General features: G+C 57.7%; 226 protein-coding genes, 2 tRNA genes, 1 other RNA gene, 1 pseudogene and 1 riboswitch (1 of these 231 running past the window's edge). Of the genes and pseudogenes, 122 read left to right on the forward strand and 108 right to left on the reverse strand.

Translation table 11 applies throughout. The features are described from left to right. The 12 genes from K3556_RS12560 to K3556_RS12615 all read left to right on the forward strand — a co-directional run. On the forward strand, positions 1–347 hold the 3' portion of the coding sequence (locus tag K3556_RS12560) for a MotE family protein (protein WP_260517117.1). It extends 262 nt beyond the left edge of the window; 347 of the gene's 609 nt are visible here — the last part of the coding sequence; the start codon falls outside the window, past its left edge; it ends in the stop codon at positions 345–347. 75 nt (positions 348–422) lie between these two features. After that, a complete protein-coding gene (gene motA / locus K3556_RS12565) occupies positions 423–1,289 on the forward strand; it encodes a flagellar motor stator protein MotA (protein ID WP_260517118.1) in 867 nt (288 codons plus the stop codon). Positions 1,290–1,666: 377 nt separating this feature from the next. Further along, entirely contained in the window at positions 1,667–3,451 is a 1,785-nt protein-coding gene (locus K3556_RS12570; RefSeq protein ID WP_260517119.1) for a hypothetical protein, read from the forward strand. A gap of 76 nt (positions 3,452–3,527) precedes the next feature. Beyond that, on the forward strand, positions 3,528–4,331 hold the full coding sequence (locus K3556_RS12575; RefSeq protein WP_260517120.1) for a lytic transglycosylase domain-containing protein: 804 nt from the start codon (positions 3,528–3,530) through the stop codon (positions 4,329–4,331). Continuing rightward, on the forward strand, positions 4,331–6,412 hold the full coding sequence (gene flhA / locus K3556_RS12580) for a flagellar biosynthesis protein FlhA (protein ID WP_260517121.1): 2,082 nt from the start codon (positions 4,331–4,333) through the stop codon (positions 6,410–6,412). The genes K3556_RS12575 and flhA overlap by 1 nt, the downstream gene beginning before the upstream one ends. Further along, entirely contained in the window at positions 6,409–7,182 is a 774-nt protein-coding gene (locus K3556_RS12585) for a flagellar biosynthetic protein FliR (RefSeq protein ID WP_260517122.1), read from the forward strand. Before flhA ends, K3556_RS12585 begins: the two co-directional genes overlap by 4 nt. Continuing rightward, positions 7,182–8,276, forward strand: coding sequence for a flagellar biosynthesis protein FlhB (locus tag K3556_RS12590; protein ID WP_260517123.1), 1,095 nt, complete (start codon positions 7,182–7,184; stop codon positions 8,274–8,276). Before K3556_RS12585 ends, K3556_RS12590 begins: the two co-directional genes overlap by 1 nt. Beyond that, complete coding sequence (locus K3556_RS12595) at positions 8,273–8,680, forward strand: hypothetical protein (RefSeq protein WP_260517124.1); 408 nt, start codon at positions 8,273–8,275, stop codon at positions 8,678–8,680. The genes K3556_RS12590 and K3556_RS12595 overlap by 4 nt, the downstream gene beginning before the upstream one ends. A 102-nt stretch (positions 8,681–8,782) precedes the next feature. Next, positions 8,783–9,439 carry a 50S ribosomal protein L25/general stress protein Ctc gene (locus K3556_RS12600; protein WP_260517125.1) on the forward strand — a complete coding sequence of 219 codons (657 nt, stop codon included), beginning with the start codon at positions 8,783–8,785 and terminating at the stop codon, positions 9,437–9,439. 183 nt (positions 9,440–9,622) lie between these two features. Beyond that, positions 9,623–10,315, forward strand: coding sequence for an aminoacyl-tRNA hydrolase (gene pth / locus K3556_RS12605; RefSeq protein ID WP_260517126.1), 693 nt, complete (start codon positions 9,623–9,625; stop codon positions 10,313–10,315). Further along, positions 10,312–11,334 (forward strand): DUF2332 domain-containing protein, encoded by a 1,023-nt coding sequence (locus tag K3556_RS12610; RefSeq protein ID WP_260517127.1) that lies wholly within the window; start codon positions 10,312–10,314, stop codon positions 11,332–11,334. The genes pth and K3556_RS12610 overlap by 4 nt, the downstream gene beginning before the upstream one ends. Before the next feature lie 20 nt (positions 11,335–11,354). Beyond that, positions 11,355–12,521: a serine hydrolase gene (locus K3556_RS12615; RefSeq protein WP_260517128.1), complete on the forward strand. Its 1,167-nt coding sequence runs from the start codon at positions 11,355–11,357 to the stop codon at positions 12,519–12,521. A 7-nt stretch (positions 12,522–12,528) separates the two neighbouring features. Here the strand turns inward: K3556_RS12615 and trpB are convergent, their stop codons facing one another. From trpB to rpsA, 5 genes are all read right to left on the reverse strand, one after another. Further along, positions 12,529–13,776 carry a tryptophan synthase subunit beta gene (trpB, locus tag K3556_RS12620; RefSeq protein WP_260517129.1) on the reverse strand — a complete coding sequence of 416 codons (1,248 nt, stop codon included), beginning with the start codon at positions 13,774–13,776 and terminating at the stop codon, positions 12,529–12,531. 13 nt (positions 13,777–13,789) lie between these two features. Next, the gene (locus K3556_RS12625; RefSeq protein ID WP_260517130.1) at positions 13,790–14,434 is read right to left on the reverse strand and encodes a phosphoribosylanthranilate isomerase; all 645 of its coding nucleotides are present in this window, start codon (positions 14,432–14,434) and stop codon (positions 13,790–13,792) included. Positions 14,435–14,440: 6 nt separating this feature from the next. Continuing rightward, positions 14,441–14,794 carry a lipopolysaccharide assembly LapA domain-containing protein gene (locus K3556_RS12630; RefSeq protein ID WP_260517131.1) on the reverse strand — a complete coding sequence of 118 codons (354 nt, stop codon included), beginning with the start codon at positions 14,792–14,794 and terminating at the stop codon, positions 14,441–14,443. Positions 14,795–14,803: 9 nt separating this feature from the next. Beyond that, positions 14,804–15,085 carry an integration host factor subunit beta gene (gene ihfB, locus K3556_RS12635; protein WP_091428481.1) on the reverse strand — a complete coding sequence of 94 codons (282 nt, stop codon included), beginning with the start codon at positions 15,083–15,085 and terminating at the stop codon, positions 14,804–14,806. 279 nt (positions 15,086–15,364) lie between these two features. Further along, complete coding sequence (gene rpsA, locus K3556_RS12640; protein WP_260519254.1) at positions 15,365–17,026, reverse strand: 30S ribosomal protein S1; 1,662 nt, start codon at positions 17,024–17,026, stop codon at positions 15,365–15,367. Between the two features lie 266 nt (positions 17,027–17,292). Between rpsA and K3556_RS12645 the strand changes: the two genes are divergently transcribed. Further along, positions 17,293–18,219, forward strand: a complete 927-nt coding sequence (locus tag K3556_RS12645; RefSeq protein WP_260517132.1) for a prenyltransferase/squalene oxidase repeat-containing protein — start codon at positions 17,293–17,295, stop codon at positions 18,217–18,219. Here the strand turns inward: K3556_RS12645 and cmk are convergent. The 9 genes from cmk to miaB form a co-directional block, all read right to left on the reverse strand. Further along, on the reverse strand, positions 18,204–18,812 hold the full coding sequence (gene cmk / locus K3556_RS12650) for a (d)CMP kinase (protein WP_260517133.1): 609 nt from the start codon (positions 18,810–18,812) through the stop codon (positions 18,204–18,206). The two genes, K3556_RS12645 and cmk, sit on opposite strands and share 16 nt — an antisense overlap. Next, the gene (gene aroA, locus K3556_RS12655; RefSeq protein WP_260517134.1) at positions 18,809–20,161 is read right to left on the reverse strand and encodes a 3-phosphoshikimate 1-carboxyvinyltransferase; all 1,353 of its coding nucleotides are present in this window, start codon (positions 20,159–20,161) and stop codon (positions 18,809–18,811) included. Before aroA ends, cmk begins: the two co-directional genes overlap by 4 nt. Before the next feature lie 132 nt (positions 20,162–20,293). Continuing rightward, positions 20,294–21,022 carry a tRNA (guanine(46)-N(7))-methyltransferase TrmB gene (locus tag K3556_RS12660; RefSeq protein ID WP_260517135.1) on the reverse strand — a complete coding sequence of 243 codons (729 nt, stop codon included), beginning with the start codon at positions 21,020–21,022 and terminating at the stop codon, positions 20,294–20,296. Positions 21,023–21,103: 81 nt separating this feature from the next. Beyond that, positions 21,104–22,270, reverse strand: a complete 1,167-nt coding sequence (gene metK, locus K3556_RS12665; RefSeq protein ID WP_260517136.1) for a methionine adenosyltransferase — start codon at positions 22,268–22,270, stop codon at positions 21,104–21,106. Positions 22,271–22,275: 5 nt separating this feature from the next. Beyond that, positions 22,276–22,325: riboswitch (SAM-SAH riboswitch) on the reverse strand. Between the two features lie 33 nt (positions 22,326–22,358). Next, entirely contained in the window at positions 22,359–23,849 is a 1,491-nt protein-coding gene (gene lnt / locus K3556_RS12670) for an apolipoprotein N-acyltransferase (protein WP_260517137.1), read from the reverse strand. Between the two features lie 28 nt (positions 23,850–23,877). Then, complete coding sequence (locus tag K3556_RS12675; protein ID WP_260517138.1) at positions 23,878–24,780, reverse strand: hemolysin family protein; 903 nt, start codon at positions 24,778–24,780, stop codon at positions 23,878–23,880. Positions 24,781–24,815: 35 nt separating this feature from the next. Further along, positions 24,816–25,310 carry an rRNA maturation RNase YbeY gene (gene ybeY / locus K3556_RS12680; RefSeq protein ID WP_260517139.1) on the reverse strand — a complete coding sequence of 165 codons (495 nt, stop codon included), beginning with the start codon at positions 25,308–25,310 and terminating at the stop codon, positions 24,816–24,818. Between the two features lies 1 nt (position 25,311). Further along, positions 25,312–26,364 (reverse strand): PhoH family protein, encoded by a 1,053-nt coding sequence (locus K3556_RS12685; protein ID WP_260517140.1) that lies wholly within the window; start codon positions 26,362–26,364, stop codon positions 25,312–25,314. A gap of 107 nt (positions 26,365–26,471) precedes the next feature. After that, complete coding sequence (gene miaB / locus K3556_RS12690; RefSeq protein WP_260517141.1) at positions 26,472–27,809, reverse strand: tRNA (N6-isopentenyl adenosine(37)-C2)-methylthiotransferase MiaB; 1,338 nt, start codon at positions 27,807–27,809, stop codon at positions 26,472–26,474. A gap of 147 nt (positions 27,810–27,956) precedes the next feature. Here miaB and K3556_RS12695 point away from each other — a divergent pair, with 147 nt between their 5' ends. Together K3556_RS12695 and K3556_RS12700 are read left to right on the forward strand one after the other, a co-directional pair. Further along, entirely contained in the window at positions 27,957–28,820 is an 864-nt protein-coding gene (locus K3556_RS12695) for a glycosyltransferase family 2 protein (RefSeq protein WP_260517142.1), read from the forward strand. A gap of 117 nt (positions 28,821–28,937) precedes the next feature. Next, entirely contained in the window at positions 28,938–29,366 is a 429-nt protein-coding gene (locus K3556_RS12700; protein ID WP_260517143.1) for a peptidylprolyl isomerase, read from the forward strand. Between the two features lie 107 nt (positions 29,367–29,473). Here K3556_RS12700 and irrA read toward each other — a convergent pair whose 3' ends face one another. Further along, positions 29,474–29,890 (reverse strand): iron response transcriptional regulator IrrA, encoded by a 417-nt coding sequence (gene irrA / locus K3556_RS12705; RefSeq protein WP_260517144.1) that lies wholly within the window; start codon positions 29,888–29,890, stop codon positions 29,474–29,476. A 191-nt stretch (positions 29,891–30,081) separates the two neighbouring features. Between irrA and fabA the strand changes: the two genes are divergently transcribed. From fabA to K3556_RS12750, 9 genes are all read left to right on the forward strand, one after another. After that, on the forward strand, positions 30,082–30,591 hold the full coding sequence (fabA, locus tag K3556_RS12710) for a bifunctional 3-hydroxydecanoyl-ACP dehydratase/trans-2-decenoyl-ACP isomerase (RefSeq protein ID WP_260517145.1): 510 nt from the start codon (positions 30,082–30,084) through the stop codon (positions 30,589–30,591). 68 nt (positions 30,592–30,659) lie between these two features. Further along, positions 30,660–31,889 (forward strand): beta-ketoacyl-ACP synthase I, encoded by a 1,230-nt coding sequence (gene fabB / locus K3556_RS12715; RefSeq protein WP_260517146.1) that lies wholly within the window; start codon positions 30,660–30,662, stop codon positions 31,887–31,889. A 27-nt stretch (positions 31,890–31,916) separates the two neighbouring features. Further along, positions 31,917–32,705, forward strand: coding sequence for an enoyl-ACP reductase (locus K3556_RS12720; protein ID WP_260517147.1), 789 nt, complete (start codon positions 31,917–31,919; stop codon positions 32,703–32,705). 149 nt (positions 32,706–32,854) lie between these two features. Next, complete coding sequence (locus tag K3556_RS12725; RefSeq protein ID WP_260517148.1) at positions 32,855–33,682, forward strand: alpha/beta fold hydrolase; 828 nt, start codon at positions 32,855–32,857, stop codon at positions 33,680–33,682. Further along, positions 33,679–34,650, forward strand: coding sequence for a threonine/serine dehydratase (locus K3556_RS12730; RefSeq protein WP_260519255.1), 972 nt, complete (start codon positions 33,679–33,681; stop codon positions 34,648–34,650). Before K3556_RS12725 ends, K3556_RS12730 begins: the two co-directional genes overlap by 4 nt. Positions 34,651–34,662: 12 nt before the next feature. Continuing rightward, complete coding sequence (locus tag K3556_RS12735; RefSeq protein ID WP_260517149.1) at positions 34,663–35,880, forward strand: endonuclease/exonuclease/phosphatase family protein; 1,218 nt, start codon at positions 34,663–34,665, stop codon at positions 35,878–35,880. Then, positions 35,877–36,674, forward strand: coding sequence for a 3-oxoadipate enol-lactonase (pcaD, locus tag K3556_RS12740; protein ID WP_260517150.1), 798 nt, complete (start codon positions 35,877–35,879; stop codon positions 36,672–36,674). Before K3556_RS12735 ends, pcaD begins: the two co-directional genes overlap by 4 nt. 98 nt (positions 36,675–36,772) lie before the next feature. After that, positions 36,773–37,864, forward strand: coding sequence for an alcohol dehydrogenase catalytic domain-containing protein (locus K3556_RS12745; protein ID WP_260517151.1), 1,092 nt, complete (start codon positions 36,773–36,775; stop codon positions 37,862–37,864). Between the two features lie 11 nt (positions 37,865–37,875). Next, positions 37,876–39,114: a mandelate racemase/muconate lactonizing enzyme family protein gene (locus tag K3556_RS12750; RefSeq protein WP_260517152.1), complete on the forward strand. Its 1,239-nt coding sequence runs from the start codon at positions 37,876–37,878 to the stop codon at positions 39,112–39,114. Here the strand turns inward: K3556_RS12750 and K3556_RS12755 are convergent. The 4 genes from K3556_RS12755 to K3556_RS12770 form a co-directional block, all read right to left on the reverse strand. Continuing rightward, a tRNA-Arg gene (locus K3556_RS12755) sits at positions 39,115–39,191 on the reverse strand. Between the two features lie 56 nt (positions 39,192–39,247). Beyond that, a complete protein-coding gene (locus tag K3556_RS12760; protein WP_260517153.1) occupies positions 39,248–39,427 on the reverse strand; it encodes a CTP synthetase in 180 nt (59 codons plus the stop codon). 74 nt (positions 39,428–39,501) lie between these two features. Further along, on the reverse strand, positions 39,502–39,696 hold the full coding sequence (locus tag K3556_RS12765) for a CTP synthetase (RefSeq protein WP_260517154.1): 195 nt from the start codon (positions 39,694–39,696) through the stop codon (positions 39,502–39,504). Between the two features lie 46 nt (positions 39,697–39,742). Further along, positions 39,743–40,249, reverse strand: coding sequence for an alkylphosphonate utilization protein (locus K3556_RS12770; protein WP_260517155.1), 507 nt, complete (start codon positions 40,247–40,249; stop codon positions 39,743–39,745). A 146-nt stretch (positions 40,250–40,395) separates the two neighbouring features. Here K3556_RS12770 and K3556_RS12775 point away from each other — a divergent pair, with 146 nt between their 5' ends. Then, positions 40,396–41,181, forward strand: a complete 786-nt coding sequence (locus K3556_RS12775) for a hypothetical protein (protein WP_260517156.1) — start codon at positions 40,396–40,398, stop codon at positions 41,179–41,181. Positions 41,182–41,348: 167 nt separating this feature from the next. On the opposite strand, the gene lepA is transcribed toward K3556_RS12775, so the two are convergent. Further along, positions 41,349–43,148, reverse strand: coding sequence for a translation elongation factor 4 (lepA, locus tag K3556_RS12780; protein ID WP_260517157.1), 1,800 nt, complete (start codon positions 43,146–43,148; stop codon positions 41,349–41,351). A gap of 83 nt (positions 43,149–43,231) precedes the next feature. Between lepA and K3556_RS12785 the strand changes: the two genes are divergently transcribed. Continuing rightward, entirely contained in the window at positions 43,232–43,561 is a 330-nt protein-coding gene (locus K3556_RS12785; RefSeq protein ID WP_260517158.1) for a hypothetical protein, read from the forward strand. Positions 43,562–43,737: 176 nt separating this feature from the next. Here the strand turns inward: K3556_RS12785 and K3556_RS12790 are convergent, their stop codons facing one another. Next, positions 43,738–44,193: an Lrp/AsnC family transcriptional regulator gene (locus tag K3556_RS12790; protein WP_260517159.1), complete on the reverse strand. Its 456-nt coding sequence runs from the start codon at positions 44,191–44,193 to the stop codon at positions 43,738–43,740. A gap of 125 nt (positions 44,194–44,318) precedes the next feature. Between K3556_RS12790 and K3556_RS12795 the strand changes: the two genes are divergently transcribed. From K3556_RS12795 to K3556_RS16455, 3 genes are all read left to right on the forward strand, one after another. After that, positions 44,319–45,368, forward strand: coding sequence for a Glu/Leu/Phe/Val family dehydrogenase (locus K3556_RS12795; protein ID WP_260517160.1), 1,050 nt, complete (start codon positions 44,319–44,321; stop codon positions 45,366–45,368). 77 nt (positions 45,369–45,445) lie between these two features. After that, positions 45,446–46,405 (forward strand): 1-phosphofructokinase family hexose kinase, encoded by a 960-nt coding sequence (locus tag K3556_RS12800; RefSeq protein ID WP_260517161.1) that lies wholly within the window; start codon positions 45,446–45,448, stop codon positions 46,403–46,405. Positions 46,406–46,663: 258 nt separating this feature from the next. Continuing rightward, a complete protein-coding gene (locus tag K3556_RS16455; RefSeq protein ID WP_312847265.1) occupies positions 46,664–46,819 on the forward strand; it encodes a hypothetical protein in 156 nt (51 codons plus the stop codon). Positions 46,820–46,866: 47 nt separating this feature from the next. On the opposite strand, the gene K3556_RS12810 is transcribed toward K3556_RS16455, so the two are convergent. Then, a complete protein-coding gene (locus K3556_RS12810) occupies positions 46,867–47,325 on the reverse strand; it encodes a low molecular weight protein-tyrosine-phosphatase (RefSeq protein WP_260517163.1) in 459 nt (152 codons plus the stop codon). 41 nt (positions 47,326–47,366) lie between these two features. After that, complete coding sequence (locus K3556_RS12815) at positions 47,367–47,606, reverse strand: YdeI/OmpD-associated family protein (protein ID WP_260517164.1); 240 nt, start codon at positions 47,604–47,606, stop codon at positions 47,367–47,369. Between the two features lie 124 nt (positions 47,607–47,730). Between K3556_RS12815 and K3556_RS12820 the strand changes: the two genes are divergently transcribed. Next, a complete protein-coding gene (locus K3556_RS12820; RefSeq protein WP_260517165.1) occupies positions 47,731–48,381 on the forward strand; it encodes a winged helix-turn-helix transcriptional regulator in 651 nt (216 codons plus the stop codon). Continuing rightward, complete coding sequence (locus tag K3556_RS12825; RefSeq protein WP_260517166.1) at positions 48,378–49,073, forward strand: NAD-dependent deacylase; 696 nt, start codon at positions 48,378–48,380, stop codon at positions 49,071–49,073. The genes K3556_RS12820 and K3556_RS12825 overlap by 4 nt, the downstream gene beginning before the upstream one ends. Positions 49,074–49,176: 103 nt before the next feature. Here K3556_RS12825 and K3556_RS12830 read toward each other — a convergent pair whose 3' ends face one another. The 7 genes from K3556_RS12830 to meaB all read right to left on the reverse strand — a co-directional run bounded on the left by K3556_RS12830 (position 49,177) and on the right by meaB (position 55,112). Continuing rightward, positions 49,177–49,692, reverse strand: a complete 516-nt coding sequence (locus tag K3556_RS12830) for a copper chaperone PCu(A)C (protein ID WP_260517167.1) — start codon at positions 49,690–49,692, stop codon at positions 49,177–49,179. 47 nt (positions 49,693–49,739) lie between these two features. Beyond that, positions 49,740–50,087 carry a hypothetical protein gene (locus K3556_RS12835; protein ID WP_260517168.1) on the reverse strand — a complete coding sequence of 116 codons (348 nt, stop codon included), beginning with the start codon at positions 50,085–50,087 and terminating at the stop codon, positions 49,740–49,742. Positions 50,088–50,217: 130 nt separating this feature from the next. Continuing rightward, complete coding sequence (gene rpmB, locus K3556_RS12840; RefSeq protein ID WP_260517169.1) at positions 50,218–50,505, reverse strand: 50S ribosomal protein L28; 288 nt, start codon at positions 50,503–50,505, stop codon at positions 50,218–50,220. 255 nt (positions 50,506–50,760) lie between these two features. Further along, the gene (locus K3556_RS12845; protein ID WP_260517170.1) at positions 50,761–51,288 is read right to left on the reverse strand and encodes a hypothetical protein; all 528 of its coding nucleotides are present in this window, start codon (positions 51,286–51,288) and stop codon (positions 50,761–50,763) included. 106 nt (positions 51,289–51,394) lie between these two features. Then, positions 51,395–51,907, reverse strand: a complete 513-nt coding sequence (locus tag K3556_RS12850; protein ID WP_260517171.1) for a bifunctional 2-polyprenyl-6-hydroxyphenol methylase/3-demethylubiquinol 3-O-methyltransferase UbiG — start codon at positions 51,905–51,907, stop codon at positions 51,395–51,397. Between the two features lie 124 nt (positions 51,908–52,031). Next, positions 52,032–53,861, reverse strand: coding sequence for an ABC transporter ATP-binding protein (locus K3556_RS12855; protein WP_260517172.1), 1,830 nt, complete (start codon positions 53,859–53,861; stop codon positions 52,032–52,034). A gap of 264 nt (positions 53,862–54,125) precedes the next feature. Beyond that, positions 54,126–55,112 (reverse strand): methylmalonyl Co-A mutase-associated GTPase MeaB, encoded by a 987-nt coding sequence (gene meaB, locus K3556_RS12860; RefSeq protein ID WP_260517173.1) that lies wholly within the window; start codon positions 55,110–55,112, stop codon positions 54,126–54,128. 125 nt (positions 55,113–55,237) lie between these two features. Here meaB and hrpB point away from each other — a divergent pair, with 125 nt between their 5' ends. The 3 genes from hrpB to K3556_RS12875 all read left to right on the forward strand — a co-directional run bounded on the left by hrpB (position 55,238) and on the right by K3556_RS12875 (position 59,893). Continuing rightward, positions 55,238–57,691, forward strand: coding sequence for an ATP-dependent helicase HrpB (hrpB, locus tag K3556_RS12865; RefSeq protein ID WP_260517174.1), 2,454 nt, complete (start codon positions 55,238–55,240; stop codon positions 57,689–57,691). A 126-nt stretch (positions 57,692–57,817) separates the two neighbouring features. Beyond that, positions 57,818–58,276 carry an NUDIX hydrolase gene (locus tag K3556_RS12870; RefSeq protein WP_260517175.1) on the forward strand — a complete coding sequence of 153 codons (459 nt, stop codon included), beginning with the start codon at positions 57,818–57,820 and terminating at the stop codon, positions 58,274–58,276. Positions 58,277–58,411: 135 nt separating this feature from the next. Next, a complete protein-coding gene (locus tag K3556_RS12875; RefSeq protein WP_260517176.1) occupies positions 58,412–59,893 on the forward strand; it encodes an inorganic phosphate transporter in 1,482 nt (493 codons plus the stop codon). A 111-nt stretch (positions 59,894–60,004) separates the two neighbouring features. On the opposite strand, the gene argF is transcribed toward K3556_RS12875, so the two are convergent. Continuing rightward, on the reverse strand, positions 60,005–60,931 hold the full coding sequence (gene argF, locus K3556_RS12880) for an ornithine carbamoyltransferase (RefSeq protein ID WP_260517177.1): 927 nt from the start codon (positions 60,929–60,931) through the stop codon (positions 60,005–60,007). Beyond that, positions 60,928–62,112, reverse strand: a complete 1,185-nt coding sequence (locus K3556_RS12885) for an aspartate aminotransferase family protein (RefSeq protein ID WP_260517178.1) — start codon at positions 62,110–62,112, stop codon at positions 60,928–60,930. Before K3556_RS12885 ends, argF begins: the two co-directional genes overlap by 4 nt. Positions 62,113–62,346: 234 nt before the next feature. On the opposite strand from K3556_RS12885, the gene K3556_RS12890 reads away from it, so the two are divergent. From K3556_RS12890 to K3556_RS12915, 6 genes are all read left to right on the forward strand, one after another. Next, a complete protein-coding gene (locus K3556_RS12890) occupies positions 62,347–63,222 on the forward strand; it encodes a DMT family transporter (RefSeq protein WP_260517179.1) in 876 nt (291 codons plus the stop codon). A gap of 110 nt (positions 63,223–63,332) precedes the next feature. Beyond that, positions 63,333–63,905 carry a GcrA family cell cycle regulator gene (locus K3556_RS12895; RefSeq protein ID WP_260517180.1) on the forward strand — a complete coding sequence of 191 codons (573 nt, stop codon included), beginning with the start codon at positions 63,333–63,335 and terminating at the stop codon, positions 63,903–63,905. Positions 63,906–64,028: 123 nt separating this feature from the next. Beyond that, a complete protein-coding gene (gene rimO, locus K3556_RS12900; protein ID WP_260517181.1) occupies positions 64,029–65,426 on the forward strand; it encodes a 30S ribosomal protein S12 methylthiotransferase RimO in 1,398 nt (465 codons plus the stop codon). Positions 65,427–65,500: 74 nt separating this feature from the next. Continuing rightward, positions 65,501–65,902 carry a DUF4864 domain-containing protein gene (locus tag K3556_RS12905; RefSeq protein ID WP_260517182.1) on the forward strand — a complete coding sequence of 134 codons (402 nt, stop codon included), beginning with the start codon at positions 65,501–65,503 and terminating at the stop codon, positions 65,900–65,902. Between the two features lie 86 nt (positions 65,903–65,988). After that, complete coding sequence (locus K3556_RS12910) at positions 65,989–66,417, forward strand: GFA family protein (RefSeq protein ID WP_260517183.1); 429 nt, start codon at positions 65,989–65,991, stop codon at positions 66,415–66,417. Further along, positions 66,417–66,593, forward strand: a complete 177-nt coding sequence (locus K3556_RS12915) for a hypothetical protein (RefSeq protein WP_260517184.1) — start codon at positions 66,417–66,419, stop codon at positions 66,591–66,593. The genes K3556_RS12910 and K3556_RS12915 overlap by 1 nt, the downstream gene beginning before the upstream one ends. An 11-nt stretch (positions 66,594–66,604) precedes the next feature. On the opposite strand, the gene yghX is transcribed toward K3556_RS12915, so the two are convergent. From yghX to K3556_RS12935, 4 genes are all read right to left on the reverse strand, one after another. After that, entirely contained in the window at positions 66,605–67,492 is an 888-nt protein-coding gene (gene yghX / locus K3556_RS12920) for a YghX family hydrolase (RefSeq protein ID WP_260517185.1), read from the reverse strand. 230 nt (positions 67,493–67,722) lie between these two features. Then, positions 67,723–68,022: a hypothetical protein gene (locus tag K3556_RS12925; protein WP_260517186.1), complete on the reverse strand. Its 300-nt coding sequence runs from the start codon at positions 68,020–68,022 to the stop codon at positions 67,723–67,725. Positions 68,023–68,106: 84 nt separating this feature from the next. Continuing rightward, a complete protein-coding gene (gene carB, locus K3556_RS12930; protein WP_260517187.1) occupies positions 68,107–71,337 on the reverse strand; it encodes a carbamoyl-phosphate synthase large subunit in 3,231 nt (1,076 codons plus the stop codon). 215 nt (positions 71,338–71,552) lie between these two features. Further along, complete coding sequence (locus tag K3556_RS12935) at positions 71,553–72,869, reverse strand: glycosyltransferase family 87 protein (protein WP_260517188.1); 1,317 nt, start codon at positions 72,867–72,869, stop codon at positions 71,553–71,555. A gap of 196 nt (positions 72,870–73,065) precedes the next feature. Between K3556_RS12935 and aspS the strand changes: the two genes are divergently transcribed. Next, the gene (aspS, locus tag K3556_RS12940; RefSeq protein ID WP_260519256.1) at positions 73,066–74,916 is read left to right on the forward strand and encodes an aspartate--tRNA ligase; all 1,851 of its coding nucleotides are present in this window, start codon (positions 73,066–73,068) and stop codon (positions 74,914–74,916) included. 493 nt (positions 74,917–75,409) lie between these two features. On the opposite strand, the gene K3556_RS12945 is transcribed toward aspS, so the two are convergent. After that, positions 75,410–76,129: a response regulator transcription factor gene (locus K3556_RS12945; protein WP_260517189.1), complete on the reverse strand. Its 720-nt coding sequence runs from the start codon at positions 76,127–76,129 to the stop codon at positions 75,410–75,412. 169 nt (positions 76,130–76,298) lie between these two features. On the opposite strand from K3556_RS12945, the gene mce reads away from it, so the two are divergent. Together mce and K3556_RS12955 are read left to right on the forward strand one after the other, a co-directional pair. Continuing rightward, the gene (mce, locus tag K3556_RS12950) at positions 76,299–76,703 is read left to right on the forward strand and encodes a methylmalonyl-CoA epimerase (protein ID WP_260517190.1); all 405 of its coding nucleotides are present in this window, start codon (positions 76,299–76,301) and stop codon (positions 76,701–76,703) included. Beyond that, entirely contained in the window at positions 76,703–76,975 is a 273-nt protein-coding gene (locus tag K3556_RS12955) for a DUF1467 family protein (protein WP_260517191.1), read from the forward strand. Before mce ends, K3556_RS12955 begins: the two co-directional genes overlap by 1 nt. Positions 76,976–76,999: 24 nt before the next feature. Here the strand turns inward: K3556_RS12955 and K3556_RS12960 are convergent, their stop codons facing one another. Beyond that, positions 77,000–77,749, reverse strand: a complete 750-nt coding sequence (locus K3556_RS12960) for a metallophosphoesterase (RefSeq protein ID WP_260517192.1) — start codon at positions 77,747–77,749, stop codon at positions 77,000–77,002. A gap of 106 nt (positions 77,750–77,855) precedes the next feature. Between K3556_RS12960 and K3556_RS12965 the strand changes: the two are divergent. Further along, positions 77,856–78,538 (forward strand): annotated as a pseudogene (locus K3556_RS12965) (aquaporin). 49 nt (positions 78,539–78,587) lie between these two features. Here the strand turns inward: K3556_RS12965 and serA are convergent. Both serA and K3556_RS12975 read right to left on the reverse strand, forming a co-directional pair. Next, positions 78,588–80,183, reverse strand: coding sequence for a phosphoglycerate dehydrogenase (serA, locus tag K3556_RS12970; protein ID WP_260517193.1), 1,596 nt, complete (start codon positions 80,181–80,183; stop codon positions 78,588–78,590). A 65-nt stretch (positions 80,184–80,248) separates the two neighbouring features. Continuing rightward, a complete protein-coding gene (locus tag K3556_RS12975; RefSeq protein ID WP_260517194.1) occupies positions 80,249–81,394 on the reverse strand; it encodes a phosphoserine transaminase in 1,146 nt (381 codons plus the stop codon). Positions 81,395–81,626: 232 nt separating this feature from the next. Between K3556_RS12975 and K3556_RS12980 the strand changes: the two genes are divergently transcribed. The 3 genes from K3556_RS12980 to K3556_RS12990 are packed head-to-tail and all read left to right on the forward strand — an operon-like array spanning position 81,627 to position 84,140. Further along, the gene (locus K3556_RS12980; protein WP_260517195.1) at positions 81,627–82,499 is read left to right on the forward strand and encodes a Stf0 sulfotransferase family protein; all 873 of its coding nucleotides are present in this window, start codon (positions 81,627–81,629) and stop codon (positions 82,497–82,499) included. 11 nt (positions 82,500–82,510) lie between these two features. Continuing rightward, positions 82,511–83,389 (forward strand): phosphoserine phosphatase SerB, encoded by an 879-nt coding sequence (gene serB, locus K3556_RS12985; RefSeq protein ID WP_260517196.1) that lies wholly within the window; start codon positions 82,511–82,513, stop codon positions 83,387–83,389. After that, positions 83,382–84,140, forward strand: a complete 759-nt coding sequence (locus K3556_RS12990; protein WP_260517197.1) for a TSUP family transporter — start codon at positions 83,382–83,384, stop codon at positions 84,138–84,140. The genes serB and K3556_RS12990 overlap by 8 nt, the downstream gene beginning before the upstream one ends. On the opposite strand, the gene K3556_RS12995 is transcribed toward K3556_RS12990, so the two are convergent. Beyond that, the gene (locus K3556_RS12995) at positions 84,137–85,135 is read right to left on the reverse strand and encodes an asparaginase (RefSeq protein ID WP_260517198.1); all 999 of its coding nucleotides are present in this window, start codon (positions 85,133–85,135) and stop codon (positions 84,137–84,139) included. The genes K3556_RS12990 and K3556_RS12995 overlap by 4 nt on opposite strands. Positions 85,136–85,317: 182 nt before the next feature. Between K3556_RS12995 and K3556_RS13000 the strand changes: the two genes are divergently transcribed. The 6 genes from K3556_RS13000 (at position 85,318) to K3556_RS13025 (ending at position 90,761) form a co-directional block, all read left to right on the forward strand. Further along, complete coding sequence (locus tag K3556_RS13000) at positions 85,318–85,845, forward strand: invasion associated locus B family protein (protein ID WP_260517199.1); 528 nt, start codon at positions 85,318–85,320, stop codon at positions 85,843–85,845. A 107-nt stretch (positions 85,846–85,952) separates the two neighbouring features. Next, positions 85,953–87,143, forward strand: a complete 1,191-nt coding sequence (gene rlmN / locus K3556_RS13005; protein WP_260517200.1) for a 23S rRNA (adenine(2503)-C(2))-methyltransferase RlmN — start codon at positions 85,953–85,955, stop codon at positions 87,141–87,143. A gap of 264 nt (positions 87,144–87,407) precedes the next feature. After that, the gene (locus K3556_RS13010) at positions 87,408–88,862 is read left to right on the forward strand and encodes a sensor histidine kinase (protein ID WP_260517201.1); all 1,455 of its coding nucleotides are present in this window, start codon (positions 87,408–87,410) and stop codon (positions 88,860–88,862) included. After that, positions 88,859–89,467 carry a response regulator transcription factor gene (locus tag K3556_RS13015; RefSeq protein WP_260517202.1) on the forward strand — a complete coding sequence of 203 codons (609 nt, stop codon included), beginning with the start codon at positions 88,859–88,861 and terminating at the stop codon, positions 89,465–89,467. Before K3556_RS13010 ends, K3556_RS13015 begins: the two co-directional genes overlap by 4 nt. A gap of 91 nt (positions 89,468–89,558) precedes the next feature. Continuing rightward, complete coding sequence (locus K3556_RS13020; protein ID WP_260517203.1) at positions 89,559–90,041, forward strand: GlcG/HbpS family heme-binding protein; 483 nt, start codon at positions 89,559–89,561, stop codon at positions 90,039–90,041. 54 nt (positions 90,042–90,095) lie between these two features. Continuing rightward, positions 90,096–90,761 carry an ankyrin repeat domain-containing protein gene (locus K3556_RS13025; protein WP_260517204.1) on the forward strand — a complete coding sequence of 222 codons (666 nt, stop codon included), beginning with the start codon at positions 90,096–90,098 and terminating at the stop codon, positions 90,759–90,761. A 133-nt stretch (positions 90,762–90,894) separates the two neighbouring features. Here the strand turns inward: K3556_RS13025 and K3556_RS13030 are convergent, their stop codons facing one another. Beyond that, on the reverse strand, positions 90,895–91,737 hold the full coding sequence (locus K3556_RS13030; RefSeq protein WP_260517205.1) for a TIGR00730 family Rossman fold protein: 843 nt from the start codon (positions 91,735–91,737) through the stop codon (positions 90,895–90,897). 187 nt (positions 91,738–91,924) lie between these two features. Here K3556_RS13030 and dapD point away from each other — a divergent pair, with 187 nt between their 5' ends. The 3 genes from dapD (at position 91,925) to K3556_RS13045 (ending at position 94,021) form a co-directional block, all read left to right on the forward strand. Further along, complete coding sequence (gene dapD, locus K3556_RS13035) at positions 91,925–92,752, forward strand: 2,3,4,5-tetrahydropyridine-2,6-dicarboxylate N-succinyltransferase (RefSeq protein WP_260517206.1); 828 nt, start codon at positions 91,925–91,927, stop codon at positions 92,750–92,752. Positions 92,753–93,040: 288 nt separating this feature from the next. Continuing rightward, positions 93,041–93,385, forward strand: a complete 345-nt coding sequence (locus K3556_RS13040; RefSeq protein ID WP_260517207.1) for a hypothetical protein — start codon at positions 93,041–93,043, stop codon at positions 93,383–93,385. 9 nt (positions 93,386–93,394) lie between these two features. Further along, positions 93,395–94,021 (forward strand): HAD hydrolase-like protein, encoded by a 627-nt coding sequence (locus tag K3556_RS13045; protein ID WP_260517208.1) that lies wholly within the window; start codon positions 93,395–93,397, stop codon positions 94,019–94,021. Positions 94,022–94,030: 9 nt separating this feature from the next. On the opposite strand, the gene K3556_RS13050 is transcribed toward K3556_RS13045, so the two are convergent. Further along, positions 94,031–94,630 (reverse strand): hypothetical protein, encoded by a 600-nt coding sequence (locus K3556_RS13050; RefSeq protein WP_260517209.1) that lies wholly within the window; start codon positions 94,628–94,630, stop codon positions 94,031–94,033. A gap of 149 nt (positions 94,631–94,779) precedes the next feature. Here K3556_RS13050 and dapE point away from each other — a divergent pair, with 149 nt between their 5' ends. Genes dapE through K3556_RS13065 form a run of 3 tightly spaced genes read left to right on the forward strand, consistent with a single transcriptional unit; the run spans position 94,780 to position 99,375 of the window. Further along, a complete protein-coding gene (gene dapE / locus K3556_RS13055; RefSeq protein ID WP_260517210.1) occupies positions 94,780–95,934 on the forward strand; it encodes a succinyl-diaminopimelate desuccinylase in 1,155 nt (384 codons plus the stop codon). After that, entirely contained in the window at positions 95,931–98,186 is a 2,256-nt protein-coding gene (gene rnr / locus K3556_RS13060) for a ribonuclease R (protein ID WP_260517211.1), read from the forward strand. Before dapE ends, rnr begins: the two co-directional genes overlap by 4 nt. Positions 98,187–98,226: 40 nt before the next feature. Continuing rightward, a complete protein-coding gene (locus tag K3556_RS13065) occupies positions 98,227–99,375 on the forward strand; it encodes a lytic murein transglycosylase (protein WP_260517212.1) in 1,149 nt (382 codons plus the stop codon). 5 nt (positions 99,376–99,380) lie between these two features. On the opposite strand, the gene K3556_RS13070 is transcribed toward K3556_RS13065, so the two are convergent. From K3556_RS13070 to K3556_RS13115, 10 genes are all read right to left on the reverse strand, one after another. Continuing rightward, on the reverse strand, positions 99,381–100,328 hold the full coding sequence (locus tag K3556_RS13070; protein WP_260517213.1) for an MBL fold metallo-hydrolase: 948 nt from the start codon (positions 100,326–100,328) through the stop codon (positions 99,381–99,383). 69 nt (positions 100,329–100,397) lie between these two features. Beyond that, positions 100,398–101,090, reverse strand: coding sequence for a ribulose-phosphate 3-epimerase (gene rpe, locus K3556_RS13075; RefSeq protein WP_260517214.1), 693 nt, complete (start codon positions 101,088–101,090; stop codon positions 100,398–100,400). Between the two features lie 79 nt (positions 101,091–101,169). Further along, the gene (locus K3556_RS13080; RefSeq protein WP_260517215.1) at positions 101,170–101,658 is read right to left on the reverse strand and encodes a hypothetical protein; all 489 of its coding nucleotides are present in this window, start codon (positions 101,656–101,658) and stop codon (positions 101,170–101,172) included. Further along, a complete protein-coding gene (locus tag K3556_RS13085) occupies positions 101,658–102,152 on the reverse strand; it encodes an RNA pyrophosphohydrolase (RefSeq protein ID WP_260517216.1) in 495 nt (164 codons plus the stop codon). Before K3556_RS13085 ends, K3556_RS13080 begins: the two co-directional genes overlap by 1 nt. A gap of 114 nt (positions 102,153–102,266) precedes the next feature. Then, positions 102,267–103,601 (reverse strand): S41 family peptidase, encoded by a 1,335-nt coding sequence (locus K3556_RS13090; protein WP_260517217.1) that lies wholly within the window; start codon positions 103,599–103,601, stop codon positions 102,267–102,269. Between the two features lie 5 nt (positions 103,602–103,606). Next, positions 103,607–104,710, reverse strand: coding sequence for a murein hydrolase activator EnvC family protein (locus tag K3556_RS13095; RefSeq protein ID WP_260517218.1), 1,104 nt, complete (start codon positions 104,708–104,710; stop codon positions 103,607–103,609). 53 nt (positions 104,711–104,763) lie between these two features. Further along, positions 104,764–106,284 carry a 2,3-bisphosphoglycerate-independent phosphoglycerate mutase gene (gene gpmI, locus K3556_RS13100; protein WP_260517219.1) on the reverse strand — a complete coding sequence of 507 codons (1,521 nt, stop codon included), beginning with the start codon at positions 106,282–106,284 and terminating at the stop codon, positions 104,764–104,766. Positions 106,285–106,368: 84 nt separating this feature from the next. Continuing rightward, positions 106,369–106,839, reverse strand: coding sequence for a 23S rRNA (pseudouridine(1915)-N(3))-methyltransferase RlmH (gene rlmH / locus K3556_RS13105; protein ID WP_260517220.1), 471 nt, complete (start codon positions 106,837–106,839; stop codon positions 106,369–106,371). A 19-nt stretch (positions 106,840–106,858) separates the two neighbouring features. Next, a complete protein-coding gene (gene rsfS, locus K3556_RS13110; RefSeq protein WP_260517221.1) occupies positions 106,859–107,227 on the reverse strand; it encodes a ribosome silencing factor in 369 nt (122 codons plus the stop codon). 176 nt (positions 107,228–107,403) lie between these two features. After that, a complete protein-coding gene (locus tag K3556_RS13115) occupies positions 107,404–108,807 on the reverse strand; it encodes a mechanosensitive ion channel family protein (protein ID WP_409557752.1) in 1,404 nt (467 codons plus the stop codon). 249 nt (positions 108,808–109,056) lie between these two features. Between K3556_RS13115 and leuC the strand changes: the two genes are divergently transcribed. The 8 genes from leuC to K3556_RS13155 all read left to right on the forward strand — a co-directional run bounded on the left by leuC (position 109,057) and on the right by K3556_RS13155 (position 116,487). After that, entirely contained in the window at positions 109,057–110,463 is a 1,407-nt protein-coding gene (gene leuC, locus K3556_RS13120; RefSeq protein WP_260517222.1) for a 3-isopropylmalate dehydratase large subunit, read from the forward strand. Between the two features lie 246 nt (positions 110,464–110,709). Then, complete coding sequence (locus K3556_RS13125) at positions 110,710–111,408, forward strand: VPLPA-CTERM sorting domain-containing protein (protein WP_260517223.1); 699 nt, start codon at positions 110,710–110,712, stop codon at positions 111,406–111,408. Between the two features lie 274 nt (positions 111,409–111,682). After that, entirely contained in the window at positions 111,683–112,288 is a 606-nt protein-coding gene (gene leuD, locus K3556_RS13130; RefSeq protein ID WP_260517224.1) for a 3-isopropylmalate dehydratase small subunit, read from the forward strand. A gap of 300 nt (positions 112,289–112,588) precedes the next feature. Beyond that, positions 112,589–113,389: a hypothetical protein gene (locus K3556_RS13135; protein ID WP_260517225.1), complete on the forward strand. Its 801-nt coding sequence runs from the start codon at positions 112,589–112,591 to the stop codon at positions 113,387–113,389. Between the two features lie 68 nt (positions 113,390–113,457). After that, positions 113,458–114,507 (forward strand): endonuclease/exonuclease/phosphatase family protein, encoded by a 1,050-nt coding sequence (locus tag K3556_RS13140; RefSeq protein ID WP_260517226.1) that lies wholly within the window; start codon positions 113,458–113,460, stop codon positions 114,505–114,507. 74 nt (positions 114,508–114,581) lie between these two features. Further along, positions 114,582–115,685 carry a 3-isopropylmalate dehydrogenase gene (gene leuB, locus K3556_RS13145; RefSeq protein ID WP_260517227.1) on the forward strand — a complete coding sequence of 368 codons (1,104 nt, stop codon included), beginning with the start codon at positions 114,582–114,584 and terminating at the stop codon, positions 115,683–115,685. 83 nt (positions 115,686–115,768) lie between these two features. Further along, on the forward strand, positions 115,769–116,353 hold the full coding sequence (locus tag K3556_RS13150) for a GNAT family N-acetyltransferase (RefSeq protein WP_260517228.1): 585 nt from the start codon (positions 115,769–115,771) through the stop codon (positions 116,351–116,353). Between the two features lie 57 nt (positions 116,354–116,410). Continuing rightward, a tRNA-Pro gene (locus K3556_RS13155) sits at positions 116,411–116,487 on the forward strand. A gap of 301 nt (positions 116,488–116,788) precedes the next feature. Here the strand turns inward: K3556_RS13155 and K3556_RS13160 are convergent. Beyond that, positions 116,789–117,010, reverse strand: coding sequence for a hypothetical protein (locus K3556_RS13160; protein ID WP_260517229.1), 222 nt, complete (start codon positions 117,008–117,010; stop codon positions 116,789–116,791). Beyond that, positions 117,007–117,609, reverse strand: coding sequence for a glycine zipper family protein (locus K3556_RS13165; protein WP_260517230.1), 603 nt, complete (start codon positions 117,607–117,609; stop codon positions 117,007–117,009). The genes K3556_RS13160 and K3556_RS13165 overlap by 4 nt, the downstream gene beginning before the upstream one ends. A 567-nt stretch (positions 117,610–118,176) precedes the next feature. Here K3556_RS13165 and K3556_RS13170 point away from each other — a divergent pair. Continuing rightward, a complete protein-coding gene (locus K3556_RS13170; RefSeq protein WP_260517231.1) occupies positions 118,177–119,904 on the forward strand; it encodes a hypothetical protein in 1,728 nt (575 codons plus the stop codon). Positions 119,905–119,948: 44 nt separating this feature from the next. Here K3556_RS13170 and K3556_RS13175 read toward each other — a convergent pair whose 3' ends face one another. The 5 genes from K3556_RS13175 to K3556_RS13195 all read right to left on the reverse strand — a co-directional run bounded on the left by K3556_RS13175 (position 119,949) and on the right by K3556_RS13195 (position 127,422). Then, on the reverse strand, positions 119,949–121,790 hold the full coding sequence (locus K3556_RS13175) for a GtrA family protein (protein ID WP_312847266.1): 1,842 nt from the start codon (positions 121,788–121,790) through the stop codon (positions 119,949–119,951). Between the two features lie 3 nt (positions 121,791–121,793). Beyond that, entirely contained in the window at positions 121,794–122,522 is a 729-nt protein-coding gene (locus K3556_RS13180) for a class I SAM-dependent methyltransferase (RefSeq protein ID WP_260517232.1), read from the reverse strand. Further along, positions 122,512–123,531: a glycosyltransferase family 2 protein gene (locus tag K3556_RS13185; RefSeq protein WP_260517233.1), complete on the reverse strand. Its 1,020-nt coding sequence runs from the start codon at positions 123,529–123,531 to the stop codon at positions 122,512–122,514. The genes K3556_RS13180 and K3556_RS13185 overlap by 11 nt, the downstream gene beginning before the upstream one ends. Positions 123,532–123,673: 142 nt before the next feature. Then, on the reverse strand, positions 123,674–126,076 hold the full coding sequence (locus tag K3556_RS13190) for a transketolase (protein WP_260517234.1): 2,403 nt from the start codon (positions 126,074–126,076) through the stop codon (positions 123,674–123,676). Positions 126,077–126,213: 137 nt separating this feature from the next. Further along, positions 126,214–127,422, reverse strand: a complete 1,209-nt coding sequence (locus K3556_RS13195) for a methionine gamma-lyase (RefSeq protein WP_260517235.1) — start codon at positions 127,420–127,422, stop codon at positions 126,214–126,216. A gap of 114 nt (positions 127,423–127,536) precedes the next feature. Between K3556_RS13195 and K3556_RS13200 the strand changes: the two genes are divergently transcribed. Continuing rightward, entirely contained in the window at positions 127,537–127,995 is a 459-nt protein-coding gene (locus K3556_RS13200) for an Lrp/AsnC family transcriptional regulator (RefSeq protein WP_260517236.1), read from the forward strand. Here the strand turns inward: K3556_RS13200 and K3556_RS13205 are convergent. After that, entirely contained in the window at positions 127,992–128,972 is a 981-nt protein-coding gene (locus K3556_RS13205; protein ID WP_260517237.1) for a glutathione S-transferase family protein, read from the reverse strand. The genes K3556_RS13200 and K3556_RS13205 overlap by 4 nt on opposite strands. A gap of 101 nt (positions 128,973–129,073) precedes the next feature. Continuing rightward, positions 129,074–132,502, reverse strand: coding sequence for an indolepyruvate ferredoxin oxidoreductase family protein (locus tag K3556_RS13210; protein ID WP_260517238.1), 3,429 nt, complete (start codon positions 132,500–132,502; stop codon positions 129,074–129,076). 128 nt (positions 132,503–132,630) lie between these two features. On the opposite strand from K3556_RS13210, the gene K3556_RS13215 reads away from it, so the two are divergent. Continuing rightward, positions 132,631–133,089 carry an Lrp/AsnC family transcriptional regulator gene (locus tag K3556_RS13215; protein ID WP_260517239.1) on the forward strand — a complete coding sequence of 153 codons (459 nt, stop codon included), beginning with the start codon at positions 132,631–132,633 and terminating at the stop codon, positions 133,087–133,089. A gap of 8 nt (positions 133,090–133,097) precedes the next feature. Here the strand turns inward: K3556_RS13215 and K3556_RS13220 are convergent, their stop codons facing one another. From K3556_RS13220 to K3556_RS13245, 6 genes are read right to left on the reverse strand one after another with little or no spacing between them, the layout of a single operon-like run. Next, the gene (locus K3556_RS13220; RefSeq protein WP_260517240.1) at positions 133,098–133,814 is read right to left on the reverse strand and encodes a tryptophan-rich sensory protein; all 717 of its coding nucleotides are present in this window, start codon (positions 133,812–133,814) and stop codon (positions 133,098–133,100) included. A 54-nt stretch (positions 133,815–133,868) separates the two neighbouring features. Then, the gene (locus tag K3556_RS13225) at positions 133,869–134,429 is read right to left on the reverse strand and encodes a DUF3833 domain-containing protein (protein WP_260517241.1); all 561 of its coding nucleotides are present in this window, start codon (positions 134,427–134,429) and stop codon (positions 133,869–133,871) included. After that, positions 134,426–135,652, reverse strand: coding sequence for an MFS transporter (locus tag K3556_RS13230; protein ID WP_260517242.1), 1,227 nt, complete (start codon positions 135,650–135,652; stop codon positions 134,426–134,428). Before K3556_RS13230 ends, K3556_RS13225 begins: the two co-directional genes overlap by 4 nt. 1 nt (position 135,653) lies before the next feature. Continuing rightward, on the reverse strand, positions 135,654–136,166 hold the full coding sequence (locus K3556_RS13235; protein WP_260517243.1) for a hypothetical protein: 513 nt from the start codon (positions 136,164–136,166) through the stop codon (positions 135,654–135,656). Next, on the reverse strand, positions 136,153–137,316 hold the full coding sequence (locus K3556_RS13240; protein ID WP_260517244.1) for an SAM-dependent methyltransferase: 1,164 nt from the start codon (positions 137,314–137,316) through the stop codon (positions 136,153–136,155). The genes K3556_RS13235 and K3556_RS13240 overlap by 14 nt, the downstream gene beginning before the upstream one ends. Then, positions 137,267–138,598 (reverse strand): NAD(P)/FAD-dependent oxidoreductase, encoded by a 1,332-nt coding sequence (locus K3556_RS13245; RefSeq protein ID WP_260517245.1) that lies wholly within the window; start codon positions 138,596–138,598, stop codon positions 137,267–137,269. The genes K3556_RS13240 and K3556_RS13245 overlap by 50 nt, the downstream gene beginning before the upstream one ends. Positions 138,599–138,767: 169 nt before the next feature. Here K3556_RS13245 and K3556_RS13250 point away from each other — a divergent pair, with 169 nt between their 5' ends. Both K3556_RS13250 and K3556_RS13255 read left to right on the forward strand, forming a co-directional pair. Further along, entirely contained in the window at positions 138,768–139,541 is a 774-nt protein-coding gene (locus tag K3556_RS13250) for a DUF1365 domain-containing protein (RefSeq protein ID WP_260517246.1), read from the forward strand. Next, positions 139,538–140,263, forward strand: coding sequence for an SDR family NAD(P)-dependent oxidoreductase (locus tag K3556_RS13255; protein WP_260517247.1), 726 nt, complete (start codon positions 139,538–139,540; stop codon positions 140,261–140,263). The genes K3556_RS13250 and K3556_RS13255 overlap by 4 nt, the downstream gene beginning before the upstream one ends. 111 nt (positions 140,264–140,374) lie before the next feature. Here the strand turns inward: K3556_RS13255 and K3556_RS13260 are convergent, their stop codons facing one another. From K3556_RS13260 to K3556_RS13285, 6 genes are all read right to left on the reverse strand, one after another. Continuing rightward, the gene (locus K3556_RS13260) at positions 140,375–140,890 is read right to left on the reverse strand and encodes a fasciclin domain-containing protein (protein ID WP_260517248.1); all 516 of its coding nucleotides are present in this window, start codon (positions 140,888–140,890) and stop codon (positions 140,375–140,377) included. Between the two features lie 220 nt (positions 140,891–141,110). Continuing rightward, complete coding sequence (locus K3556_RS13265; RefSeq protein ID WP_260517249.1) at positions 141,111–141,746, reverse strand: ChrR family anti-sigma-E factor; 636 nt, start codon at positions 141,744–141,746, stop codon at positions 141,111–141,113. After that, a complete protein-coding gene (locus tag K3556_RS13270) occupies positions 141,746–142,381 on the reverse strand; it encodes a sigma-70 family RNA polymerase sigma factor (RefSeq protein WP_409557753.1) in 636 nt (211 codons plus the stop codon). The genes K3556_RS13265 and K3556_RS13270 overlap by 1 nt, the downstream gene beginning before the upstream one ends. 97 nt (positions 142,382–142,478) lie before the next feature. Next, on the reverse strand, positions 142,479–143,165 hold the full coding sequence (locus K3556_RS13275; protein WP_260519260.1) for an EI24 domain-containing protein: 687 nt from the start codon (positions 143,163–143,165) through the stop codon (positions 142,479–142,481). Further along, positions 143,165–143,743 carry a nitroreductase family protein gene (locus K3556_RS13280; protein WP_260517250.1) on the reverse strand — a complete coding sequence of 193 codons (579 nt, stop codon included), beginning with the start codon at positions 143,741–143,743 and terminating at the stop codon, positions 143,165–143,167. Before K3556_RS13280 ends, K3556_RS13275 begins: the two co-directional genes overlap by 1 nt. Positions 143,744–143,841: 98 nt before the next feature. Further along, on the reverse strand, positions 143,842–144,954 hold the full coding sequence (locus K3556_RS13285) for a class II histone deacetylase (protein ID WP_260517251.1): 1,113 nt from the start codon (positions 144,952–144,954) through the stop codon (positions 143,842–143,844). A 74-nt stretch (positions 144,955–145,028) separates the two neighbouring features. Here K3556_RS13285 and K3556_RS13290 point away from each other — a divergent pair, with 74 nt between their 5' ends. After that, entirely contained in the window at positions 145,029–145,283 is a 255-nt protein-coding gene (locus K3556_RS13290; protein ID WP_260517252.1) for a DUF167 domain-containing protein, read from the forward strand. On the opposite strand, the gene K3556_RS13295 is transcribed toward K3556_RS13290, so the two are convergent. From K3556_RS13295 to K3556_RS13315, 5 genes are read right to left on the reverse strand one after another with little or no spacing between them, the layout of a single operon-like run. Further along, positions 145,280–145,747 (reverse strand): DUF805 domain-containing protein, encoded by a 468-nt coding sequence (locus K3556_RS13295; RefSeq protein ID WP_260517253.1) that lies wholly within the window; start codon positions 145,745–145,747, stop codon positions 145,280–145,282. The genes K3556_RS13290 and K3556_RS13295 overlap by 4 nt on opposite strands. Positions 145,748–145,766: 19 nt before the next feature. Continuing rightward, positions 145,767–146,375 carry a glycerol-3-phosphate 1-O-acyltransferase PlsY gene (gene plsY / locus K3556_RS13300; RefSeq protein ID WP_260517254.1) on the reverse strand — a complete coding sequence of 203 codons (609 nt, stop codon included), beginning with the start codon at positions 146,373–146,375 and terminating at the stop codon, positions 145,767–145,769. Beyond that, a complete protein-coding gene (gene pyrC / locus K3556_RS13305) occupies positions 146,368–147,639 on the reverse strand; it encodes a dihydroorotase (protein ID WP_260517255.1) in 1,272 nt (423 codons plus the stop codon). The genes plsY and pyrC overlap by 8 nt, the downstream gene beginning before the upstream one ends. Next, entirely contained in the window at positions 147,636–148,103 is a 468-nt protein-coding gene (locus K3556_RS13310; protein WP_260517256.1) for a hypothetical protein, read from the reverse strand. The genes pyrC and K3556_RS13310 overlap by 4 nt, the downstream gene beginning before the upstream one ends. After that, entirely contained in the window at positions 148,096–149,058 is a 963-nt protein-coding gene (locus K3556_RS13315) for an aspartate carbamoyltransferase catalytic subunit (RefSeq protein ID WP_260517257.1), read from the reverse strand. Before K3556_RS13315 ends, K3556_RS13310 begins: the two co-directional genes overlap by 8 nt. Before the next feature lie 117 nt (positions 149,059–149,175). Between K3556_RS13315 and K3556_RS13320 the strand changes: the two genes are divergently transcribed. The 5 genes from K3556_RS13320 to K3556_RS13340 all read left to right on the forward strand — a co-directional run bounded on the left by K3556_RS13320 (position 149,176) and on the right by K3556_RS13340 (position 156,058). After that, positions 149,176–149,976 carry a uracil-DNA glycosylase gene (locus tag K3556_RS13320; protein WP_260517258.1) on the forward strand — a complete coding sequence of 267 codons (801 nt, stop codon included), beginning with the start codon at positions 149,176–149,178 and terminating at the stop codon, positions 149,974–149,976. Beyond that, positions 149,973–150,575, forward strand: a complete 603-nt coding sequence (locus K3556_RS13325; RefSeq protein ID WP_260517259.1) for a metallophosphoesterase — start codon at positions 149,973–149,975, stop codon at positions 150,573–150,575. The genes K3556_RS13320 and K3556_RS13325 overlap by 4 nt, the downstream gene beginning before the upstream one ends. Positions 150,576–150,584: 9 nt before the next feature. Next, the gene (moaB, locus tag K3556_RS13330; protein WP_260517260.1) at positions 150,585–151,139 is read left to right on the forward strand and encodes a molybdenum cofactor biosynthesis protein B; all 555 of its coding nucleotides are present in this window, start codon (positions 150,585–150,587) and stop codon (positions 151,137–151,139) included. Between the two features lie 128 nt (positions 151,140–151,267). Continuing rightward, a complete protein-coding gene (locus tag K3556_RS13335) occupies positions 151,268–152,728 on the forward strand; it encodes an efflux RND transporter periplasmic adaptor subunit (protein ID WP_260517261.1) in 1,461 nt (486 codons plus the stop codon). A 3-nt stretch (positions 152,729–152,731) separates the two neighbouring features. Beyond that, a complete protein-coding gene (locus K3556_RS13340; RefSeq protein ID WP_260517262.1) occupies positions 152,732–156,058 on the forward strand; it encodes an efflux RND transporter permease subunit in 3,327 nt (1,108 codons plus the stop codon). Here the strand turns inward: K3556_RS13340 and K3556_RS13345 are convergent. Together K3556_RS13345 and greA are read right to left on the reverse strand one after the other, a co-directional pair. Further along, positions 156,055–157,122 carry a hypothetical protein gene (locus K3556_RS13345; protein WP_260517263.1) on the reverse strand — a complete coding sequence of 356 codons (1,068 nt, stop codon included), beginning with the start codon at positions 157,120–157,122 and terminating at the stop codon, positions 156,055–156,057. The two genes, K3556_RS13340 and K3556_RS13345, sit on opposite strands and share 4 nt — an antisense overlap. 29 nt (positions 157,123–157,151) lie before the next feature. After that, positions 157,152–157,622, reverse strand: a complete 471-nt coding sequence (gene greA, locus K3556_RS13350) for a transcription elongation factor GreA (protein ID WP_260519261.1) — start codon at positions 157,620–157,622, stop codon at positions 157,152–157,154. 314 nt (positions 157,623–157,936) lie between these two features. On the opposite strand from greA, the gene K3556_RS13355 reads away from it, so the two are divergent. The 3 genes from K3556_RS13355 to K3556_RS13365 all read left to right on the forward strand — a co-directional run bounded on the left by K3556_RS13355 (position 157,937) and on the right by K3556_RS13365 (position 162,274). Then, positions 157,937–159,589, forward strand: a complete 1,653-nt coding sequence (locus tag K3556_RS13355; protein ID WP_260517264.1) for an electron transfer flavoprotein-ubiquinone oxidoreductase — start codon at positions 157,937–157,939, stop codon at positions 159,587–159,589. A gap of 175 nt (positions 159,590–159,764) precedes the next feature. Beyond that, on the forward strand, positions 159,765–161,447 hold the full coding sequence (locus K3556_RS13360; RefSeq protein WP_260517265.1) for a tetratricopeptide repeat protein: 1,683 nt from the start codon (positions 159,765–159,767) through the stop codon (positions 161,445–161,447). A 2-nt stretch (positions 161,448–161,449) separates the two neighbouring features. Continuing rightward, a complete protein-coding gene (locus K3556_RS13365) occupies positions 161,450–162,274 on the forward strand; it encodes a 4-(cytidine 5'-diphospho)-2-C-methyl-D-erythritol kinase (protein ID WP_260519262.1) in 825 nt (274 codons plus the stop codon). Here the strand turns inward: K3556_RS13365 and K3556_RS13370 are convergent. Continuing rightward, positions 162,267–163,262 carry a polyprenyl synthetase family protein gene (locus K3556_RS13370; RefSeq protein ID WP_260517266.1) on the reverse strand — a complete coding sequence of 332 codons (996 nt, stop codon included), beginning with the start codon at positions 163,260–163,262 and terminating at the stop codon, positions 162,267–162,269. The genes K3556_RS13365 and K3556_RS13370 overlap by 8 nt on opposite strands. 71 nt (positions 163,263–163,333) lie before the next feature. Here K3556_RS13370 and K3556_RS13375 point away from each other — a divergent pair, with 71 nt between their 5' ends. From K3556_RS13375 to K3556_RS13385, 3 genes are all read left to right on the forward strand, one after another. Further along, positions 163,334–163,549: a DUF2007 domain-containing protein gene (locus tag K3556_RS13375; RefSeq protein ID WP_260517267.1), complete on the forward strand. Its 216-nt coding sequence runs from the start codon at positions 163,334–163,336 to the stop codon at positions 163,547–163,549. Between the two features lie 4 nt (positions 163,550–163,553). After that, positions 163,554–164,315, forward strand: a complete 762-nt coding sequence (locus K3556_RS13380; RefSeq protein ID WP_260517268.1) for a tRNA1(Val) (adenine(37)-N6)-methyltransferase — start codon at positions 163,554–163,556, stop codon at positions 164,313–164,315. Positions 164,316–164,435: 120 nt separating this feature from the next. Further along, positions 164,436–164,603: a DUF465 domain-containing protein gene (locus K3556_RS13385; protein WP_260517269.1), complete on the forward strand. Its 168-nt coding sequence runs from the start codon at positions 164,436–164,438 to the stop codon at positions 164,601–164,603. 16 nt (positions 164,604–164,619) lie between these two features. Here the strand turns inward: K3556_RS13385 and K3556_RS13390 are convergent, their stop codons facing one another. The 4 genes from K3556_RS13390 to K3556_RS13405 all read right to left on the reverse strand — a co-directional run bounded on the left by K3556_RS13390 (position 164,620) and on the right by K3556_RS13405 (position 168,690). Beyond that, positions 164,620–165,495: a DMT family transporter gene (locus K3556_RS13390; protein WP_260517270.1), complete on the reverse strand. Its 876-nt coding sequence runs from the start codon at positions 165,493–165,495 to the stop codon at positions 164,620–164,622. A 120-nt stretch (positions 165,496–165,615) separates the two neighbouring features. Next, positions 165,616–166,338 carry an acetoacetyl-CoA reductase gene (phbB, locus tag K3556_RS13395; RefSeq protein WP_260517271.1) on the reverse strand — a complete coding sequence of 241 codons (723 nt, stop codon included), beginning with the start codon at positions 166,336–166,338 and terminating at the stop codon, positions 165,616–165,618. Between the two features lie 173 nt (positions 166,339–166,511). Further along, positions 166,512–167,687 (reverse strand): acetyl-CoA C-acetyltransferase, encoded by a 1,176-nt coding sequence (locus K3556_RS13400; protein ID WP_260517272.1) that lies wholly within the window; start codon positions 167,685–167,687, stop codon positions 166,512–166,514. Between the two features lie 163 nt (positions 167,688–167,850). After that, on the reverse strand, positions 167,851–168,690 hold the full coding sequence (locus K3556_RS13405) for an EAL domain-containing protein (protein WP_409557754.1): 840 nt from the start codon (positions 168,688–168,690) through the stop codon (positions 167,851–167,853). A 111-nt stretch (positions 168,691–168,801) separates the two neighbouring features. On the opposite strand from K3556_RS13405, the gene K3556_RS13410 reads away from it, so the two are divergent. Then, entirely contained in the window at positions 168,802–169,401 is a 600-nt protein-coding gene (locus K3556_RS13410) for a DNA-3-methyladenine glycosylase I (protein WP_260517273.1), read from the forward strand. Here K3556_RS13410 and K3556_RS13415 read toward each other — a convergent pair. Then, positions 169,358–170,524, reverse strand: a complete 1,167-nt coding sequence (locus K3556_RS13415; RefSeq protein WP_260517274.1) for a lytic murein transglycosylase — start codon at positions 170,522–170,524, stop codon at positions 169,358–169,360. The genes K3556_RS13410 and K3556_RS13415 overlap by 44 nt on opposite strands. 295 nt (positions 170,525–170,819) lie before the next feature. On the opposite strand from K3556_RS13415, the gene argH reads away from it, so the two are divergent. The 3 genes from argH to K3556_RS13430 all read left to right on the forward strand — a co-directional run bounded on the left by argH (position 170,820) and on the right by K3556_RS13430 (position 176,217). Then, a complete protein-coding gene (gene argH / locus K3556_RS13420; RefSeq protein WP_260517275.1) occupies positions 170,820–172,217 on the forward strand; it encodes an argininosuccinate lyase in 1,398 nt (465 codons plus the stop codon). A 138-nt stretch (positions 172,218–172,355) separates the two neighbouring features. Further along, positions 172,356–173,621, forward strand: coding sequence for a diaminopimelate decarboxylase (gene lysA, locus K3556_RS13425; RefSeq protein WP_260517276.1), 1,266 nt, complete (start codon positions 172,356–172,358; stop codon positions 173,619–173,621). Positions 173,622–173,637: 16 nt separating this feature from the next. Beyond that, the gene (locus tag K3556_RS13430) at positions 173,638–176,217 is read left to right on the forward strand and encodes a TIGR02302 family protein (protein ID WP_260517277.1); all 2,580 of its coding nucleotides are present in this window, start codon (positions 173,638–173,640) and stop codon (positions 176,215–176,217) included. Between the two features lie 22 nt (positions 176,218–176,239). Here the strand turns inward: K3556_RS13430 and recR are convergent, their stop codons facing one another. The 7 genes from recR to K3556_RS13465 form a co-directional block, all read right to left on the reverse strand. After that, positions 176,240–176,836, reverse strand: coding sequence for a recombination mediator RecR (gene recR / locus K3556_RS13435; RefSeq protein ID WP_260517278.1), 597 nt, complete (start codon positions 176,834–176,836; stop codon positions 176,240–176,242). 13 nt (positions 176,837–176,849) lie between these two features. Further along, positions 176,850–177,194, reverse strand: coding sequence for a YbaB/EbfC family nucleoid-associated protein (locus tag K3556_RS13440; protein ID WP_260517279.1), 345 nt, complete (start codon positions 177,192–177,194; stop codon positions 176,850–176,852). Positions 177,195–177,289: 95 nt separating this feature from the next. Then, positions 177,290–179,062: a DNA polymerase III subunit gamma/tau gene (locus tag K3556_RS13445; RefSeq protein ID WP_260517280.1), complete on the reverse strand. Its 1,773-nt coding sequence runs from the start codon at positions 179,060–179,062 to the stop codon at positions 177,290–177,292. Positions 179,063–179,143: 81 nt separating this feature from the next. Continuing rightward, positions 179,144–179,521 carry a DUF202 domain-containing protein gene (locus K3556_RS13450; RefSeq protein ID WP_260517281.1) on the reverse strand — a complete coding sequence of 126 codons (378 nt, stop codon included), beginning with the start codon at positions 179,519–179,521 and terminating at the stop codon, positions 179,144–179,146. 72 nt (positions 179,522–179,593) lie between these two features. Then, positions 179,594–180,622: a ribosome small subunit-dependent GTPase A gene (rsgA, locus tag K3556_RS13455; protein ID WP_260517282.1), complete on the reverse strand. Its 1,029-nt coding sequence runs from the start codon at positions 180,620–180,622 to the stop codon at positions 179,594–179,596. Positions 180,623–180,863: 241 nt separating this feature from the next. Then, positions 180,864–180,961: signal recognition particle sRNA small type (ffs, locus tag K3556_RS13460), an RNA gene on the reverse strand. A 37-nt stretch (positions 180,962–180,998) separates the two neighbouring features. Beyond that, positions 180,999–182,927, reverse strand: coding sequence for a bifunctional 2',3'-cyclic-nucleotide 2'-phosphodiesterase/3'-nucleotidase (locus tag K3556_RS13465; protein WP_260517283.1), 1,929 nt, complete (start codon positions 182,925–182,927; stop codon positions 180,999–181,001). Between the two features lie 190 nt (positions 182,928–183,117). Here K3556_RS13465 and nudC point away from each other — a divergent pair, with 190 nt between their 5' ends. Together nudC and K3556_RS13475 are read left to right on the forward strand one after the other, a co-directional pair. After that, positions 183,118–184,083 (forward strand): NAD(+) diphosphatase, encoded by a 966-nt coding sequence (gene nudC / locus K3556_RS13470; protein ID WP_260517284.1) that lies wholly within the window; start codon positions 183,118–183,120, stop codon positions 184,081–184,083. Positions 184,084–184,128: 45 nt separating this feature from the next. After that, positions 184,129–184,608, forward strand: a complete 480-nt coding sequence (locus K3556_RS13475) for an SRPBCC family protein (RefSeq protein WP_260517285.1) — start codon at positions 184,129–184,131, stop codon at positions 184,606–184,608. Here the strand turns inward: K3556_RS13475 and K3556_RS13480 are convergent, their stop codons facing one another. Then, entirely contained in the window at positions 184,609–185,442 is an 834-nt protein-coding gene (locus K3556_RS13480) for a prephenate dehydratase (RefSeq protein WP_260517286.1), read from the reverse strand. It abuts the gene before it with no gap. Positions 185,443–185,561: 119 nt separating this feature from the next. Between K3556_RS13480 and K3556_RS13485 the strand changes: the two genes are divergently transcribed. From K3556_RS13485 to K3556_RS13505, 5 genes are all read left to right on the forward strand, one after another. Continuing rightward, positions 185,562–186,092 carry a c-type cytochrome gene (locus K3556_RS13485; protein ID WP_260517287.1) on the forward strand — a complete coding sequence of 177 codons (531 nt, stop codon included), beginning with the start codon at positions 185,562–185,564 and terminating at the stop codon, positions 186,090–186,092. Positions 186,093–186,270: 178 nt separating this feature from the next. Then, the gene (locus K3556_RS13490) at positions 186,271–188,163 is read left to right on the forward strand and encodes an extracellular solute-binding protein (protein ID WP_260517288.1); all 1,893 of its coding nucleotides are present in this window, start codon (positions 186,271–186,273) and stop codon (positions 188,161–188,163) included. Positions 188,164–188,207: 44 nt separating this feature from the next. Then, complete coding sequence (locus K3556_RS13495) at positions 188,208–189,290, forward strand: microcin C ABC transporter permease YejB (RefSeq protein ID WP_260517289.1); 1,083 nt, start codon at positions 188,208–188,210, stop codon at positions 189,288–189,290. Between the two features lie 2 nt (positions 189,291–189,292). After that, positions 189,293–190,399: an ABC transporter permease gene (locus K3556_RS13500; protein WP_260517290.1), complete on the forward strand. Its 1,107-nt coding sequence runs from the start codon at positions 189,293–189,295 to the stop codon at positions 190,397–190,399. After that, complete coding sequence (locus K3556_RS13505) at positions 190,396–192,003, forward strand: ABC transporter ATP-binding protein (RefSeq protein WP_260517291.1); 1,608 nt, start codon at positions 190,396–190,398, stop codon at positions 192,001–192,003. The genes K3556_RS13500 and K3556_RS13505 overlap by 4 nt, the downstream gene beginning before the upstream one ends. Before the next feature lie 14 nt (positions 192,004–192,017). Here the strand turns inward: K3556_RS13505 and K3556_RS13510 are convergent, their stop codons facing one another. Both K3556_RS13510 and K3556_RS13515 read right to left on the reverse strand, forming a co-directional pair. After that, positions 192,018–193,559, reverse strand: coding sequence for a serine hydrolase (locus tag K3556_RS13510; protein WP_409557755.1), 1,542 nt, complete (start codon positions 193,557–193,559; stop codon positions 192,018–192,020). 167 nt (positions 193,560–193,726) lie between these two features. Then, positions 193,727–194,431, reverse strand: a complete 705-nt coding sequence (locus K3556_RS13515) for an HAD family hydrolase (protein WP_260517292.1) — start codon at positions 194,429–194,431, stop codon at positions 193,727–193,729. Between the two features lie 113 nt (positions 194,432–194,544). On the opposite strand from K3556_RS13515, the gene clpS reads away from it, so the two are divergent. The 3 genes from clpS to K3556_RS13530 are packed head-to-tail and all read left to right on the forward strand — an operon-like array spanning position 194,545 to position 196,768. Next, positions 194,545–194,886 (forward strand): ATP-dependent Clp protease adapter ClpS, encoded by a 342-nt coding sequence (gene clpS / locus K3556_RS13520; RefSeq protein ID WP_260517293.1) that lies wholly within the window; start codon positions 194,545–194,547, stop codon positions 194,884–194,886. Positions 194,887–194,906: 20 nt separating this feature from the next. Next, positions 194,907–195,896: a class I SAM-dependent methyltransferase gene (locus K3556_RS13525; protein ID WP_260517294.1), complete on the forward strand. Its 990-nt coding sequence runs from the start codon at positions 194,907–194,909 to the stop codon at positions 195,894–195,896. A gap of 35 nt (positions 195,897–195,931) precedes the next feature. Next, positions 195,932–196,768 carry an SDR family NAD(P)-dependent oxidoreductase gene (locus tag K3556_RS13530; protein WP_260517295.1) on the forward strand — a complete coding sequence of 279 codons (837 nt, stop codon included), beginning with the start codon at positions 195,932–195,934 and terminating at the stop codon, positions 196,766–196,768. Between the two features lie 5 nt (positions 196,769–196,773). Here K3556_RS13530 and K3556_RS13535 read toward each other — a convergent pair whose 3' ends face one another. After that, positions 196,774–197,163, reverse strand: coding sequence for a hypothetical protein (locus K3556_RS13535; protein ID WP_260517296.1), 390 nt, complete (start codon positions 197,161–197,163; stop codon positions 196,774–196,776). 124 nt (positions 197,164–197,287) lie between these two features. Here K3556_RS13535 and hemF point away from each other — a divergent pair, with 124 nt between their 5' ends. The 3 genes from hemF to K3556_RS13550 all read left to right on the forward strand — a co-directional run bounded on the left by hemF (position 197,288) and on the right by K3556_RS13550 (position 199,980). Further along, on the forward strand, positions 197,288–198,178 hold the full coding sequence (gene hemF / locus K3556_RS13540) for an oxygen-dependent coproporphyrinogen oxidase (RefSeq protein ID WP_260517297.1): 891 nt from the start codon (positions 197,288–197,290) through the stop codon (positions 198,176–198,178). A gap of 62 nt (positions 198,179–198,240) precedes the next feature. Then, complete coding sequence (locus K3556_RS13545) at positions 198,241–198,705, forward strand: MarR family winged helix-turn-helix transcriptional regulator (protein ID WP_260517298.1); 465 nt, start codon at positions 198,241–198,243, stop codon at positions 198,703–198,705. Positions 198,706–198,804: 99 nt separating this feature from the next. Beyond that, a complete protein-coding gene (locus K3556_RS13550) occupies positions 198,805–199,980 on the forward strand; it encodes an acetyl-CoA C-acyltransferase family protein (RefSeq protein ID WP_260517299.1) in 1,176 nt (391 codons plus the stop codon). 42 nt (positions 199,981–200,022) lie between these two features. Here K3556_RS13550 and hemC read toward each other — a convergent pair whose 3' ends face one another. Beyond that, a complete protein-coding gene (gene hemC / locus K3556_RS13555) occupies positions 200,023–200,979 on the reverse strand; it encodes a hydroxymethylbilane synthase (protein WP_260517300.1) in 957 nt (318 codons plus the stop codon). 117 nt (positions 200,980–201,096) lie between these two features. Between hemC and hemE the strand changes: the two genes are divergently transcribed. Both hemE and K3556_RS13565 read left to right on the forward strand, forming a co-directional pair. After that, entirely contained in the window at positions 201,097–202,131 is a 1,035-nt protein-coding gene (hemE, locus tag K3556_RS13560) for a uroporphyrinogen decarboxylase (protein WP_260517301.1), read from the forward strand. Between the two features lie 139 nt (positions 202,132–202,270). Beyond that, a complete protein-coding gene (locus K3556_RS13565; protein ID WP_260517302.1) occupies positions 202,271–203,458 on the forward strand; it encodes an MFS transporter in 1,188 nt (395 codons plus the stop codon). Here the strand turns inward: K3556_RS13565 and K3556_RS13570 are convergent. Further along, the gene (locus K3556_RS13570) at positions 203,455–204,780 is read right to left on the reverse strand and encodes a DEAD/DEAH box helicase (protein WP_260517303.1); all 1,326 of its coding nucleotides are present in this window, start codon (positions 204,778–204,780) and stop codon (positions 203,455–203,457) included. The two genes, K3556_RS13565 and K3556_RS13570, sit on opposite strands and share 4 nt — an antisense overlap. 402 nt (positions 204,781–205,182) lie before the next feature. Here K3556_RS13570 and K3556_RS13575 point away from each other — a divergent pair, with 402 nt between their 5' ends. Then, entirely contained in the window at positions 205,183–206,205 is a 1,023-nt protein-coding gene (locus tag K3556_RS13575; RefSeq protein WP_260517304.1) for an aspartate-semialdehyde dehydrogenase, read from the forward strand. 85 nt (positions 206,206–206,290) lie between these two features. Here the strand turns inward: K3556_RS13575 and K3556_RS13580 are convergent, their stop codons facing one another. The 6 genes from K3556_RS13580 to K3556_RS13605 form a co-directional block, all read right to left on the reverse strand. After that, the gene (locus tag K3556_RS13580) at positions 206,291–206,827 is read right to left on the reverse strand and encodes a flavodoxin domain-containing protein (protein ID WP_260517305.1); all 537 of its coding nucleotides are present in this window, start codon (positions 206,825–206,827) and stop codon (positions 206,291–206,293) included. A gap of 163 nt (positions 206,828–206,990) precedes the next feature. After that, a complete protein-coding gene (locus K3556_RS13585; RefSeq protein ID WP_260517306.1) occupies positions 206,991–207,524 on the reverse strand; it encodes an SRPBCC family protein in 534 nt (177 codons plus the stop codon). A gap of 48 nt (positions 207,525–207,572) precedes the next feature. Further along, positions 207,573–208,187 (reverse strand): CDP-alcohol phosphatidyltransferase family protein, encoded by a 615-nt coding sequence (locus K3556_RS13590; protein ID WP_260517307.1) that lies wholly within the window; start codon positions 208,185–208,187, stop codon positions 207,573–207,575. A gap of 9 nt (positions 208,188–208,196) precedes the next feature. After that, positions 208,197–209,138, reverse strand: a complete 942-nt coding sequence (locus K3556_RS13595) for a phosphatidate cytidylyltransferase (protein ID WP_260517308.1) — start codon at positions 209,136–209,138, stop codon at positions 208,197–208,199. Continuing rightward, the gene (locus K3556_RS13600) at positions 209,135–209,773 is read right to left on the reverse strand and encodes a lysophospholipid acyltransferase family protein (protein WP_260517309.1); all 639 of its coding nucleotides are present in this window, start codon (positions 209,771–209,773) and stop codon (positions 209,135–209,137) included. Before K3556_RS13600 ends, K3556_RS13595 begins: the two co-directional genes overlap by 4 nt. A gap of 17 nt (positions 209,774–209,790) precedes the next feature. Next, positions 209,791–210,438 carry a carbonic anhydrase gene (locus K3556_RS13605; protein ID WP_260517310.1) on the reverse strand — a complete coding sequence of 216 codons (648 nt, stop codon included), beginning with the start codon at positions 210,436–210,438 and terminating at the stop codon, positions 209,791–209,793. A 159-nt stretch (positions 210,439–210,597) separates the two neighbouring features. On the opposite strand from K3556_RS13605, the gene K3556_RS13610 reads away from it, so the two are divergent. From K3556_RS13610 to K3556_RS13620, 3 genes are all read left to right on the forward strand, one after another. Next, positions 210,598–210,960 (forward strand): hypothetical protein, encoded by a 363-nt coding sequence (locus K3556_RS13610; RefSeq protein ID WP_260517311.1) that lies wholly within the window; start codon positions 210,598–210,600, stop codon positions 210,958–210,960. An 86-nt stretch (positions 210,961–211,046) separates the two neighbouring features. Next, positions 211,047–212,429 carry a leucyl aminopeptidase family protein gene (locus K3556_RS13615; protein ID WP_260517312.1) on the forward strand — a complete coding sequence of 461 codons (1,383 nt, stop codon included), beginning with the start codon at positions 211,047–211,049 and terminating at the stop codon, positions 212,427–212,429. Continuing rightward, a complete protein-coding gene (locus tag K3556_RS13620; RefSeq protein WP_260517313.1) occupies positions 212,429–213,250 on the forward strand; it encodes a C40 family peptidase in 822 nt (273 codons plus the stop codon). Before K3556_RS13615 ends, K3556_RS13620 begins: the two co-directional genes overlap by 1 nt. Positions 213,251–213,297: 47 nt before the next feature. On the opposite strand, the gene K3556_RS13625 is transcribed toward K3556_RS13620, so the two are convergent. Continuing rightward, on the reverse strand, positions 213,298–213,645 hold the full coding sequence (locus tag K3556_RS13625) for a DUF2794 domain-containing protein (RefSeq protein ID WP_260517314.1): 348 nt from the start codon (positions 213,643–213,645) through the stop codon (positions 213,298–213,300). Between the two features lie 333 nt (positions 213,646–213,978). Between K3556_RS13625 and paaI the strand changes: the two genes are divergently transcribed. The 4 genes from paaI to K3556_RS13645 all read left to right on the forward strand — a co-directional run bounded on the left by paaI (position 213,979) and on the right by K3556_RS13645 (position 216,886). Further along, positions 213,979–214,410, forward strand: coding sequence for a hydroxyphenylacetyl-CoA thioesterase PaaI (gene paaI, locus K3556_RS13630; protein WP_260517315.1), 432 nt, complete (start codon positions 213,979–213,981; stop codon positions 214,408–214,410). Positions 214,411–214,444: 34 nt separating this feature from the next. After that, a complete protein-coding gene (gene paaK, locus K3556_RS13635) occupies positions 214,445–215,752 on the forward strand; it encodes a phenylacetate--CoA ligase PaaK (RefSeq protein WP_260517316.1) in 1,308 nt (435 codons plus the stop codon). Between the two features lie 3 nt (positions 215,753–215,755). Further along, on the forward strand, positions 215,756–216,346 hold the full coding sequence (locus tag K3556_RS13640; protein WP_260517317.1) for a TetR/AcrR family transcriptional regulator: 591 nt from the start codon (positions 215,756–215,758) through the stop codon (positions 216,344–216,346). 90 nt (positions 216,347–216,436) lie between these two features. Continuing rightward, on the forward strand, positions 216,437–216,886 hold the full coding sequence (locus tag K3556_RS13645) for a c-type cytochrome (RefSeq protein ID WP_260517318.1): 450 nt from the start codon (positions 216,437–216,439) through the stop codon (positions 216,884–216,886). Between the two features lie 34 nt (positions 216,887–216,920). Here the strand turns inward: K3556_RS13645 and K3556_RS13650 are convergent, their stop codons facing one another. Beyond that, positions 216,921–217,199, reverse strand: coding sequence for an I78 family peptidase inhibitor (locus tag K3556_RS13650; protein WP_260517319.1), 279 nt, complete (start codon positions 217,197–217,199; stop codon positions 216,921–216,923). A 111-nt stretch (positions 217,200–217,310) separates the two neighbouring features. Between K3556_RS13650 and K3556_RS13655 the strand changes: the two genes are divergently transcribed. The 11 genes from K3556_RS13655 to K3556_RS13705 all read left to right on the forward strand — a co-directional run bounded on the left by K3556_RS13655 (position 217,311) and on the right by K3556_RS13705 (position 226,567). Next, positions 217,311–218,423 (forward strand): S-(hydroxymethyl)glutathione dehydrogenase/class III alcohol dehydrogenase, encoded by a 1,113-nt coding sequence (locus K3556_RS13655; RefSeq protein WP_260517320.1) that lies wholly within the window; start codon positions 217,311–217,313, stop codon positions 218,421–218,423. Between the two features lie 227 nt (positions 218,424–218,650). Then, on the forward strand, positions 218,651–219,628 hold the full coding sequence (gene mbfA, locus K3556_RS13660; RefSeq protein ID WP_260517321.1) for an iron exporter MbfA: 978 nt from the start codon (positions 218,651–218,653) through the stop codon (positions 219,626–219,628). Between the two features lie 84 nt (positions 219,629–219,712). After that, positions 219,713–220,027: a cupin domain-containing protein gene (locus K3556_RS13665; RefSeq protein WP_260517322.1), complete on the forward strand. Its 315-nt coding sequence runs from the start codon at positions 219,713–219,715 to the stop codon at positions 220,025–220,027. 43 nt (positions 220,028–220,070) lie between these two features. Next, positions 220,071–220,997, forward strand: coding sequence for an AEC family transporter (locus K3556_RS13670; RefSeq protein WP_260517323.1), 927 nt, complete (start codon positions 220,071–220,073; stop codon positions 220,995–220,997). After that, a complete protein-coding gene (locus tag K3556_RS13675) occupies positions 220,994–222,106 on the forward strand; it encodes an NnrS family protein (RefSeq protein ID WP_260517324.1) in 1,113 nt (370 codons plus the stop codon). The genes K3556_RS13670 and K3556_RS13675 overlap by 4 nt, the downstream gene beginning before the upstream one ends. A 35-nt stretch (positions 222,107–222,141) precedes the next feature. Then, on the forward strand, positions 222,142–222,975 hold the full coding sequence (fghA, locus tag K3556_RS13680) for an S-formylglutathione hydrolase (protein ID WP_260517325.1): 834 nt from the start codon (positions 222,142–222,144) through the stop codon (positions 222,973–222,975). Positions 222,976–222,981: 6 nt separating this feature from the next. Beyond that, the gene (locus tag K3556_RS13685) at positions 222,982–223,431 is read left to right on the forward strand and encodes a YaiI/YqxD family protein (protein WP_260517326.1); all 450 of its coding nucleotides are present in this window, start codon (positions 222,982–222,984) and stop codon (positions 223,429–223,431) included. Positions 223,432–223,588: 157 nt separating this feature from the next. After that, positions 223,589–223,873, forward strand: a complete 285-nt coding sequence (locus tag K3556_RS13690; protein ID WP_260517327.1) for a hypothetical protein — start codon at positions 223,589–223,591, stop codon at positions 223,871–223,873. Between the two features lie 145 nt (positions 223,874–224,018). Continuing rightward, positions 224,019–224,873, forward strand: coding sequence for a 3-mercaptopyruvate sulfurtransferase (sseA, locus tag K3556_RS13695; RefSeq protein WP_260517328.1), 855 nt, complete (start codon positions 224,019–224,021; stop codon positions 224,871–224,873). Between the two features lie 3 nt (positions 224,874–224,876). Beyond that, entirely contained in the window at positions 224,877–226,061 is a 1,185-nt protein-coding gene (locus tag K3556_RS13700; RefSeq protein ID WP_260517329.1) for an aromatic amino acid transaminase, read from the forward strand. Between the two features lie 98 nt (positions 226,062–226,159). Next, positions 226,160–226,567 (forward strand): hypothetical protein, encoded by a 408-nt coding sequence (locus K3556_RS13705; protein WP_260517330.1) that lies wholly within the window; start codon positions 226,160–226,162, stop codon positions 226,565–226,567. The last annotated feature ends 7 nt before the right edge of the window (positions 226,568–226,574 follow it).

Genomic DNA, 226,574 nt, shown 5'->3' on the forward strand with positions numbered 1-226,574 from the left:
AGACCGCACTTGAGGCGCGCCTGAAAACACTCGCGGTTGCCGATCGGGAGCTGACAGAAAAAATGCAGGCGCTGGTGGCGGCAGAAGATCAATTGGCCGCCACGATGGCCGTCGCGACAACTGCCGCGTCCGACGATCTTGCACGTTTGACCGCGCTTTATGAAAGCATGAAGCCGAAACAGGCCATTCCACTTTTCGAAACCATGGACCCAGAATTTGCCGCCGGTTTTCTGTCGCGCATGAAGCCAGCCGTTGGCGCCCAGATCATGGCCGGGCTCGATCCGCAAACAGCCTATGCCATCAGTGTAGTTTTTGTCGGTCGCAACTCAGAAGTGCCGACAAACTAAGAAACTGTGGGGGTTTGTTAACCCCTTTCTGCCATCTCTAATATGATTGCGGCGCGCCGAAACAAGGGGGGCGAAATGATTGGATTTGTTGGCATCGCACTAATTTTTGTGATGGTCTTTGGTGGCTATCTGGCCGCCGGCGGCAAGATGGGAATTATCCTTAAATCCCTACCATTCGAATTTACGATGATTGGCGGCGCGGCGGCCGGGGCGTTCATTATTTCAAATGATATGGCAGCCATCAAACACACCCTGAAGGACCTTGGTAAAGTCTTCAAAGGTCCGAAATGGCAGCCGGAAGATTACCGCGATCTCCTTTGCCTCCTGTTTGAATTGATCAGACAGGCGCGCCAAAACGCAGTCGCGCTGGAGGAGCATATCGAAAACCCGGAAGAAAGCGCGATTTTCAGCCGCTACCCCAAGATACTTGCAGACCATGAAGCGGTCGCACTCATCTGTGACACCTTGCGATCTGCGTCGATGAACTACGACGATCCCCATCAAGTGGAGGAGGTCCTCGAAAAACGGATGGACGCTAATTTGCATCACGCGCTGCACTCCAGTCACGCGCTGCAAACGGTCGCGGACGGCCTGCCCGCCTTGGGTATTGTCGCCGCCGTTCTGGGCGTGATCAAAACCATGGGTTCGATTGACCAGCCGCCGGAAATTCTCGGCAAAATGATTGGCGGGGCGCTGGTCGGAACGTTCTTGGGGGTGTTCCTGGCCTACGGACTCGTTGGACCTTTTTCGGCGAAAGTAAAAACAGTGGTGGAAGAAGACGCGCATTTCTATCAGCTGATCCGTGAAGTCCTGGTCGCCAATCTTTACAATCATTCGGTCAATATCTGCATCGAAGTTGGCCGTCAAAACACGCCGGGACATCAACGCCCGAGTTTCTCAGATCTTGAGGACGCCTTGAAAGAGGTAAAACAGGTGGCCTGATGCGCAGAACGTTCATCCTTTGGTGCCTTTGTGTCTGTTGGCCGGCAAGCCTGACAGCGAAGGAAGTCACGGTAAGGTCGGGGGAACATACCGGTTTTTCTCGGCTGGTCGTGTACACAAAAAGTACCGACACGCCCGATTTGATACAGACAGAAACCGGTTTTCGACTGTCCTTAGGCAACACGTCCGTCAAGTTTGACATCTCGGCAGTTTTTGACCTGATTCCGCGCACGCGTATCTCCGCACTGACATCACAGGGCGGCGGCATTCTGGAGATAACCGTGCCGTGCAAATGTGACGCGAGGACAGAGGTTTTGCCAACCGGGCAATTCGTGATCGACATTTCTGACACGCCACTGCCCAGCGCGAAATCTTCGTTGCAAGATGACACGCAAACCATAGCCCGCGCTGAAAATCACCAAACCCAACTTAGTACGCGCCTGGCCCGGCGAGGGCTTCCCATCGCCATCGGTGAAGCCGAAAACCAACAAGTTTTGCCCGTGAGTCAAACCAACAACCACCCTGACCAAGACCTACCGGCGACCAAACCCGCAGCAACCGAACCTCATCCGCTGACGGAACAGGGGCTTTTGGAACAATTGGCGCGCGCCGCGTCGCAGGGACTCGTTATCGCACCGCCCATTCCCGCCCTTCCAGACAGCGAACAAGCGCTGGCGCCGCCCCTAGTTGAACAAACACAATCGCAGGAATTGCCGACGCCTCCGCAATCGGCAAATGACCACCTGCGAGTCCAGACCTCGGTTGATCGTGACTTCGGCGGTTCAATCGGCACCCCAGCTGCGGTTGAAGACGGTACGCCCTGTCTACCGGCTCGGTCATTTGCAATTGCGGACTGGGGCGACGACGATGAGCGCTCGCTGGATTTCGCGGCACACAAAACGAATTTGTTGGCAGAATTCGATACGCTGGATCAGCAGGCATTCAAACAAATCCTACAGCATCAAATTTATTTGACTTTTGGCGCCGAGGCGCAGGCTTACATGAGAACGTTTGGTGCGGGTTTTGACGATGACGCAAACTTGCGGTTGATGGCGGACGTCATGGAAACCGGTTCCTCCGGAGATTTCGCTCGCATGGCCAGTCAGCTGGCTTGTGAAGGCCCAGTTTCGCTTTGGGCCGTGCTGGCACATCCCCGACTTCCCAGAGATCAGCGTATCAACACGGCTGCGGTGATCTCGGAATTTTCCGTCTTACCACGTCACCTCCGCGTCCATCTTGGCCCAATGGTGATGCGCAAGTTTTTGGCGATTGGGGACACAGAAACAGCTATCGAGATCAATGGTATTGTGCAACGCGGCGTACCAATTCAGGAGACTGCCAACGCCCTTTCCGAAGCGCAGCTCTCCATGGCAACCGGACAAGATACCCAGGCCAGAGATACACTGACCAAAATCGTTGACGCAGACGACCAAAACTCCGTGGAGGCCGTACTTTTGCTTGTCGCAAGTCATATCGAAAACCAGCAAGGCATTCCGGACCGTACGCTGGAACTTCTGGCTTCGCTTGCGCATGAACATCGATCTACTGAAAGGGGCGCCGATCTTGCCATTGCTGAGATCAGAGCGCTGATTCATACGGCGCGGTTCACGGCTGCAAAGACAAAATTAGCCGGCCTTGAGCAGTTCCCAGACAAAAGCAACGACGAGCATCTCGCCTTATTGGAAGAGTTTGGTTCAGCATTGGCAAATTCAGGGTCGAATGCCACGTTTCTTCGACATGCAATCGGTCTTCCTATCTGGTCGGAAGCCACTGAGGTCACGCGCATCATGCTAGCAGACAGGTTGCTAACGCTGGGGTTTGCAGAGACGGCAAAGCGCTTGTTGTTGGATCAGCCCATGCCTCCAAGCCGCGAAGCGCGCCTGCTGATCGCTAAGGCCGCTTTAGCGCTTGGTGAAGTCAAGGTCGCCATGGGCTACCTGAGTGGTCTTTCTAGCCCCGAGGCCATGCAACTGCGCGCAGCAGCACTTGATGAACCCGACGAGCAGGCGATTTCAATTGCCGAGCCCCAAGACACGCCGCAAATAGGCGACGGCAACCAACAGCCAGAAACATCACTTGAAAAGTTACGCACGCTGATCGAACAAAGCCAGGAAGCCCGGGCCATCGTCGACGCCGCTTTGAAAGATGCCCCGGTCCGCTAGGCCTTGTTTGTGGTTACCGCTTGTTAAGCATGCGCTCGTAAATTGGGGGCAACACACAAGCGGGAACTTCGACTCGATGGCCAACGACAATCTCTCCGGCGGCGAACCACGCCAGTCAGCGCTGCAAATGACGATGCTCTGTCTAACCTTTTGTTGCCTATTTCTGGTTAACAGCGCTGCGGCCTCACTGGCATTAAGCGGGCCAAGCTACACAGAAGTCTGTGAACGCTCGGCTGAGGTCGCCGCTGCACAGACTGGCGTACCCGTTTCTGTCTTGAAGGCCGTTTCATTGACCGAGACCGGACGAAAATTTGCGGGCGAGCAGCGGTCTTGGCCCTGGACAGTAAATATGGAGGGTGTCAGCGCTTGGTTTGACACGCTCCAGGATGCAAAAACCTATGTCTACCGACATTTCAAAAACGGTGCGCGCAGCTTCGACATTGGCTGTTTCCAGATCAATTACAAATGGCATCACCAGCATTTCACCTCGCTGGAAGAAATGTTCGAACCGGAGCAAAACGCGCTCTACGCCGCTCGTTTTCTAACGGATTTATTTCAGGAATTTGGGGATTGGACTGCCGCCGCCGGTGCATTCCATTCCCTCACGCCAACCCTTGCTGCAGGCTACAAAAAAAGATTCTCTGAAAACCGAGCGAGGTTTCTTGTACTGGACGATCTTGCGGCCGACCCCCTTCGTCCAGACGGCATTGGACGATCACCGACAAGAACGCGGGTGTCCGCGAGGGTTGAACCGCGAGAGAACAGGTTTCCCCTCCTCACGCAAAGCGACGGCCAAACTCAGCTTGGTTCGCTGGTTCCACAAACAGCCGCCGCTGGCCTTGGCTCAATGTTGGCCGCCCCGCCCAGGAGTATGTGGTAATGCCTGCACTCAAGGATATTTTTCACCCGACCATCCTGCTTGCGCTGGCACTGATGGCGATCATCGTCATGATGATCCTGCCAATGCCCGCTTGGGTATTGGATGTAGGTCTTGCCGCGTCATTCGCGTTGGCAATCCTGATGTTCACAGTGACGCTGTTCATCGAACGGCCATTGGATTTCTCAGCCTTTCCGACGGTATTGCTTGCCTCTTTGATGCTGCGTCTGTCTTTAAACGTATCGTCAACCAAACTGATCATCGGACAGGGTCATACCGGCACGTCTGCCGCAGGCAGTGTCATCGAAGGCTTCGCCAGTTTTGTGATGGGTGGCAGTATTTTACTAGGCCTTGTCGTGTTTTGCGTGCTCTTGATTGTGAATTTCATCGTGATCACCAAAGGCGCGGCTAGGATGGCCGAAGTCGGCGCCCGGTTCGCGTTGGACGGTATGCCCGGCAAGCAACTAGCCATCGACAGTGACATGTCAGCGGGCGCGATCGATCACACAGAGGCCAAAGCGCGCCGCGAGAAAGAGCAAGCTGAAACCACATTTTTCGGCTCGCTTGATGGTGCGTCGAAATTCGTTAAAGGCGACGCTATCGCGGGTCTTTTGATCACCTTTCTGAACCTTGTGATGGGGTTGGTCATCGGTGTGGTCGTGCATGACATGGAGATCGCCCACGCTTTCCAAACTTACGCGATTTTAACTGTCGGTGACGGGTTGGTCACGCAGATACCCGCGGTGGTGATATCCATCGCGTCAGCGCTTTTACTGGCGCGGGGTGGCACGTCGGGGTCGACGGATCTGGCGCTTTTCTCACAGCTTGGCAAATACCCTTCGGCATTGGCGACGGTGGCTGTCCTGATGGCCCTTTTTGGTTTGGTTCCAGGGTTGCCGTTTGTCCCGTTCATTTTAGGCGCGATTGCACTGGGGGCTGCGTCTTGGAAAGGGCGTCAGGTGCAGATGTTGAAAGCGCAAGAAGCCGACGCCGAACTGGTCGAAATCGACAAGTTGCCGCAGAAAGAAAGCCTCGGCGACATCCTAGATCTTGACGACATACACGTCGAGTTTGCACCTGACCTGGTGGCAATGGTCTTGGATCCAGCCACAGGGCTGGACGCGCGTATTGCGAGCATTCGAAACCATATTGCGGGGTCGTTTGGGTTGATCCTTCCCGAAATCCGACTAACCGACAACAGCACGCTCCCGCAGGGCACCTACGCCATTAAAATTCAGGGCGTCGAGCAGGCACGCAATATCTTGCGAACGGACTGCGCGTTGGTCATCTTGTCAGGCGGTGACGATAACCTGCCGGATGGCGAAGACATCAAAGAACCTGTTTACGGCGCTCCTGCCCGCTGGATCAGTGACGACGCGCAAGAGGAGGCCGCCCTGTCGGGGTGCGCGGTCATCGCGCCCACAGAAGTCCTTGCGACCCACCTTCTTGAGGTGATGAAGCGCAACTTCCCACGTCTTCTTGGTTTCAAGGCGCTGCGCCGCCTTCTGGATGAATTCGTCAATCTTTCAGACGCTCCACGCGCCGAAGCCAACCGCCGAATGCTGGATGAACTTGTCCCGGAACGAGTGCCGCTGGACCTGTTGCATGCCGTCCTTCGATTGCTGCTGGAGGAACGTGTCTCGATCCGCAACTTACCCTTGATTATTGAAAGTATAGCCGAGGCCCGGCCAATGTTCACTTTGCCAGATGCGATCTGCGAATACGTTCGACAGCGACTTGGCTTTCAATTGATCGCAGAATTAAAACGAGAGGATGGCACTGTGCCGTTGGTCCAGCTTGCCCCGGAATGGGAAGCAACCTTTCAAACGCATCAGCTTGATGGCGATCGCGGCGGTGACGTCGCTTTGCCGCCCGAGGAATTTAACAGGCTGGCAAATTCCGTTGCCGACAAAATCGCCCGCGCTGGCGAAAGTGGTATATACCCCGCTGTCGTCACATCATCGCGGCGACGGCGTTTTCTGAAAACGGTTCTGTCCGCCAAGGGTATCGCAAACCCTGTGCTGTCATTTGAGGAAATCGGGACAGAGGCCAAACCCTCACTGGTCGGGATGATCCCGGCATGATCGACGCGCTGGCACAAATATCCGACCTGACGCAAAACCTGTTGCAGTTCGGCATGGTTGTCTTTTTGCGGGTCGGCGCGGCAATGGCGGTTCTGCCAGCATTCGGCGAGAGATCCGTGCCGGCGCGTGTGCGATTGTTTCTGGCATTTGCGTTTACGGTGATCGTCGCCCCTGTTGTCGCCCCCGAAGTCTCGGTTGCCACGCTGCTGCCCAATCTTGGACTGCTCTATATCTCTGAACCGGTGATCGGGCTGGGGTTTGGTATTGCCATCCGTCTCTTGATCATGGCGCTACAGGTTGCAGGCAGCATTGCGGCCCAATCAACGTCGCTGGCCCAACTGATGGGTGGGGCGAACGCCGACCCGCAGCCCGCCATCGGGCATGTTCTGCTGGTGGCGGGGCTCGCATTGGCCGTGATGCTGGGTCTACACGTCAAGCTGGCAGAAGGTCTGATCCTGACCTATCGCGTTTTTCCTGTGGGTCAGTTGCCAGAGGCACAGGCCTTCTCGGATTGGGGCATCGCGCAGGTGGCCGGGGCTTTTTCGCTGGCCTTCGCGCTGGCGGCACCCTTCGTCATCGTTTCATTACTCTACAACGTGGCACTTGGGGTCATCAACCGGGCCATGCCCCAACTGATGGTCGCATTTGTCGGCGCACCCGCGATCACTGCGGGCGGCTTAATTCTGCTGCTTCTGACGGCCCCCTTATTGCTGCCGGTCTGGCAAGCGGCGCTTGAGGTAACTTTGGCCAATCCGTTCGGAGGTTGGTGATGTCGGACACGGAAGACTACGACAGCAAACAACATGAGCCAACACAAAAGAAACTGGATGACGCCCGGCGGCGGGGCGAGGTCGCGCGCTCTGCTGACCTGAACACGGCAATCTCTTATCTGGCCCTCTTGCTCGTCGCGACGTCTATCGGGTCTGCAAGCCTGAAAGGTCTGGGCGCACTTCTTGCTGGATCCCTTGCGCGATCAGACCAGATTTCTGAGGCCATCTTTCATGGTGGCGCCCCCTTCACCGCGTCTCTTCTGACGGGCATTGGTCAACATGTAGCGCCTTGGCTATTTGCGCCCGCTTTGGCCGTTCTGCTTCTAACGATTGCCACGCGCAGTTTCGTCGTCGCGCCGGAAAAACTGCAACCGAAACTGAACCGGTTGTCCTTGATCTCAAACGCCAAGAACAAGTTTGGCCGGTCAGGTTTGTTTGAATTTGCGAAAAGCTTTGTGAAATTGACAATCTATGCGCTTGTGCTGGGTGTTTTCATCTGGATGAACCTTCCGGAAATGCTTGCAACCATGTCGTTGAGCGCAGGAATGACGACTGTTGTCTTGCTGGACCTGTGTGTCGAATTTTTCGCCCTTGTTCTGTTGGTTGCACTCATCATCGGCGGCATCGACTATTTCTGGCAACATCATGAACATCTGCGGAAAAACCGCATGTCCCACAAGGACCTGATGGACGAAATGAAGCAGAACGAAGGTGATCCGCATATGAAAGCCCAGCGTCGGCAAAAGGGCTATGACATCGCGATGAACCAGATGCTGGCCGACGTTCCAGAAGCCGACGTGATTGTCGTGAACCCCACACATTATGCGGTGGCTTTGAAATGGTCCCGCATGCCCGGTGCGGCGCCGATCTGTGTTGCGAAAGGCGTGGACAAAATCGCCGGGCGAATCCGCGAGGTGGCCAACGAAAACGGTGTTCCTATTCACAGCGACCCGCCGACAGCACGCGCCCTTTTCGCTACGGTCGAGATTGGTGACGAGATACCACAGGACCAGTACAAGGCTGTCGCTGCCGCGATCCGCTTCGCCGAGAAGATGCGCAAACGCGCGCGCGGCATGTTCGAGGCGAACACATGAGCAACCCGCTCACCGATTTGCGCGCGTTGGCTGCAATGCAACACGAGGCTGCCATGTCCAACCTATCGCGTCACAATCGCATGATCCTGACCCTGGAAGACCAAATTGCACAGCTGCGCGCGCGGCTTTACGCGACCCCCACCGCTGAGGGCGACGACGGCTTGTCGCTGTCGCTGACCAGCGGGCATTACGACACTTGGCAGCGCTGGGCAGAGCGGGAACTGGCGGCGCTCAATGCAGAACTGGCCCGCGAACGGGCTGAACGCGAGAGTTTTGTCTTATCGGCCAAACGCGCCTTTGGCCGGAAGTCTGCAACCGATGCCTTGTTAAAGAAATACAAAGCCGAGAAACGGATCGCCGCGCGGAAGCGGTTGGAACACGATGCGGCAAACGATCAGAGGTAAGAAACCTCTTTCCTTTTGACCCCCACCGGTCTATAGGCACGGCTTCAACTGCGGGGCTTACACCCTTGGAGGATTCCCGCATCAACAAACTGGAGAATTTCCATGGCAAAACAGATTCCTGATCTTGACGCCACGGTACGGACGGGGACAGGCAAGGGGGCCGCTCGTCAAGCTCGCCGCGAAGGCTTGGTACCGGGTATCGTGTATGGTGGTGGTGAAGACCCGCTGCCGATCAACATCCCCTTCAACGACCTGCTGAAAAAGCTGAAAGCTGGCCGTTTCCTTTCGACACTTTGGAACCTGAAAGTAGACGGCCACGATGACTTCCGCGTCATCTGCCGCAACGTTCAGCGTGACGTCGTGAAGGACCTTCCGACCCATCTTGACCTGATGCGCCTGCACCGCAACACGCGGATCAGCCTGTTCATTCACGTTGAGTTCGCCAACGAAGAAGAAGCACCCGGCCTGAAAAAAGGTGGCGTGCTGACCGTTGTTCGCCCAGAAGTCGAACTGAACGTTCTTGCCGGTGAGATCCCTGAGCAGATCGTTGTCGACCTGACTGGCCGCGAAGTCGGCGATGTCATTCACATCTCGGATGTGGATCTGCCGAAAGGTGCAAAAGTCACCGTTGACCGTGATTTCGTAATCGCCAACATCTCGGCTCCAAGCTCGCTGCGTTCTGCGGATGACGAAGAAGAAGAGACAGAAGAGGTCGCACCAGACGAAGTCGAAGCGACTGAAATGAAGTCTGAAGAATAAGAGCACCGTTTTGGTGACGGAAAGCGGGCCCCATCGGGGCCCGTTTTTTTTTGTTATAGCTTCTTATTCAGATTGGTTTCGGGCCAGCGTACCAGCCATTGATTGCAACACCCGCCAGCGCCCACTAATTTACGTGAAATGCCATCCCATCCGGCAGAGAGTGAATGCGCGAAAGGTCAGACCATGAAGTTGTTCGTAGGCTTGGGCAATCCCGGCCCGAAATATGCGGGGAACCGCCACAATATCGGGTTTATGGCGCTTGACCGAATCGCAAAAGATCATGGCTTTGCTCCGTGGCGGGGCAAGTTTCAGGGTGCCGTGACCGAAGGGCGGTTGGGCCGCGAGAAGGTTATACTTCTTAAACCCGAGACATTCATGAACCTGTCTGGCCAGTCGGTGGGTGAAGCGATGCGGTTTTACAAACTGACCCCTGACGACATCACTGTATTCCACGATGAACTGGACCTTGCGCCGGGCAAATGCCGCGTCAAACAGGCCGGGGGGCACGCGGGACATAACGGTTTGCGCTCGCTTCATGCCCATATTGGGCCAGACTATGCCCGCGTGCGTTTGGGCATCGGCCATCCGGGCAACAAAAATGCGGTTTCATCCTACGTGTTACGCGACTTTGCCAAGGCCGACCAAGATTGGCTTGAGGATGTTTTGCGTGGCTGTTCGGATGGGGCTGTCGACTTGGCTGAAGGCGACAGTGGAAAATTCATGAACGCCATCGGACGGCGCGTGAACCCGCCCCGCTCCTCCGCCACGCAACCCAAACCAGAGCCGACCCCCTCCGCGACGCCAGCACCTGAGAAACCGGCGACACCCGAAGATACGCGTAGCCCGCTGCAGAAACTGATGGACAAGTTTACTTGACCCTGCGCGCTGCACTCAGCCATCAGGCGGAAAGCAACCGTCAGTTGGGCTCTCCGTTCACGGCCCGTGTTCTGGACCTGCTGGCTGACGGGTTGCAGCCCGGCACGCCGCTTTCCGATCGCATGTTTGATTGGCCGGGGGATATTGGACCGCGCGGACATTCGCTGCCCTTGCGGTTCTTGGCAGGCCTGCATGCACTGGTTTTGACCGGCAAATGCCCGGAACTCGCCTCGGTCTATCCACCAAACCCCGCGCCCGACGACGACGCCCTGTGGTCTGCGATCAAAGTCGCACTGCACGACCACGCGGGCAGCCTTGACCGGTGGCTCGACAATCCCCCGCAAACAAACGAAGTGCGGCGCGCCGCTGTTCTGGTCGCCGCAGGCCACTGGTTGGCTGCGCGATATGAATTGCCGATACAAATGTATGAACTGGGGGCAAGCGCCGGGTTGAACCTGATGTGGGACCGCTTCGCGCTGGCATTGCCTGATGGACAGATCGGTGCGCCTGATCCGGTGATCACCCTGACACCTGACTGGCGCGGCGATCTGCCCACCGGCGAAAGGCCATCTATTACCGCAAGACGCGGCGTCGATCTGATGCCGATGAACGCAAATGATCCGGAAGATGCGTTGCGTCTGATTTCTTACCTTTGGGCCGATCAGCCGGAACGACTGGCACGCACACGGGCTGTCATCGACATTCTGGATGCGCAAGTCGATGCCGGCGATGCCGCTGCTTGGCTGGAAAGTCAGCTTCAATCGACGGTGCCTGATCATCTGACATTGGTCTATCACACCATCGCATGGCAATATTTCCCGCCGGAAACCCAGTCCCGTTGTGCAGCAGCCATTCGTGATGCCTCGCGAAAGGGACCGGTAGCGCATCTGTCGATGGAGGCGGACGAGCGGCTCAGCGAAGGCGCAGCCTTGTCGCTGACGCTCTGGCCCGAAGGTGAAAAGTTGACGCTTGGTCGTGTCGATTTTCATGGACGATGGGTGCATTGGACGGCACCTTAGCCAAAAAACCGAGGGTCCTCATGCGTATCATCCTGAAGCGACTGGCGCAGATTCTGCTGGTCATTCTTTTGTTGGCCATCGTCGCCGCGATTTGGAAACGCGAAGAGGTCGGCAGATTGCTGGCCGTGAACTCCTTGTTTTCAGAGGAAAAGATCGTTCACAACTTTTCGAACATGGAACGTGCGTTCCTGACGAAAGCCATGTCACGTGGCACAGGCGAGGTTAGCCCCCTGCCCGTTGGCGCGCCGATCACGCTGCCGGAAGGTGCGCAAGACTGGATCACCGACCGTGCCGTGACTGCGCTGGTCGTCCTGAAAGACGGCGAGGTCCGTCATGAAAGCTATCACCTTGGCACGTCGCCCGAGGATCGCCGGATCAGTTGGTCGGTCGCCAAAAGTTTTCTGTCTGCGCTGACGGGTATCGTCTTGGAACAAGGTGCAATTGCATCGCTGGACGATCCGGTGGAGCGATATGTGCCCGAACTTAAAGGCAGCGCTTATGAAGGGGCGACCCTCCGCAATGTGCTGAACATGTCATCCGGTGTCGTCTTCAACGAGGATTATCTGGACTTCAATTCAGATATCAACCGCATGGGCCGTGTGTTGGCCTTGGGCCAGTCGATGGATGATTTTGCCGCCGGTCTAAGCGTAACTTTTGCCGCCCCGGGCGAGACTTGGAAATATGTCTCGATCGACACGCATATCGTCGGGATGGTGATCCGGGGCGCAACCGGGCAAACCATTCCGGACTTGCTGGAACGCTACATCGTGCAACCGATGGGGTTCGAGGCCGACCCCCTCTATATCACCGACGGCCACGGCGCGGCGTTTGTCTTGGGGGGCCTGAACCTGCGCGCCCGTGACTATGCCCGTTTTGGACAGATGTTCCTGCAGGGTGGCACTTGGAATGGCACCCAGATCGTGCCCGCAGATTGGGTGGCCGCATCCACCACACCGTCAGCCCCAACGGCCAGCGGCGAGCAGAAATATGGCTATCAATGGTGGATGGCGCCCGACGCGCCCGAAGGTGAATATTTCGCTCGCGGCATCTATGGCCAATATATCTTTATCGACAGTGCACGTGGTGTCGTAATTGCCACCAACGGGGCAGATCGCGGGTTCCGCGAAGACGGTATCAATGACACCAACATCGCCATGTTCCGCGCGATCGCCGCGTCAATGGATTAAGCCTGTGTCAGTTGGCGCTGCGACCTTCCGTGTCTGACATGTCGAAACCCAGATATTTGGCGACGGTATAGATATCCTTGTCGCCACGTCCGCACATGTTCATACAGATGATGTGGTCCTTCGGCAGGTCTGGCGCGATCTTGGCGACATGCGCCAATGCATGACAGGGTTCCAGCGCCGGGATAATCCCTTCTGTCTCGCAACACAGCTGGAACGCATCCAGAGCTTCCTTGTCAGTAATCGCGACATATTCGGCGCGGCCGATTTCGTGCAACCAGGAATGCTCCGGCCCGATGCCGGGATAATCCAGTCCCGCCGAGATCGAGTATCCGTCAAGGATCTGACCATCATCATCTTGCAGCAGGAAGGTGCGGTTGCCATGCAGAACGCCGGGGCGTCCACCAGTCAGCGAGGCGCAATGCTCCATGTTATCGTTGACGCCTTTGCCGCCAGCTTCCACGCCGATAATGCGCACGCTGTCGTCGTCAAGGAACGGATAGAAAAGTCCAATGGCGTTTGAGCCACCACCGATGGCGGCGATGATCGTGTCAGGCAGCCGGCCCTCGGCGGCTTGCATCTGTTCTTTCGCTTCTTTGCCAATGATCGACTGGAAGTCGCGCACCATCGCCGGATAAGGGTGCGGACCGGCTGCAGTACCGATGCAATAGAACGTGTCTGACACGTTTGTCACCCAGTCGCGCAGCGCGTCGTTCATCGCGTCTTTCAGCGTGCCGCGACCCGAGCTGACAGGGATCACCTCGGCCCCCAGAAGACGCATGCGGAACACGTTCGGCGCCTGCCGCTGAACGTCATGGGCGCCCATATAGACGATACATTTCAGACCGAACTTGGCGCAGACCGTCGCCGTGGCAACGCCGTGCTGTCCTGCCCCGGTTTCCGCAATAATCCGCTTCTTGCCCATCCGGCGAGCCAACAAAATCTGACCCAACACGTTGTTGATCTTATGCGCGCCGGTGTGGTTCAACTCGTCGCGTTTCAGATAGATCTTCGCACCCCCCAAACGCTCGGTCAGGGTTTCGGCGAAATAAAGCGGGCTGGGCCGACCGACATAATGGGTCCAGAGGTATTGCATCTCGGCCCAGAAACTATCGTCGGTCTTGGCTTTCTCATACTCGGCTTCAAGGTCGAGGATCAGCGGCATCAGGGTTTCGGACACGAAACGCCCGCCGAAATCACCAAACCGGCCCTTCTCGTCCGGGCCGTTCATGAAGCTGTTGAAAAGATCGTTGGCCATGGGCTCACTCCCCCTATGCGGCAGCCTGTGCGGCGGCACAAAAGGCCGCGATCAGTCTCTCATCCTTGATCCCCGGCGCAGTTTCAACCCCTGACGACACATCCACTTGTTTTGCGCCAGTTAAACGGGCCGCTTCGGCGACGTTCTCCGGTGTCAAACCACCGGCCAACATCCACGGGCAAGGCCAATATTTCCGTTGCACCAGTCGCCAGTCGAAGGTGATCCCATTGCCCCCGGGCAGATCAGCGCCCTTGGGTGCTTTTGCATCTATCAACAATTGATCCGCGACCGGCGCGTAAAGATCAATCTGGGCGACATCGTCCGGCCCGGCAATACCGATTGCCTTCATAACCGGCAGGCCAAACCGGGCTTTGACTTCGGCCACCCGCCGGGGGCTTTCCGATCCGTGTAGTTGAAGCATATCGACGGTGGTCTCACGAACGATCTGGTCCAAGGTCGCGTCATCGGCATTGACCGTTAGCGCGACTTTCGCAATGCCGATTGGCACATCGACCATCAACGCCGCCGCATCAAGCAGGCTGACATGACGCGGGCTTTTCGGAAAGAAGACGAAACCAAGATAGCGTGCGCCCGCATTGGATGCCGCCATCACATGGCGGGGCTCTTTCAGCCCGCAGATTTTGACTGTGGTGCCCATGGGCGATTAACGAGCGTCGTCGATCAAAGCCAACACATCGTCTCCGGTGCGCGCCTTGGGTTGATCACGAAGAGTCTTAACCTCTCGCGCCAATTGATCGCGTTCTTTGCGGTGGCGCGCGCCCTCGGCCCGGATCTTGTGTTCCCGGAACCATTCCCAGATGAAGCCGATCAGAACGCCAGCGATCACGCCAGCGAAGATCACCACAAACAATGGCAAGGTCAGCGACCAGCTCCAGCCCAGAAAGCCCGATAGCTCCTGCGGCAGCAGGTGGACGGTGACGGTGTCGCGATTTGCCAAAGCGACTGTGATCAGGGCGACCGCAAGGGTCACCAGAAATGCGTAACGGATGTATCGCATAGATACCTCTTACTTGCCGTTCAAACGGTCCCGAAGAAGTTTGCCGGTCTTGAAGAATGGCACATGCTTTTCTTCAACCTCGACCGACTCACCCGTCCGGGGATTACGCCCAATACGAGCATCTCGTTTCTTGACAGAAAATGCGCCAAAGCCGCGCAGTTCGACCCGGTCTCCCTTGGCCATTGCTTCTATAATCTCTTCGAAGATCGTGTTCACGATGCGCTCCACGTCGCGCTGATATAGGTGCGGGTTTTCATCCGCGATCTTCTGGATCAATTCCGACCGGATCATTCTGGTCCCCCCAAATTGGCTATGTAATGGATTTTGCATCCTTATTCTGTCTGACTATAGGAGCAAACAGCCGCGCGAGATACAAGCATTGCCGCATTCAGGGTGTAATTTTGGCGTGAATCTCGCCATTTTTTTGCGAATTTCGGGCAGATGCCGCAGCGGCAAATTGGTTAACGCCAAAACTCACGTCTTTGTTGCAGCGCAGCAAAGACTGTTGATTCGAAGCAAAACGGCCCCGCACATCGCACGGGGCCGTTCGCGTTTTCGAAGGTGCGGGACTTAGTCGTCCTGCTTCAGCGCTGCGCCAAGAATGTCGCCCAGCGATGCACCCGAATCCGAGGAACCGTATTGTGCGACGGCTTCTTTTTCTTCGGCAATCTCGCGGGCTTTGATCGACAGACCAAGGCGGCGGGATTTCGCATCCACATTGGTCACGCGAACGTCCATCTTGTCACCAACCTGGAAACGCTCTGGGCGCTGCTCGGCACGGTCACGCGACAGGTCAGAGCGACGGATGAAGGATTTCATGCCTTCATACTCGACTTCGATGCCACCCTCTTCGATCGAGGTCACTTCAACAGTGATGATCGAACCGCGCTTCACGCCGCCAATGGCGTCTGCAAAGGGGTCGCCGTCCAAGGCTTTGATCGACAGCGAGATACGCTCTTTGTCGGTATCAACTTCCGAGACAACAGCTTTGACGATGTCGCCTTTCTTGAAGTCCTGGATGGCTTCTTCGCCGCGCTGGTCCCAGCTGATATCGCTGAGGTGAACCATGCCGTCGATTTCGCCTTCGAGGCCAATGAACAGACCGAATTCGGTGATGTTCTTGACTTCGCCTTCGACCTCGGTGCCCTCGGGGTGGGTTTCTGCAAACACTTCCCATGGGTTGCGCATGGTCTGCTTAAGACCAAGCGATACGCGGCGTTTGGCGCTGTCGATTTCCAGAACCATGACTTCGACTTCTTGCGAGGTCGACACGATTTTACCTGGGTGAACGTTCTTCTTGGTCCACGACATTTCAGAAACGTGCACCAGACCTTCAACGCCCGGCTCCAGCTCAACAAACGCACCGTAATCGGTGATGTTGGTCACGCGGCCAGTGTGTGTGCTTTCCAGCGGGTACTTGCCAGCAACCAGATCCCATGGATCGTCTTGCAGCTGTTTCATACCAAGCGAGATGCGGTGGGTTTCTTTGTTGATCTTGATGACTTGAACCTTGATGGTTTCGCCGATCGTCAGGATCTCGGAAGGATGGTTCACACGGCGCCATGCCATGTCGGTGACGTGCAGCAGGCCGTCTACGCCGCCGAGGTCAACAAACGCACCGTATTCGGTGATGTTTTTGACGACGCCGTCAACCGCTTGGCCTTCGGTCAGGTTGCCGATGACTTCAGCACGCTGTTCGGCACGCGATTCTTCCAGAATTGCACGACGCGACACAACGATGTTGCCACGGCGGCGGTCCATTTTCAGGATCTGGAACGGTTGCTTCAGACCCATCAGCGGGCCAGCGTCACGCACGGGGCGCACGTCAACTTGGCTGCCGGGCAGGAACGCAACAGCGCCGCCCAGATCGACCGTAAAGCCGCCTTTGACGCGACCGAAGATTGCGCCTTCGACGCGCTCTTCGTCTGCGTATGCTTTTTCCAGACGATCCCATGCTTCTTCGCGGCGGGCCATCTCACGCGAGATAACAGCTTCGCCACGGGCGTTCTCTGCGGAACGCAGGAAGACTTCCACTTCGTCGCCAACAGCGATTTCAGGAGCTTCACCAGGATTTGCGAATTCTTTGATGTCGACGCGGCCTTCCATTTTGTAGCCTACGTCGATGATCGCTTGGCCGGCCTCGATGGCGATGACCTTACCTTTGACGACAGAACCCTCTTCGGGTGTGTCCATTTCGAAGCTTTCGTTCAGGAGGGCTTCGAATTCCTCCATCGTTGCTTTAGCGCACATATGCGATTTATTCCTTTACAAGTCGTTATTCGGGCCGTGCGGTTGTCTCCGCAGGTCTTGGATTGTCCAATTTGGTCAACAAGTTAACCACAAAACAAAGAGGGCCGGCATGTCCGACCCTGCTCATATTTCTTCAGTCGCGGTGTTTTCACCTTGTCAACAAGGGCGGGGATTACGTGGATTCTGTCAAAAAAGCAAGGACTGATGCATATCATGGCAGCGCCGCGCGTCGCACTTATGCTGACGTAATGAACCGAGGAGAGATCATTAGCTGGCTCATGGCAGGGGATTCTGCAATCGCATTTCAGACGATGCGCGATCTTCTACACAGAACCCGCCCCGAACTTCAGGCGCGTATTGCGACCAATGGGTGGGGCAAAGCTTTTCTGGATGCTCGCAACGCGACTGGTGGCTGGGGTGATCGTTACTATGGGCCAAAGTGGGCCTGTACACATTATGTGTTGCTCGATCTGGTAAACATGGCGTTCCCACAAGATCACCCAGAAGTCGCAGCCTTGGTGCACGATATTGCCGTGCGACACGTGTCGCATGACGGTGGGTTCGCTATTTCTTCAGATGACAAGTTAAGCGACACGTGTGTGACTGGCATGTTCCTGAACATCGGTAGCTATTTTGCAGCGCCCGAGGCGTCACTTCAGAGCTTCGTTGATTTCCTGATTTCGGTTCAATTGCCCGATGGTGGATTCAACTGCCAGATCAACCGCTCTGGTTGCAAACACTCATCTTTGCATTCGACGCTGTCGGTGCTGGAAGGGCTGCACAGTTTCGAGGCTTGTGGCTACGCCTACCGAAAAGACGAATTGAATCAGATCGCAACAGAGGCACGGAGTTTCATCCTTCGGCATCAGTTCTTCCGTTCCGAACGAACAGGAAAGATCATCAACGCGGATTTCCTGAAGCTGCGCACGCCTGCCCGATGGTATTACAACACCTTGCGCGCGTTGGACCACTTCCGTGCGACGGGCCAGCCGTTTGACCCCGCGATGACCGACGCCTTGGACAAGCTGGTCACCCAACGCAGGCCGGACGGCCGGTGGCCGCGCGGACCCAAAGTTGCAGGCAAAACAGTGTTCGAGATGGAACCGCCGCGGGAACCGGGACGGTGGAACACGTTGATCGCCCTGCGTGTGCTGGACGCTTATCCCCTCACCTGATCCACGGCTAATATGGCGCTGGCCACCGCCTGATCAATCGACATCTCAGAAGTGTCGATGATTACGGCATCATCAGCTGGCTTCAAAGGGGCTTCTGCGCGCTCACTGTCGCGTTTGTCGCGCGCGATGACATCAGCCAGAACCTGATCACGCGTATCGCTGTGACCTTTAGATGACAGCTCCAGAAACCGCCGCTCCGCGCGGACTTCAGCGCTGGCCGTCACGAAAAGTTTCACCTCGGCAGTTGGACAGACAACGGTTCCGATATCCCGCCCATCCAGAACAGCCCCCCCGTCACGTAGGGCGAAGTCATGCTGGAACTGCACCAAAGCAGCCCGCACATCAGGCAAAACAGCCACGCGGCTGGCGGCTTGCGCAATGTCAGGGGTGCGCAGGTCACCTTGCAAGTCTGCTGGCGTTAGATTTTTCGCGGCGGCAACCGGATCACCACCCGACAAAACCTTGGCCCCAACCGCCCGATACAAAAGTCCGGTATCAAGATGCGCAAACCCAAAATGAGCGGCAACAGCTTTGGAAATTGTGCCTTTACCAGCGGCGGCTGGTCCGTCGATTGCTACAGTGAAAACCGTCATAAGTTCGATCTGACAATTTGCGCACCCAGCCCCGCCATCAAAGGTTCAAACACCGGGAAGCTGGTGGCGATGGGGCCGCCATCATCCAGATGGATGGGCTTTTTCGATGCCATGCCAAGACAGGCAAAGCTCATGGCTATGCGGTGGTCGAGTACTGTGGCGACGGTTGCACCACCAGGCACACCTTCGGGGCCCAATCCGTCCACGGACCACCAATCCTCACCCTCTTCGACGGTGACACCGGCAGCACGCAGTCCCTTGGCCATCGCATCTATCCGGTCGCTTTCCTTTACCCGCAATTCGTGCACACCCGGCATGTTGGTTGTGCCCGACGCGAACGAGGCGACAACCGACAGGATCGGGTATTCATCAATCATGCTCGCGGCCCGCTCGGGTGGGACGACGATCCCTTTCATGTTGGGGGAATACCGGGCCCGCAGGTCTGCGACAGGTTCGCCGCCTTCAAGACGCTCGTTTTCAAACGTCAGATCAGCGCCCATATCCTGCAACGTATTAAATAGCCCAGCACGAGTCGGGTTCAGGCCGATATTTGGGACCAGCACGTCCGATCCCGGCACGATCAACGCAGCACAGACCGGAAAGGCGGCAGAGCTTGGGTCCCGCGGCACCGCAATGGTTTGCGGCTTCAGTTCCGGTTGACCCGTCAGGGTGATCACATGGCCTTCGTCGGTCTGTTCGACGCTGATCTCTGCGCCAAAACCTGCAAGCATGCGTTCAGTATGATCGCGGGTGGCCTCTTTTTCGATCACCACCGTCTTACCGGGCACGTTCAAGCCCGCCAGCAGCACCGCTGATTTCACCTGCGCCGAGGCCATAGGCGTCGTATAGCGCACCGCCACAGGCGTGCGCGCACCGACGATGGTCATCGGAAGCCGCCCGCCTTCGCGACCGAAACTTTGCGCGCCAAACAACGCGATCGGGTCGGTCACCCGGCCCATCGGGCGCGACCGAAGCGAGGCATCGCCGGTGAAGGTCGCAGTGATCGGCTGGGTCGCCATCGCGCCCATGATTAGGCGCACCCCTGTTCCCGCATTGCCGCAATCAATCACGTCTTCAGGTTCGGCAAAGCCGCCAACCCCCACGCCGTTCACCCGCCATTCGCCGTCACCCAGACGCTCTACGTCAGCGCCGAAGGCACGCATGGCGTTGGCTGTGCCAATCACGTCCTCGCCTTCCAGCAACCCGGTAATATGGGTTTCGCCCACAGCCATTGCGCCAAGGATCAGCGACCGGTGGCTGATCGACTTGTCGCCGGGCACCCGCGCCTCGCCTTTCAGAGGGCCGCATTTGCGCGAGGTCATGGGGATGGCGGGGCCGTGTCCGGACATTGGAGTTCTCCTGTAATCTGCGATTTCTGATAGCGCAGACATCTGAGCGAGGCCAGAGTGAAAGGGGCGTTGCCCCTCGGCCTACGGCCTCACCCCAGGATATTTCCGGCCAGAAGAAGCGAGTTTGGGTGGTCAGAGACGCCGAAATGTCAGGTAGTGGGGCGTTCGGCCTTCGCGCAAGGCTTTCTGTTCATAGCGCGTCGATATCCAATCGTCCCATGGGGTGCGCCAGTCTGTGGCACGGTTGCCCAACCATTCAAATCCGGCCCGCGGCACTTCTTCCAGTGTCTGGCGCACGTAATCTGGGATATCGGTCGCAACGCGGAACGCGGCCCCCGGTTTTAGAACGCGATGAAAGGGATCAAGGTATTCTGGTGTCACGAACCGGCGGCGATGGTGCTTTTTCTTGGGCCAGGGGTCTGGATAAAGCAGGAATGCTTTGTCGATGGACTGGTCCGGTAGCACGTCAAACAGGTCGCGCACATCACCCGGGTGCACTGCAACATTTTCGCACCCTGCGGTGCGGATCTTGCCCAGCAACATGGCAACGCCGTTGATGTAGGGCTCGCACCCGATGATGCCGACATCTGGGTTGTTGGCAGCTTGGTGCACCATATGTTCACCGCCACCAAAGCCGGTTTCCAGCCAGACCGGTTTACCGTCGAACAGCGCCACAAGGTCGATCTGGGTGCGATCTGGGTTTGCTTCCCAATCCACAGCGCCGGGGCTGAGGGCCGCGAGGTCTTCCTCGAGATACCCCTGCTGGCTGTCGCGCAGGTGTTTGCCTTTGAGACGGCCATAGAAATTGCGCCACGGCGCACCGGAGGCATGTTTGTTCTGGGGCGTGTCATCTTGTGTCATGGCCGCGCCTATGCCGTGCAAAGGGCGGGTGCGTCAAGTGACGACCCGCCCTTCTTGTGAGGTTTGTGGATGCAAACGACCTTAGACAGCCTTTTTCAGCGCATCGACCAGATCTGTTTTTTCCCAGCTGAAGCCACCTTCTGCGTCTGGTGCCCGGCCGAAATGACCATATGCGGCGGTCCGCTCAAATATCGGCCGGTTCAGTTGGAGATGCTCGCGAATACCACGCGGCGTCAGGTCCATAACCTGCCCAATTGCTTTTTCGATGTCGGACTCGTCCACTTCGCCCGTGCGGTGGGTGTCGACCAGAATTGACAAGGGATGCGCCACCCCGATCGCATATGACAACTGCAATGTGCAGCGTTTCGCCATACCCGAGGCGACAATGTTCTTCGCCAAGTAGCGCGCGGCATAGGCAGCTGAACGATCAACCTTGGTGGGATCTTTCCCCGAGAACGCACCGCCGCCATGCGGCGCGGCGCCGCCATAAGTATCCACGATGATCTTGCGGCCGGTCAGGCCTGCGTCCCCATCGGGGCCGCCAATCACAAACTTACCAGTTGGGTTCACGTGCCAAACAGTGTCGTCTGTCAGCCACCCATCCGGCAGCACCTCATGGAAATATGGGGCCACGCGTTCGCGCACGTCGTCCGGCGTCATGGCCGCGTCCAGATGCTGTGTTGACAGCACGAGCGATGTGACTTCAACCGGCAGGTCATTTTCATAGCGAACGGACAGCTGCGATTTTGCGTCAGGGCCCATCCAGCCTTCGGTGCCATCTTTGCGCACCTCTGCCAGACGGCGCAAAATGGCATGGCTGTATTGCAGGGGGGCTGGCATCAACGCGTCGGTCTCGACGGTGGCATAGCCAAACATGATCCCCTGATCACCCGCGCCTTCGTCTTTATTCTCGGCCGCATCCACGCCTTGGGCGATGTCGGCGGATTGGGCGTGCAAAAAGCTGTCGACTTTCAGATTGGCCCAGTGGAAGCCTTCCTGTTCATAGCCGATGTCTTTCACACATTCTCGCGCGATGTCTTCAACGCGTTGGATAACGCTGGCCGGGCCGCGCACCTCGCCGCCGATCACAACACGGTCGGTGGTGGCAAAGGTTTCGCAGGCAACACGAGACTGAGGATCTTCGGACAGGAAAGCATCAAGGACAGCATCAGAAATGCGGTCGCAGACCTTGTCAGGGTGTCCTTCAGAAACGGATTCCGAAGTAAATACGTGGTTCTTACGAGTCATGAAAGTGCTCCGATTTTAAAGCCCAAACCACGTCAGGAAGCCGTTGTGGCGGGATATGTCTTGGCGTTACATGTCAAACCGTTTGTGGTCAACGTGCTTTTGGGGTCCGACGGACAAACAGGGTGCACAATGCAACAGTAATCAGAAGACCCAATGGCAGGTCCCCAAAGCGAGCATAGGGCGTGGGCGGGGCGGCGCTTGGCAGCGCTGCATCCAGATATCCGGCTTCACCAAGCGACATCGACGCACGTAATGCGCCACGCGGATCGACCACCGCGGATATGCCTGTGTTGGCAACCCGAATAACGGGAAGGCCAAATTCGATGGCCCGAAAACGAGCTTGGGCCAGATGCTGAAAGGGCATCGAGTAGTCGCCAAACCATGCGTCGTTGGTGGCATGAAGGATCCAGTCAGCACGCGTTGGTGCCGCACGAATGTCGCGGGGGAACACAGCTTCATAACAGATCAGCGGAAGGGCCAGACCCGCAGCGCCCGTGTCCAGAACTCGCGCGCCCGGTCCGGCCGAATAACCGTTTCCGGCTTGTGATGCGAAAGCGCTTATGCCGAAACGTTCCAACCAATTGCCAAGCGGGATATATTCACCAAATGGCACCAGATGGTGCTTGTCATAGGTAGACTGCACCTGACCATCTGGGCCGATCAACGCAAGGCTGTTGTAGTATTGCAGCTCATCACCGCGCTGCACGCCAAACAGCACTGGCACGCCTTGCGCCGCATCCGCAATCGCGTCGCGCACATCATCTGCCCATTCGAGCAAAGTTGGAACGGCCGTTTCGGGCCAGATCACCAGATCGGGCCGGGGCTGGCCGGGCATTGGGTCGGCAGCCGTGAAATCCACTTGGCGTCTGACAAAATCAAACGCATGGCGCCGATCCCATTTCAGGTGTTGGAGCGCGTTGGGTTGCACGAGCCGTACCGTGACGTCCCGGTCGGGCGGCAGAGGTTGACCGCCCCGATAGAGCCCGCCAGTCAAAGCAACGCCACCGATTGCCAGAAAGAGGGCGGCATGGGCCATTTGTTGACGCGAGCCCCTCCTTTGCGATGCCAAATGTGCACCCAGTGCGGACAAGAGCAAAGTCAGCCCACCAAGCCCACTAGCCCCAATATAAGCAGACAGTTGCGCGAAAGGTGTTTCGATCCAAACATGGCCGGGATTGCCCCAAGGAAAACCGGTAAACAGCCAGCCCCGAACCAACTCCGCCCCGGTCATGGCCAGCGCAATCGCGAGCCATCGCACCGACGGTCGCGCGATGCGGTGTGCGACGTAAGTTGCTATGCCCCACAAAAGCGCAAGGCCCGCCGCCATGAAAAATAGCGCGAAAGGCGCCATCCAGCCGTGGCGCGGCGCATCGACAAAGAAGGGTTCAACAAGCCATGACAACGTAACGCCGAAATAGCCCACGCCCAGCCCCCAAGCCCGCCACCCGGCTTGACGCGGTCGGTCTGCCTGCAAAACAACATAGATGGCAGCCGCAAGGCCGATCAGCGTAAAGATCGGCCAGTCAAACGGCGCATGACCCAGTGCAGCCACCGTGCCCGCCACAAGTGTGGTAAGCACAGGCCAGAACCCAGCCGCACGACCGCTTTTAATCATTAGGTTTTGGAGGGATCCGAACCCGAAGGCGCTTGATCCGGCGCGGGTCGGCATCGACCACTTCGATTTCGGGACCCGCAGGGTGCGAAATCACTTCACCACGCGCCGGCACGTGCCCCAACAATACGAAAACAAGTCCGCCAAGTGTGTCGACCTCTTCATCGTCGATTTCGTCGCCACACAGCGATATACCGATCTCCGCCTCAAATTCGTCCAGTGGAGCTTTAGCCTCGGCCAGATAGCAGCCCGGCTTTTCTTCGATCCACAATGCGCCTTCTTCAAGGTCGTGCTCGTCCTCGATCTCGCCGATCACCTGTTCGATCAGGTCCTCGATGGTCACAAGCCCGTCAACACCACCATATTCATCAATAACCAGCGCCATGTGTATACGCTCGGTCTGCATCTTTTGGAGAAGAACACCGATTGGCATAGACGGCGGCGCATACAAGAGCGGACGCACCAGATCACGCAATGCGAAGGGCGGCATCTTAACGCCTGCATTGCCGTTGAACCCATAGTTCAGAGCAAGGTCTTTCAGATGCACAAGCCCGATTGGCGTATCGAGCGTGCCGTCAAAGATCGGCACACGTGTCAGCCCTGTTTCGCGAAACAAAGCAACCAAGCCGTCTTTTTCGATGTCTACCGGGGCAGAAATGATTTCAGCCTTGGGGACCATGACGTCTTCGACGCGCATGCGTCGCAGGTTCATCATGCCCGGCGTTACGAAAGTGGATATTCCGCTCGTCGCTGCAGGAGCATCTTGAGGAAGCTCGTTGGTCGTATCCGTGGGGCTTAACACCCCGACAATACGACCGAAAAAGCCGGTCCTGCTACTTTCGGCCTCTATCGGCGCGCTTTGCGCTGCGTCAGTAGACCCGTCTTCGGTGTCGCCCATCTTTCCTTTTCCACAATGGCGCAAAATTGCGCACGTTATCCTTCATATGGGTTGCAAATGCCCATCTTGCCAAGAATTTCAACCTCTAGACCCTCCATCAGGGCCGCATCTTTGTCGTCTATGTGATCATAACCCAACAGATGCAAGGTTCCATGCACCAATAAATGAGCCACATGGGCAGTGAATTGCTTACCCTGCGCAGACGCCTCACGCTGACAAGTCTCGAAAGCGATTGCGATATCGCCAAGCTCTGGATCGGTGGGCCGCAGCGGGGTGCCACCCGCGCGGTCAGATGCCCGCTCTTCCGATGGCCACGATAGTACATTGGTGGGGCTTGGCTTATCGCGAAAATCCCCATTCAGCTCAGCGATCCGTGCGTCATTGCAGGCCAGCAGACTAACCTCGAACGTGTCGCCTAAGGGGGGCGTCAATCCAAGATGCGCAAAGGTTGCGTCGGTGGCCTGCTCTGCCAATGGACCAAGCCCCGCTGTTTGCCAGCGGTCATCTTCGAATACCACATCAACAGCCATATCAGCGGTCGCGTTGCTCGCGCTGAGCTTTCTTGACCATCGCCATCTGGGCCGCGTCGTCATAGGCTTCAATGATTTTGGCGACCAGCGGGTGGCGCACCACGTCTTTCGAGGTGAAATAGTTGAAGGCAATCTGGTCGATGCCTTTCAGCAGCCCTTCTGCATCGCGCAAACCGCTGTCCACGCCACGCGGAAGGTCGATCTGGGTGCGGTCGCCGGTGATCACCATGCGCGATCCTTCACCCAGCCGGGTCAGAAACATCTTCATCTGCATGGTGGTCGCGTTCTGCGCTTCATCCAACACGACATAGGCGTTGGACAAGGTGCGTCCGCGCATGAAGGCCAGCGGAGCAATCTCGATCCGCTTCTCTTCAATCAGCTTCGCCACCTGTTTGGCGGGTAGGAAATCATTCAGCGCGTCATAAAGCGGCTGCATGTAGGGGTCGACTTTGTCTTTCATATCGCCGGGCAGATAGCCAAGCTTCTCGCCCGCCTCAACCGCCGGACGACTGAGGATCAAGCGATCCACATGGCCACCAAGGAACATGTTCACTCCGACTGCCACAGCCAGATAGGTTTTGCCTGTGCCAGCCGGGCCGATCCCAAAGGCCAGTTCGTTCTGAAACAGGTTCAGGACATAGGATTTCTGGGCTTCGGTTCGGGGCTCAATCGTCTTTTTGCGGGTCTTGATCTCGACCGCGCCGCCCCGGAACATCTCCATCTGGTCGCCATCGCGGGTGCCAGTGCCAGCATCTGACCCGCCCATGCGAATCTCAGCATCGATATCACCCGGTTCAATCGACTTGCCGCTTTCCAGCCGCTGATACAGCGCCTGCAGCACTTCGGCAGCCTTGGTGCGTGCGCTTACTTCGCCAAACAGGGACAGCTGGTTGCCGCGACGCACGATCTGTACGCCCAGATGGCTTTCAATATGTGTCAGGTTTCGGTCAAACTCGCCGCATAAGTCGATAAGCAGCCGGTTGTCGGGGAATTCAAGCAACGTCTCTTCGCCGGTGTTTGCGTCAGGCGTTGCGGTCAGGTTTTCAAATCCCAATACGGGGTCTCCTGGTCAGATCCTATATGTTGATGGTGCCAAGGGAAGAAGGCGGGCGCAAGCCCTCTTAGAAAAACTTCACGATTTCGATACAAAGATAGCGAAGGTCAGAGGTCGCCAACCAGCTCGCCTGCAAGCGAATTGGTGCTGCTTTCGACGATCCGCACGCGCTTCAATTCGCCGACCTTTCCGTCAGGGGCGGCTACATGCACCGCGTGCAAGTAATCTGATTTGCCAACCATCTGACCGTCCAGACGGCCCTTCTTTTCAAACAGAACACCCACTTCTTTGCCGACCATACTTTGCTGCACGGCGCGCTGCTGTTCTGTCAGCAAGGCCTGAAGCTGGTGCAATCGGTCGGTCGCGACCGTGTCATCGACCAGCGCGCGTTCTGCGGCCGGGGTGCCGGGACGGGTCGAATATTTGAAACTATAGGCCTGCCCGTAATTGACCTCGCGGATCAGCGACATCGTATCCTCGAAATCCTGATCATCTTCTTCGGGGAAGCCGACAATGAAGTCGCCCGACAGCAGGATGTCAGGGCGCGCTTCGCGAATGCGCGCGATAACACGCAAATAATCCTCGGCTGTGTGGCTGCGGTTCATCCGTTTCAGAATCTTGTCCGACCCCGACTGCACGGGCAGATGCAGATAAGGCATCAGCTTCGCGCAAGTGCCATGTGCCTCGATCAGATCATCGGTCATGTCGTTGGGGTGCGAGGTGGTGAAGCGTATCCGCTCAAGCCCATCGATCCCATCAAGCGCCCAGATGAGTTTGGCAAGCGACCAGTCGCCCCCTTCGCCTGCGCCATGATAGGCGTTGACGTTCTGACCCAATAGCGTGATCTCGCGCACGCCGCGTTCGACCAGATCACGGGCTTCGCGCAGGATGCGGTCAACCGGGCGGCTCACCTCTGCGCCACGGGTATAGGGCACCACGCAGAACGCGCAGAACTTGTCGCAACCTTCCTGCACCGTCAGGAACGCCGACGGATTGCGTGCGGCCTTCTTGGCGCCCTGACGCTTGGGCAGATGTTCGAACTTGTCCTCTTCCGGGAAGTCGGTGTCGAGTGCTTTTTCCCCCTTCGCGACCTGCTCCATCATCTGCGGCAGGCGGTGATAGGTCTGCGGACCGACAACCAGGTCGACCAACGGCTGGCGGCGCATGATTTCTTGGCCCTCGGCCTGTGCCACACAGCCCGCAACACCGATTTTCAGGTTGGGGTTCTCGACCTTCAGGCTCTTCAAGCGACCCAGTTCGGAATACACTTTCTCAGCCGCTTTTTCGCGAATGTGGCAGGTGTTCAACAAGATCATATCCGCATCATCGGGCCGATCCGTTTCAACATACCCGTCCGCACCCAGGGCTTCGACCATGCGTTCGCTGTCATAGACGTTCATCTGGCACCCATAGGTGCGAATGAAAAGTTTTTTCGGGTCAGACATGACGCGCATTTCCCAATGAATGAGGCTTTGGATCAGGTCCTGTGTCCTATAGCAAAGCGCATCATGCCGCAACGCTTGCAAAAGGCTTTGATTTCATAGCATTTTGGCGCGGAAGCTGCAGAATCCTGCGGCGAGAAAGAGTGACTTATGCGGTATCAAGGCCTGACAGATTTCCTGAGCACCGGCGCCAAGGCGCTGGCCAAAGGCCCTGTTGGCATGATCTTTGTCGAAGATCTGGTGGAAGTAGAAAGCACCATCACCCACCACCAAAACGCAGGGTTCGCCCAGATTTTGGTCTTCGCGCCCGACGCGTTGGTTCTGCCCGACGCGGTCGAGGCCTCTATCCACCGTATCCCTTACGCCATTGCACGAGCGGGTGCTTTGGAACATGCCGTCAACAAGATCATCGACGCCGCGCCCGGCACTTGGCTTTATTACTGCTACAACGCCGAATACCTGTTTCATCCGTTTTGCGAAACGCGGTCTATCGGCGAGCTTTTGGCCTTTCACGCCGAAGAACGTCGCGGCGGTGTTCTGACCTATGTGGTTGACCTTTATGCCGACGATTTGGGGCAATTCCCGAATGCAGTGTCATTGGATCATGCCTATCTGGACAAGTCGGGCTATTACGCGCTTGGCCGCCCGGGCGCGGACGGCAACCCTCACGATCGTCAATTGGATTTTTTTGGAGGCCTGCGCTGGCGGTTCGAGGAACACATCCCCGCGGCCCGTCGCAAGATTGACCGGATATCAATCTTTCGGGCGAAAAAAGGGTTGAGACTGCGCCCAAACCACACGTTCAACGATGAAGAATACAACACCTTTGCCTGTCCTTGGCACAACAACATCACCGTCGCGATTGCCAGCTTCCGCACGGCGAAAGCTCTGAAATCGAACGCCGGCTCCACCTTCGAGATTCCCACATTCAAGTGGCACAATTCGGTTGAGTTTGAATGGACATCTCAGCAGTTGTTGGACTTGGGGCTGATGGAGCCTGGGCAGTGGTTTTAAGCGGTCAAAAGCGCCTCTCTTTACATCGCCCTTCAATCCTTTAGGGTCTGCGCATCACACGAGCACCCGTGCAGCAAACGGCCTCGTCCATTAATCCCCCAACATCGCGAGGCAACAATGACCGAGGTCACAACCGGCGCAACTGTGCGCATTCACTACACAGGCTCACTTGAAGACGGGACGATCTTTGACAGTTCCGAAGGTCGCGATCCGCTGGAATTCACAGTCGGGTCCGGCATGATCATTCCGGGCCTTGATAAGGCGCTGCCCGGCATGGCTGTGGGCGAGCAGAAAAAAGTGACCATCGCACCCGAAGAAGCCTATGGCCCGCGTCAAGAGGAAGCTCTGCTGGAGGTGCCGCGCAGCGACATCCCTGCCGAAATCCCGCTGGAAGTTGGTTTGCAGCTCCAGATGACTGGGCAACAAGGCCAGCCCGTGCCCGTTACTGTGACAGAGATGACCGACGACAGCGTCACGCTTGATGCCAACCATGCGTTAGCAGGTCAGACACTGATTTTCGATTTCGAAGTGGTCAGCGTCGGCTAAGCGCCGTTTGGGAAAGAGCGCGCGCTTCGCGCGCGTTCGAGGGGCTTTGCCCCTCACCCCAGGATATTTAGGGCCTGAAGAAACTATTTGGCGTTTTCTGCGGCCTGTTATTTTCGGCGCAGGCGTATTACGACATCGACTTTAGCGATCTCGGTCCCATCCGGTGCTTCCGGCAGGCGCGCAATTTTCAGGTCCTCGTCTGGGGCATCCATCAATTCTTCTGTGTCTTCCCAGAAAAAATGAGGGTGGTTCGAAACGTTTGTATCGAAATAGCTGCGGGCCCCATTCACGGTGATTTCGCGCAACAGCCCGGCTTCGGAAAAGACGCGAAGTGTATTGTAGACAGTGGCCAGAGATACCCGCTCGTCACTATCGCGCGACGCTTCATATAGGCTTTCGGCCGTCACATGGCGATGATGACCATCGCCGATCAGAAGCTGCGCCAGAGCCAACCGCTGGCGTGTCGGCCTAAGGTCTGCGCTTGCCAACCACGCGGCTTCTGTAGTGTGCTCTAGTTGGTTCATAGGTCTGTTGTCTGGTCCGAAGTGATCGAATATCCGTATTGAATATAGGGGCTCGACCGCCAAAGCGCCAATTCTTTTTGATCTGTCGGTGTGGCTGTGTTGCCCGCCCGCTTCGGCCTGCCCTTGCGTCCGGCTTGGGCCGGGTGATAGAGGGTGAAGGGAAGGAACACACAAGATATGGGGCGCAGGGAATGGCGGAATATCCGACGAGTTTTGATAAGGAAGATCTTCTGAAATGTGCGCGGGGCGAGTTATTCGGCCCAGGAAATGCACAACTTCCTGCTCCGCCCATGTTGATGATGGACCGCATCACGGACATTTCAGGCGATGGCGGCGAGCACGGCAAAGGCCATGTGATCGCCGAGTTCGACATCACGCCCGACCTTTGGTTCTTCGACTGCCACTTCCCCGGCAACCCGATCATGCCCGGCTGCCTTGGTCTGGATGGTCTTTGGCAATTGACGGGGTTCAATCTGGGTTGGCGCGGCTGGCAGGGACGCGGCTATGCGCTGGGTGTCGGCGAGGTCAAGCTGACCGGAATGGTGCGCCCGGACCGCAAGATGCTGACCTATCGCATCAACTTTACCAAGGCGATCCAAACGCGCAGATTGACCATGGGCGTTGCAGACGGGATTGTGGAAGCTGATGGAGACGTTATCTATCAGGTCAAGGACATGAAGGTCGCCCTGTCTGAAAGCTGACGGGACATAGGAATACTGGGGAATACTGGTGCCGGACGATTGGCACCGCCACGCGAAGGAGTGCGCATATGCGTCGTGTCGTCGTTACCGGTCTGGGCATTGTCTCGGCCATCGGCAACAACAAAGACGAGGTTCTAACCTCGCTGAAAGCCGGTAAATCGGGCATCTCTGCCAATGCGGATATGGTGGAGCATGGATTCCGCAGCCAGATTGCGGGGATGCCGGATATCGATATAGCGGCGCATGTCGACAAACGCACGCTTCGGTTTATGGGGCCGGGTGCCGCGTACGCCCATATCGCCATGACACAGGCGATCGCCGATGCCGGTCTGGGCGAAGACGACGTTGTGAACCCCCGCACGGGTCTGGTCGCAGGCTCTGGTGGCCCGTCGACGAGTGCCATGTTCGCAGCCCACCAAACAGCTTTGGCAACCGGGGCGACAAAGCGGATCGGTCCGTTCGCGGTGCCGAAATGCATGGGCTCGACCGTTTCCGCGAACCTTGCGACCGCATTCAAGATCAAGGGCATTAACTATTCGATCACCTCGGCCTGCTCGACATCTCTGCACTGCATCGGCAACGCAGCCGAGCAGATCATGATGGGCAAGCAGGACGTGATGTTCGCCGGCGGCGGCGAAGAGCTGGACTGGACACTGTCTTGCCTGTTTGACGCGATGGGCGCAATGTCGTCGAAATATAACGACACACCCGAAAAGGCGTCCCGTGCCTTCGATGCCAATCGCGATGGCTTTGTCATTGGCGGCGGTGGCGCAATACTGGTTCTTGAAGACCTTGAACACGCAAAGGCGCGCGGTGCGAAAATCTATGCCGAAGTCACGGGCTATGCCGCGACCTCGGACGGCCACGACATGGTGGCCCCGTCAGGCGAAGGCGGCGAACGGGCCATGCGTCTGGCGCTGGACATGCTGCCAGAGGGGCGCAAAGTCGGCTACATCAACGCGCATGGCACCTCGACTCCTGTGGGCGATGTGGGCGAGGTTGAAGCGGTGCGCCGGGTCTTTGGCGACGGTTCTACACCTCCGATCAGTTCGACCAAATCGATGACCGGCCACAGCCAAGGCGCCACCGGCGCGCAAGAGGCGGTGTACTGTCTGTTGATGCTGGAACATGATTTCATCACGCCGTCGATCAATGTCGACGAACTGGATCCAGCCATCAAACCTGGCGAGATCGCAACCTCGCTGGTTGAGAACGCAGGGTTGGACACGGTGATGACCAACAGCTTCGGGTTCGGCGGGACCAATGGCTCGATGCTTCTGAGCAAATACAGCGATTGATATTTGAAACAAAATTGAGGAACTGACATGGCAGGGCTTATGCAAGGAAAACGCGGCCTCATCATGGGGGTTGCCAACCAACGGTCGATCGCATGGGGCATCGCGCAAGCAATGGCCAACGAAGGCGCGGAACTGGCGTTTTCCTATCAGGGTGACGCGTTCGGGCAACGCGTCCAGCCGTTGGCGGCATCGGTTGGATCGGACATTCTGGTCGATATGGATGTCACCGATGATGCCGCGCTGGACAAAGGGTTTGATGACCTGTGGTCCAAGTGGGACAGCATTGACTTTCTGGTTCACGCCATCGCGTTCTCCGACAAGAACGAGCTGACTGGCCGCTTTGTCGATACCAGCCGCGCGAACTTCAAACATTCGATGGATATCAGCTGCTATTCTTTGATCGAGGTTGCACGTCGCGTCGCCCCCAAAATGAACGAAGGCGGCACGATCCTGACGCTGACCTATGGCGGGTCGAACCGGGTGACACCGTTCTATAACGTGATGGGTGTCGCAAAGGCGGCGCTTGAATCGTCCGTTCGTTATCTGGCCAACGATCTTGGCCCAGATGGCATCCGCGTCAACGCCATCTCCCCAGGCCCAATGAAAACGCTGGCAGGCGCGGCGATTGGTGGCGCGCGCAAGACCTTCCGCCACACCGAAGCCAATTCGCCGATGCGTCAGAACGCAACGCTGGAAAGCATTGGGGGAACCGCGGTTTATCTGGCCTCAGATTACGGAGCCTGCACGACGGGTGAAATCATCACCGTTGATTGCGGCTTCCACGTTCTTGGGATGCCACAGCCAGAGAACCTCTGATCCTGCCCGCAAACACCTGACATTAAGTACCAAAAACACCCGCTGATCCCGGCGGGTGTTTTGCTGTGATGCGGTTGCCTGCCTTCTGCTTGCGCCCCTCCGCCATCCGGTGCTTACTGACGCAATAAAGATGCGAGACGGGAGCCGAGATGCAGAACTTTATCGCTAGGGATGGCCTGACGCTTGCCTATCGGGATGAGGGCGAAGGGTTGCCCGTTCTGGCCTTGTCGGGGCTGACGCGGAACTCGGACGATTTCAACTTCGTCGCGCCACACTTGTCGCGGGTCCGCCTGATCCGCATGGATTATCGCGGGCGAGGTGCGTCGGATTGGGGACCTTACCAGACCTATACCGTCCCGCAGGAAGCCGACGACGCGCTGATGTTGCTCGACCATCTGGGCATTGATCAAGCCGCAATCCTTGGCACATCGCGTGGCGGATTGATCGCGATGGGCATCGCCGCCGCCGCAAAAGATCGCCTGCTTGGAGCGTGCCTGAACGATATTGGCCCGGTGATCGACCCGCGTGGCCTTGACTACATCAAGGGCTTTTTGGGCCGTCAACCTTCGGCGCGGTTTTATAAAGATGCGGCATCGATTCGAGCGGAACTAATGGAAACATCGGGGTTTCACGGCGTCCCTGCAGAGAGGTGGGAGGCCGAGGTCCGTCATCTCTATACCCAAACTGAAACCGGGTTGAAGAACCGCTATGACGCAGCCTTGCGCGACGCGGTTTTGGAAAGCGGCGCACAACCTGCGCCCGACCTGTGGCCGTTTTTCGATGCATTGCAAGGTCTGCCACTGGCCCTGATCCATGGCGAAAATTCGGACATTCTGATCGACGAAACGGTCAAAGAGATGCAGCGACGCAACCCCGATATGCGCTATGCCCGTGTGGCTGATCGTGGCCATGTGCCCTTTCTGGACGAGCCCGAAGCATTGCAGGTCATCCATGATTGGCTGGAGGATATGCGGTGAATATCGACGAAATCCGCGCCGCTGCCACCCGCCTTCAGGGACATGTGCGCCGCACACCGCTGCTTTCCTCTCCTTTTCTGGACGAGGTCGCGGGCAAGCGTGTCTTTCTGAAGCCCGAATGCCTGCAACACACCGGCAGTTTCAAATACCGCGGTGCACTCAATGCGATATCAAAACTCAGAAACGCTCAACGCACGAAAGGGATCATCGCCTATTCGTCGGGCAACCATGCACAGGGAATTGCACTGGCAGCTAGCCAAGCAAACGCCCCGTCGGTGATCGTGATGCCCTCGGATGCGCCGCGTCAGAAAATCGACAACACCCGCGCCTTGGGAGCCGAGGTTGTGCTGTTTGACCGTGAAACCGGGGATCGCGACAAGATCGGGGCAGAGATCGCAAGTGATCGCGGACTGACCCTGATCAAACCCTTTGACAATGCCGATGTGATCGCCGGTCAGGGGACTATTGGTCTGGAAATCGCAGAACAAGCGCGCGAGGCCGGAGTCGACGCCGCATCGGTGCTTGTGCCGTGCGGCGGGGGTGGCCTGACCTCGGGCGTGGCGCTTGCGCTTGAAGCGAATGCCCCGGGCTTCCGCGTCCATCCGGTTGAACCAGAAGGGTTTGACGACGTGGCACGATCGCTGGTGTCAGGGCGCATCGAACAGAACACCCGGCGGTCAGGGTCAATCTGCGACGCGATTATCACGCCGTCGCCGGGTGACTTGCCTTTTCCGATCCTGCAAAAGCTGTGCGGTCCGGGTCTGGTGGTCAGCGAAGACGACTGCCTGCGCGCCATGGCCCATGCGTTCAACGCCCTGAAGGTCGTGATCGAACCCGGCGGAGCGGTGGCACTGGCGGCCGCCCTGTCCCAAGCTGACAAAGTTGACGGCTCTTGCATAATCGCCATCGCGTCTGGTGGTAATGTGGATGCACCCATCTTTGCCGACGCCCTGAACCGTTTTGCCTGACCGGAGGATTCCATGACAGATTTCACCATCGCCTCGTTTAATGTGAAGAACCTGATCGGAGCAAATCAGGAGTATTACGAATTTCAAAGCTATACGCCTGAAGAATATGCGTGGAAACGCGACTGGATGGCCGATCAATTGATGGCACTGGACGCCGATATCATCGGGTTTCAGGAAATCTTTGAAGAAGACGCTCTGCGTGACGTGATTGGCGAGGCGAACAAACGCACGGCGGCCCTGAACGCCGCAACGATCCCGGACAAAAGCAAGGGCTATCACCGCAAGGCGATCTTTCGCAAACTGGCGATCCGACCATGGGACATGGATCATTTGGCCTTTGCGCCCAATGCAGCAGACGAAGGCCCCGGCCAACGCAGACCCGGTGTCGCGATCCTGTCGCGCTTCGGGTTTGCCGAACCGCCGCAGGTCATTCAGGACCTGCCCGACCCCTTGACCATCCCATTCACTGCCCTGCGCGGGCTTGAGGGTGAGGCCGGGCACTACACGCTGAAGCGCTTGTCACGCCCCATCCTGCGCGCCCGCATTCCCATCGGCGATCAGGTTGTCACAGTGTTCAATTGCCACCTGAAATCGAAGCTGGGCGAATACATCCGCCCCGCCGGCGCGGAATTTGCGCCCGAGGAAGATCTGACCAACTATGATCCGGTGGGGCGCGCCCTTGGGGCTGCCCGCGCTGCCATGCGCCGCATGGCCGAAGCCTGGGTTCTGCGCAGTTTCATCATCGAAGAGTTGCGCCAGAACAATCCGGTGATGGTTCTGGGTGACTTCAACGATGGTGAACACGCGGTCAGTTCGGAAATCATCTCGGGCGAGGTGCCGTTCAAGAACTATGCGTGGATGTTGCGACACGATGCTGCATCTGACCGCGATCGTTATTCCAAGGAAGAAAGCACCCAGATAACACGCGCGGTTGAAGCGGTTCGTCTGCATTCGGCCGAAAAACTGTTCGTGCGAAAATCCTTGCGCGACATGGTGTATACATCGGCATTTGCGGGCGTATTCGAAAGTATCGACCAGATTTTCCTCAGCCATCATTTCCATCCCGACAACGCCCAGCGCATCGCTGATATGACCTATTTCAGCGTGCTGAACGACCATATCACCGACGGCTCGCACCCCGAGGCGCCGTACAACAAACTTGCGTCGGATCACGGGCAGATCATGGCCTATCTGACCATGCGCGGGGACGAGGACGAGAAACGCGGATGATCGTCATTCCCGATGACAACGGCCTGAGCCTGCATGCCGTCGAAAGCGGGGCCAAGGCCGGTCCCGTCGCGGTTTTTGCACATGCTCTTGGGTCGGATCTGACAATGTGGGACGCCGTGGTGGCGAAGCTGCCGCAAAACCTGCGCCTGATCCGCATGGATATGCGCGGCCATGGCAAAAGCCCCTGCCCCGATGGCCCTTACGCGATGGGTGATCTGGTCGGCGACGCTGCACGCTGTCTGGACAGGCTGGGGGTAAAGGATTGCGTCTTTGTCGGCCTGTCCATCGGCGGTATCATCGCGCAGGGGTTGGCTGCAGAGCGGCTGGACCTTGTCCGCGGCCTGGTGATTGCCAACACCGCAGCCAAGATTGGCACGCCCTCTATCTGGGCTGACCGGATCAAAGCGGTACGCGAGGGCGGGATCGAAGCCGTGGTCGAGGCCAACATGCAGCGCTGGTTCTCCCGCGCAACACAGCGCAACCACCCTGACGTCGTCGACGCGGCCCGCGCGCGACTGCGCTCCACGCCCCTTGCCGGATATCTGGGCTGCATGGAGGCGATCGCCGACACCGATCTTTACGAAAGCACCGCCCGGCTGCGCCTGCCCACGCTGGCCATTGCCGGGTCCGAGGACGGATCGACCCCAGCCGATCTGGTCAGGGAAACCGCCGGACTGATCCCCGGTGCGCAATTCCAACTGATCCGCGGCACCGGTCACTTGCCGCCGGTCGAAAAGCCCGACGAATTTGCACGCCATCTGACAGATTTCCTTGCCCGCATCGGTCACGTCTGACCCAGCGCGCTTTGCGTGCGCTACAGAGATCGAATTCGGGCTTGGCAACCGACCCCGAACTGCGCAACCATGCCCCAAACCACTCGCAGGAGACCCCGATGGACAAGATCAAGGCAGCCGTCTGCCATAGTTTTGGCGACCCTCTGGTGATCGAAGAGATCACCATTCGTCCCCCCGAAGGCAGCGAAGTCGAGGTCACGCTGGACGCGGTCGCAATTTGCCACAGTGACATCTCGTATATCGACGGCGCCTGGGGCGGCTCCCTGCCCGCCGTCTATGGGCACGAGGCCGCTGGGCGGATCACGCGGACTGGGAACTATGTGAAGGGTCTGGCGGTCGGCGACCCTGTAGTGGTCACGCTGATCCGCGCCTGCCAGTCCTGCCCCAGCTGTGCCGCCGGATCGCCGGTGACCTGCACGACCTCGTATGACGGCGACCTCGGGCCGATCAAGACGGCGGACGGCGGAAAACTACATCAGGCGATGGCGACCGGCGGATTCGCCGAACGTGTGGTTGTGGAACAAAGTCAGGTGGTGAAACTGCCCGACGGAATGGCGATGGACGTCGCTTCGCTTCTGGCCTGTGGCGTAATCACCGGCGTCGGGGCCGCTGTGAATGCCGCCAATGTTCGCCCCGGCGATGTTGTCGTGGTCATTGGTGCTGGTGGTGTCGGTCTGAACGCCATCCAAGGTGCACGCATTGCTGGCGCATCCCGTATCATCGCTGTCGACATGACCGAGGATAAGCTGATCGCCGCGATGGAGTTCGGAGCGACTGATGGTGTCCTCGCAACCGGCGACGCCCCGTGGAAAACCGCCATGAAAGCTGCCGGGCGAGGCGCCGATGCGGTGCTAGTCACCGTTGGCGCGATCCCTGCCTACGATACCGCGCCGCGCTATTTGGCGCCGGGTGGTAAGGTCATTATGGTCGGCATGCCCCATTCTGGCGGCATGTCCACCTATGAACCTGTTGTGCTCGCGGCATTGGGCCAAGGCATGGTTGGGTCAAAAATGGGCGACGTGGTGATCCAGCGCGACATCCCGTGGATGATCGACCTGTATCAACAGGGCCGTCTGAAACTGGACGAGCTTATTTCCGGCCATTGGCAATTGGAACAAATCAACGAGGCGATTGCCGACACCAAGACCGGCGCGGCGCGGCGCAACGTGATCGTGTTCAACCGCAGCTAAAGGGGTCCCCGATGCGCCTGCAAGACCTTGAGATTTTCGTCGTGGCCCCACCCGCACCCGGTTGGGGTGGCCGGTATTGGATCTTCGTGAAGGTCACAACGGATGACGGCATTACCGGTTGGGGCGAGGTCTATGCCGCCGCCGTTGGCCCGGACGCCATGCGCGCGGTGATCGAAGATGTTTTTGCCCGCCACATGCTGGGCGAAAACCCTGAAAACATCGAGCTGATGTTCCGCCGCGCCTATTCCGCGGGCTTCACCCAACGGCCCGACCCTACGGTGATGGGGGCGTTCTCGGGCCTTGAGATCGCATGTTGGGACATCCTTGGCAAAGCGCGGGGGCGACCGGTCTGGGCGCTGCTGGGCGGCAAGATGAACGACCGTTTGCGGTCTTACACCTATCTCTATCCCGATCCACACCATCCATTGCCCGCGTTCTGGACCTCGGCAGAAATGGCAGCCGAGGCCGCTGTTACCCGCGTGAACCAAGGCTTCACCGCCCTAAAATTCGACCCCGCTGGCCCCTATACCATCCATTCGGGCCACATGCCGTCGATGCGCGACGTGACCCGGTCCGCCGAGTTCTGCGCCGCCATCCGCGAGGCTGTGGGCGACAAGGCCGACCTGCTGTTTGGCACCCATGGCCAGTTCACGACGGGCGGTGCGATCCGCATGGCCGAGGCCATCGCCCCCTATTCTCCCCTGTGGTTTGAAGAACCCATTCCGCCCGACAACATCGCCGAAATGGCCAAAGTTGCCCGCGCCAGTTCCACACCTGTTGCCACCGGCGAACGGCTGTCCACCAAGGCCGAGTTTGCCGAGGTGCTGCGCCAGGGGGCGGCCTCGATCCTGCAACCCGCACTGGGTCGTGTGGGCGGCATTTGGGAGGCCAAGAAGATCGCCGCCATCGCCGAGGTGCACAACGCCCTGATTGCCCCGCACCTTTATGCTGGCCCCATCGAATGGGCCGCAAACATCCACCTTGGCACGTCGATCCCGAACCTTTTGATGGTCGAAACCATTGAACAGGGCGGTGATTTCCACCTTGCCCTGATCAACCACACACTCACATGGGAAGACGGCTATGTCCTGCCCCCGGACGCCCCCGGACTGGGGATCGAACCGGACGAGGCCTTGATGCGTGCCCATCCCTACACGGGCGATGGTCTGCACCTTCAGCCGCAAGAAGACCCCTGCAGCTATACGGATGAAAACTGCTTTGAAGGCGGGGCACCGGCGCGCAAGGGGTAATGGCGATCCCGGCAGGACTCGAACCTGCAACCCTCTGCTTAGAAGGCAGATGCTCTATCCAGTTGAGCTACGGGACCGCACAACAGAGCCTTACCCCCGGCGCAGCCCCCCTTTCAACCGCAAATCGCGCAGATCAGCCGTTGATCTGCTTGGCGACCACCCAAGACACCGGCAATGCCACGGCGAAACCTGCGATCGCGGCATAGATGATGGGCTGCGCAGTATCCATTCCGACAGTCAGCGCGGCGACAATAAATATCCCGGCGAGCGTTGCACCGAGCAGGATGTAGATAACGGCGGCGAGACGGAACATGGCATTCTCCTTGCATATATTCGCAAATACGCAAGTGTTTTGGACCCGGCCAACATGGACCTCTTTGATCTGGATCAGTCGCCCATCATCGCACGCGCGACAAAGTAGCTCACCGGCAATCCGATCACGAACCCAACTGCCGCGGCCCCCAGCAAAGGCCACAGCCCTGACACGCCGTTCACCAGCGCGACCACCACAAGGACCGAGGCCAGCGTGGACCCAATGATCCCGTAAAATGTCATGACGATCTTGAATAGTGCCGAACGCATCAGGGGTCTCCTTGCCCGGCGACATAGCCGACCGACCCCGCCCTGCCTACTTCTTCTTCACGAACTGCGTCAGTATGACAATGCGCTGCCCTTCAACGCGACCCTCGATATGTTCGGGGTTGTCCGCGACAAGGCTGATCCCCCGCACCGCCGTGCCGCGTTTTGCCGTGAACCCCGCGCCCTTCACGGGCAGATCCTTGATCAACACCACGTTGTCACCTTGACTCAACGTGGCCCCGTTGCTGTCCTTGTGTTGCGAGGCCGCGGCGACATTGTCGACCCACACCTGCGTGTCCTCGTCCAGATACACCTGATCCAGCAAATCCTGCGCCCAAGAGGCCTCAATCCGCTTCAACATTCGCACAGACAAAACCTGAACCGCCACATCCTCGGACCACATCGAGGACGCAAGCCCCCGCCAATGGGTCTCCTCCGGCGTGCCGTCGATCTGAACGGCACAGGTGGCGCAAATATCAACCGCCGCGCCCTCGGGTCCGCCGGGGACGGGGAAAGCGGAGAGTGGGGCGTCTGCGGCGCAGAGGGGGCAGGTCATGGGAGGCTCCTGAGTTGGGTGAGGGAGCTATAGGGGGGAAGCGGCGGAGAGGGAAGAATGAAGGCACCCTTGGCCGTTGACCATAAGTGGCATTCGGCTAACTATACTCAACCAAAAAAGACTTTCTTACCCCAAGGATTCATTAAATGGACCAACAATCATCAGAAGACACAGCTAAAAAATCTTTCAAACAGAAGCTGGGGCTGCTGGTACGTGCTCGCCTATTGTTCAAGAGAGAAATAGAAATTGATGCTAGCCGAGGTGGAGTGTTTGATCAGGATTATTTGGCTCGACTTATAAGTACTAGCAAACAAATCGATTTAGAGATGAGCAGAATGCTCTCATTGTCTGCAGGCGCTACGTTTATTCTTTATCTCGTCGGAATTGGCTCCAAAACTCCTCTCGCCATATGGGGGCTGAACCTTCATCAGGTTCCCGGCATTGCAATTTTTCTTTCTTTGTTTGCGGCCTTTAGCTTAGCTTTATCCACTTTTGCGTTCCTAAACTCACAAAGCTACGCGGCGTTAATTGATGAAGTTATCCTGAATATGGCAGATGGTGGTATCGTTGACACAGATGCGATCAAAGCCAGTTATGCAAGAGAATGGCTAGTACTGAAAGTTCTTCGAAAAGACTTCAGCTTCTATTTTCCTGTTCACATCTCAATGGGCCGCACAGGAAGAGTTTTCAGCGCTGTAATGATGTTCCTTGCGGTATCACTCGTATTGCTACCATTCATATCGCTCGTGTGCGCACTCCCCTATCTTGCTATTACCACACTCCCGGATGGACTAACGGCATTGCTGACGCAATGCATCACAGTTGCTAGCGCCTTATTTGTAGTGCTTTCGATGCTCACCTTGTTGATTGGCTTTGAGTGTGACGTCGAACTAGAAGACCCCAATGAGACACAAGAACAGGACAAAGCCTGACCCTGGGTGGGCGGAACGCCCTCCCGTGGGGAGGGTCGGGCGTTGTCCGGTCTATCGACCGGACGGGAGGGTTTTGGAAAACGAGAGCGAAAGAGCCGCGAGGGGGTGCGCACGCGATTTGCTTTGCAATTCGCTGCCGCGCACTGCGCGCATAAGTTGGCCGACTTTTAGTCGTCCATCTTAAGCGCACTGATAAACGCTTCCTGCGGGATATCCACTTTCCCGAACTGACGCATCTTCTTCTTACCAGCCTTCTGCTTCTCCAGCAGTTTCTTCTTCCGGGTCGCGTCGCCGCCATAGCATTTCGCGGTCACGTCTTTGCGCAGGGCAGACAGCGTCTCGCGCGCGATGACTTTGCCGCCAATCGCCGCTTGGATCGGGATTTTGAACATGTGGCGCGGGATCAGGTCTTTCAGTTTCTCAACCATCGCGCGGCCACGCATTTCAGCGCGGTCACGGTGAACCATGGTGGACAGCGCGTCGACGGGTTCGTCATTCACAAGGATCGACATCTTGACCAGATTATCTTCGCGATAGCCCAGCATTTGATAATCGAAGCTCGCGTAACCTTTTGTTACGGATTTCAGGCGATCATAGAAGTCGAACACAACTTCATTCAACGGAAGGTCATAAACAACCATCGCGCGCGACCCGGCATAGGTCAGGTCCAGCTGGATGCCCCGGCGGTCTTGGCACAGCTTCAGCACGTCGCCCAGATACTCGTCCGGCACAAGGATCGTTGCTTTGATGCGCGGTTCTTCCATGTGGTCGACCGTTGACAGGTCGGGCATGTCGGCGGGGTTGTGCAGTTCGAACTGCGTGCCGTCGCGCATGAAGACGTGATAGATCACGCTGGGCGCGGTGGTGATCAGCTCGATGTTATATTCACGCTCGATCCGGTCGCGGACAACTTCAAGGTGCAGAAGGCCAAGGAACCCGCAGCGGAAGCCAAAGCCCAGCGCGGCCGAGGTCTCCATCTCATAGCTGAACGAGGCATCGTTCAGGGCCAGCTTTTCGATGCTGTCGCGCAGGTCTTCAAACTCGGCCGCGTCAACGGGGAACAGACCACAGAACACCACGGGCTGCGACGGCTTGAAGCCCGGCAGCGGCTTGTCTGTGCCCTTCTTTTCGTGGGTGATCGTGTCGCCCACCCGCGTGTCGCGCACTTGCTTGATCGAGGCGGTCAGAAAGCCAATCTCGCCCGGTCCAAGTTCGTCAATCGGGACCATCTGGGGGGTAAAGACACCGATACGGTCCACAGGATAGACAGCATTGGTCGAGATCATGCGAATGCGCTCGCCCTTTTTCAACTTGCCGTCGATCACCCGGATCAGGACGATCACACCCAGATAGGCGTCATACCAGCTATCCACCAGCATCGCCTTCAACGGCGCATCCGGGTCGCCCTTCGGCGCTGGCAGATGCTGCACAATCGCCTCCAGTGTTTCGTGGATGCCCTGCCCGGTTTTGGCCGACACCTGAATGGCTCCCGAGGCGTCGATGCCGATCACATCCTCGATCTGTTCGGCCACGCGGTCACAGTCTGATGCGGGCAGGTCGATCTTGTTCAGGATCGGCACAATCTCATGATCCGCATCGATGGCCTGATACACATTGGCCAGCGTCTGCGCCTCGACCCCTTGGGTTGAGTCGACGACCAGCAGCGATCCTTCGACCGCGCGCATCGAGCGGCTGACCTCGTAGGCGAAATCAACGTGGCCCGGGGTGTCGATCAGGTTCAGGACATATGTCTGGCCATCATCCGCGGTGTAGTTGATCCGCACCGTGTTGGCCTTGATGGTAATCCCGCGCTCCCGCTCGATATCCATACTGTCGAGCATCTGCTCTTTCATATCCCGCAAAGAAACGGTGTTCGTCTCCTGAATCAGGCGGTCAGCAAGCGTGGATTTCCCATGGTCGATATGCGCGACGATCGAGAAATTGCGGATGTGTTTTAGGTCAGTCATAGTGCAGCGTATTATAGGGATTTGGGGGGCGGTCAAGCACCCTTGAGTAAGACTCGACACCGCTCGTGCTAGAGGATTCGAACATGAATGCAGAAGATGAGATTAAAGCCATTGAAAACAACAGGCGAATTCTAAAAGAGCAATTAGCCGAGTTAGACCCGAAAGCCGCTTCGTATCTTTCGGATTGCAATCAACTTCGTGCGCATTTTGAAACATTGGAGAGAAAGATTTATGCGCAGTCGGGAGAAGTAGAAACGGTTTTCAACCCTGTTCTCTATCGGGAAGCACTGAATACACGTTTGAATACTGAAGCGATCTTAGAAAAGTTAACAGTTTGGGGATTTCGCTTTAAACAAGGGTTGTTTGCCATGGTCATGGTTGCCATTGTTTTCGGCCTTAGATCTTTTTTCTAATACGGTTAGAATTTTCACCAGAAATGACATGTAAACATCTAAGCAGTGAATCCAAACAACACTAACCAGCCTATGCCCAGCTCAGACTAGGTGACGACGTAGGTTTCGTCATGAATGGCGTCCTATGCACCCCTCCAAACTGCTTTCCAGGACGAAGAACCGTGTATCGCCACCCCTCACCCCACTGGCAGCACATTCCGTTTCACCATCGTCCTCAGCGTAAAACTCGACCGCATCCGCCTTACCCCCTCGATCCGCATCAGCTCGTGTTCCATAAAGCGGTCGAAGGCGGTCAGGTCGGCGACGACGACGCGCAGAAGGATGTCTCGGTTGCCGGTCATCAGGTGGCATTCCATGACCTCCTCCATCCGCGACACGGCGCGTTCAAACCGGGTCAGGGCATCGCTGTTCTGGCTCTCTAATTCAACCGAGATGAACACCGACACCGGCAAGCCCAGTTTGGCCTGATCCACCCGCGCGCCATAGCCTGTGATGACACCAGAATCCTCCAATGCTGCGATCCGGCGCGCGCAAGGGGTAGGCGACAGGCCGACAGAATCGGCAAGCTCGCCCAGCTTCTGGCGGCCGTTTTCCTGAAGCGATGCAATGATACGGCGGTCTGTCGAATCCATAAGAAAAATCTCGTCTGATAGGGTTATCACAAGAACTATCACCAATATTTCGCAAAATCACGCTGTATTTTGGTGAATATCCGCCCTTCCCTTCCGTTAAGTTCGCGCCAACACGGGAGAACACCATGAATATTACCCAAGTGGCTTCGGCTACCCACGAAGAAGTATACCGGGTCGAGGCCGCAGACTGCGGATTGATCGGGTTCATCGCCATCCATTCAACCACGCTTGGCCCCGCTGCTGGCGGATTGCGGATGCGCCCCTATGACAGCGAAGAGGCTGCACTGACCGACGCGCTGCGCCTGTCCGAGGGGATGACCTATAAGAACGCCGCTGCTGGTTTGCGTCTGGGTGGCGGCAAAGCTGTCATCATGGGCGATCCCGCCACGCTGAAAACACCCGCACTGCTGCATGCGTTTGGCCGCGCGGTTGACGCTTGCCAAGGCCGCTACTGGACGGCCGAGGATATGGGAATGACCACGACCGACATGGCCGAGCTGGCCCGGGAAACACGCTATGTTGCTGGTCTGGCAGATGGCACCTTCGCGTCCGGCGACCCCTCGCCCATCACCGCGCGTGGCATTTTCAACGCGATCCGTCGTGTTGCGTTGCACCAGTTTGGCGACGCAAACCTGACGGGCCGAACCGTGTCCGTTCAGGGACTGGGTAATGTGGGTTGGAACCTGTGCGCGCTTCTGACGGATGCAGGTGCCAAGTTGATCGTCACCGACATCAACCCTGACCGCATCGCGGCCGCCGTTGACACTTTCTCAGCGAAACCCGTCGGGTTGGACAACATCTATGCCGTTGAGGCTGACATTTTCGCGCCCTGTGCGATCGGTGGCATCCTGAACGAAAACACCATTCCGCTTCTGAACGTGAAGGCCGTGGCTGGCGGGGCGAACAACCAATTGGCCAAACTGTCGGACTCCGATTTGCTTGCCAAGCGCGGTATCCTTTATGCCCCTGACTTCGTGGCCAATGGCGGAGGCATCATCAACGTCGCAACCGAAGTGCTGGAAATCGAAGGCCGCGTCGACTGGGTCGCCAAAAAACTCGTAGCGCTGGACGACACGATGGAAGCCATCCTGTCGGAAGCCGCCAAACAGGGCGTCAGCCCCGCGGCCATCGCACAGGACGTTGTTGCCAAAACGATCAAAGCCCGCGCAGCGTAAGCTGAAACAGGGAAGACGTTGCCGCGTCTTCCCTGACGCTTTAGTCTTGGCCTCAGGAACCACATGCCCGAGACGCCATGACCCCAGCTTATGCCGACATACTGACGATCACACTGAACCCCGCGCTGGATATGACAACCAGCGTTGATTCAGTGCGAGCAGAAGCCAAGTTGCGGTGCGATACACCGGTTCTGGATCCGGGTGGGGGCGGGATCAACGTGGCCCGCGCCATCCGCCAGACCGGCGGCATTGCAACGGCCTTCATTGCGCTGGCTGGCTTTCGGGGGCAACAATTGGCCGCGCTTCTTGAAGCTGACGACGTGCCAATGATCACCTTTTTATTGCCTGGCGAAACCCGTCTTTCGCTGGCCGTCGGCGACCGGCTCGCCAAAACACAATATCGCTTCGTAATGCCCGGCCCGAACTGGACGGATGGTGATTTAACCACCCTTGCCGAGCAACTTACTCAGGTCATCACACCCGGTATGCAAGTTGTCCTTTCTGGCTCTCAGCCGCCGGGCGTTCCCGACAGTTTTCCCAAGACGCTAGCCAATATCACCAAGGCAAAAGGGGCAGTTCTGACGCTTGATACTTCAGGCTCAGCCTTGTCAGTGCAAGTGACACATGACGGGGCCGTGCCGGATGTCCTGAGGCTTAATGGCGCTGAGAGCGAAGCACTGGCGGGTCGCAAACTTACCTCGTTGACCGATATTGAAAAGTTCGCGCGCCGGCTGATCGCCGATAGTCATGCCCGCGCGGTGGTTTTGGCGTTGGGCGCAGACGGATCCGTTCTAGCAACCCCGGACGGGGTTCTGCACGCCGTTACGCCACGGGTGCCTGTGATCAGCGAGGTCGGAGCCGGTGATAGTTTTGTTGGCGCTTTTACCCTGACCCGCGCGCGGGGCGGTGATTGGGCTGAAGCATTACGATACGGCACTGCCGCTGCCAGTGCCGCTGTGATGAGCCCGGCGACAGATCTTTGCCTTCCCGACGACCTGCAAAACCTGTTGCTGCAGGTGATCATCACGAAGCTTTGAGGCGCAAGGTAAATTGCATACCGTCCTAATTGAGGGTATCATATCAGGGTAACGGGCGCTTAAGACCCGAACGACCGAGGCAGATTTTTTACGAGGATAGCAATGAAACGAGTACTTCTTTCACTTGCACTGATAACAGTAATCTTACCCAGCCAAGCAGCTATCGCCGGTGGGTCAATCGAGCGGGCATGCTTAAGCGCGGATCGCGCAAACGCATCGCGGGCATTGTGCGGATGCATTCAGAATGTCGCAAATTCCATGCTGACGAATTCTGAACGCTCGAAAGTCGCAAAGTTCTTCAAAGACCCGCATCGAAGCCAAGCGACACGCCAATCCGACCGCAATTCGGACGAGAAGTTCTGGAAGAAATACAAGAAGTTCGGTCAAACGGTCACATCTTACTGCCGCAACTGACTAAAGCGTTTCGAATTAAACCTGAGACAGGGATCATTCGAAGCGTTTTAGGCTTCAAATTCAGCGATCAAGCCGCGTGATGCGGCTTCGACAAGATCCAGTGTCTCGTCGAAATTGCGTGTGTAGTAAGGGTCCGGAACGTGGTCCATACCAGTGTCCGGTGCAAAAGCTGTGAACAGCTCGACCCGCGTTGGGGACCCATCGGGCCGCATCCTTTCGATCGCGGACACGTTGTCGTCATCCATGCCGATAATCAGGTCAAACTGCTCGAAATCAGCGGTTTGAAACTGGCGCGCCCGCAGCATCGACAAGTCATAGCCGCGCGCCTTGGCGGCTTTTTGCATTGGGCCATATGGGGCATCTCCAATGTGCCAGTCCGATGTTCCGGCACTGTCAATTTCCAGTTTTAGTGAAGTATGCCCGGCGGTCATTGCCCGGAAAACGCCCTCGGCGGTCGGGGATCGGCAGATATTGCCCAGGCAGACGAAAAGGATGCGGTGTCTCATGGGCTCGTTCTAACGTGGCCGCCGTGGCCTGTCACGTGTGGTCAGGACTTGCCATGCGGCCGCCATGCCATCTTCATGTAATGCGTGCCCGCCGCCAGCTCCTCCAGCATCTGGGTCAACCGCTTTTCCCGCGTCTCTGTGCGTTTGGCACGCGCGATCCACGCCAGATAGTCATTCCTTTGATAGGGTGGCCGCGCATCATAGGCGTCGCGCAGTCCAAGCGCCTGTAGCCGGTCTTGAATATCTGGTGGCATAGGTTGGATGGGTCGTTGCAGGGCCATTGGGCATCTTCACACCTGAGCTGCGGCATGGTCAAGACGCGGTCGCCCAGCCCATACGGGCATGGCTTCGCCAATGGCCGACACGCCCCTTGCAAACGCCTGGCAACACGGTCAAAACGCCGCCATGTCTCGCATCAAACCTTACACCATGTCCTGCCCTATTTCGCTGTCGCTCGATCTTCTCGGCAACCGTTGGGCGATCCATGTGCTGCGCGAACTTCATGCCGGGCCCAGCAGTTTTGCGCAGATAAAAACGGGCTTGCCGGGTATTGCGTCGAATATGTTGTCCGCAAGGCTGTCCGAGCTGTGCGAGGCGGGGCTGATTGCCAAAACCCATCGCGTTTACACCCTGACCGCAGCCGGGCAATCGACCCGGGCGATCCTGTTTGAGCTTGCGCGCTTTGGACGAGGTTTGTCGACGCCAGACGCGCCTGCGGATCCGGATGGGGTATCGCATCGTGCTGTGGTTCTGGCCGGGGCGATCGAACGGGCGGCTGGCCCATTGGATGACATCCGGGCGGAAATAGTTCTGAATGGTGAGCCCTACGCGCTGACCGTGGCGGGCGGACGCGTTGCCTTGCAGGCCGGATCCATGCCTTTGGCCCCCGTCCAACTGGCCTTTGACTGGGCCGATGTGGAAGCCGTCGCGCGCGGCGACCAACGGGTGGCCAGTTTTGCGGCCGAGCGCGAGATTATCGCCGAAGACCCGCTTCAGGTCGCCGCCCTGCTCGACCTGCTGCAAAAGGCCATGGACATCTATGGAGGCTTCAAGTGAGCCACATTGTCATTCTGACCGGCGCGGGCATTTCCGCCGAAAGCGGGCTGGGCACGTTTCGCGACAAAGATGGGCTCTGGACAAAATACGACCTGAACGAGGTAGCGACCCCCGAAGGGTTTGCGCGTAACCCCGATCTCGTCCACGAATTTTACAACGCGCGCCGCGCCAATTGCCAAAATGCGCAACCAAACGCGGCACACACGGCGCTTGCGCATCTTCAGTCAACGTATTCTGGCCGCGTGACCATCATCACCCAGAACGTGGATGACCTGCACGAACGCGGCGGTGCCTCGGACGTAATTCACATGCATGGTGAGCTGTTTGGCGCGCTGTGCGCCGCCTGCGATCACCGTTGGCCAGCGCCGTTTGAGATGTTGCCCGCAGACGCCTGCCCCGCGTGCAGGGCCGCTGCAACGCGCCCTGACATCGTTTGGTTCGGCGAGATGCCATACCGCATGGACGAAATTTACCAGCACTTGTCAGGGGCCGACCTGTTTGTCGCCATCGGCACGTCTGGCAATGTTTATCCCGCTGCGGGCTTCGTCGCGGACGCGCGTGCGGTGGGTGTCGAGACGCTGGAACTTAATCTGGAACCGTCCGCCGTGGCTGGCACCTTCGATGCGGCACGTTTCGGACCGGCAACAGACGTGGTGCCACTGTGGGTCACTGAGGTTCTTCAGCAATCCTGACTGGTATGACCGCACCTGTTTCGGTGCGGCCAACCGGGGATGACGAGGCCCCAAAGGGCAATGGGAAGGGCTGGGACGCAGATTAGCCCCTCCCCACCCAAACTTAGTTCGTGGGGGTGGCGTCCTGTTTCATCTGGCCGCCCTTCATCTTGCCGTGCTGCATGCCGCCGCCCATCGGGTTGCGGTTCAGATCGACCGGGATATCAACCGTCATTTCGCCAGCTTTCTCGAAAACAAGCGTGACGCTGATGGTGGAGCCATCCTCAAACGGCTGGTTCAGGCCCATGAACATCACATGGTCGCCACCACGCTGAAGCATGTGCATGCCGCCCGCTGCGACCGGGAAGCCTTCTTTGACCTCCATCATCTGCATGACGCCCTCGGCGGTTTCCTTGTGCGTATGCAGTTCGACAAGTTTGGCCACATCCGATTTGGCGGCAATCAGGCGGTCATCTTCTTCGCCCTTGTTCATGATCTCGAAAAAGGCAGCACCCGCCATCGCGTTCATACCTGCGGCACGCGCATAAGCGTCGTTGATCATGATATCGCCTTCCGCAAGAGCTGGAAGCGCGACCAATGAGGCCGCGGTTGCGGCAAGAATGGTTTTCATAGGGGACATAGTCGTATTCCTTTGGTCCGTCGTTGAATTGAGCTGAAAAGTTGGAGTCAGACCAATTCAGGGGGACCTCGGGCCGAAGGCGTAAGCTCGGTGCGGCCAATATGCGCTGTTGCATGTGCTGCAGCGAGTTGGATGACCAGACGTTCCTCTGGCATTTGCACAACAGGCAACGAGAACTCGGCGGCAAAAATCTGTGCGCCGTCCGGGCACAGATGCACGGTTTCGATGGGTTCGCCATCCGGGCCAACTGTCAGGACCTTCATCCCGACGCCGGTACAGATGACCATCTCAATCGCACTGCCGACGTCCGGATTGTTGCCACGCGCATGCGCCAGCGAAAAGCTGGTGACGGTAAGCACAAGGGCTAGAACATATGCAAAGAATGTGCGCATCATGGGTCAAGAGCTATGCGCTCTTTCCACCCAGCACAAGCGACAAAAGGTATCAGTTGGCAACACGCGAAAACCGCCCGAAGCTGCGAAGCTTGGGCGGTTTCAAACCGGTTGATCCGGGACGCGCGTGGGCTTAGGCGGCTGCCAGAGCTTTCGCGACTTCTTTCTTGACCTTCAGCGCGTTGGCCGACAGCTCAACGTCTTTGGCTTTCGCCAGATACGCATCCAGACCACCACGGTGATCGACTGAACGCAGCGCTGCTGCCGAAATGCGAAACTTGAACGCGCGGCCAAGTGCTTCGGACTGCAGCGTCACATCGTTCAGGTTTGGCAGAAACCGGCGGCGGGTTCTGTTTTTGGCGTGGCTGACATTGTTGCCAGTCATCGGGCCTTTTCCGGTCAGTTCGCAAACGCGCGACATGGTTTTTTCCTTGCTCTCTCGGGCCAGATTGGTGAGGTTTTCTGCGCGCCCTCGCGCACTCACGTCCAGCCGGTCAATACAAACGGGCGCCGCAATGGCAGCGCCCCAAATTCCGTCCGCGGTGAATAGACGTGATTCAAAGGCACGTCAAGTGAGTCGGGCGCAGAAGTTCAGGCGCTGACAACGGGCCAGCATTACGGATCGGATAAGCGCTTTTTGCTTGGCAGGCAAGGGCAATCCATGGGTTGGATCGGCTTACTCAGATGCCTCGACCGTCCCTCCTGCAGAGGCAAATCGACCTTCGGACCAGCTGTAGGCCCCGAAGCACGGTTCATAGCCCGAACCACCACAATTGGTTCCGTGTTCCGCTAGCAAAAAGATCGACCGGTCACCAAATGACGTGGTGATATTGCCTTCGCCGAGAAACTCGAAGCGTTGATAGCCGTGCTCGGCCTGCGGTGAGGAAACGAAGACCACAATCAACCGCCCTCCACTGCCGCTATTGAACGACGCCATCGAGGAACAGGTATAGACGCCCGTATCAAGGATCGGGTCTGTGATTCCGTCGCCATTGAAATCGGCAACCGTCTGCAACCCCCCCTGATTGATCTCTAAGCTGCCATCCTCGAACTCTGCACAATCTGCGGCCATCTTGGCCTCAAAGGATTCAAGAGCAGGTGCAAATGCCGTTGTCCGGTTCTCGCCCGGTGTTTGTTGCGCCATGGTCGCAGAGGCGGCGGACAAGGTGGCGGCGAAGGCTAGGATCGACAGGCGTAGAGACATTTGAAAACCCTTTCGAGGCACTTTTCGACCTCAGGCAGTTAGGTAGCGAGGGAGCGGTTATTAAGGGGGCAGCAGGTTTCTAGTAAGAGTTAGCCCTAAGTTATCGTCAGGATCGACTAATGAACAGGTAACCCAACTTGCCAAATTCTGCCGTCCATTCGAATTTATGTGCGGCAAAAATATCTACAAAAGCTTTGATGTTCGATACCTCATCTGCGATCAAAACCCAGCCGCTGTCTTTCACATGATCAAGCAGCTTCGTCAAAACGGCAAGCCGCGATGGTTTCGGCAGCATGTGCAATGTTCGGTCAATCAAAATGACATCGAAATCACCTTCGGGCACGTAAGCTTCAATATCTGCAACGACACCTTGGACATCCAAGTTTTCCTGCTTGGCCGACGCATTAAGATCACGGATGCCGCTTGGCGATATGTCTACACCAACGACGCTGTGGCCATGCCTCGCGATGAACAAGGCGTCTCGCCCTTGCCCGCACCCCACATCCAGAATTCTAGCGCGCTTGTTCTCATATCGATCAAAGAATTCAACAAAGACTGCCGTTGGTTTTCCAAGAGCGTCATGGGTTTCACGATAGAGTTTGTCATAGTCATAAGCCATAAGCGCCACAGTATTGTGCTGGCTTCAAAATGACTAAGTGAAATATTTCGTGAAGGGTTGCTAAGCCGCCACCTCCCGCTTCCGATCAGCAAGCAGGGGGCTAGGATGACCGATCACGCCCGCATCAATCCTCGCCCAGGAACCCACCTGATTGACGCTCCCACAGACCCGCATAGGTGCCGCCCTGCGCCAGCAAGGCGTCGTGACTGCCGGTTTCGATGATCCGGCCTTCATCCAGCACGACGATCCGGTCCATCTGGGCGATGGTGGACAGGCGGTGAGCGATGGCGATCACGGTCTTGCCCTCCATCATGCCATAAAGCGTTTTCTGGATGGCGGCTTCAACCTCGCTGTCCAGCGCCGATGTCGCCTCGTCCAACACAAGGATCGGGGCATCCTTCAGCATCACCCGCGCTATGGCGACCCGCTGACGTTGCCCGCCTGACAGTTTCACGCCACGCTCGCCCACATGCGCGTCATATCCGCGGCGACCTTGCGGGTCTTCAAGCGTCTGAATGAACTCATGCGCTTCGGCACGCTTGGCGGCCGCAATCATTTGCGCTTCGGTTGCGTCCGGGCGCCCGTAAAGGATGTTGGCCCGAACCGAGCGGTGCAAAAGGCTGCTGTCCTGTGTCACCATTCCGATCTGCGCGCGCAGACTGTCCTGCGTAACATCGGTCACGTCCTGCCCGTCGATCAGGATTTGCCCTCCTTCAGGGTCGCGAAACCGCATCAGCAGGTTCACAAGGCTGGATTTGCCCGCACCTGACCGTCCGACCAAGCCGACTTTCTCGCCTGGTTGCACTGTTAGCGATACATCTTCCAGCCCGCCGGACCCCTTGCCGTAGTGGTGGGTGAGGCTAACAAAGGTGATCTTGCCATCCTCGATGAGAAGGTCTTTGGCGCCTTGGGCATCCTTGAGTTCATGCGCGACCGCGATCGACCGCAAGCCTTCGCGGATCACGCCCATATGTTCAAACAGGCGGATCGTGACCCACATGATCCAGCCGGACATCCCGTTCAGGCGCACCACAAGGGCCGAGGCTGCGGCAACTTCGCCCACCGAAACCTCGCCCAAGGTCCACAACCAGACAGCCGCGCCCAGAACACCGACAATCAGCAAGCCGTTCAGAAGGTTCAGCCCGAAGCTCAGCTCGGTCATCAGGCGCAGAAAGCGTTGGAATCGCAGACGCAACCGTTTGAGCGACGACAGAACATAGCGTTCCTCGCCCGCCCCTTGCGAAAACAATTTCACGCTTTCGATATTGGCATAGGCGTCCACGATCCGACCCGTGACCAAGGACCGCGCATCGGACCATTTCTCGGACGCGACCGACACACGCTTGGCGATGTAACGCACATAGAGCACATAGAATATCAGCCAAATGCCAAGCGGCAGCGCCAGACGAATATCGACCTGCCCAAGGATCACCATCGCGCTGAGCACATAGGTGGTCGCGTAGAAGATGCCTTCGAAGAACATATAGGTGCTGTCTTCGACCGCTGGTCCAAGCTGCATCACCCGGTTGGACAACCGCCCGGCAAAGTCGTTCTGGAAGAACCCCAGGGACTGACCCAACAGGTGGCGGTGGGCACGCCAACGCACTTGTTCCTGCATGTTGCCCGCCAGGGTTTGCTCCAGAAAAAACCGGTTCAGTGTGATCGCCAGAGGCCTGAGGAAAATGATCAGCACCGCTGCAACCAACAGCTCGACACCATTGGTGGCCCAGAAGCTTTCTGGTGTGGTCAGGTTCATCAAATCAACGACCCGCCCGGTATAGAAGATAAGACCCGTTTCAATCAGCGCCACCAACACACCCGTCAGCGCCATCCAGATCATCCACTTCCGGAAAGGTCCGAACTGCGATTTAAAGAATGGCCACAGAGTTTTGGGCGGCGTGCCCATATCGTGCGGGGCAAACGGGTCAACGAGATTTTCGAAAAAACGATACATGAAGGCGCTCCGTGCGCTTATGGAATAGAGATGTAATGGACGGGGCTGACGACAGCCCATCAGGACCGCGACTTACGCTTGAATTGGGGTCCTGAAATTTCGCATCCGGCATCTCTCCTTCATGTTCTGAGAGGACGCTAACGCAGATGTTAGCGCCGATCAACCCCCCGGCAATCTGGGCGGCAGTTGATCAAGGGGCGCTGCCCCTCGCGGCGGGGCCGCTCACCCCGGGATATTTGCGGCCAGAAGAGGCCGGGTGCGGGATTATTCGTCGCAGGCCGGGCGGATATGAGCAAGAATGTCTTCTGCTGCACGGGCGGCCGAGATTTGGCCAGCGGCAACTTGGTCGCCCAAGGCATTGATCCGACGCTTTGTTTCTGACTGGCCAAGAATGGACAAAAGCCCGATGCGCACGTCTTCTTCGAACCAGTGGCGCGCCTGCTGTGCGCGGCGCTTGTCCCAATGCCCTTCGGTCCGGCGCCAATCGACGAGTTCTGCCATCGTGTCCCAGGCCTCTGGCAACCCGTCTTGGGTCACCGCTGACACCATCATGGCCTTGGGAAAGCCTTCCGGATCATAGACACGTTTTCGCAAAAGCCGTAGCGCCCCCGCGTAGTCTGCGCAGGTTCGCATCGCGGAGGGCTTCAGATCGCCGTCAGCTTTATTGACCAGGATAAGATCGGCAATCTCCATGATGCCGCGTTTCACGCCCTGCAGCTCGTCCCCGCCAGCAGGTGCGAGCAGCAGCAAAAACAGGTCGGACATTTCCGCAACCATCGTTTCTGATTGTCCAACGCCGACGGTTTCAATCAAGACAATTTCAAAACCTGCAGCCTCGCATAGCGCCACCGCTTCGCGGGTGCGACGCGCCACACCACCCAGTTGCGACTGAGAGGGAGACGGGCGAATAAACGCGTTTTGCTCGCGGCTCAGGCGTTCCATCCGGGTTTTGTCGCCAAGGATGGACCCGCCAGACCGGGCCGAACTAGGGTCAACTGCAAGCACCGCAACCCTAAGACCCTTTGCAATCAGGAACATGCCGAAGGCTTCGATGAAGGTCGATTTGCCGACACCCGGCGTGCCTGACAAGCCAATGCGCAAAGCCTGACGTCCAGCCGGGGCCAACTGATCCAGCAGCTCGCCCGCCTGCTTTCGGTGATCGGCACGGCCGCTTTCCACCAGTGTGATCGCACGTGCCAAAGCCCGCCGCTCGCCTGCGGCCACCCGATTTGCCAGATCCTGAATGTCCATCTCGCCTCCAACTTTCGCACTGTCATGCCGCGCGACACGCGGTCTGTCCAGAGGCCCAGCGCTAACAGTGGGCAAACAAGCAGCTAGCATCTGGACCCAGACCGGTTGAAACCCGATAAGAGGGCATGCACAGCGATCTGCCCATCCATGACGCCCTTCCCGCCCTTCTGACCGCTTTGCGGGACGCGGGGCGCGCGGTGTTGATGGCACCGCCGGGGGCAGGCAAAACCACTGTCGTACCGCTGGCAATGCTTGAGGCACGCGTTTTCAGCGGCAAGCTTGTCATGTTGGAACCGCGTCGTCTGGCTGCGCGCGCCGCTGCCGAACGCATGGCGCAAACACTGGGTGAAGCTGTTGGGGACACCGTCGGATATCGCATTCGCGGGGAAGCAAAGACCAGCAAAGCCACCCGGATCGAGGTTGTGACCGAAGGCATCCTGACCCGAATGCTGCAATCTGATCCGTCGCTGGTTGGAATCGGCGCGGTGATTTTTGACGAATTTCACGAACGGTCCCTGAACGCGGATCTTGGCCTTGCCCTGACCTGGGAGGCCATGCAGGCGCTGCGCGAGGATTTGCAACTGGTCGTCATGTCCGCCACCCTGGACGCAGATCCGGTTGCAGATCTGCTGGACGCGGCGCCCATTGTTCGCTCGGACGGGCGTGCCTTTGCGGTAGAAACCCGGCACCTGCCCGCCCCTTTGCCCAAAACAGCGCGCCTGCCCGACGCAACCGCGACGCTGGTGCGGCAAGCTGTTGAGGAAACCGAGGGCGGCATTCTGGTCTTTTTGCCCGGCGAGGGCGAAATCCGTCGGACTGAGGCGGCACTTGGCCCTCATCTGCCAGCGGATTGCCACCTTCATCCCTTGTTCGGCGCGATGGATTTTGCAGCCCAGCGCGCCGCGATCGCCCCGGCCAGGTCGGGGCGCAAAATCGTTCTGGCCACATCCATTGCAGAGACGTCCCTGACCATTCAGGACATTCGCGTCGTCGTTGATGCTGGCCAAGCGCGGCGCGCCCGGTTTGATCCCGGATCGGGCATGTCGCGTCTGGTCACAGAGCGCGTGTCAAAGGCCGAGGCCGAGCAGCGCCGGGGGCGTGCCGGTCGCGTTGCTGAAGGCGTCTGTTACCGGCTGTGGACCAAAGGCGAAGAGGGCGGGTTGCCCCCGTATCCGCCAGCCGAGATCGAAACCGCCGATCTAGCACCGCTGGCTTTGGAGCTTGCGGTTTGGGGATCGCCGGATGGGAGCGACCTTTCCTTTCTGACACCACCCAACGCGGGCGTGCTGGCCGAGGCCCAGACGCTTTTGCTTGCGCTTGGTGCGCTGGATGGCGCAGGCCGTATCACGCCACACGGCAGAACCTTAGCCCGGTTGCCCATGCACCCGCGCCTTGGGCACATGCTGGCAACTGCAGGACCAGATGCCGCTGACCTCGCAGCCCTGTGGGGTGAGCGAGATCCGCTGCCGCGACATGCGCCGAACGACCTATCCCTTAGGCTGGACGCCATTCGCGACCCGAAATTATTCGAGGCGCGGCGCGGCATTTCACCCAACAGGGGTGTGATCGAACGCATCCTGTCCGAGGCACGCCGACTTCGCAAACTTGTGACGCCGACTGACCGCACGCTCAGTGACGCCCAAATGGCCGCTTTGGCTTATCCTGATCGCGTGGGGCTTAGGCGCTCGGGCGATGCCCCTCGATTTGTTCTGTCTGGTGGCAAAGGCGCGGTGATGGACGCGCATGACCCACTCGCAAATGCCCGGCTGATCGTCGCGACCGACACCGATGGCAACCCGCGCGAGGCTCGGATCCGGCAAGCCATCCAGATTGGCGAAGGTGAACTGCGCGAGATGTTTGCCGATCAAATCGCCTGGGTCGACCACTGCGCATGGTCCAAACGGGACGGACGTGTCGTCGCCCGAAGGCTGGAACAGCTGGGCGCTGTGGTACTGGACGACCGCATGTGGAAGGACGCGCCAGAACAGGACGTGGCCCGCGCCATGTTGGATGGCATTCGCGAATTGGGTTTGCGCCCTTCTGACGCGTCGCGCAGGTTCATCGCACGGGTCGAGCTGTTGCGGGCAGGTGGTGTCGCCCTGCCGGACATGTCCGATCCCGCCCTTCTGGATACTCTGGACGATTGGCTGTTGCCGCACATCTCGGGCGTTAAGACAGCCACCGAATGGAAACGCTTTGACCTGCTGGATGCCCTGCGCGCCCGACTGGACTGGTCGCAAATGGCGCAGCTTGATCGCGATGCACCCGCCCATTTCACGACACCGATGGGTCGTAAAACACCGATCGACTATTCTGGCGACACGCCCGAAATCAGCCTGCGCTTGCAAGAGATGTTTGGCACGACACACCACCCGATGATTGGCAAAACGCCTTTGCGCGTCACGCTGTTGTCGCCCGCGCAACGCCCGGTGCAGACCACGACCGATATTCCGAATTTCTGGGCCACAAGCTATCAGGATGTGCGCAAAGACATGCGCGGACGTTATCCAAAACACCCCTGGCCCGAAGATCCAACACAGGCCAATCCAACCCTACGGGCGAAACCGCGCAACGGCTGAAATCAGCCACAGTTTTCTGCAAAACCAGCCCTTCACAGGCCGTTTACTTGCATTCTGCCCCATAAATCCCATATTTAATGGATATAAAAATAACCGAGCAAAAAGCTCAGAACGCGCAGGTACAAAATGTCATCCTTACTAGAACAGGCTTGGAATGAAGTCGTCAAACCCCTGTTTCAACGCCCGAAACGATTGCAGGTGGCCGCGTTGTGCTATCGCGGCGCAGGCGATGACAAAGAAGTGCTGCTGGTGACATCGCGCGGAACTGGGCGTTGGATCTTACCCAAAGGCTGGCCGATGGACGGCAAGAACGCAGCCGAGGCCGCCCGGCAGGAAGCTTGGGAAGAAGCCGGTGTCTCAGAAGGCCAACTGGATCGCACCTCGATCGGCGCCTTCGACTCTGAGAAAGAGATGGATTTCGGGGGCATCGCCCGTTGCACAACATCTGTTTTCCCGCTGAAGGTTGAAAAGCTCGATGATGATTTTCCCGAAGCAGATGAACGCAGGCGGACCTGGGTTCCGGCTGAACGTGCTGCCGAAATGGTGGCTGAAAAAGACCTCCAGAAAATCTTGCGCGAATTCTAAGCCACAGCGTTCCAACGCTTAGGCTCAATAAACCCGAATCTGTTGCATTTGCTGCCCTGACCGTCTAGCGCAGGCGCTAAATTGTGACGGCTGCGTAACGGCCGTATAACAACCTGCCGGCCAAGGGGTGGAATGATGAGCGCAGACAATCGTGGCAGCCAGTGGAAAACGCTGGACAAAGACCTGAACCGCATAAGTCAGGTCGAATACGCCGCGCAGTATGTTTCCCGACCACTGGTCGGTATGGGCGTAGCTCTCGCTTTCATCGTTATTGCGGCTTTGGGGGCAGCGGTCTTCTTCGGTCAAACACCAACGTCTTTGGTTGTTGTGATTGCCGCGGCGTTTGGCGCTTACATGGCGTTGAATATCGGCGCCAATGATGTTGCCAACAATATGGGCCCAGCTGTAGGGGCGAACGCGCTGACTATGGGTGGCGCAATTTTCATTGCCATCATTTGCGAAAGCGCTGGCGCGCTCTTGGCGGGAGGCGATGTTGTCTCGACCATCTCAAAAGGAATCATTGACCCATCGGGTTTTGATCAGTCGCGCGCCTTCGTCTGGGCGATGATGGCTGCCCTGATCTCGTCGGCGCTTTGGGTGAACCTGGCCACCTGGGTCGGTGCGCCGGTCTCGACAACCCACTCCGTCGTCGGCGGCGTTATGGGGGCAGGTATCGCAGCCGCCGGATTTGCCGCCGTTAACTGGCCAACAATGGGCAAGATCGCAGCCTCTTGGGTGATATCCCCCGTTTTGGGCGGCGCGATTGCGGCGCTCTTCCTTGCCTTGATCAAACACAAAATCATCTACCAAGACGATAAAATCGCCGCCGCAAAACGGTGGGTTCCGGTTCTGATCGGCATCATGGCCGCCGCATTTGGCACTTACCTGTCGATCAAAGGGCTGAAACAGATCATCAAAATTGACCTTGGAACTGCCCTGCTGATCGGCGCCGCAGCTGGCGTCATCACTTATGTTGTTTCAGCCCCGTTGATCGCGCGTCAAGCTAAGGGGCTCGAGAACCGAACCAAGTCCCTGAAGACCCTCTTTGCCCTGCCTTTGATCTTCTCTGCCGCCCTGTTGTCCTTTGCTCATGGGGCAAATGACGTGGCAAACGCCGTCGGGCCTCTGGCCGCGATTGTCCACGTGGAAAGCGTGGGCGACGTTGCGGCCAAAGTGACCATTCCGACATGGGTCATGGTCATCGGCGCCTTCGGCATCAGCTTCGGCCTGATGCTGTTTGGCCCGAAACTGATCCGCATGGTGGGCAGCCAGATCACCAAACTAAACCCGATGCGCGCCTATTGCGTGGCGCTGTCGGCGGCCATCACGGTGATCGTCGCCAGCTGGCTGGGCCTGCCCGTCAGTTCGACCCATATCGCCGTGGGCGGCGTTTTCGGCGTCGGGTTCTATCGCGAACACCATATGGAGCGCCGCCTGCGTCGGTCCACCGCCGCCCGCCCCGAAGTCAAACGCATCGCGCCCGAAGAACGCCGTCGCCGCAAACTGGTGCGCCGCTCCCATTTCATGACCATCGTTGCGGCCTGGGTGATCACGGTTCCGGCCGCAGCTCTCATGTCAGCTGTAATTTTCTACGTGCTGAACGCCATCGCGGCCTGAACCCCACCGCTGCCCGCCAACCTTCTTCTGGCCCGAAATATCCTGGGGTAGGTGCCACGCGCAGTGTGGCACCGTAGGGGCAAAGCCCCTGCCCGGCCTTGCGACCAAAGCCTATTTCCCCAAACACCAGCGCATCACGGCCTTCTGGGCGTGCAACCGGTTCTCGGCTTCGTCAAAGATCACAGATTGCGGGCCGTCCATGACCGAATTCGTCACTTCCTCTTCCCGGTGCGCGGGCAGACAATGCATGAACAGCGCGTCGGGCTTGGCATGGGCCATCAGCGCATCGTTGATCTGATAGGGCCGAAGCAGGTTGTGGCGCCGCTCGCGGGCTGACGGCGCGTCGTGCATCGACACCCATGTATCGGCAACCAGAAGGTCCGCCCCTTCGACTGCTTTTACCGGGTCGCGAACGATTTCAACATTGGCGCCTTTGGCGCGCGCCTCCTGCACAAACATGGCCTCAGGGTCCAGCACTTCCGGACCGGTGAAGGTCACATCAAAGCCGAACTGTCCGGCGGCGTGCAGGAACGAGGCGCAAACATTGTTGCCATCGCCCGCCCAGACAACCTTCTTGCCTGCGATCGAGCCGCGATGCTCTTCGTAGGTCAGAATATCAGCCATGATCTGGCAGGGATGCGAGCGGTTGGTCAGGCCGTTGATCACCGGCACATCGGCATATTCCGCCATTTCCAGCAGCGTGGCTTCCTCAAACGTGCGGATCATGATCAGGTCGACATAGCGGCTGAGCACCTTGGCGGTGTCGGCCACGGTCTCACCATGACCCAACTGCATCTCGGACCCGGACAGCACCATGGTCTCACCGCCCATCTGGCGCACGCCCACGTCAAAGCTGACGCGGGTCCGGGTGGACGGCTTTTCAAAGATTAACGCGACCATGTGGCCGTCAAGCGGCCGTTCGTCGTCCAGCGCTGCCTTGGGGCGACCTGCGCGCGCGGTTTTGATGCGGTGCGCTTCGGCCATCATGCCGGTCAGGTCTTCGGGGCTTGTCTTGTTGATGTCCAGAAAATGCTTCATGGGTTCTGGCCCTCCACGGCCTTGGCAGCGGTGTCCAGACGCGCGACGGCCTCGGACATGTCTTCGTCTTCAATGGTAAGGGCTGGCAGGATGCGCAGCACGTTATCGGCAGCCGGAACACACAGCACCCCCGCGCCATAACAGGCTTTCAACACATCGGTGTTGGGCGCTTTGCAGATCAAACCCAACATCAGGCCCGCGCCTCGGACGCCCACGAAAACATCAGGATGTGCCGCAACCAGACCTTCCAGCTTTTGGCGGAGCAGCCCCGATTTGCGGCGCACCTCTTCAAGAAACGCCTCATCCGACACGATTTCTGTCACTTCAGCGCCAATGGCACAGGCCAACGGGTTGCCGCCATAGGTCGAGCCATGGGTGCCCGCAACCATACCACTTGCGGCGTCTTCGGTCGCAAGAACCGCGCCCAGTGGGAATCCGCCCCCAATGCCCTTTGCGACCATCATGATATCGGGTGTCACACCCGACCATTCATGAGCGAACAGTTTACCCGTCCGGCCCATACCGCATTGCACTTCATCAAAGATCAACAGCGCGCCGGTTTTGTCACACGCCGCGCGGATCGCTTTTAGCTCTGCGTCAGGCACAGGGCGAATGCCGCCCTCGCCCTGCACCGGCTCGATGATTACAGCGGCGATGTCCTCACCCGCCAAAGCGTTGGTCAGTCCATCCAGATCCCCGAAAGGCAGATGCGTAAATCCGGGCAAAAGCGGGCCGAAGCCCTTGGTCAGTTTCTCGCCGCCAGCCGCAGCAATCCCCGCTGATGATCGGCCATGGAACGATCCTTCAAACCCGATGACCCGTGTGCGCTCGGGCTGGCCTTTATCATGCCAGTATTTCCGCGCCATCTTGACGGCAAGTTCGCACGCTTCTGTGCCCGAATTTGTAAAGAAAGCTGTATCCGCAAAGGTAAGATCGACCAGCGTATCAGCCAGCTTCCGCTGTTCGGGAATGGTATAGAGGTTGGACACGTGCCACAGCTTTCCGCCTTGTTCAGCCAGCACCTTGACCAGCGCCGGGTGCGCGTGGCCCAGCGCGTTGACCGCAATGCCAGCCCCCAGATCAACGTATCGCTCGCCGCGCTCCGTGATCAGCCAACTGCCCTGACCCCGCTCAAAAGCAAGGTCTACACGGTTATAGGTCGGAAGAAGCGACGGGATCATGTCGGTATCCTTTATAAAAGAAGCCCTTGGGTGCCGTATGGCTGGCTTCAAGTCAACAATTTCAAAAGAGGACTGCGCAAAAGCGCGGGAACAAACAGAACGTAACGTCAGACGCAGAAGCGTCGGCGTCGGGTGGCAGCGATATGCAAGTGTTTGTTCATAAGCTCGGCATAAGCGAAGGCAAATCGTCTGTCCACACTTTTCAATCGCCTCGCCGCCCGGTAAGCGGGGCCGATGGAAACACGCCCCAATCCCCTCGCCGCAGCAGGCTTTATGCTGCTGGCATCATCCCTGATTGCGGGCACGACGCTGATGGCCAAACTTGTCGGGCGCGACGTGTTGGGCGACCCATTACATCCGCTGCAGATCAGCCATGGCCGGTTCCTGTTTGCCTTTCTGGCAATCAGTTCGGTCGTGGGAATCGTCCGCCCGACGATCAGAACCGCGAACCTGCCTTTGCACATCGCCCGGTCGGCGTCTGGCTGGACTGGCATTTCCCTTATGTTCGCAGCGGTTGCGTTCATACCCTTGGCGGATGCCACCGCCATCAGCTTTCTGAACCCAGTTTTTGCAATGATTCTTGCCATTCCCCTGTTGGGCGAGCGTGTCGGGCCGATCCGGTGGTTTGCCGCGGCGACGGCCTTGGTGGGCGCATTGATCTTGATCCAGCCTGGCGCTGGAAGCGTCCATCCGGCCGCCCTTCTGGCACTGGTTGCAGCGATGGTCATGGGGTTTGAGATCACCCTGATCAAACGGCTCACGGGGCGCGAGGCTCCGTTGCAGATCCTGTGGATAAACAATGGCATTGGCCTGACCATAGCGACGTTGGCCGTCATTTGGGTTTGGCAGCCTCCGACACCAGCCCAATGGGCAGCGTTGGCGGCATTAGGTTTCATGATGGCACTGGCCCAAACCTGCTTCATCCAGTCGATGAAGCGCGCCGACGCCAGCTTTGTCGTACCGTTCTCATACGCCACGTTGCTGTTTGCAGGTCTTTATGATTTCACCGCTTTCGGGGTCGTTCCTGTGACCACAAGCCTGTTAGGGGCCGGGATAATCATCGCCGGCGGCATCTTGTTGGCATGGCGCGAAAGTCGCAGGTCGCGCTGATCCCGTATCTGCGCTTGTATCCCCCGCGCCTATGACTAAAATAGGCGCTTGTGAATTCACTGGGCTGTCCGGGCCATACCCGGCAGTCGACCCCAAAAACGGGAAGAAATATGTCCTGGACCGACGATCGCGTTGAAATCCTGAAAAAGATGTGGGGCGAGGGGCAATCAGCCTCCGTCATCGCCAAAGAACTTGGGGGTGTGACCCGCAATGCTGTGATTGGCAAGGTGCACCGTCTGGGCCTGTCAAACCGGTCTGGTGGTGGCTCGAAAGCTCCGGCCAAGGAAAAGGCTGCGCCCAAGGCCGCCGCCAAACCTAAGGCCCCACCCAAAAAGGCCGCGGCTAAGAAAGAGGCGGAAGCCGCCTCAAAACCTGCTGCCGAAGCCCGACCCATTCCGGCGCGCAAGCAGATCATTCCGGCAGGCCAACCCCTGCCGCCACAGCCGTCGGCTAACGAAATCAGCCCCGAAGCGCTGGCATCGGTGCGTGAAGTTGAAAAAGGCGCTAAGAAGCTGCACTTGATGGAACTGACCGAACGGACTTGCAAATGGCCCATCGGCGATCCGGCGACCGAAGAATTCTGGTTCTGCGGCCTGCCCGTTCAGCAAGGCAAACCCTATTGCGAGGCGCATGTAGGCGTCGCGTTCCAGCCCATGTCCTCGCGTCGCGACCGCAAACGGTAAGACCGTCACGAAATTCAGACCAAAGGCGCGTTGGGCAACCTGCGCGCCTTTTTTCATGTCTGCACGCCCATGCGATGTGCGCTTTTGCTTTCCAGCCTGCCCACATGCGGCTATATGCGCGCCATGACAGATCCAGTGAACCCACCAAACCTTCGTCCTGACCTTGCCCCGAAAGCCCGGTTCTCCGAGCCCAAGCGCGATGGCCAGCCGACCATCGGCATGGTCAGCCTTGGCTGCCCCAAGGCGCTGGTCGACAGTGAACGCATCCTGACGCGCCTGCGCGCCGAAGGCTATGCGATCAGCCCGGACTATACCGGGGCCGACGCGGTGATCGTGAACACATGTGGATTTCTGGATTCAGCCAAGGCCGAAAGCCTTGAGGCCATCGGCGAAGCGCTGAATGAAAACGGCCGCGTGATCGTCACCGGCTGTCTGGGCGCGGAAGAGGATTATATCCGCGGCACCCATCCCAGCGTTCTGGCCGTGACTGGACCGCATCAGTATGAACAGGTTCTGGATGCCGTACACGGCGCCGTGCCGCCCAACCCCGACCCGTTTGTGGACCTGTTGCCTGCGACCGGTGTGTCGCTGACCCCGCGCCATTACAGCTATCTGAAAATCTCGGAAGGCTGCAATCACAAGTGCAAGTTCTGCATCATTCCCGATATGCGCGGCAAGCTCGCCTCCCGCCCTGCCCACGCAGTGATCCGCGAGGCAGAGAAGTTGGTCGAGGCTGGCGTCAAGGAACTGCTGGTCATCAGTCAGGATACGTCAGCGTATGGTGTCGATATCAAACACGCCGAAGATCGCGGGCATCGTGCCCATATCACCGATCTGGCCCGCGACCTTGGATCGCTGGGGGCTGGGCGCGATCTGTGGGTGCGCCTGCACTATGTCTATCCCTATCCGCATGTCCGCCAGTTGATCCCGCTGATGGCAGACGGGCTGATCCTGCCTTATCTGGACATCCCGTTCCAACACGCCCATCCCGATACGCTCAAACGTATGGCGCGCCCGGCGGCGGCGTCTAAAACGCTGGACGAGATCGCCGCGTGGCGCGCGACCTGCCCGGACATTACCCTGCGGTCCACTTTCATCGTCGGCTATCCCGGCGAGACTGAGGACGAATTCCAGACGCTTCTGGATTGGATGGACGAAGCACAGTTGGACCGCGTCGGCTGCTTCCAATACGAAAACGTCGATGGCGCCCGGTCAAACACCCTGCCCGACCACGTCCCAGCCGAGGTCAAACAAGATCGTTGGGACCGGTTCATGGAAAAGGCTCAAGCTATCTCTGAGGCAAAACTCGCTGCGAAAGTTGGTCAGCGCATGGACGTGATCATTGACGACATCGACGAAGATGGCATCGCCACCTGCCGTACCAAAGCCGATGCGCCCGAAATCGACGGCAACCTGTTCATCGACGAAGGCACCGAGGCGATGACCGTCGGAGAGATTGTCCGCGTCGAAGTGGATGAGGCCGGGGAATACGATTTGTGGGGCGTAGCGCGCAAGGCATAACCTCTTTACCCTTCTATCATTGATCCAATACGCCACGTCGGGCGTATTCAACACAATGTAGGGAGGTTTCTTGAATGCGTTATCTGCTTATCGTCATTGCGTTTGTCTGGGGAAATGCTGTGCCCGCGCAGGCCCAAGATCTGTCCATCAAGGATGTGATCGCGTCACAGATCGAAGCCTTCGAGGCCGACGATCTCGAAACGGCATTCTCCTTCGCCTCGCCCAATATCCAGTCCATTTTCGGAACGCCCGAAAACTTTGGCAGCATGGTGAGCGGAAGCTATCCAATGGTCTGGCGCCCATCCGACATCACGTTTCTGAACAGCGAGAACAGAAACGGCTCGACCTGGCAGCGCCTGAAGGTCACGGATCGTCAGGGCGCCGGTTTCTGGTTCATTTATGAGATGATCTTGATTGACGACAAGTGGCGGATCAATGGCGTGTTCAAGATCGACGCTCCGGGGTTGAATGCCTAAGCGCGCTTGATTGGTGTCAGGGCAATGTATTGTTATTTCTGCCAGTCTGTGCCTTGATTATCTCCTTAAAAAAGGGAGATCGGACCATGGTGGCAGCGGCGAGAGAAGTCTCTGGTAAGTGTCTTTGCGGCAAGGTTAAATTTCGCGCGACAGCCACAAATCCGACGATCGCCGCCTGCCATTGCGACATGTGCCGAGGTTGGTCGTCCGGTCCCTATTTTGAGATCACGTGCCAAGACCTGTCCTTCGAGGGGGCCGACAATATCACGACATTCCGCTCGTCCGAATGGGCAGAGCGCGGGTTCTGCAAGACCTGCGGATCAAACCTGTATTACCATATCATTGATGCAGATGAGTATCAGATGTCCGCTGGCCTTTTGGATGACACATCAGACCTGAGCCTGTCGTTACAGGTGTTTACCGACAGCAAACCGTCCTTCTACACGCTGGCAGACAAGACTAAGATGATGACAGGGGCTGAAGTCTTTGCTGCCTACGCGCAATCGGAGGACTAGTGCCGAAGCATAAGCTTGCGATGTCACCTGCGTTACACGCACGCGACTCGCCAGACCGCATCCAGCCGCCTATCCACGCGTTTCTGGCGCCGCCGATGTCAGTTACTCAGTTGGCCAACCCGTCCACCGAACGTGTCACCGGCACCAAGCCTTCGTCAGCTATCTGTCAGGTCTAAACTCGGCCCTATTACACCAAATACTTGTTGAAATGCGCCAACGTGCGGTCCCATGCCAGTGTTGCGGCGGCCTCGTCATAGCGGGGAGTGGTGTCATTGTGAAAACCGTGATTCACACCCGCGTAGATATGAGCTTCGTACGTTTTACCCGCTGCCATCAAAGCCTCTTCATAGGCGGGCCAGCCAGCATTGATGCGCTCATCCAGTTCGCCATAGTGAATGAGAAGCGGTGCATTGATCTCGGGTACATCGGCAGCGTCTGGTTGGCGGCCATAGAACGGCACCGAGGCTGCCATGTTGGGATACGCCACGGCCAGCGCATTGCACACGCCGCCCCCGTAGCAGAAGCCAACGGCACCGACTTTGCCGGTTGACCCTTCATGGCCCACCAGAAACTCGAACGCCGCGAAAAAGTCTTCCATCAGCTTGCCGCCATCCAGCTCTTTTTGCATCGTGCGCCCGTCATCGTCATTGCCGGGATAGCCGCCGAGGGGCGTCAAACCGTCCGGACCAAAGGCAAGGAAACCAGCCTTGGCGGTGCGCCGCACTACATCCTCGATATAAGGATTGAGACCACGATTTTCGTGAACAACCAGTACCGCAGGCAACAGGCCAGTCGCGCCGGCCGGTTTGGCCATCAAGCCTTTGATCGTGCCGTGACCATCCGGGCTTTCATACTCAACAACCTCGGTCTCGATCGCGGGGTCATCCGGCGCCACCTGTTGGGCTAGCGCATAATTCGGTTGCAAACTTTCCAAAAGCGCAGCCGCCGTTACTCCAGCCGCGGCATATTTCGTCGCGTTGGTCAGAAACTGGCGTTTGGTCATCTTGCCATGCACGTAGCCGTCGTAAAGTTCAAGCAAACGCGGGTCGAAATCGGAAGCACTTTTACGTTTCATAACAATCTCCTGCTGGGTGTTAACTGTGAAAAGCGGGACGGATAGCGTCGAAACAGCATGTCTGTCGCGCGGATAGTTCCAAGCCCGCAGCCGACAGATCCTGCCGATCACTCTAGACTGCGGGCGCAAGCTGTCTATTCACATTCCCTTGCATAGGTTATTCAGGCAGAAACCGGCGCGAGGTCTTCGTGCATTATTACGCGTGGCGTGCTGGTTTGGACCAACTCAAATTAGCCCTCTGTCGACACGCTAAACAGCACCCAGCCATCGATCCGTGCGACTTCGGTGCCGCCGGTTTCGGTCATGAACACGCCCAACCCTTCGTAGTCTTCCGGGCAAGCGACAAGATCTGCCGTGTGATCAAGGAATTCGACGGTTTCGGCGCTTTCACCAACGCGGCGGCATTGATCACCATCGGCGCGGTAGCCGTCCCCAAACAAGGGAAGGTCGGTTGCGGGTGGCGTGTATGTTGCGGCGGTTTCGCAGGCAGCCAGCAAACCGATTGCAAACAGGGGTATGAACTGTTTCATCAGGGATCTCCATCTGGGTCCCCCAATCATACCATAAATGAAGGGGCTCGGCATATCCTTACCGAACCCCTTGTTTTCAAGATGTTACGCGCTTTGGAGCGGTCTGACCTCTATTTCGCGCTCACCGCGGGCTTTCATGGCGCTGGCGGCTGCGTGGCTGGCTGCGAGGGTTGTAAAATATGGGATCTTTGACATCAGTGCGACGTTACGCATTTCGCGGCTGTCGTTAACGGACTGCGTGCCTTCGGTCGTGTTCATGACCAGATGCACCTCGCCATCCTTCATGCGGTCAACGATGTTTCGACCATGCTCATACACCTTGGCGACTGTCTCGGTTTCCACGCCATTTTCCGACAGGAACGACGCAGTGCCGCGGGTGGCGAGAATGGTAAAACCCTGTTCTTTCAACAATCTGGCCGTCTCGGCCAGTTGTTCGGTCTTGTCACCCTCTTTGATCGACAGGAAAACATTGCCTTGCGTTGGCAAGACGGTTCCAGCGCCAAGCTGCGCTTTCAAGAATGCCATTGCAAAGCTTTTGTCTGCGCCCATCACCTCGCCCGTCGACCGCATTTCCGGGCCCAGAAGCGTATCAACGCCGGGGAAGCGGGCAAACGGCAACACAGCCTCTTTGACCGCAAAACTGTCAATCTCGGGATTGACCAGATCAAACGCTCCCAGCTTTTCGCCTGCCATGACACGCGCCGCAATTGACGCGATCGGGGACAACACAGCCTTGGCTACAAATGGCACAGTGCGCGAGGCCCGCGGGTTCACCTCGATCAGATAGATCTCGTTGTCTTTGACGGCGAACTGCACGTTCATCAGACCCACGACGTTCAACGCCAAGGCAAGTGCTTTGGATTGTTCGCGCAGACCAAGGATAATTTCGGGACTAAGACTGTAAGGCGGCAGTGAACAAGCGCTGTCGCCCGAGTGAACACCCGCCTCTTCGATGTGCTGCATGATACCGGCGACATGAACGCTTTCACCGTCGCACAGCGCATCCACATCCACCTCGACCGCGCCTGACAGGTAGCTGTCAAGCAGCACAGGGCTGTCGCCTGAAACCACCACAGCCTCGGCGATGTAGCGTTCCAGTTGCGCCATATCGCGCACGATTTCCATTGCGCGGCCACCCAGAACATAGGACGGGCGGATCACCAGCGGGAAGCCGATATCCTCGGCAATCGCAAGGGCTTCGGCATCGGTCGAGGCGATACCGTTCTTGGGCTGCTTCAGGCCAAGTTGGTTGACCAGCGCCTGGAACCGTTCGCGATCTTCAGCAAGGTCAATCGCGTCCGGGGTGGTGCCAAGGATCGGAATGCCCTCGGCCTCCAGCGCGTTGGCCAGTTTCAGGGGCGTCTGACCGCCAAATTGGACGATCACACCGTGCAGCGTGCCATTCTCCAACTCTTTCGTCAGAATCTCCATCACATGCTCAAAAGTCAGCGGCTCGAAATACAGACGGTCCGAGGTGTCATAGTCGGTCGAAACCGTCTCGGGGTTGCAGTTGATCATGATCGTTTCATAGCCCGCCTCGGTCAGCGCGAAACACGCGTGACAGCAGCAGTAATCGAATTCGATCCCCTGCCCGATCCGGTTCGGGCCACCACCAAGAATGACCACTTTCTTGCGATCTGACGGGCGGGCTTCGCACTCGACATCACCCATCATTGGGGCTTCATAGGTCGAATACATATAGGGTGTTTGCGCTTCAAATTCGGCGGCACAAGTGTCGATGCGTTTGAACACGGCGTTGACGCCAACCTTGCGGCGGGCGCTGCGCACATCGCTTTCCTTGAAGCCCGTCAGCTTGGCCAAACGCGCATCAGTAAAGCCCATCATCTTGAGCTTACGTAAACCGGCTTCGTCAGACGGCAAACCGCTTTCTTTGACGGCGGCCTCGGTTTCGATAATCTCGCGAATACGCGCAAGGAACCATGGGTCAAAGGCCGTACAGGCCTGAATATCCTTGTCGGACATGCCAAAGCGCATGGCTTGCGCGATTTTCAGAATACGGTCGGGGCGCTGTTCGGAAATGGCCTTGATGATGGCGGCTTGATCGGGCGCGCCGGGGATGTTGATCTCGTCAAACCCGGTCAGGCCGGTTTCCATCGAGGCCAGTGCTTTTTGCAGGCTTTCGTGGATGGTGCGGCCGATCGACATAACCTCGCCCACAGATTTCATCGCGGTGGTCAGCTCAGGTTTGGCACCGGGGAATTTCTCGAAGGCAAAGCGCGGAATTTTCGTCACGACATAGTCAATTGTCGGCTCAAAGCTCGCAGGCGTCACTTTGGTGATGTCATTGTCCAGCTCGTCCAGCGTATAGCCAACCGCCAGCTTCGCGGCGATTTTGGCAATCGGGAAACCCGTGGCCTTCGAGGCCAGCGCCGAGGACCGCGACACACGCGGGTTCATTTCGATCACCACCATGCGGCCGTCTTCCGGGTTCACCGCCCATTGCACGTTCGATCCGCCGGTTTCGACGCCAATCTCGCGCAGAACGTTGATCGAATGCGTACGCATCAGTTGATATTCTTTGTCGGTCAAGGTCAGCGCAGGCGCGACGGTGATTGAATCGCCCGTATGCACCCCCATCGGGTCGACGTTCTCGATGGAACAGACGATGATTGCGTTGTCAGCGGTGTCGCGCACCACCTCCATCTCGAACTCTTTCCAGCCCAAAAGACTTTCGTCGATCAGGATCTGGCTAACCGGCGAGGCATCTAGGCCGGTGCGGCAATAGTGCTCGTATTCCTCGCGGTTATACGCGACACCACCGCCGGTACCGCCAAGTGTAAAGGCCGGGCGAATAATCGCGGGCATACCCACATAATCAATCGCGTCCAGGCATTCCTGCATGGTGTTCGCGATGGTGGCTTTCGGGTTTTCAATTCCCAGACGATCCATCGCTTCGCGAAACAGCTTGCGGTCCTCGGCCATTTCAATGGCATCGCGTTTCGCGCCAATCAGTTCGACATTGTATTTGGCAAGCACGCCCAGATCGTCCAGTTTCAGCGCGGTGTTCAATCCTGTTTGTCCGCCCATTGTGGGCAGCAAGGCGTCCGGGCGTTCCTTTTCAATGATCTTCGTAACCACGTCAGCGGTAATCGGTTCGATATACGTGGCATCCGCCATGTCCGGATCGGTCATTATCGTTGCTGGGTTCGAGTTCACCAGAATGACCCGGTACCCTTCTTCACGCAGCGCCTTGCACGCCTGCGCCCCGGAATAATCAAATTCGCAAGCCTGCCCAATGATGATAGGCCCCGCGCCGATGATCATGATTGAGTTGATATCGGTTCTTTTAGGCATGATGACCCCCATCGGCAGACTGGATCGCGGCCGGGATTCTCACCCGCGCGCAAATTGTCGTGGGTTATAGAGAAGGGGGCATATTGCGCAAGCCCTGATTGGGGTCAGTGGTGAGGTTTGGTAGGGCAGAACCGCCAATACAGACCGGAGTATCGCAGAACGGCGCAGTTATTCTGAAACAAAAGCGCTGCGGCTTCCGGACCGGACGCAGTCATTCACGAAACCTGCATTTTTGCGGTCATGCGCAGCACACCCACAAAGACGAGTACCGCAAGCAAGAAATGAAACATCATCTGAGGGATAAATGACCACCAGATTTCATCGAAATAAAGATAAAGGGGCAGCGAATATCCCACGAGCAGAAGGGCGAATAACAAAAGCACCCGATGGCTTTTTGAGTACTCAAGAACTCCCGGCAACAGCATCGTCGGTAAGATTAGGTAATGTATCCAACCCAACGGGCTGGTGAACAACAGCACCAAAGAAATCAGGATCAATCGGCTCCAGATGCGTGCTCGCGGTGATAACCCGCGCGACATAAGAAAAGTCGCAACCACACCCACTACAAACGACAGGCTCACAATCCAGCTGATCCAGCGCGGTGGAAAGATGAACTCCGGTTCTTCCACCCTCCACGAGAAATCACCGGTGAACACCAACCACAGCTGATAGAGTTCTATTTCCAGACCCAGATTAATCCGGCTGAGCATTGTCCCACCATCCAATTCGGCGAGTTTCGCCAGAAATGCCGCATGGAGCGGCCAGCCAGCCACAGAGACTGACAAAACCGCCAAAATACCACCTATCAGGGTGAAACTGGCCAGTGCCCGCCAATTCCGCTCCATCAGAAAAATGATAATGAACATCGCTGGCGCCAGTTTGACGGCAGCGGCCAGCGCCAGCCACCCACCGGATTGGACAGGCCTGTTGTCCGCCAAGCAGCAGAACGATAACAGGATCAAGAAGCAGACGCCGATCTGCGGTTGGCCCAAGTTCAATGCGAGGTGAGAGATGCTGCTTGTTGCAAGCAAAATCACCAGAAAAAGCGCCCAATTCAGTGCTCGCACGTTGGCAGGTCGAAGTAACCGAAATCCCAGCCAAATCATTCCAAGAAATGCCGCTACGTTTGCACAAAGCACAACTTTGGCCACAGTCCCGAAGCCCAGGAAAGCCGTGACGGGCGCAAGAAGAGCGGCCCAAAGAGGTGGATAAACATACGGCGCATAGTGATATATCGGCTCACCATAGGTCGCTGCGATCACTTCTGTCGCATTGCGCCATGCCTCGGGAGTTTCGTTCCAGAAAAAATTGCCATCCGACTGGTAAACGAAGTCAAACAGCCCCTGCTCATAGAATTGCGCAGCAACATACAGTGCAGCAAAGTCATGCGGAAAGGTTGACCAGTAACCCGACAGCAAAACGGCAGACAGGCAGCCTAGCAAAATGGCCAGCTTCGGAAAATCCGGCAACCCGGCGAAGGTGGACCCCGATCCGGTCACCACCGGCTCGGTTGGTTCAAATTTGTTACTCAAAATAGTCCGTGCCTCCGAAATACAATACCTATCAGGACGGTTCTTTTGCGGTTTCTATCGGCATTGTGCATCTGGGAAAACATTTTAGCGCCTTTGAAACCGTCTTTTCCGCGCGATGTTGCCGCTTCGGCTTGACTTTGCGTGCCAAGGCGGGTGTATCGGCGCGATACATATGAACCGCTCGACGGGGGCACCCATGCACGCTTTTCGCAGCCACACTTGCGCTGAACTGAACAAATCGAATGTAGGCGACACGGTTCGCCTGTCTGGTTGGGTCCATCGGGTCCGCGATCATGGCGGCATTCTTTTCATCGACCTGCGCGACCATTACGGCATCACGCAAGTGCTCTGCGACCCCGACAGCCCGGTCTTCGCCGAGATGGAGAAGGTGCGGTCGGAATGGTGCATACGCATTGACGGCAACGTGAAGGCCCGCGACGCTGATCTGGTAAACGATAAAATCCCCACAGGCGAGATCGAAGTCTTCGTGCGCGATTTGGAGGTGCTGGGCGCCTCCGAGGAGCTGCCACTGATGGTCTTCGGCGATCAGGAATACCCAGAGGAAACGCGCCTGAAATACCGCTTCCTTGACCTGCGCCGCGAGGTGATGCAGGAAAACATGAAACTGCGCTCGGACGTTGTGGCCTCGATGCGCAAGCGAATGTGGGATCAGGATTTCCGCGAATATCAAACGCCGATCATCACAGCGTCGAGCCCTGAAGGCGCGCGCGACTTCCTTGTGCCGTCGCGTCTGCACCCCGGCAAATTCTATGCCCTGCCGCAAGCCCCGCAGCAGTTCAAACAGCTGATGATGGTCGCCGGGTTCGACAAATACTTCCAAATCGCACCCTGCTTCCGTGACGAAGACCCGCGCGCGGACCGGTCGCCCACCGACTTCTATCAACTGGACATGGAGATGTCCTTTGTCACCCAACAGGACGTGTTCGACACAATCCAACCGGTGTTGAAAGGTGTGTTCGAAGAGTTTGGCGGCGGGCGCAAAGTCGATCAGGATTGGCCACAGATTTCCTATAAGGATGCCGCCCTTTGGTATGGCACCGACAAGCCGGACCTGCGCAACCCGATCAAAATGCAGGTTGTCTCGGATCATTTCCGCGGTTCGGGCTTTGCGATTTTCGCCAAGCTGCTGGAACAGGACGGCACTGAAATCCGCGCCATTCCTGCACCAACCGGCGGCTCGCGCAAGTTCTGTGACCGGATGAACAAGTTTGCGCAGGAACAGGGTCTGCCCGGCATGGGCTATATCTTCTGGCGCGAAAAGACCGCAGATTCAGTGGCACAGGAGCTTGGCATTCCAGTCAAAGACGCGCAGGCCAAACTGAAGTCCGGTGAAGTTGAAGGCGGCATGGAAGCCGCAGGCCCCTTGGCCAAGAACATTGGCCCCGAACGCACAGAAGCCATTCGCCAGCAATTGGGGCTGGGAGTCGGCGATGCGGCCTTCTTCCTTGGCGGAAAGCCCAAAGCGTTCGAACCCGTAGCCGGGCGCGCACGCAACGTCATTGGGGACGAGTTGAACCTGCTGGACAGGGATCGTTTTGCGTTTGCGTGGATCGTGGATTTCCCGATCTTCCAAATGGATGACGAAACCGGCAAGCTGGATTTCGACCACAACCCCTTCTCGATGCCGCAAGGCGGGATGGAAGCCCTTCAGGGCGATCCGCTGACTGTGCGTGGCTATCAGTATGACCTGACCTGCAACGGGTATGAGCTGGTATCGGGCGCGATCCGAAACCACAAACCCGAGATTATGTTCAAGGCATTTGAACTGGCTGGATATGGCGAAGACGAAGTGCGCAAGCGCTTTGGCGGCATGGTCAACGCGTTCCAATATGGCGCCCCCCCGCATGGTGGCTGTGCGGCCGGTGTGGACCGCATTGTGATGTTGCTTGCCGATCAGGAAAACATTCGCGAGGTGGTGATGTTCCCGATGAACCAACGCGCAGAGGATCTGATGATGAACGCACCAAGTGCGCCACTGAACGAGCAGTTGCGCGAGCTGCACCTGCGCGTCATCCCTCAGGAATAAAGGCGGGCCCGGTCAACGGGCTGACTACAAAAAGTAAAGGGTGCGTGTGAACCACACGCACCCTCGTTTTTGTCCGGCGGCAGCTCGCCGGAAAAACACTCTTGATCAACAACCAGTTACAGGACGGGTCTTGATCATATTAATGAGTTGCATCGCTCAACCCGACTTATGGTCAGGCTACAGTCAGAACCAGTGCGGTTGCCATCATGGCTGCACCGGATACCAAGACCGTCCAATCGATCACAGCATTGCCAAACTCGTCATCCGCGAACCGTTTAATTAGGCTTTTCATAATATAACCCTCGTAGAAACTTTCTGCTCACTCCGTCTGATATTTTTTTGCCATCAGAATTGGGCGGAAATGAGGTGCTCCTCGGCCAATTTCGTGCACCGGAAAGGTAATTTCACGGCAGCGGCTGGGTGCCGTAACGTCAGCCCAAAGCCCGCCGAAAGGCGTGCGGCAACAGGATTACCGCGGACTTGCAGCCTTGAGTCACAGCACCTGTCGGTCGGCCAGCCGATCCTGAACCATCCCTTCAACACGCGCCAGATCCGGTCCCGTTCCGCGTCCCTCGGCACGCGCCTGTGCAAGGCTCGTCGCGGCCGCTTCAAGAGGGTTGTCATGGGCACTGCGCGCCAGAACGCCCAGAAACTGCGCGATATAGTCCTGCGTCGGCCCATCCACCCCATCGCGTATCAGCGCGGCGGCATGACTTAGATCATCTTGAAACGCCAATTCGTCAGGCGCGATTATGTCTTGCGGGATGGCACGAGGTGTCGGCGGGCCTTCGGCCGGCGGGAGAACCGACAGAATGCTGTTCTGGAACTCGGCCAGACTGTCAACGGGTTTAGCCAAAAATCCGTCCGCGCCTGCCTGGATCGCGCGGTCGCGGGTGGTGTCATCACCGCTCATCGCCAAAAGCACCGGAACCCGGATGGAATCGGCTGCCAATTCGGCAATCAGGTCGGCACCTGATCCGTCCGGCAGCCCCATATCCACGATCACAATCGAAGGTCGGTAAACCCGCAAATGCCGATGCGCCGCGCGAAGGCTGTCTGCGCGTCGAATGCGCGCGCCTGATCGCAGACTGAGCAGTCGGATCGCTTCGGATGCAAATCGGCTGTCTTCGACCACCAGAACAGTCAATCCCTGTAAAGGGCGGTCGGCAGTTGGGGGGGTGCCCATCATGAATAATTCAAGGTCATCGCTCATCAGCTTTCTCCTTACGCGGATCAAATTGCGCGAAAACTGCCTAATAACTGGTTAAGCCAGCACGCGTGGCGCTGTTTTTTCCGATGCGGCACTGCAGCACTTGCCCGGCTGGCACAAGCCCGGCATAACCAATCCAAGATTTGTCTGTATTTCGAATGGGAGAGAAAACATGATTGGACGTCTCAATCACGTGGCGATCGCCGTGCCGGATCTTGAAGCCGCGGCCGCGCAGTATCGCGACACACTTGGCGCAGAAGTCGGCGCTCCGCAGGACGAACCCGACCACGGTGTGACCGTAGTTTTCATCAATCTACCCAACACCAAGATCGAACTGCTTTACCCCTTTGGTGACGCATCGCCGATCGCTGGGTTCCTTGAAAAGAACCCGTCCGGCGGCATCCACCATATCTGTTACGAGGTCGACGACATCATCGCCGCACGCGACAAGCTGCAAGCCTCGGGCGCACGTGTGTTGGGCACCGGAGAGCCCAAGATCGGCGCACATGGCAAGCCCGTCCTGTTTTTGCACCCCAAGGACTTCAACGGCACGCTGGTCGAGCTGGAGCAGGTCTGATGTCCATCACCGCCGCCATTGTCCTTTACGTGGTGATCTGGTTCGTAACCATGTTCGTTGTGCTGCCCATCGGCCTGCGCACCCAAGGGGACGAAGGCAAAGTGCTGCGCGGCACCCATGCGGGCGCTCCTGCCAATTTCCGGCTGGGACGCACCGCGATCATCGTCACGATAATCGGAACAGTCATATGGGCGATTGTGGCGGGGATTATCGTCTCGGGTTGGATCACGGTCGAGGATATCGACTGGTTCAACCGGCTGGACGACACCTAAAGGACGGCAGGCCTGGCGTGCCGCCTATGGCGTAGCCCCTTGTTTGGCTGGCACCCGACCCTCTGGCGACAAACGCCACACATCGCGCCCTTCGATCACCACGGCGGTCAGTGTCTTTCCATGCCCTGCCCCGGTATCGATATTCACCCGGTTGCCATAATGCGTCACCGCATCCACCGGTGTGTGGCCGTGCACGATCAGCGGTCCGTGATCAACGTTTGAGTTGTGGAACTCCTGACGAATCCAGCACAGATCATCCTCGGTCTGTTCGGTCAAAGGAACACCGGGGCGAATCCCTGCATGAACAAAACAAACCTCGCCGTGCTGGTACATGGCAGGTAGTGCCTCCAGAAAGTCACGGTGGGTTTGGGGCACAGCAGCACGGGCTTCGGGATGCAGCTGATAGGTGCGGATCCCGTCTGGCACCCCAACGCCATAGCTTGCCAGTGTCTCGACGCCGCCAAGTCGCGGGTGCAGCCAGTTATGGTCGATCAACAGCTGGGTATCGACCATCGGGTGTTCCTGCAGAAACATCGACATCATGCGATCATGGTTGCCTTTCAGGACAATCCAGTTTTCGCCGCGCGCTTGCCCGGCCATAAGATAGCCGATCACGCCGCGCGCATCCGGTCCACGGTCCACAAGGTCGCCGATATGCACAACAGGTGCCCCTTCGTCGCCGCAGCGCGCGCGGTCTTCGGCTATCAACGCGTGAACAGCCTGCAACTTGTCCAAGTTACCATGGATATCCCCAATTGCATATGTCCGAACCATGATTTGCCCTTTGACTTGCGGTGCTAAACTTATGGGTTTTCCCCGCGACCTGAAACTTTCGTTTCGCGATAACACCCTTGACGCACACTTATCAGGGAGACGCGAAATGAAACAAGCGATTGCGGAATTTATTGGGACAATGACTCTTGTCCTGTTTGGTTGCGGCGCGGCAGTGATCGCCGGCGCCGATATTGGCCTGACTGGGATCAGCTTCGCCTTTGGCCTTGCACTGATCGGCATGGCCTATGGCATTGGCGGCGTTTCTGGGTGCCATATTAACCCGGCCGTCACAGTCGGGGCCGTTGTAGCTGGTCGGTTGCCAGCGTCAAAAGCTGGCACTTACATTGTGGCGCAAGTTGCAGGTGCAACCGTTGGGGCGGCGATCCTGTATTTAATCGCCTCTGGTAAAGGCGGCGGCTTCGATGTGGCAACGTCGGGCCTTGGTCAAAACGGATGGGGCGCGGGTTATCTTGGTGAATACACGATGATCGCTGCCTTATCTTTGAACTGGTAGCGACCTTCCTGTTCGTGGTGGTCATCCTGGGCGCAACAGGCGCAGGCGCACCCGGCGCGGTGGCTGGTATCGCGATTGGCCTGACACTGGTGGTGATCCACCTGGTCGGCATCAACGTGACCGGCGTTTCCGTGAACCCGGCGCGATCATTTGGTCCGGCACTGTTTGCGGGCGGGCATGCGATCGGACAGCTTTGGCTGTTTATCGTCGCACCTATTCTTGGCGCGGTTGGCGCCGGGGTCCTGTTCAAAACAGGTCTTTTGGACGCCGAATAACAAAAAAGGCCCCGGTTATCTCCGGGGCCTTTTTCGTCAGGGCGATGGTCTATTGAACTTCAAAGGCCAGCGGCTTCACCGAATTGAAAAGACCCGTATCACATAGGGCTTTCAGCACAGTGTCCGGGATCGGATTGTCGACATAGAGCAGCGCAATCGCATCGCCGCCCGTATCTTTTCGACCCAAAGTGAAGTTCGCGATATTCACGCCATGTGCCCCCATTGTATTGCCCAAGGCGCCAATGATGCCCGGCTCATCGTTGTTGGTGGTGTAGAGCATGTGACTGCCTATCTCGGCATCAATGTTGATACCTTTGATCTGGATAAAGCGCGGTTTTCCGTCCGAGAAGACCGTGCCCGCAATCGAACGCTCACGGTTTTCCGTCACCACGGTCAGTTTGATATAGCCATCAAACGATCCGCCTTTGGCCTGCGTGGTGGTCGAGGTTTTGATCCCCCGATCCGCAGCTACAACAGGCGCAGACACCATGTTCACATCCGGCAAGACAGGTTTCATCAGCCCTGCCAGAACAGCACAATCCAGCGCTTTCAGATTCATCTCGGACGCGACACCATCGTAAAGAATGTTTACGGCCTTGATTGGACCTTCTGTCAGCTGCCCGACAAATGCGCCCAGATGTTCGGCCAGTTTGATCCATGGCCCCATGACCTTGGCTTCCTCGGCCGTAACAGACGGCATGTTCAACGCGTTTTGCACCGCACCGGTCAGCAGGTAATCCGACATCTGCTCGGCCACCTGAAGCGCCACGTTTTCCTGCGCCTCAGTCGTAGCGGCCCCAAGATGCGGGGTGCAGACGACGTTGGGCAGGCCAAACAGTGGGTTTTCTATGGCGGGTTCCACGGCGAACACATCGAACGCCGCACCGGCTACGTGACCGGATTTCAACAGGTCCGCCAATGCCTCTTCATCGACCAGACCACCACGGGCGCAGTTGATGATCCGAACGCCGTTCTTAGTTTTCTCAAGGTTTTCGCGGCTCAGGATATTGCGGGTCTGTTCGATCAGCGGCACGTGCAGCGTGATGAAGTCAGCGCGCTTCAAAAGCTCGTCCAGCTCAACCTTTTCGACACCCATTTTGTCGGCTTTCTTCTGTGACAAGAACGGATCAAAGGCGATGACTTTCATTTTCAAGCCCAGCGCGCGATCGCAGACGATGCCACCGATATTGCCCGCACCGATGACGCCCAGCGTCTTGTTGGTCAGCTCGACCCCCATGAACTTCGACTTTTCCCACTTTCCGGCATGGGTCGAGGCAGAGGCCTCGGGTATCTGGCGCGCGACAGCGAACATCATCGCGATGGCGTGTTCGGCGGTGGTGATCATGTTGCCAAACGGTGTGTTCATGACGATCACACCTTTCTTGGACGCGGCAACCTTGTCCACGTTATCGGTGCCGATCCCGGCGCGCGCGACCACTTTCAGGTTGGTGGCCGCTTCCAGGATTTTGTCAGTCACCTTGGTTGCCGAGCGGATGGCCAAGCCATCATATTCGCCAATCCTGGCCAAGAGAGCGTCTTTGTCCTTGCCCAGCGCGGGCTCGAAATCAACGTCGATGCCGCGATCACGGAAAATCTGAACGGCGGTTTCTGAGAGTTTATCAGATACGAGTACTTTGGGGGCCATCTGTCTGGTCCTTTTCACAAAGATGTTGGGGGGGTGCCCCGCGCTTTGGAACGCAGGGCGAAATCTTATTGAGCGGCGATCTCGGCGTTGAACGCCCAGTCGAGCCACGGCATCAGGGCGTCAACGTCCGAGGTTTCGACCGTGCCACCACACCAGATCCGCAGACCTGCCGGGGCATCACGATAGGCTCCGATGTCCAGCGCCACGCCTTCAGCTTCCAACCGCTTGGCAACGGCCTTGGCAAACGCCGCGCCGTCCTTGATGCGGTCATCGGTAAACTTCAGACAAACCGAGGTGTTTGACAGCGTCGCCGGGTCATGCGCCAAGAAATCAATCCAGTCGCGCATCTCGACGAAGTCGGCAATCGCCTTGGTGTTGGCATCCGCGCGATGGATCAGACCTTCCAGCCCACCAACCGATTGCGCCCAGTCCAGCGCGAAAAGGTAATCCTCGACCGCCAGCATCGACGGCGTGTTGATGGTCGCGCCGGTGAAGATACCGTCGATCAGCTTGCCGCCCTTGGTCAGGCGGAAGATTTTCGGCAAGGGCCACGCAGGCGTATAGCTTTCCAGACGCTCAACAGCGCGCGGGCTGAGGATCAGCATGCCATGTGCAGCCTCGCCGCCCAGCACTTTCTGCCAGCTGAACGTGGTCACATCTAACTTGTCCCACGGCAGATCCATCGCAAACGCCGCCGAGGTCGCATCACAGATTGTCAGACCCTCGCGGTCTGCCGGGATCCAATCGCCATTCGGAACCCGCACACCCGAGGTGGTGCCGTTCCAAGTGAAAACAACATCGTTGGTGAAATCGACCGACGCCAGATCAGGAAGCTCACCGTAATCAGCTGTTTTAGCCACCGCATCCAGCTTCAGCTGCTTGGTCACGTCCGTGACCCAACCAGCGCCAAAGCTTTCCCACGCCAGCAGTTCGACCCCGCGTACGCCCAGAAGCGACCACAGCGCCATCTCGACCGCACCGGTGTCCGAGGCAGGCACGATGCCGATCTTATAGTCAGCTGGGATGCACAGAACGTCGCGTGTGCCTTCGATCGCGGCTTTCAGCTTGTCCTTGCCAATAGCGGCACGGTGCGAACGGCCAAGTGCCGCGTCCGACAACGCATCCAATGTCCATATGGGGGGTTTGGCACAAGGGCCAGAAGAAAAGCGCGGATTGGCCGGCCGCGTTGCCGGTTGAGAAATATCAGTCATGATACCCTTCCAGATATGAGCCCCTCGTTGGGGAGGGGTGTCCCACTGATCGACGTAAGGCGCATATCCGTCTGGCACAAGATCAAAAATGTCGTTATAGCCCCGCCGAGCGTCGGATTGTGGCGCTACCTGTCTACGATCGGAAACTTTCGCCCGCACAGATGTTCACATTGGTCTTGCCCGCAGGGGTGGGTGCATGATCAGTAAGCAGCAGACAGATAGGAAGCTCATCATGCCAGTGGCCAAGGCCCGCCCTTTTTTAGACCTGCTGAAACGCAGACGCGGATTCTTTCGACATGATGCGTTCGATCAAGACCTCTTTGATCGCATCATGGCAAAGCCAAAGCCCCACAATCTTTACGCCATCTTCTTCACGCCCCGAAGCGGCAGCACGCGGGTTACACGGCTGATTGGGGATGCAAAGCTGTCAAACCACCCCGGTGAATTCTTCAACGAATATTTCATCGACCAGATCGCGCAACGGCATTCGGCCCGCAACCTCAGAGAATTTGTCGATCTGATACAGCGCCACAGGCAACGGGGTGGCCAGTTCGGTTTTGAAATAACCTACAAACAACTCGCAACAACCTTTCTAACTGGTGGCCGTTTCCTATCTATTGTTAAACCCGATCACACGGCTTGGCTGATGCGGGAAGATATCGTCGCTCAGGCTGTGTCCGGTTCGCGATTAGTACAAACACAAGTGCCCCACACGCCGACAGCCGATCAGGTAAAGTTGGAAAAGGCAGAACAGCAATTCAGCTATGACGCACCTCAAATCGCAGCGATGATAAAGCGGATCATGTGGATGGAGGCGCGGACCGAAAAGCTGATCCAGCGCGCGAACTTGGATACGTTCAGGTTTTCCTACGAGATGACAAATGCACTTGGCCCCGAACGCACAACACGGCTGTTGGCGACAAAACTTGGCCTGCCTGTTCCCGCTGGCGAGGTGGTAGAACTGCACCAAAAGTTGCCGGGAACAAAAGGTCACGCGTTTGCCGAACGCTTTCGCGCAGAACATATGGCACTCGTTGCGAATGTTGAAGAACAACGCGCGCCGCTTCTTGCCTTCATCGAGAAACAAAAAGAACTTTACCTCTAACGGACCCAAACATGTACATCGCCACTCTTCTGACTGCCCCAGATGCCGCCAACCTTGACCCGGCCTTGGTTGATAACCTGCGCAACGCATGGGGCGGAAGTGCGGCGCTGTGGCTGTCTCCGGACGAAGCGGCCGAGTTTGCGTTGGCCCAATTGCCGGACAACCGATGGACGGTTTGGTCTGATCTTCAAAAGCTGGGCGTTGATTTGATTGTCCAACCCGAACAGGGACGGCGCAAAAAAATGCTGTTGGCGGATATGGATTCGACCATGATCCAGCAAGAATGCATCGACGAGTTGGCGGACGAAGCCGGCGTGGGCGCGCGGGTGAAAGACATCACGGCGCGCGCGATGAACGGCGAGTTGGATTTCGACGGCGCTTTGAAAGAGCGTGTTGGCCTGCTGGCAGGTCTGCCGGAAACCGTCATCGGCGACGTGCTGGCGCATCGGATCACCCTGATGCCGGGGGGCCGCGCGCTACTTGCGACGATGAAAGCGAACGGGGCTTATGCGGCGCTTGTTTCGGGCGGCTTCACGTCCTTTACGGCCCACGTTGCCGAAACGCTTGGCTTTGACGAAAACCGCGCGAATACGCTGTTGATTGCAGACGGGCAGCTGACCGGACAGGTCGGGCTGCCCATTCTGGGCCGCGAAGCAAAAGTCGCGGCACTGAAAGAAATCTCGGCCCGCCTTAACCTGACCCACGACGACGTGATGGCGGTGGGCGACGGCGCAAACGACCTTGGGATGTTGGAAATGGCAGGCGCAGGTGTGGCCCTACACGCCAAACCGTCGGTCGCAGCGCAATGTGACATCCGCATCAATCACGGCGACCTTACCGCGCTGCTTTATATTCAAGGCTACGCAAAGACCGAGTTCGCAGGTGTTTGACCTGACGACCGAAGTCGTCCTGTTGCTGATGGGCGCCGCCTTCGTGGCGGGCTTTGTGGACAGCATCGCAGGTGGAGGAGGGTTGATCACCCTGCCCGCCCTGCTGCTTGCAGGCGTGCCACCGGTTACCGCGCTGGCCACCAACAAGGTACAGGGGCTGTTCGGTGCAGGCATGGCGGCGGTCACATATGCCCGAGCCGGTCACGTGAACCTGCGCCGCCAACTGCGCGCTGCGGCATTATCCTTTGCTGGCGCCGTCATTGGCGCTTTGCTGGCAAGTTCACTGCCCACAGACCTTATTCGACTGGGTCTGCCTGTCTTGCTGATTGCGGTTGCGGTCTTTTTTGCCGTGAAGCCCGGCCTTGATGACATCGACAAGCAAGAGCGGATCACCCCAGTTTTGTTCACAATCACATTTGTCCCGCTGATCGGGTTCTATGACGGGCTGTTGGGGCCGGGTGCTGGCGCATTTTTCATGATCGGGTTTGTCAGCCTTGCGGGCTATGGCATTTTGCGCGCGACGGCCAATACCAAGCTGCTGAATTTCGCATCGAACCTAGGCGGGCTGGTGGGGTTCATGCTGGTTTCCCCACCCCTGTGGGCGCTTGGGCTGGCGATGGGTGTCGCCCAAATGGCCGGAGCTTATCTGGGGTCTACGCTTGCCTCGCGGATCGGGGCCAAGCTGATCAAACCTGTCTTGGTCATCGCCTCAAGCGCATTGGCGTTTAAACTGCTGGCAGAGTGGTTTTAGCGCAGTAATGCCGCGGAGGGCCTGATCTCACCGGTGTGCTGGCCAGCACGATTGAGAACATCCGGGTTCATCCGTTTTCTTACCATCGGATCATTCGCATCCAAGACCCCAAGCTTCACAAGAATGGCCGCGATCGCACATTCCGAGGCACGCGTGGCCCCGTCGGTGATTTTAAGTGCAACCCCCAGCTCTTGTTCTGGTAAAATCGCCACAAAGAACGCCTCGGCCCCAGTTTTCAAAACAGCTTTTCCTTTGGCGGCGCGCATCAATTCAGTGCAGGCGCGGGTTTCGCCAGCTACCAGCTCAGGGTGCAACATCATCGCCTCGCGCAATCTCACCGCTGCGTCGTGCCGTTTGTCGCCACCCGCTTTCGCCCCTGCAAAAGCCCCCATGGCACGGCCCATCCCCGCCAATGTCGAAGCGAAATTGGGGGCCGAGCAGCCATCAATCCCATAGCCGGGGCTGTCTTCGGCCGTGATATCCTCGAACGCGGCCTTGATGGTTTTTTGTATTGGGTGGTCAAGGTCCACATAGTCTGCGCCACCGCCCATATGGCGATTCAGGGTCAGAAAACCCGCGTGCTTGCCCGAGCAATTGTTGTGGATGCGGCAGGGGCTTGTGTCTGTCTTGATCAGGCCCACTCTGGCGTCCCTGTCATCTGGCATCTGTGGGCCGCACAACAGATCATCATTGCCCAGACCCATATCGGAAAGCCAACGGGTCACACGATCTGTATGAATGGCCGCACCTTGGTGGCTGGCACACGACAGCGCCAGTTGCTCGGTGGTCAGACCCGCAGCATCCGCCGCACCACTTTCAACCAAAGGAAGCGCCTGCAACATCTTGGCCGAGGATCGCGGTAAAATCACCTGATCGGGATTGCCCCACGCCTCGACAATCTCGCCTTTGGCACTGCAAATCACCGCATGGCCATGATGCTGGCTTTCAAGGATATCGCCTCTCCAAACCTCGACAAGACGCTCCGCCTGAGACATAGAATGCTCCTTTCCCTGTGAAACGCGCAAAAATCCGCCACAGGGGCTTTTATTACGCGCGCATTTCGCGCTAAACTCTGAGCACAGACTTGGAAACGACCCAAGCGCAACAGTCAAGGGCCGCGTCAGACGGTTGGGACACGCAAGGGCTTGAGGCAGTAGCAGCTGGAGGCTGTGTAAACATGATACGAACGATTTCAGGCGCGTTGTGCGCACTGGGTCTGTCGCTGGCGGCGACGGGCGTTTCCGCTCAGGAAAGCTCGAACCGGGTCGCAGCAAACACGGATTGGAGCGTGTTTGTAGAGGACAGCCCAAAAGAGTGTTGGAGCGTTTCGAGCCCAAAAGAAACGGTAAACACCAAGAATGGCCGCTCGGTCGCAGTGAAGCGGGGCAATATTCTGTTGTTCGTCAGCTATCGCCCCGGGCAGAAGGTTAAAGACGAGGTGTCGTTTACTGGCGGCTACCCTTTCGCCCCCGGATCGACAGTGTCGTTGCAGGTGGGTGATTCCACCTTCCAACTGTTCACAGATGGCGAATGGGCGTGGTCAGCATCGCCGGGCGATGATGCAAAGATCATTGCCGCGATGAAACGGGGCGCAAGTGCGGTTGCAAGTGCGCAAAGTTCGCGCGGAACCAAGACGCAAGACACGTTCAGCCTTCTTGGGTTCACGGCAGCTGTTGAAGAAGCCGGAAAACGCTGCGGAAGCTAAGCTGTAAGATGTTCACGAACTTCTGACACGCCATGGTACATTCCATGGCGTGACAAGCCATGTCTGCTACACTATAGACTGCCGCCTTGCACAGAATGGAACGCGCTATGGAACCCACCGCCCCGATCACACAGGATGTCATGACCATCCCTCGCAAAACCGACGACACGGGCAAGCGCAACCTCGTGGGGATGACGCGTGATCAATTGCGGGATGCGTTGATCGCTGTCGGAACCCCTGAGAAACAGGCCAAAATGCGGACAGGCCAGGTCTGGCAGTGGATTTACCAGTGGGGCGTGCGCGATTTCGACGTGATGACCAATCTGGCGAAACCATATCGCGCGTTGCTGGCCGAAAACTTCGTCATTGAGATCCCAGAGGTCGTGACGCGCCAAATCTCGGAAGATGGCACCCGCAAGTATCTTGTACGTATCGCAGGTGGGCACGAGGTCGAAGTCGTCTACATTCCCGAAGAAGGGCGCGGCACGTTGTGCATCAGCTCTCAGGTCGGGTGCACATTGACCTGTTCTTTCTGCCATACAGGCACTCAGAAACTGGTGCGCAACCTGACCTCGGCCGAGATTGTCGGACAGATCATGGTGGCGCGGGACGATCTGAACGAATGGCCCGAACCGGGCACGCGCAAACCGGACGAAGCCCGGTTGTTGTCCAATATCGTTCTGATGGGCATGGGCGAGCCGCTTTATAATTTTGAAAACGTGCGCGATGCGATGTTGATTGCCATGGACCCGGAAGGCATCCAGCTGTCGCGCCGTCGCATTACATTGTCGACATCAGGCGTCGTGCCCGAAATCGCCCGCACTGCCGAAGAAATCGGCTGCCTTCTGGCCATCAGCTTCCACGCCACCACGGACGAGGTGCGCGACAAGCTGGTCCCAATCAACAAACGCTGGAACATCGAAGAGCTGCTCAAAAGCCTCGCGGCCTATCCGAAAGTGTCCAACTCGGAACGGATCACCTTTGAATATGTGATGCTGAACGGGGTGAACGATTCCGTTGAAGACGCGCATCGTTTGGTCGATCACATCAAGCGCCACAAGATCGCCGCCAAGATCAACCTGATCCCCTTCAACGAATGGCCCGGGGCGCCCTATAAACGGTCGTCAAACAATCGGATTCACGCCTTTGCGGACATCATTCACGAGGCCGGTTTTGCCAGCCCCATTCGCAGACCTCGCGGCGAAGACATCATGGCCGCCTGCGGTCAGTTGAAGTCCGAGACCGAGCGCGCGCGGAAATCGAAGCGCCAAATCGAGGCTGAGGCGGGGTTGGGGTGAAGAAACCGTTGAATCGATGTCGGCTGTGAGCCCATTTTGTCCGATGCTGCACGCTGCATCAATGTCCGCTTCTTGGCGGGGATGAAAATGCAAAAGTGACGGGTCCTTTAGATATGGATATTCAATCTTGTTGGGATTGCGACGGGGCCTAGTGACCGTAGAAATACGGATTGGTGTTTGCGCCCGCACCTGCGATGAATGCAAATGCCTGTCTCATACTCAAATAATTTTTGGCGAAACGCTTTGCTATGGGCGTGTGCCGTGATGCTCGCGCTCAGCGGGTTGGCGTTCTTTGAACGGCAAAACTTGCTGCGTGAACTGACGGTCAAAAGTGAAACGCTGCATCGTTTGGCCTCTCAACGTGCGGATCAGCATGATGCGCATTTAACATCGTTGTCTGCGATTTTTGTGGCGGGCGGGGTTGCGCGAGAGGATTTATTGCTCGACGTGGCCGCGACGATAAAGAGGTTTTATCCACGGATTGTGTCGCTGAATGTCGTGCCATACGATCCGTCCCAACCCGTGATAGAAACGCAGCCTGGCCTCTCCACACAGACGAGGGAGCGCGTGGTTGAACTGGCCCGCCGCTCGACCGGGGCATTGCAAATCGGGCAAATGCCAGACTTGCCAGATCAATACCTGCTCGTGAAACGGACGCCCAATTCTAACGCAGCACAGCATGGTTTGGCCCTAGTGATCGACGCCCGCGCACTGATTGCAACAGATGATCCATTTTGGAATGGGACATCGGCGTCTTTGCGTCTTTCCACACCGGACGGCCAAACAGTGTTAGCAGGACAGCTGTCATCAGGCGAGTTTGGGTTTTCCAAACCACTTGGCAGTGCGTCTCAGCCTTTGGTATTTGAGACGTCTTTGGCCATCGGTCTCTCTGACCTTTTACCAGTCGGAAAAGTGGTCTCTGTCATCGCACTGGTCACGGTGGTCTTTTTGCTGTCAGCTTTCGGTTTCAAACAACGCGCGCACACAAAAGATGCAGAAAACCGCGCAAAACTTAGCGCGCAGGAAACCCGGCTGGCCCACGCCTCCCGCGTCAATGCGATGGGTGAAATGGCCAGCGGCATGGCGCATGAACTGGCGCAACCGCTGACCGCTATTCTGAGCCAGGCACAGGCTGGCCGCCACTTGGCGCGGCGTGGTGATGTTGAACGTCTTGGCACTATTTTGGACGACACGGTTTCCCAAGCACAGCGCGCGGCGAATATCCTTGATCGCCTAAGACGCTGGAGCAAACCAAACCGTGCGCCGTCTGAGGCCTGTTCCGTCCATGAAGCTATACAAAGCGTGCAGAACCTGCTGGCATTGGAGGCGAAGACAAAGGGGGCTGCCATTACCCTGTCGCTGCATGATGATCCGCTCTTTGTTGATGCTGATCCGGTCGAGTTGGAACAGGTTGTGTTTAATCTGGTGCGCAACGCACTTGATGCCTCAGACTCGGCACAGGTCACGATCCGTACGAATGTCGATGGTCATTCGGTTATTTTGGATGTCAGCGATACCGGACCGGGTGTCCCGGAACACCTTAAGCCCCGCATCTTTCAACCATTCGTGACAGGCAAAGCGGACGGAACGGGGCTTGGCCTCGCGCTGTGTCAAAGACTGGTTGAGGAAATGGGCGGTGAAATCATTTTGCTGGACGACACTGAGCAGACCACTTTCCGTATGTCCCTGCTACTCTCAAACAAGGCGGGGCCACAATGACCAACCATGTTTACCTCGTTGATGATGATGAGGGCGTGCGCAACGCGCTGAGCCTTCTGTTGGAAACCGTCGGGCTGAATGTGCGTAGCTTTGCGTCACCGGAGACATTCTTGGCGCAAGCGGCAGACCTGACGCCGGGCTGCCTGATCCTTGATATCCGGATGCCCGCGATCTCGGGTCTGAAACTACAAGAAAGGCTGACCGACCAAGGCGTGTCGTGGCCCACGGTGATCATCAGCGGGCACGGCGATATCGAAGCGTGCAGGCGCGCGTTTCGCAATGGGGCGATCGATTTTTTGAGCAAGCCAGTAGACGAACAAGACCTGATTGATGCAATCCAAAGGGGTCATGCAGAACTTGAAATACGCCGACAGGCTTCTGAGGAACGCGCAGAAGCGGTGGCGTTGGTGCAGCACCTGTCTACGCGGGAACAAGAAGTTCTTGAGATGATCGCAAAGGGTTTGACCACAAAGCAAATCGCAGATGCGCTGACCCTGTCGCCCCGCACGGTTGAAAGTCACCGTGCAGCGATTGCGGCCAAAGCGGGCACGTCTTCAGCGGCGGAACTCACGCGGTATTGGCTGGATGCAAAAGCGGATCAGTAGAACTACGGACACCTTTGTGGATGCTACGAATATCGCGGGTCAGCGCGGCGAATTACAAACGGAGCATCAGTTAAACAAAAGGAAATAAAAAATGATCCGTTCTATTGCTCTTGCGACCGCTCTGCTGACACCCATCGCAGCCTTCGCCCAAGACCTGCCCACAGCGCCTTTCCTGCCGCTCGATATGGCGACCACTGCCGCCCAAGCCGCCGTCGCCGCCTGCTCTGGCGAGGGCCACAATATCAGCGTAGCAATCGTCGCGCGCAGCGGCGAAACGAAGGCGCTTTTGCGTGCTGATAATGCAGGCCCGCATACTGTCGGTTCCAGCACAGGCAAAGCGTTCACATCCGCCAGCATGGGTCGTGATACGACAGGTCTTGCGGGCTTTATCGGCGGCAACCCTGAAAACGGCGGGCTGCGCGATATGGATAGCCGTCTGGTCATCCAGGCTGGCGGTCTGCCCATCCGGATCGGTGGTGCATTGGTCGGTGGTATCGGTGTTGGCGGCGCGCCATCCGGCGCAATCGACGAGACATGCGCCCGAGCAGGTCTTGACGCGATCGGTGCTGAGTAAACCACACCGTCCGCCCCTTGTTGGGGCGGGCCCCTCTCTTTGAAAGGTAACATCATGCTTCGTTCCCTCCTGTTCGCTTTGGCAATCAGCACCGCTGTGTCTGCCCATGCGCAAACAGCCCCGTCTGCCTCAGACATCGCGTCTTACACAGGCTTGCACCTTGCCGCCCACGAGGGCGACGTGGATGAGATCAACCGTCTGATCGCAGCAGGTGCCAATGTGGATATCCGAGATCGGTCACAGCGCACGCCCGCACATGTCGCAGCCTTTGCATCACATGATGACGCTCTGATCGCACTGGCCAATGGTGGAGCGGACATGAACGCCCTCGAAAACCGTGTTTACGATGTACTGACAATCGCAGCCGTCGCGGACGATCCCGAAATGGTATCGCTGGCAATGGAACTTGGAAACGAGCCAGACCTGATCACCAGCGTTTACGACGGCACGGCCTTGATCGCTGCGGCGCATCTCGGACATCACGACGTGGTCGCGCGTCTTGTCAAAGGCGGCGCACCGCTGAATCATATCAACAACCTGGCGTGGACCGCTTTGATAGAGGCTGTCATATTGGGCGACGGTGGCCCTGACCGCATCAAGACGGTGCAAATCCTTGTTGATGCAGGCGCTGAAAAATCCATCGGAGATCGCGATGGAGTGACGCCACTGCAACACGCCACGTCACGCGGCTACGCCGAAATGGTCGAAATCCTCAAATAAGAGGTATGGCGATGACCCTATCAAGTTTATGGCAGCCGCGTTCATCAAGGTCGTTGCCACCTTCCTGTAGCCGCCGTTGGCGCAACCGCAGCGAATGCTCACTATGTCCCGCATACCGGCCATTCACTCCCTTTTACCGCCCTGGCAGCTCCGTCCGCTTGTCCGTTGACGCCCAGTTATCAATCACGTCGACCGCCTCCTGAGCCGTTTCAACGAAACTGAACAGATCCAGATCCTCGGCGCTGATGGTCCCCGCGTCAGAGAGTGCGTCCCAGTTTACGATCTTGGTCCAGAAGTCGCGGCCAAACAGTAGGATCGGCACTTTCTTCATGCGGCCTGTCTGGATCAGGGTCAGGCTTTCGAACAGCTCGTCCAATGTTCCGAAACCGCCGGGAAAGATGGCGATGGCTTCAGCGCGCATCAGAAAATGCATCTTGCGAATGGCGAAATAGTGGAAGTTGAAGCAGAGGTCAGGCGTCACATATTCATTCGGTGCCTGTTCGTGCGGCAATACGATGTTCAAGCCAATAGAAACGCCGCCCGCGTCTTCTGCGCCGCGGTTCCCGGCCTCCATCACGCCGGGGCCGCCGCCCGTGACAACAACGTTTTCGCGGTGGTTGTTCACCTTCGACCGCAGCGTCATCAGGCGGGAAAATTCGCGGGCTTCGTCATAGAACCGGGACAAGTCCGCCAGCGTTTTGGTTCGGGCGCTATCTTTCTTTGCAGGTTCAGGGATGCGCGCACCACCAAACAGCACGACGGTCGATTCAACACCGTATTCCTGCATCATCAGTTCAGGTTTCAGAAGCTCCAGCTGCAGACGCACCGGACGCAATTCATCGCGACACATGAACTCCTGATCATCATAGGCCAGCTTATAGGCCTGCGCGCGGGTCTGTGGCGTGTCGGGTGTGTGATGCGCCGCTTCGCGGTCTTGCTGACTGTCGCGGAACGGATGGTTTCGGTCGTCTTTCATTGTCACTGATCCTGTCACTTGTGCGTTCTTACAAGAGCTAGCGCCTTTAAACACGAAGAACCAGTGCCACCTTTTCACACGGGCGCGACCCTGCCGGGATGGCGCAATTCATTGCACAAATCACCGTTCCGCCTTATAGGCCATTCCAGACCAAATTCACCCAACCTCATGCACGGAGCCCTTTGACATGTCGAACGCCCAACTCGAAGCTGCCATCGAAGCCGCCTGGGAGGCGCGCGACACAATCACCCCCGCGACCACCGGCGAAACCCGTGAGGCCATCGAAGATACGCTGAACGCGTTGGACGGGGGCAACTTGCGCGTGGCAGAACGTCAGGCGAACGGCGACTGGCATGTGAACCAGTGGGCCAAAAAGGCCGTGCTGCTGGGCTTCCGCCTGAAGGACATGGAAAAGCAGGACGGCGGTCCGCAAGGTGCTGGCTGGTGGGATAAGGTCGACAGCAAGTTCAAAGGTTGGGGCGACAATCAGTGGAAAGCCGCAGGCTTCCGCGCTGTCCCAAACTGCATCGTGCGCAAATCAGCCTTTATTGCGCCCGGCGTGGTCCTGATGCCCAGCTTCGTGAACCTTGGCGCATATGTCGACGAAGGCACGATGGTCGACACATGGGCAACCGTTGGATCTTGCGCCCAGATCGGCAAGAACGTCCACCTGTCGGGTGGCGTCGGTATCGGCGGCGTGCTGGAACCAATGCAAGCTGGTCCGACCATCATTGAAGACAACTGCTTCATCGGTGCGCGTTCGGAAGTTGTCGAAGGGTGTATCGTGCGCGAAGGGTCCGTGCTTGGTATGGGTGTCTTCATCGGCCAATCGACCAAGATCGTGGATCGCGAAACCGGCGAAGTCATGTATGGCGAAGTCCCGCCTTATTCGGTCGTGGTCGCAGGCTCGATGCCCTCGAAAAACGGGGTCAATCTGTATTGCGCCGTGATCGTGAAGCGTGTGGATGCAAAGACCCGGTCGAAAACCGGGATCAATGAACTGCTGCGAGACTGATACCCGCGCTCATTCGTCGAATACAAAAAGGCGTTTCGGCTCACTGTCGACACGCCTTTTTTTAAGAATCTTTCGGAAAAAGTGACGTAAAAGGTGCGGTGATCCGTAATACCCTCATACCAAGGGAGGATCACATGATACGTCTACTTCTACTCAGCAGCCTGATCGCGGTTGGTTTTGCCGCAGAAGCCGCCCAAACGCGTGACAAGCCCACGTCTGCGGCCTGCACCTTCACGGTCTGACCCGGCAAGACTTGATCCCGGCGCAGATGCAGCCTAAGCCCGGCGCATGAGCAAAGAGAAAAAACCGAAAAAGCCGCATCAGGTCTATACCCTTCTGGTCGAAGTCGGGCGCAAAGACGGCGATGGCCTGCCCGAAGGCGCAACCGGTGCTGCGCTGGTCTGCTATGCGTCCGGTGTGGACGAGGCCGAGGCCGTGCGCGAAACCGTCGCAATCCTGAAGCAAGCCGATCTGGCCCCGCTGGATGTGAACGGCTATGGCAGCCTTGAGGAACGACTGGCCGAGGGCCACGACATTCCCGGCGATGAACGCACATTGATGGGGCGCGCGTTGAAAGAGAACAGCGTGATTGTCGCGCAGATGACCCCGTTCTTTGACGAAGATCCCAGCTAGATGGGCGCTGTGTTCTGGGATCTTGACGGTACGTTGACCGACCCTAAGCCCGGCATAACCGGAAGCGTTATCAAGGCGCTTGAGGCGATCGGGATGGAAGCGCCGTCGCCCGACGATCTGGAATGGGTGATCGGCCCTGCCCTGCTATGGAGCTTTGAAAAGCTCGGCACCCCTGATCCCCAAGCGGCGCTGGACCACTATCGGTCGTTCTACGAAGACGGTGGCGGCATGTATGACTGCACCGTTTTCGATGGCATACCCGAAGCACTGACCACCATCAAAGCCAACCATGTGATGCACATCGCCACCGCGAAACCGCATGCCTACGCCCGCAAAATCACCGCCCATTTCGGCTTGGCGCAGCACATGACGCATGAATTCGGCCCCGAGCTCGACGGCACTCGCAACGACAAAGGCGAGCTTCTGGCACACGCGTTGAACCTAACGGGCCACGATCCCGCCCAATGCGTGATGATCGGCGACCGGCATTACGACTTGAACGCCGCCCGCAGCGTGGGGATGAAATTCATCTCGGTCGCGTGGGGCTATGGCGCGTCAGATGATCTGTCATCGGCAGACGGTTTTGCGAAAACGCCCGGCGATTTGCCGGGCGCTGTTCATCGGTTGCTGTGTTAGCTGTTCGCCCTATTGCGTGCGCACGATGGTCTCAAACACATCCGGCAAACTGGCATCTGGCTGAATCAAAGCGGTCAGCGGGATCTTGATTTCAGCGGTCGTGCCGTCATCAGACAGGACACCATTGGTTTCGACGATTTCTTTACCCGTGATGATCATATGAATGCCGTGACCTTGGAAGGCTTGCTGCATCATGCCCATCATGGATGGGTCCATCCCGCTTTCCGCAGCCACCCGTTTCATTTCAGCAAGATCGAAAGACAGTTTCACAAACGGTCCGGCCATGCGTTCGATTGTGACCCCTTGATTGGGATTGACCCCACTGTTCGCGGCGGCGTTTTTGCTTTCCTCTTCAATCTTCGCGATCAGATTGTCGATCGTGTCGGTTTCTTCGACCAGACAGCTAAAAGTTCCATCTGCAAGCTGCTTGCCCACACCGTCCCTACAAGGGTCTTCGCCGCTTGAGGCGATCATGCCGTAGAGTTCCGGGCCCATTTTCATATGCGCCGACATCGTCGCCGTTTCGTCATCATGGACGATAAACTTGAGGTCGGCGTCAAAACAGGCTGACAAAGGCAGGATGAGCAAAAGGAAGAGGAGTTTTTTCATCAGAGCGTCCATGCAAAAGGAGAAGTCTGCGCGCAGGTTAGAACGGCCGTTTCCAGACGTCCAGCCGCACCAGCCCTTGCCCCGCAGAAGCGCCACCAATTGCAGTGCCCCTTCTGACAGACTACAGAGGTCATAAAGGAGCCTGTGCCATGCCCGAAACACACCCGCCAATAGACCCCGTTGCGTTGACCCAGCAGCTTGTGAGCTGTCCCTCGGTCACCCCGGAAGAAGGCGGTGCCTTGCGGCTGTTGGAAGGTCTGCTTAGCGGAGCGGGGTTTACCTGCACCCGAATTGACCGGGGCGGTGTTTCGAACCTGTTCGCCCGTTGGGGGTCAGGCAACGCCCGCACGCTGGGCTTCAACGGCCACACAGATGTGGTGCCGGTGGGCGACGCAGATGCGTGGACGGTCGATCCGTTTGGTGCAGAAATCCGTGATGGGTTTCTGTATGGGCGCGGCGCGACGGATATGAAATCCGGGGTCGCAGCGTGGGTGGCGGCCGCCATTGATTTCGTGGCCGACGCACCTGAGAATACATCCCTTGTGATCACCATCACCGGGGATGAAGAAGGCGACGCCACAGATGGCACGACAGCGATCCTTGATTGGATGGCCGCCGCGGGCGAGACCATCGACGATTGCATTGTCGGCGAACCCACCAGCCCAGACGTGATGGGCGAGATGATGAAGATCGGGCGGCGCGGATCGATGACAGCCTATTTCTCGGCGCGCGGTGTGCAGGGCCATGCGGCCTATCCGCACCGGGCCTTGAACCCGGTGCCAGCACTTGCTCAATTGATTACCGACCTAGCGGGACATGAGCTGGACAAAGGTACCGACCATTTCGACGCATCGACGCTGGCGGTGACGACATTTGACACCGGCAATCCCGCAACAAATGTCATTCCTGCCGAATGTAGGGCCACCGTGAACATCCGTTTCAACGACGCCCACACGTCCGACAAGCTGAACAGCTGGCTGCAAACTGAAGCGACCCGCGTTGGCAAAGCCACCGGCGTCGATATCGAGATGACAACCAAAGTGTCCGGTGAAAGTTTCGTCACACCGCCCGGTCCGTTGTCTGACCTTGTCGCAACAGCGGTCGAGGCCGAGACAGGCAGACGGCCAGAGGCGTCGACAACTGGTGGCACGTCGGACGCGCGTTTTGTGAAAAATATCTGCCCGGTGGTCGAGTTTGGGCTTGTCGGCAAAACCATGCACGAGGTCGACGAACGGGTGGAAGTTGCCCAGATCGTCCAACTGAAAACCATTTATTCACGCATCATTCGGGATTATTTCGCATGAGCCAGATCCCTACCAAACAGGAGATACTTGACTGGATCTCCGATAATCCGACGCAGACCGGCAAGCGCGATATTGCGCGCGCCTTTGGCATCAAGGGGGCTGCGCGGATTGACCTGAAGCGCATTCTGAAAGAACTGGAGGCCGAAGGGCATCTGTCCAAGCGCGGCAAGACCTATCGCGACCCAGACAAGCTGCCGCCCGTGTCAGTTCTGCGGGTCGATGCGCCTGATGCAGACGGAGACCTTTACGCGACACCGATGGAATGGGCGGGCGAAGGCGCAGCACCGCGGGCCATACTGGTGATGAAAAGTTCCGACCCGGCGCTGGAACCCGGTGAACGGATTTTGGCGCGCATGACCGAGGTCACGGACGAGCCTTATGCCTATGAGGCGCGCCTGATCCGTCGTATCGGCACCAATCCGATCCGCATCCTTGGCATCTATCGCACCGGATCCGACGGCGGGCGCATCGTGCCTGTCGACAAAGGGCAGGACAAGGAATGGCGCGTCGATCCCGGCGCCGACGAAGGGGCAAAGGATGGCGAGCTGGTCGAAGCCCAGCAATCCGGCCCCAAATCCCGCATGGGCCTGCCCCGCGCCCGCATTGTCGCCCGCCTTGGCGACCCCACGGCCCCCAAGGCCGTCAGCCTGATTGCAATTCATCAACACGGCATCCCGGACGCGTTCCCCGACAACGTGATCGACGAAGCCGACACGCACAAGCCCGCAGGTCTGAAAGGGCGCGAGGATTTGCGCCACTTGCCGCTGATCACCATCGACCCGGCCGACGCGCGCGACCACGATGATGCCTGCTATGCGCATGCTGATGACAATCCGAAGAACCCCGGAGGACACATCGTCTGGGTCGCCATTGCCGACGTGGCCCATTATGTGACGCCCGGCTCTGATCTGGACCATGAAGCGCGGCGGCGGGGCAACTCGACCTATTTCCCGGATCGGGTTGTGCCGATGCTGCCCGATCGTCTGTCCGGCGATCTGTGCAGCCTGCACGAAGGCGTGCCGCGCGCCTGTATCGCCGTTCGCATGGTGCTGGATGCGCAGGGTGCGAAAACAAGCCACAGCTTCATTCGGGGCCTGATGAAATCTCACGCCTCGCTCAACTATGCCGAAGTGCAGGCGGCGCAGGATGGAAACCCGAACGAGAAATGCGCGCCTTTGATGGAGGAGGTCATCGCGCCGCTCTACGCCGCGTATGAGACGACCAAACTGGCACGGGCCTCGCGCCAACCGCTGGATCTGGACCTGCCAGAACGCAAGATCATCCTCGATGACAAGGGTCATGTCGCCTCGGTCGCGTTTGCAGATCGGTTTGACGCGCACCGCCTGATCGAAGAGTTCATGATTCTGGCCAATGTGGCCGCAGCCGAGGAGTTGACCCGCCTGAAGCGCCCGCTTCTGTTCCGTGTGCACGAAGAACCCAGCGCCGAGAAACTGGAGGCCCTGCGTGAAGTTGCCCAAGCCTCTGGCTTCACGCTGGCCAAAGGTCAGGTGTTGAAGACCCGTCACCTGAACCAGTTGCTGGCGCAGGCGCAGGACACCGAGTTCGATGAGCTGGTCAATATGTCGACGCTGCGATCCATGTCACAGGCGTATTACTTTCCTGAAAATTTCGGCCATTTCGGGCTGGCCCTTCGATCCTACGCCCATTTCACCTCGCCTATCCGGCGCTATTCCGACCTGATCGTGCACCGCGCGCTGGTCTCGGGCCATGGTTGGGGCAAGGATGGGTTGAGCCCGGAAGACATCGAAAAACTGGAAGCGACCGCCCAACACATTTCCGAGACAGAACGGCGATCTATGGCCGCCGAGCGCGACACCACCGACCGTTATCTGGCCGCCTTCCTGGCAGAACGTGTCGGCAACGAGTTCACCGGCCGTGTCGCCGGCATCGCGCGCTTTGGTTTGTTCGTGAAGCTTGACGAAACGGGTGCCGATGGTCTTGTGCCGATCAGTTCGCTTGGCAACGAGTATTTCCGCCACGAAAAGGAAGAACAAGTGCTGGTCGGAGAGCGGTCCGGGCTGGTGATTGGCCTTGGGCAACGCGTGACCGTACGACTGGCTGAGGCTATTCCAACCACGGGCGGACTTACCCTTGAACTTCTGAACATCGAGGGGCGCAAGCTTACCCCGCAACGTTCGCGCAAAGGGGGGAAGTCTTCACCACGGAAACCCATGACAACAAAAAGAAAATCAGCAAAAGTGAAAAAGAAAGTGAAACGATCCCGGCGCTAGTTCAGTGCCGTCCGATTTGGACAAAAGGTATGAGTTTGTGTTGAACAGTACATTGTTAGAAGAAGAATTTGCGGCCTGGCGTTTGGCTTTCATTGACCGCGCGCGCCAAGCCGGGCTGTCAGACCAGATACTGGAGTTCTGCGCAAGCTACCTGCGACCAGACGCGCGCATTCACGAAAAGCAGTCCAACCAGTCGGAATTCACACTGACGATCTCTGATTATCTGAACCGCGCTGTCCCGGAAAAACGTATCCGCGACGGTCGCGCGCGGTTTCGCGCCAATCGTGACCTTTTGCACCGTGTTTCGGAAAAATATAGCGTCGATGCTCAGGTTATTATGGCGATTTGGGGGATCGAAACCAATTACGGCGCGACCCGAGGCGATTGGCTGGTTCTCAGCGCGCTTGCGAACTTGGCACATGCCGGGCACCGCGCAGAATTTTTCGAGAAGGAATTGATGGCCGCTTTTTCCATTGTCGAAGCCGGCGACATCGCCCCAGCCGCCATGCTGGGATCGTGGGCAGGCGCAATGGGGCATGGGCAATTCATACCAACCAGCTTTCAGGAGTTTGCCGTCGACAGTGACGGTGACGGGCGCCGCGATATTTGGGGCGACGATCCAGAAGACGGGCTGGCGTCTATCGCGAATTATCTTGTCCAGCACGGCTGGCGGATGAATCGACCAAGCAGCATCGAAGTTCGTTTGCCAGAGGGTTTCGATTATGCGCTGGCTGGTCGCCAGACCAGATTGCCCGTCACCGACTGGGCCACGATGGGCGTTGTCTCGGCAGAGGGCGGACCGGTCCCTGATTACGGAGAAAGCTCGGTCCTGTTGCCGTCAGGCGCGACGGGCCCCGCATTCATGACATTTTGCAACTTCGACGTTCTGTTGTCGTACAACCGCGCCGAAGCCTATGGCATAGCGGTCAGTCATCTGGCCGACAGGTTGCAGGGCGGGCGACCGATCAAGGCCACCTGTCCTGACGATCTGGTTGTGCTTAAACGTGACGAGATGCGCGAGTTGCAGGAACGCCTGACGGCTGCTGGCCATGATACCTTTGGCGCGGACGGGTTCACGGGGCCCAACACGGCGAAAGCCCTGCGCTCTTATCAGGCCGCGCATGGGTTAGTGGCGGACGGGTTTGGGTCGGGTGCAATGCTGGATCATTTGCGCGCGCGGTCAGGCTGAGCGCGCTACTCAAACTCCATCTCGGCGAACACCTGACCGGCGTTCTTGGTGGCAAGCTCCTCGAACGTATCGTGATGCGCGAAAGGGGACTGGTCGACGTAATATGCCTCTTCCAAAGTGCCGCCGTTTTCCAGCAACGTTCCGATCTCGCCGCGCAGGTGCTTCAGATAGCCGATCGTGTGCTCATCGACCTGCGCCATATTGGTGGGGTAGCCGTGGCCGGGGATCACATAAGTCGCACCGATTGGTGCAAAAACGGTTTCCCAAGTCTCAATCCAGCAGCTGGTGCAGGTGTCCTCAAAAATAGGGGGTATGCGATTGTGAAACGCCATGTCGCCTGCAATCATCAAGCTGTCTTCGGGCAGCCAGACCTGAATGTCACCGGGGCTGTGCGCAGGTCCAGAGTGCAGAACTTCGATATGTTTTGACCCCATGTCGATGACATGTTTGTCCTCGAAGGTCTGGGTCGGCCCCATCGGTTCCGTCCCCTCGGCATGTTCAAGCGCATAGCGCTTCATACCCTCGAAAATTTGCGCGCCGTATTCTTCGAATTCTTCCGCCGCATCTACATGGGCCAACACCTCGATACCTTGCGAGATCCAGTAATTGTTGCCCAACATCGCATGGCCCTGTCCATTCTCGTTGATGACGAGTTTGACGGGCTGGTCTGTGATCGCCTTGATCTCGGCATGCAGCGCTTCGGCCAATTTGTAGTGAGCGCCGGCGTTCACCACCACCACGCCATCACCGGTCACGATAAAGCTGAGATTGTTGTTGTGGCCTGTGTTCTCATAGCCCGGAGGTGCCGTGGCGCCGATGGCGGACCAGACATCCGGGATCACCTCGACCGGTTTTTCATAAAGCACCGAGCCAGGATACTGATCCGGGATATCTTCATCCGCAAATGCAGGTACCGCGACAAGGGTAAAGATGGCTGTGATGGTGCGAAACATGTGATCCTCCGGCTGGTATTTCCGAAAGACTGACATATTCGTATATGTTAATCCAGCTTCAACAGCGGATCAGTTTTGAGCGGCGGAAGCTGCCGCGCGAATGGCGCGGATATTCGCGCCATAGACCTCAGGATTATCCACCGATCCTCCTTTGAAAACAGCAGATCCCGCGACCAACACGTCCGCCCCCGCTGCTGCCACCAGCGGTGCCGTTTCGGTTGTGACTCCACCATCTATCTGGATGTGTATCGGGCGGTCGCCGATCATCTGGCGCGCACGTTGTGTTTTCTCAACACCCGAATGGATAAACTTCTGCCCGCCGAAACCTGGGTTCACGGTCATGATCAGGACCATATCAATAAGGTCCATGACATGTTCGATGCTTTCCAGTGGCGTGCCCGGGTTCAGGCTGACCCCCGCTTTCACGCCCTGCGCCTTGATGGCCTGCAGGGTGCGGTGAATATGCGGCCCCGCCTCAACATGCGCGGTGATCATGTCGGCACCGGCTTCTGCGTAAGCCTCGATATAGGGGTCGACCGGCGCGATCATCAGGTGCACGTCCATGAAGGTTTTCACGTGCGGGCGGAAGGCTTTGACAGCAGGAGGGCCGAACGTAAGGTTCGGCACGAAATGCCCATCCATGACGTCAACATGTACCCAGTCCGCCCCCTGCGCCTCGATGGCTTGGATTTCTTGTCCAAAATTCGCGAAATCGGCTGAAAGGATCGAGGGCGTGATCTTGATCGAACGGTCAAAAGGCATGGACTGGTCTCCGGCTGGTTATTCTGACGCCCTTATACCGGGATATCCGAGATTGCGAAGGGTGAATGCGACGGCTGTTTTACCGTCGCGGCAGATCTGCATCGCAACGTTCGCCCCGCATGCAGGCTTCGATCTTGTTTAGCGTTTCATTTGAAGGGTCGCCGTGGGCGAACCCGCCGCAGGGGTTTGTCTCCAACAGATAGGCCCTGTCTTTGCGCTTCAAAAACACCAAGGTGCGACCCGTCGACAACCCGCCGCACCACGGGCCGAAACACTGCACGTTGATGTCGATCTGACGCTGAAAGGCATTGGTGAAGCCGCTGCGCGTCAGGCTTTTGCCTGCAATACGCCCAGTCAGGTAATTGTCGGGTTTGACGTCCTCTTGGCGGTTCCAGTCCACCTGCGGCAGGTGCTTCTCGTCGAAACTGAGGTTGCCCAGAACCACCACGTAATCGTCCGACGACTTCGCGGCATCTTGAAAGGCCGAAATGGCGTTATAGGGCATGCAGGACAAAGCCAAGGCAGGTAGCGGCAACCCAATCATCACCGCCAAAGCAATCCAACGCATCACAAGTTACCCTTAAAGGCGTCCAGCACCTTTGCATAAATATCGCGCTTAAATGGCACGATATTGGCGACCACATCAGCCGGATCCATCCATGCCCATTGGCTGAACTCTGGGTGTTCGGTTTCGATGTTCACCGCGCTGTCATCGCCATGGAACCGCACGAGGAACCAACGCTGTTTCTGACCACGGAACCGCCCTTTCCAGACGCGCGGGACCACGTCATGGGGCAGATCATAAGGCAACCAGTCCGGCATCTCTGCCTCGACCTGCACCAAATCCTGCGTCACGCCGGTTTCCTCCCAAAGCTCTCGCAGTACCGCATCCCGGGGGTCTTCGCCGTCATCCACACCACCTTGCGGCATTTGCCAAGCGGTCTTGGTGCCCAGTTTCGGTGCATCCAATCGCTGGCCAACGAACACCTTGCCTTCGCGATTGGCAAGCATGATACCAACGCAGGGGCGATAGGGTAATTTTGCGATGTCTTCCGGGTTCATGTTGAACTCTTTTCTTAGGGTCAGTACCTGAACATCAATCTTACTGGGTCATAACAGGCAAGAACGCAAAAGGGCCACCCGTTTGAGCAGCCCTTTCACAAATTTCGGACCCGGTTATTGCGCCATGGCGATGGTGGACAAGCCCTTGATCAGGTCAACCGCATAAGACAGTTGGAAATCATCATCGCGCAGCTTGGCGGCCTCTTCGGCCTCTTCACGCTCTTCCTCGATTTGACGCTTTTCGTCGTCGGTCAGGCTGTCGTTGTTCAAGCTGCCCCGCAGGTCAGCCTCGGTACGCTGGCGACCGGTTTCTCCGTCTTCGTTCTCAGCCTCTGGAATACGCGGAGGCTGCTTCACAACGATGTCCGGTGATACGCCCAGCGCTTGGATCGAGCGCCCCGACGGCGTGTAATACCGTGCAGTCGTCAGGCGCATTGCGCCGTCAGAAGCCAGCGGCATGACCGTTTGCACCGACCCTTTACCAAAGCTTTTGGTTCCCACAACGATGGCGCGATGGTGGTCCTGAAGGGCGCCAGCCACAATTTCGGACGCCGAGGCCGAACCGCCGTTGATCAGGACGACCATCGGTTTACCTTCTGCCAAATCGCCGGCTTCAGCATTCACACGTTCGCTTTCGCCGGGGGTGCGGCCACGGGTCGAAACGATCTCTCCGTTTTCAAGGAAAGCATCTGACACTTCGATCGCCTGGTTCAGAAGACCGCCCGGGTTATTGCGCAGGTCCAGCACAATGCCTTCGACGTTCTCCATCCCGCCCAGCGCTTCAACTTCGCGCGCCAGTCCATCGGACATGTTCGCATAGGTCTGGTCGTTGAACGTGGTCACGCGCAGCACCACCGTATTGCCAACAGAGCGCGCAGTCGCGGCGGTCAACTTGATCGTATCGCGAATGATCGAGACATCGAAAGGTTCGTCAACGCCTTCGCGCACAACCGTGATGATGATCTCGGACCCGACCGGGCCACGCAACATGTTCACAGCAGAGTCCAGCGTCAGACCCATCAAGGCTTCGCCATCCACATGGGTGATATAATCCCCGGATTCCACACCGGCATCTGCCGCGGGCGTCCCGTCCATTGGCGATACAACGCGCACGAACCCTTCCTCTTGGGTCACTTCGATACCCAAACCACCGAACGAACCGCGTGTCTGCACCCGCATATCGGCTGCATCCTTAGGGGAAAGATAGCTGGAATGCGGATCCAGCGAGGTGAGCATGCCATCAATCGCTGCCTCGATCAGATCAGCGGCGTCCACCTCTTCCACATATTGGGCGCGGATTCGTTCGAATATGTCGCCAAACAGGTCCAACTGCTCGTAGACAGTTGTGTTACTAGTGGCATCTTGGGCGAGAAGCGGCCCTGCAACCTGCGTGGTCATAACCGCGCCTGCCAGAGTGCCTCCTAAGGCGGCCATCACGAATTTCTTCATCAATTTCAATCCTTGCCTGCCGCGAACCACTCTGCTGGGTTCACGGGCGTTCCATTCTTTCTCAGCTCTATATAGAGCGTTTCCGACCAGTCTGCGCCAGTTCCTTCCTCCGCAGCGATCAAAAACGCTTGATCATTGCTCAAATCTGCTCCGCCCATCAGGCCAATTGGCGCGCCTTTCGGCAGGACTTCGCCAACTTCGCCGTAAAGTTGGCCAAGCCCAGCCAGCACCAACAGATAGCCTTCGTCGGGCTCAATAATCGCAACGTTACCATAATCTAGCAAAGGCCCAAGATAGCGGATGGTTGCGTGCCAAGGCGTGGTGACAAGGGCCAGAGGCCGGGTCGCAACCACATATCCAGGGCGCCGCACACCAGCCGCATCAACCTCGTCAAAGCGGCGAATGATCTGGCCCAGAACCGGCATCGCCAAACGGCCTTGGATGCTATCGAAACGTTGCGATGCCGCCGCGCCACTAGCCGGCACGGGTTCCGACATCAAACCGTCTGCAAAACTTGCCAGCGTGTCCGAACTGTCGACCAAAGACTTCATGCGCGCGTCGTCGATGATGAACCGGCGCGGTAATTCCGTGCGTCGTGCGATTGCAAGGCTCAGTTCGAAGCGCGCATCCTGCGCGCCCTCAAGGCCGGTTTTCAACGTCTCGACGGCATTTTCCTGCAAACCTCGCAGGATCTGCAGTTCCTCCAGCCCGCTGCGCAGGGTTTCAGCCTGGGCCTGCAGGGCGGGGGCGACTTCGGACAAAATCATGCCAGATCGGGCAGTGCCGATGGGACCAGCAGGATGGATCAGCAGGGCGGGTTCGGGGGCACGTTCGATGGTTTGAAGCACGCCCAAAAGCTTGGACAACCGCCTGCTTTCCGCCGTCAACGCGCCTTGGATTGTGGCCTCGCGCAGGCTGGCGCGCCGCAACCCGTCGCGCAGGGCGGACAGACCTTCTTCGTAGGCTTGAACAGCTTGTGTTAGCGCTGCGATACGGTCATTGGATTTTTCGGCCTCAGCCAGTGCAAGCGTCGCCTTATCAAGCGCCAACATCGCGGCCCGTGCCGCGTCTGTCGGTTCTGATTGCGCACGCGCCGGATCCGTCGACACCCATGCCAGACAAACTGCCCCCGCAAGCAGAGGAAAAAGGCGCGCCGCCCCCATCACCGGCGGATCAGGCTTTCGCCTGTCATTTCAACCGGCTTGTCTATTTGCATCAGCTCCAACAGTGTCGGGGCCAGATCAGCCAAACGACCATGCGCAAGCGTTGCGCCTTCGGGTCCGCCAAACAGGATCACGGGAACAGGGTTGGTTGTGTGTGCCGTATGCGGGCCATTGGTCGTCTCGTCCCACATGGTTTCGCAATTGCCGTGATCGGCGGTCACGATCATCGCGCCGCCGACATCTGTCAGCGCTTCTATTACCTTGCCCAGACCTTCGTCGACAGCTTCGCAGGCGGCGATGGCAGCGGCCAGATCACCGGTGTGGCCCACCATGTCGGGGTTGGCATAGTTGGTGACAATCAGGTCAAACCTATCGCGAATGGCACCAACGAAATGCTCGGTCACCTCGGGCGCCGACATCTCGGGCTGCAAGTCATAGGTCGCAACCTTGGGACTGGCGGCCATATAGCGGACTTCGCCGTCCACCGGCGCTTCTTTTCCACCGTTCAGAAAGAAAGTGACATGAGGGTATTTCTCGGTCTCGGCGGTGTGAAATTGTGTTTTGCTATGCTGCGCCACCCATTCAGCCAGCGTGTTCACAATGTTCCGCTTGGGAAAACAGGTTGTCATATAGGCGTTGTGAGCGTCGGAATATTCGACCATCCCCAGCATTGCAGACAGTTTCGGCCGGCGCCCTGTGTCGAACTCTGCAAAATTGGGCTCGCCAACGGCGCGCAAAATCTCGCGCGCACGATCCGCCCGGAAGTTTACGAAAAACAGCCCGTCGCCGTCTTTCATCCCACCGTAACCCGTCACTACCGCCGGGGCGACAAACTCGTCCGTTTCGCCTTTGGCATAAGACGCCGCAAGGGCTGCATCCGCATCTGCTGCGCCATTCCCCTGCCCGGTTACCATGGCCTCATAGGCACGGCCCACCCGCTCCCACCGATTGTCCCGATCCATCGCGAAATAGCGGCCCACAACGGTGCCGATGCGTGCGCCCTCGGGTAGATCGGCTTCAAAGGCGGCGACTTGTTCGCGCGCCGATTGCGGCGGCACATCGCGCCCATCAGTGATCACATGCACGACAACCGGCAGACCGGCATCGATCAGTGCCTTGGCCGCAGCGACCAGATGGTCCTGGTGACTATGCACCCCACCGCGGCTGACCAAACCGGCAATATGGGCGGTGCCGCCAGCGGTCTTGACCTTCTGTGCGAAGTCACTCAGGTCTTTATTTGCAAAGAACGAGCCATCCTCGATCGCCAGATCAATCTGCCCCAAATCCATCGACACGACACGACCCGCGCCAATGTTCGTATGCCCAACTTCCGAGTTTCCCATCTGCCCGGTTGGCAGGCCGACATCGGGTCCATGGGTGATCAAAGTGTTGTTTGGGCAGGTCGCCATCAACCGATCAAAATTTGGTGTATTTGCCAGCACAGGCGCATTGTAGTCGCGACCTTCGCGCAATCCCCAACCATCGAGAATACACAGAACGACAGGCTTGGGCGTGGTCATTTTCAGGGATCCTCTGGCTGCTCTGATCCTATTTATGGCGCGCAAGGCACAGACGCAAGGCAGCCGCATCAGCGCGTGTTTTGGTCAGGCCCGGTGATAGGGGCTTCCGGCAAGGATCGACGCCGCCCGGTAAAGCTGTTCAGACAGCATCACACGCACCAACATATGCGGCCAAACCATCTTACCAAAGGACAGGCTTGCATCGGCTTTGGCGCGCAAACCGGGGTCGATCCCGTCGGCGCCGCCGATCACAAAGGCGACGTCGCCGCGACCATCATCGCGCCAGCGCCCCAGAAGATTTGCGAAACTGGGCGAGGTCATGACTTTGCCCCGCTCATCCAGCGTGCAGATCAACGCGCCTTTGGGCAGGGCGCGTTCCAACAGGGCAGCCTCAGCCGCCATACCGCCACCCTTCTTGTCTTCAACTTCATGAAGGTCAACCGGACCCAGACCCAACGCGCGACCAGTGCGGTCAAAGCGGGTCACATAGTCGTCGATCAGGTCGCGCTCAGGGCCACCGCGCAGGCGGCCCACAGCGCAAATGTGTACTTTCATGTCAGGCCAATCCTGACACTCAGCTTGGCGCGCCCGTCGTTGCGCCCGGCTCCAGCCACATCTTTTCAAGCTGATAGAACTCGCGCACTTCCGGACGGAACACGTGGATGATCACATCACCCGCGTCGATCAGCACCCAGTCGCCCTGATCTTTGCCTTCAATTTTACAGAAGACATCCATTTCCTGCTTGAGCTTCTCGGTCAGCTTTTCCGAGATCGCAGCAACCTGACGGGTCGACCGACCGGAACAAACGACCATATGATCGGCCATCTCTGATTTGCCACGCAAATCAATGATCACCACATCTTCGGCTTTGTCATCATCAAGTGAGCTAAGAACGCGCGACAAGATGTTGTCGCTGACGCTTGTTTGAGGGGCCACCTTCATTGCGGGTTTCCCTGCGGTCGCATCTTCAGCGACCTCTGTTTGCGGAGACAGAACATTGTCCTCCTATCGATGCGCGCCAATCCGCCCCGGCGCTGGGCACATAAGAATCGTAGCATCACATGGGGGCTATCTCAACGTTGGTCAAGCAACTGGTCAGGATCGGGGGTGCAAATGGGTCACGCTTGCGGTTTTTCGCCAATTTCCACCTCCTCCAGCAACCGAACTTCGCGTTGCGGGAACGGGAACGAGATGTCGTGTTCCCGAAACGCATCCCAAAGCGCCAGATAAACGTTGCCGCGAATATTGGTCAGGCCGCCCGTCGGATCATCAATCCAGAACCGCAGGATGTAATCGACCGTGCTGTCACCAAAGCCAACAATGTGGCAAACCGGGGGGCGAAAACTCAGCACCCGCGAGACACTGGTTGCCGCCTCGATCGCAACTTTTCGCACCTTATGTGGATCATCCGCATAGGCAGTGCCAAAGAAGATATCCAATCGCACGAACGAATTGGTGTGAGACCAGTTCACCACCTGCCCAGTGATCAGATCCTCGTTCGGGATCAGGTATTCGCGCCCGTCCCGTGTGACAACCGACACATAACGCGCGCCCAACTGTTGGATCCAGCCGAAGGTTTCACCCAGACTGATCACGTCGCCGGGTTTGATGGATTTATCCAGCAGAATGATGACACCTGAGACGAGGTTCGACACGACTTTCTGAAGGCCGAAACCCAAACCAAGACCAATGGCACCAGACAGGAACGCAAGCCCCGTCAGATCAACGCCAATCACTTTCAAACCAAGGAAGAACGCCGCGCCATAGGCCAACAACTGAATGAACTTAACCGTCAGCACCTGCATCGACGGCGAAATGTCGTCGTTGTTGCGCACCCTTTCAGACGACGCGCGGCTGAACATGCGCGCGAGGGCGAACAACGCCGCCGTCACCACCACCGCGCTGATCACATCTAAAAGCGAGATGCGGAAATCGCCAACAGAAATGGCAAGGTTATCAAGCACATCGCCAATTTCGTCCGTCACGCCAAGGTAGTAAATCGTAACGTAGATCCACAGGCCCCACTTGGTGGTTCGGCGCAGCATGCGGTTTTCGACCACCACCGAAGCATAGCCGACCAATATCCATGCCAATGCCAACGTGCCGATTGCGGCGATCAGATATGACCGCGACGGCCAAGTCACTTCGCGCATTACTGCCACGATCAGCCACGAGGCGATGACAAACAGGATCATCGGAATTCGGCGGCGGGTGTGGATGGCCAATCGCAATCGGCGCTTAGACCAGCCCTCGCGTGATCGCAACCAGTGGTCGACTTTCGGGTTCAGGAACTTGCCTGCACCCCAGCTCGCAATCGCAAGCAAAATAATGGCTGCCACTTGATACAGCCGCCAAGTCTGCCCAAGGCTTAAAACAAAGGCCGCACCGTCGTTCCACAAAGGCATCAGCTGATCGCGCAACGAAACGATTGTCTCGTTGGCGAGGTCTGGCAGGTTTTCAGGGCCAGAGCTGGTATTAGGTGTGGTGCTGGCGCCGGACGGCGTCGATTGTTCGCTCTCCATCCGCTGACTTTTGCACGCAGGTTACGGCGCGTCCAGAGGTCGAATTCAACACCAACCCCATGCGCCCTTGCCCCTTATGCTGCAAAGGAGTATCTCGATGTCATGACTCGGGTTTTCGATATGGATGAACGTGCGCGCCTGCCTTGGCGTTTTTTTGGTGCGACACGAAATGTGCGCGCCCACCTATAAGGTGGTGCCCCAAACCTATCACAACCTGACAGACATCCACGCCTATCCACGGAGAGCGAAATGACCGCCCCGAAGACACTCTATGATAAAATCTGGGATGCCCATGTGGCCCACGAAGCCGATGATGGCACTTGCTTACTGTATATCGACCGCCATCTGGTTCACGAAGTCACCAGTCCGCAAGCCTTTGAAGGGCTGCGTCTAGCGGGCCGTCAAGTGCATGCACCTGACAAAACGATCGCCGTCCCGGATCACAACGTGCCGACAACTCTTGATCGCGCCAAGGGCATCGAGAACGAGGAAAGCCGCATCCAAGTCGAGGCGCTGGACAAGAACGCCAAGGATTTCGGTATTCACTATTACCCTGTCGACGACGTGCGTCAGGGGATCGTGCACATCGTCGGACCCGAGCAAGGTTGGACCCTGCCCGGCATGACCGTCGTTTGCGGCGACAGCCACACCGCGACCCACGGCGCGTTTGGTGCCTTGGCGCATGGCATCGGCACATCTGAGGTCGAACATGTATTGGCCACGCAAACGCTGATCCAGAAAAAATCTAAGAATATGAAGGTTGAGATCACCGGAAAGCTGACGCCCGGTGTGACCGCCAAGGACATCACGCTTGCGGTGATCGGCAAGACCGGCACCGCTGGCGGCACCGGCTATGTCATCGAATATTGCGGCGAAGCGATCCGCGACCTGTCGATGGAAGGGCGTATGACCGTCTGCAATATGGCCATCGAAGGCGGCGCCCGCGCCGGTTTGATCGCGCCTGACGAAACCACCTTCGAGTATGTCAAAGGCCGCCCCCATGCGCCGAAAGCGGGTCAATGGGAGCAAGCGCTGGCATACTGGAAGACGCTTTATACCGACGAAGGCGCACATTTCGACAAGGTCATCACCCTGAAAGGGGAAGAGATCGAGCCGGTTGTGACCTGGGGCACGTCGCCCGAAGATGTTTTGCCGATTTCAGCCATTGTGCCCAGCCCCGAAGACTTTACCGGTGGCAAGGTCGAAGCTGCCAAACGCGCCATCGAGTATATGGGCCTGACACCCGGCCAAAAGCTGACAGATATCGAGATTGACACCGTCTTTATTGGATCATGCACGAACGGGCGTATCGAAGACCTGCGCGCCGTCGCGGAGGTGGTCAAAGGCAAGAAAATCAAGAACGGCTTGCGCGCGATGATCGTGCCAGGGTCCGGCCTTGTGCGCGCTCAGGCGGAAGAAGAAGGACTGGCTGAAATCTTTCAGGAGGCTGGTTTCGAATGGCGTTTGGCCGGGTGCTCGATGTGCCTTGCAATGAACCCGGATCAGTTGGCCGAAAAAGAGCGCTGCGCTTCGACATCGAACCGGAACTTCGAAGGCCGTCAGGGCTATAAAGGCCGCACGCATCTTGTCAGCCCGGCAATGGCCGCAGCCGCAGCTTTGACGGGTCGCCTGACGGACGTCCGCGAGTTGATGTGATTCGCGCTAAGCGAAACGTTACGAAAACAGCTAACTAATTGGCTATTGTGCGCAACTTGGAAACAGTTGCGCACACTTTCCTTCTGCGCCTATGCCCTTGCCACTACTTTGAATTGTTATTGCCACATTTCTGACGAATTCCTTTGAGCCCGGCTGGCGGCACTATTATTATCATAGTCATTCCACTACCGCGCTGGGGAAGCGGTGTATGCATTTAACTGGGTTACAGGATTTGAAGGGGTAATAATGAGAAAGCTATTAACAGCTGCGATTGTCGCAGCAGGTTTCGCGACCGCATCGGATGCAGCCGTCCTGAGGCTGGATGGTTATACATCCACAGTTCAGTCGGTTTCAATCGGCTCTTCCCCGGTGGCAAACACGCCGGGTACAGTTGGAGCCACGGGTTTCAACCTGACCGACACCACCGGTAACATGGGCAGTTTCGTCGGCTGGTGCCTTGATATTGCGCATTATCTGATGGGCACAGGATCCAGTCAGAATTACACACCAACCAATGATCCGTTTTCAAACAGCTTTGGCCTGACAGATACTGCCCGCGATCGCGTGCAGTCAGTATTTGACGCCAACTATGCGGGTTTGGACGCGACAAATGGCGACCACGCCGCCGCGTTCCAAATGGCATTGTGGGAGGCCGCCTATGAAGACGACAATACCGCATTAAGCGTTTCGTCTGGTCTGTTTCAGGCAAGCAGCACCGGCAGTACATCGCTTGCAAACCAGTATTTGTTTGCTGCTATGAACTATGCAGGTGGCAGCCAATGGAACTTGTCTTTCCTTCAGGTTGACGGTGACGAAAATCGCGGGCGTTACACGGGTCAAAACCTTGTGACGGTATCGCCGGTCCCAATCCCGGCTGCTGGTCTGCTGTTGGTGACTGGCTTATTCGGTTTAGGGGCCATCACACGCCGCCGCCGCAAAGCGTAAAGCGTTTCGAGAAAAACCTGCGACACCGGTTTTTGGCGAAACGCGCGATACGTTGAAGTATTGAACAGCGTTTCGAATGATCCCTGTCTCAGGTTTAGTTCGAAACGCTTTAAACAACACCCTTTTCACCACCTGAACCCGGCTCTTACAATCAGAGCCGGGTTTTTCGTGCGCATTGGCTTGGATTCGCCTGCAAAACCTGCATAAAGCAGGGGAATGAATGACGCAGCCATGACGATTTTCCAGGCGTGGCCGATGCAGAAAGGTGCGTGCTATGGAAAAGTTCCAAAAACTTCATGGGATCGCGGCGCCAATGCCGCTGGTGAACATAGACACCGACATGATCATTCCGAAGGTTTTTCTGAAGACCATCAAGCGTTCCGGTCTTGGTGTGAATCTTTTTGACGAGATGCGGTTTGACCGAAGCGGCAACGAAATCCCGGACTTCGTTTTGAACAAACCACAATACCGCGATGCCCAGATTTTGGTGGCCGGTGATAACTTTGGTTGCGGTTCGTCGCGCGAACATGCCCCGTGGGCCATTGCTGACTTCGGGATCAAATGCGTGATCTCAACCAGCTTCGCCGACATCTTCTTCAGCAACTGCTTCAAGAACGGTATCCTTCCGATCGTTTTGCCGCAGGAGCAGGTCGACATTTTGATGGCCGACGCCGAGAAAGGTGCCAACGCCCTGATGACCATCGACCTCGAATCGCAAGAGATCACAACGTCGGATGGGGCGGTGATTCCCTTTTCAGTTGACGAGTTTAAGAAGCATTGCCTGCTGAATGGGCTGGATGACATCGGTCTTACCATGGAAAAACAGGGGTCAATCGAAGCGTTTGAGGCAAAGGCTGCCACACAACGTCCTTGGGTCTAACCACCTGAAAATTAAATTGAATCATGGGGTCATTCGCAGGGATGGCCCCATTTTTACCTTATTTTGGTGCAAAGTCGCACCAGTTTCCCCTTAAATCGAACACATTTTTCAACTCATTTTAGGCACAACTTGAAGTGGGAGTAATATGCGACGCAGTATGTCGTAATAAGAAGCAGTGACCCGCTGAATGAGGAAACGCTGACAGGGATCAAAGGTGCGGCAGGAAACAGCACCCATCCCGGTGGAAGGAATAAGGTAGTGGTTAGCCGAATGATTGGCGCGATAGCGCGAGCATTCCTGATGGTAATTTTGATTGCAACCCCGTCAATTCTTGTGCCGGGTGTCAGTCAGGAATCCGGACAGATCGTAACGATTGTTGCTCTGTTTGCAGCTGCCTTGACCATCTTTGAATATGCGTCGACCTATCCCGGATTGGTCGAGTTTCGCGACGCCCCACCCTTCAACCGTATTCGTTTTGCCGCACTTTTTGCGACGGTGTTTTGCCTGTCGGTGATCGTGCGCGGTCAGACCGACCATTCGACGGCGACCCAATTCATGACTTCGGTCGGTATGTTGATCGGTCAGGCCATCGATTTCCCTTATAGCCCCGTGCGCTTTGTTGTCTCTATGTTGCCGGAATCTGCGACGTTCAACGACATGGTGCTTCTGCGGGCTGCCGCCGGGATGAGCTATCTGATTTCCCTTCTTTCCATGGCAGTGTTCCTGATGTCGCTGCGCTTCACAGAATGGCCTTCCAGATCGAATGGTGCCTTTAACGTGTGGGTAAATTTGCCAACGTTTGACCCCACCACTGGTGGCGATGTGGTTCGCCGTTTGGTCCGCGACGCGCGCTTTAACATCGCGCTTGGTTTCCTATTGCCCTTCGCAACCCCCCTCATCATTACAGCAGCGGTTTCACTTTTCGGATCGGTTTCGGTCGAAAACCATCAAACCATGATATGGACAGTCGCCGCATGGGCCTTTCTTCCCGCAAGCCTTTTCATGCGCGGTATTGCAATGCTGCGTGTCGCCCTGATGATCAGCAGCGAGCGCAAGCGCAACAAACGCGAAGCAACTGCCAGCGGGATGGCACACGCCTGAAGCGCACATGCTTCGACATAGCGCGGCACTTCAGTTGGATCGCAAAGGCTGCGCTGGTTTTTTCCGCTTTGACCGCTCCGTTGGCCGCGAATGCGTTGGACCTTCGGATAGCGACCTATAACACCGAGTTAAGCCGCAAAGGCCCTGGACTTCTATTGCGGGATATTCTGTCCGGCAAAGACGAGCAAATCGCAGCGGTGCTGACGGTAATTGTGACAGCTCAACCAGATATTCTGGCGCTGCAAGGATTTGACAACGATCTTGAACTCCACGCCCTGAACGCATTTCAAAATGCGTTGGCCGACCGTGGCCATGCAATGCCATATGCCTTTTCAACCGTACCCAACGCAGGTCTTGCGACTGGATTGGATATGGATGGCAATGGCCGCACGAACGAGGCACGCGATGCCCAAGGCTATGGGCGCTTTACTGGGCAAGGCGGTATGGCGGTCCTGTCACGGTATCCGATTGGCGAGGTGCATGATTTCACGGGCTTTCTGTGGAAAGACCTCCCGGGCGCTATACCCCCTAGTGAAAACGGTGCGCCCTTCCCTTCCCCTCAAGCCTTTGCAGCTCAACGGCTCAGCAGCGTGGCGCATTGGGACGTGGCTGTGAAACTGCCCGACAATAAAGTGCTGCACCTACTTACGTTCCATGCCACCACCCCCGTTTTTGACGGCGAGGAAGACCGAAACGGTCGTCGCAACCACGACGAAATCGCGTTTTGGCAGCGGTATCTGGACAACGCATTGCCCGTCACCGCCCCCAATGGGCCAGTTGTGATCGCCGGGGATGCCAACCTGGATCCAGAGGATGGCGACGGCCGCCAAGCCGCCATACGCCGACTGCTGCGCGACCCACGACTGCAGGATCCGATGCCTCGGCGGTTGGTCGCGGAAGAGGCGGTCGACGCAACCCACTCTGGTGACCCCGCATTGGACACGGTCGACTGGCCTGATCCTTTGCCTGGTGATTTACGTGTCAGCTATGTCCTGCCGGCCGCCGAGCTTGAGATGACCGATGCTGGGGTTCTCTGGCCCGCAAACGGCGAACCACTTCACACGGTGGTTACAACCGCCTCACGCCACCGACTTGTCTGGGTCGATCTGCGCTTCTAAGCCTTCGTTTCTTGACGCTACGCCGCCGACAGGCTAGGCCAATCTGCGACGCATTTCAGAGCAAGGACAAGCCCATGACGAACCCCTCCCTCCTTATCCTGCCCGGTGACGGCATTGGCCCCGAAGTGATGGCCGAAGTGCGCAAGATCATCGATTGGATCGGCGACAAACGCGGCGTGACTTTTGATGTGAGCGAGGACCTTGTTGGCGGGGCCGCCTATGACAAGCACGGTGTTCCCTTGGCGGACGAGACCATGGCGCATGCGCAAAAGGTCGACGCCGTCCTGCTGGGTGCCGTGGGTGGTCCGAAATACGACGATCTGGATTTCTCGGTGAAACCCGAACGTGGCCTTCTGCGCCTGCGCAAGGAGATGGACTTGTTCTCAAACCTGCGTCCGGCACAGTGCTTTGATGCGCTGGCTGATTTCTCGTCTCTGAAAAAGGACATCGTCTCGGGCCTCGACATCATGATCGTGCGAGAGCTGACGTCGGGCGTTTATTTCGGCGAGCCGCGCGGCATCTTCGAAGAGAACGGCGAGCGGGTTGGCATCAACACCCAGCGCTATACCGAAAGCGAGATTGAACGCGGGGCGCGGTCAGCGTTCGAACTGGCCATGAAGCGCGACAAGCGTCTGTGCTCGATGGAAAAAGCCAACGTGATGGAATCAGGCATCCTGTGGCGCGAAGTCGTGACGCGGGTGGGCAAGGAATACCCCGAGGTCGAACTGTCCCACATGTATGCAGACAACGGCGCCATGCAGCTGGTGCGCGCGCCCAAGCAATTCGACGTGATTTATACCGACAACCTGTTTGGCGACATCCTGTCGGATTGTGCCGCCATGTTAACGGGTTCGCTGGGCATGTTGCCTTCCGCGTCATTGGGAGCCCCAATGGCCAATGGTCGCCCGAAAGCGCTTTATGAACCCGTGCATGGGTCTGCCCCGGACATTTCTGGTCAGGGCAAAGCCAACCCCTGCGCCTGTATCCTTAGCTTTGCCATGGCCCTGCGGTATAGCTTCGACATGGGGGCAGAAGCGGACCGCGTGGAAGCTGCGGTTGAAAAGGTATTGGCTGACGGCACCCGCACTGGCGACCTTTTGAACGAGCCGGGCGCAACACCTGCAACGACCTCGGAAATGGGTGATGCGGTTGTCGCGGCTCTGAACGCGAGCCTTTAAGCTGTTCTTAAATGTTATTGTAAACCGGCTCGCCTTGGTGTGGGCCGGTTTTCTTTTGGCCGACCGGTCCCCATATACCGGGCATGTCATCAATAACCTTGCACACCGGCCTTCCCGATGGTTTGGAAACCGAAGCCGCCACCCTTTACTGGGAGACCTTTGGCGCAAAACTTGGAAAGCTACTTGGGCCGGGTGACAAGGGACGCCGCTTTTTTACCGAAACCATCAATCCAGATGCCGTGGTTGCCGCGACGAATGAGGCTGGCAACCTTCTGGGGATCGCGGCACATAAATCGGGGACCAATGGATTTTCCACAGCATCGACCCGCGACCTATTCAAGCATTACGGGATTGGCGCGCTTTGGCGATTGGTGCCCTTGGCGATTCTGGAACGTGACGCGCCGACGGATACGCTTCAAATGGATGGGGTATGTGTGTCTAAAGAAGCGCGCGGCAAGGGTGTTGGCTCGGCCTTGTTTGACGCGCTGTTTACCTTTGCCCGCAAGCAGGAATTCAAACACGTTACATTGGACGTCATCGACACCAATCCTCGCGCCAGGGCCTTGTACGAACGTCTTGGCTTCGTGGCGACCGGCGAAGAAACAACTGGACCTTTGAAGCCCCTTCTTGGTTTCAGCAGCGCCACCAAAATGGTGCTGGCCCTTTAACGCGGCATTTAGGGTCTTGCCTCTTACCCTGCTTGCAGCTATCCCGCGCGTCACGGTCGGGCTGTAGCGCAGCCTGGTAGCGCACCTGCTTCGGGAGCAGGGGGTCGGAGGTTCGAATCCTCTCAGCCCGACCAATTTCCTAGATTTCCAAAGGCTTCAGGTAGAGATACGATCTTTGCTCCGAAATTGCAGTTGCTCAGCGGAAGGACTGCGGCGGACGTTGGGCCCAAACAGCCGGCAACCTGCCGTTAATTGATAAACGGAAACGTCAGGAAATAGTACAGGCGATATAGCCAGTTGGTATCCTGCATACGCCGCTGATCGGTTTCACATTCTGCTTCTACGCAGGTCGTGGCGTCTGAAAACGGCGGTTTGTCCATGCTGCAAGAAGCAAGTGCGATACAAAAACTGATTAAAATTACGGATTGGCGCAATTCACTTCTCCAACGCGCTTGCAGCTTGATCACGAACGACCGCAAGGCAGGCTTCATAACTATCGGTGATGCTGTTTTCCAAAAGGTATCGCAATTCAATCGGACGGTCTGCGGCGGCGCAGGGGTCCTGAGGTTGAACCTTCGGGGCGCAGGCAGTCATTGCAACGACGGCGCAGCCCAAGGCGACGCATTTGGAAACCTGTGCGGGTGCAAACATCGTCATGCCAGTGCCTCCAATGTTTTGATATTTCGTTGGAAATCAGAGATCATCGCCATCTGAGTTTTCAGTTCGGCCTCCAATCGGCGGGTCGCAGCAGGGTTGTCCGAATACAGCGGCAGCACCTCTCGTAATGCCAACGCCCGGGACACTGCATGTGATTTAAACGTCGATAGATCTGCAATTGCGGCTTTGGAAACAGCAGCTGCTGGCTGGGCTTGTTTGGTCTTCACCAGATTTGATGACAGGATCAAATCGAAGCGGGTGTTCCGGCTGTCGGTTTTGACTGACTCAAGAACTTTCTCAAGCGACCAACGCCGAATAAGATAATTCTTGTGCTCTTGGATCAATTGCGAGGCCACACGTTCCCCGGCACTTGCGCCAACGATACCACCAAGGACTGCACCGCCCGCGATCGTAGCTGGGCCAGCGTCAATGATCAGCCCCAGCAGCGCGCCGCGCAAGGCCCCGCCCATCATACCTTGCTGGCGAGCTTCCACGGTCAGCTTGTCATATTCTGCACTTCTGGCTCGGATCAGATCTTGTACGTCAGTGACCCCGGCGAATTCAATTGATCCGGTCGGAGCACCTACATCAGTCGTCATGCTGCTTGATGGTGACGAATTTGCGACGTCGGTGGCAGCCGATGTCTTTGGTGCCTCTTGCGAAGCGCTCTTTGGTTTTTGGTCTACACAACCCGTCAATACGGTTGCTAGGATCGCAATAGCTAAACCTTGTGTGTGAATGTGTCTCATCCCCAAAGGCACCCCCAAAATAAAATACTGACAAAACAGCCTTTGCTGTTGCGCCAGTCATAGCCATTTGGCGCAATCTGACAAGGCTTTCGCGGGAAATTAAGTAAACTACAACCATTGATGTGTTAGGTCGGTCACGGGAAATAGGCCAGCGGCCACGTCGTCCTATAGCCCATTCTAAGTGGTTGGAATAATACAACTTAAGATCGCACAGAATTCGCCTTATTCGGGCGTCTTCTTGTTTTGACGCAACAGTGGGAAACAACAACATCATGTTATCGCTGCCATCAAACCGCCTCTATTGACAAATAAATGCTGTCTAGGATTCAAAAGTAGTAATGATTTTTTGTTAATTAGTAGGTTGGATAAATGAAAGGCTCGCGGTCAAATCGGCTGACTTTGTCTGTTTTTTCGGTCATGTTCGTAGCGGCCGGTTTCTTTGTCTCGTTGTCGGTCTATGCGTCAAAGTTTATCTGGCCCGACGCCTCAGAATTAACAGAGCAGTATGCCAGCTACGACGCGCTTGCCAATGGCACAGCCGTTGAAGCGCCGATTTTGGAAGCAATTGTCCCTGAAGTTGTCGCAACCGTCGCTCAGCCGAAATCGCCCGTCACAGGATCTGAAGTTGCCATTTTAACCAACCTGCCTGATCCCTCCATCAAACCAGCAGATCGAAGCCTCTTACCGCTGGAAACCCTGCCATTCGGTTCTCCACTGCGCCGTGAAAACGATACTGCCGATATGGCGCCTGCGCCAACGGCACCAAAAGCGCCGTCGAACAGTGCTGCGGCACGCGATGACAGCCAGATATTCGCGGCCTACTCTTTGGGGACAGCCGAAGTTGGTGCGCCCACCGCGACCACACCCGTATTTGATATGGGCCGGGCGACGGAAGCCTCAACACTGGCTGCAAAGGATCAGCATGATGCTGACTACGACCTCGATATGCGGGTCGCTGCCTTGGCGCAAACCGTCACAGTCCCAATAGCCAAACCAACCCCTGCCGATTTATTCGTGCTTGCCGACGAAGCGCCTGCGCCATTGACCGAAGCCGTTTTTGCCATGGCCGAGACGATCCCGGCCATTGTTTCAATCTGGCCGCAGAAGGTTGATCACGATGCCGTTCTTGCCGTTTCGCGTGCGATGGACACTCCTGACACAGACCTTGCACCAACAATAAACGCCGCTATCGCGCAGCCGCAGCTTCAGAAATCACCTGACACCATGGCCACACCTGACCTGCAACTGGCGGCGATGACAGGCGATCTGCAAAGCCCGCCACTGAACCGCAGCCTGCTGAAGGTTGATGAAGACCTCGCCCGGGACATCGCAAACATACTCGCGGAAACGCCAACTCCGTTGCCGAGCACACAGGACTTGCTGGAAACCTCTGGCGCCGCGCCCGAAGCATCGCCGCGCCCGATGCGCAGGGGGCAATTACAGCAAGTTGTTTCGGTCTGGCCGCAGAACGTCGATCACAAGTCCGTTCTTGCCGTTTCGCTTGCGATAGACACACCTGACACAGACGCTGCCCCAGCTATCAACACCGCCATCGCGGAGCCTCAGCTTCAGAAATCACCTGACACCATGGCAGCACCCGACCTTCAGCTGGTCGCGATGACGACCGATCTGCAAGTGCCGCCAACGATCGCCAGCGTGCTGAAAGTTGATGAGGGCTTGGCGCGCGACCTCACCGAAGCACTGGCAGAGGTGCCGACGCTCTTACCCAGCGCACCGGCCCTGCCAGAAACCGCAGCCACATACGCCGCACCCAAGGCTTCTCCGCGCCCGATGCGAAGGATTCAAAGGGCGCGAAAACCAACGCCGCCTGCCACGCAGGCTGTCGCACCACGCCCGTCTGTATCCCAGCAAGACGTCGCCGATGTCATTCCAGCATCCGCACCGGCTCCTGCCCCTATTCTGCCAGTTGATGGACGCAGCCGGATCTCGGTTGTTGGAGTATTCCAGACCGACACGGCCGCCTGGGCATTGTTGGAGTTGAGTGACGGGCGCATCATCAAAGCGACCAAGGGTACTCAACTCGACGGTATGTCTGTCTCGCGCATTCGCGGTAACAAGATCTGGATCCGAAACGGCGGTTCTGAGAAGGGGCTGACAACCGGGCAGGTCATAGCACTGGATTAGCTTTTTGTGCGCCGACTAGATTGGCGACGCATCAGGTGACCTCATTAACCCCTGTTCAGAAGATAGTAGTCCATCCGCTCGGTCTTATGCACAAGTGTGTAGTTTTTCATCAGTTCGTCAAACCGTGGGTCGCCTTTCATGAAGGTCATCCAAGTAAACGGATTGTCGGAAGGAGGCATGACAGCACGGTCCGAGACGATCAGGTCAGGCATATATCTGATGATGTCTTCAAAGTTATCATTGCGATTGCGATCTGCGATAGCTTGCAGTTGTGCACAAAGGTCAATCTGGGCGTTGCAATCTGTAGCCTCAAGTTGTTGCACCGCACCTGGATACAGCCAATTCGCAGGGTAGCGGCTAACCCAGTCCACGCCCAACCGCAGTGCTACGGGAGCCCCTGGATCGAGTTGGAACGATCCTGTCATAATGCTGGAAATCGGTCCGACTTCTTGCGCAACTTGGATCACTTCTTCGGTGATTGTGCTCGTGTATTTGCCGCGGTCGTAGAGACCCATCAAAAGTAAAGCGCTTGCCAAACTCGACAGGACTGCCCCAAGTGAGACAGGGGTGCTGTTAACCAGAAACCACGCACCAGCCAACAAAGAGTACGTGACGAAGGGGATCAGTTGATAACTGAAGCCGGTGCTTTGAACGACGAAGCTTGCCAGTGCGGCCAGTGCGGCCAAGGCAAATGTCATTCCACCGTCTGTCCTGCTCCTAACAACTGGCAGCAAGATGATCAGGCCCAGCGCCAGAGGCTGAATTGACCCGGTTAAAGAAAGGATGACGGTGTTCTTGTAAGCCCCGTAAACTAGACTTGCGATTGGAATGATTTCATTCAGGTATTCTGGGTGCCTGAGGGCCACAAAGGCCAAATAGCAAACGCCAACTGCCAACATCACCATGTAGCGCGCATAGAGAATTGGTTTCAAGGATCGGTTGCGCCACATATCCCGCAACAGGAAGGCAACTGGGAACACAAGGAAGAAGGGCTTTATGCAGATGCCTATGGCAGCAAAAACACTGCTGGTCAGGGACGGTGATCTTGCGGATGGTGAAAGATTCCAAATCAGCCACGGCGACAGAAAAAGCACCAACAGATGTTCTCGCTGAACCGTTTGGTCTGCTGCCGCCAGAAGGTATACAACTGCCATGGCGAAAAAGAACACGTTGCGGCGAAACGGCGACAAATCCGTCGTGCTGCGCAGAATTGCTCCGGACCAAAGCAAGCTGGTATAATACAGCAAAGTAAAAAAGATGTACTGTCCGTTTGAATCACTAATGCTCAGAAAATCGGCGATCCAAATTGCCGGGATCGTCAGATAGAATGTCAGGGGTGGATTGACCTCGATAATGTCGACATAAAGCTTTGCGCCATCGAGCATTTTCCGTGTCGCTACCAGATACCAAGCAGTGTCGTGGTTAACCGGCCAGTTCCAAAACACCCACATAAACAGCACTATCGCGCCCGTTGCGATAACAACCATGGGCCAAGAGGGCAGCAAAGGCTTATCGCCATGCGAAAAGACCCAAAACCGCAGCGCCAGAAACGTAGCCAATGGCACAATCAATGCCACGAGCCCCATCGCCAGATAAAAGCTACCACCGGCCAACGTGCTGACCACCCAGACAATTGAACTGCTGGCCGCCAGCCCGGTCAAAGACACAAAAAGAAATTTCGGGAAGTGCTGTTTATGGTTTGCTTCAGCCGCAAAGGTGAAACTGGAATGGCCCGAATATGAAATCAGCACTGACCCGCAAAAGCCGATGAAATTGGACCACATTTCAGGCGTGACAAAGAACTTGTGCGCAATGGTCGCAAGCAAAACATGCGTGATCGTGGCCAGGCCACCAACACCTATGAAACGGAACAGTTGTGCGAGCAACGGTCAAGCTTTCTCTAGTACTGCGCCAAGGGACAAACCAACAGGCAACCTGATCCGACCCAGAACAAATCGCTCGGCACCAAAGATATGACGCATCAGGCTATTTAACCATGCAGGAGGCATACTGTCGTCCGGCGCCTCGCTTCCCGTCAGTTTTTTGACCGCTCGGGCGGCGATCGCCAAAGGGAACAGCAGCGTATTGAAATAACTGCTGTACGTCACCTTCAACCCAGCTTGCGCTGCGACAGCTGCCAAGTTTGTGCGGGTATAACGGCGAAAATGGTGATGGGCTTCATCGTGGTTTGACCAAAGGAAAGGAAAGGCCGGAACCGTCACCAGAAGTTTGCCACCCGGCTTCAGACGCGACGCCAGTGATTGCAGCGAGGCGACATCAGGTTCGACATGTTCCAGTACATCAAAGAGGCCGATCAGGTCATATTCTTTTCCATCAAATGGCACTTCATCGGGCAATGCGCCAAACTTGATGTCCAGCCCGGATTTCTTGGTCGCGTCATCCCGGGCCGTTTCGTCATACTCAAAACCGTCGACTGTACCGAACTGTCGAAGCAACTCCAAATTGCCACCACTGCCACACCCGGCCTCCAGAATTTGTGCCTCTGCGGGCAAGTTTGCGCGCCGCCGTATCAAGGTCTCGATCATATCCCTGCGGGCGACAAACCACCAATGGTGCGCTTCCAGCTCTTTCATCCGTTCGTATACATCACGATCCATGCGCGGCTTCCTCATCGATATCCTGTTTGTAATACGAGCGCACGATATAGAGCGGGCGCTGCCGCACCTCGGTATAAATGCGCCCGACATATTCGCCAATGATACCCAGTGCGAACATATTCATACCCCCGAAGGTCAGGATCAAAATCGCGGTCGAAGCATAACCAGGTGTATCGACGCCGAATACCAATGTGCGGACAAACAAAAACAACGAGTACATAAGCGATCCGAAAGCCATGGTGAGACCCACATAGGTCCAGATCCGCAATGGCGTGGTTGAGGCCGCGAAGATGCCGTCCAGCGCCAGTTTCCACAGCTTCCAATAAGACCACTGAGTCTCACCTTCTGCGCGCGCTGGTCGCTCATATTCAACCTCGGTCGTCTCAAATCCAACCCAGCTGAAAATGGCTTTGTTAAACCTCGACCTCTCACCCATCGCGCAAATGGCATCCACCACTTCGCGGTCCAGAAGGCGGAAGTCGCCAACACCGCTTGGAATGGGGTACTCGGCCAGCGTGTTGAATAGGCGGTAAAACAGACCAGCGCTGGTGCGCTTGGCCCATGTGTCAGTATCTCGTCGTGCACGACGCGCATTCACCACTTTCGCGCCGTCGCGCCAGCTGGCGACCATTTCGACGATCACTGACGGCGGGTCCTGCAAATCGACGTCAATCGGTATGGCGGCCTCACCACGAGCATGGTTCAAACCGGCCGATAATGCGGCTTCTTTTCCAAAGTTGCGGGAGAGATTAACCAACGCGACTTCCGGCCATTCATCGCGGCAGGACAAGATCGTGCGTTCGGTCGCGTCGCGGCTTCCGTCATTGACGAACAGGTATTCGACATCCAGATCGTCGCGCAAAGGCTCCAACGCCTTGGCAGCTTGTTCAAGAAAAATGCGGATACTTTTTTCTTCGTTGAAGACCGGTATTATCAACGAGATGAGTGACCGGTCTTGATGGACCGGACTGCTGTTATCCAGCAGGGTGTCACGGCTTGATCCTGCCATAAAATTTCGGCCCCAAATATGCGCCCGCTGCCATGTGGGCCGCGGGCTTTCTCTATTAGGTGCAGAATATGATAACCCGGAGTCGCGTGGCAAGCCACGCAGCCGTTTTTATTGGAGTCCGCAACAATGCGCGGCCCGGACGCTACGCCAGTGGGACGTGGACAGGTTTTCCAGCCGTCAACCCGCGCACCTTTTCGACTATCGCGTCAGCATCAATTCCGTGATGCTTATAAAGATCACCAATGGTCCCTGTCTGGCCAAAGTGTTCGACCCCCAAGGGTATGGTCTGATGGCCAATCACACTGCCCAGCCACGCCAACGTCGCGGGATGACCATCGATCGCCGTTACCAGTTTGCAGTGATACGGCAAGCCTTGCATGAGTTGCTCGATGTGAGACATCGCGCTGGCATTGCCACGCGCCCGCGCGCGCAGTGCGGCGGTCCATCCTGCGTTCAGGCGATCTGCCGACGTCACGGCCAAAACGCCAACGTCACGGCGGCCTTCGCCGATCATGCCAGCTGCCTTGATCGCTTCGGGTGCGACCGAGCCCTGATAGGCGATCACAACCTCGCAATTCGGTCCGGGTTTGCGCAACCAATAGGCACCGTCGATAGCGCCTTGACGGAAAGCTTCATCATGACGTTTGCCGGGTTGTTCAATCGGGTTGGTGGTCAGGCGCAAATAGACCGACCCGCCGGTTTCATCGCGCAGCCATGTGCGTTCGTCCGGATCCCCTTCGCCATCACGTTGCAGATAGGCAAATGCCCATTCCATGATCACAGCAAGTTCGTCCGCAAAGGCGGGCTCAAACGCGGCCAACCCGTCCTGAGACATGCCGATCAGAGGCGTGCCGATGGACTGGTGCGCTCCACCTTCAGGCGCCAGCGTGACACCTGACGGGGTACCAACCAGCAGGAACCGCGCATCCTGATAACAGGCATAGTTGAGCGCATCGAGACCACGACACACGAACGGGTCATACACTGTTCCGATCGGGATCAACCGCTTGCCAAACAAGCTGTGCGACAGACCCGCCGCGCCCAGCAGCAACATCAGGTTCATTTCGGCGATGCCCAGCTCGATATGCTGGCCCTCTGGTGTAAATTCCCATTTTGCGGTCGACGGAATACGGTGTTCGATGAAGGCATCCGCCTGCGCTGTTCGGGCGAACAGTTTGCGCCGGTTGACCCACGGGCCAAGGTTGGTGGTGCCCGTTACATCCGGCGACGTGGTGACGATCCGCGCGGCCAGATCGCTGTCGCCCTTCGACAGATCGTCCAGCACCTTGCCAAACGCCATCTGGGTCGAGATCTCGCGGTCCGAACTCAGCTCAATCGCAGGGACGTCCAATTTGGCATCCGCAAACCGCCGTGTGCCCTTAGCAAAAAACGGTACTTGGCCCAAAAATTTTTGCAGCGCTGACGCATCATCAACAGTTGCGAACGGTTCCCACTCCTGCCCTTCTGCAACACCCATATCGGCTTGCCATTCGGTGAACTGCGCCTTGTTCATCAGCCCGCCATGGTTGTCCTTGTGGCCCGCAATGGGTGTGCCCCAGCCCTTGATCGTATAGGCCAGAAAGCAGGTCGGACGGTCATGGTCGATTGCGGCGAAAGTGTCGGCCATTGTCTCGACGCAGTTGCCCCCAAGGTTCTCCATCAGGTCCGCCAGTTCATCATCCGAGCGACGCTCGATCAGCGCGCTGACATCCCCCTGATCGCCCAGATCATCCATCAGACGTTTGCGCCAGACCGCGCCGCCCATATAGGTCAGCGCCGAGTATTGCTGGTTGGGACAGGCGTCGATCCAGTCGCGCAGTGCAGCGCCGCCCGGCTCTTCAAATGCCGCACGTTGCAAGACTCCGTGCTTCACCCGCACCACGTCCCAGCCAAACGCGTCAAAAATCTTTTCAACCCGTTCAAACAACCCTTCGCGCACGATCCCGTCCAGCGATTGCCGGTTGTAGTCGATGATCCACCACGTGTTGCGCAGGTCATTTTTCCAACCCTCCTGAAGGCATTCGTAAATGTTGCCCTCGTCCAGTTCGGCGTCGCCGACCAGCGCCACCATCCGGCCCATGGGCGCGTCTTTCCCCCACGGTTTCGCCGTGATGTAGTCCTGAACCATCGACGCGAACGAGGTGATCGCAACGCCCAGCCCAACCGACCCGGTCGAGAAATCAACATCGTCGATATCCTTGGTGCGCGACGGATAGCTCTGCACACCGCCATAGCCGCGAAAGTTCTCCATTTTCTCGCGCGTCTGATGACCCATCAGGTACTGCATCGCGTGGAAGATCGGGCTGGCGTGCGGCTTTACCGCGACCCGATCCTCGGGCTTCAGCGTGTTGAAATACAGCGCGGTCATGATCGACACCATCGACGCGGAGGAGGCCTGATGCCCGCCAATCTTGATCCCGTCTGCCTTTGGACGGACGTGGTTGGCGTGGTGGATCATCCAATGCGACAGCCACAACAGCCGTTGCTCGATGGTCTTGAGGTGCTGGATGTCAGCGGTCTTTTTGGCGGCGTCCTGTGCGGTCATGGGGTATTCCTTCGGTCCAAGTGCCCGCCACGCGCGCAGCAGCGCGGTGGCATGGCAAGTCCCTCTTGCTGCATATCTGCAATTTGGGTCGATGTCACAGATGGTGTCCGGTCGGTTATACCACCCGGACAGGCTGTCTACTCGGCTGCGTGCTGCATAACCGGTGGAAGCGATTTGCCCAGATCGGCCAGAATATCCTCGACCTCTTCCAGTCCAACCGAGAGACGGATCAACCCGTCTGAGATGCCATGCTCGGCGCGTTCTTCCGGCGTATAGGTCGAATGGGTCATCGACGCCGGGTGCTGGATCAATGTCTCGGCATCCCCCAACGACACGGCGCGCTTGATCATCGTCAGGCGGTTCATCATCGCGATACCTCCGGCAATGCCGCCGTCAACTTCGAAGGCAATCATTGCACCGGGTTGGTCCATCTGACCTTCGGCAACGGCGTGTTGCGCGAAGCTCTCAAGACCGGGAAAATGTACCACGTTGACGGCGGGATGGGCTTCCAGCCAACGGGCAACAACCCGAGCAGACGCACAGTGACGGTCCATCCGCAGTGCCAGCGTTTTCAACCCGCGCAGGATCAGCATCGCGTTAAACGGCGCCATAACAGCACCGGTCATGTCCTTCATACCGACAAGGCGGATTTCTGTTACCTGCTCCAACGAGCCGACCACAAGCCCGGCCACTACGTCTCCGTGACCGCCCAGATATTTGGTGGCGGAATGCACCACGATGTCTGCGCCATGTTCGATCGGGCGGGTCAGGTATGGCGTGGCATAGGTATTGTCGACAACAACCGTCGCCCCAGAGGCATGCGCTATATCCGACACGGCCGCGATATCTACCAACCGCATGTTCGGGTTGGCGGGTGTTTCAAAATACACCACGCGGGTCTTGTCGCTGATGATTGCGCGCAGGTTTTCAGGGTCGGTCATGTCGGCATGCGTGATGGTGACACCCCATTTTGCCAACCCGTGCTGCATGAAGGCAAACGTGCAGCCATACAGCGTCTTGTCCACGATCACTTCGTCACCCGGCGACAGCAGCGTCCACAGCGTCGCGGTGATTGCACCCATACCAGAGGACAGGGCCAGACCGGCCTCGGCGCCTTCCAGCGTCGCGATGCGCTGCTCAAGCAGATCGCAGGTCGGGTTCGAGATGCGCGAATAGATATGGCCCGGACGTTCGCCTGCGAACATCTCGCCCCCGGCCTCGGCGGTTTCAAACGCGAAGGTGGACGTCAGATGAAGCGGCGGGGTCAGCGCGCCCTCATGGCCCTGTGGATCATAGGCGTGGTGAATGGCACGTGTGGCGAAACCGTTTGAGGCGGACGAGGTCATGGCAAGCTCCCTTAAAACTCTTGCTACCATTTTGTCGGATTCGGGCTTTGCAGAGATTGCGAATTATGCCAGTTTATGGGTCAATAATAGCATTTCCTGCCAATGAGGCCCCTATTGGACCGAAAAGATCGCCAGATTATCCGTGCATTGCAGCAGAACGGCCGTATGACAAATCAGGATTTGGCCGAGGCTGTGAACCTGTCGCCGTCGCCTTGCCTGCGTCGGCTGCGCAACCTTGAAACATCCGGTGCGATCCGTGGGTTTGCCGTCGACGCCGACGCGGCGGCCTATGGCCTGCCCATCACGGTTTTCGTGCGCATTCGGCTGGAACGTCACAACGAAGATGACGTGAAGCGGTTCGAACGACGCGTTCTTTCGATCGAAGAAGTGCTTGAATGTCACGTGCTGACTGGGGCGACTGATTACCAACTGCGCGTGGTCGTGTCCGATCTGGATGCGTATGAGGACTTTATCCGCAACCGCATCCACCCAATCGGCGGCATTGCCTCGATCGACACCAGCTTTGTCTATGGGACGGTCAAGAAGACCGCTGTTTTCCCATTGCCCGATTAACCCAGCGCTGCGCGATCATGCGGGGCTTCAAAGTCGATATTCGGGCCCTTCGGCACCACTCGGCTGGGATTGATGGTCTCGTGACTGGCAAAGTAATGGTTCTTGATATGCTCCATGTTCACAGTCGCCGCGACGCCGGGCTGCTGGTAAAGATCGCGCACGTAACCCCACAGGTTCGGATAATCGACAATCCGGCGAAGGTTACACTTGAAGTGGCCGACATAAACCGGGTCAAACCGAACCAACGTTGTGAACAGTCGCCAATCGGCCTCGGTTATGGATGATCCAGTCAGGTATCTTTGCGTCGCCAGTCGCTGTTCCAGATCATCGAGGGTGTCAAAAAGCGGCACAACCGCTTCTTCATAAGCCTCTTGCGACGTTGCAAAGCCCGCTTTGTAGACGCCGTTGTTGACAGTGTCATAGATGCGGTCGTTCAGGGCGTCGATATCGGCACGCAACGGCGCGGGATAGAAATCACCATCCTTTGCCCCGACGCCATCAAAGGCCACGTTGAACATGCGAATGATCTCGGAGCTTTCATTGGACACGATGGTCTTGTTTTTCTTATCCCACAGAACCGGCACCGTCACCCGCCCGGAATAGTCAGGTTTCGCAGCCGTATAAACCTGATGCATAAACTCAGCGCTGTTGACGGCATCGGGCACAACACCATCCCCGGCATCGAAGGTCCACCCATCCTCTGCCATGTACCAATGCACGACCGAAACAGGGATCATCTCCTCCAGCCCCTTCAACGCGCGAAAAATCAGCGTGCGGTGCGCCCAGGGGCAGGCCAGCGAGACATAGAGGTGATAGCGATCAGGCTCCGCTTTAAAACCTGCGTCCCCGCTCGGGCCTGCTGATCCATCGGCCGTGATCCAGTTGCGAAACTGCGCGTCTTTGCGCTTGAACCGCCCGCCACTCGATTTCGTATCGTACCATTGATCAACCCACTTGCCGTCCTGCAGCAATCCCATGCCATGCTCCTTTGTGTTTGGGGACACTTGGTCAGTATTACGTAAACGGTAAGCGGATTGGATCAAAAACTGCACGACACCGCAACACAAGGCCGTGTGGCTTAACCTGCCAAGGCGCGGCGAAGCGCGTCATCAGCCTTTGGCCTTTGCTTGGCCACGGCGTCCCGCTTGACGGGCCCATACCCACGCATTTCAAGTGGAGCCGTCAGAAATGCCAACGCATCTTCCTGATTGTCCGTGGTGATTTTTCCCGTCAACTTCTTCAGACCGTTTTCATACCAATTGACCAGCGCCACCTCTTCGCGACGCTCAGTTGTGTAACCAAACGGATCGAACATCGTGCCACGCAATCCCTTGAGGCGCGCCAGCCGGTTCAGCACCGGGGTCATCCACGGGCCAAACGCGCGCTTGTGCGGCCGTCCCCGTGCGTCTTTGCCCAGTGGCAAAAGAGGCGGCGCGAAGTGATATTTAACCGAGAAGCCGGGTTCGAATTCTTGTTCCAGCTGCGTGTCAAACCCCATTTGGGTGTGCAGACGCGCAACTTCGTATTCATCCTTGTATGCCATCAGCTTGAACAGGCTTTTCGCGGCGACAGGCAGGACATCTGCTTCCAATGCCTGCGGCAACGACGCGGAAAAATCTGCCAACGCCCTGCGGTAGCGGTCCGCATAGGCGGCATTCTGATAATCGACCAGAAAGACTGCCCGGGCCTCAATCAGATCCGCAGGCGTCGGTGCCTCGGTCGGCTTTGGATCGGCCACGGCCACGCGGTCAGGTGCGGCGGCCAGCACGCGGCCCAGATCAAACGCGCGGCTGTTTTCGGCTATCTTCACCCCGTTCAACTGGATGGCCTGCTTCAATGCGGTTTCCGACACCGGCACCAGCCCCATTTGCCACGCATAACCCAGCATGATGACATTTGCATAAACAGCATCACCCAGCAGCGCCTCGGCGGTCTGATTGGCATCAAGACCCGATACATTGACCGATCCAACCGCTGCCCTAACGGCCGCCTCGCGCGCATCAATCCGCAAACTGGCATCGCGCGACAGGACAAGATCACCGGTCGGCATTTCCGCCCGGTTCAGAACCACCTTGCTGCCGGAACGATAATGCACCGACGCTTTGGGCGAAGATGACACGACCATATCGCAACCAATCACCGCATCCGCTGACCCGATGTCGATCCGAACCTGATGCACCGCGTCGGGCGACGCACCCAGCCGGAGATAGCTCAGCACCGTGCCAAACTTCTGCGCGAACCCGGTGAAATCCAGCACGCTGGAGCCTTTGCCTTCAAGATGCGCGGCCATGGTGATCAAGGCACCAACGGTCACGACACCGGTCCCGCCTACGCCTGTCACCAAAAGGTCAAACGGCTCGGTGAGGTCCGGCAACACCGGGTGTGCCACATCGCCCAGCATCGCGGCTACATCCAGCTGTGATGTATCCCGCTTGCGCCGTGTCGCGCCTTCGATGGTCACAAAACTGGGGCAAAACCCGTTCAGACAGGACAGGTCTTTATTGCAACTGGATTGGTTGATCTTCCGCTTGCGTCCAAACTCTGTTTCCAGCGGCTCGACACTCAGACAATTGCTTTCGACTGAGCAGTCGCCGCACCCCTCGCAAACCAATGGATTGATATAGGGCACCGTTTTCGGGTCTTCCATCGTGCCGCGTTTGCGGCGTCGACGTTTTTCCGTGGCGCAGGTTTGTTCATAGACCAACACCGTGACACCCGAAATGTCGCGCAACTCGCGCTGCACCTGATCCATTTCTGAACGGTCATGAAAAGTGACCCCGGCGGGGAAATCTGCATGTGATAACTTTCCAATGTCATCGGAGACAAGCGCGATCCGGCTGACCCCTTCGGCACGACAGGTATGCACAATGCCAGCCACGCTGATCGGGCCATCCACGGGTTGCCCGCCGGTCATCGCAACTGCATCATTGTAAAGGATCTTGTAGGTGATGTTGGTGCCTGCCGCGATCGCCTGACGGATCGCCAACGAACCGGAATGATACCACGTGCCTTCGCCAAGGTTCTGGAAGATATGCTTGCCGCCATTGAACTTCGAGGTCGCGACCCAAGGCACGCCCTCGCCGCCCATCTGGGCATAGCCAACCGTGTTGCGGTTCATCCAGCTGGCCATCACATGACACCCGATACCGGACGCCGCGACACTGCCATCAGGCAGCTTGGTCGATGTGTTATGCGGACAACCCGAACAGAAATACGGAGTGCGCGACGCGCCTTCGGTCTTCAGCACACACGGCGGTTGCTCTACCAGCGCGTCGGCCTTTGCTTTGAAATCTTCGCTTGGGAAAACTTGATCCAACCGTGCGGCCACGATGGGCACAAGCATCAATGGGCTAAGCTCGCCCGTCCACGGGATCAGCGGCTCGCCCTGACTGTCATATTTTCCCACCATGCGGTTGGGTTTATCGCCGGGCCAGTCATAGAAATATTCCTTGAACTGGCTTTCAATGATCCCGCGTTTTTCTTCGACCACAAGCACCTCGGCCTTGCCACGTACGAACCGCAAGGCGTCGCGGCGCGCCAGCGGCCAGACCATGCCGACCTTGTAGATGTCGATACCCAGCGCCCGGCATCTGGCTTCGTCCAACCCCAAAAGACGCAACGCTTCCAGCAGATCCAGATGCGCCTTGCCGGTGGTGACAAATCCAAAGGTGGCGTCATCAATATCGTAAACCGCCCTGTCAATCGGATTGGCTTCGACGAAGGCGCGCACGGCTTTCAGCTTGTGGCCGATGCGGGTCTCGATCTCGGGGCTGGGCAGGTCGGCGTGGCGCACATGCAACCCGCCCGGCGGGATCTCGATCTTTGGCAGGGTGAACTGACGGTCTGGCCGCAGGTCCACGGATTGGCCAGATTCTACCGTTTCAGAAATTGCTTTGAACCCGACCCAAGTGCCACTGAACCGTGACAGCGCCAAACCATATTCGCCAAACGCCAGATACTCGCCAACTGAAGCTGGATTCAGTGTGGGCATGAACCACGCCATGAAGGCGACATCCGATTGGTGCGGCATCGAGGATGAGACACACCCGTGATCGTCACCCGCAACCACAAGCACCCCGCCCTTCGGAGCTGAGCCATAGGCGTTGCCGTGCTTCAGCGCATCGCCCGAACGGTCCACCCCCGGGCCCTTGCCATACCACATGGAAAATACGCCCTCGACCTCGCAATCGGGGTCAAGACTGGCTTGCTGCGCACCAAGAACTGCGGTCGCGCCAAGGTCTTCGTTGACGGCGGGCAGAAAGGTGATCTTGTGTTCCGCCGCGCGCTTGTTCTCTCGCCACAGCTCAAGGTCTAATGCACCCAGCGGCGACCCGCGATAGCCCGAGATGAAACCGGCGGTGTTCAACCCCGCAGCGCGATCCCTGCGCGCCTGATCCAGCATAATGCGTACTAGTGCCTGTGTGCCAGTCAGAAAAACCCGTCCCGTGTCACGCGCATAGCGATCAGCAAGTTGATAGGTTGAGAAGTCAGAATCTTGGCGTGTCATGGCAGGCTCCGCTGTTGCTCAACCAAGATATTTCATCGATCTTGGTGATTCATACCTTTCAACACCGAAAGATACGCGATATTTGGTAATAAATACCACTTTCAGCGACCAAAAGGGATATTTTCACCATGGACCTTGACGACAAGGATCGGCGTATTCTGGAACTGCTGCAGAAAGACAGCACGATCTCGAACGCTGATCTGGCCAATGCGGTGGGCATGTCGACGTCGGCCTGCTGGCGTAAAGTACGGATGCTGGAAGAGGCGAAGATCATTGAACGCTACGGCGCTTATCTGAACGCTGCCAAGGCCGGGCTAAAATTTCAGGCCATTGTGCATGTTCAATTAACCCGCCACGATCCGGACAAGGTCGACGACTTCATCAAGGCCGTAAACCGGCGGCCGGACGTGGTGGAATGCTTCGCCACCACCGGGCAAGCGGATTATCACTTGCGGGTGCTGTGCCGCGACCTGCCCGCGTTCAACGCGTTTCTGGAAGGCTTCCTGTTCAAACTGAAGGCGGTTGAAAGCGCGCAAACCAACGTGGTGCTGCGCGACATCAAGAAGCACTCGCCCATCCCTGTGTGACAGAGGGGTTAAGACGCGCGCAGACCGGATGCCATGCGCCAACCCAGCAAAACGATACCAATGACCGCTAAGCCGATCACTGGCCAGTTTTGCGACGGGATGTTGGCCGCAATAACCCCGGTCAGGGCCCAGATCAAGGCAGCGGGGTATGACCATGCAGCGGGGCGCAAGGATTGAACGTAAAGGGCGGCAATCAGCACGATCACCAGCATCAGCAACGCGGCGGCTTGAACTGACAGTACCTCGTACCCGCCCAACACGACACCCGTGCCAACCCCGGTCGCGGCTGTGAGCCAACCGGCATAAAGCGCCACCGGCCGTAACTGCCACCAAGCATCATCATCCCCGGCACGAAGCATTGCGACAATTGCTGCCACCGCCATAGCCAATATCATCACTGTTGCAAGGAAGGGTGAAGCGTTGGCCGCCGCAATCCAGAAACATCCCAACAGCAAACTGATCGCAAGAGGGCGACGCATCCTCTGCCAATCCGCATCATCGGGCGCTTTGAAAAGCCCCCAGACGGCGCCTGCGATCAGCCAAAGATAAATCAGACCCCAGATACTGAACGTCCAACCCGCTGGCTGCACTGGCCAGAAGGTCTCTTTGTTGGGGAACTGGTCGGGCGAATATCCGGCAAAGCTGCTGCTGAACAAAGGCGACAGCATGAAGATGATCGACAGTACAAGGACCGCAATGGCCAGAAAGGGTGCAGAACGTGGCATTGTGTTTTCTCGTGTGTTGGGTCTTTGATCAGGTGGCAAGGGTGTGGTCTTGGATCAGGGTTGGCCTCCGGAAACCGGGCGCATTGTTGCGATCAATTCGGCCACCTTAAGGCCAAACTTGCGCATCTCGGATTTGTTCATGATGACTCCGTCCTGTGTCAGGTAAAGCCAATCGGTTGCGGTCAGGGTGTGACCACCTGCTTCTGGCGGCAAAACAATCTGGTACTGCATCGAAACCGTCGACCCGGAAACGACGCCTTTCGCCTCGCCCACAATGTCCTCGGCCGTGGCTGTGAATGTGTTGCCTTCGCCCAGTTTCAGAAACCATTTGCGGTTTTGTTCGCGCCCGTTGGAATAGGTGAATTTTTCGGTCAACGTGCCGGTGTCACCGTCCCAGGTGCCGACCATTTCTGCCACAAAACTGTTCGTCACCCTGCCTTTCGGACCATAGATCAGCCCTTCGGATGCAAACGAGCCGGAAAGATGTTCTTTCAACGAAAAGGCTGGGCTGGTCCCGGCATAGTCCTCGGGGCTTTGGGCACGGAAGCTCATAAGCAGTGTCTTGGCAAGTGTTGCCGCCAAAATCAGCAATAACAGCGCTGTCAGGATTTTCATTGGGTTCGGTCCTCTGTCGGAAGCGCCAGCACAAGGCCAAAAGCGCAGAGTTTTAAGATACAGGGTACGACGGCATAAGCCATGTTCAGCGTGTTCAGCGCATCGGCGCTGTTCACCTGGCCGGGTTGGAAACCACTGCGGTCAAGCAGTGGCAAGACAGCGAAAGCCGCAAGTGCCAGCCCCAACTTGCCCGCAAATGACCATATGCCAAATGCCGCGGACGCACTTAACCCTGCCTTTGTCAGCACAACGGAAAACATGGCGGGCAGAACAACCATGTCAGCCCCCAGCGCCGCACCCGACGCCACGCAAATAATGGCAAAACCAACCAAGTTGCCGGGGGCAAGAAACGCAGCGCCCACAAAGCCAAGGATGGCCAGCGGCATCGAGATCACAAGCGTCATTCTGGTCCCAACGCGACGGCTTAAACGGGTCCAAAGTGGAACACTCAGCCCGGCGCACAGGAAGAACAGGATCAGCAGCGGCCCAGCCTTTCCGGGCAACTGCAGCCGATCTTCCACAAAAAACAGAAACAGGGTGGAAGTCACCGCGACCGGCAAACTGTTGACCAGAGCCAGAACAAGAAGTCGCACCGCCCCTGCCCCGGCCAGTCCGGCGAATGTCAGGCCGTCGCCCAACACAGGCGGGCGCCGCCAGATCGGAAAGCTGAGAACTGCGACCACGACTGCGGCTACGCCCAGAAAAACCCCAAAGGCGGGATAGCCTTGCCCACGCGCGCCCAGCCCCATGAACAGGGCCGGTGCTATGGCCGCGATCACCACCCCGACCAACATGCCAATTTCGCGAAAGGCCGCCAGGGTCATCAGGTCATGTTCGCTCGTGGATTTCGCAAGCGTTGCGCTGCGCCCGTACAAAAGGATCATACCAAGGCTATAGGCTGAAAACAAAAGCACCAGAACGGCAATCAATTGAAGGATAACACCTTCGCCGGGTTGCAAAGCAAACAGGATGGGAAACCCCACAGCCAAGCCAGCGGCAGCCAGCATCGCAAAAAGCGTTTGCGCTTTGGGCCAACGGTCTATCGCCCAGCCCAGCAAGGGATCCTGCACAAGATCAACCAGCCGAATGACCACCAAGATCACCCCAATCACGCCCAGCCCGACACCAAGATTCACCGACGCGAAACGCGGTAAATGGATGTAGAGCGGAATGCCAGCCGCGGCCAGCATCAGCGCATAGAGGCTGACGCGCGGGTAAACCATGTTAGGTTCCGGTCAGTTTCTGTGTAAAGGATTTCGATCGGGTATTGTCGCCCACGAAAATACCCATGAAGCGGCTCTTGATCTGCGGATAGGACAGCGTGCAGGTGCGTTTTCCGTTACGCCAGAACCCGATTGCGTCCGCACCGTTTGACACGGCAAGATAGCGATCACCCTTTTTCACAGCATCAAAACAGCTATTCAGATGCGCTTCCAAAGGAAGCGCACCACCGGTTCGCTTGAATTCGCGCATCGTAGCCTCGACAAGGTCGTATTGGGACAGGTTGCGCAGATAGGTCAGTTCGATCCCGAAATCCTTGCCCCAATCCAGCGCCGCACCCTTCACAGTGAAAAGTCTTGCTTGATACAGCGGCAGGCCCAGAAACCGCAACGTTGCGGTGCCGCGCACCTGAGCCCCGGGAAGTGCAGCAGCTGCGATGTTGCTTTGTGCCAAAGCGGGAGCCGCGGGTGCCCCTGCCAATGCAATAAGTACCGCCAGTTTTCTAAGTATGTGCATGAGCCAACTCCACTTGAACGACATTGGTGTGCCCGACGGCGAACGACGCCGCACAAATTTCGAGATAATATTGCCAATTGCGCTGAAACGCCTCGCCATAGCCCATCTCGGCCACCTTGCGTTTCTGCGCGGTGAAGCGTTCGGCCCAGAAGCGGCACGTCTTGGCATAGTCCTGCCCGAAATGAAAATTGTCTTGGACCTGCAAGCCCGCATTGCGCGCTTGTTCGTCAATCACGCTGTCCGACAGCAACATGCCCCCCGGGAAGACATACTGCCGTATATAGTCAGACGAGGTTTTGTAGGTTTCAAAGAAACTGTCTTTCACCGTGATCGCCTGCAACAGAACACGACCGCCTTCCGCAAGGTTGTTTTTCAGAACCGAGAAATAGTCAGGCCAATAGCGCGCGCCCACAGCCTCGATCATCTCGATCGAGACGATGTTGTCGAACTTTCCGTTAATGTCCCGATAGTCGCGCAGCTGAATATCGGCGCGTCCATCCAGACGGCACTCGGCATAGCTGTGTTGGTTGCGCGAGATCGTCACACCGGTCACGTCGCGGCCATCTTGCGTGGCGTGTTCAGCAAATCCGCCCCAGCCACAACCGATTTCCAAAATCTGCTGACCCGCCCCAAGACGGGACAACGCGCGGGCGTTTTTCCGGTTTTGAGCGTCAGCCAGATCATCGCTTCCATCGGCAAAAAGTCCGGAGGAATAGGTCATGCCCTCATCCAGCCACAACTGGTAGAATTCGTTCCCCACGTCGTAATGTGACCGAATATTCTTACGCGACCCGCGGCGAGAATTGGCCCGCAACATCGTGTCGACCACGCGAAACTTTGCCCGGTTCAACACACTTGCCTGATCGTAGGACCCAAGATGATCGCGGTTGCGCATGGCGATCGACATCAGCGCTTCAATCGACGGGGTGTCCCACATGCCCTGCACATAGGTTTCGCCCAGCCCGACTTGGCCGTGCGCGGCCATGGCAGACACAGCCGCCCAATCGCGGATCACCATCTCGGCTTCGGGGCCGGATGTGCCGAACCGATAAAGCTCACCTTCCGGCGTGCGCAGTGTCAATTGACCTTCGCGCAGACGCTCACAAGTTGACAGAAATTCCGACTTCAGGGCTTTGTTCGTCAAACGCAATTTCGCATCCTTTCAAAGGGTCGTCTTTGTTGATCATCCGCACGATACGCATTGCGCTGGCAATGCCGTCTTCGTGGAAGCCATGGCGATGATAAGCCCCGGCAAACCACGTCCGGTTCAGACCCTGCATGGCACGCAGTTCATGTTGCGCCTGAAGCGCGGGCTTGTCGAAAACAGGGTGAGAGAACTCAACCTCGTCATAAATTTTCTCTGCAGGGATCGGGGCCGAGGGATTCAACGTCACGAAAAGCGGATCGGTTTCGGGGATATTCTGCAGTTTGTTCATCCAATAGGTGACACCAATGTCCCCATCTTGCGACCGGTAGGCCCAGCTGGACCACGCCGCCTTGCGCTTGGGCATCTGACCGCTGTCGCAGTGCAAAACGGCTTTGTTCACTTGATAGCGGATGCGGCCCAAAGCTTTCGCCTCGATCTCTGTTGCATTGTCGCCCAACATGGCCAACGCCTGATCGGAATGGCAGGCGAGGATGATGTCATCATAGCCTTTGTCTTCTGCCTTTGCCGTCTGGACTGTGACGCCGTATAACATGCGTTCGACCCGCGACACCGGCGCATCCACACGAATGTCGACGCCGCGCGTGCGCAGCGCAGCTTCAAGCCGTGTCACGTATTCGACGCTGCCACCTTTGACCGTCCACCACTGGTGCTCTCCCAACCCAGCCAAAAGCGCATGGTTGCGGAAGAACTGAACAAGGGACTTGGCCGGGAACTGATCAACATCATCCACTGGCGTGGACCAGATCGCGCCACACATCGGCATCAGATAGTTGTTGCGAAACCACTGACCAAGGCCAAGCTCGTCAACCAGCTCTCCGATTGTTTTGTCGTCATCCTTTGCAGCGTCTTCTGCCCGTTTACCGAAACGAATGATGTCTGCGATCATTTTGTAAAACTGCGGCCGCAACAGATTGCGCTTCTGCGCGGTGATGCATTTCAGGTTGTTCAGCCCATATTCCAGCCAACCGTCATTGATGCTGGCGCCGAAGCTCATTTCGCTTTTGGTGACAGGCACGTCCAGTTCACGAAACAGCCGCGTCAAATAGGGATATGTCACATAGTTGAAGACGATGAACCCGGTATCAACGGGCTGATCGCCATTCTTGCCGGCCATGACGGTCCGCGCGTGACCACCCAATCGCGGCGCAGCTTCGTAAATCGTGACGTCATGATTGGGCGACAGATAATACGCTGCCGACAATCCCGAAATCCCGCCGCCGACGATCGCTATTTTTCTTCGCGGACCTTGCTGTTGGTCGAGCATTGATGCCTCTTTCTTTTAATTCAAAGCTTATTACGGTTGCAGGTCCGGCTTGGATCAGAAAAGACCAACAAAAATATCTGCTAAAGCCAGTTGGACAAAGTAGCGCTGTCGGTCAGCTAAACCGATTATTGGTGATCCAAACCCCAGTTTCGTGCGTAATACGGTCAAGATGGTCGAACATATCCAAGCACACACGTTGCATGCCCGTCGTGGCAAGCTAAAAAACGCCTTCACATATGGCGTTGATTTTGTGCTGTGCGACCTGACCAGCAATACCCTGCCCGCCCTTCTGTCCCGCAACCGGTTTAACCTTTGGTCGCTTTGGGACAAACATCATGGTGGCCCACGCGGCGATGGTCGAGGCCTCGACTGGTTTCGTGACGAATTGGAGCAACGCGGCTTCCCAGCCAACGACCACGACCTGTCGCTGTTAGCACAGCCAAGTTTTCTTGGGTTTCACTTTAACCCGGTCAGCTTCTGGATTGCATCGAAAGACGGTACACCCCGCGCCTTCATTGCCGAAGTGAACAACACGTTCGGGCACCGGCATTGCTATTTCTGCGCCCATGATGATTTCAGGCCGATTGAAAAACACGATGCAATTATTGCCGTGAAGATGATGCATGTCTCGCCCTTCCAAAAGGTTGAGGGCCAATACCAATTCAACTTCGGTATGACTGCCGATCGGTTCGACATCCGCATCCGATATGAGAATGGGGAAGAGGGGCTGCTTGCCACGTTGGTTGGGGATCGCAGGCCGGCCACAAACGCTTCGCTTGCCTGGGCCGCGCTTCGCCGCCCGCTTGGTGCGTTGCGTGTTGTGTTCTTGATCTATTGGCAGGCGCTGATCCTATACATCAAACGCGCGCCCTTCATGCGAAAACCCGCACCACCCGAGCCATTGATTTCGGACAGTAAAACATATCGGGGAACCGAAAATTGATTGATTTCAAAGGCAAAACATATTGGCTGGTCGGGGCCAGCGAAGGGTTGGGCCGCGCCTTGGCGCAAGATCTTGACAAAGAAGGCGCATGTCTGGTCCTGTCTGCCCGGAGCGCAGATCGCCTGCAAAGCCTTGCAGACCAACTGACCAATGCACGCGTTGTTCCCATCGATGTGACCGATCCGGATCAGGTGAGTCAGGCCGTTGAAAAGGTCGGTAAAATCGACGGTATCGTCTATAATGCTGGTGCCTATGAGCCCATGCGCGCCGCCGACTGGGACAGCAAATCCGCCATCATGATGTGTAACGTCAATTTTATGGGCGCCATGCATGTTCTGGGCGAAGTCGTACCGGCATTCGCCAAAGACGGTCGTGGTGATATCACCCTTATTGGATCACTGGCGGGCTATCGCGGCTTGCCGGCCTCTATTGGTTATAGCGCCAGCAAGGCAGCCATTGTCAGCCTGGCCGAAACCATGCGCTTTGATCTGAAGGACACTGGCGTTGTGGTGCGCATCGTTAATCCGGGATTCATCAAAACCCGGCTAACCCAGAAGAACTCGTTCAAAATGCCGATGCTGATGTCGCCCGAAGACGCAGCCAAGTGCGTGTTGAAGGCCATGCGGAAGACGCGGTTTCGCACCGACTTCCCTGCACCGTTCTCATGGGTAATACGCCTGTTGGAATACCTGCCCGACCTGATCGTCTATCGCGGCAAATAATCGGGCATCTGCCCTGCGCTACGTCAGAAGATTTATCGTAAACAAAAAAGAATGCCGCCCAAATATTGAGCGGCATTCTTCTGCGTTTGGCATACGCCCTTTTTCTTAGCCTTAGTGGCAGGCAGGGCGCGCGCCCGGCAGAAGCACCTTGTCGATCACGTGAATAACACCGTTGTCGGCCATGATATCCGCGATGATTACATTGGCCATGTCACCTGTGCTGTCAGCGATCTTCACACCATCAGCGCCTGCCGAGATGCATAGACGCGCACTGGTCAGGGCTGGTTTGAAATAATTCGAGCCCATCGGGATCATCCCGGCGGTCAGTTTGCGGTCATCGACGTGATACAGAAGAATATCGGTCAATTGACCCTTGTTTTCGGGCTTCAGAAGCGTCTCGACGGTGCCTTCAGGAAGCGCGGCGAAAGCGTCGTTCACTGGTGCATAGACGGTGAAGGGGCCGGGGCCCGACAATGTGTCGGCCAGACCAGCCGCCCCGACAGCTGCAACGAGGGTCGAGAAACGCTCGTCTGCGGCAGCAATCTCGACGATATTGTCAGCTTGGGCGGCATTCGCAGCGACGGTCAAAGCAAGCGCAGCAGCAGCGGTTTTAAAAACATTCTTCATAAGTTGATCTCCTAGTTGGAAGGCAAAGTGCCCATGGTTAACTCTTACTTATGTTAGGAATACGGCTGGCTTTGGCTGGTGGTTCACTGTGTTTCAAAGACTCACACAAACGTGAGGGCGTGCCTTCTAAACATTTGATAACAAAAAAGAACCAGCGCCGAAGCGCTGGTTTTACCGTAGGTGTAAGGGGTGCCGTGAGTGGTGCGTGGCAAACCGTTATCTAGATACGAAAGAAAGGTTGCAGCAACCGCGGCATAAGCTCGTTAAACCGCAACGGGGCGTCTGTTGCGGCCAGACAAATGCAGGCCTCTCCCGGATCGGCAACCGGCGTGTGATCAAGATCTTCATCTGCAATCTCGATGTCACCTACGCCAAAACGCCCTGTTTCATCACTGAAGCTGCCCTGAAGCACCAAGGTCATCTCCATCCCGTTGTGCCCATGATCAGGAACGGCCTGACCTGAGGGGATATAAAGCAGACGAACCGAGCCTTGCTTGTCCGCTGAGAGGATGGACTGACGCACCCCCATACCGACAGATCGCCATTTAGGCTCCTGACCTTTCAAAGCCTGAACGACAGGGCTTGGGTAAATCCCCTGACGGGAATAAACCGGCTCTGCTTTCACAGGGGCATCCAACTGGGCCAGCAAGTCAGCTTTCATATTGCCCGACACCGCGACATGATCGACGGCCTCCAGCAGCGCCCCCCCCATGTTGTGATGCGCTTCCAAAGATGCGCGACATTCCGTGCACAAAGACACATGGCTGGCGACCGCCACCGCATAATGATGCGGAAGATTGCCCGAGGCATAGGCTGCCAGAATTGCGTCTGGTATATGATGGGTTATAGCGCGCATTATCGCATTCCGTTCAGTTCATGTCTCAACCGCTCCAGACCAAGCCTGATACGGGATTTTATTGTTCCAAGTGGCAGACCGGTCTGGTCGCTGATTTCCTGATGGGTCAGCTCGCCCAGATAGGCCTTTTCGATCATCTCGCGTTGCTCAGGTTTGAGCGATGACAACGCTTTTCTGAGCTCGCCAGCTTCCTGCTGAACCGCAAGGATCTGGCTGGCATCAGGTTCCGATCCCGGATCTTCAGCCAGCTCTTCTGGCACCGGGCGACTGTCTTTGCGCACAATGTCGATGTGCCGGTTGCGTGCGATCTGATAGATCCACGCTGACACCTGTGCGCGGTGCGGGTCAAACATCGCGGCCTTGCGCCACACGGTTAACATAACGTCTTGCACAATCTCTTCCGCCTGCGGCGCAGAGCAGCCCGTCCGCATGATGAAACCTTTCAGACGCGGTGCAAAGTGGTCAAACAATGCACCAAACGCATCCCGATCGCGGTTGTCACGAACGGCGAGCATCCAAGTGGTCTGCTCTGAAATCTCGATCTTCTTCTGCGGCACCGGTTTTCCTTCACGACGGCACACAGGCGGCATCGGAGGCCGGGTGGTGCGCGGGGGATCAAGGGTCAGTGTCAACATAACCTCAATACGCGGCACTATGAAAGTCGGATCACTTTGAGCGAAATTTTTTTCGCGGCCTGATCACGTTCTGAAGCAATAACAGGTTTTTACTATCCTACCGGTGCGAAACGCGGTGGAACAAATGCGTAAATGTTGCAGCACCCAGAATGGGGATCAGCAGGTTCACCAGCGGGATCGACAGCGGAATGGCCATCAACGTGCCTGCCAGCCAGATTTGCATGTTGTGTTGCGACCTCAGGCGGTTGGCTTCGGCGCGGCCAACGCGGCGCATGGCAGCCATCTGAAAGTATTCACGTCCCAGAAGATAGCCATTCACCACCCAAAACAGGATCGGCGCCAGCGGGCCGACAAAGAAAAACAGGATCAACGCGATCAGGTTGACCCCGACAATCACGCCAAAGAAGCCCAGGCTGTCGCGGATCGTTTCGGTCATCGGAACATCAGGTGCAGGGGCCAGTTCGGGATAATGCCGCGCCTCTACCGCGTCGGCAACGTCATCCAGAAAAATGCCCGTGAAAGCGCCTGCAACCGGCACCATCAGCACAACAGACAGAATAAGCATCAACAGAAGCGACGCCCACCATGCAATGCCGTCCACCCATGAGACATCGCCAATCAGCGGCAATGACACCGTATCCGGCACCAGAAAGCCCACCAACCACGTCATTGCGAGTGTCACCGCAATCAGAAGGCCGACCGTCAGAGCCACACCCTTCATCAGGACGTTGCGAAACCGGGGATCAGTCATCTGACCGACCGAGCGGAAGAAATCTTCAAACATCATATTGCTACCCAAGTTGTGATGGCGCTTACGTCCGGGCGGGGCCGTTCAGGCGGCGCGCTGGTCTCTGTGCCGATATGAATGATACCGGCAACGGTTTCGTGACCTTTCAATCCCAATCCCTCGGTCAGGAACTGGCGATCATGGCTTGGCCAACCGGACAGCCAGTTTGCCCCCCAGCCCGACGCCAAGGCGGCGTTCAAAAGCGCCAGACAGACCGCCCCCGCAGAATACCGCTGCTCGATCTCGGGCACTTTGGGAGACGCCACGGGCGCCGACACAACAACCACCGCCAGCGGACTGTCGGAAAAGGCCGATTGCGCCTTTGCGATCTGTTCGGGCTGTTCCTTCAAAGCCGCGCCGCGCGTGCCGACAAGTTGGGCCAGTCGCGCCATCGCCCCTTGCTCCAACACAATAAACCGCCACGGTTCCAGTTTGCCGTGATCCGGGCTGCGGGCCGCCGCCGTCAAGATCGGCACCAATGCGGCGCGATCCGGCGCGGGTCCGGTCAGGGTTTTGGCAGGGCGTGAACGACGGGTAAGCAGGAAATCCAGCGCAGATTGATTGCGGTCAGGCATGGTTTTGTCCTTGGTTTGGCAAAATGCAGGCTTGGCCGCTGTTGCGGCTGGCTTATGGCACATGTCGTGTGTCAGGCGGCCTGCGTCAAGATGTTACATCACTTAACATCGAAAAATTCCTGCAACTCTGTGATCAGATCCGAATAGACCGCCTGCATTCTTGGGTTGGGTTGGCGCGCGGCGAACGTCTCGGCCAGGGGATCAAGGGCGTGAATGGCCGCACCAGACATTTCCTCGAGCACTGCATGACCGCAAAAGGGCACATAAACCTCGGAATAGCCGCCTTCATGCGCCATCATCAGACGCCCGCCACAATGATCGTGGGCCAGTTCCATCACCATGCGTGTCATTTGCCGGAACGTGTCGGCGGTTGCAAGCATGCAGGACAGCGGATCAATCAGCGCCGCGTCATAGCCACAAGCGATGATGATCACCTCTGGTTCATGCGCACGGATTGCCGGTGCAACCAGTCGTTCCATCACTTCCAGATAGGTGGCGTGGCCTGCACCCGGTGGCAGCGGGATATTCATATTAGCACCCTGCCCGGCACCCTCGCCGCGCACATCTGCGTCCCCAGTATCGGTCGGGTAGTTTCGTTCCTGATGGATCGAAATCGTCAAGACATCAGGATCGTCAATAAACACCGCTTCTGTCCCATTGCCGTGATGCACATCCCAGTCCAGCACCACAAACCGCTTCGCCAACCCGGTCGCCTGCGCGTAGCGAACGGCAATCGCAAGGTTGGCCAACAAGCAAAACCCATTTGGAAACTCGGGCAGGCAGTGGTGGCCGGGCGGGCGCGACAGCGCATAGGCATTTTGCACGTCACCCTTCAGAACCGCCGCAAGCGCCGCAACAGACAGACCGGCCGACAGGGTGGCGATTTCGTACCCGCCCTGCCCGAATGGCGTGCGCAGACCCAGTTCACCCCCGCCTGCGTCCGAGACACGCTTGAATTCATCCAGAAACGCCGTCGGATGCACTCGAGATAACATCTCGCGATCAGCCATCGGCGCGGTTTGTGCGTGAAGCGCGCTGGTCAAACCGGTCACGTCCATCAGGTTTTTCAAGCGCCGCTTGGTTTCGGGGTTTTCAGGCAGGCCACCTGCGGCCAGCGGTTGCACCAGCCCGCCCACCGGAAGGTTTCCGGCGTAGTTCCCGCCAGAATGCCAGAAACATTTCTCGTCCCAGAAAAAGCCGGTCTTGGCCATCACGCACACTCCATTTTCAAGCAGATTGACCCAGCGCGCTTGCATCGTCCAGCCCTGCCCCACAGGATGGCGGAATGAAGAAAGGCGATCTCTCCCATCTTGCGACGCCCGGCACGTTGTTGTCGGTGCGGGTGACGCCAAAAGCCGCACGCAATCAAGTCGACGAACGGGGTGATCAACTGCGCGTTTCGGTGACCACCGTGCCCGAAGACGGCAAAGCGACAAAAGCCGTTATCAAACTGTTGGCGAACGCCCTTGGCATCGCAAAATCGCGCCTTGTTCTGACACAAGGCGCGACATCGCGAGATAAAGTCTTTCGGATCGATTAGCCCTGATCGCCTGCGCGCGGAATGGATGACGCGGAATAGGTGCCTTCATTCGGATCGTCATATCCACTGCCCCCCAGCGGATCGGAACCATATTTGTTTGGCCCATTGGTGCCCTTGCTGGCAAACCACACGATCAGGATGATGGTGCCGATCAATGGGATCAATGCCAACCAATACCACCAACCACTGCGGTCGGTGTCGTGAAGACGGCGCACCGCAACCGAAATCATTGGCAGCAGCGTCGCCAGTCCAAACAGTCCAGATAGGATTGGAGTGGAGGTCTGCGCTTGGAACCCGCCTTCCATCGTTGTCACAGTTCCAAAAAGGAAGCTGTCAAAGATACCGAGAATGATCTGCCCGGCAAAAACAAAGAGTGCAAAGAACCAGAATTCCGACCTCTGGGCACGCCCACTGAATGTCACGTATTTCGAAAAACACGTCCGAATTGAGTCCATAAAGCTCATGATCTGTCCCCTGTTCAGGTTACTTTTTTGCTCCGATGCGAGGTTCGTCCCCGGCGATCAGTCGCTCAATGTTTGCGCGATGGCGGGCGAAAATCAACAACGCAAGCGCGATCGACAGGGCCACGAAGCCGGGAAACCCCAGCAAAGCCGCCATGATGGGGGACAAAGCTGCCGCCGCAAGGGCCGCAAGCGATGAGATGCGGAACCCAAGTGCGAAAACAAGCCACGCCGCACAGGCCGCCAACCCGACGGGCCACGCTAAGGCCAGCATCGTACCCAGCCATGTGGCGACCCCTTTACCCCCTTTGAAGCCCAGAAATACCGGGAAGCAATGGCCTAGAAAGGCAGCGAAACCAGCGAGCTGTGCCGCATCTTCGCCAACCAGAGCACGTGCCAGAAGCACGGCGGCCCCGCCCTTGCCCGCGTCCCCCAGAAGCGTCAGCAGGGCTGCGGGTTTGTTTCCTGTGCGCAGAACATTGGTGGCACCAATATTGCCAGATCCGATCTGGCGCAGGTCACCTAGCCCGAACAGCCGCGCCATGACGATGCCAAAGGGGATCGAGCCGAGAAGATAGCCCAAAAGGGCGACCAACAGGAGGACGGGAAGCGACGTAACCAGCTCAGGCATCGTAGCCTCCAAACACGCGATCACCGCCAACCCATGTGCCCAACACGCGACCCTCCATCCGCGCGCCGTCAAACGGCGTGTTTTTGGATTTCGAGTTCAGTTCGAACCGGTCCAGCACGAAGGGCGCATTTGGATCGAACAGAACCAGATCGGCGGGTGCGCCTTGCGACAGCTCGCCACCGGGCAAACCGAAACGACGCGCCGGGTTCAGCGACAGCGCGCGCCAAAGCGTCGGTAAATCGATCAGCTCCGCATGGACCAACCGCATGGCAGCAGGCAAAAGTGTTTCAAGGGCAACTGCGCCTGATGCGGCCTCTTCAAACGGCAGGCGCTTGCTTTCTTCATCCTGCGGGGTGTGCATGGACGAGATGATGTCGATCAGCCCGGTCGCCACAGCCTCGACCATGGCCAGCCGGTCATCTTCGCTGCGCAACGGCGGTTTGACCTTGAAGAAGGTGCGATAGTCGCCCACGTCTAATTCGTTCAGCGTCAGATGGTGAATGTTAACCCCGGCGGACACATTCAGCCCCGCGGTCTTGGCGCGCTGCAACGCAGGCAGCGCATGGGCGGTCGACAGATTGTCCGCGTGATAGGCGACGCCCGTCATCTCGACCAGCGCCAAATCGCGTTCCAATGCCATCCGCTCGGCCATCGGACTGACCGCTGGCAAGCCGCGCAGACTGGCAAACTTGCCCGAGGTTACAGCAGCCCCCTTCGACATATTGGGATCTTGCGGATGGCCGATGATCAGCGCGCCAAGGCTGCGCGCATAGGTCATCGCGCGGGAATAGACCTTGTTGTCGGTGACCACATGATCACAATCGGTGAACGCGACGGCGCCTGCATCCAGCATGAACCCCATCTCGACCATCTCGCGACCTTCGCGGCCTTTGGTCAGCGCGGCCATGGAATGCACATTGACAGGTGCGGCCTGCGAGGCGCGGCGCGCGACGAAGGCCAGGGTTTCTGGTGTGTCCACGGCCGGCAGTGTGTCCGGGCGGATGACCATCGTGGTGACCCCGCCGGCTGCCGCCGCAAGGCCCGCGCTGCGAAAACTTTCCTTGTGCCGTTCGCCCGGCTCGCCGATCTTCACGCCGATATCCACAATGCCGGGGGCCAGACATTTGCCGCCACAGTCGATCACGGTTCCGGTTTCACCGCCGTTCACGCTGGCAATAACACCGTCCTCGATGGTCAGGCTGCTGATCTCATCGGTGCCGGCTTCGGGGTCAATCAGGCGGGCGTTTGTGAAAGTTGTGGTCATGCCGTGGCTCCCGCTACGCCCCGAGCTCGGTCAATCGCGGCTTGGGTGGCCTTGGTGTCGGCCTGATATTTCATCATGTATTTGTCGCCCGTAGTCGTCACGACCTGTGCGGCCGAGAAGATGGTGTTCACCTTGGCAATATTGCCCAACAGTATAGAGCGTTCGCCCGGGCCAATCAGTCGCCGGTTGGTCAGGTACCACGTGAACCCGAGTTGTTCGCGCGCCACATAAAAGCCCCGCACAGCGATGGCAGCAATGGACCCTACAATGCCGGTCCACGCATGCGGGTTACCCATATACATGAGGACGCCTGACATGATGACTGCGCCCAGCGCGGCAAGCAGAACATGCTCTTTCACATAGGTCTTCAGGTTGCCTGAAAAACTCTCGATCAGCCGCTCGCCGGGCTCAAGGTCCGGGCCGGTCTGGTCTTCCAGACGAGGCTCCAGCTGCATCTCAGACATACACACCCTCCGGTTGGGCAGCGCGTTCTGCACGCAGATTTCGCGCCAGAAGGTCCATCGCAGCCATTCGCACCGCGACGCCCATTTCGACCTGTTCCTGAATAACGGATCGGTTGATGTCGTCGGCGATGGTGCCGTCAATCTCGACCCCGCGGTTCATTGGGCCGGGGTGCATGACGATAGCGTCATCTTTGGCATGCGCCAGCTTTTCGGCGTCCAGCCCATAACGGTGATAGTATTCGCGCTCCGAGGGGATAAAGCCGCCATCCATACGTTCCCGCTGAAGACGCAGCATCATGACCACATCGGCATCTTTCAGACCTTCTTCCATGTCGTCATAGACCTCAACCCCGAATTGGTCGATCTGCGACGGCATCAAAGTTGGCGGCCCGACAAGGCGCACGCGGTTTTCCATCTTGCCCAGAAGGATCAGGTTCGACCGCGCCACGCGGCTGTGGGCAATATCGCCGCAGATCGCGATGGTCAGACGATGCAACCGGCCTTTCTCGCGCCGGATCGTCAGCGCATCGAGCAACGCCTGCGTCGGATGTTCGTGCTTGCCGTCGCCCGCGTTCAGAACCGCGCAGTTCACCTTTTCGGCCAGCAAGTTCACCGCGCCGGAATGGGGATGACGCACCACCAGCAAGTCCGGGTGCATCGCATTCAGGGTCAGCGCGGTGTCAATCAGCGTTTCGCCCTTTTTGATCGAGGACGCCTGCATCGCCATGTTCATCACATCCGCGCCCAGTCGCTTGCCCGCGATCTCGAACGAGGCCTGCGTGCGGGTCGAATTTTCGAAAAACATGTTGATCTGCGTCAGACCCGCCAACACATCAGACCGCTTCTGCGCCGACCGGTTCAAGTCCACGTAACTGTCTGCAAGATCAAGAACGGATTTGATCTCTTCAGGGTGAAGCGGTTCGATCCCCAGAAGATGTCGCTGGCGGAATGTCATACGGGCCTCCGTCCTGTTTCCAAGCGCTTATAAGATCGGGCGAAGGCTTCGTCCATCCCCGAGATCAAGCTGCGACAGGCGTTTACCTTCGCGTCGGCCACGAATAGGCTTATGCACATGGAATCGGCACAAGACTGGCACAGCGCGAAGGCGCTTCTGGAATGGCATATCGAGCTGGGCGCGGTGGACGCGATCGGCGATGCGCCTGTTGACCGCTATGCGCTTGACCCAACGCCGCCGAAACCGGCAAAAGCCGCCCCGGAAGGGCCCAGCCCGGTACACGCCGCAAAGCCACCCGCCGCCCCCCGTCGTGACCATGTTGCAGTGGCAAAACAGATCGCCGCTGCAGCGCGCGATCTGGATGCGTTGAAGGCCGCCATCACGGATTTTGACGGGTGTGAATTGAAACGCGGTGCTCGCAACACGGTGATCGCTGACGGCAACCCAGCCGCCCGCGTGATGATCATCGGCGAAGCCCCGGGCCGTGACGAGGATATCGAGGGTAAGCCCTTTGTTGGTCGGGCGGGGCAGCTTCTTGACAAGATGTTTGCCGCCATCGGAATGGGGCGTGATGCGCCCTTGTCGAAAGACGCGATCTATATCACCAATGTGATGCCGTGGCGCCCGCCCAGCAACCGCGACCCGACCCCTGACGAAATCGCGATGATGATCCCGTTTCTTGAGCGACACGTGCAGTTGGTTGCCCCTGAACTGTTGGTTCTGATGGGAAATACGCCCTGTCAGGCCGTGCTGGGCCGCAAGGGTATCTTGCGCATGCGTGGTAACTGGGATCAGGGCTGGGGGAAACCGGTCATGCCGATGACCCACCCGGCTTATTTGCTCAGAAACCCAGCGGCCAAGCGCGAGGCTTGGGCCGACCTGTTAGAAATACAGGCAAAGCTGCGAGAGCAGGCATGAAGATTCTGGCTTTTTCAGATCTGCATCTGGATCAGCGCGCAGCAGACCTACTTCTTGAAGCCGCAACAGATGCCGACTTGGTGTTAGGTGTCGGAGATTTTGCGCAACGCCGTGTTGGCTTGGCAGATTATGTCGCGCAGTTTGCCCAGTGGGGCGAGAAGGCGGTTTTTGTTCCCGGCAACAATGAAACTGACGCAGAATTGCGCGCAGCACTGCGCGACACAGGTATCCACATCCTGCATGGCGATACCGTAACGGTTGCTGATGTGAAAATCGCTGGCATCGGTGCCGCAATCCCGCCATTGCCCCCATTGGCATGGGTCTCCTTCGATCTGAGGGAAGAGGACGCCGAAACCTTGCTCGACCCCATTGCCGATGCCGATGTCTTGTTATCACATTCGCCGCCTAAAGGCGTTGCGGATGTTCATCAGGACCTTGGTTCATTGGGATCAGTAGCTGTTCGGGATGCGACTTTACGCCTGTCGCCAAACTGGCTTCTGTGTGGGCATATTCACGACGCTTGGGGCGAGCAAGGTCGGCTGGGAACAACGAAGGTTCTTAACCTTGGACCAACACCAAACTGGATTTCACTAGACTAGGATCAAACGATGTCGCACATCACACCACAAGCTGCCGCCGCGCGTGACTTCATCCCGGTCCGTATCGCCGTGCTGACAATTTCGGACACGCGCGAAATGGATCAGGACCGCTCTGGTGACACGCTGGTGGAGCGGCTGGAACAAGCCGGTCACATTCTGGCTGACCGCATGATCTGCCCCGATGAACGTGGCGAGATCGCAGACCACCTGCGCGCGTGGTCGCTGGACCCCGAAATCGACGTGGTGATCTCTACTGGTGGCACTGGTTTGACCGGACGCGATGTTTCGGTCGAGGCGCATCGCGATGTCTATGAAAAAGAGATTGAAGCTTTTGGCACCGTGTTCACCATTATCTCGATGAACAAGATCGGCACCTCGGCCGTGCAAAGCCGCGCCACCGGCGGTGTCGCCAATGGAACCTATCTGTTTGCCCTCCCCGGAAGCCCCGGCGCGTGCAAAGACGCGTGGGACGATATTCTGGTCCACCAGCTCGATTATCGCCACATGCCGTGCAATTTTGTCGAGATTTTTCCGCGTCTGGACGAACACAAGCGACGGAAATGATCCACTTATCCGTATTAAGCGTATTGAATACGCACACCTTCGACGTGCCGAAACTGTGACCACACGCCGCTTGCTTGCAAAGGCATAGCAAGACAGGATGTTGTGGCGTTAAGTGGTGGAGTAGCAACATGCGTTTTCTGGGCCGTAGCCTGATCGGGCTGTTCCTTCTGGCCGCAACTCTTGGGTTGCTGGCCATGGCGGCGGGCATGGTGAACTCGGCGTTCAAAGCCCGCGCAGAACGCGACAATGCTGAACCCACGGCCCGCGAACGGGTGTTTTCTGCCAATGTCATCACCATCCAAGCGCAAACCCTGACGCCAGTGCTCACGGCCTATGGCGAACTTGCTGCGCGCCGCGCGCTTGACGTGCGGGCCTTAACAGGTGGCACCATTACCGAGATTGCACCGAACTTCGAAACCGGCGGTGCAGTGCGCGAAGGCGATCAACTCCTGCGCATCGACCCAACAGATTTTGAGTTTGCAAGGGAACTGGCCGAAACAGATGTCACACAGGCAGAAGCGGAATTGCGCGACGCCCGCGCGGCTTTGGAACTGGCTGGCGATGATCTGACCAATGCAACCCGGCAGGCCGATTTGCGCGAAGCAGCCCTGACACGGCAACGCGACCTTGTGCAGCGCGGCGTTGGCACCGAAGCGGCTGTGGAAACCGCTGCCCTTGCTGCGTCGGCCGCGCAGCAGGCTGTGTTGGCAAAACGGCAATCCGCCATCACCGCCCAAGCCCGCGTCTCGACCGCAGACGCGGCATTACGGCGGAGCAAAATCCAGTTGGACGAGGCCCAGCGCCGCCTTGAGGAAACACAGATTTCTGCCGAAATCAGCGGGATTCTAACCGACGTGACTGTTCTTCGCGGTGGCGTCGTCACCGCCAATGAAAAAATTGGACGGATCATTGACCCGACGGCGCTCGAGGTGCGGTTTCGCGTCTCTGCCGCGCAATATGCCCGACTTCTGGGATCTGACGGCACGCTGACCAACACCGATGTCACCATCCAACTTGACGCTACCGGCGTGAACCTGACCACGACCGGGCGCATCGACCGCGAAAGCGCCGATGTGGGAGAAGGTCAGACCGGGCGCCAGATCTTTGCCACGCTCGAACCGGCCCCGGGCATGCGCCCCGGTGATTTCGTCACCGTGATCGTGGCAGAGCCGCCGTTGGAAGGCACTGTTCTGTTACCCGCCTCGGCGCTGAGCGCGCAAAACGAAGTCCTGGTGCTTGGCCCCGAAGACCGCCTGACCAGCGCCAAGGTCGAACTGTTGCGCCGCCAGGGCAACGACGTGATCATACGCGCGACGGCACTTGAAGGGCGCGAGGTGGTATCCGAACGCACCCCGGCCCTTGGCGCTGGCATTCGCATCCGCGCGGTGCGCGACGGCGAGGGCATCGCCCCCGAACCAAAAGCCGAGATGGTCACACTTGACGCCGACCGCGTCGCGCTTTTGCGTACATTCGTGGAAAGCAACAAACGCATGCCTGAGGAAGCCCGCAATCGCATCCTTGCTCAGTTGGACACCGGATCCTTGCCAGCCGAAACGCTCGCGCGGCTGGAACAGCGGATGGGGAACTAGCGCATGGGACGTGGTCTGTACCTTCTGTCCTATTTTACGCGCCATGCCACGGTCGCGAACCTTCTGTTGGTGGTCCTGATCGCGCTTGGCTTGTTTGCCTATCCCCGGATGCGGGCACAGTTCTTCCCTGATGTGGTGATCGAAAGTGTTTCGGTCCAGACCTCTTGGCAAGGGGCCGGGGCGGAAGACGTTGACGAAGCAATCGTTCGGATCATGGAACCCGCGCTGCTGGCGGTCGACGGTGTGGAAAGCGTCAGTTCGCGATCCTTCGAAGGCAGCGCCAGCATCACGCTGGAGTTCGAACCGGGCTGGGATGTTGCCCGCGCAGCCGACGACGTTCAGACAGCAGTTGACGAGCTTTCAGATCTACCGGAAGACGCAGACACCCCGCAGGTTCGGCGTGGCGCGTGGCGCGACAGCGTAACCGATGTTGTGATCTCTGGTCCGGTCGGGATCGAGCAACTTGGGCGGTTCGCCGACGAGATGATCATTCGGCTGTTCGAACAGGGCGTGACGCGCACGGGCATTCGCGGTTTTGTCGCCCCCCGAACGATCATCGAGGTCACATCGCTCTCCCTGATCGAGCATGACGTAACGATGGCCCAGATTGCCGAAGCGATCGCCGGTGAGGTTGCCGCCGACCCGGCGGGCGACGTGGCCTCGGGCGCTGCGCGCGTACGCACAGGCATTGCCAAACGCAGCGCTGACCAGATCGAGGCGATTGTTCTGAGGTCAAACCCTGATGGCTCAAAACTGACCATCGGCACGGTCGCGCAAGTGAAAGTCGAAGGCGTGGACCGCGACAGGTCTTACTTCGTGGGCAACGATGCAGCGATTGCGCTGAACGTATCGCGATCGGCCCAAGGCGACGCGATCCGCATGCAGGAAATCGTCGAAGAGGTGCGCGCCGAACTTCTGACAACACTGCCTGAGGGCGTTAAAATCTCGCTTGTACGCACGCGCTCTGACCTGATCACCGCCCGAATTAACATGCTGATGGAGAACGGTCTACAAGGGCTGACACTCGTGCTGCTGTTGCTATTTTTGTTCCTGAATGCCCGCACCGCGCTTTGGGTGGCGGCTGGCATTCCGGTCGCCATGACGACCGCGATATTTCTGATGTATATGTCGGGGCTGACGCTCAACATGATCTCGCTATTCGCTTTGATCATCACGCTGGGGATTGTCGTCGATGACGCAATCGTCGTTGGCGAACATGCGGATTTTCGAGCACGCCGCCTGGGCGAAGGCCCGGTTGAGGCCGCTGAAAACGCCGCGAAACGGATGTTTCCCCCGGTTTTCTCGGCCACCCTGACAACCGTGATCGCGTTTTTCGGCCTGACCGCGATCGGGGGGCGGTTTGGCGACATGATTGCCGACATTCCTTTTACAGTGATTGTCGTTTTGGCGGCGTCGCTGATCGAATGCTTCCTGATCCTGCCTCACCACATGGCCCATGCGTTGACCCACACCGCAAAGGAACATTGGTACGACTGGCCATCACGACAAGTGAACAAAGGGTTTCGGATCTTCCGCGACAAAGCTTTCCGCCCTTTGATGGGCTTGGTCATCAAAGCCCGCTATCCGGTCATCGCATTGACCCTTCTGATCCTCGCCAGCCAGGCGTCCATCTTTATCCGGGGCGACTTGACGTTCCGGTTTTTCAACGCACCCGAACGGTCGTCTGTCACAGGCAATTTCGCCATGGTGTCGGGCGCAAGCAAAGACGACACGCTTGATATGATGAGGCTGGTGCAAGAGGCCGTGGAACAAACAGCCGCCGTTTTTGAAGAAAAGCACGGTCGCAATCCGGTGGTTCATGCCTTGGCCCAGATTGGTGGCAACGCCGGGCGGGGCTTGTCCGGCGTGGACAGCAAAGACAACGACCTGCTTGGTTCAGTTTCAGTCGAATTGATAGATGCCGACCTACGACCCTACAGCGCGTTTGCATTCGTCGGTGCGTTGCAGGATGCCGTCGAAAACCATCCGCTGCTTGAGGTGCTGTCGTTCCGCGGCAACCGCTATGGTCCGGGCGGCGACAGTCTGGATGTCGAGCTTTATGGCGCAACGTCCGAGCAGCTGAAGGCGGCGTCGGAAACCTTCAGAACACGTCTGTCGGCCTTTCCAGAAGTCTCGGCACTGGAAGACAGCCTGTCTTATGACAAAGAAGAGCTCATCCTTGATCTTACGGCACAAGGTCAAGCGCTTGGCTTCACAATTGACGGGCTGGGTCGCGTGCTGCGCAACCGCCTGAACGGAATTGAAGCCGCGAGCTATCCCGATGGCACGCGGTCGGCAGAAATCCGTGTTCAACTTCCAGAAACAGAGCTGACATCAGACTTTTTGGAACGTACGCAATTGCGCACCGAAAGTGGTGCATATGTGAACCTCGCTGACCTTGTGTCTGTTCGCGCGCGCACCGGGTTTGCAAGTGTTCAGCGCGAAAATGGCATCCGCTTGGTGAATGTCACCGGCGACATCGACGAAAACGATGCCGCGCGCGCCGAGGAAATCCAGCGCACCATTGGAACCGAGATCCTGCCAGAACTGGCCGAGGAATTTGGCATCGCCTTCCAACTGGGCGGGCTCGCGGAACAACAGCAGGAGTTTCTGGCCGACGCAAAGACCGGATTGATCCTTGTGCTGCTCGGTATCTTCCTGACGTTGGCTTGGATATTCTCAAGCTGGACTCGCCCGCTTGTCGTTATGGCAATCATTCCGTTCGGGTTGGTGGGCGCCATTTTTGGGCACGTCCAGTGGGATGTGCCGCTGTCTATGTTTTCGGTTGTTGGGTTGATCGGAATGACAGGGATCATCATCAACGATTCAATCGTGCTGGTCACCACCATCGACGAATACGCACGCGAGCGCGGATTGGTGCCGGCCATCATCGACGGGGCCGCAGACCGGCTGCGGCCGGTGATGCTGACCACGATGACGACGGTTCTTGGGCTTGGCCCATTGCTTTATGAATCGTCCCGGCAAGCGCAGTTCTTGAAACCCACCGTCATCACACTGACCTATGGGTTGGGCTTTGGCATGATCCTTGTCTTGCTTGTTGTGCCCTCGCTGGTGGCAATGCAGGCTGACATGAGCCGCATGGTCCACGCCCTAAAACGGGTTTGGTTGGGGCGTCGCCGCGACAGTTTGAAGCCGACAATCTGGTTGGTGGGTGGTGCCACATTGGCAATGATCGCCACCTTTGGACTCAGCGTCAGCTTTTGGGGTCTGACGGTGCAAGCGATCTCGCGGTTCATAATGATCAGCGCGGGGATTGCGGTCTTGGGATACCTGGCCGGGGCGGCGTCAATGCGCGGGCGCAGCCCCTAATCAAACGTACCAGTCACCCGACCCAGCAGCATGAAAGCACGCGCGGTGCGGGTGTCTGCAAGTGCAGCAATATCCGCATCCGATGCGTTCTTCTCAAATCCGGCGAAGGTCTGGTCGAACCGACGCAGAAAGTGGTGTGCGGCATCCCGGAAAATCGGGTCCTGCTTCATCCGGCCAGCGGTCAGGGCCAAAGATGACCGGTCGCGCACCCCGCCCAATGCAGCCACGCTGCGCCCCCGTTCGCCGGCTGCAAATTTGCGCCAGATTTCAGGACGCGCGCGATCCGGGCGCAGATCGTCCATATAAATACCGTCTTGCGACAAAAGGGTCAGAACGTCTTGCGAGGCCTGCACCAATCCAGCCACCTGACGGTCATCAAGCGCACGCCGCAGGGCCCGGAAGCCATCCGCATCATCAGCCGTTTCCGGGAAATGCAGGGCACGAATGAAATCCTCTACCGACAGCGGCGGGTTCAGGTCCTCGACCGGTGTGCCCAGTGCAAGGCTGGTCTGATCGGCGGTAACCTCTCCGCCTGCATCCGGCAAAATTGCAGGGCTGGGGTTCGACGGCGTTGGGTTGGCCAAAGTCGGCAAACCCGGACGAATGGACGTGAACGTCGCCAATGCGGTTTCGGTTTTGCGACTGACCTGCGCGATCTCGTCCAACTTCTGCTCGACTTTCGAAGCCTGCGCAGGCGTGCCGGTAAAGCCCTGTTGCTGTTGGATATAGGCAGACCGCATGGCGTCTATGGCAGCGCTCAACCGCACACTTTCTTCGCGCATGATCCGCGCAGATCGAAGGGCCGCGACAGCCACCCAGATAACCGCGACTGGCATTATGACCGCAACAAGCGTCATCAGGAACTGCAACGGGCCGGCAAGGCCAGCATCGTCGCTTTTTCCAAAGCCCAGAACCATGAAGAACAGAATGCAGCCGGCCAGCCAAAGGCCAGACAGTAAAAGGCCAATGACTTCTCCCGCGCTCAGCGATGGAACCTGAGCGTGAAGCGCTCTGCTGCGCCCTGTGCCCAGGCTTGCTGGTCCGTTTTTCGCCTTGTCGCTCATCCTGTTCCTCTTGTCCGACCCACGCGGCGTCAGATCCATTCGATCTTCAGGATCTCGTAAGCCTTTTCACCGCCGGGCGTGCGCACTTCGACGCTGTCGCCTTCTTCTTTACCGATCAGCCCACGCGCCAGCGGCGATTTGATGTTGAGCTTACCGTTCTCAATATCTGCCTCCGGCTCACCGACGATCTGATAGGTCTTCTCTTCATCCGTATCTTCGTCAACGATGGTGACGGTTGCCGAGAACTTCACGGCGCCTTTCAGGTTTGCCGGGTCGATCACCTCGGCCAAGGACAAAACGCCTTCAAGCTCTTTGATGCGGCCTTCGATGAAGCTCTGCTTTTCACGGGCAGAATGGTATTCGGCGTTTTCAGACAGATCGCCATGCTCACGGGCTTCGGCAATTGCACGAATGATCGCCGGACGTTCCTCGGACTTGAGGATTTTCAATTCATCGTTCAGCGCAGTGTGGCCCGCGCGCGTCAGCGGTATCTTATCCATCAAACCTATTCGTTCTTCCAAGGCCAATGCGCGTTGCCACATCGGCGTAATTTTCACAGTGTCACGATGACGCAACATCGGGCAAAGTACCCGGTTGCACCGAAAATCTAGCAAACCCGCACGATTTGCAACGGCATTATTTCCCTGAAGGCCCCCACAATGGCATGACCTCGCCGAAACGCCATGTCAGCGCAAACAACCAAAAAATGGCCGAAAAACACGCGCTTGACCGCCTTGTAACGCAGTGTCCTGATTGACCCGCGCGATATGCCAAGCTAACGATCTTGCGAAACGGACCATCCGGGGAAAAGAAAATGAGCGACATTGAACGCGAAAGCATGGAATACGATGTGGTCATCGTGGGCGCAGGCCCCGCAGGCCTGTCTGCCGCGATCCGCCTGAAGCAGCAAGATGCAGATCTGAACGTGGTCGTGCTGGAGAAAGGCTCTGAGGTCGGGGCGCATATCCTGTCCGGCGCGGTCTTGGACACAAGCGGTCTGGACAAGTTGATCCCTGATTGGAAAGACAAAGGCGCGCCAATCAACGTGCCGGTTAAGAAAGACAACTTCCTTGTGCTTGGCCCGGCTGGCCACCTGCGTGTGCCGAATTGGCCTATGCCGCCGTTAATGAACAACCACGGCAACTATATCGTCTCGATGGCAAATGTCTGCCGCTGGATGGCAGAGCAAGCCGAAGAACTGGGCGTCGAGATTTTCCCCGGCATGGCATGCTCTGAACTCGTCTATGGCGACAATGGCGAGGTCAAAGGTGTCGTCGCAGGCGTTTTTGGATTGGAACCCGACGGATCCTATGGCCCCAACACCGAACCGGGGATGGAGTTGCACGGCAAATACGTCTTCATCTCGGAAGGTGTTCGCGGGTCGTTGGCGAAAGAGATCATCGCCAAATATGACCTGCAAGCAGGCCGCGATGCGCCGAAATTCGGCCTTGGCATGAAAGAGATTTGGGAGATCAACCCGGAAAAGCACCACGAGGGCACTGTGACCCACACGATGGGCTGGCCTTTGGGGAAGAACGCCGGCGGCGGATCTTTCATCTATCACCTTGAAAATAATCAGGTTTACGTGGGCTTTGTGGTGCATCTGAACTATCGCAACCCCCACGTTTACCCTTACATGGAATTCCAGCGCTTCAAGCATCACCCCGAGATCGCGAAGCTGCTTGAGGGCGGCAAACGCGTGGCTTATGGCGCGCGCGCCATTTCCGAGGGCGGGTATCAGTCGATGCCGAAAGCCTCGTTCCCCGGTGGTGCACTTTTGGGCTGTTCGGTTGGCCTCGTGAACGTGCCGCGCATCAAGGGCAACCACAACGCCATGTTGTCAGGTATCGCGGCCGCTGATGCCGCCGTGAAAGCCATCAAGGCGGGTCGCACCGGTGACGAACTTAGCGACTACGAAGAAGAACTGCGCACCGGCATGATCGCCAAGGACCTGAAGAAAGTGCGCAACGTGAAGCCGCTCTGGTCGAAGTTTGGCCTGACCGCATCATTGATGCTGGGCGGTTTCGACATGTGGGTTCAGTCCCTGTTGGGCTTTTCGCCCTTCGGCACCGTAAAACATGGCAAGAACGATGCGCAGGCCACCGGCAAAGCCGCGGATTTCCCGGTCATCGATTATCCCAAGCCTGATGGCAAACTGTCGTTTGACCGCCTGACCAACGTGGCCTTCGCGGCGACCAACCACGAAGAAAGCCAACCATGCCACCTGAAGCTGTCCGACCCGGATCTGCCGATCAAAGTTAACCTGCCCGAATTCGACGAACCCGCGCAGCGTTACTGCCCCGCTGGCGTTTATGAGGTGGTTGAAGAAGACGGGAAAGACGCGCGCTTTGTCATCAACTTCCAAAACTGCGTGCACTGCAAAACCTGCGATATCAAAGATCCAAGCCAGAACATCAATTGGACCGTCCCGCAGGGCGGCGACGGGCCGAATTACCCGAACATGTAAGGTTCATTTGGTAAAAAACGTAATTGTGAGGGGTGGCCATGTGCTGCCCCTCATTGTTTTCAGGTAACTTGCCGATTAGGTTCCAAACCAACGCGTCTGATTGCGACGCCATCTAACAAGAGAGTTGCCCGTGCTGCCCCTCAGATTTCCAGCCTCCCGCCAGCTCATCGCTGCTATGATCGCGGCCTCGTGCCTTTCCGGTTTCGTCCCAGAGGTTGCGCGAGCTGATGCGGCAGCGGGGGCCTATCTTGCAGCGCGTCAGGCGGATCTGTCCGGCGATTTCGCCAAGGTCGTCGAATATGGAACGCGGGCCCTGATCGAGAACCCAGACCGCACCGACATTCTGGAAGGTTTGGTTGTCGCACATACCGCATTGGGTGAGGTCGACAAGGCCCTGCCGATTGCACAGCGCTTGGCGTCGGTCAGCCCCGACAACCAACTGGCAGGCCTTGTTCTTCTGGGCGACGCCTTGGCCAAGGAAAACTGGGACGAAGCAACCGCGCTGTTGGACAGTGGCGTCTCGATCGCGGGGATGGTTGACCAAATGATCATCGCCTGGGCCAGCTTGGGCCAAGGCCGCATGTCGCAGGCGCTTGAGGTGTTCGACGAGTTATCGAAGGACGAAAACAGCCGTGCCTTTGCGCAGTTCCAAAAGGCGCTGGCACTGGCACATGTCGGCGATTTCGAGGGTGCCGCAAACATCTTCAGCGGCGCCGAAGGTGACCTGCACCTGAACCGCGGCGGTATTTTGGCCTATGCAGAGGTGCTGAGCCAACTTGACCGCCACGATGACGCCTTAGAACTTTTGAACGCCAACGACACTGGTCGGGTCGACCCGGAAGTCAGCGACTTTGTTGCCAAGCTTGAAGCGGGCGAAGTTTTGCCCTTCACCGGCATTGTTTCGCCCAATGACGGTATTGCCGAACTTCTGTTCGCCGTCTCTGAAAGCCGAAGCGCAGATGCGGACCCAACAATCGCGCTTATCTTCAGTCGGCTTGCCGAACATTTGAACCCCGACAACGCCGCGACAATTCTGTTGTCCGCGCGCCTGCTTGAACGGATGGAACGCCACGGCCTTGCGGTTGAAGCTTATGGGCGCGTACCGGACGACAGCCTGCTGTATCAAGAGGCCGCATTGGGGCGCACAGATGTATTGCGCCGGTCCGAAAAGTTTGAAGAGGCGATTGCAGAACTCAGCGCGCTGGCCGATGCCTTCCCGGACACACTTCGGTTTCGGGTCGCGCTTGGCGATACGTTGATGCAGCAGAACCGCTTCGAAGACGCCCGTGCAGCTTATGACCTTGCGATCGAGGCATTTTCCGAGGACTTGCCGGGGCAATGGGCCACCTATTTCCAACGTGCCATCGCGTTGACGAAAATCGATGAATGGCCCGCCGCAGAGTCCGATTTCCGTAAAGCGCTGGAACTCAGCCCCGAAGAACCAAACGTGTTGAACTATCTCGGCTATACCTATGTCGAACGTCGGGAAAATCTGGATGAAGCGCTGAACATGATCGAACGCGCAGTCGCGGCGCGGCCTGACAGCGGCTACATCGTCGACAGCCTGGGGTGGGTGCAATTCCGGCTGGGGCGCTATGATGATGCGGTTCAGAACATGGAACGGGCGGTCGAACTGATGCCGGTCGATCCGATCTTAAACGACCATCTGGGCGACACCTATTGGGCCGTTGGACGCAAGCGCGAGGCCAGGTTCCAATGGAGCCGCGCCCTGAGCTTTGTCACAGACGATACCGATCTTGAGGAATTGAAGCCGGATCGCGTTCGCCGCAAGCTTGAGGTCGGACTGGATGTCGTTCTGGAAGAGGAAGGGGCCGACCCTCTTACCAAGTCCGAATGACCATCTGTAAAGTTTTTGCGCCGGCAAAAGTGAATGTGACGTTGCATGTGACCGGTCAGCGCAAAGATGGCTATCATCTGCTCGATAGTCTGGTGATGTTTGCCGATGTGGGCGACCGCGTGACCGTAAGGCCGGCCGCAACGCCGAAATTCGAAGTCACCGGCCCGCGCGCTGAAAATGTCCCAACGGACAACACAAATCTTGTGGTTCGCGCCGCCGCTCTTTTCAATGAACCTGTGCATATTGTGCTGTCCAAGCACCTGCCCGCCTCGGCTGGGATTGGCGGGGGCAGTTCGGATGCGGCCGCCACGGTTCTGGCTTTGGCCGAAGTCACTGGCACCACCCGCTTGCCTGAGGGTGTGACCGAACTGGGCGCTGATGTGCGTGTCTGTCTGCTTCGGCAAGCTGCGCGGATGCGCGGCATTGGGGAAGATGTCATCCCCTGTCCCGGCCTGCCGCCGCTGTTTGCCGTGCTTGCGAACCCAGGCGTAGAAGTTCCAACACCTGTCGTGTTCAAGGCGCTGCCCAACAAAACCAACCCGCCGATGCCCAAACGAGTGCCGCAAGGCCTTAAGACACGGGCCTTCATCGACTGGTTGGCTGCTCAGCGCAATGATCTGGAAGCACCGGCTATAGCGCAAGCAGCGATCATTGAAGAGGTGCTCGCTACCTTGAAAGCCCAGCCGGATGCCCGGCTTGCCCGGATGTCTGGATCAGGGGCGACGTGCTTTGCGTTGTTTGAAACAGAACAGGCCGCGCAGAACGCGGCCCGATTGTTGTCCGATCAGCAGCCTGACTGGTGGGTGGAGCCCACGCGCCTTAGCTGATCCGCGCCACGACGAAGTCGGCAATATCATGCAACATGTCGCGGATCGGGTCATCGGGCAGCACCGTCAGAGCTGCTTTTGCCTTGTCCGCCCAAACCATGGCGTCCGACCGCGTGTCATCAAGCGCGCCATGTTTTTTCAACAGACCCAGCGCAAAATCAAGATCACCGTCATGCTGGCGGCCTTTTTCAATCGTGCGCGACCAGAAAGCGCGTTCTTCATCGTCGGCTTTGGCCACGGCCTTGATCAGAGGCAGCGTCAGTTTGCGTTCACGAAAATCGTCTCCGATGTTTTTGCCAATGGCATCACCACCGGTGAAGTCCAACAGGTCGTCAACGATCTGAAATGATACGCCCAGCGCATCGCCGTACTCAAAAAGCGCCTGGACTTGTGCTTCATCAGCACCCGCAATCACGCCACCCACTTCGGTCGCAGCGGAAAACAAAGCCGCCGTCTTGCCGCGTACCACTTGCAGGTATACCGCTTCGTCAGTCGCCAAATCCTGCGCCGCGGTCAGTTGCAGCACTTCCCCCTCAGCAATCGTCGCCGAGGCATTGGCCAGAATATCAAGAACCCGCAGATTGCCGGTTTCGACCATCAGTTGAAAGCTGCGCGAAAAAAGGTAATCGCCAACCAGAACGCTGGATTTGTTGTCCCATAAAAGGTTTGCCGTCGGACGACCGCGTCGCTGACCGCTTTCATCGACAACATCATCATGCAACAGCGTGGCGGTATGGATGAACTCAACCGTTGCCGCCAGATGGATATGGTAAGGCCCATCGTATCCGCAAAGTTTCGCGGCCGCCAAGGTCAGCATCGGGCGCAGGCGTTTGCCGCCAGCATCAACCAGATGGGCGGTGACCTCTGGGATGCGTGGTGCATTTTTTGAGGCCATACGCTGGCCAATCAGGTCGTTCACAGCCGCCATCTCGTCCGCAAGATGTGCACCCAAACGTTCGCGTGGTTTATGTGCTGCTTCGATCAGCATGTTCACCTTCCCGTCACTTTGCCCGTCATCCGGCTCGACAAAGCCGCGGACCTGCCATTAAGTCCGTAACTATGAAAGAGCTTCTTCGGACAACAGACCCAACTTTGATCCCATTCGTCACAGCCCTTCTTGATGGCGAGGATATAAACTGCTTTGCGATGGACGTCCATATGAGCGCGCTGGAAGGTTCTATCGGAATTTTGCCCCGCCGCCTGATGGTGCTTGAGAAGGATTTGTTTCTGGCCCGCGCAATTTTGCGCGACAATGGCGTGGACTACGAAGGCTAAAACAATGACACAGGCAGCCCCCGAATTGACGAAAGATGCCTTTCTGGGCGGCCAGTTAACGCTGGCGCAACCGATGAATGGCTACCGTGCGGGTGTCGACCCGGTTATTCTGGCTGCATCGGTCAATGCCTCTCCCGGACAATCGGTTCTTGAACTGGGATGCGGGGCGGGGGCCGCGTCACTTTGCCTTGGGCAACGCATCAAAGGTCTGCGGCTGGCTGGGCTGGAACGGCAGCCGGATTATGCGGATTTGGCCCGTCGAAATGCAGCGCATAATAAGATTCCCCTGACCGTGCACACTGGCGATCTGGCAAGCATGCCCGCCGCCCTGCGTGACGAAGTGTTCGACCATGTCATCATGAACCCCCCCTATTTTCGACGCGACAGAGGCACCGCATCCCCAGATGCTGGGCGCGAAGGTGCCTTGGGCGAAGATACGCCGCTGGTCATCTGGCTTGATCAGGCGACGCGTCGGATTGTCCCCGGTGGGTACCTGACACTGATCCAAAACGCCGAGCGGTTGCCGGAAGTGTTGACGGCGATGGATCACCGGTTGGGCGCAGCGGTGGTGAAGCCACTTTGCCCTCGTGTCGGACGACCTGCATCGCTGGTTATCGTACAAGCGCGCAAGGGGGCACGAGGGGCCTTCAGACTGTCAGCTCCCCTGATCCTGCATGAAGGCATCAAGCACGAAACCGACCGCGACCATTACACGCCCGAGGTCTCGGCGATACTGCGAACCGGCGCTGAGTTGTCGTTGGCCTAGCCCAAACGCACATCGCAAACTCATCGAGAAATTTCGCCATTCAGATGCAACGACCCCGTGACAAGCTGCAAAATTTGTGGTGCACTCGGGTTGTCCAGTTACATCAGAGGAGGAACGCCCATGAGCATGAGTTCGCATCTTGAAGAGCTGCGGAGAAAACACGAGGTTCTCTCTGACAAGGTCGAGGCGATCCAACGGGCGCCCGGCAGCAGCGACCACGAGATTTCTGAGCTGAAGAAGCAGAAACTCCTGCTCAAGGAAGAAATTGAGCGTCTCGCAACCGCCTAAGGCCTATCAGACCGGGTCAGTTGCCTGCGCTTTGTGCCGAACTGGCCCGCGCGGCCATCGCCGCGCCAACCGTGATCAGAACACCGGCAAGGATCAGTGACACGCGTGGCTCTGCCACACCTGCAAGGATCAAGACCAGTGTCGACAAAAGCGGCGCGCCATAACTGGCGACGCCCAAAAGCTGGATATCGCCCCGCTTCACCCCAATGTCCCACACATAAAACGCAAGTCCGACTGGACCCAGCCCAAGACCAAGAACGGCGGCCCAGCCTATTGCACCAACCGGCCAAGCTGTTTCTTCCCATATCAGATGTGCGCAGGCAGCGAGCCCCGCTGTCAAAAGGCAAAAAACGACGACCGAGGCCGTCGGCGTATTCCCTAACTTGCGCGACAAAACCGAATACCCCGACCACGTCAGTGCGCATAGGAAAGCCAGCCCATAACCGGGCAGCGCGTCGGCGCTCATCCCGGTCGAGCTACCCAAGACGATGATTGCCGCGCCAGCAAACGACACTATCGCACCGACGATATGCAGGGGTTTTAGCCGCTCACCCGGCAACAGGCCCGAGAACAAAACGATCAAGAGTGGCCAAAGGTATGCGATCAATCCCGCCTCGGCAGCTGGCGCCATGCGCAGGGCTGAGAAATACAGTGCGTGATAGCCGAACAAGCCAAGGGTGCCGAAGGCGTACACGCGCCAGCCGACATGGGTAAGGCGGCGCAGATCTCCTGTTATTGCGATCCAGACCAATCCAAGGCCGCCGCCAATCAGGAATGTCAACGCCGCTAGCTGGAAAGGCGGTACAGGTGCAGATCCGACTGTGAACAAGGCCAGCAGTGACCAAAGCAGGACGGCAAGAAATCCTGTCAGCGTCGCTCGATTTCGGTTCATATTCTGCCCTCAGTGCTGACCTGAATACGCCCTTCACCACATACCATCAACCGCACCCCCCCCTGAAAAGCAAAAGGACCGGCTGCGATAGCCGGTCCCTTCAGGTTCTCTGCTGACAGATCAGGAAAAGAACTGCGCGCCATTGGCTGAGATGGTCGAGCCATTGATGAACTGCGCGTCATCCGATGCCAAGAAAGTCACGCAACGTGCAATTTCTTCAGGTTCACCAAGCCGGCCCGCTGGAATACCTGCGATGATCGACTCGCGAACCTTCTCGGGCACTGCCATAACCATTTCGGTAGCGATATAGCCTGGGCAAATTGCGTTTGCGGTAATGCCAGCGCGCGCGCCCTCTTGCGCCAGTGACTTCACGATCCCCAGATCGCCAGCTTTGGTCGCTGCATAATTGACCTGAGCAAACTGACCTTTCTGACCGTTGACGGAACTGATGACAATGATCCGTCCGAATTTGCGTTCCCGCATGCCGGGCCAGATCGGGTGAACGGTGTTGAACACGCCGGTCAGGTTGGTGTCGATCACCTCTTGCCATTGCTCTGGCGTCATCTTGTGAAACGGAGCGTCCCGTGTGATGCCAGCATTTGCGACCACAACATCAATCGGCCCAACGTCGGCTTCGACTTGCGCCAGCCCGTTTTTCGATGCCTCGTAGTCGCCAACGTTCCATTTGTATGTCTTGATGCCGGTCTCTTTCGTAAAGGCCGCAGCCTTCTCGTCATTGCCCGCATAAGTGGCGGCTACGTTGTAGCCTTCTGCTTTAAGGGCTTTTGAAATCGCCGCGCCAATGCCGCGCGATCCCCCGGTGACTAGTGCAACTCGAGCCATGTATTCCTCCGTTATAGAATCTAGGTGTCGTAACTCTGTTATCTTTTATACACTCACTGCGCAATATTATTGCGCAAACTTTTGCCGCAATGCAGAGTTTATTTTCGCTGCACAACAGTACGGAAATAAAAAAGGCGCCCGAAGGCGCCTTCTCTTTCCTTCAATCGGAAGGCTTATGGGCGCTCAAGGCACATTGCCACGCCCATGCCGCCGCCGATGCAAAGTGTTGCCAGACCCTTCTTCGCATCGCGGCGCTTCATCTCGAACAAAAGCGTATTCAGAATACGGCAGCCCGAAGCCCCGATGGGATGGCCAATTGCGATCGCGCCACCATTCACGTTCACGATGGCATTATCCCATTCCATGTCTTTGTTCACAGCGCAGGCCTGTGCGGCGAAGGCTTCGTTGGCTTCCACTAGATCAAGATCCTGTGCTTTCCAGCCCGCTTTTGCCAGCGCCTTTTTCGAGGCGTGGATCGGTCCGACACCCATGATCGACGGGTCCAGCCCAGCGGTGGCATAAGACGCGATGCGCGCCAGCGGTTCCAGTCCGCGCTTCTCGGCTTCCTCTGCAGACATCAGTAATACGGCGGCAGCGCCGTCATTGATGCCCGACGCGTTGGCCGCGGTCACAGATCCGTCTTTAGTAAAGGCCGGACGCAGTTTTTGCATCGCTTCCATCGTCGCGCCATGGCGGATGTATTCGTCTTGATCGACGACGATATCGCCCTTGCGGGTCTTCACAACAAACGGAACGATTTCATCGGCGAATTTCCCGGCTTTCTGAGCCGCTTCTGCCTTGTTTTGCGAGGCGACAGCGAATTCGTCCTGCATGTCGCGGGTGATTTGCCATTGCTGGGCGACGTTCTCGGCGGTTTGCCCCATGTGGTAGCCATTGAAGGCATCCCACAGGCCGTCCTTGATCATCGAGTCGATGAACTTCATGTCACCCATTTTGTGACCCGCGCGCAGATGCGCGACATGGGTGCTGAGCGACATGCTTTCCTGACCGCCCGCGGCGACAATCGCCGAGTCGCCAAGCATCACATGCTGGGCGCCAAGGGCGACGGTGCGCAAACCCGACCCACAAACCTGGTTGATGCTCCAGGCAGAGCTTTCTTTGGGGAAGCCCGCATTGATATGCGCCTGGCGCGCGGGGTTCTGGCCCTGACCGGCCTGAAGAACCTGCCCAAGAATGGTTTCATCGACCTCGCCTTTGTCGACACCAGCGCGGGCGACTACGGCCTCAAGCACAGCGGCCCCCAAATCGTGAGCGGGCGTGTTGGCAAAAGAGCCCGAGAAGCTGCCGACAGCAGTCCGCGCGGCGGATACGATTACAACGTTGGTCATGATGGTTCCTTTTCCTCCAAACTGACAAATCCCCGGTGCCAACCATCGCGAAACGTGGTTATGCAAGAAGAGATCCGATGTTGCGCGTATCCTGTGCTGCATTGCAGAGAAAATCAAGTCGCACGCGCCCGCGCCGTCAGCGGTCCGGGAAAATGAAGGCCGGTCAGGGCGCTCGCTGCCAATAGGGATTTATCGTTGGCGCCCCAAAATAAAATCCCTGCATGCAGTCCACGCCAATCGAGGCAAGATAGGCCGCATCCAGATGGCTTTCGACACTTTCCGCAACGGTGAACATGTCAAAATGTCGGGCGAGGGACAGCATCGCTTCGGTCAATATCTGGTTGTCGGCATTTTGGTGGATACCGCGGATGAACTCGCCGTCGATCTTCAGGATATCAAAGTAGAAGTCCCTGAGATAACGAAAGGAAGTGAACCCCGCTCCAAAATCGTCCAGCGCGAAGCTGATCCCCTTTTGCTGCAGTTCAGCCATGAAAACTTGCACCAGATCTGGCATCGTGATGGCCGTACGTTCGGTGATTTCCAGAATCAGCCGTTCGCCCACCGTCGGGTTATCTTGCAGCCCACGATCCAAGACCTGCTTCCAACCCGGATAGGCGATCGAGCGGGCCGACATGTTGATCGCCAACCGCAACCCCGGTTCAGCCGCCAACACCTCCAGCCCTTTTTCCAAAGCAAGCGCATCAAGTATACGCCCCATTTCGGTGTCTTCGACGGCATCAATAAAACTTTTGGCGGGAATCACCCGGCCCGATGAATCATGCACCCGCAACAGACCTTCATAAAATGCCATTTGATCAGGATTGGCGGTCTGCACGACCGGTTGATAGGCCAGTTTCACCTGTTTGTGGCGTAACGCATGGCGCACCAGATCCAGCGCCTCATGATCGCGCAGATCAACAGCGACGGACAGTGGATCGCTCATCGGGGCGGTGCTTATTGGGGCGGATTGCGGCGCATCGACCCGTTTGAAGTTTTGCAGCATTGTTATTCTCCGTCGCAACGTTGAGACATTGATGCGCCACATATGCTAACAAGCTGTAAAATCTTCAATTTCCTGATAATTTTACGGAAATGATCTAATGGGAGCTCAAATATGACCCAACGCTGCGCTTGGTGCGGAGAAGACCCGTTTTATGTCGCCTATCACGACACCGAATGGGGTGTGCCAGAATATGATGGCCGCGCCTTATGGGAAAAACTGATCCTTGATGGGTTTCAGGCCGGGCTGAGCTGGATAACAATTCTGCGCAAGCGCGACGCCTTCCGTGCCGCGTTTGAGGGGTTCGACCCAGCGGTTATCGCCAAATGGGGCGAAGATGACGTTTCCCGGCTGTTGGGCAATGCGGGTATTATCCGGCATCGCGGAAAGATCGAGGCCACCATTGGCAACGCTCGGGCTTATCTGGATTTGGGCGGTTCGCAGGCCTTTTCTGACTGGATATGGGGCTATGTCGACGGCGTGCCGCAAATTGGGCAATTTGCAAGCCTTTCTGATGTCCCAGCCTCCACGCCGTTATCTGTGCAGATTTCGAAAGACCTGAAAAAGGCGGGCTTCAAGTTCTGTGGTCCAACCATCGTCTATGCATGGCTCCAAGCTTGCGGCCTATTCAATGACCACACCACTGGGTGCTTTCGATTTGATCAGGTTGCTACCGAAGTCCCGCCAGCAAGTCCCGGCTGGGAACGCCCGTAACCGGGACGCCGCGCGCGGTTTGATAGGACCTGATCGCCGCCCGCCCTTTTTCACCGATGACACCATCGGGACGTCCGGCTTTGAAACCCAAGTCGTTCAGCCGTTTTTGCAGCTCTTTTCGCTCGGCAGTAGTCATGCCCCAAGGGTCCCCCGGGAATTTTGCCCGAATGGCACCGCGACCAGCCAGCCGATCGGAAAGGTGCCCAACGCCGATGACATAACTGTCGGCGTAATTGTAGGTCTTCAGCACATGAAAATTGTCGAAAATCATGAAAACGGGGCCCGAAGGGCCAGCAGGCAAAATCAGCGCGCCATGATCCGACCCGCTGAGCTTTTCGCCTGATGCGTGGGTCACGCCAAGCTGCGCCCAATCCTTTTGCCGTTGCGCATAGACACGGCCGGTGCGGGCAAGATCAAACCCTTGCGGCAGCCGGACTTCATAAGCCCAAGGCTGGTCTTTCTGCCACCCCTTGGCCCGTAGATACGCCGCCGTCGAGGCCAGCGCATCCGTGGGGTCATCGGCCCAGATGTCGCGACGACCGTCATTGTTGAAATCAACCGCGTAGCGCAGGAATGAACTCGGCATAAACTGCGTGTGCCCCATGGCCCCAGCATAAGAACCCTTCAACCTGCTAAGCGAAGTGTCACCTGACTCGAGTATTTTCAGCGCGGCCAGAAGCTCGACTTCGAACAAGTCACGACGGCGGCCTTCATATGCCAATGACGCAAGCGTCGACAGCACCGGGGCTGATCCACGCACAGCGCCAAAGCTGCTTTCCATGCCCCAGATTGCCACGATAATTTCGCGCGGTACGTCGTATTCCGCTTCGATTCGGCCCAAAAGTGTTGGATACCGCGACAAGATCACCTGCCCACCTTTGACCCGTTGCGGGGACGCCGCGGCGGCGATGTAATCACCAAGCGATCTTGCGGTTTCAGCTGGCGCTTTGTCAGTCTGGACCACCCTCGGCAGAAACTCGACCTCATCCAACGCGCGCAGCGTATCCGCCAGCAATCCATTCGCAGCGGCGCGCGCGCGGAAACCTGCGCGCCAAGCTTCAAACCCGGCGTTTGCCAGCGCAGCTTTGGGTGCAATACTTGTGGCCAAGAGCAGCCCAGCCACTTGTCGCCTTGAAAAACTTCTGATTTGCATGCCTTTTGACACCCCAGTCATCGCAGCCTCATCCGTGCCTCTCTGCGGGCACCGAATGCGAATAATACGCCTGTTTGTGGCGGCCACAAAGGGTCGCGCGGCGGATCGGCGAAGTGTTGCGCGGTAGATCGGCGGTCCGTCGCTGACGCCACCGCGGCGCAAGCCGTCGCTACCGGCATCGTACCAATCTTCCCTGCCCAATTGCGCCTTCGGCCCGTGCCGCGTATAGCAATCCAAACAAGCTTGAAGACCCGAAAGGCCAACCATGAGTGACGACAGCAAATCCGCAAACGCCATGTGGGGTGGCCGCTTCTCGGCAGGCCCCGATGCGATCATGGAGGCGATCAATGCCTCGATTGGCTATGACCAGCGCATGGCGCGGCAGGATATTGACGGCTCGCGCGCGCACGCGTCCATGTTGGCGGCGGTCGGTGTTATCACCCAACAGGACGCTGATGCGATCCGCGCCGGTCTGTCGGAGGTTCTGGCCGAGATCGAAGGCGGCACCTTTGCCTTCTCGACCGCGCTGGAAGACATTCACATGAATGTCGAGGCCCGCTTGAAAGAGATTGTCGGCGAACCAGCAGGCCGTCTGCACACCGCCCGGTCGCGCAACGACCAAGTGGCCACCGATTTCCGCCTGTGGGTCCGCGACCAGTTGGATGCCGCAGTCGAAGGGTTGGAGGCGTTGATCCACGCCCTTCTGGGGCAGGCCGAGATCGGTGCCGACTGGGTCATGCCCGGCTTCACCCATCTTCAGACCGCCCAGCCCGTCACCTGGGGTCATCACATGATGGCATATGTCGAAATGTTCGCGCGGGATATGTCCCGTTTTCGCGATGCCCGTGCGCGGATGAACGAAAGCCCTTTGGGTTCGGCCGCGCTGGCCGGCACCTCGTTCCCCATTGACCGACACATGACGGCAGAGGCTTTGGGCTTTGATCGCCCGTCGGCCAACTCGCTGGACGCGGTGGCAGATCGCGATTTCGCGCTGGAGTTCCTGTCGTCAGCCACGATCTGCGCCATGCACCTGTCACGCTTTGCCGAAGAGCTGGTGATCTGGTCCTCGGCGCAGTTCCGCTTCGTGCGCATGTCGGACAAATGGTCGACCGGTTCATCGATCATGCCGCAAAAACGCAACCCGGATGCCGCCGAGCTGATCCGGGCCAAGATCGGGCGGATTATGGGCGCAAATATTGGGCTGATGACGGTGATGAAGGGGCTTCCGCTGGCCTATTCCAAGGACATGCAGGAAGATAAAGAACAAGTATTCGACGCTGCCGACAACCTGATGCTGGCGCTGGCTGCAATGACCGGCATGGTGTCGGACATGGCCGCCAACACTGAAAGCCTTGAGGCCGCTGCGTCCTCGGGCTTCTCGACCGCGACCGATCTGGCTGATTGGTGCGTGCGCGCGCTGAACATGCCCTTCCGCGATGCACACCACGTCACCGGGTCACTGGTTGCGATGGCCGAGGCACGCGGCTGCGACCTGCCAGACCTTAGCCTTGCCGACATGCAATCGGTCAACGACCAGATCACCGACGAGGTATTCAGCGTGCTGGGTGTCCACAATTCTGTCGCCAGCCGCACGTCATATGGCGGCACAGCCCCGTCCGAAGTCCGCAAACAAGTCGCGCGCTGGAAGGAGATACTGGCATGATCCGTGTGACCTTGATCCTCGCCCTTCTTGGCCTTGCTGCCTGTGGCGCTGATGGCGAACCCATCCGCCCCGGCAGCCCCGAAGACATCGCAGAACAGAAAGCGCGCCAATAGGCACGCAGACCAAAAAGGCTCGCCCATGGATCATTTCCTTTACCAAAACGGCATTCTGCACGCCGAAGACGTGGCAATTCCTGAAATTGCCGCGAAAGTCGGCACGCCTTTCTATGTCTATTCCTCGGCCACACTGAAACGTCATATCGGTTTGTTCACCGAGGCACTTGGTTGGGCAGACCACCTTGTCTGCTTTGCGGTCAAATCAAATTCGAACCTCGCCGTGTTGAAACTGCTGGGCGATCTGGGGGCGGGGATGGATGTGGTGTCCGAGGGCGAATACCGCCGCGCGCTGGCCGCTGGTGTTCCGGGTGACAGGATCGTCTTTTCTGGCGTTGGAAAAACCCGCGACGAAATGCGGCTGGCCCTGACCCACGGCATCCGGCAATTCAATCTGGAAAGCGAACCCGAAATGCGGGTGCTCTCTCAGGTTGCCTCTGAAATGGGTGTGGTTGCCCCCGTGACCGTGCGGGTGAACCCGGATGTGGATGCGAAAACCCATGCCAAGATCTCGACCGGTAAATCTGAAAACAAGTTCGGCATCCCGATTGCGCGCGCCCGCGCGGTTTATGCCGAGATTGCCACCCTGCCCGGTTTGAAGGCCGTCGGCATCGACGTGCATATCGGCTCGCAACTGATCGATCTTGAGCCGTTCCGCCAAGCCTATCAAAAGGTCGCCGAATTGACCGAAGCGCTGCGCGAAGATGGCCATGACATCACGCGGCTCGATCTGGGCGGCGGGCTTGGCATTCCTTATGAGCGGTCGAACTCTGCGCCGCCCTTGCCCATCGAGTATGGCAAGATGGTGCGCGAAACCGTTGGTCATCTTGGCTGCGAGATTGAAATCGAGCCGGGTCGGCTGGTGTCCGGCAATGCCGGGCTGATGGTCACGTCTGTCATTTACGTCAAAGAAGGCGAAGGGCAGGATTTTCTGATCATCGATGCCGCGATGAACGATCTCTTACGACCTGCCATGTATGACGCGCACCACGATATTGTGCCGGTCATCGACGCAGAACCAGGCTTGGACAAAGCACGCTATGACATCGTGGGTCCGATCTGCGAAACCGGCGACACCTTTGCCAAAGGCCGCGATCTGGACGCGTTGCAGCCCGATGACCTGATCGCATTCCGGTCGGCGGGGGCCTATGGCGCGGTGATGGCATCAGAATACAATTCCCGCCCGCTGATCCCCGAAGTTCTGGTGATGGGTGATCAATTTGAAGTCATCCGGGCCCGACCCACCTATGAAGACATGCTGGGACGCGATACCATCCCTGCATGGCTGTGAACTCAACGCGGGTCCAATGACCCGCCCAACATTACCTGACGAGGTGCAATCGCACCTGAAATGGCCCTTGCGTTTGACAGGGGCGGGTATGGTTGTGGAACGGGCCTGGCAGGCGTTCTGGCCCTTGGTGTCGGTCCTTCTATCGGCGTTTGCAGTATGGAGTTTCTGGACATCCGGCCCATCCTCCTTTGCGACCGGCTTAATGGTGATTGGCGCTGCCGCAGCCCTGACCGCGCTGATTTGGGGCGCACGCAAATTCGCATGGCCCGGGCGGGCAGATCGTATCGCGCGGCTGGACGACAGCTTGCACGGCCACCCGATTGCCGCCCTTCAAGACAAGCAGGCAACTGGGCGCAACGACGCGGCCTCGCGCGATCTTTGGCACACCCATCTGCACCGTATGGCCCAGCGTTTAAAGGGAATTCGGCCGGTTTCGCCCAACCTGCGCGTTGCGTTGAATGACCCCTTTGGTTTGCGCCTGATGGCCGCCACAGCCGCGGCACTGGCCCTTGGTTTCACCCCTTGGCTCGACCGCGCAAGCGACTTGCCGGGCGGCAATGGTGCGGCCGATGCCACACCGATTGCGAGCGCCAGTTGGGAAGGATGGATCGAACCACCCGGCTATACTGGACGCCCCAGCCTCTATCTGGCGGACCAAAGCCCGGGCCCGCTGGCGGTGCCTTCCGGCAGTCGCTTGACCTTGCGGCTCTATGGCGACCTTGAGGCCCTGTCGGTCACCTCCGATCTGTCGGACGCGCCGATCACCGGCCCGACACAGCAAAACTATGTGCAGGTTATCACCCAAGATGGCCTGCTCCGCATCGACGGCCCCGGCGCGGCCGCTTGGCAAATCAGCGCAATTGGCGACACCCCGCCGACCGTGCGTGTGGCCGGAGACCTCTCGCGCCGCTTGGCTGGCGATTTCTCGCTCTCGTTTATTGCCACGGACGACTATTCGGTCACAGCTGGGCAGGCCGAGGCATCTCTTGGTCTTGAGCGCATAGACCGTCGCCATGGGCTGAAGAATGATCCCGAACCCCGCCCGCCACTGATCGTTGACTTGCCGCTGCCCTACCGGGGGACTCGAACCCTGATCGAAGGGGTGTTGGAAGAAAACCTAATCGAACACCCATGGGCAGGTCTGCCAATCACCCTGACCCTGAGGGTCGAAGATGGCGCAGGTCAAACTGGCGCGTCCGCACCGATGAACATCATTTTGCCAGCTCGTCGCTTTCTGCACCCTGTTGCCAAAGCGCTGATCGAACAGCGCCGCGATCTGATGTGGTCACGCCTAAACGGAGGTGGTGTCGCGCAGGTTCTGCGCGCCGTTCTGAACCGCCCCGATGATCTTGATCTGCCAGACGGTGTCTATTTGCGGCTGCGCGGGGCGATCCGCCGGCTGGAAGCGGGTCTTGCCTTCGCTGATCTGCCCTCTGGATTGCCGGAAGACTTGCGGGACGAGGTCGCAGCCCTGTTATGGGACGTTGCGGTTGAACTTGACGATGGCCGCCTTGCCGATGCACTTGCGCGCATGCAGCAGGCGCAGGACCGACTGGAACAGGCGATGCGCGACGGTGCCAGCGAAGAAGAACTGGCCGAACTGATGGACGATGTCCGCGAGGCGATGCGCGACTATCTGGATCAACTGGCGCAAAACCAACAACAGAATGGCCCTCAATCAGATCAGCCGCAGTCTGAAAACGGGGTCGAAATGAGTCAGGCCGACATCGAAGACATGATGGACCGCATCGAAGAGCTGATGCGCGAAGGGCGCGAAGACGAAGCGATGCAGATGCTCGACCAGTTGCGCCAGATGATGGAAAACATGCAGATGGCGCAGGGCGGGCAATCCAGCCAGCCCGGCGAAAATGCGCGCGAGGGTCTTCAGAACACATTGCGCGAGCAACAGGGCTTGTCAGACCAGGCGTTCCGCGACCTGCAGGAACAAGGCCAAGGCTCTCAAGCGGGCGAAGCCGAGGGCAACGAAGGCCGCGATGGCGGTCAAGGGCGCGGGCAAAGCCATAGCGGATCCGGTGGTCAAGAGGGTCAAGATGGCCAAGGTGCTGGCGCAGAGCAGAACAGCGGCGCCGGTGACGGCAACGATCTGGCTGGGCGGCAAAGCGATTTACAACGGCAACTGGAAGCCCAGCGCCGCGACCTGCCGGGCGCAAGTGGCGAGGCGGGTCAAGCCGCGCGCGACGCGCTGGATGAGGCTGGCCGCGCCATGGGCGACGCCGCAGACGCTTTGGAACAAGGCGACCTTCCCGAAGCGTTGGGCCGTCAGGCCGATGCGATGGAAGCCTTGCGCGAAGGCATGCGTCGCTTTGACGAGGCGATGGATCAACAACAAGCCCAGCGTGAAGGCGAACAGGGCAACAGCCCGGGCGAAGGCCGCAGATCCAGCCAGCGCGACCCACTGGGACGCAACCCGGATGGACAGTCTGGGGCAGTTGCCACGGACAGTCCGCTTGAGGATGGGGAAGATGTGTACCGCCGCGCGCAGGAACTTATGAACGAGCTGCGTCAGCGGTCTGGCGAAAGTGAGCGCCCAGATTTGGAACGCGACTATCTGAAAAGGTTGCTGGATCAGTTCTGATCGGGTCAGTTTAACGGCAGGCTCAATACCGCTTTCGTGCCGCCAAAGCTGCCGAAATGGTGCCTTCGTCCAGATAGTCAAGCTCGCCGCCAATTGGCACACCCTGCGCCAAGGATGAAACAGCGCACCGCCCTTCCAGTTCTTCGGCGATATAATGTGCTGTAGTCTGGCCATCGACGGTGGCGTTCAGCGCCAAGATGACCTCGGTCACATTCTCATCAGCAACGCGCTGAATAAGGCGTGGGATACCAAGATCTTCCGGGCCGACCGCATCGAGAGCTGAGAGGGTGCCACCTAACACGTGATAGCGGCCCTTGAACCGGCCCGCGCGCTCCATCGCCCACAAGTCGGCGACATCTTCGACGACGCAAATCTCGCCCACCGCGCGTTTTTCAGAAGCGCAAATATCGCAACGATCCGCGGTTGAGACATTCCCACAGACCACGCATTCGCGCGCTGTTTCTGCCACAGCGGCCATCGCATCTGCCAACGGGGTCAGCACAAGCGCGCGCTTGCGGATCAGATACAGAACTGCGCGCCGGGCTGACCGCGGCCCCAGACCGGGCAGCTTCGCCATCAACTCGATCAGGTTCTCGATATCTCGTGGGGCTTCTGACATGCGCTGATCTGCCTTAGAACGGCAGGTTCATGTCCTTGGGCAGGCCAAGCTCTTCTGTCAGGCGCGACATTTCGCTTTCGCTGCGATCCTGCGCCTTGGCCTGCGCGTCCTTAATTGCGGCCAGAATAAGGTCCTCGACCACTTCTTTTTCGTCAGGGTTGAAGATCGAAGGATCAATATCCAGCCCCGTCAGCACGCCCTTGGCCGTGGCTGTGGCGCGCACCAAACCGGCGCCGCTTTCACCAACCACGGTCATCGTGGACAGGCTTTCCTGCAGATCCGACATTTTTGTCTGCATTTCTTGTGCGGCCTTCATCATCTTGGCCATATCGCCAAGACCACCCAGTCCTTTCAGCATTTTACGCTCCTCGAAATCTTTTGCGAAATCATCTGTTCGGCTCAGTCCTAGATACGGTCAGCGCACATGGCTTACAAGGTGTCACGGGGCTTGCATCACGTCTCTTCGAACGGGTCCCATTCATCCTCGACCTCTGGCAGAGCTTCGACAGCGGCCTCGCCGGCCATATCCGCTGCGGTGCGAATCTCGGTGATCTGCGCGTTCGGAAAGCTCGCGATCACGGCCTGAACCAACGGGTGCGCTGCTGCCTCTTTTTGCAACGCAAGCTTTTCGCTATCACGTATTTCGGTAATCGTCGCTGTATCGCAGCCGTTAACGAGCGTGACGCCCCAGCGCACACCGGTCCAGCCTTGCAACCGTTGCGCCAGACGCGCGGCAAGGTCGGACGGGGCCTCATCTGACGGTGTAAATTCGATCCGCCCCGGCATGTACGACGCGAGCCGCACGCCGCCCTCAACTTCGACCAGCAATTTCACATCTCGGTTGGCCCGGATCAGCTCTATCACGTCCTCAAACCGGGCATAACGCGCCAAGGCGTTTTCCGGCTCGGCTGACACTGCCAAAGCGGTTGCCCCGCCACTCGGCACGCCACCGGAAACGGCACTGCGCGACACAGAGGTGGCGCCCGTTTGACCGCCCCCCGATGGCGCAGGGGCACCGCCTGCCGGCCCGGGCGGCGGCACCGGTTGGTCTTTCAGCTTGCGCACCAGTTCTTCGGGCGTGGGCAGATCAGCCACATGGGTTAGCCGAATAACCGCCATCTCAGCGGCCATCATCGAATTAGGTGCGACCGAAACTTCTTCGATTGCTTTCAGCAACATTTGCCACATCCGCGACAAAACCCGCATCGGCAGCGCCTGCGCCATGGTTTGCCCGCGGTTGCGTTCGTCGGTCGAGACGGTCGGATCCTCGACAGCCTCTGGTGTAATCTTGATCACGCTCAACCAGTGCGACACCTCGGCCAAATCGCGTAGCACGGCCATGGGGTCAGCCCCGTCGGCATACTGCCCGCCAAGCTCGACCAGCGCACCGGCTGCATCCCCTTTCAGGATCAGATCCATCAGGTCCAGAACCCGACCCCGATCCGCCAGTCCTAACATGGCACGCACTTGGTCGGCGGTGGTTTCCCCCGCGCCGTGACTGATCGCCTGATCCAACAGGGATTGCGCATCGCGCGCCGACCCTTCGGCGGCGCGGGTGATCAAAGCCAGCGCATCCTCGGCTATCTCAGCCCCTTCTGCGTCGGCGATCCGGCGCAGCATCAGCAACATGTCTTCGGGCTCGATCCGGCGCAGATCAAACCGCTGGCAACGGCTCAGAACCGTCACCGGAACTTTGCGAATCTCGGTCGTCGCGAAAATGAATTTCACATGCTCGGGTGGTTCTTCCAGCGTCTTCAACAGCGCGTTGAACGCACTTGTCGACAGCATGTGAACTTCGTCGATTATATAGATCTTGTACCGAGCCGATGCCGCCCGGTAATGCACGCTGTCGATAATCTCGCGGATGTCGCCAACACCGGTGCGCGACGCCGCGTCCATCTCCATCACATCGACGTGCCGACCTTCTGCGATGGCCACGCAATGTTCGCACTTTCCACAGGGTTCCACCGTCGGCCCACCGGTGCCATCAGGCCCGATGCAGTTCATTCCCTTGGCGATAATCCGTGCAGTCGTCGTTTTGCCGACCCCACGGATGCCGGTCATAACAAAGGCCTGCGCAATCCGATCAGCTTCAAATGCGTTTTTCAGCGTGCGCACCATCGCCTCTTGCCCGATCAGATCGGCAAAGGTTTCTGGACGGTATTTGCGGGCAAGAACCTGATAGGGTTGGGCCGTTTTCGCCGTGTCGGGTGTGGTGTCGCTCATCATCAGCCTTTATCGGGATTCGTCCGGTCAACGAAGCCTAAAGCGCGCCGGGGCGAGGGTCCACCAAAGAAGCATTGTCCGTCACAGCGCCCAAAGGATGCCCCCGACCGAAATGGTCGCGACGGTCATCAATACAGCCAGTGTTGTGAAGGATTTTGTCGGCATGGCTTCTGCATCATTGTCTGAAAGGCGCATCAGCGTTTTGCAGGCCTGTCGCCGCGCGGCCCAATAAATTATTATAGCCGTCAGCAGAAACAACGAGGCAACCAGCTTGGCCGCCCATGTCGGATCAAACGCCCCGAAAACGGCCTTCAGGCCAATCGCAACACCGACCGCCCCCAGCCCGGTGCCCATCCACGCCGAAAACGTGCGTTCGTTGGCCATGATGGTTCGATCCTCGGCCCAGCGCGTTCGGGTTTCGGCTTTTTCTTCGCTGTCTTTTTCCTGGTGGCTGGCCATCTTTGAACCCTACCTCGTCAGTTTGCGCGGTGCGACCCGTTTTACCCGTCGCACCACGCGATGGGCACGAACCTAACGACCCTTACGCTTTCCGGCACCCCTTGTGGCGCCTTTCACCATCTTCGAAAACTTCCGCTCACGCGCCCGGCTTTCGGCCACGGTTTCGGTGTTCTTGGCCTCACCGGACCGCAACTTGCGCCACCGCTCCAACCGATCAATGTCAAGCTCACCTGCTTCGATGGCGGCACGCACCGCGCACCCCGGTTCGGTGTCATGCGCGCAGTCAGAAAAACGACATTGCGTTTCCAACTCGGCCAGATCGTCAAACACGGTGTCGATCCCCTCGCGGGTGTCCAGCAGCCGCAAGGCGCGCATTCCGGGCATGTCGATAATCCACCCGCCCTGCCGCATGGGCCGCATGCTGCGCGAGGTGGTAATATGCCGCCCTTTCGCGTCATCCTCGCGAATCCCGCCTGTGTCGGCATCGCCACCTGTCAGCCCGTTGGTCAGAGTGGTTTTCCCCACGCCCGAGGACCCAATGAAGGCCGCTGTTTGCGGCGCTTTGCACCACGCGGCCACAGCGGCCGCACCGGATGGATCACGAGCGTTTACGGTCAAGATCGTCAACATCGGATCAAGGGTTTGCGCTTCAACCTCGTATTGACGAGGGTCGTCGCTCAGGTCGGATTTGGTCAACACAAGAACAGGGTAACAACCTGCCTCATGCGCCAACGCCAAAAACCGTTCAATCCGCGCAATGTTGAAGTCATCGTTGCACGATGTCACGATAAACAGCGTATCAACATTGGCCGCGATCAATTGGGTATGAGCATCTGTCCCAGCCGCGCGCCGTTGCAACAACGATTTGCGATCCAGACAGTGTTGAATGCGCATCTCTGCATCAGCCAGAACCCAATCGCCAACCGCCAGTTCACCTGCGATGATCTTGGGCGAGGTCAGCATAGCCTCGCCAGCTTCGCCCAGTGCGTCCATGCGGCTGCGATGGATGTCCGTGATGCGGTATGGGGTCAGGTCGGCGGTATCGTCGTACTGCGCCCCGAAGAAAGAGGACCATCCAAGGTCCGTAAGTGTGTATGTCATTGGTCTGCCTGTTTCAGCATAGCTTGGCACCCCGCGCGCCAACGCGGCTTGGGGTGTGCGTGCTCAGGCAGAAAGGGGATAGACCCGCTTAGCAAGTTCCTGCCCGAAGGGTGATGACGACATTCATGTTAGCCCTCCGATACTATGCGGGCAACGCCATCTGGCAGCCCTTGGGTTCGTGTCCCTATGGGTGATACGTCGGTTCACCTGCCGGGGCTTCAAATTCCGCGAATTTGAAACTGGGTGAGAGGCTGAACACGACCCAAGCGGGGCTCGTTGTGGCTGCTTCCTTCCGGATCTGACCAGGTTGGCGAGGCGCCTGCCCGCGCCAACCTCTCGCCCCTCATATATGAGGCGAAAACCGTCGATGCAAGCCTCAGAGTTCCATCTCGTAATGCGCAAAACCATCATCATCGGTGTCTTTTACACACCGTATGGACAGCCACGGGTAATTTTGGCGCGCCATTTGCGCGGCGGGCGAGGATTTGAAACGGATACTCGCCCCCTCAACTTTGGCAAGTTGCCAAATCGGCTCGTCGCCAACCGCGATCACACCTGCTTGTTCCACATAGGCTTTCAAAACATCGCGAATGGCCAAAGGTGGCATCGCGATAATCTGATCCGTCGGGGCCGCAGGATACCCCCCGCCTCCGCAGGCGCGAAAATCACTGGTGGCCAGCAAAAAGGCGTCATCATCTGCCACCAACCGGCCATTGTGACGCAGGTCAACCACCCGCCCGCCACCCAATCCTGACGCGGCCAAAGTGGGCGCAAGCCGGGCGGGCTGGCTCAGATCAATCAGATAGGTCAGACCCAGCACCGATTCGAGCAGATAGCCCGGAGTGCAGGCCTCTTTGAGCGGCACTGCCCTTTGCCCCGACAATACCTGATTGAACAAGCTGGCTGATCGCTCAAGCCAGTCTTTCATAAATGCGCCGGTCACGCGGATCAGTGTCTGTTCGTTTGGGAAAAGATAGAGGTCAGACAGGGACCGAAGGGTCATCTGGCCTGCCCGCACATCTGTGTAATATTTCGCCCCCGCAAGGCCCCCGGATTTGAACGGTGCGCTGGACGCCAGAACAGGAAGGTCCCCACCCAGAACCTCTGCCTGATACCGGCGGGCATGATCCCTCATCGCTTCTTGCACAAGACGTGTCGCGCGATCAGCACCGACCAACGCAAAGTAGTTCTCCAAATCCTGCGCACAATGGGCGATCGGCGTCCGCATGTGGGACAGCGTCCGCTGATGCAGTTGCTGAAACCATTTCGGAAAGTCACATGTTGCGCCTTCGCCATCGGGCTTCACGTTGGCACCCAAGCGCGCCGACGCTTTCACTTTTCTGAGGGCAGCCCTGCCAGAGCAGACCTGCCAACCGGTGCCATCATGTTGCAGCGCCAGATCAATCACCCCTAGATGCGATCCCCAGAACCCCGGCACGACGGTCGGCACCCGGTTAAGGCTTTCGCACAACCCGTCTGGGCCAACCCCGGGCGAGGTTTGTTGTGGAAAAATCTGATGCGTATGGCCGCCGACGATCGCGTCTATTCCCGCAACGCGCGCCAGCGGCAGCAATGCGTTCTCCATCCCGGCCGTGTGGGTGGCATCGCCCAACCCTGAATGTGCCAGCGCAACGATGATATCTGCGCCACGTGCTTTCAAGTGAGGCACAAAGGCCTGCGCGGTTTCAACGATATCCCGCGTTTCAGGGGCAGTGCCCGAGTTGTGACCCAGCTTCAGCGAACCGGGCGGAAGAAATCCGATCACACCAATGCGGATGTTTCTTGGAAGACCGTCTGCGTCGACAATCTGACGATTGAGCATCGCATAGGGTGGAACCAGCGTTGTGTCCTGCGTCGCCGCCGCCGCCCGCTTCAGGATCGTATTGGCAGACACGATCGGAAACCCGGCTTGCTCGATCGCATCAAAAAGCACCCCGATCCCGCGGTCAAAGTCATGGTTGCCAAGCGTGCCCGCGTCATAGCCCAGAAAATCCATCGCCGCGATCATGGGATGCACTTTGGGTGCACCTTCGCCGCCTGCAGCGCGATATTGTTCGACCACCAGATCGCCCATGGCAGTGCCGTGCAGAAAATCACCGTTGTCCAGAAGGATCGTGTTGGGTTCTTCGGCTCGCGCGGCCTCGATCAGTTGGGCGGTGTTGGTCAGACCCCAACCATCAACCGGACGGTCCGAGAGATAGTCATAGGGTAGAATGTGCATGTGCAGATCGGTTGTGGCCAAGATACGCAATTTCGCTTGCGTCACGCAGTCGGGGCCGCTGCGTCGCTCCAATTGCTGTAACACCAAAGAGACTCCTGCATTCCGGGCAAATGGTTTTCAAGCCCTCGCGGCTTATTGAAAAACATTCAGAAGTAATTTTAAAGACTTGATATGCAACTTTAGCGTGTTTTTCTGACTTGTTGTAAATCCGGGTGGCAATCACCGAACATCCTGTTAGCGTTCGCCGCGAGTTTCAGCGACAGATGAGGGCAGCATGAAAATCGCCGAGCAAGTTACATTCGGTGCGGGGCTATTGGATCGCGCTGCCGAATGGCGAGGCGATGCGGATCGCCTGACCCACCTTGCTGAAACAGCCCGTATTTTGCCGATGTGGCGCGGCAAGCCACTGATCAATCGGGGTACCGAGCAGCAGATTGATCTGGCCTATCTGCCCCTGAGCCACGCCGAGCTTGCGATCCGTAAGGATCGGCTGGTGTTTCTGGGCCGTGATGATGTTGGTCCGCTCTTCGCTGCCGACGTTTCTGACTGGCAACCCGAGGGCGACATGCCCGACCCGAACGCGTTTCTGGATCAAACATGGCAACACTTTCCCGACACGCCGGACAGCCACGGGTTTGCCGAGCTGCGTGGCACCATGGCCCAGCTTACCCCGTTGCAGGCCGAAGTGGCCGCCACGTCGCGCAGCATACTGGAATGGCATCGCATCCACGGGTTCTGCGCCAATTGCGGCGAAAAAAGCATCTCGGCGCAAGCCGGTTGGCAACGCAACTGTCCGGCCTGTCATCGGTCCCATTTTCCGCGCACTGACCCGGTGGTCATCATGCTGATCACACATGGCAATGCGGTGTTGGTTGGGCGCGGCGCACAATGGCCCGAAGGTATGTTCTCACTTCTGGCGGGATTTCTGGAGCCCGGCGAAACCATCGAGGCTGCAACCCGCCGCGAGGTCTTCGAAGAAAGTGGTGTGCGTGTCGGTCAGGTTGACTATCTGTCGTCCCAGCCTTGGCCCTATCCATCATCTTTGATGATTGGAACCCACGGGGTCGCCACCACAACCGAGATCACAATCGACCCCAACGAGCTGGAGCAGGCGATGTGGGTCACGCGCGAAGACATGTTAGATGTGTTTGCAGGCCGAAACCCGGATATATCGCCAGCCAGAAAAGGGTCTATCGCGCAGTTCCTGATTTCAAACTGGCTTGCGGATCGGCTTGATTAAGACCACAAACAAGCAACCACCCGACAGAAGTCAAAGAGACCGAGTATGAAATTCAAGACGCGCGAAGACATCGAAGCCACATTGGAACAGGTGTTTGAAGCTGTGTCAGATTTCGACGGCATGGAACGGGCTGCGCTGCGCCGCGGGGCGGAAGTCACGCGCACCGATACTCTGACTGTGCCGGGTCAGGGTATGACGTGGCATGCCTCTTTCCCGTTTCGCAACCGGACCCGCGTTGCCGATATGATGTTGAAAACCTATGACGCACCGCATCAGCTTGAACTTTTTTCGAAAGTGTCCGGGATCGAGGCCACGGTGGAAGTCGAACTTCTGTCGCTCTCGCGCAATCGCACACGGATGAGCCTGAGCGTCGACATGCGGCCGAAATCGATCCCGGCGCGGCTTCTCATACAGTCAATGAAATTGGCCCGCGCTTCATTGGTGAAGCGGTTTCGCAAACGGGTCGCGGATTATGCGCAATCTATCGAAAACCGCTATCGTCCGACGACCAACCCGATTCGCTAATCAGTCACGCGCCGGGTCACGCGGATAGACACCAAGGATTTCTAGCGTCGACGTGAAATAATCCAGCTCTTCCAAGGCCAATTGCACGGCGCGGTCATCAGGATGACCCTCGATATCGGCATAGAATCGCGTGGCGGTGAACGAACCGTCCACCATATAGCTTTCCAGCTTGGTCATGTTCACGCCGTTGGTCGCAAAGCCGCCCATCGCCTTGTAAAGCGCGGCGGGGATGTTGCGCACTTCGAAAACAAAGGTTGTCATCATGCCATGGTCGCCACGTCTGCTGTGGTTGGGCTCGCGCCCCATGATCACAAAGCGGGTCGTGTTGTGGCCGTGATCTTCGACATCTTCGGCCAACACATCCAGCCCGTAAATCTGCCCGGCCAGCGAAGATGCCAACACGCCCTCGCCCGCTGTTTTTGCCTGCGCCAGTTGCCCGGCCGCGCCGGCGCTGTCAGCGGCCGCAATCCCACGAATACCGTGGCTTTTCAGAAACGTGGCAGATTGCGGAAGCAACACCATATGAGCGCGCACGGTCTTGATATCATCAACTTTCGTGCCCGGAAGCCCCAGCAAGCTGATGCGCACGCGCACGAAAGCCTCGTCTTGGATATGCAGTCCACTTTCAGGTAGCAGACGATGAATATCTGCAACCCGGCCATAGGTTGTGTTCTCGATGGGCAGCATTGCTTGATCCGCAGCACCGCTGCGCACCGCCGCGATCACCTCTTCAAAGGACTCGCAAGGCATCGGATCAAGGCCGGGACGGGCCGCAATGCAGGCCTCGTGCGAATAGGCGCCAGGCTCTCCCTGAAAGGCGATACGGCTCGTCATTTCGCGGTCCCCTGTTGCCGGTTAGCGTTAAAGTCCAACTTGTCGCGCCTCATATCGCTTGAAACATGGCAATGGAAGCGGCTAGAAGGCTTTTGACTTTGGATGAGACGGAACGCGACATGTTCGACACAATGACAATGACGAAAGCCGGGGCTGCTGTAATCGGCGCTCTCCTGTTCTTCCTGCTGGGCTCTTGGGCAGCAGACAGCCTGTATTCGACCGCGGCCGGTGGCCACGGCGATGAAGGTCACGCCGAGACAGGCTACATGATCGCCACCGCCTCTGGCGAAGGCGAAGCAGCTGCAGAAGAAGAGGCCGTGCCCTTTGCCGACCTGCTGGCGGCTGCCGATCCGGCCAAAGGCGAAAAGGTCTATGGTAAGTGCAAAGCCTGCCACAAGCTGGAAGACGGCGCGAACGGCACCGGTCCGCACCTGTATGGTTTGGTCGGGCGCCCGATCGCTGGCGTCGCTGGCTACAGCTATTCAGACGTCATTGCAGCCCTTGGTGGAAACTGGGGCCCGGATGAACTGAACGAATGGCTTGCCAACCCGAAGGCGTTTGCACCGGGCAACAAGATGACCTTCGCGGGATTGAAGAAAGATACGGATCGCGCCGACCTGATTGCCTATCTACAGACAATTGGCGGCTAAGCGCTGATACATTTGCTTTTTAGGGCCGTCCCGACACCGGGGCGGCCTTTTCTTTGCGATATCGCCACTGTTTGCCCCGTATCGCGCACCGATCACCAAATCGCGCCTTGCAGTTTATCGGGCCGCACCATTAGCTTGTCTGAAACGCGAATATGATGATCCGCCGAAGGGAAGCCAGATGAAGCCTGTCCACTCACGCGCCAAAATCCAAACATCAGATACCCGCTTGCCAATGTTCTGGGGCATGTTGGCGGGGCTTGTCTTGGCAATAACCCCCATGTTGGCTCGTGCCGAAACGACGATCACGTCACATGCTTACTCGTATTTCGGCACGCCGAAATACGATGCGGATTTCGCCCATCTGGGCTTTGTGAACCCGGACGCACCAAAGGGCGGCGAGATCATAATCTCTTCTGAAAGTGGCACTTTTGACAGCTTCAATCCCTATGCGCGCAAAGGCGTGGCCGGGGCATTGGCATCGATCAATATTGAACGGCTGATGACTGGCATCGCGGATGAAATCGGAACGTCCTATGGGCTTGTGGCGGAGAGCCTTGAATACCCGGAAGATCAAAGCTGGGTGATCTTCACCCTGCGTCCCGAAGCAAAGTTTGCCGATGGCAGCCCGGTGACCGCCGAAGACGTGGTGTTCACCCACAATCTGTTCATGGAACAGGGCCTGATCAGTTATCGCGAAGGCGTCAGCCGGATCATCGCTGAAGTCGAAGCACTGGACCCGGCCCGCGTCAAGTTCACCTTCCAGCCAGATGCCCCGATCCGCGAACGCATTGGCCAAGCCTCGGCGACGCCTGTCATGTCGAAAGCGTGGTTCGAGGAAACCGGCGCACGGTTGGATGAAAGCCGTCTGGAACAATCGATGGGCACCGGCCCCTATATGCTGGACAGTTACAAGATCAACCAGCGCATCGTATACAAGCGCAACCCGGATTACTGGGGCAAAGATCTTCCCATCAACAAGGGACGCTGGAACTTCGACACGATCCGCATCGAATACTTTGCCGACAGCAGCGCGGCTTTCGAAGGGTTTTCATCCGGCAGCTATACATTCCGCCTTGAAAACAGCTCGAAGGAATGGGCCACGTCTTATGACTTCCCAGAGGTTAAGAACGGACAGGTTATCAAGGCAGAGCTGGACGATGGCACCCAAGCGTCGGGCCAGGGTTTCGTCTTCAACCTGCGCCGCGAGAAGTTCCAAGACATCCGCGTGCGCGAAGCCATTGGCCTGATGTTCAACTTCGAATGGTCGAACGAAGCGCTGTTTTATGGCCTTTATGAGCGTGTAAACAGCTTTGCCGAAAACTCGCATCTCGAAGCCACCGGCATGCCATCGCCCGAAGAACTGGCTCTGCTGGAACCGCTGGGTGACAAACTGCCCGATGGCACTTTGGGAGAGGCGATCATGGCGCCCACCTCAGGTGACAAGCAGTTTGATCGAAAAAATGCGCGCAAAGCCTCGGCCCTGCTTGAAGAAGCAGGTTGGATCGTCGGCGACGACGGGATGCGGCGCAATGCCGAAGGTAAAATGCTGAAGGTCGAGTTTCTGACCTTTTCGCCAACATTTGATCGCGTCATCACACCCTATGTCGAAAACCTGCAAAAAATTGGCGTCGATGCGGTTCTGAACCGGGTCGACACCTCGCAGTTTGTCGACCGTCGATATGCGTTCGATTATGATATTATTACGGATCACCTGGCATTTGGTTACGAACCGGGCAGCAATCTGGAACAGGCTTTTGGCTCGAAAGAAGCCGCCGTTTCGGTCTTCAACTCGCCCGGTGTCGCGGATCCCGCCGTAGACGTCCTGATCGACATCATCCGAAATGCAGACACTGAAGAAGATCTGGTGACCGCCGCTAAAGCGCTGGACAGGGTCATGCGGGCGCTAAAAGTCTCGGTCCCACAATGGTACAAGAACAAGCACACGGTCGCCTATTACGATCAGTTTGAACACCCCGACCCCCTGCCCCCCTATGATCTGGGCTATCTGGACTTTTGGTGGTTTAACGCCGAAAAAGCAGAAAAACTGAAGGCAGACGGCGTGCTGCGCTAAGCCGCGACAGCCCCGGTAGGCACGAGTAAGAGAGCGAGACCCAAATGGGCGCATATATTCTGCGCAGGCTTCTTCTGATCATCCCGACATTGCTGGGGATCATGGTGATAAACTTCACCCTGACCCAGTTTGTGCCCGGTGGTCCGATTGAACAGATCATTGCCCAGATGGAGGGCGAAGGCGACGTGTTTGCCACCATCGCCGGCGGTGGCGCAGATGCAGGCGCGGGAGGCGGCGGTGATGAACGCTATCTTGGTGCGCGCGGTCTGCCGCCCGAATTCATTGCAGAATTGGAAAAGGAATTTGGCTTCGACAAACCGCCGGTCGAACGGTTTCTGAATATGCTGTGGAACTATATTCGGTTCGATTTCGGTGAAAGCTATTTCAGGTCCATCGGTGTGTTTGAACTGGTGGCAGAGAAGCTGCCCGTGTCGATCACGCTGGGCCTGTGGTCCACTGTCATCGCCTATATCATCTCGATCCCGTTGGGCGTGCGCAAAGCCGTGCGCGATGGCTCACGCTTCGACACCTGGACCTCGGGTGTAATCATCGTGGCTTATGCGATCCCCGGCTTTCTGTTCGCAATCCTGTTGCTGGTTGTCTTTGCGGGCGGGTCCTACCTGCAATGGTTCCCGCTGCGCGGACTGACGTCGGACAACTGGAGCGAGTTGAGCCTTTGGGGCAAGATCATCGACTATTTCTGGCACATCACCTTGCCTGTGCTGGCATCCACCATCGCCAGTTTCGCAACCCTTACGCTTCTGACCAAGAACAGCTTTCTGGATGAGATCAAGAAGCAATATGTTGTCACGGCCCGCGCCAAGGGTCTGGCCGAGCATCGGGTGCTTTATGGCCACGTCTTCCGCAACGCGATGCTGATCGTGATAGCTGGCTTCCCGGCTGTATTCCTTGGTGTCTTTTTCGGCGGCTCGGTGATCATCGAAACGCTGTTCTCGCTGGATGGTCTGGGCCGGTTGGGGTTCGAGGCCGCGTTGCAACGCGATTACCCCGTCATTTTCGGCACGCTGTTCGTCTTTGGGCTGATCGGCCTGCTGATCGGCATCTTGTCTGACCTTATGTATGTCTTTGTCGATCCCCGGATCGACTTTGAAGGGCGCGAGGTCTGATCATGACGTTGTCGCCTCTGAACCAGCGCCGCTGGCGCAACTTCCGCAGAAATGGCCGCGCCTTCTGGTCGCTGATCCTGTTCTGTATCCTGTTCGGCTTGTCGCTGCTGGCTGAGTTCATCGCCAACGACAAACCCATTCTGGTCAGCTATCAGGGCGAGCTTTATGCCCCGATCTTCAAGTTCTACCCTGAAACGGCATTTGGCGGGGATTTCAAAACCGAGGCCAATTATGACGATATCGAAGTGCGATGTCTGATCCGGTCGGGCGGGCTTGAAGCCTGCTGGGACGACCCGGAAGACACTATTACTCAATCCAAAACCGGATCTGTCGATGGGGAACAGATTGAAAAAGGCTGGCTGCTTTGGCCGCCGATTCCATACAGTTTCACCACGATCGTTGATACCGGCGGCGCGGTGCCATCGGCACCCACCAGTCAGAACATATTGGGCACCGACGACACCTCGCGCGATGTGGCGGCGCGGGTGATCTATGGCTTTCGGCTGTCGGTATTTTTCACGATCATCGTAACTGTTCTCACATCGATTATCGGCATCGCAGCCGGCGCGATCCAAGGCTATTTTGGCGGTTGGGTGGACCTTGTGTTCCAACGCATTCTGGAAATCTGGAGCTCGACCCCATCGCTGTACGTGATCATCATCCTGTTCGCGATCTTGGGGCGAAGTTTCTGGTTGCTGGTCTTCGTGACCGTACTGTTTGGTTGGCCCGCCTTGGTGGGCGTGGTGCGTGCCGAATTCCTGCGCGCGCGGAACTTTGAATATGTCCGCGCCGCGCGCGCGCTTGGCGTGTCGAACCGGGTCATCATGTTCCGCCACGTGTTGCCCAACGCCATGGTTGCCACGCTGACCATGCTGCCATTCATCATCACCGGCACGATCTCAACCCTTGCGACGTTGGATTTCCTTGGTTTCGGCTTGCCTTCCTCTGCGCCGTCACTGGGCGAGTTGACCCGTCAGGCCAAGGCCAACCTACAAGCGCCGTGGCTGGGCTTTACGGCCTTCCTGACCTTCTCGATCCTTCTGTCGCTGCTCGTCTTCATCTTCGAGGGCGTACGAGACGCTTTTGACCCGCGAAAGACCTTCCAATGAGCGTGCTTCACGTCAAAGACCTGCATGTCGGCTTCCGTCAGGACGGCCAGCTTCACCCCGCCGTGCGCGGCGTCAGTTTTGAAGTTGCCAAAGGCGAAACCGTGGCGATCGTGGGTGAAAGCGGATCGGGGAAATCCGTCACCGCACTATCAACTGTATCGCTGCTGCCCGACAGCGCTCAGGTCAGCGGATCAATCACCTATGGCGGGCGCGAGATGATCGGCGCGTCACCGTCCGATCTGCGCGACGTGCGCGGCAACGACATCAGCTTTATCTTTCAGGAGCCAATGACATCGCTGAACCCGCTGCACACGATCGAGAAGCAACTGACCGAGTCGATTGAACTGCATCAGGGGCTGACAGGAGACGCGGTGCGCACCCGCATTCTGGAACTGCTGAACAAGGTGGGCATTCGCGATGCTGAATCGCGGCTGGCGCATTATCCCCACCAGTTGTCAGGCGGACAAAGGCAGCGCGTGATGATCGCCATGGCGCTGGCCAACGGGCCAGAGCTTCTGATCGCGGACGAGCCGACCACCGCGCTGGACGTGACCATTCAGGCGCAGATCCTCGACCTGCTGGCCGAATTGAAAGACAGCGAAGGGATGAGCCTTCTGTTCATCACCCATGACCTTGGCATCGTGCGCAAGATCGCGGATCGTGTCTGTGTGATGAAAGATGGCGTCATCGTTGAAGAAGGCCCGACAGCGGACCTGTTCGCCAATCCCCGCCATGAATACACGCGCACCCTGATCAATGCAGAAGCACACGGTCGCCCCGACCCCGTTCGCGATGACGCACCCGAGATTGCCGCGACCAAAGACCTGCGTATCTGGTTCCCCATCCAACGCGGGCTACTACGCCGCACGGTGGGACATGTGAAGGCCGTGAACGCGGCCAGCTTCTCGGTCCGAGTGGGCGAGACCGTCGGGATAGTCGGCGAAAGCGGGTCCGGCAAGACAACGCTGGCGCTGGCTGTCATGCGGCTTATCAGCTCGGACGGGCCAGTGGTGTTTCTGGGCGAGGATATCCAAGGTCGCAAATCGCGGCAATTGCAGCCGCTGAGGCGCGACATGCAGATCGTATTTCAAGATCCCTATGGATCCCTATCACCGCGCATGACCGCAGAAGAAATCATCGCCGAAGGTTTGTCGGTTCACGGGTTGGAACCGGGCCGAAATCGTCGCGATATGGTTTCTGAGATCATGAAGGAGGTCGGGCTCGATCCCGCCACGATGGATCGTTATCCGCACGAGTTTTCCGGCGGTCAACGTCAGCGTATCGCAATTGCACGCGCGATGATCCTGCGGCCCAAGCTGGTGGTACTGGACGAACCCACATCCGCGCTGGATATGACGGTTCAGGTCCAGATCGTCGAACTGTTGCGCGAATTGCAAAAGAAGCATGGGCTGGCTTATCTGTTCATCTCGCACGATCTGCGCGTCGTGCGCGCGCTGGCGCACAAGGTGCTGGTCATGCGCGCGGGTGATGTTGTGGAAAGCGGTCCGGCGGATCAAATCTTTGATGCACCGCAGACCGATTATACTCGCGCCCTGATGGCCGCAGCCTTCGACATTGTCGCGGCAAAAGGCGTGTCGGAATAGGTCGAGTACGTCGCTCAGGACGGTCCCAGAACATTGCAGCGCGTGTTGCGTGCATTCAGACGACGGCAGGCCAGATCAGCTTGAGTTTGTGACATGCCCACAAAATTCGCATGCCAGCCGTCCGAGCGCCGGACAACTTTCCGCAACGCCTCATCCAACGTGTCGATCTCTTTCAATGCAGTTTTCAGCAACGTACGTTCGGCCTGATAGCGTGACCCAAGCACACCCACATTGATCGCCCAATGACGCCCACCAGAGGTCGACATCCGCGTCACCACTTCAGGCTCGGCATTCTTGGGCGTTTGGGGCGCAAGCGATGTCAGCACTATCGCGGCGGGCCGCGCCGGTGGCGTGGGCACAGTAACCGGGGCGGCCACCTTCTCAATAAGGGGTTGTGGGGCGGCGACGGGCTCAGCCTTTTCGACGGCGGCGGTCACGATATCTGTAACAGGCGTCGTTGCGATCGGCGTTTCCGGGGCCACATCCGCGACGACTTTTGGCTCTTCTTCAGGCTCGGTGATTGCCGTGACGACCGCATCTTTGATGCTTTCCGACAGGGCGGCAAGCTGTGCCTGAGCAACCGGATCTTGTGTGATCGGGCGAGGGCTGGGACGCGGGCTGCGCTTCACAGCTCTGACCAGACGGATGGTCTTGCCAGACGCGCCGGGTTCCACGGTCTCTGGGGCCTCTGCCGAATAGGCGGGCAAGGCTGGCTTGCGCACCGACGCCCGGCTGGGCGCGCGGCGGAAACCAAGGTCCATCAATTCAGCGACCTTTGCGTTGCGCGATGCGGTGGACTGACCACCGAAAACAGTGGTGATGATCCGTTCCGATCCACGTTCAGCCGATGCCACAAGGTTGAAGCCCGCCGCGCGGGTGTAGCCGGTTTTGATACCATCAGCGCCCTTATAGCTGCTAAGAAACCGCCGGTTTGTGTTTGAAACGGCTCGTACACCGGCATCCGTCGTAATGCGTGAAAACAGATTGTAGTAATTCGGGTGGTCGAAAAACAGGTGCCGACCCAGCGTCGTCATATCGCGCGCCGTCGACAAATGGCCATTTTCCGTAAGACCGTGTGCGTTCTTAAAATGTGTGCGCGTCATGCCGAGCGCTTTCGCTGTCCGGTTCATCCGGCGGGCAAAGGCTGCTTCGGACCCGGAAATAGCGATACCGATCGCGGTAGCCGCGTCATTGGCCGATTTGACACCCGCCGCACGGATCAGATAGCGAAATTTGATCTTCTGGCCCGTGCGCAACCCTAGCTTGGAAGGTGGCTCGGCTGCTGCCTTGCTGGTGATCGTGACAACTGTATCGGGCGATATCTCACCGCGTTTGATCGCTTCGAACGCGATGTAGAGCGTCATCATTTTGGTCAAAGAGGCCGGATGCAGCCGTGTATCTGCGTTGCGCGAATGAAGCACCTCGCCGGTGCGCGCGTCGATAACCATCGCGGCATAGGGGGCGGCCTGCGCTCCTGTTGACGCAAGTTGAGCCACACAGCCAAATACTGCAAGGAAAAGCCCAATACGGACCCACTGCCACGGACGTTTTTCCACGTCGTCCACCTTTTCTGCCTCAATCGCCTGGATCTTTTGTCCGGCTGATTTGTTTTTTTCAACGTAACACGAAGAAAGCGCGCGAGAAAACACCTTATTTTCAATGGCCTGTTCCGTGGCGCGCAGGACACGTATGGCAGATGTGGTATTCTCTTGCAGGCCGAGGGCTATATCTGCGCCATTTCCTCCAAAATTGAGGGCAACTGCGACAGATCAGCCAGCGCACGAAATCTTGCATGGGAAATCGGCGGAACCGCGTGTTCATAGCTCCACGTTAAGTCATGCGGGACATGTACGCCCCATGCGCCAGCCTCAAGCGCCGGGATCACATCTGACTTCAGCGAATTGCCGACCATCACCGCGCGTGCCGCGCCGCCAAACGGCAAAAACGCGCGCTGATACACGGCCGGCGTCTTGTCAGACACAATCTCAACCCCATCAAAATGATCACCAAGACCGGATTGCGCCAGCTTTCGTTCCTGATCCAGAAGGTCGCCCTTGGTGATCAGCAGGATGTTATGGGTTTGTGCCAGCGTGGCCACGACATCGCCAGCATGGGGCAGCAGTTCTATGGGATGCGCAAGCATTTGCTGACCGGCATCGATCAGCGCCTGAATGACGTGGCCGGGAACCGTGCCATCTGTCACCTCGATCGCGGTTTCGATCATCGACAGGGTAAAGCCCTTCACCCCAAACCCGTAATGACCTAGGTTGCGCAACTCGGCTTGCAACAGCCTTTCAGACAGATGTTCTGGCGCCGCAAAATCTGCCAGAAGCTCGGCAAACCGGGCCTGCGTCATCTGGAAAAATTGCTCGTTTTGCCACAAGGTATCATCGGCATCGAAACCAATTGTTGTGACTTCCGCGTCCATTTTGTATGTGCCTTTCCTACGACGTGGCGCCGTGCCCTCTTTTCATTGGGCGTAGTGACCATATATTCTGAGACTCAAGCCTGCCCTTTTGCAACCTTCGGAGTGAAGCCCACATGGCCAGACTGCCTATCATCTTGTCACAAGGCGACGGCGCCGATGACGGCGATGCGGGCCTTGCGGTGGCGACGAAACCCAAAACCAAACGTCCGCCTATGTATAAGGTATTGATTTTGAACGATGACTTCACCCCGATGGAGTTCGTCGTCATGGTGCTGGAACGGTTCTTCGGGATGAACCATGCGCAGGCGTTTGAGCTTATGCTGACAGTTCATAAAAAAGGCCTAGCCGTGGCCGGGGTCTTTTCACACGAGGTTGCCGAAACAAAGGTGACCCAAGTCATGCACTTGGCGCGCGAACATCAGCATCCGCTTCAGTGCACGATGGAAAAGGAGTAGCCGCGTCAGCGGTGGCCGACATGTTTCACACCAGATTGTCCCTTGCCTTGCGCGACGGCGCGGTAACGCTGCCCGACGACGGCCGCATACTGGTGATCGGGCCGACCGCCGACCACAATCTGACGGCATTGCCAAAAGACAGGGCGACGATCTACAGCCGCTTCTTTCCCGATTTCGACCATTGGGCGTCGCGCGGCTTTGAAACAGTATCAGCCCTGCCTGACAGCGGGTTTGCGGCGGCCTTCGTGTGTGCGCCGCGATCCAAGACGCTGGCTCAATCTTGGGTGCAGGCTGCGACGCAAGCCACCTATGGCGGATTGGTTTTGCTGGACGGGCAAAAGACCGACGGAATTGACAGTCTTCTGAAAGCCCTGAAAAAGAAAGCCGATCTGCTTGGCACATTCTCCAAAGCACATGGCAAGCTTGTCTGGTTCGAAAACGCTGACGTTGCTGATTGGGCGGCGGCCGACACGCGGCTGGAAGGTGGCTTCACCACCCGACCTGGCGTGTTTTCTGCGGATGGGATCGATAAAGGATCAGCCGTTCTAGCAGCTGCTATGCCCGCCGAGATCAAGGGCCGCGTCGCCGATGTGGGCGCGGGCTGGGGGTATTTGTCGCGACATATTCTTGAACGCTCGGGCGTCGCCTCGCTTGACTTGATCGAAGCTGATCTGGTGGCGCTTGATTGCGCGCGGGTGAACATCGACGACCCGCGTGCCAATTTTATCTGGAACGACGCAACACGGTTCCGCCCGGCAAAACCGTATGACGTCGTTATCTCAAACCCGCCCTTTCATACCGGGCGCACCGGAGACCCAAGCTTGGGGCGCGCATTCATCAAGTCAGCGGCAGAAATGCTGACGCCGTCGGGTCGCTTTGTGATGGTCGCCAATCGGCACCTGCCATACGAGGACACGCTTGGCGAAGTGTTTCGCGAAGTGGATGACCTGGGCGGCACATCTGGATTCAAACTTCTCAGTGGCACAAAGCCCCGTCGCGCACGGCGCTAGGATCAGCTAGGCTCACTGGGAATCAGGAGGCACATATGTCTTTTTCCATTGCTGGCAAAACCGCCATTATCACCGGCGCGGCCAACGGTATCGGCCTGTCCATCGCCCGCCATTTTGCAGATCACGGCGCCAATGTGATGTGCGCGGATATCGATGAAACGCGTCTTTTGGAAGAATGGGGGCCAAACCCCGACAACGATGCAGAAGACGCCGATGACACATCTAACACCCGGACCTTTGCCGGTGACCTGCGCGAAAAACTGACCATCGCAAACCTTCTGTCAGCAACCATCGACGCTTTCGAACGCGTCGACATATTGGTGAATGCGTCACGGCAGGTCATGCTTGCAGACCCGCTTGATGCCGACAACGTTGCGGTCCAAATGCTGTTGGATCAAAACCTGATGACCAGCTTGCGCCTTAGCCAACTGGTGGCAAAGCGAATGATCCAACAGGGCGAAGAGTTGGGTGAAGATGAGCAAGCCACGCCGCTTGGGGCGATTGTGAACCTGTCATCCATTGCGGCCTGCCGCACCCAGCCGGGCCTGATGGCGTATTCAATTGCCAGTGCAGCGCTGGATCAAATGACACGCTCTTTGGCTGTTGGATTGGCCTCGAACCGGATCCGTGTCAACGCCGTGGCGTTTGGTTCTGTCATGAGCGCCAGCTTGCGCGATTCGATCCTTGAGGCCGGAGAAACCCGCACTGACATATTGGAAGGCACGCCCCTGGGCCGGATTGCGTCGGCCAACGAGGTGGCGGAAGCCGTGCAATTCCTATCCTCTGAGGGTGCCGGCTTCATGACCGGACACATCCTAACTGTGGATGGTGGGCGCAGTTTGCTGGACGCTGTTGGCAACCCAGCTCACTGATCCTTTCAGGACTTGGCGCAGTTTGCGAGCTTACTTTGCTGTTCTTTAAGCTCTGCCAGTTCTTTTTTCATCGCGCGATGTTCCTGAAACGTTGGCAGAGTGGATTTTGGTTCTGGCGTTGGCAGGCATACCCGCACAAAAGGCGCAACGCCTTTACATAATTTCAGCGGATTGGCGACTTTAATAACCGTCGAGGACGTGCGGTAGCCGCGCGCAGTTTCCCGCTCCAAGGTTTCTATTTTTTGCTCTCGCCGCTTGTATTCCATTGCTTCATCACTGGAACACTTTGCAGGTTGCGTAATTTTTGCCGGCTCAAGCTGAGCAACCGGCGCTGTGGTGGTTTGGCAAGCGGTCAGCAAAAGGATCGCGGAAATCTGAATGGCTAGCAGGCGCATGGACCCTCCTTGCTCGGAACGAACTGTTGGCTTGTTTGGAGAGCTTAGCGCAAAGTCAGCTTTGCCCAGAGGGGAAATCCTGATAGCTCCTCCCCCAAGAACACTAAAGCGAAGGACCAGCCCGATGAGCAAAAAGATGGAAGACCAAAAATCCCTCGCGAGCGCGTGGTTTCGCGAACTTCGTGACCAAATCATTGCCGCATTCGAAGGTCTGGAAGATACGCAGACAACCGGACCATTTGTCGGCCAGCCTGCGGGCCGTTTTGAAATCAGCGAGACGAACCGCCATTCGGACGACGGCACAGATGCAGGCGGCGGACAGATGAGTGTGATGCGCGGAGGGCGCGTTTTTGAGAAGGTCGGCGTCAACATCTCGACGGTTTACGGCAAACTTGGCAAATCAGCGCAAAAGGCCATGGCAGCGCGCGGTGTGCCTGGCATGGAAAATGACCCACGCTTCTGGGCCTCGGGCATCAGCCTTGTGGCTCACATGCAAAACCCGCACACCCCTGCGGTTCATATGAACACCCGGATGTTCTGGACCCCAAACGCGTGGTGGTTCGGTGGCGGCGCCGACCTGAATCCTTGCATTGAATACGCAGAAGATACGGCCCACTTTCACGGCCAGCTGGAAGCGGCCTGCCTGCGCCATGACATCAGTTATTATGACAAGTTCAAAGCCTGGGCTGACGAATATTTCTTCATCCCCCACCGCGGCCGGGCACGCGGTGTTGGCGGCATTTTTTATGATGACCTGAACACCGGCGATTGGGAGGCAGACTTTGCCTTTACCAAGGATGTCGGCCGCGCCTTCCTACCCGCTTTCGTGCCCGTCACCGAAGCCCGCTGCGACACGCCTTGGAACGATGCGGACAAGGACAAGCAATTGATCCACCGTGGTCTCTATGCCGAATACAACCTGGTTTACGACCGGGGCACCAAATTTGGTCTGACCACCGGACATGATGCCAATGCGGTGTTGATGAGCTTGCCACCCTTGGCAAAGTGGGTCTAGGCGATCGTTCCAGCGCATGGCTTGCCTTGCCGCGAAGATAAGGGCAACTTGTTGTAAGTGTGATGAAAGGTGCGCCCGTGACAGCATTCAAACTCGACAGCTTTCTACCTTATCAACTTGCGGTGCTGTCCAGCCGCGTAAGTGCAGGGTTTTCGAAGCATTACCGAGACGCATATGGAATATCGGTCTCGGAATGGCGCGTGGTGGCCCATCTGAGCCAAGCCGACAGTGTCAGTGTGCGCGAAATCCATGCACGGGTGGACATGGACAAGCCGAAGGTCAGTCGCGCAGCGTCACGGCTTGAAGCGTCGGGCTATGTCACCAAGACGGTCAATCCACAGGATCGACGGCTGGTGGAACTTAAGCTGACACCCAAAGGCCGCGATATGATCGAGGCGCTCACCCCCATTGCACACCAGTACGAACAGCAACTGTCTGATCTTCTGGGTGGCAATGACGATGAATTTCGCGCCCGCGTGGTGCAGTTGATCGCAGCACTTGGGCCACACACGGTCGAAGACGACTGAACAACCCTCATTTCGCACGTGTCAGACCACGAGTTGGGGGCGACAAGCCTGTTCGGCTATGCAATCCTGCATTGAAATCAATTCAAATGGGGGATTCTTATGTCTGACATCGTAATTCTTGGCGGCGCGCGCACCGCAATCGGCACTTTTGGTGGCAGTCTGGCAGCGGTTCCGCCCAGCACGCTGGGTGCCACCGTCGCGCGCGAGGCGATGACACGCGCCGGCGTTGAGCCCGGCCAGATCGGCCATGTCGTCTTTGGCCACGTCATCAATACCGAACCGCGCGATATGTATCTGTCGCGAGTCTCGATGATCGAGGCCGGCATCCCCGACACCACACCTGCGATGAACGTGAACCGCCTGTGCGGGTCCGGGCTTCAGGCCGTCGTCTCGGTCGCGCAATCCCTGATGCTGGGCGACGCCGATTACGGCGTGGCTGGCGGTGCCGAAAGCATGAGCCGCGCGCCCTATATTCTGCCGCAGGCCCGCTGGGGTCAGAAGATGGGCGACACCGGTGCGCAAGACATGATGCTGGGCGCGCTGAACTGTCCGTTTGGCACCGGGCATATGGGTGTGACCGCCGAAAACGTCGCCGCAGAACATGACGTCAGCCGCGCGGATCAGGACGCCTTTGCGCTGGAAAGCCAGAAACGCGCCGCTGCCGCCATCGAGGCAGGGCATTTCGACAGCCAGATCGTGCCGATCGAGGTCAAACAACGCCGTGAGACGGTTCAGTTTGCCCGTGACGAGCATCCAAAACCAACGACGCCTGAGGCTTTGTCCGGGCTGCGCACCGTGTTCCAGAAAGACGGCACAGTGACGGCTGGCAACGCGTCCGGCATCAATGACGGGGCGGGGGCTTTGGTGCTGGCACGGGCCGATGCGGCGAACGCGGCTGGCCTGAAACCGCTGGCGCGCATCATTGGCTATGGCCACGCGGGGGTGCGCCCCGAAGTGATGGGGATCGGTCCGGTTCCTGCGGTTGAGAACCTTTTGAAAAAAACCGGGCTGACAGTCGCAGATTTCGACGTGATTGAATCGAATGAAGCCTTCGCCGCCCAAGCCATCGCGGTGAACAAGGGGCTGGGCTTGGATACCTCCAAGGTGAACCCCAATGGTGGGGCGATCGCTCTGGGTCACCCTGTTGGGGCGACCGGTGCGATCATCACCATCAAGGCACTGTACGAGCTTGAGCGGATCGGTGGATCAAAAGCGCTGATCACCATGTGCATCGGCGGCGGTCAGGGCATTGCACTGGCCATTGAGCGGATCTGATTTTAATTGCTGTCTTGCCCGGCGCTTATGTCGGGCAAGACATTATTTCCAATCGAAAAAGTCGTCGCCGACGCGCGAAAGAAGGCCTTCGGCCAGCTTTCGACCCAGCTCCGGGCCCTCTGCGATAGGGCCGGTAATCTGATCTGCTTCAGATTGCGACCCGTCGGTCCGCAGGATTTCGCCGCGCAGGGTTAGCGTATCACCATCCAACGTGGCCAGAGCGGCGATGGGCGTCTCGCATGATCCATCCAGAGCGCCGAGGAAGGCACGCTCGGCGGCCAGTCGCTGCCCTGTCTCGGGATCGTGGATTGCAGCCAGCATCTCTTTGGCGCGTGTGTCGTCCGCGCGCCGCTCGATCCCAATGGCGCCTTGGGCGACAGCATTCAGCATGTCTTCAGTCGGGATGGCGGTTGCGGGAACATCATCCATACCAAGACGGTTCAGCCCAGCCATGGCAAGGAATGTTGCCTCGGCCACGCCTTCTTGCAATTTCTTCAGACGGGTTTGCACGTTGCCACGAAATTCGACGACCTCAAGATCGGGACGACGATTGAGCAACTGGGATTTGCGACGCAATGAGGATGTGCCAACGACCGCGCCCTTGGGCAGATCGCTGATCGATTTGAATTTGACCGACACAAAGGCGTCGCGCGTATCCTCGCGCGGCAGGTTGCAGTCCAGAACCAGCCCTTCAGGCTGTTCAACCGGCATGTCTTTCATCGAATGTACGGCGATGTCGATGCGGCCATCCAGCATCGCCTCTTCGATTTCCTTGGTGAACAGGCCTTTGTTGCCGATTTCTTTCAGCGGGCGATCAGCGTCGATCAACGCGCGGTCGTCCCCCGTTGTATGGATCACAACAATTTCAAAAGCTGCTTCGGGAAGATCAAATGCCGCCATCAAACGACGACGTGTTTCGCGCGCCTGTGCCAGCGCCAAAGGGCTGCCGCGTGTGCCGATTTTCAAGGGGGCGTCGGGGGTCGGATATGCTTGTGTCATGCCCACCGTTTACGACGGAAGAACGGGGCTGTCCATGCCTGCGGCACCCCGCACGCTTGACATCCTGTCGCGTGTGAGGGACGACGCTTGAAACGCCGACAGGAAAGGCCCGCCATCATGACCCAGCAAAAGACAATTCTGCGCGCACTTGCAGGCGAAACGCTTCCCACACCGCCGATCTGGATGATGCGCCAGGCCGGGCGTTACCTGCCCGAGTATCGCGCCACGCGTGCGCAGGCGGGCGACTTCCTGAAGCTGTGCTATAACCCCGAACTTGCCGCCGAGGTGACATTGCAGCCCATTCGCCGATATGGGTTTGATGCGGCGATCCTGTTTGCTGATATCCTTTTGGTGCCCCAAGCGCTTGGCGCTGATCTTTGGTTTGTCACCGGCGAAGGCCCGCGCTTGTCAACGATCACCCAACAAGCGGATTTCGATAAGTTGATGGGCAAGGATGACATCCACAAAACGCTGAACCCGATCTATGAAACTGTGCGCATCTTGCGTGGGGAACTGCCGGACCAGACGACACTGATTGGGTTTGCAGGCATGCCGTGGACCGTGGCGACCTATATGATTGCAGGTCAGGGCACCAAGGACCAAGGCCCAGCGCACGCGCTGAAAGCTGAAAACCGCCCGCTGTTCGAGGCGGTGATGGATCGGCTGACCGAAGCAACTATTGAATACCTGTCAATGCAGATCGAGGCGGGCGCCGAGGTGGTGAAGCTGTTCGACAGCTGGGCCGGGTCGCTGAATGGCGCGGACTTCCAGAAATATGCGGTTGAACCGGCGCGTGTGATCACCCAAGCGCTGAAAGCGCGTCACCCCGGCATCCCCGTCATCGGCTTCCCGCGTGAAGCAGGTGATGGCTATATCGGGTTTGCCAAGGCGACGGGTGTGGATTGCGTGGCGATTGACAACTCTGTCAGCCCGGAATGGGCAGCGGCGAATGTGCAGGTGGATGGGTGTGTCCAAGGCAACCTTGCCTCAAGCCACATGGTCACGGGCGGCCAGGCTTTGGTTGATGAGACCCGCAAAGTGGTCGAGGCCTTTAAAAACGGCCCCCACATATTCAATCTGGGTCACGGAATTACGCCCGATGCAGACCCTGAAAACGTGCAGTTGATGATCGACACTGTACGCGGAGGATAAGGGGAAAGGGGCGTTGCCCCCGCGTGAAAGCCGGATGGCTTTCACCCTCCCCCAGGATATTTTCAGCCAGAAGAAGCAGCCAGACTTGTAAAGTCTTGCAGCGCCGTGTCTTCTGCGCGGGTGAAGAAGGGGACTTGGAATGCGGGTAGGTATCATCACCCTAATCGTCGCTTACGTGCTGAGCCAGTTCTATCGCGCCTTTTTGGCGGTGATGACCCCTGCGTTGAAGGCTGACCTGGGCGCCTCGCCCGAGGATCTGGCGCGCGCATCCGGTGCATGGTTTCTGGTATTTGCCTTGATGCAAATTCCTGTGGGCTGGGGTTTGGACAATATCGGACCACGCAAAGTGGCGGCAGGATTATTGGCGATCGGCGGGGCTGGCGGGGCGGCGCTTTTTGCCACCGCTACCGCGCCTGCGCATATTCTTTATGCGATGATCTTGATCGGGATCGGATGTTCGCCCGTGTTGATGGCGAGCTATTTCATCTTTGCGCGCACCTATTCCCCAAAGGTTTTTGGCACGTTGGCCGGCATGGTGATCGGCATCGGGTCACTTGGTAACATCGCGGGGGCGTTGCCTATGGCACTGGCGGTCGAGCAATTTGGCTGGCGGGCCTGTCTTTGGGCCTTGGCGGCCGTCACGCTTCTGGTGGCAGCGCTGATCATGCTGGCAGTCGACAATCCGCCGAAACTGGTCGCGGAAGAAGGCGCCCCAAAAGGGTCGGTTCTGGATTTGCTGAAAATGCCCGCCCTTTGGGCGATTTTTCCGATCATGTTTGTAAACTACACCGCCGCTGCCGGGTTGCGCGGCAGTTGGGCGGGGCCATATCTGCGCGATGTCTATGGGCTGGACACAACGGGCATTGGCTGGGCCACAATGGCCATTGCATTGGCCATGGTGATAGGCAGCTTCGCCTATGGTCCTCTGGACCGGATCTTTGGCACGCGGAAATGGGTGATTTTCGCGGGCAACCTTGTCGCGGTCGGGTTGGTCTTTTTGCTTTGGGCTGTCCCTGATGCCGGTGTCTGGCAAGTGTCCCTGACCATGGCGGCCATCGGATTGTTCGGGGCGAGCTTTCCGTTGATCATGGCGCATGGGCGCAGCTTCTACCCACCGCATCTTGTTGGGCGCGGGGTGACCTTGATGAATATGTTCGGGATCGGCGGTGTCGGGATATTCCAATACAGCTCGGCCAGTGTGTTCCGGGCAGCTCAGGGGCCAGAGGTGGCGGTCACGGCCCCCTATCAGGCCGTGTTCCTGTTCTTTGCGGTGCCCGGGTTAATCGGCTGTCTGCTGTATCTTCTCAGCGAAGATCGCACTGATTAAGCAGATTTTTGGCCGCGACGTGGACGACGGCGTTTCGAGCTGTTGGCAGGTCTGCCGGCGTTGCGGGTCGGGTTAGAACCCGGCTTCGCGCCCGCGTTGGCTGCGCGTGGCTTGCGACCACCACCACCGCCGCCACCACCGCGACGTCCGCCGCCACCGCCTTGGGTGCGGGTCGGGCGTTTTTCCTCGGCCGGGCGTGTGCCTCCAAGGATCGGGATCTCGATCTTCATGACCTTTTCGATGTCGCGCAACAGGCCGAGCTCTACGCCCGATACGAAGGATATCGCATCACCGCCTGCGCCAGCACGGGCCGTCCGGCCAATGCGGTGGACGTAGTTTTCAGCCACTTCAGGCAGGTCGAAGTTGTAAACATGGCTCACCCCCGGAATATCGATCCCGCGTGCGGCAACGTCAGTGGCCACCAGTACACGGGCTTCGCCTGACCGGAATGCCGCAAGGGCACGGTCGCGTTGGCCCTGGCTTTTGTTGCCGTGGATGGACACCGCCTTGAAGCCGTCTGCGACAAGCGTTTTCATCAACTTTTCAGCACCATGTTTGGTTCGTGAAAACACCAGCGACAGCGACTCTTTGTCATGGCCAAGCAGATCGATCAGCAAAGTAATTTTTTCATTACGACCGGGAGAATAATAAATGCCCTGCGTGACTTTGTCGGCCGCCTTGCCCGGAGGCGAGACTTGCACTTTGGCCGGGTTGGTCAGATAGGCGCGAGAGAGTTCCTCCATCTGTTTGGGCATGGTGGCCGAAAACAGCATCGTCTGGCGCGGTGTGCCCAACTCAGGCGCAATCCTGCGCAGCGCATGGATGAACCCCATGTCGAGCATCTGGTCCGCTTCGTCCAACACAAGGAATGTCGCGGTATCAAGACGGATCGCCTTCCGGTCCAGCAGGTCGATCAGGCGACCAGGTGTGGCAACGAGAATATCGATGCCGGGTGCCAACATGCTGATCTGCTTGTTGATCGACATACCACCCACAACGGTGCGCACTTTCAAATGTGTACCCTGCACATAGTCGCGCAGGTTTACGGCGATCTGGTTCACCAGTTCGCGTGTAGGGGCAAGGATCAGCGCCTTAACCGATTTGGGCTCGCGCTTGTCGTGGTTGCCCAAAAGCTGGTGGATCAGCGGCAGGCCAAAGGCGGCTGTTTTGCCGGTGCCTGTTTGGGCCAGACCCATAACGTCGCGGCCCTCAAGGACCAGCGGGATCGCTTTGATCTGGATCGGTGTCGGCGTTTCATAGCCGGCTTCGGTCACGGTTGTGACCAGCTTCGGGTCAAGCCCGAGCTCTGCAAATTTAGTCATTATCGTCTTTCTGGCATGCAGTTTGGCACGCCGATATCACGCGGGTTGCGGGGCAGATGCCCCATCGCTTCGGTTAGCGACCAACGCTCGCGGTGGGCCGAATGCCCAATACAGTTGCCTGTCCGCCGATCTGGCCGTCAGAACCCCGCGTGATTTGGGAACTTGTGGAAACGGGCTTTGCGCCCGAAAACCTGTCTGCCTCACGTAATGGGGGCGGGTCGCTCACGCGTCGACCGGACAGATAGCGCCCCTATCACAGCGAAAAGCACACAAGTCAACGACAAAACGCGCCAGATCGCGCGTATGACGCTTTCGCAGGCGCGGCATTTGCGCTATGGACGCCCTCGGTCTGACCAGACTCACAAGGGGTTTGGCGGGTCGATTGAAAAATAGGAGGCCGTGATGGGCTATAAAATCGCTGTCGTTGGCGCCACTGGCAATGTGGGCCGCGAGATGCTGAACATTCTGGCAGAACGCCAGTTTCCTGTGGACGAGATTGTCGCGCTTGCGTCGCGCCGGTCGCTCGGCACCGAAGTCAGCTTTGGCGATACCACCCTCACGACCAAGGACCTTGATGCGTTTGATTTCACGGGCTGGGATATGGCGCTGTTTGCCGTGGGGTCAGAGGCAACCAAGCAATACGCCCCCAAGGCGGCAAAGGCTGGTTGTGTTGTCATCGACAACTCGTCGCTCTACCGCTACGACCCTGACATCCCGCTGATCGTGCCAGAGGTGAACCCGCAAGCGATCCACGATTACAAAAACAAAAACATCATCGCCAACCCCAACTGCTCGACCGCGCAGATGGTTGTGGCGCTTAAGCCGCTGCATGACCGCGCCAAGATCAAACGTGTTGTTGTGTCGACGTACCAGTCTGTATCCGGCTCGGGCAAAGACGCGATTGATGAGCTGTGGAACCAGACCAAGGGCATGTATGTGCCGGGTCAGGAGGTCGCGCCGTCCGTCTATCCCAAACAGATTGCCTTCAATGTCATTCCGCATATCGATGTGTTCATGGATAGCGGCGATACGAAGGAAGAATGGAAGATGGTCGCGGAAACCAAGAAGATCGTCGACCCGTCGATCAAGGTGACCGCGACCTGCGTGCGCGTGCCGGTCTTTGTCGGCCATTCGGAATCGGTGAACATTGAGACCGAAGAGTTTTTGGACGAAGATGAAGCACGTGACATCCTGCGCGAAGCCCCGGGCATTCTGGTCGTGGACAAGCGCGAAAACGGTGGCTACGTGACCCCGGTCGAGTGCGTCGGCGACTTCGCGACCTTCATCAGCCGCATCCGCCAGGACGTCACCGTTGAAAACGGCCTGAACTTGTGGTGCGTGTCTGACAACCTACGCAAAGGCGCTGCTCTGAACGCAGTTCAGATCGCCGAGCTTCTGGGCCGTGAGGTTCTGAAGAAGGGCTGATCAGCCCTTCTTGAAATAGAAAAGCCCCTGACTTCGGTCTGGGGCTTTTTTTTCGCTCTGCCGCTACGCTTTTTGCAAAGACGCATCACTTTATGATCTGCGCAACCCAGCTGTCCAATTCGGCCCCAAGCGCTGACCAGTCAGTGTAATCATGATCCGCATCCAGATCGGCATCCGCTTCTTTTCCAGCAATGATGCGGCGCATTATGAAACGACGGAAGATGTCGTATTCCGACGGCATATAAGCGCCGGCAACCTGAACAACACGCCCCGGAGTCCAATTCGTAGCGCTTTTGAAATCGTCAAGAATGCGATCAAGCCCACGCCAATCTTCCGCATCATGCCCCGCTGCCGCAAGCGACACGGACAAAAACAACGTCGGCATCTTTCCAAGGCGACTGGCGTTTTTGTCGGCGAATTTCGCCAGTTCTGCCTGGTAATGTCCCGCATGAATGGAACTTGCTAAAACGGCGCCGTCGAACCGACCGACATCTAAGCCCATTGCATCGGCAAACGGTGCAAGTTCAACGCTATGGCCATGTTCGTGAATTCGGTCGGCGGCCCATCTGGCAATCTTGCGCGTATGACCTTCACTTGTGGCATAGGCAACGAATATCTTCATAACAGCCTCCACCGGCCAACCGTGGCCGCCAAACGTGTGTTTCAGGCCCGCAGTGGGAAATCAGTGGGCGCATCGGACACTTCCAATCAGACACATTCCGCACCGGCTTTCATTGACACGGGTCAATTCAGGTTTTGGACAGACCTGCCAAAACGGAACAACTTCAGCTACCTTCGACCAATGCCTTCAGATTGGCCAAGCCGACCTCATAGTCTGCGCCGATCCAACTGTCGAACATCAAGCCCATCCAGCGTGCAAACGGGTTCATGCCAAGTTTGGTATCAAATCCCCAAGTCACCTCGGTTGCGCCCTCAACAGGCTTCAGATCCAAATATGCCGCTGCAAGGCCTTGTGGGCCGAAATCCAAGGCTGTTTCTACACGCTCATTCTGGATGCTTGAGGTAATGACCTGAATGCCGTTGCCAACGTCTGGCTGGTCTGACGTCCAACGCAACGTATTCCCAACGCCCTGTTCCGGCCCTTCATAGGTCATTTCTACATTTGGGTCACGTGACAACCACGGCGACCATGCCTGCGTGGCCTGCATCGAGTTGACATAAGGGAAGATTTTGTCGGCCGGTGCAGAAATCAGCGTGGATCTGCTGACCGACACTTCAGACGGCAGTAAAAACGCAACTGCGACAAGGACGATAGCAAGAATGGCGAACCCTTTCAGCGCGCCAAAAATCAGTTTCATATCTAATTTCCTTCGCTCTAATAGGCGAAGTCTAGCACGGATCGCCGTTTAACGCGATTTCAACGCCGCTATCATGCGCAGTCCACGCGTGATCACTGTGCCCGCGGCCCCAAGCAATATGACCCAAAGCGCAACCGCCAAAGTCGGAATGCCAAAAAGCGTTGGCAGGAAAATCGCCAACGCTGCCGCGAACGTCGACGCTGCCATGCGGTGTTGTTTTGCCATTGGCCCCGAGAAGTCAGGCTCCAACCCCTGAGCCGCCCCGGCTTCACGAGTATAGGCCGTCAGCACCGCCATGGTCGCAGCCGCCCAGCCCAGCGCCGGGGAACCGGCCCCAAGCCCCATCCCAACAAGGATAAGGATGTCGGCATATCTATCCGGGGCTTCGTTCCAGAACGGACCGTCGGGTTCTGCACGACCCCCTTCGACAGCGACCATTCCATCAAAAAGATTGCACAACAAACGGCCCTGCACCGACAGCGCAGCAACGATCAGCCAAAGGGCGATGGTGCCGCCAGACAGCCAGAACGCGCCGCCAGCGATCACGGCGAACAGAACCGATCCCTTACTGATCTGATTGGGCGTTACATTCTTCTTGACCAACCAGCTTGCAGCCCGTTTGGCCCAGTTGCGATCTCGGCTGGCGATGGGGCGACGTTGCATGGAAACCTCCTAGGCCACGGACCAGAAATAGCGCGTCAGGTGGAAGAAAATGGGGGCGGAAAAGACCACACTGTCCAACCGGTCGATGAACCCGCCATGGCCTGCGATCAGGTGACCCCAGTCCTTCACCCCTTTGTCGCGTTTGATGGCAGACATCACAAGCCCACCGAAAAAACCCATCAGGGTGATGACGAGCGCTAGGCCTGCAGCTTCAAACGGTGAAAACGGCGTCATCCACCAAAGGCCTGCCCCGACAGCCGAGGCACTTAGAATTCCGCCCAGAAACCCCTCCCATGTTTTGGAAGGCGACAGGCGCGGCGCGATCTTGTGTCGACCGATCAGCTTGCCCCAGACATATTGCAGCACATCTGACAGCTGAACCACCACCACAAGGAAAGCGACCAGCAGCACGTTCTTGCCTTCGTATCCGGGAATGTTCAGCGACAGAAGCGCGGGGACATGACTGGCCGCAAAGACACAGATCATCAATCCCCACTGGGTCTCAGCGACACGAGTCAGATAACCATCGGTATCGCCGTGAACGGCCACCACGATCGGCAATAGCAAAAACGCATAGACAGGGATGAAGACCGAAAACATACCGTACCAATCCGCCCAGATCAGAGCGTATTGCACCGGCAGAATGACGAAGAAGCTGACCACCAGCGCCCAGTGATCTGCCCGCCGCTTGGCGGTCAGGGTCAGAAACTCGCGCAGACCAGCGAAACTGAGCAGTGCAAACAGGATCACCACACCCGCCTGGCCGCCCAACATGGCCAGCGCCAGCAAAACCACCATGCCCCACCATGCATTGATCCGCGCGATCAGGTTCTCGACCACGTCATTGTCCGGCCCCATGCGGGATTTCAGCACCTGACCGACACCCGTCGCCACAACCAAGATGGCAAAGACCCCGCCAATGAGCGTAGTGAATTCTGCAGGGGCAGTCATCGGGTCACCTCCTCTGCCAAAGTGACCAGTGCGGCTTGGGCCCGCGCAAGAAAGGCTGCCTTGTCCTCGTTTTCGACTACGTCGAGTGGATCGCCGAAGGTCACAGAGCACAACAATGGCACAGGGATGACTTTGCCCTTCGGCATGACCGACGTCAGATTATCAATCCAAGTAGGCACAAGTTCCACGTCGGGACGCGCCTGCGCCAAATGAAAGAGACCGGGCTTGAAGGGCAACAAGGTCTCATCCGTCGTGTTGCGCGTGCCTTCGGGGAACAAGATCAGGCTTGCACCATCGTCCAACGCCTCGGCCATTTGCGAAATAGGGTCATCTCGCCGCGTTTCCGGGTTTCTGTCAATCAGAACCGCGTTGAACACTTCGCGCCCGATGAAGGTCTTAAGCTTGCCGCTCAACCAGTAATCAGACCCGGCCACGGGGCGGGTTCGGGCGCGCAGGGTTGGCGGCAGGACTGTCCAGATCAGGACGAAATCGCCATTCGAACTATGATTGGCAAAATATATCCGTTGGCGCGACACCGGCTCGACGCCCTGCCATACCCCACGCACAGCCGTCACAACACGCGCAAACAGAGAAATCGCGTTGCCGGCCAACAATGGCAGCGCCTTACGAAGCATCCGCCGGGCCAAACCGATCAGACGGGCCGGAACGACTTGGACTTGGCGTCGTAGAACTCCAGACCGCCTTCGCCAATATCGTTCCACAATCCGTGTAGCGACAGTTTGTCTTCAGCGACCGCATCCCGAACGAAGGGGAAAGTCATCAGGTTTTCCATCGACACGATCACCGCTTCTTTTTCAAGCGTGGGGCTGTCGATATCGGCATCATTGCCACCAAGCCGTTCGTATCCCGGACGCAGGATGTCCATCCAACGGCCCACGAACGAGGTTTTCTCGGCCAGTTCAGGCGCGCGCCCATGGCACATTTCGTGAAACCCTTTTACGCCGCCGCAGGTCGAATGACCCAGAACAATAACGTGGGCGACTTTCAGCGCTGTAACAGCATATTCGATCGCGGCAGATGTGCCGTGATAATCCCCGTCCGGTGCATATGGCGGCACCAGATTGGCGATGTTCCGGTGTAGGAAGAGCTCACCCTGATCCGCGCCAAAGATGGCGGTCACATGAACCCGCGAATCGCAGCAGGAAATAACCATCGCGCGCGGATGCTGTCCTTGCTCTGCCAGTCGGCGATACCATGATTGGTTCTCAGCATATCCTGTGGCTTTCCAGCCCTGATAGCGTTGAACAAGATAAGACGGCAGCGGCTGCGCTTTTTCCATGGGATCCTCCGGTTCCGGTTCTTTCCTATGTAGGCCGCAATCGTATGAAATTCGAGGTAATTTTGCAGTACCGGTATACGATTTCTTGAGGTCGTTACGTCACAATCGCGCTTGTGAGGGAATATTGCCAAGGGTGTGCAGGTGTCTGTTATTGTAAATTTGAACCACAGGGAAACCGTGCGGCTGGATCGTGCGCAATTGGAGCGGCTATATGTTCAGCTTGGACCGGCCCGCGCCGACAAAGAAGTCAATCAATCGCTCGAAGACTTGGCGATTGGGCTGGCGAATGTGCAGAAAGCCCAACGGCGCGGTCAAACCGATGCGGTGCGCGACGGCATGCGAGATTTGATCGCGATCGCCAACAAAATCGGCATGACAAGCTTGGGCCGGGTCGCACGCGACGTGCTTGATTTGTCGCAAGGCACCGATTTTGCCGGGTTCAGCGCGACATTGGCGCGACTTGGACGTATTGGCGAACGCAGCCTGATTGCGGTCTGGGATATCCAGGATATGTCGATCTAGGCAAATCTCGGCCGTCGCAATCCTTGGCCTTGCGGAGACGCGCGGTGGCGTTAAGCTGTGCCCAATCTCAACGAGCCGAGGCCCAGATGACCCTAACATTCGCCCCCGACACGCCCGATGCCATACCGCTTATTGTGATCGAGAAAGGTGACGATATCGTCTTGGGCGCATTGCCCGAACCCGTGCGTGTCTGGGCGAAAGCGAATGGGTTCCAAGGCACATTGGGTGAGGTGCTGGTGATGCCGGATGAAGTTGGCGCACCCGCCTTGGCCTTGGTCGGAAGCGGTGACCCGGTGACGCGCGCGCGCAGCCGGTTTGGCCTGGCGGCAGCGCGCGCCAAGCTTCCCGCTGGCACATATCGGCTGCAGCACGCTTTAGAACCAGCAGCGCTGGAAAACGCAGCGCTTGGCTGGCTTTTGGAAGGCTATCGCTTCGACCGATATGCCAACCAGAAAGCCCCACAGGCGATGATCGTTCCGCCCGACGGTATCGACACCAACCGGCTTGAGGTGATTGCCGCCGGCGAAGCCCTGACGCGCGACCTGATCAACACGCCGACCGAGGATATGGGCCCGGATGAGTTGGAAGCGGCAGTCCGAAGCTTGGCCAAGGATCATGGCGCACAGGTCAGTGTCACAGAAGGTCGCGATTTACTGGATAACAACTTTCCGATGATCCATGCGGTTGGACGTGCTGCAGAGCGCGCTCCGCGCCTGATCGACATGCGTTGGGGCAAAACCGGGCCGACGTTGACGCTGGTGGGCAAAGGGGTGTGTTTTGACACCGGGGGGCTGAACCTCAAGCCCGGAGCCTCGATGGCTTTGATGAAAAAGGACATGGGCGGGGCGGCAACAGTGCTTGGCCTGGCGAAAATGATCATGTCGCTCGGGTTGCCGCTGCGGCTTCGCGTTTTGATCCCTGCGGTTGAAAACGCTGTGGCGGGAAATGCCTTTCGTCCAAGTGACATCCTGACATCGCGCAAGGGTTTGACGGTCGAGGTCAACAATACGGATGCCGAGGGGCGTTTGGTGCTGGCTGATGCGCTGGCGCTAGCAGATGAAGAGACGCCGGACCTGATGATCTCGATGGCCACATTGACCGGGGCAGCCCGGGTTGCGGTCGGCCCGGATTTATCGCCCTTTTACGCGACACAGCAGACGGATGCGGATGCCCTGCGCGTGGGCGCCTTGGCCGCCGCAGACCCGGTATGGGAAATGCCCTTTTGGGCACCCTATGAAAGCCTGATCGAACCCGGCATTGCAGATTTGGACAATGCACCAAAGGGCGGCTTTGCGGGTTCGATTACAGCCGCATTGTTCCTGAAACGATTTGTCACGGATACGCCGCGCTACATGCATTTTGATATCTATGGCTGGAACCCAACTGCCGCCCCTGCCCGACCCAAAGGCGGCGTCGGTATGGGCGCGCGGGCGCTTCTGGAAGCCCTGCCTGAAATGTTGGACTTGTGATGGACACCCGCTTAACCCCGGCAAATGATCACGTCGCCCATGAAAGCCTGCGCGGTACGATCGACGCCCCGACCTATACCAGCGGCACGTGGCGTCGCGTGGCCGTCGGTGTTGCCGATATTTTGCGAGCGCCTAATGGGACCCGCAACCGACAAGCGCTGTTTGGTGAACGCGTCTTGCAGCTGGACGACCGCGACGAATTTGCTTTCGTGCAGGCAGAAAAGGACGGCTATGTCGGGTATGTCGCCGCGTCTAAACTCATCGATGATGCGCTGGCGACACATTGGGTCAGCAATCTTGGGTCGCATCTATACCCTGAACCCGACTTCAAGCAGCACCAGATCGACACGCTGTCGTTTGGCGCGCGTGTCACTGTGATCGGCACGTCTAACCGGTTTGCCGAAACTGACACCGGTCTATTCCTGCCCAAAGCGCACCTGTGCCCAGTTGCTGAAAAGCGCCCCGATATCGTTGCCACTGCCGAGCTGTTTTTGGGCACGCCCTATCTTTGGGGCGGCAATTCGCGCGATGGGATTGATTGTTCGGGTCTCGTTCAAACTGCGCTGAATGCAGCGGGCATTGAGTGCCCCGGAGACAGCGACATGCAGGAAGCACTGGGAGGTCCCATTGCAGATGGCACCCCACTGCAACGCGGCGACTTATTGTTTTGGAAGGGTCATGTGGCAATTGTTGTGGACGGTTCGCGGATGATTCATGCGAACGCCCATCACATGGCTGTCACTTACGAGGATATCGATGCAGCGATCACCCGCATTGAAAAGCAAGGTGATGGCCCCGTCACGGGTCGTAAACGCCTGTAGCTAAAGCGTTTCGAATGATCCCTGTCTCAGGTTTATTTCGTAGCGCTTTAGTCGACCGCGCGGATCAGTTTACGCTCCAACACTCGCAACACAGCGCTCAGATCGCCACCGCGCTTCAATATGCGGCCATCCATACCGATCACGGCATATTCCCCCTGCCGGTTGCGCAGCTTGGGGCGCTTTTCGATGCGATAGAGAGGGGTTTCCGCCGTGCGCCGAAAAACCGAAAAAACGGCGACCTCTCGCAGGAAGCTCATCCCATAGTCACGCCATTCGCCTGCTGCGACCATGCGACCATACAGGCCCATTATGGCACCAAGCTCCCGACGGTTGAAGACAACTTGGTCGGCCGGCTGGCCTTGCCCGGGAAAAGGCGTCAGGTTTTGCAAGTTCATGCCTTCAGACTGCCGATCAATGGTAAATAAATCAATCCCTGCCTAGATTTGGCCGCGATATGGCACAAAAGTTAACACAAGACTTCCCTTTTGACGCCGCGTTAACCCAGCATATCTGATCCCGTAGAGAGAGTGAAAGCTCAGCCCGGTGCCGCAGTAACAGCCCCCAACCAGTTTGCGGCATCGGGTCTACGCATAGGGGAATTCCTGTTTTCAACTCATTATTCGGCATCGCTGGCGCTAGTATCGCTTTGGCATACACACGCATTGACACAACACTATTGACCGAACGGTCAGCTTTGTGCATCTTTGTTCCAACAAGCTGGGGGAATAATGACACCACAAGACCGTGCAGAACGCGCCGCCAAAGTGATGTGGGACGATGATCCGGCCTCGCAAGGGTTGGGGATGTCCCTGGACATGATTGGGCCGGGTCAAGCTGTGATCTCGATGACAGTTCGTGACGACATGTCAAACGGGCACCGCATTTGCCATGGTGGATTCATTTTCACACTGGCCGACAGCGCTTTTGCCTTTGCTTGCAACAGCTATAATCACCGCGTCGTCGCCCAACATAACTCGATCACCTATCTGGCACCGGGCAAGCTGGGCGAAAAGCTAACGGCAACTGCTGTCGAGACAAGCCGCACAGGGCGTTCGGGCATCTATGATGTGACAGTCTCGGGCGAAGACGGGCGCGATATCGCCATCTTCCGCGGCCATTCCCGCCAGATATCCGGAACCCATTTCGACGAAGACGACTAACACAGGGCGGGGGACGACCCGCCGGAGGAGAGACATGAAAGATCTGACGCCCCGCAAGGAAGACCTTGACGCGATCGAAATCGCGTCGCGTGACGAGATTGCCGCCCTCCAGCTTGAGCGCATGAAATGGTCGCTGAAACATGCCTATGACAACGTGCCCTTCTATCGCAAAAGCTTTGATGACGCGGGCGTGCATCCCGACGATTTGAAATCGCTATCCGATCTGGCGAAATTTCCATTCACGGTGAAACAAGACCTGCGCGACAACTACCCGTTTGGCCTGTTTGCCGTGCCGCGCGAACAGATTGCGCGCGTTCACGCAAGCTCCGGAACCACCGGGCAGCCCACCGTTGTGGGCTACACCAAAAACGATTTGACGATGTGGGCCGGCGTCGTGGCACGCTGCATGCGCGCCTCTGGCCTGCGTCCGGGCGACGTACTGCACAACGCCTATGGCTATGGCTTGTTTACGGGCGGTCTGGGTGTTCATGGCGGTGCAGAAGCCGCTGGCCTGACGGTTGTACCCGTCTCAGGCGGCATGACCCAACGCCAAGTGCGTTTGATCGAGGATTTCCGCGCCGATGGCATCACTGTGACGCCGTCTTACGCGCTGTCCATTCTGGATGAATACGCCAAACAAGGCCTCGATCCGCGTAAAAGCCCCCTGAAAGTCGGCATTTTCGGTGCCGAACCGTGGACCAACAAAATGCGCCGCGAGATCGAAGAGGCGTTCGACATGCACGCGGTCGACATCTATGGCCTGTCCGAAGTGATCGGTCCGGGTGTCGCCAATGAATGCGTCGAGACTAAAGACGGCTTGCATATCTGGGAGGATCATTTCTACCCCGAAATCATCAATCCCGAGACAGGCGAAGTGGTCGAGGATGGCGAATTGGGCGAACTGGTGTTCACTTCGTTAACCAAGGAAGGCTTTCCGATCATCCGGTATCGCACCCGCGATCTGACGCGTCTTCTGCCCGGCACCGCCCGGTCGATGCGCCGGATGGAGAAGATAACAGGCCGATCAGATGACATGATCATCCTGCGCGGTGTGAACGTCTTCCCGACTCAGATCGAAGAGCAGCTTATGGACGTTCCTGCCCTTAGCCCTCATTTTCAGATCGAACTGGTCCGCCCCGGCCGCATGGACGAAATGCATATCCACGTTGAAATGGCTGAAGGGCAACCGCAAGATGGTGCCGAGGCTGCAGCACGTGCCTTGTCCGGCAAGATTAAATCCAATGTCGGGGTCAGCGCCAAGGTGCATGTCGCAAAAAGCGGCAAGGTTGCGCGCAGTGAAGGGAAAGCGGTAAGGGTCGTAGACAACCGCCCGAAGGAGTAGCCGATGCCGCGAGGGATCGCCCGCGACCACGAAGAAAAGCGTGCTGCCATCCGCAAGGGGGCTGCAGCCTATTTCGCTGAACATGGCTTTGATCGGGCGTCGATGACAGCCGCGGCCAAACACTGCGGCGTGTCGAAAGCGTTGATCTATCACTACTACGACAGCAAAGAAGCGCTGCTTTACGACATCCTCCATACCCACCTGTCTGGGCTGCTGGCCCATGTCGAGGCAGCCCCGGAGACCGACGGCTTACGCGGCTTGGTCCGGGCGATCCTTCTTGCCTATCGTGGTGCGGATGCAGAACATAAATTGCAGCTGGACAGTTTGGGCGTACTTACCCCCGAACAACAGGCACCGTTGATTGACCTGCAACGCCAGATGGTCGACATGATGGGTGCGGCCCTTCGCAAAGAAGCACCCGAGGCGTTCACCGGAAATGGCAATCTGCGCGCCGTGACCATGTCCGTCTTTGGCATTCTGAACTGGTATTATATGTGGAACCGGCCCGGAAAAGGGCTGGGTCGCGACGAATATGCCGACCTTGTTACCGACATGGTTTTGGGTGGCATCCACGCGCTCCGAAGTGCTGGCTGATTTGGTCGGCTTCGATCACAACCCTTTCATTTCCCTTTTTCTTTTCCGTGGATAAGATCGCTGCGACTTACCTCGTGAAAAGGACTATCCATGACGTTTCTCAAACCGGCTTTCCTCGCCCTGACAATCAGCGCACCGCTAGCGGCCCCTTTGTTTGCCCATTCCGATGTGAAAAACCCGGTTGTGATGGAACGCATGAAAATCATGGAAGCCATCAGAGGTGGGATGAAAACGCTGGGGGATATGGCAAAGGGAAAAACCCCGTTTGATGCCGACAAAGCCGCGGCGGCCCTAGCCATCATCGGCACGAATGGGGAACTTGTGCCCGAAAAGTTTAAAGCCAAGGAAATGGACCCGGCTTCGGAAGCCCTGCCGGCGATCTGGGACAATTTCGAGGATTTCGTGGAAAAAACCGAAGATATGGTGATGGCCACAAAATCCGTTGGGACGATCAGTGACAAGGCCGCTTTGGGGGCTGCTTTGGGCCAAATCGGCGGCACCTGCAAAGCATGCCATCGCGATTATCGCGAAAAGAAATAGCTTTGAGGATCACGGCAAGACGGCGCGTCAGTGTTTACGAGCACCAGACCCGGTCAATAATGCCGTCCGCGTCAATCGATATGTTCAGCCTGTCCGGGCGGTAGTCTTGCGTCAGCGCCATATTGGGTTTCACCACTCGGGTGGCGTCTGGCAAATCGACCTCGCGTAAAATCGCGGCGTCCTGACCTACCAGTCCGCGGAAACGATCCTGACCGCAACTTGGCGCAAAGGTGTCGGGCCCAGGGGTTGGCGGCGCGCTGGCCAGACAGCCGGTCAGCGCAACAACAGCGGGGAGGAACAAGAAAGGCTTCATACCCCTATTTGCGCCGCAATGTCGCGACATGGCAAGTGCACGTCGGCTCAGCAGTTGAAAACTGGTCGCCTTTCCCGCAATCTGACCCGGACATAAGACAGGAGAGTCACCATGCGCACCCGTGCCGCCGTTGCCCTTGAAGCCGGCAAACCGCTTGAGATCATGGAAGTGAACCTTGAAGGCCCGAAAGCGGGCGAGGTTCTAGTTGAAATTAAGGCCACCGGCATTTGTCACACGGACGAATTCACCCTGTCAGGTGCAGATCCAGAAGGCCTGTTTCCGGCGATCCTTGGCCATGAAGGTGCGGGCGTCGTGGTCGAAGTGGGGCCCGGTGTGACCTCTCTTGAAGTTGGTGATCACGTGATCCCGCTTTACACACCCGAGTGCCGCGAATGCGAATACTGCCTTAATCCAAAGACGAACCTGTGCCAGTCGATCCGCTCGACCCAAGGTCAGGGCCTTATGCCCGATGGCACCAGCCGGTTCTCGATGCTGGATGGTACCCCAATCCTGCATTACATGGGCTGTTCGACCTTCGCCAATCACACTGTATTGCCAGAGATCGCGCTGGCGAAGGTTCGCAAGGACGCGCCCTTTGAGAAGATTTGTTATATCGGGTGTGGCGTGACGACCGGCATTGGCGCCGTGATCAACACCGCCAAAGTCGAGATCGGATCGACCGCGATTGTCTTTGGTTTGGGCGGTATCGGCCTGAACGTCTTGCAAGGCCTGCGTCTGGCCGGTGCAGACCAGATTGTCGGCGTGGATCTGAACGAGTCGAAAATCGACATGGCGACCCGTTTCGGTATGACGCATTTCGTTAACCCCACCAAGGTCGAAGGTGATCTGGTTGCCCATCTGGTCGAACTGACTGGCGGGGGTGCCGATTATACGTTCGACGCAACCGGCAATGTGAATGTCATGCGCGCCGCGCTGGAAAGTGCGCATAAGGGCTGGGGCGAAAGCGTCATCATTGGCGTGGCTCCTGCGGGTGCCGAGATTTCTACCCGCCCCTTCCAGCTGGTCACAGGTCGCGTTTGGCGTGGTACGGCATTCGGTGGTGCCCGTGGGCGCACTGACGTGCCGCAGATTGTCGATTGGTACATGGACGGAAAGATCGAGATCGACCCGATGATCACCCACACGATGGGGCTGGACGATATCAACAAAGGTTTTGACCTGATGCATGCGGGCGAAAGTATTCGAAGCGTCGTGCTGTACTAAAGCGTTTCGAGAAAAACCTGCGACACCGGATTTTTTGGCGAAACGATGAAATGTTGAGTGGCGTTTCGAATGATCCCTGTCTCAGGTTTAAATCGAAACGCTCCAATCTTCCCCATATCAGCAACAGGGCAGGACGCTGCACAGCAGCCTGCCCCGCGTCACTTTGAAGGGTTGTGTCGGCACAAAAAACCCATAGATTAGAACCATTCTAATTCAGGAGCATCCCCATGCTGTCCGGCACCCTCAATCGTCGCCGTTTCTCGGATTTGTCCGAACAGGAAATTGTCGCCCTCGCGATTTCGAATGAAGAAGACGATGCCCGCATTTATCGCCAATATGCCGAATACCTGCGCGCAGACTTCCCTGCCTCGGCCAAAGTTTTCGACGGCATGGCGGAAGAGGAAGACGAACATCGCCGCCTTCTTATCGACGCCCACAAGGCACGGTTTGGCGATATGATCCCACTGATCCGCCGTGAACACGTGGCTGGGTTCTATGCCCGCCGTCCGGTCTGGCTGGTTGAAAACCTTGGGCTTGAAACCATTCGTGGGGAAGCCCGCGAGATGGAGCGTCAGGCCGAACAGTTTTATCGCAAGGCGGCTGACCGCACATCGGATGCGGATGTCCGCAAGCTCTTGGGCGATCTGGCCGCTGCCGAAGCCGATCACGGCAATGTCGCGGGGCAATTGGAAGCGGATTACCTTGGCGGCGACGCCCGGTCGGAAGAGGACGCAGACGCGCATCGCCAATTCGTTCTGACTTGGGTGCAGCCGGGTTTGGCGGGCCTGATGGATGGCTCTGTCTCGACACTCGCTCCGATCTTTGCCACCGCCTTTGCGACGCATGATACCCACACGACCTTCCTTGTCGGTCTGGCCGCCAGTGTCGGTGCCGGTATCTCGATGGGCTTTACCGAAGCCGCGTCGGATGACGGCGAATTGTCCGGGCGCGGCAGCCCGGTAAAGCGCGGTTTTGCCTCCGGCATCATGACGACCCTGGGCGGTTTGGGACATGCGCTGCCCTATCTGATTACGGATTTCTGGACTGCAACGACCATTGCCCTTCTTGTCGTCTTCGTCGAACTTTGGGCCATCGTCTGGATCCAAAACCGCTTCATGCAAACACCTTTCATGCGCGCCACCTTGCAAGTAGTGGTTGGGGGCGCGTTGGTGTTCGCAGCGGGGGCCCTGATCGGCGGCGGCTAGCAAAACTGGACCAAGCCTCGCGCGCGTCTGGAGATATCTTTGGTCCCGTATTCAGCACAGTGTCCTTTTAAACGGAGGAACGGCATGTGTGATACAAATGGAACGGCTGTCGGAACGTTGTTGTTAGAAAACGAACGGATGCGTGTTACGGAATGGCGGTTCTCCAAACGCGGCGACAATACCGGCTGGCACGTTCACGAATATGACTATCTCGTAATCCCGATGTTCGACGGGGTGCTTGGCATTGATCTGCCAGATGGATCCCGCATCGAGGCTAAGTTAACAAATGGCGTGCCTTATGATCGTAAAGCCGGCGTCGAGCATGATGTTGTCAGCGCAAATGACTTCGAATGCGCCTTTATCGAAGTCGAGTTGCTTGAGCAGCCACTGGCCCGCTAAGTGCGGCATAGCCAAGAGAAATTTTGCGTGTTAGGGCTGAGGCATGATTGACGTTCTTATGCAAACACTGCCTTTCTTTGCTGTGATCGCGCTGGGTTTCGGAGCCGCCGCGCGCGGGTTCTTCCCGCCGGAAGCAACCGCTTATTTAACCCGCTTTGTTTTCTACTTTGCGCTGTCTGCCATGCTGTTTCGCTTCTCGGCCAATCTTGGCCTCTCCGAAGTGATCAGCTGGCCTTTCATCTGGGCCTACGCGCTGGGGGCTGGCGCGGTTTACCTTCTGGCCACCGCGGTCGCGCTTGCCCGAAAGCGCGGGATCCAGGAAGCCGCGGTCGAAGCGCAATGCGCCGTGGTTGGCAATGTCGGTTTCCTGGGCATACCCATGCTCGCGCTTTTAATGGGCGAAGCTGCTGTTGGGCCGGTCATGCTGGTTCTCGCTGTCGACCTGTTTCTGTTTGGCAGTCTGATCGTGATCCTGATCACCGGATCGCGCGATGGGCGGGTCAGCCCAGCTGTTCTAGGCACGGTGGGCAAAGGGTTAGTCACCAACCCGATGATTGTCTCGATGGCACTTGGATTTGCATGGGCCGCGTCCGGCTGGACCCTGCCCGGCCCAGTCAACAGCTTCCTTGACCTGCTTGCGGGGGCATCTACGCCGGGGGCGTTGTTCGCCATCGGCGCATCACTTGCCGCCAAATCCGCCGAACGGGTCAGCGTGGCGGCATGGTTGTCTTTCGCGAAACTTGTTCTGCACCCGCTGGCGGTAGGCATTCTGGCGTTTTTTGTGTTCGAGGTCGATCGGTTCTCGGCCAGCGTGATGGTTGCAGCCGCCGGTCTGCCTGTGGCCGGGAACGTCTATATTCTGGCCCAGCACTACGGCGTTGCGCCGCAGCGCGTTTCTGCATCAATCCTGCTATCAACCTTGGCATCTATTCTGACTGTGTCCGCTATTCTTGCCTGGTTGTCCCCATGATCCTTCTGTCTGGCGCGTATCGCCTGTTCTTCCCGTTCACCGCCCTGTTCGCCGGCACCGCCGTTCCGATCTGGCTGATCTACCATGCAGGCCTGGTCGAACGGATAAATGACCCCCTGCTCTGGCACCAGCACGAGATGCTATGGGGCTATTTGCCTGCCGCGCTTGCAGGCTTCCTGTTCACCGCAATTCCAAACTGGACGGGCCGCCCTGCGATGGGTCCAAAAACAGTCGCGGGGCTATTCGGTCTTTGGCTGACCGCACGTATTGCCATGTTCGCGGCCCCCGAAGGGGCGCTGTCGCACACCGTGGCATTGGCCTTCCTTCCAATCGTCGCCCTTTTGGCTTTGCGCGAGCTGTTGGCCGCCCGCAACAGACGCAACTATGTCGTGGCAGGCGTTGTGCTTGCGTTGGGCTTGGCGCAGGCTGTCTTCCTGATGTCGGACGCTGATCTTGGTTTGACTATGGGGTTCGCGCTGACCTTTGCCCTGATGGTTCATATCGGAGGTCGGGTCACACCTGCGTTCAGCCGCAACTGGCTGAAAAAACGCGGTGAGGATCGGTTGCCCGTTTCGTTCGGCCCTGTGGATCAACTGGCCATCAGCGTAAGCATTGCTGCGGCGGCAAGCTGGATCGTGTTCGATGCAAGCGCATTGACTGGAGTTCTTGCTGCCATGGCAAGCTTAGCCCTTGCGCTACGCCTGTCGCGATGGCGCGGTTTCGCAGTCACTCGCGAGCCGCTGTTGTTTGCGCAACACGCGGGCTATGCGTGGCTGCCGATTTCGATGGCTCTGCTCGCCGCAGCGTCGTTGACGGATCTGGCGAACATAGGACAAGTACATCACGCGCTTGGTGTGGGGGCGATCGGCACAATCACCGTTATCGTGATGTTGCGCGCCCTTCTTGGGCATTCGGGGCGTCCAATAGAAGGCACCCGATTTGATCGCGTTTTTCTGAATTTTCTACATATCGGGGCTGTTTTGCGCGTCACTGCAGATTGGACCGGGGACCCAACACATTTCTATCATCTGGGCGGCGCTTTCTGGTCGGTGGGGATGATCTGCTTCTTCATCCGTGCTTTCCCCATTGCCTTAGCGCCGCGCGTCTAGTTAGCTCGACGCACGATTTCTGAAGGGAGCGATGGATGGAAACGGTATCACAGAACGCCTGTTTTGGGGGCACGCAAGGCGTTTACAAACACGCCTCGGACGCGACTGGAACCGACATGACCTTCGGACTTTTCTTGCCGGTCGAAGCGCAGGACGGTCCTGTCCCGGTGCTGTGGTATCTGTCGGGTCTGACCTGCACCCACGAAAACGCCATGACCAAAGCGGGCGCGCAAAGCTGGGCCGCCGAGCAGGGCATCGCCTTGATTTTCCCCGACACCAGCCCACGCGGCGACGATGTCGCGGATGACGACGATTATGATCTCGGGCAAGGCGCCGGGTTCTATGTCAACGCGACGCAACATCCATGGGCCCCACATTTCCAGATGTGGGACTATGTCACCGAAGATTTGCCAGCCCTCGCCTTTGATCACTTTGCATTGGACCCCGAACGTCAGGGTATTACCGGGCATTCGATGGGGGGCCACGGCGCGCTGACCATTGCGATGACCTTGCCGGAACGGTTCCGGTCAGTCTCTGCGTTCTCGCCGATCTGCAATCCCACTGCATCGGACTGGGGTCGCAAGCAGCTTGAGGCCTATCTGGGCGATGAGGACGACGCGGATTGGTTCGCCCACGACGCGAGCCATCTGATGACCCAGCGCGGCTTTGATGGTCCGATGCTTATCGACACCGGCACCAAGGACCAATTCATAGATCTTTTGCGACCCGAAGCTTTGGCCCATGCCATTGCCAGCCAACGCCAGCAGGCCACGTTCCGGTTGCAGCCGGGCTATGACCACAGCTATTTCTTCGTGTCGACCTTCATGGAGGAACACATCGCTTTCCACGCCGAAGCGCTTTGGGCTTAAGCTCTGATGGTCGTCTATGTTGATGCAGATGCGTGCCCGGTCAAGACCGAGGCCGAGGCTGTCGCCACCCGCCACAAGACAAAAATTCTGTTTGTCTCTAACGGTGGCCTGCGCCCCTCGCAAAACCCCTTGGTCGAGATGATATACGTGTCCGATGGCCCCGATGTGGCTGACATGTGGATCGCTGATCGCGCCGGGCCGAACGATGTTGTGGTCACCGGAGACATTCCGCTGGCGGCCAAATGCGTTGAGGCCGGGGCGCAGGTTCTGCGGCATAGTGGTGAAAAATTTACCCAAGCGAATGTCCGCGAACAGCTGGCAATGCGCGACTTGATGACCGACCTGCGTGCCGCCGATCCGTTCCGACAAGGGGGAGGGCGAGCCTTCTCAAAATCCGACCGCGCCCGGTTTCGAGAAGCGCTGGAGGCAGCGCTGCGGAACGTTTCCGCGCCCTGACTTTCGACCAAAAACCGGAGGTTAACGTCAGGGCATGGGTGAATTTTTGAAGGTTTTCCCCTTTTTTTAAGCGCGCAATGCATGTTTCTGTTTGCCCATCAAAGAACGGGTTGACGTCGATAGATGGCGATCATTTTCGGAATTGAAGGGACAAAACATGGAATTGCTTATTGGTCTGATCTCAGGCGCGGTTGGCGGCAACGTCGCTGGCGGCCTTTTGAAAAACCTGAACCAAGGCACATTGATCAACTCAATCGCGGGTATCGCGGGCGGCGGCCTTGGTGGCACCATCCTGTCGATGCTGGGCGCGGGTGGCGTTGCAGGTGCCGCGGGCGGCGGGCTTGATATCGGCGCGATCCTTTCACAGGTGGCGACTGGCGGCGTCGGCGGCGGTGCGCTTCTGGCGATCGTAGGCGTGGTCCGCAACATGTTGGCAAAATAAATACCCAAGTTGTTTTATTACGAGTGATGGGGAAGGCTTCGGCCTTCCCTTTTTTCATGCTGTTTTTGTATGTTTGCGCGCACAGCCTTGCGCAACCGCGCCGTGCACACTAGGCAGATGTGGCTAACTTACCGGAGGGAAAGTCATGCCGCATAGCGACCCCAGAACGCTGGTTTCAACCGACTGGCTTGCCAAGCATCTAAAAGATCCTGACCTGCGTCTTGTCGATGCCAGTTGGTATATGCCTGACATGGAGCGGAATGCGCAGGCCGAATACGATGCCGCGCATATTCCGGGCGCGCGTTTCTTCGACATAGACGAGATTGCAGACTTGCGGTCCGACCTGCCGCACATGATGCCGCCGGTTGAAAAGTTCATGTCGCGGGTGCGCGCCATGGGCATCGGCGACGGGCATCAGATCGTCGTCTACGACGGCATGGGCCTGTTCTCCGCCGCGCGTGTCTGGTGGATGTTCCGGCTGATGGGCCACAAGGACATTGCGGTTCTGGATGGCGGCCTGCCCAAATGGCAAGTTGAAGATCACCCGATCGAAGACATGCCACCCATCGTTCGCGACCGCCATATGACCGTCGTGCGGCAGGCGCATATGGTCAAGGATGTGACGCAGGTGGCCGCGGCTTCGAAGCTGGGCGACTATCAAATTATCGACGCCCGGTCTGCCGAGCGGTTCCGCGGCGAGGTGCCAGAGCCACGCGAAGGGTTGCGTTCGGGTCATATTCCGAACTCGAAGAACCTGCCGTTTGGCGAGCTTCTGAACGAAGACGGAACGATGAAATCCCTTGACGCGTTACGCTCCGTCTTCGGCACGGCCAATGTGGACCTTGAAAAACCCGCGATCCTGAGTTGCGGGTCTGGTGTCACCGCCGCGATCCTTGCGTTGGCGTTGGAACGATTGGGCCATGACCGCCATGCCGTCTATGACGGCAGCTGGGCCGAATGGGGAATGTATAACGACCTGAAAGTTGAAACAGGAGAGTAGACAATGTTCACCAACCTGAAAGCTCAGCCCAAAGACAAGATCATGGCGCTGATGCAGCAATACCGCGAGGACCCGCGCGACGGGAAGATCGACCTTGGCGTGGGCGTTTACAAGAACGCGCAGGGTGTGACCCCGGTGATGCGTGCGGTGAAAGCCGCCGAGAAAGTGCTGTGGGACATCGAGGGCACCAAATCCTATACCGGTTTGGCCGGTGATCCGGCTTACGGCCGCGCGCTGTCCGGGTTGGTTCTGGGCGACGCAGTGCCCGCTGACCGCCTGTCGATGGCGGCCCAGCCCGGCGGCACCGGCGCGATCCACCAAGCGGTCGAGCTGATCAAGATGGCGTCCCCTGACGCGACGATCTGGCTGTCGGCCCCGACCTGGCCCAACCACCCGTCGATCATCAAGCATCTTGGCATGAAAATGGCCGAGTACCGCTATTTCGACAATGAAAGCCGCGCGGTTGATTTCGACGGGATGATGGAGGACCTGAAAGCGATCAAAGCGGGCGATGCGGTGCTGCTGCACGGCTGCTGCCACAACCCGACTGGCGCCAACCTGACCCTGCCCCAGTGGAAAGAGGTCGCAGCGCTGATCGTTGAAAAAGGCGCGACCCCTCTGATCGACATCGCCTATCAGGGCTTTGGCGACGGTCTGGAAGAAGACGCGGCGGGCGTGCGCCTGATCGCACAAACCGTGCCGGAAGCGATGATCGCGGCCAGCTGTTCGAAAAACTTCGGCATCTATCGCGAGCGTACTGGGCTGCTGACCTGCATCTCGAAGAACGCCGAGCAGGCTGGGATCACCCAGCAGAACCTGACCCACCTGAACCGTCAGAACTTCAGCTTCCCGCCCGATCACGGCGCCCGTCTGGTGACCATGATCCTTGAGGACGAGGGTCTGAAAGCTGACTGGATGGCCGAGCTGGAAGAAGTCCGCACCGGCATGCTGGGACTGCGCGAAAAACTGGCTGGCGAGTTGCGCGCACGCACGGGATCAGATCGCTTCGGTTTCATCGCCGACCACCGCGGCATGTTCTCGCGCCTTGGCGCCACACCCGAACAGGTCGAAGCCCTGCGCGTCGATCACGGCATCTATATGGTCGGTGACAGCCGCATGAACATCGCGGGCCTGAACGAAGAGACCGTGCCGTTGCTGGCGGAGGCGATTGCGAAAGTTGGGGTTTAGGCCTTAACTTTCGCAACAAAACATTGAAAGGCAACGGAGAAGGTCTCCGACTTCGTTGCCTTCTTTTATCGCACGATCTCGCGTGATAAGTTCCCGGCATGATTGTTAAGTTTTTTGAAAATCTTGAGAAGTCGAAATGGCTACCTTGGGTCGGAACTGCCCCGTTCATTATCGCACCACTTGCAGTCATGTATTACGGGGAAATGTGGCGCGGATTAGGGCTTTCTCTATTTGTCGCAAGTATCTGGCTAGGTATCGCGTCGGGTGGATTTTTTGCACGCTTGATCTCAGCCAGGATGCTTAGTGCGTCGCCCGAGACAACTAAACGCTTATCCGGCGCGGGTAACGTGTTTGGCTTCTTGTTTCTTCCTCCGGTTGTCGGACACTGGACAAACACCCACTTAGATACCGAAATCGGTCTGTATCCTCTCGGCGACCATTTACTTTGGGCTTGTATTGCCAGCGGAGTGGCCTACTTCATCACCCCCCAAGACTCCGATAATTGAAGAAATT

This window comes from Aliiroseovarius sp. M344, from assembly GCF_025140835.1.
Classification (GTDB): domain Bacteria; phylum Pseudomonadota; class Alphaproteobacteria; order Rhodobacterales; family Rhodobacteraceae; genus Aliiroseovarius.

What these genes read in the sequence shown, in the direction of transcription:
- motA (WP_260517118.1), top strand. Translation starts at nt 423, where the DNA reads ATGATTGGATTTGTTGGCATCGCACTAATTTTTGTGATGGTCTTTGGT.
- K3556_RS12575 (WP_260517120.1), top strand. Translation starts at nt 3,528, where the DNA reads ATGGCCAACGACAATCTCTCCGGCGGCGAACCACGCCAGTCAGCGCTG.
- flhA (WP_260517121.1), top strand. Translation starts at nt 4,331, where the DNA reads ATGCCTGCACTCAAGGATATTTTTCACCCGACCATCCTGCTTGCGCTG.
- K3556_RS12585 (WP_260517122.1), top strand. Translation starts at nt 6,409, where the DNA reads ATGATCGACGCGCTGGCACAAATATCCGACCTGACGCAAAACCTGTTG.
- K3556_RS12590 (WP_260517123.1), top strand. Translation starts at nt 7,182, where the DNA reads ATGTCGGACACGGAAGACTACGACAGCAAACAACATGAGCCAACACAA.
- K3556_RS12595 (WP_260517124.1), top strand. Translation starts at nt 8,273, where the DNA reads ATGAGCAACCCGCTCACCGATTTGCGCGCGTTGGCTGCAATGCAACAC.
- K3556_RS12600 (WP_260517125.1), top strand. Translation starts at nt 8,783, where the DNA reads ATGGCAAAACAGATTCCTGATCTTGACGCCACGGTACGGACGGGGACA.
- pth (WP_260517126.1), top strand. Translation starts at nt 9,623, where the DNA reads ATGAAGTTGTTCGTAGGCTTGGGCAATCCCGGCCCGAAATATGCGGGG.
- K3556_RS12615 (WP_260517128.1), top strand. Translation starts at nt 11,355, where the DNA reads ATGCGTATCATCCTGAAGCGACTGGCGCAGATTCTGCTGGTCATTCTT.
- trpB (WP_260517129.1), bottom strand. Translation starts at nt 13,776, where the DNA reads ATGGCCAACGATCTTTTCAACAGCTTCATGAACGGCCCGGACGAGAAG.
- K3556_RS12625 (WP_260517130.1), bottom strand. Translation starts at nt 14,434, where the DNA reads ATGGGCACCACAGTCAAAATCTGCGGGCTGAAAGAGCCCCGCCATGTG.
- K3556_RS12630 (WP_260517131.1), bottom strand. Translation starts at nt 14,794, where the DNA reads ATGCGATACATCCGTTACGCATTTCTGGTGACCCTTGCGGTCGCCCTG.
- ihfB (WP_091428481.1), bottom strand. Translation starts at nt 15,085, where the DNA reads ATGATCCGGTCGGAATTGATCCAGAAGATCGCGGATGAAAACCCGCAC.
- rpsA (WP_260519254.1), bottom strand. Translation starts at nt 17,026, where the DNA reads ATGGAGGAATTCGAAGCCCTCCTGAACGAAAGCTTCGAAATGGACACA.
- K3556_RS12645 (WP_260517132.1), top strand. Translation starts at nt 17,293, where the DNA reads ATGAACCGAGGAGAGATCATTAGCTGGCTCATGGCAGGGGATTCTGCA.
- cmk (WP_260517133.1), bottom strand. Translation starts at nt 18,812, where the DNA reads ATGACGGTTTTCACTGTAGCAATCGACGGACCAGCCGCCGCTGGTAAA.
- aroA (WP_260517134.1), bottom strand. Translation starts at nt 20,161, where the DNA reads ATGTCCGGACACGGCCCCGCCATCCCCATGACCTCGCGCAAATGCGGC.
- K3556_RS12660 (WP_260517135.1), bottom strand. Translation starts at nt 21,022, where the DNA reads ATGACACAAGATGACACGCCCCAGAACAAACATGCCTCCGGTGCGCCG.
- metK (WP_260517136.1), bottom strand. Translation starts at nt 22,270, where the DNA reads ATGACTCGTAAGAACCACGTATTTACTTCGGAATCCGTTTCTGAAGGA.
- K3556_RS12675 (WP_260517138.1), bottom strand. Translation starts at nt 24,780, where the DNA reads ATGGGCGACACCGAAGACGGGTCTACTGACGCAGCGCAAAGCGCGCCG.
- ybeY (WP_260517139.1), bottom strand. Translation starts at nt 25,310, where the DNA reads ATGGCTGTTGATGTGGTATTCGAAGATGACCGCTGGCAAACAGCGGGG.
- miaB (WP_260517141.1), bottom strand. Translation starts at nt 27,809, where the DNA reads ATGTCTGACCCGAAAAAACTTTTCATTCGCACCTATGGGTGCCAGATG.
- K3556_RS12695 (WP_260517142.1), top strand. Translation starts at nt 27,957, where the DNA reads ATGCGGTATCAAGGCCTGACAGATTTCCTGAGCACCGGCGCCAAGGCG.
- K3556_RS12700 (WP_260517143.1), top strand. Translation starts at nt 28,938, where the DNA reads ATGACCGAGGTCACAACCGGCGCAACTGTGCGCATTCACTACACAGGC.
- irrA (WP_260517144.1), bottom strand. Translation starts at nt 29,890, where the DNA reads ATGAACCAACTAGAGCACACTACAGAAGCCGCGTGGTTGGCAAGCGCA.
- fabA (WP_260517145.1), top strand. Translation starts at nt 30,082, where the DNA reads ATGGCGGAATATCCGACGAGTTTTGATAAGGAAGATCTTCTGAAATGT.
- fabB (WP_260517146.1), top strand. Translation starts at nt 30,660, where the DNA reads ATGCGTCGTGTCGTCGTTACCGGTCTGGGCATTGTCTCGGCCATCGGC.
- K3556_RS12720 (WP_260517147.1), top strand. Translation starts at nt 31,917, where the DNA reads ATGGCAGGGCTTATGCAAGGAAAACGCGGCCTCATCATGGGGGTTGCC.
- K3556_RS12725 (WP_260517148.1), top strand. Translation starts at nt 32,855, where the DNA reads ATGCAGAACTTTATCGCTAGGGATGGCCTGACGCTTGCCTATCGGGAT.
- K3556_RS12735 (WP_260517149.1), top strand. Translation starts at nt 34,663, where the DNA reads ATGACAGATTTCACCATCGCCTCGTTTAATGTGAAGAACCTGATCGGA.
- pcaD (WP_260517150.1), top strand. Translation starts at nt 35,877, where the DNA reads ATGATCGTCATTCCCGATGACAACGGCCTGAGCCTGCATGCCGTCGAA.
- K3556_RS12745 (WP_260517151.1), top strand. Translation starts at nt 36,773, where the DNA reads ATGGACAAGATCAAGGCAGCCGTCTGCCATAGTTTTGGCGACCCTCTG.
- K3556_RS12750 (WP_260517152.1), top strand. Translation starts at nt 37,876, where the DNA reads ATGCGCCTGCAAGACCTTGAGATTTTCGTCGTGGCCCCACCCGCACCC.
- K3556_RS12760 (WP_260517153.1), bottom strand. Translation starts at nt 39,427, where the DNA reads ATGTTCCGTCTCGCCGCCGTTATCTACATCCTGCTCGGTGCAACGCTC.
- K3556_RS12765 (WP_260517154.1), bottom strand. Translation starts at nt 39,696, where the DNA reads ATGCGTTCGGCACTATTCAAGATCGTCATGACATTTTACGGGATCATT.
- K3556_RS12770 (WP_260517155.1), bottom strand. Translation starts at nt 40,249, where the DNA reads ATGACCTGCCCCCTCTGCGCCGCAGACGCCCCACTCTCCGCTTTCCCC.
- K3556_RS12775 (WP_260517156.1), top strand. Translation starts at nt 40,396, where the DNA reads ATGGACCAACAATCATCAGAAGACACAGCTAAAAAATCTTTCAAACAG.
- lepA (WP_260517157.1), bottom strand. Translation starts at nt 43,148, where the DNA reads ATGACTGACCTAAAACACATCCGCAATTTCTCGATCGTCGCGCATATC.
- K3556_RS12785 (WP_260517158.1), top strand. Translation starts at nt 43,232, where the DNA reads ATGAATGCAGAAGATGAGATTAAAGCCATTGAAAACAACAGGCGAATT.
- K3556_RS12790 (WP_260517159.1), bottom strand. Translation starts at nt 44,193, where the DNA reads ATGGATTCGACAGACCGCCGTATCATTGCATCGCTTCAGGAAAACGGC.
- K3556_RS12795 (WP_260517160.1), top strand. Translation starts at nt 44,319, where the DNA reads ATGAATATTACCCAAGTGGCTTCGGCTACCCACGAAGAAGTATACCGG.
- K3556_RS12800 (WP_260517161.1), top strand. Translation starts at nt 45,446, where the DNA reads ATGACCCCAGCTTATGCCGACATACTGACGATCACACTGAACCCCGCG.
- K3556_RS16455 (WP_312847265.1), top strand. Translation starts at nt 46,664, where the DNA reads ATGCTGACGAATTCTGAACGCTCGAAAGTCGCAAAGTTCTTCAAAGAC.
- K3556_RS12810 (WP_260517163.1), bottom strand. Translation starts at nt 47,325, where the DNA reads ATGAGACACCGCATCCTTTTCGTCTGCCTGGGCAATATCTGCCGATCC.
- K3556_RS12815 (WP_260517164.1), bottom strand. Translation starts at nt 47,606, where the DNA reads ATGGCCCTGCAACGACCCATCCAACCTATGCCACCAGATATTCAAGAC.
- K3556_RS12820 (WP_260517165.1), top strand. Translation starts at nt 47,731, where the DNA reads ATGTCTCGCATCAAACCTTACACCATGTCCTGCCCTATTTCGCTGTCG.
- K3556_RS12830 (WP_260517167.1), bottom strand. Translation starts at nt 49,692, where the DNA reads ATGTCCCCTATGAAAACCATTCTTGCCGCAACCGCGGCCTCATTGGTC.
- K3556_RS12835 (WP_260517168.1), bottom strand. Translation starts at nt 50,087, where the DNA reads ATGATGCGCACATTCTTTGCATATGTTCTAGCCCTTGTGCTTACCGTC.
- rpmB (WP_260517169.1), bottom strand. Translation starts at nt 50,505, where the DNA reads ATGTCGCGCGTTTGCGAACTGACCGGAAAAGGCCCGATGACTGGCAAC.
- K3556_RS12845 (WP_260517170.1), bottom strand. Translation starts at nt 51,288, where the DNA reads ATGTCTCTACGCCTGTCGATCCTAGCCTTCGCCGCCACCTTGTCCGCC.
- K3556_RS12850 (WP_260517171.1), bottom strand. Translation starts at nt 51,907, where the DNA reads ATGGCTTATGACTATGACAAACTCTATCGTGAAACCCATGACGCTCTT.
- K3556_RS12855 (WP_260517172.1), bottom strand. Translation starts at nt 53,861, where the DNA reads ATGTATCGTTTTTTCGAAAATCTCGTTGACCCGTTTGCCCCGCACGAT.
- meaB (WP_260517173.1), bottom strand. Translation starts at nt 55,112, where the DNA reads ATGGACATTCAGGATCTGGCAAATCGGGTGGCCGCAGGCGAGCGGCGG.
- hrpB (WP_260517174.1), top strand. Translation starts at nt 55,238, where the DNA reads ATGCACAGCGATCTGCCCATCCATGACGCCCTTCCCGCCCTTCTGACC.
- K3556_RS12870 (WP_260517175.1), top strand. Translation starts at nt 57,818, where the DNA reads ATGTCATCCTTACTAGAACAGGCTTGGAATGAAGTCGTCAAACCCCTG.
- K3556_RS12875 (WP_260517176.1), top strand. Translation starts at nt 58,412, where the DNA reads ATGAGCGCAGACAATCGTGGCAGCCAGTGGAAAACGCTGGACAAAGAC.
- argF (WP_260517177.1), bottom strand. Translation starts at nt 60,931, where the DNA reads ATGAAGCATTTTCTGGACATCAACAAGACAAGCCCCGAAGACCTGACC.
- K3556_RS12885 (WP_260517178.1), bottom strand. Translation starts at nt 62,112, where the DNA reads ATGATCCCGTCGCTTCTTCCGACCTATAACCGTGTAGACCTTGCTTTT.
- K3556_RS12890 (WP_260517179.1), top strand. Translation starts at nt 62,347, where the DNA reads ATGGAAACACGCCCCAATCCCCTCGCCGCAGCAGGCTTTATGCTGCTG.
- K3556_RS12895 (WP_260517180.1), top strand. Translation starts at nt 63,333, where the DNA reads ATGTCCTGGACCGACGATCGCGTTGAAATCCTGAAAAAGATGTGGGGC.
- rimO (WP_260517181.1), top strand. Translation starts at nt 64,029, where the DNA reads ATGACAGATCCAGTGAACCCACCAAACCTTCGTCCTGACCTTGCCCCG.
- K3556_RS12905 (WP_260517182.1), top strand. Translation starts at nt 65,501, where the DNA reads ATGCGTTATCTGCTTATCGTCATTGCGTTTGTCTGGGGAAATGCTGTG.
- K3556_RS12910 (WP_260517183.1), top strand. Translation starts at nt 65,989, where the DNA reads ATGGTGGCAGCGGCGAGAGAAGTCTCTGGTAAGTGTCTTTGCGGCAAG.
- yghX (WP_260517185.1), bottom strand. Translation starts at nt 67,492, where the DNA reads ATGAAACGTAAAAGTGCTTCCGATTTCGACCCGCGTTTGCTTGAACTT.
- K3556_RS12925 (WP_260517186.1), bottom strand. Translation starts at nt 68,022, where the DNA reads ATGAAACAGTTCATACCCCTGTTTGCAATCGGTTTGCTGGCTGCCTGC.
- carB (WP_260517187.1), bottom strand. Translation starts at nt 71,337, where the DNA reads ATGCCTAAAAGAACCGATATCAACTCAATCATGATCATCGGCGCGGGG.
- aspS (WP_260519256.1), top strand. Translation starts at nt 73,066, where the DNA reads ATGCACGCTTTTCGCAGCCACACTTGCGCTGAACTGAACAAATCGAAT.
- K3556_RS12945 (WP_260517189.1), bottom strand. Translation starts at nt 76,129, where the DNA reads ATGAGCGATGACCTTGAATTATTCATGATGGGCACCCCCCCAACTGCC.
- mce (WP_260517190.1), top strand. Translation starts at nt 76,299, where the DNA reads ATGATTGGACGTCTCAATCACGTGGCGATCGCCGTGCCGGATCTTGAA.
- K3556_RS12955 (WP_260517191.1), top strand. Translation starts at nt 76,703, where the DNA reads ATGTCCATCACCGCCGCCATTGTCCTTTACGTGGTGATCTGGTTCGTA.
- K3556_RS12960 (WP_260517192.1), bottom strand. Translation starts at nt 77,749, where the DNA reads ATGGTTCGGACATATGCAATTGGGGATATCCATGGTAACTTGGACAAG.
- serA (WP_260517193.1), bottom strand. Translation starts at nt 80,183, where the DNA reads ATGGCCCCCAAAGTACTCGTATCTGATAAACTCTCAGAAACCGCCGTT.
- K3556_RS12975 (WP_260517194.1), bottom strand. Translation starts at nt 81,394, where the DNA reads ATGACTGATATTTCTCAACCGGCAACGCGGCCGGCCAATCCGCGCTTT.
- K3556_RS12980 (WP_260517195.1), top strand. Translation starts at nt 81,627, where the DNA reads ATGCCAGTGGCCAAGGCCCGCCCTTTTTTAGACCTGCTGAAACGCAGA.
- serB (WP_260517196.1), top strand. Translation starts at nt 82,511, where the DNA reads ATGTACATCGCCACTCTTCTGACTGCCCCAGATGCCGCCAACCTTGAC.
- K3556_RS12995 (WP_260517198.1), bottom strand. Translation starts at nt 85,135, where the DNA reads ATGTCTCAGGCGGAGCGTCTTGTCGAGGTTTGGAGAGGCGATATCCTT.
- K3556_RS13000 (WP_260517199.1), top strand. Translation starts at nt 85,318, where the DNA reads ATGATACGAACGATTTCAGGCGCGTTGTGCGCACTGGGTCTGTCGCTG.
- rlmN (WP_260517200.1), top strand. Translation starts at nt 85,953, where the DNA reads ATGGAACCCACCGCCCCGATCACACAGGATGTCATGACCATCCCTCGC.
- K3556_RS13010 (WP_260517201.1), top strand. Translation starts at nt 87,408, where the DNA reads ATGCTCGCGCTCAGCGGGTTGGCGTTCTTTGAACGGCAAAACTTGCTG.
- K3556_RS13015 (WP_260517202.1), top strand. Translation starts at nt 88,859, where the DNA reads ATGACCAACCATGTTTACCTCGTTGATGATGATGAGGGCGTGCGCAAC.
- K3556_RS13020 (WP_260517203.1), top strand. Translation starts at nt 89,559, where the DNA reads ATGATCCGTTCTATTGCTCTTGCGACCGCTCTGCTGACACCCATCGCA.
- K3556_RS13025 (WP_260517204.1), top strand. Translation starts at nt 90,096, where the DNA reads ATGCTTCGTTCCCTCCTGTTCGCTTTGGCAATCAGCACCGCTGTGTCT.
- K3556_RS13030 (WP_260517205.1), bottom strand. Translation starts at nt 91,737, where the DNA reads ATGAAAGACGACCGAAACCATCCGTTCCGCGACAGTCAGCAAGACCGC.
- dapD (WP_260517206.1), top strand. Translation starts at nt 91,925, where the DNA reads ATGTCGAACGCCCAACTCGAAGCTGCCATCGAAGCCGCCTGGGAGGCG.
- K3556_RS13040 (WP_260517207.1), top strand. Translation starts at nt 93,041, where the DNA reads ATGAGCAAAGAGAAAAAACCGAAAAAGCCGCATCAGGTCTATACCCTT.
- K3556_RS13050 (WP_260517209.1), bottom strand. Translation starts at nt 94,630, where the DNA reads ATGAAAAAACTCCTCTTCCTTTTGCTCATCCTGCCTTTGTCAGCCTGT.
- dapE (WP_260517210.1), top strand. Translation starts at nt 94,780, where the DNA reads ATGCCCGAAACACACCCGCCAATAGACCCCGTTGCGTTGACCCAGCAG.
- rnr (WP_260517211.1), top strand. Translation starts at nt 95,931, where the DNA reads ATGAGCCAGATCCCTACCAAACAGGAGATACTTGACTGGATCTCCGAT.
- K3556_RS13070 (WP_260517213.1), bottom strand. Translation starts at nt 100,328, where the DNA reads ATGTTTCGCACCATCACAGCCATCTTTACCCTTGTCGCGGTACCTGCA.
- rpe (WP_260517214.1), bottom strand. Translation starts at nt 101,090, where the DNA reads ATGCCTTTTGACCGTTCGATCAAGATCACGCCCTCGATCCTTTCAGCC.
- K3556_RS13080 (WP_260517215.1), bottom strand. Translation starts at nt 101,658, where the DNA reads ATGCGTTGGATTGCTTTGGCGGTGATGATTGGGTTGCCGCTACCTGCC.
- K3556_RS13085 (WP_260517216.1), bottom strand. Translation starts at nt 102,152, where the DNA reads ATGAACCCGGAAGACATCGCAAAATTACCCTATCGCCCCTGCGTTGGT.
- K3556_RS13090 (WP_260517217.1), bottom strand. Translation starts at nt 103,601, where the DNA reads ATGAAGAAATTCGTGATGGCCGCCTTAGGAGGCACTCTGGCAGGCGCG.
- gpmI (WP_260517219.1), bottom strand. Translation starts at nt 106,284, where the DNA reads ATGACCACGCCCAAGCCTGTCGTTCTGTGTATTCTCGATGGTTGGGGA.
- rlmH (WP_260517220.1), bottom strand. Translation starts at nt 106,839, where the DNA reads ATGAAAGTACACATTTGCGCTGTGGGCCGCCTGCGCGGTGGCCCTGAG.
- rsfS (WP_260517221.1), bottom strand. Translation starts at nt 107,227, where the DNA reads ATGAAGGTGGCCCCTCAAACAAGCGTCAGCGACAACATCTTGTCGCGC.
- K3556_RS13115 (WP_409557752.1), bottom strand. Translation starts at nt 108,807, where the DNA reads ATGGAGAGCGAACAATCGACGCCGTCCGGCGCCAGCACCACACCTAAT.
- leuC (WP_260517222.1), top strand. Translation starts at nt 109,057, where the DNA reads ATGACCGCCCCGAAGACACTCTATGATAAAATCTGGGATGCCCATGTG.
- K3556_RS13125 (WP_260517223.1), top strand. Translation starts at nt 110,710, where the DNA reads ATGAGAAAGCTATTAACAGCTGCGATTGTCGCAGCAGGTTTCGCGACC.
- leuD (WP_260517224.1), top strand. Translation starts at nt 111,683, where the DNA reads ATGGAAAAGTTCCAAAAACTTCATGGGATCGCGGCGCCAATGCCGCTG.
- K3556_RS13135 (WP_260517225.1), top strand. Translation starts at nt 112,589, where the DNA reads ATGGTAATTTTGATTGCAACCCCGTCAATTCTTGTGCCGGGTGTCAGT.
- leuB (WP_260517227.1), top strand. Translation starts at nt 114,582, where the DNA reads ATGACGAACCCCTCCCTCCTTATCCTGCCCGGTGACGGCATTGGCCCC.
- K3556_RS13150 (WP_260517228.1), top strand. Translation starts at nt 115,769, where the DNA reads ATGTCATCAATAACCTTGCACACCGGCCTTCCCGATGGTTTGGAAACC.
- K3556_RS13160 (WP_260517229.1), bottom strand. Translation starts at nt 117,010, where the DNA reads ATGACGATGTTTGCACCCGCACAGGTTTCCAAATGCGTCGCCTTGGGC.
- K3556_RS13165 (WP_260517230.1), bottom strand. Translation starts at nt 117,609, where the DNA reads ATGACGACTGATGTAGGTGCTCCGACCGGATCAATTGAATTCGCCGGG.
- K3556_RS13170 (WP_260517231.1), top strand. Translation starts at nt 118,177, where the DNA reads ATGTTCGTAGCGGCCGGTTTCTTTGTCTCGTTGTCGGTCTATGCGTCA.
- K3556_RS13180 (WP_260517232.1), bottom strand. Translation starts at nt 122,522, where the DNA reads ATGGATCGTGATGTATACGAACGGATGAAAGAGCTGGAAGCGCACCAT.
- K3556_RS13185 (WP_260517233.1), bottom strand. Translation starts at nt 123,531, where the DNA reads ATGGCAGGATCAAGCCGTGACACCCTGCTGGATAACAGCAGTCCGGTC.
- K3556_RS13190 (WP_260517234.1), bottom strand. Translation starts at nt 126,076, where the DNA reads ATGACCGCACAGGACGCCGCCAAAAAGACCGCTGACATCCAGCACCTC.
- K3556_RS13195 (WP_260517235.1), bottom strand. Translation starts at nt 127,422, where the DNA reads ATGACCTCGTCCGCCTCAAACGGTTTCGCCACACGTGCCATTCACCAC.
- K3556_RS13205 (WP_260517237.1), bottom strand. Translation starts at nt 128,972, where the DNA reads ATGGGATTGCTGCAGGACGGCAAGTGGGTTGATCAATGGTACGATACG.
- K3556_RS13210 (WP_260517238.1), bottom strand. Translation starts at nt 132,502, where the DNA reads ATGACACGCCAAGATTCTGACTTCTCAACCTATCAACTTGCTGATCGC.
- K3556_RS13215 (WP_260517239.1), top strand. Translation starts at nt 132,631, where the DNA reads ATGGACCTTGACGACAAGGATCGGCGTATTCTGGAACTGCTGCAGAAA.
- K3556_RS13220 (WP_260517240.1), bottom strand. Translation starts at nt 133,814, where the DNA reads ATGCCACGTTCTGCACCCTTTCTGGCCATTGCGGTCCTTGTACTGTCG.
- K3556_RS13225 (WP_260517241.1), bottom strand. Translation starts at nt 134,429, where the DNA reads ATGAAAATCCTGACAGCGCTGTTATTGCTGATTTTGGCGGCAACACTT.
- K3556_RS13230 (WP_260517242.1), bottom strand. Translation starts at nt 135,652, where the DNA reads ATGGTTTACCCGCGCGTCAGCCTCTATGCGCTGATGCTGGCCGCGGCT.
- K3556_RS13235 (WP_260517243.1), bottom strand. Translation starts at nt 136,166, where the DNA reads ATGCACATACTTAGAAAACTGGCGGTACTTATTGCATTGGCAGGGGCA.
- K3556_RS13245 (WP_260517245.1), bottom strand. Translation starts at nt 138,598, where the DNA reads ATGCTCGACCAACAGCAAGGTCCGCGAAGAAAAATAGCGATCGTCGGC.
- K3556_RS13250 (WP_260517246.1), top strand. Translation starts at nt 138,768, where the DNA reads ATGGTCGAACATATCCAAGCACACACGTTGCATGCCCGTCGTGGCAAG.
- K3556_RS13260 (WP_260517248.1), bottom strand. Translation starts at nt 140,890, where the DNA reads ATGAAGAATGTTTTTAAAACCGCTGCTGCTGCGCTTGCTTTGACCGTC.
- K3556_RS13265 (WP_260517249.1), bottom strand. Translation starts at nt 141,746, where the DNA reads ATGCGCGCTATAACCCATCATATACCAGACGCAATTCTGGCAGCCTAT.
- K3556_RS13270 (WP_409557753.1), bottom strand. Translation starts at nt 142,381, where the DNA reads ATGTTGACACTGACCCTTGATCCCCCGCGCACCACCCGGCCTCCGATG.
- K3556_RS13275 (WP_260519260.1), bottom strand. Translation starts at nt 143,165, where the DNA reads ATGTTTGAAGATTTCTTCCGCTCGGTCGGTCAGATGACTGATCCCCGG.
- K3556_RS13280 (WP_260517250.1), bottom strand. Translation starts at nt 143,743, where the DNA reads ATGCCTGACCGCAATCAATCTGCGCTGGATTTCCTGCTTACCCGTCGT.
- K3556_RS13285 (WP_260517251.1), bottom strand. Translation starts at nt 144,954, where the DNA reads ATGGCCAAGACCGGCTTTTTCTGGGACGAGAAATGTTTCTGGCATTCT.
- K3556_RS13290 (WP_260517252.1), top strand. Translation starts at nt 145,029, where the DNA reads ATGAAGAAAGGCGATCTCTCCCATCTTGCGACGCCCGGCACGTTGTTG.
- K3556_RS13295 (WP_260517253.1), bottom strand. Translation starts at nt 145,747, where the DNA reads ATGAGCTTTATGGACTCAATTCGGACGTGTTTTTCGAAATACGTGACA.
- plsY (WP_260517254.1), bottom strand. Translation starts at nt 146,375, where the DNA reads ATGCCTGAGCTGGTTACGTCGCTTCCCGTCCTCCTGTTGGTCGCCCTT.
- pyrC (WP_260517255.1), bottom strand. Translation starts at nt 147,639, where the DNA reads ATGACCACAACTTTCACAAACGCCCGCCTGATTGACCCCGAAGCCGGC.
- K3556_RS13310 (WP_260517256.1), bottom strand. Translation starts at nt 148,103, where the DNA reads ATGTCTGAGATGCAGCTGGAGCCTCGTCTGGAAGACCAGACCGGCCCG.
- K3556_RS13315 (WP_260517257.1), bottom strand. Translation starts at nt 149,058, where the DNA reads ATGACATTCCGCCAGCGACATCTTCTGGGGATCGAACCGCTTCACCCT.
- K3556_RS13320 (WP_260517258.1), top strand. Translation starts at nt 149,176, where the DNA reads ATGGAATCGGCACAAGACTGGCACAGCGCGAAGGCGCTTCTGGAATGG.
- K3556_RS13325 (WP_260517259.1), top strand. Translation starts at nt 149,973, where the DNA reads ATGAAGATTCTGGCTTTTTCAGATCTGCATCTGGATCAGCGCGCAGCA.
- moaB (WP_260517260.1), top strand. Translation starts at nt 150,585, where the DNA reads ATGTCGCACATCACACCACAAGCTGCCGCCGCGCGTGACTTCATCCCG.
- K3556_RS13335 (WP_260517261.1), top strand. Translation starts at nt 151,268, where the DNA reads ATGCGTTTTCTGGGCCGTAGCCTGATCGGGCTGTTCCTTCTGGCCGCA.
- K3556_RS13340 (WP_260517262.1), top strand. Translation starts at nt 152,732, where the DNA reads ATGGGACGTGGTCTGTACCTTCTGTCCTATTTTACGCGCCATGCCACG.
- K3556_RS13345 (WP_260517263.1), bottom strand. Translation starts at nt 157,122, where the DNA reads ATGAGCGACAAGGCGAAAAACGGACCAGCAAGCCTGGGCACAGGGCGC.
- greA (WP_260519261.1), bottom strand. Translation starts at nt 157,622, where the DNA reads ATGGATAAGATACCGCTGACGCGCGCGGGCCACACTGCGCTGAACGAT.
- K3556_RS13355 (WP_260517264.1), top strand. Translation starts at nt 157,937, where the DNA reads ATGAGCGACATTGAACGCGAAAGCATGGAATACGATGTGGTCATCGTG.
- K3556_RS13360 (WP_260517265.1), top strand. Translation starts at nt 159,765, where the DNA reads ATGATCGCGGCCTCGTGCCTTTCCGGTTTCGTCCCAGAGGTTGCGCGA.
- K3556_RS13370 (WP_260517266.1), bottom strand. Translation starts at nt 163,262, where the DNA reads ATGCTGATCGAAGCAGCACATAAACCACGCGAACGTTTGGGTGCACAT.
- K3556_RS13375 (WP_260517267.1), top strand. Translation starts at nt 163,334, where the DNA reads ATGAAAGAGCTTCTTCGGACAACAGACCCAACTTTGATCCCATTCGTC.
- K3556_RS13380 (WP_260517268.1), top strand. Translation starts at nt 163,554, where the DNA reads ATGACACAGGCAGCCCCCGAATTGACGAAAGATGCCTTTCTGGGCGGC.
- K3556_RS13385 (WP_260517269.1), top strand. Translation starts at nt 164,436, where the DNA reads ATGAGCATGAGTTCGCATCTTGAAGAGCTGCGGAGAAAACACGAGGTT.
- K3556_RS13390 (WP_260517270.1), bottom strand. Translation starts at nt 165,495, where the DNA reads ATGAACCGAAATCGAGCGACGCTGACAGGATTTCTTGCCGTCCTGCTT.
- phbB (WP_260517271.1), bottom strand. Translation starts at nt 166,338, where the DNA reads ATGGCTCGAGTTGCACTAGTCACCGGGGGATCGCGCGGCATTGGCGCG.
- K3556_RS13400 (WP_260517272.1), bottom strand. Translation starts at nt 167,687, where the DNA reads ATGACCAACGTTGTAATCGTATCCGCCGCGCGGACTGCTGTCGGCAGC.
- K3556_RS13405 (WP_409557754.1), bottom strand. Translation starts at nt 168,690, where the DNA reads ATGCTGCAAAACTTCAAACGGGTCGATGCGCCGCAATCCGCCCCAATA.
- K3556_RS13410 (WP_260517273.1), top strand. Translation starts at nt 168,802, where the DNA reads ATGACCCAACGCTGCGCTTGGTGCGGAGAAGACCCGTTTTATGTCGCC.
- argH (WP_260517275.1), top strand. Translation starts at nt 170,820, where the DNA reads ATGAGTGACGACAGCAAATCCGCAAACGCCATGTGGGGTGGCCGCTTC.
- lysA (WP_260517276.1), top strand. Translation starts at nt 172,356, where the DNA reads ATGGATCATTTCCTTTACCAAAACGGCATTCTGCACGCCGAAGACGTG.
- K3556_RS13430 (WP_260517277.1), top strand. Translation starts at nt 173,638, where the DNA reads ATGACCCGCCCAACATTACCTGACGAGGTGCAATCGCACCTGAAATGG.
- recR (WP_260517278.1), bottom strand. Translation starts at nt 176,836, where the DNA reads ATGTCAGAAGCCCCACGAGATATCGAGAACCTGATCGAGTTGATGGCG.
- K3556_RS13440 (WP_260517279.1), bottom strand. Translation starts at nt 177,194, where the DNA reads ATGCTGAAAGGACTGGGTGGTCTTGGCGATATGGCCAAGATGATGAAG.
- K3556_RS13445 (WP_260517280.1), bottom strand. Translation starts at nt 179,062, where the DNA reads ATGAGCGACACCACACCCGACACGGCGAAAACGGCCCAACCCTATCAG.
- K3556_RS13450 (WP_260517281.1), bottom strand. Translation starts at nt 179,521, where the DNA reads ATGGCCAGCCACCAGGAAAAAGACAGCGAAGAAAAAGCCGAAACCCGA.
- rsgA (WP_260517282.1), bottom strand. Translation starts at nt 180,622, where the DNA reads ATGACATACACACTTACGGACCTTGGATGGTCCTCTTTCTTCGGGGCG.
- nudC (WP_260517284.1), top strand. Translation starts at nt 183,118, where the DNA reads ATGAAAATCGCCGAGCAAGTTACATTCGGTGCGGGGCTATTGGATCGC.
- K3556_RS13475 (WP_260517285.1), top strand. Translation starts at nt 184,129, where the DNA reads ATGAAATTCAAGACGCGCGAAGACATCGAAGCCACATTGGAACAGGTG.
- K3556_RS13480 (WP_260517286.1), bottom strand. Translation starts at nt 185,442, where the DNA reads ATGACGAGCCGTATCGCCTTTCAGGGAGAGCCTGGCGCCTATTCGCAC.
- K3556_RS13485 (WP_260517287.1), top strand. Translation starts at nt 185,562, where the DNA reads ATGTTCGACACAATGACAATGACGAAAGCCGGGGCTGCTGTAATCGGC.
- K3556_RS13490 (WP_260517288.1), top strand. Translation starts at nt 186,271, where the DNA reads ATGAAGCCTGTCCACTCACGCGCCAAAATCCAAACATCAGATACCCGC.
- K3556_RS13495 (WP_260517289.1), top strand. Translation starts at nt 188,208, where the DNA reads ATGGGCGCATATATTCTGCGCAGGCTTCTTCTGATCATCCCGACATTG.
- K3556_RS13500 (WP_260517290.1), top strand. Translation starts at nt 189,293, where the DNA reads ATGACGTTGTCGCCTCTGAACCAGCGCCGCTGGCGCAACTTCCGCAGA.
- K3556_RS13505 (WP_260517291.1), top strand. Translation starts at nt 190,396, where the DNA reads ATGAGCGTGCTTCACGTCAAAGACCTGCATGTCGGCTTCCGTCAGGAC.
- K3556_RS13515 (WP_260517292.1), bottom strand. Translation starts at nt 194,431, where the DNA reads ATGGACGCGGAAGTCACAACAATTGGTTTCGATGCCGATGATACCTTG.
- clpS (WP_260517293.1), top strand. Translation starts at nt 194,545, where the DNA reads ATGGCCAGACTGCCTATCATCTTGTCACAAGGCGACGGCGCCGATGAC.
- K3556_RS13525 (WP_260517294.1), top strand. Translation starts at nt 194,907, where the DNA reads ATGTTTCACACCAGATTGTCCCTTGCCTTGCGCGACGGCGCGGTAACG.
- K3556_RS13530 (WP_260517295.1), top strand. Translation starts at nt 195,932, where the DNA reads ATGTCTTTTTCCATTGCTGGCAAAACCGCCATTATCACCGGCGCGGCC.
- K3556_RS13535 (WP_260517296.1), bottom strand. Translation starts at nt 197,163, where the DNA reads ATGCGCCTGCTAGCCATTCAGATTTCCGCGATCCTTTTGCTGACCGCT.
- hemF (WP_260517297.1), top strand. Translation starts at nt 197,288, where the DNA reads ATGAGCAAAAAGATGGAAGACCAAAAATCCCTCGCGAGCGCGTGGTTT.
- K3556_RS13545 (WP_260517298.1), top strand. Translation starts at nt 198,241, where the DNA reads ATGAAAGGTGCGCCCGTGACAGCATTCAAACTCGACAGCTTTCTACCT.
- K3556_RS13550 (WP_260517299.1), top strand. Translation starts at nt 198,805, where the DNA reads ATGTCTGACATCGTAATTCTTGGCGGCGCGCGCACCGCAATCGGCACT.
- hemC (WP_260517300.1), bottom strand. Translation starts at nt 200,979, where the DNA reads ATGACACAAGCATATCCGACCCCCGACGCCCCCTTGAAAATCGGCACA.
- hemE (WP_260517301.1), top strand. Translation starts at nt 201,097, where the DNA reads ATGACCCAGCAAAAGACAATTCTGCGCGCACTTGCAGGCGAAACGCTT.
- K3556_RS13565 (WP_260517302.1), top strand. Translation starts at nt 202,271, where the DNA reads ATGCGGGTAGGTATCATCACCCTAATCGTCGCTTACGTGCTGAGCCAG.
- K3556_RS13570 (WP_260517303.1), bottom strand. Translation starts at nt 204,780, where the DNA reads ATGACTAAATTTGCAGAGCTCGGGCTTGACCCGAAGCTGGTCACAACC.
- K3556_RS13575 (WP_260517304.1), top strand. Translation starts at nt 205,183, where the DNA reads ATGGGCTATAAAATCGCTGTCGTTGGCGCCACTGGCAATGTGGGCCGC.
- K3556_RS13580 (WP_260517305.1), bottom strand. Translation starts at nt 206,827, where the DNA reads ATGAAGATATTCGTTGCCTATGCCACAAGTGAAGGTCATACGCGCAAG.
- K3556_RS13585 (WP_260517306.1), bottom strand. Translation starts at nt 207,524, where the DNA reads ATGAAACTGATTTTTGGCGCGCTGAAAGGGTTCGCCATTCTTGCTATC.
- K3556_RS13590 (WP_260517307.1), bottom strand. Translation starts at nt 208,187, where the DNA reads ATGCAACGTCGCCCCATCGCCAGCCGAGATCGCAACTGGGCCAAACGG.
- K3556_RS13595 (WP_260517308.1), bottom strand. Translation starts at nt 209,138, where the DNA reads ATGACTGCCCCTGCAGAATTCACTACGCTCATTGGCGGGGTCTTTGCC.
- K3556_RS13600 (WP_260517309.1), bottom strand. Translation starts at nt 209,773, where the DNA reads ATGCTTCGTAAGGCGCTGCCATTGTTGGCCGGCAACGCGATTTCTCTG.
- K3556_RS13605 (WP_260517310.1), bottom strand. Translation starts at nt 210,438, where the DNA reads ATGGAAAAAGCGCAGCCGCTGCCGTCTTATCTTGTTCAACGCTATCAG.
- K3556_RS13615 (WP_260517312.1), top strand. Translation starts at nt 211,047, where the DNA reads ATGACCCTAACATTCGCCCCCGACACGCCCGATGCCATACCGCTTATT.
- K3556_RS13620 (WP_260517313.1), top strand. Translation starts at nt 212,429, where the DNA reads ATGGACACCCGCTTAACCCCGGCAAATGATCACGTCGCCCATGAAAGC.
- K3556_RS13625 (WP_260517314.1), bottom strand. Translation starts at nt 213,645, where the DNA reads ATGAACTTGCAAAACCTGACGCCTTTTCCCGGGCAAGGCCAGCCGGCC.
- paaI (WP_260517315.1), top strand. Translation starts at nt 213,979, where the DNA reads ATGACACCACAAGACCGTGCAGAACGCGCCGCCAAAGTGATGTGGGAC.
- paaK (WP_260517316.1), top strand. Translation starts at nt 214,445, where the DNA reads ATGAAAGATCTGACGCCCCGCAAGGAAGACCTTGACGCGATCGAAATC.
- K3556_RS13640 (WP_260517317.1), top strand. Translation starts at nt 215,756, where the DNA reads ATGCCGCGAGGGATCGCCCGCGACCACGAAGAAAAGCGTGCTGCCATC.
- K3556_RS13645 (WP_260517318.1), top strand. Translation starts at nt 216,437, where the DNA reads ATGACGTTTCTCAAACCGGCTTTCCTCGCCCTGACAATCAGCGCACCG.
- K3556_RS13650 (WP_260517319.1), bottom strand. Translation starts at nt 217,199, where the DNA reads ATGAAGCCTTTCTTGTTCCTCCCCGCTGTTGTTGCGCTGACCGGCTGT.
- K3556_RS13655 (WP_260517320.1), top strand. Translation starts at nt 217,311, where the DNA reads ATGCGCACCCGTGCCGCCGTTGCCCTTGAAGCCGGCAAACCGCTTGAG.
- mbfA (WP_260517321.1), top strand. Translation starts at nt 218,651, where the DNA reads ATGCTGTCCGGCACCCTCAATCGTCGCCGTTTCTCGGATTTGTCCGAA.
- K3556_RS13665 (WP_260517322.1), top strand. Translation starts at nt 219,713, where the DNA reads ATGTGTGATACAAATGGAACGGCTGTCGGAACGTTGTTGTTAGAAAAC.
- K3556_RS13670 (WP_260517323.1), top strand. Translation starts at nt 220,071, where the DNA reads ATGATTGACGTTCTTATGCAAACACTGCCTTTCTTTGCTGTGATCGCG.
- K3556_RS13675 (WP_260517324.1), top strand. Translation starts at nt 220,994, where the DNA reads ATGATCCTTCTGTCTGGCGCGTATCGCCTGTTCTTCCCGTTCACCGCC.
- fghA (WP_260517325.1), top strand. Translation starts at nt 222,142, where the DNA reads ATGGAAACGGTATCACAGAACGCCTGTTTTGGGGGCACGCAAGGCGTT.
- K3556_RS13685 (WP_260517326.1), top strand. Translation starts at nt 222,982, where the DNA reads ATGGTCGTCTATGTTGATGCAGATGCGTGCCCGGTCAAGACCGAGGCC.
- K3556_RS13690 (WP_260517327.1), top strand. Translation starts at nt 223,589, where the DNA reads ATGGAATTGCTTATTGGTCTGATCTCAGGCGCGGTTGGCGGCAACGTC.
- sseA (WP_260517328.1), top strand. Translation starts at nt 224,019, where the DNA reads ATGCCGCATAGCGACCCCAGAACGCTGGTTTCAACCGACTGGCTTGCC.
- K3556_RS13700 (WP_260517329.1), top strand. Translation starts at nt 224,877, where the DNA reads ATGTTCACCAACCTGAAAGCTCAGCCCAAAGACAAGATCATGGCGCTG.
- K3556_RS13705 (WP_260517330.1), top strand. Translation starts at nt 226,160, where the DNA reads ATGATTGTTAAGTTTTTTGAAAATCTTGAGAAGTCGAAATGGCTACCT.